Source organism: Streptomyces sp. T028, assembly GCF_048159505.1.
Classification (GTDB): Bacteria; Actinomycetota; Actinomycetes; order Streptomycetales; family Streptomycetaceae; genus Streptomyces.
Window position 1 is genome coordinate 1 of the sequence record NZ_JBLRVZ010000030.1, and the last position, 198,761, is coordinate 198,761.

Consider the following 198,761-nt stretch of genomic DNA (forward strand, 5'->3'; position numbering starts at 1 on the left):
GGCGGGGCGGGCGGAGCGGGATCCGTACGGGGGCCGCTCCGCCCGCCCCGCCGAGGTCACGGCGGTGCGAGGGGGCTCGTACGTGGTGGGCTCGCCCGACCAGTCCTGGCCGGCGATCCGTTGCGTCGCGGGTCCGGCCTCGTCGTGGCCCTCCGCCCGGTTCCCGCCGCCGTCGGGAGCGGTCACGGTGTCGGACCAGTGCTCCACCGGGGGGAGTTGCTCCGTCGCCGCCTCGTCGACGGCGCCCGGCAGGACCGGCAGCGGGATCGACTCGTAGGACACGGGGTCCTTGGTCAGCTCGGTCATCTCCCGGAACAGGTCCGCCAGGGCGTCGGTGTTGCGGGGCCTGAGGACCCGGATGGGCTCCACGACCTTGCGCTCCTGCGGCTGTCCGGGTTCGGCCGGTGTCGGCACCCTGGTCTCCCTCCGTTCCGTTCCCCCGCGGAGAGATACGGGCGGACGGGCGGGCGGGTTCAGCCGGTGAGGAAGCGGTGCAGGGAACGCGTGGTCGCGTCGACGAAGGCGTCCCGTTCGCCGGCGTCGAGGGCGTCCAGGGAGAGGTACGGGTTGAGGTCCTCCAGTTCTACGAGGAGCAGCTCACCGCCGGGGGCGCGGCAGGCGTCGACGCGCTGGACGCCGTACGCCAGGGTGTTCCAGTCGACGAAACGGTGGGCGAACCCCAGGTCCGCGGAGGTCGGTTCGTACGGCCGGAGCTCCCAGCGGCGGGCGGGGTCGGGGGCGAACAGGGCGTACTGGAAGTCGTGGTCGACGAAGTAGAAGGAGACCTCGTACGCGAAGTCGACGCACGGCTGGATGAGAACGCCGCCCTCGGCGAGCGCGGCCAGGTCGTCCGGGGTGACGATCCTGAGGCCCAGCGAATCGGCGCCCAGCTTGGGCTTGACGACGTACCGGCGGGCCTCGGGGAGGCGGTGCAGGTCCTGCGCACGGTCGACCGTGGGGATCACCGGGTACCCCTCGGCGGTGAGGTCCAGGAGGTACTGCTTGCCGGCCATGTCGGCACGCCCGGTGAGCGGGTTGTAGACGCGGACGCCGTCCCGCAGGGCGCGCTCGCGGAAGGCGTCGTACGCGCCCTGATAGCCGAGCACGGGCCCGCTGTTGCGGACGACCACGGCGTCGAAGGCGTCCATCAGGGCCGTCGCGTCCAGGGGATGGCACAGGGCGAGGTCGAAGTCGGCGCGCAGCCGGGAGGTGAGGAAGACGTCCTCGTCGCCGTAGCGCCGGCCGCGGGCCGGGTAGGCCAGGTCGGTGACGTAGAGGAGACGGGGGCGGGCGGGCGGCACGGAGGGCTCCTCGGGGCTGGGCGGCGGTGCGGAAAGGCTACGCCGGGCGAAAGGTGCTCCTGCGAAGAGGGGGACGGAGGGGTCGTACGATGACAGGACCGTCGTTTTCTCTCCCGAAGGGCTCGTCGACTCCGTGACCACCGCAACACTTCTCGACGGCAAGGCCGCCGCGGCCGACATCAAGAGTGAACTCGCCCTTCGTGTACAGGCGTTGAAGGAGCGCGGCATCACCCCGGGGCTGGGCACGATCCTCGTCGGCGAGGACGCGGGCAGCCGGTCCTACGTGGGCGGCAAGCACCGGGACTGCGCGCAGGTCGGCATCGCCTCGATCCGGGTGGAGCTGCCCGCCGACGCCTCTCAGGCCGATGTCGAGGCCGCGGTGCTGCGGCTCAACGCCGACCCCGCGTGCACCGGTTTCATCGTGCAGCTCCCACTGCCCGCCCACATCGACACGCACGCCGTGCTGGAGCTGATCGACCCGGTCAAGGACGCCGACGGGCTCCACCCGACGAACCTGGGCCGGCTGGTGCTGGGCATTCCCGCGCCGCTGCCGTGCACCCCGCGCGGCATCATCGACCTGCTGCGCCGCAACCACGTGGCGATCACCGGGCAGCAGTTCTGCGTCATCGGCTGCGGGGTGACGGTGGGCCGTCCGCTCGGCCTGATGCTGACCCGCGCCACCGAGCACGCCACGGTGACCCTGTGCCACGAGGCGACCCAGGACGTCGCCGCGCACGCCCGGGAGGCGGACGTGGTGGTGGCCGCCGCCGGGGTGGCGCACCTGGTGCGGCCGGACTGGATCAAGCCGGGCGCGACCGTGCTGTCCGTGGGCCTGACCCGCACGGTCGAGGGCGTCCTCGGTGACGTCCACCCCGACGTCGGCGATGTCGCGGGCTCCTTCGCCCCGCCGATCGGCGGTGTCGGCCCGATGACCCGCGCGATGCTGCTGACGAACGTCGTCGAGGCGGCCGAGCGGCTCTGACCCCGCCACGTTTCGGCACTCCGTGCCAGGCACTCAGTTCCCCGTCGGGAGGGAACTGAGTGCCATCGGAGGGTCTCAGGTGTTACTTTCCCGTCCATGAGCGCCACTGAGAAGGCGGAGGTCAAGCCGCCCATGCGGGACGCCCTGGTGGCGGCGGCCTTCCAGCTGTTCCTGGAGCGGGGCTACGAACAGACCACCGTGGACGACATCGTGGCCCTCGCGGGCGTCGGCCGCCGGTCGTTCTTCCGCTACTTCCCCTCCAAGGAGGACGTGGTCTTCCCCGACCACGAGCGGTGCCTGGCCGACATGACCGCCTTCCTCGCCGCGAGCGAGGAGGACGCCGAGCCGGTGCGCCGCGTGTGCGACGCCGCCCGGCTCGTCCTCCAGATGTACGCCGAGAACCCCTCCTTCTCCGTGCAGCGCTACCGGCTCACCAAGAAGGTGCCGGGGCTGCGCGCGTACGAACTGTCGGTGGTGTGGCGCTACGAGCGTGCCCTCGCCGAGTATCTGCGGGGCCGTTTCGCCGGCCGGTCCGACGGCAACCTGCGGGCCGATGTGATCGCGTCGGCCGTGGTCGCCGCGCACAACAACGCCCTGCGGTCCTGGCTGCGTTCGGACGGCGAGGGCGACGCGACCGCCACCGTGGACCACGCGCTGGGCTATGTGCAGTCGGCGTTCGGCAAGGCGCCCGCGCCCGCGCCGGCCCCTGCGCCGGTGCCGGTGCCGGCCGCCGAGGAGCACCCCGAGGACGTGGTCGTCGTGGTCTCCCGCCGCGGGGCTCCGTTGTGGCGGGTGGTGCAGGAGATCGAGACGACACTCGGCCGGGACTGACCCCGCCGACGACCTCCACGGAGCCCCGGAATATTGGGGGTACGCAGTACCTTTACGAGTGGCACTCAGTGCCATACGCTGAGCGCGTGCACGGTGGCACGGTGACCGGGCACGTCCGTGCACGGGTGAGCCGCGCACGGGGGATTCCGGCCCAGGGCAGGGAGTTGACCAGCGTGTACCACTACTCAGGAAGCGCCGTTCAGCGGACCGCCGGCTCCTCCGCGGGGCTGCTCGACCGCGTGAAGGCCGACGGCGAGGCGATCCTCTTCCAGCGCTGCACCTGGTGCGGCACCGCCATGTACCACCGGCTGCTGTGTCCGGTGTGCCAGGGCAGCGACCTGCGCACGGAGCGCAGCGAGGGCACCGGGACGGTCCGCCACTCCACCGTGGTCCACCGCAACACGCCCTCCGCGCGCAACGTGTCACTGGTCGAGATGGCGGAGGGGTTCGTCGTGCGCGGCCGGGTCATGGGCCCGCTCATCGGCATCCACAGCGGCGACCGCGTCCGCCTCTCCACGGTGAAGGACCCGGTACGGGGCGAGCCGGTGTTCCAACTGGTCGACGAGCCCTACCGGGGCTGGCACCACTAGCGCAACACGCTCCCGCATGTGGCGGGGATCACATCAGGGGGAAAACCTGCGGCGCGGCCCGGGCGTCTAGCGGGTGTGAGATCAGTCAGGGCACCGCTGCACGAGGTGGACGAGGAACGTCTCGTCCGGCTGGTGGCAAGAGGCGACCGTGCCGCATTCGAGGAGTTGTACCGGCGTACGTCGCCGTGGATGGCGGTGCGGTTGCGCCGCCGGTGTGTGGACGAGCAGCTCGTCGCGGAGGTCATGCAGGAGACCTACCTCGCGGTGTGGCGCGCGGCGGGTGCGTTCACGGGGGCAGCGGTCGGAGGGACCGCCACGGGCTGGCTGTGGACGATCGCGGCGCGCCGCCTGGTCGACGCGTTCCGGCGCAGGGCCCACCACGCGGAGCCGCCGCCGGCCGCCGCTCTGCCCGACGCGGCGCCCGCCGCCGAGGAGGAGGCGCTCGCGGCGACCGTCGGCGGTGATGTCGGGGACGCGCTGCGGTGCCTCGCGCCCGAACTGAGACAGGTACTGCAGGCCATGGTGCTCGACGGGCTGTCCGTCCGGGAGACCGCGGTCCTGCTCGGGCTGCCCGAAGGCACGGTCAAGACCCGTGCGCGCCGGGCCCGGACCGCGATGCGGAGGGCGCTGGCATGAGCGCGGAACATGCGTCGACGCGGATCATCGAGGGGTACGCGCGCGGCGGTACGGACCTCGCGGCCGACGAGGTGTGGGCCGTGGAGGCCCATCTGGAGACGTGCCGGGTGTGCCGTGACCGGCTGTCCGCCGCTGTCGCCGCCGGGGTGCCCGCGGTGGCGTCGCTGGTCGACACCGTGTGGTCCGGCCTGGAGCCCCGGCTGGCGGTCACCGCCACGATGCCGCGCGGACGGCGCCGGCCGGCGCGGCTGTCGCGGTGGTTGACGCCCGCGATGGTGCCGTGGCTGGCCACGGTCGTGGGCGTGACGCTGCTGGCCCTGCTGCTCGACCTGGCCGGCACCGGCACCGGCACCGGCGAGGTGTCCGTCGTCCTGCTGCTCGCACCGGTCCTGCCCGTGCTCGGTGTCGCGGCGTCGTGGTCGCGCGGTCTGGACCCGGCGTACGAACTGACGGCCTCGGCGCCCAGGGCCGGGCTCCACCTGGTGCTGCGGCGCACCGCGTCCGTACTCGCGGTGGTCGTCCCCGCGCTGCTGGTGGGCGGATGGGTGACGGGGGTGATGGTGGCTCAGTGGCTGCTGCCCTGCCTGGCCTTCACGGCGGCGACGCTGGCGCTCGGCGGTCTCGTCGGTGTCACCCGCGCCGCCGTCGCGCTGGCCGCCGTATGGGCCGCCGTGGTCGTGGCGCCGACCCTGGCCACCCGCCGTACCGCCTTCGCCCTGCAGACGGGCGGTCTGCCCGTGTGGGCGCTGATCCTCGCACTCGGCATCGGAGTCGTGATCGCCCGCAGAGGCGCGTACTCCGTGTTGGGAGCCCATCGATGACCATCGGAGAGGAACACCTCATGACGTCCGCGATGAGCGCGGCCGACATCGCGCCGACGGCCTACGCCTGGGAGATCCAGGCCACCGGGCTGAAGGTCAGGGTCGGCAGGAAACGGATGGCAGTCGACGGCCTCGACCTGTCGCTGGGCATCGGCGTCCACGGACTCCTCGGCCCCAACGGGGCGGGCAAGACCACCCTGATCCGAACGCTGGCCACCGTACTGCGCCCCACCGAGGGCACGCTGGAACTGCTCGGCGAGTCCGCGGGCGGCAAGGGCGAACTCCGGGCGCTGCGCCGCCGGATCGGTTACCTGCCGCAGGAGTTCGGCTACTACAAGCGCTTCACGGTGCGCGAGTTCGTCGAGTACATGGCGTGGCTGAAGGAGGTGCCCAAGGCGGACATCCCCGCGGCGGTGCAGCGCGCCGTGGAGCGCGTGGGCCTGGCGGACCGGGCCGACGACAGGATGAAGGCGCTGTCGGGCGGCATGGTCCGGCGGGTCGGCATCGCCCAGGCCATCGTCAACGACCCGACGATCCTGCTGCTGGACGAGCCGACGGTCGGGCTGGACCCGGCACAGCGGCTGCGCTTCCGGGAACTGCTGCAGGAGTTGGGCACGGACACCTGTGTGCTCGTCTCGACCCATCTGGTGGAGGACGTCGCCGCCGCCTGCACCGACGTGGTGCTCTTCGCCGAGGGGCGGCTGGTCTTCCAGGGCACCCCGGCCGACCTGGCCGCGGCGGGCAGCCCCGAACACGTGGGCGACAGCCCGCTGGAGCGCGGCTACTCGGCGCTGCTGCAGGGCCCCGAGCAGGGAAGGGGCGCCTGGTGAACGCGCGTGTCCTGCGCATCGAGCTGAAGCGTTCCGTCGCCCCGTGGGCCGGCGCCGTGCTCCTGACGACGGCACTGGCGTTCCTTTACCTGGTGAACGCCGCCTGGTGGAGGGGCACCACGGCATGGACGGCCCAGTGGACGTCCCTGGCGCTATGGACCCGCGGCCTGCTGTTCTACCTGTGGCCGCTCACCGTGGGGCTCGGGGCGCTGCAGGGCCTGCGCGACCACCGCTCGAAGATGTCCGAGCTGCTGACGACCACGTCGCGTCCCGCCCGGCACCGCGCCGCCACGACGGCGGGCGCGACGGCGGTCACGCTGGCCTCGGCCTTCGCGGTCCTCGTCCTCGTGGGCGGGGTCCAGGTGCTCGCCAACACCGGGTACACGCACGTCGGATGGCTTCCGATCTCGCTGGTGGCGGTGCTCTCGCTCGTCGCGGGGGCCGTGCTGGGCATGGGGGCCGGGCGGGCCCTGCCGTCCGCGCTCACCCCGCCGCTGCTGGCCATGGCCGCCTTCGCGTTCACGGTCCTCATGCAGATGTCGCTGGGCCGGACGGAGACGGACACGGCCGAGGGGTCCACGATCACGGAGCCGAACCGGGTCTCGCTGCTGTCACCGGCGGTGGAGGAGGTGCGCGACGTACTCGTCACGCTCTCCCCCACCGTGCACGTCGGGCAGACGATCTGGCTGCTCGGCATGGCCGCGACCGGCTTCGCGCTGCTGGTCGCCGCGACCCCGCGTGCCCGGCTGACCGCCCTGACGCCCGTCCTGGCGGGCGCGGCGATCGCCCTGCTCGTCCTCCCGTCCGACCCGCACCGGATCTACGTCCTCGACAAGGCCGCCGCAGAGCCGGTGTGCGACGGCCCGGTGTGCGTGACGCAGACGCAGCGGGCACGACTCACCGACCTCGCGGCTCCCGGCAAGGAGGCGCTGCGCCTGCTGCACGGTGCCCTGGGCGGCCGGGCGCCGGTCTCGGTCCGGGAGAACGCCACCGTCCTGCCGAAGGGCTCCACGCCGCGGTGGTCGCGCACCGACGTGCTCTTCGACTTCGACGACGACATCGTCGCCGCCGCGAAGGGCGAGGAGCTGACCTGGGCCCTGATCGGCAAGGGCATGGTGCCGGGGTGCTCCCCCGTCGGCTGGTTCAGCGTGGGGGAAGAGGACATCGCGCAGACCGTCGCGGTGAGCTGGGTCCTCGGAGAGTTCAGGTCCCTGCCCGGCGCGGAGTCACCCGGCCTGCGCCGCGAGATGGACGCCAAGGCCCGCCCGGTGTGGAAGGACCTCGAGGCGCTGCCCCGGGCCGAGCAGCTCTCCCGGGTCAACGCGATGCGGGCCGCCGCGTTCTCCTGCGAGGGAGACGTGCTCGAGGCGCTGTCCGGCGGTGCGGCCCGGTGAGATGGCTGACGCTGTACGCGCGTTCACGTCAGGTACCCGCCTCGCTCGCCGCGGTGGTCATCAGCACGGTGGCGGTGTGGGCACTCACCGGGGACCGCGGTGGAGGGCTCGCCGATCCGCGGCTGCCCGCGCTCGTCCTCACCGCGGGAGCGATGGCGGCCTCGGTCGGGCTCGGCGGACAGGACCTCGCGCTGGACCGCACGGCCGCGATCCGCTGGGTGCCCCGCAGAGCCGCGCACGTACTGCTCGCCGGCGCGGTCGTCGGCGCGGTGCTGCTGACCGTGCAGACGATCGGCGCGGACATGGCCACCGCCGCGTTCGTCGTCCGGGACAGCGCGGGTCTGATGGGACTGGTCGCCCTGGGCGCGGCGCTCTCGGGGGGCCAGTACGCATGGACGCTGCCGTTCGCCTGGCTGTCGTTCTCGTTCTTCGCCCCGCCCCCGACCACTGCGCCGATGCGGGTGGCGTCCTGGATGCTGCTGCCTCCCGGCGCGGCGGCGGGCACCTGGACGGCCCTGGTCCTCACCGTCACCGGCACGGCGGCCTACGCCCTCGCGGGACCGAGACGGTGACCGGGCCGGTGACCGGGCCGGTGACTCAATTCCGGTCATTCGCAGGCTGATTCGGTCGTCACAGGCAACCCACAGGCCCCTCGTCGCTTCCTTCGTGTCGTGAGGTGCTCCCGGTACGGACGGGGCGCCCACGCACGAAGTGCGAGGAGGGACCCTTGATCCATGCCCGTCGCATAGGTGTCACCGCCGTGGCCGTGCTCGCGGCACTGGCGGGAACACCCGGAGCGGCCCAGGCCCAGCAGCCGCCCGGTACGACGGCGTCGGCGGCTTCCGACAGCGAACTGCCGCCGGGGTGGCGTGTCACCGGCGAGGGCGCGTCACGTCAGCTGGTGTGGCGCTCGGAGCGGACCGTGCCCATGGGCGACGCCCGGGTGGAGTTCCACGCGGGCGGCCGGCTGCTCGGTGTGCCGAAGGCGGCGAAGGACGGCCGTACCTTCCGGCTCGCCCTCGACCGGGCCGCGCCGCCGACCGGATCGCTGACGGACCTCCGGGTTCTGGCGGCCGGACGCCGGCTGGACGCGCACGCCGCGGACTCCGGCGCCTCGCCGAAGAGTTCGCTCGCCGCCGCGCAGCCCCCGGCCGCGCTCCCGGCGAACTCCGTGGACCCCGGCAAGCCGGGCGCGTACCGCACGGTCACCGGTGAGTACGACCTCGACCCGGTGAAGCTGCCCGGCTTCGCCCAGCCGGTCGAGATGCAGGCCGTGGTCGTCGCGCCGAAGGGCGCCACCGGCAAGCGGCCGCTCGCGCTGTTCCTGCACGGCCGGCACGGCACCTGCTACAAGCCGGGCGGCGGTGACGAGGGCGTGACCGGCGACTGGCCCTGCCCGGCCGGGCTGAAGGCGATCCCCAGCTACAAGGGCTATCTGCAGGACCAGAAGCTGCTGGCCTCCCAGGGCTATGTGACGGTGTCGATCTCGGCGAACGGCGTCAACGGCCAGGACTGGACGGCCGAGGACGGCGGCGCCCAGGCCCGTTCCTCGCTGGTACGGCAGCACCTCGCGCAATGGGCCGGCTGGGCCGCCCACCCCGGCGCCGCACCGACGGTCGTACGCAACGCGCCGAAGACCGACCTGAACCGGGTCCTGCTCGTCGGCCACTCACGCGGCGGCGAGGGCGTCAACCGGGCCGCGATGGACAGCCTCTACCTGGCGCCCGCCGCGCAGGACGGCTACCGGGGCCCGGTCCGCTGGAAGATCCGCGGCACCGTGCTCATCGGTCCGACGATCTTCGGCCAGAACCCGGTCGCCGACGTCCCGTCCGCGACGATCCTGCCCGGCTGCGACGGCGATGTCTCCGACCTCCAGGGCGAGGTGTTCGCCGACGGCACGCGCGGCGTCAGCAAGGGCACCGCGCTGCACAGCGCCGCGTACGTGGTCGGCGCCAACCACAACTTCTTCAACACTGAGTGGACGCCGGGCAAGGCCGAGGCGCCCGCGTTCGACGACTTCTGGAACGACCCGGACAGCCCCGCCCCCGACCCGGTGTGCTCCACGGGCACCCGCACCCGGCTGACCGCCGACCAGCAGCACAAGGCCGGTGCCACCTACATCGCCGCGGCGGCCCGGCTGTTCGTGGCGGGCGACGACCGGGTACGCCCGCTGCTCGACGGCACCGGTCGGCGTGCCCCGTCGGCCGACCCGGCCCGGGTGCTGACCCACGCCGTGGGTGCCCGCCGCACCGGCGGCTTCCTGCCGGACGCCGGGGTGAAGGTGACCGGCGGCAGGCTGTGCGCGGCGGTCGACCCGGCCCCGGCCAAGGCCTGCCTGGGCGAGGACGACAAGGGATCCTCCCCGCACTTCGCCTGGTGGGCGCTGGAGAAGGAGGCCGGCCGCGGCGCGGTGGCGCTGAAGTGGTCGGCGCCCGGTACGGCGACGAGGGTCACGCCCACCAAGCCGCTCTCCCTGTCCGGCGCGAAGAACCTGACGCTGCGCGTCTTCGTGCCGCCGAACACCACCGGCACCAGGCTGGACGTGTCGCTCACCGACTCCGCGGGTCACCGGGCGAAGCTCGGCCAGGTGACGGTGGACGGGCTGCCCGGCACCGAGAACACCTCGTCCTACTGGGCGCGCGAGGTGCGGGTCCCGCTGACCGCCGCCACCCGCGCCGGGTTCGACCTCAAGCACGTCAAGTCCCTTGAGCTGACGCCGCGTTCACGCTCCGGGCGGGCCTGGCTGATGGACGCCTGGGGCTGGGCTCCGGGTACCCCGGCGGTCACGGCGGCGGCGCTGCCGCGGGTCGACATCGGCCGGCTGACGGTCGAGGAGGGCGACTCCGGCACCCGCACCTACCACATCCCGGTCAAGGTCTCCGGGCACGGCACCGGCAAGGTCCGCTTCACCGTCCTGGACCCGGACACCGGCCGGGCCGTGGACAAGCTGGTCACGGTACGGCCCGGGACGACCCCGATCGACGTACCGGTCAAGGTGCAGGGCGACACCCGCTTCGGCTACGACAAGCGGTACGACCTCCTCGCCAAGGCGGTCCGCGGTGCCGTCATCGGCTCGTACGCGGGCGGGGTCACCACGCTCAACGATGACCCGGCGCCGGTGGTGTCCCTGACGCCGATCGCCGACCGGGTCACCGAGGGCGGGTCGCTGAGCTGGCGGATCTCCCTGTCCGAGGCGACCGACATCGACTTCTGGGTGCCGGTCCGGGTACTGCCGGTGACCGAGGGCACCGAGCTGTCCACCAAGGACGTGGACCCGCAGTGGCTGGCGGACTACTCCGGCAGCTCGCCCGACCCGGAGCGCCCGCTGTCCGAGGCGAACCTGTGGGTGTGGATGAACGTCGCGGCCGGGACCACCACCGTCGACTTCACCGTACCGACGGTGAAGGACCAGGTGACCGAGCCCGCCGAGTCGATGCGGCTGGCGCTGACCGACGAGAACGCCGACCCGCTGCCCGGCCAGCAGGCGCTGACCGGGACGGTGGTGGACACGCCGTAGGACGTACCTGAACACCAGGAGGGGGGCGTGGACCGTGCGGTCCGCGCCCCCCTCTTTGGTGCTCACAGCGTGATGCGGATCCCGACGGTCCCGTCCACACCGCGCCGCAGTCGGCTGCCCAGGAGCGTGAGGCGCCCCAGCACGCCGTACTTGCGGGCGAGCAGGGTGCGGTAGCGGGCGGTGGTCTGCGGGTCGCAGATCTCGGCGGTGGCCGGGACGGGCTCGCCGGTGGGGTTGCCGCGTACGTCGCAGGGGCCGACGAGGATGTCACCGCGGGCCCTGATCCGCTTCACCTTCCAGGCGTCCGCGGCCGACCAGGCCCCGAGGGTGTCCGCGTCGCGCACCACCCAGACCGGGGTCGCGACTCCGGTGCCGTTCTTGCGATAGCTGGTGATCAGCAGGTACTTGCCCGCTGCAAGCCGGTCGAGCGCCTTCTCATCCATGCCCGCAGTCTAGGCAGGGGGATCACCACCTCGGCAGCCTCAGCAGCCGGTCGAGCGCGTCGTGGTCGAGTTCGACACCGAGCCCGGGGCCGGTCGGCACCCGTACCTCCCCGTCCTCGAGCTCCAGGACACCGGGGAGGACGACGTCGTCCGCGCTGTTCCACGGGTAGGACAGCGCGATCCCGAACGCCTCGCAGACGGCGGCCAGTTCACGGGTGCGGCGCAGTCCGCCCCAGTAGTGGTGGTCGGTGAGCAGCACCTGGACCGCGTCCTGCTCGATCGCCGGCCTCAGCAGGGGCTGCCCCGGGAAGGCCTCGGCGAGGGCGCGGATCGCGGCGAGCTTGAACGAGCGGAAGCCGTACCGCTGTCGCATCAGCCGGGCCTGCTCGACGATCCCGGCCGGGTCCAGGCGACCTCGACGGCGGAGGTGGTCCAGCCACGTTCGTGGGAGCTGGGCCCGGTCGGCAGCAGGGCGGAGTCGATCGCCGCCGAGACGGCCGTGGCGTCGAAGACGTCCATGCCGACGACCGTGCGGGCGGCGACCTGGAGGCGTTCCAGGCGGGCCGCGCCGCCCGGTGACTCGCCGAGGCCCACCGTGCCGTCCTCCGGGACGAGCTGGAGGATCACCCGCAGGGCGAGGGGTTCGTGGACTTCGAGTGCATGTCAAGACATGGTCCGGTCGTGCCACGGGTCAGCCCAGGGCGGCCGCCATCCGGCGCACGCCCTCGGTGAGGATCTCCGGCGAGGTGGCTAGATTGAGCCGTACGTGGCCGGCTCCCCCGGTACCGAAGTCGGGTCCGTGGTTCAGCGCCACCCGGCCGCGTTCCAGGAAGACCGCGGCCGGATCGTCGCCGAGCCCCAGGCCACGGCAGTCCAGCCACGCCAGATACGTGCCCTCCCCCGGCCGGTGGCGGACCCCGGGCAGGTGCTCGGCCAGCAGGTCGGCGAGCAGCCGCCGGTTGGTGTCGAGGGCGGCGAGCAGGGCGTCCAGCCAGGCGGTCCCCTCGCTCAGCGCGGCCGTGTGGGCGATCACGCCGACATGGCTCGGGCCGTGCGAGACCTCCTCCGGCAGCAGGGCCAGCTCGCCGGCGGCCCCGGGGCCCGCGACGGCCAGGGCCGCCTTGAGACCGGCCAGGTTCCACGCCTTCGAGGCCGACATCAGCGACAGGCCGCGCTCCGCGCCCGGCACGCTCAGATACGGCACGAAGTCCACGCCGGCGGCGGTGAGCGGGGCGTGGATCTCGTCGGCGACCACCCGCACGCCGTACCGCTCGGCGAGGGTGGCGACGGCGGACAGTTCCTCGGCGGTGTGCACGGTGCCGGTCGGGTTGTGCGGGCTGCACAGCAGATGCGCGGCCCGCCCGCCGCCCGCGACGGCCCGCCGGTACGCCTCCTCCAGAGCGCCGAGGTCGAGCCGTCCGTCCGCATCCAGCGGCGCCTCGGCGATCCGGCGGTCCATGTGGGCGAGGAACTGGAAGAACGGCGGATACACCGGAGGGTTCACGACGACCGGATCGCCGGGACCGGTCACCAGCTTGATCATCTCGACGACGCCCAGCATCACGTCCGGCACGATCGCGGTCCGCTCGACCGCGAGCCCGTGCCAGCCCCACCGTTTCGCGGCGAAGCCGGCCAGCGCCTCGGCGTAGGCGGTGCCCGCCGGATAGCCGGTGTCGCCGAGCGCCAGCGCGTCCGTGACCGCGCGGACCACGGGCTCGGCGAGCGGTACGTCCATCTCCGCGACCCACAGCGGAAGGACGTCGGCCGGATAGGTGCGCCATTTCATGCTCGTACGACGGCGCAGACGGTCGAGGGTGACGGCCCGAAAAGGGTTTGGCTCACCGGACGTTTCGTGCGGGATCCTGTTCATGGGGCACAAGATAGGGGGCTGTGGTGTGACCTGGGATCGGGTGAACGGGACTTCCCTGGAAGTGGCGTGCGACGAGTCCGGCTCGGACGGGGAGAATCTCACCGGCGGCAACACGGATGTGTTCGCGCACGCCAGTGTGCGGCTGCCGGAGGAATTCGCCGCCGCGCAGGTGCGGGAGATCCGCGGCCGGATCCGTTCACCCGCCGAGGAGTACAAGGCGAACCATCTGCTGCGGGAGAAACACCGGGCGGTCCTGGAATGGCTGCTGTCGGAATCCGGGCCGCTGTACGGGCACGCCCATGTGCATCTGGTCGAGAAGGCGTTCTTCGTGGTGGACCGCACCGCACGTCTGCTGCTCGACGATCCGGAACCGGCCGCGGCGCTCTTCGTCGAGGGGCCCCGCACGTTCACGGAGACGGAATGGCGGGATTTCCTCGCGGCGGCCAACCGATTGCTGCGCGTACGGTCCGCGGAAGGACCGGAGGAACCGGTGGAGGCCTTTTTCCGCACGGTCGACGCGCTGCTGTGGGCGTATTCCGGGACGCCCGCGGCGGACGTTCTCACGCGGCTGGCGACGGAGCGGTCCCGTGCGGTCGCCTATCGGGACGGAATCGACGCCGCGGGGGCCCCGCTCGTCCCGCTCCTCAACCCCCTGCTCCCCTCCGTGCTGCGCACGGCGGCGCACTGGAGCCGCGGCGGGCGGCCGGTCCGGCTCGCCCACGACCGGCAGAACATGCTCACCCCGGAGCGGATCGCCTGGATCGAACGCGCGGCGCGGCGGGAGGGCATCGGGCTCGCCGGGCTGCGGCTCGTCGTCTCCCGGTACGACGCCCGGGTGCAGCTCGCCGACTTCCTCGCCGGGATCGCCCGCAGCGTCGCCTCCGACGAGCTGAACGGCCGCGGCGACCCGGCGCTCTCCCGCCTGCTGCGCCCCTACACGGGTGCCTCGGCCGTGTGGGGCGACACGCGCAGCTGGGCCCGGCTCGGCCCGGCGTCACCGCCGGAATCCGGGAATCCCGTCGCGGATTCCGAGGGTGGCACCACCAGCATCAATTCCCTTGCTTAGATTGCTTGTTGATTGCACCTGCCCTTCTGTCCGCCCCCTTCTGTCCGCCCCCTCCTGCCGTCGGAGCCGAACCCATGACATCCCTGCCGGAGAACTCCCGGATCGACATCACCCAGCCGCACACCGCCCGCATCTGGAACTACTGGCTGGGCGGCAAGGACAACTACGAGGTCGACCGGGCCGCCGGCGACCGGATCCGGGAGTTACACCCGGGCATCGGCGAGTACGCGCGCGCCGACCGCCTCTTCCTCGGCCGTGCCGTGACCCATCTGGTGGCCGAGGCCGGGATCCGCCAGTTCCTCGACATCGGCACCGGGCTGCCGACCGCGGACAACACCCACGAGGTGGCCCAGCGGCTGGCGCCGGACGCCCGGGTCGTCTACGTCGACAACGACCCGCTGGTCCTGGCCCACGCCCGGGCCCTGCTCACCAGCACACCCGAGGGCCGCACCGACTACCTGGACGAGGACCTGCGCAACACCGACGCGATCCTGCGGCACGCGGAGAAGACTCTGGACCTCGCCGAGCCGGTCGCGCTGATGCTGCTCGGCGTGGTCATCTTCGTCGGCGACGACGAGGACCCGTACGGCCTGGTGCGAAGGCTGCTCGACCGGCTGCCGGCGGGCAGCCATCTGGTGCTGTCGCACACCATCACCAGCCCGGCGATGCCGGACGTGGACGAGGCCGTGAGGTTCTGGAACGAGCACGGCACCCCGAAGCTGACCCAGCGCACCCCCGAGCGCGTGGCCCGTTTCTTCGACGGTCTGGAGCTGCTGGAACCGGGCGTGGTGTCGTGCTCGCGCTGGCGGCCCGCGCCGCAGGGGCCCGGCTGGGCCGAACCGGCGGAGGTCGCGATGTTCGGCGGGGTGGCGCGAAAACACTGACTCCGGGCTCGAAAAGGCCCGTGTGGCGGCGGTGCCGCGAGGTGATCACTTCCGGGGTGAACACGGCCGGGTCCCCGCACGTATGGGGATGAGGGCACTCAACGACCGGAGGGCCCCGCGGTGTTGGAGCCGCACGACCGGGGTTTCGGGAGCTGGGCATGAGGCACGCACGACGACGGATCGTCCGGCGAGTGACACGGCTGGCGGCAGTCGGCGGACTTCTCCTGGGCGGAACCATGGTCACCCAGGCGGCCATGGCCACCGAGACGCCCGCCACCTCGGCGACGCCGCGCACCACCCCGGAGTCCGTCGTCACCAACCCCGGCTCGGCGCTGGTCGAGAAGCTCGGCACCGCGCGCACCGCGGGAACCTGGCTCGACGACAAGGGGCGCCCGGTCGTGGCGGTCACCGACGACAAGTCGGCCGCCACGGTGCGCAGGGCGGGCGCCGAGCCGAAGCTCGTGGACCACAGCATGAACGAGCTGAAGTCGGCGACGGCGACGCTGCGTTCGGCGCCCAAGGTGCCCGGGACGGCGTGGGTGACGGACTACAGGACCAACGAGGTGATCGTGCAGGCCGACAGCACGGTGTCGGCCTCCGACTGGGCGAGCCTGACGAAGACCGCGGCGGACATCGGCAGTTACGTCCGTATGGAGCGCACGGCGGGCAAGTTCACCACCCGCATCAACGGCGCCCAGCCGATCCTGTCGACGGCCGGGCGCTGTTCGGCCGGGTTCAACGTGACCAACGGGACGAACGACTTCATCCTGACCGCCGGGCACTGCGGGCCGAACGGATCGACCTGGTTCTCCGACAACACGGCCAAGCAGCAGGTGGGCCAGACCGTCCAGCAGAGCTTCCCGGTCAACGACTTCTCGCTGGTGCAGTACACGAGCGGCAAGGCCGGCGACGGCGCGGACATCGTGGCGATCGGCGACGGCAACGGGGTGCGGATCACGGGCACGGGTGACGCGGCCGTGGGCCAGCGGGTGTTCCGCAGCGGCAGCACCACGGGTCTGAGGGACGGGCAGGTCACCGGGCTCGACGCGACGGTGAACTACCCGGAGGGCACGGTCAGCGGGCTGATCGAGACGAACGTGTGCGCCGAACCCGGGGACAGCGGAGGGCCGATGTTCTCGGAGGGCATCGCGCTCGGCGTCACCTCCGGCGGCAGCGGTGACTGCACGACGGGCGGAACGACGTTCTTCCAGCCGGTGACCCGGGCGCTGGCGCAGCTGGGTATGACGCTCATCGTGGCCGCGCCCTCGGGCAACGGGCAGGGTGGCACCTCGCCGTCCGGTGCTCCCCAGCCGTCCGTCTCCCCCACCCAGGCGGCGATCGCGCCGGGTTCGGCCTCGCCGGGCTCGACGACCCCGGTGACGGGCATCGGCGGCGGGATCTCCCTGGCCGCCCGGCTCACCGACCCGAACAACATCGGCCCCGGTCTGCTGGTGATCGGCGGCAGTCTGGTCGCTCTGGTCGCCACCCGCTACATCCGTGCCGAACAGGACCGCAAGGCCTACCGGGAGTACTACTCGGCGACCTGGGGCTGAGCCGCCGCTGAGCCGGCCTCAGGAGCTGCGCGCAACGAAAAGGGCACCCGGTCAGGGTGCCCGCTTCGGTCTGCTTCGGCCTACGAGGAGCTCAGACCGCGTTCAGCGGCTGCGGGGCCGCGGCGGCCCACTCCAGGACGAGCCGCTGATACTCAGCGCGCTGCTCGACGCTCAGTGTCCCGCCCGACCGCAGCCACAGGGCCCGGATCTCCTCGTTGACCTCGTCAGCCGAACGATCGGAAACGGTTTCAACAGTGGTGGACATGGCGTGAAGCATACGACTCCCGAGGTGAAGGCCGCGTGAGTAAGTACGGATAAATCAGACATTCCGCACCGTGTTACTGATCACGTCCTTCTGTCAACCCGATCTGTCAACCCCCCTCGGGCAGTTCACCCCTGCCGGTGCCGGGTGCCGTCAGGTGCCCGGCTTGCGGCCGTACACGAAGACGTCGTCGCCGTTCTTCAGCAGCGACCAGTACTTCTTGGCGGTGGTCGTGGTCATGTTGACGCAACCGTGGGAGCCCGGCGGGTTCCACATGCTGAGGTTGACCGAGTGGAAGGCCTGGCCGCCGTCGAAGAACTGGCTGTAGGGCATCGGCACGTTGTAGATGCTCGACACGTGGTCGATGTCACGCCAGTAGATCTTCTTCAGCCCGGTGCGGGTCTCGTACCCGTTGCGGCCCGTGCGGACCGGGACGGGACCGTACACGAGCCTGCTGCCGTCCTGGATCCAGCTGAGCTGGAGGGTGAGGTTGACGCAGGCGATCCGGCCCCTGTTGGTGGGGCACTTGCGGGCCGCGTTGGGGTTGCTGCCCACGGCCTTCTGCTTGTTCATGAGGTCCATCACGCCCCAGGTGACGGACCCGGCGTAGCCGATGTTCGGGGTGATGCCGTGCTTTGTCTGGAAGGCCTGGATGGCCCGGCAGTCGGCGGCCGACTGCCGGCCGTCGACGGGCCGGCCGAGGAACTTCTCGACCTGCTTCTGGTACGGCCCGGTCTGCGTGGTGCAGGTGGCGGCCTGGGCGGGAGCGGCGCCCAGCACGAGCGTCAGCGGGGCCACCAGCCCCGTGACCCCGAGAGCGACGGCTCCTCGTCTGCGTATGTCCCCCATGGGTGCCTCTTTCCGGCGCGGTTGCGATCTCGCCAACCTAGACCGGTGGACGGGGGCTGTGGTTGTGGTACCGCCCGACCTGTGACGAAACGGTGAACTTGCCGTCCGACGACCGTGCGAGTGTCCTGGGCCCGAGAGCCTGTGTCCTCAGCGGTAGCCGGTCACGTCCGCCGGTTTCCCCGCGTCCTGGACCTCGACCAGGTAGCGCCAGGCGTCGGGGCGGCTGCCGTCGAGGTCGGTGAAGCCGTAGACCGGGGCGAGGCCGCCACTGGAGAGGGACTGTCCGTTGAAACGGGCCACGTCGGGGTCGGCGGCGAGGGCGGCGACGGCCCGGCCGACATAACGGGGTGTCTCGGAGATGGCGAAGTGGGGGACGCGGTCGAGGGCGTCGCGCCAGGTGTCCTCGGTGACGCCGAAGGCGTCGAGCATGATCTCCGAGCGCAGCCAGCCCGGGGTGAGGGCGACGGCGGTGGCGCCGCGCGGGCCGAGTTCATGGCCGAGGGAGAACGCCATGCGCAGGACGGAGGTCTTGGCGAGGTCGTAGAAGAAGCTGTTGCGGTAGGTGTCGCGGTTGTACTCGGCGGTGCCGTCGGTCATCTCCACCACCAGGCCCCCGGGATACCGCAGCAGAAGCGGAAGCGCGTGGTGGCTGGTGATCGCGTGGGTCTCGACGGCGAGGCGGAGCAGTCTGAGGCCCTTGTCGAGGTCGTGCTCCCAGACCGGGGTGTCCCAGGCGAAGAGGTGCTCGGCACCCCAGATGTCGTTGACGAGGACGTCGAGCCGGCCCTGCTCGGTGTCGATGAGGTCGACGAGCGCGCGGACCCGGGCGGGTTCGAGATGGTCGGTGGGCACGGCGATGCCGCGTCCGCCGGCCTCGGTGACCAGGTCGGCGGTGTCCTCGATGGTCTCGGGGCGGTCGTACTCGGAGCGGCGGTCGCGGGTGGTGCGCCCCGTCACGTAGACGGTGGCACCGGCCGCGCCCAGTTCGACGGCGATCCCCCGTCCGGCGCCCCGTGTCGCCCCCGCCACCAGCGCGACCCTGCCCTCCAGCGGACCCGTCATGTCCGGCCTCCTCACGCGTTCCTCGGTTCGGATTCGAGGGTCGCGCGGAAGCCGGACATCTCCTGTCGCCTTTTTCCGCGGGCTCGCCGGGTGTCACCCGGCGGGGCGCAGCCGGTCCGCCAGTTCGGCCTCGTCGGCCACGAACCACAGCTGGCGGCCCCGGTTCGACTCGTACACGAAGTCACGCAGCGCGGAGCTCTCCGCGAGGTGCCGGGAGATGTCACCGACGACGGCCAGCCGCAGCCGGTAGTTGGCGAACTTCTGCACCACCGCGCCCGCGACCCCCGACCGCAGCCGGAAGAACTCCTCCCCGCACCGCTCGGCGGGGACCGCGACCAGCTCCGCGTCCCGTCCCATCGCGTCGCCGACGAGATCGAGCGCGGCGCGCTCCCCGTCCAGCGCCGGCCCCTCGGGGGCGCAGCGCAGGACGCGGGTGGTGTGCAGGGTCGTGAGGGTGGTGGTTGTGGTCATGGGCGTGATCGTAGGACCGGCCCACGACCGTGTGCCCGCCCTTTTCCGGTGGGCGGGGATATGACACAGGCTCTCAGTGCCCTCGCGCGATCCACTCCTCCAGATGGGGTGCCTCCGCGCCGATGGTCGTGGCGTCGCCGTGGCCGGTGAGCACCTGGGTCTCGGGCGGGAGGGAGAGCAGTTTCTCCCGGATCGAGGTGATGATCGTCGGGAAGTGGGAGTAGGAGCGGCCGGTGGCGCCGGGGCCGCCCTGGAACAGGGTGTCGCCGGTGAACAGGACACCGAGCCCGGATGCGTACAGGCAGACCGCGCCGGGCGCGTGCCCAGGGGTGTGCAGGACGGTCAGGTCGGTGCCGGCGGCCTCGATGACCTGGCCGTCGGCCAGCTGGGCGTCGGGCTCGCGGTCCGGGTGGGTGAGCTTCCACAGCGGCAGGTCGTCCGGGTGCAGCCAGACGGTCGCGCCGGTCAGTTCCGCGAGGGCGGGAGCGGCGCCGACGTGGTCGTTGTGGGCGTGGGTGCACACGATCGCCGTCAGCCGACGGTCGCCGACGGCCTCGGCGATGGCGGCGGCGTCATGGGCGGCGTCGATGACGATCGCCTCGTGGTCGTCGCCGACGATCCAGACGTTGTTGTCCACGTCCCAGGTGCCGCCGTCGAGGCTGAACTGGCCGGAGGTGACGAGACGTTCGACTCGGGCGGCCATCACAGCACCACCACCGAACGCAGGACGTCTCCGTGGTGCATCCGCTCGAACGCCTTCTCCACCTCGTCGAGTTGGATGGTCTCGGTGACGAACGCGGCCAGGTCCAGGCGGCCCTGCTGGTGCAGGTCGATCAGCATCGGGAAGTCCCGGGAGGGCAGGCAGTCGCCGTACCAGGAGGACTTCAGGGATCCGCCGCGGCCGAAGACGTCCAGGAGCGGCAGTTCGAGCTTCATCTCCGGGGTGGGTACGCCGACCAGGACGACCGTGCCGGCCAGGTCGCGGCCGTAGAAGGCCTGCTGGTACGTCTCCGGGCGGCCGACCGCCTCGATGACGACGTCCGCGCCGAAGCCGCCGGTCAGCTCGCGGATCGCCTCGACGGCGTCGGTGTCCTTGGAGTTGACCGTGTGGGTGGCGCCCATCTTCTTCGCGGTCTCGAGCTTGCGGTCGTCGATGTCGACGGCGATGATCTTCGCCGCGCCGGCCAGGTTGGCCCCGGCGATCGCCGCGTCGCCGACACCACCGCAGCCGATCACCGCGACCGTGTCGCCGCGGCCGACGTTGCCGGTGTTGATCGCCGCGCCGATGCCCGCCATCACACCGCAGCCCAGGAGCCCGGCCACGGCCGGCGACACCGACGGGTCGACCTTCGTGCACTGACCGGCCGCCACCAGCGTCTTCTCGGCGAAGGCGCCGATACCGAGGGCCGGGGACAGCTCGGTGCCGTCGGTGAGGGTCATCTTCTGCTTCGCGTTGTGCGTGTTGAAGCAGTACCACGGGCGCCCGCGCAGACAGGCCCGGCACTGTCCGCACACCGCACGCCAGTTCAGGATCACGAAGTCACCCGGCGCGACGTCCGTGACACCCTCGCCGACGGACTCGACCACACCCGCCGCCTCATGGCCGAGCAGGAACGGGAACTCGTCGTTGATCCCGCCCTGCTTGTAGTGCAGGTCGGTGTGGCACACGCCACAGGCCTGGATCTGTACGACGGCCTCACCGGGGCCGGGGTCGGGGATCACGATGGTCTCCACCCGCACCGGCTCGTTCTTGCCCGGCGCGATCACTCCGCGTACTTCCTGCGGCATGGTGCTGCCCCTTTCCTCGGCGGTCATCCGTCCCAGGTCCGACCCTACGTGTGACGGAGCGGTAAGGGCACGGCGACTGCCCCGGAAGCCCTCCTTCCGGCCACGCTCGGCGATCGCCGCCGTAGCCTGAAGGCTCCGTCCGAGCGCCGAGGAGCCCCGTGAGCAACGCAGAGACAGCCGGCATACGACCCCCGTGGCGGCTGCTGCTCGACTACGTACGACCACACCGCGGGTCCCTGCTGGCGGGGGCGGTGCTGTCGCTGGTCACCGGGGCGACCGGGCTGCTGCTGCCGCTCGTGGCCCGGGGGCTGATCGAGGACCTGTCCCACGACCGCGCGATCACCGGCGCGTTGCTCGCCCTGACCGGGTTGGTGGTCGCCAACGCGGCCGTGGGGGCGCTGGGTTCGTACGTGCTGCGGCGTACCGCGGAGTCGGTGGTGCTGGGCGCGCGGCGGGCGCTGTCGTCGTATCTGCTGCGGCTGCGCATCCCGGCCGTGGACCGCAGCGAGCCCGGCGATCTGATGGCCCGGATCACCTCCGACACGACCCTGCTGCGCGAGGTCACCACCGACTCGCTGGTGGGCCTGGGCACCGGAGGGCTCACGCTGGCCGCGACGGTGGTGATGATGGGGCTGGTCGACCCGGTGCTGCTGGGGGTGACCCTGGCCGTGATCCTGTGCGCGGGCGTGGTCCTCGGGCTGATCGTGCCGCGCATCAACCGGGCGAGCCGGCAGGCCCAGGACGCGGTCGGGGTGATGGGGGCCTCGCTGGAGCGGGTCCTGGGCGCGCTGCGCACGGTGAAGGCGTCGGGCGCCGAGTACCGGGAGGAGGAGACGCTGCACGCGGCGGCCGAGGAGTCCTGGCGGCAGAGCGTGCGCGCCGCCAAGTGGTCGGCGGCGGCCGGGAACACGGCCGGGCTCGCGATGCAGAGCGCGTTCATCACCGTGCTGGCGGTGGGCGGGGCTCGGGTCGCGACGGGCGCGATCGGCGTCGGGACGCTGGTGGCGTTCCTGCTGTACGTCTTCTACCTGATGGCGCCGATCCAGCAGGTCGTGGGCGCCATCACCCAGTACCAGACGGGTGCGGCGGCCCTCAGCCGGATCCAGGAGGCGCTGGCGCTGCCCGCCGAGCCGGCGGCCCGGCCCGCCCCGCTGCCCTCCCCCGCCGCCGAACCGGCCGCGCTGTCCTTCACCGAGGTCCGCTTCCGGTACGCCGACGATCTGCCGTACGTCCACCACGGGGTGACGTTCGACGTCCCGGCGCGGGGCATGACGGCGTTCGTCGGCCCGTCGGGCGCGGGCAAGACCACGGTGTTCTCGCTCATCGAGCGGTTCTACGACCCCGAGTCGGGCACGATCAGCCTCGACGGCCGCGCGCTCGCCGACTGGGAGCTGCCGCTGCTGCGGTCGTCCATCGGGTACGTCGAGCAGGACGCGCCCGTGCTGTCGGGCTCGCTGCGCGCCAATCTGCTGCTGGGCAACCCGGAGGCGGACGACGACACGGTACGGCGGGTGCTGAAGACGACCCGGCTGGACGGGCTGGCCGACCGGCTGCCGCAGGGCCTGGAGACGCTGGTCGGGCACCGGGGGACGAAGCTGTCCGGCGGGGAGCGGCAGCGGGTGGCCATCGCCCGCGCCCTGCTGCGCCGCCCCCGGCTGCTGCTGCTCGACGAGGCGACCTCGCAGCTGGACGCGGTGAACGAGGCGGCGCTGCGGGACACCGTCGCGGACGTGGCCCGGACGACGACGGTGCTGGTCGTCGCGCACCGGCTGTCGACGGTGACGATGGCCGACCGGATCGTCGTCATGGACGCGGGCCGGGTGCGGGCGGTGGGAACGCACCGTGAGCTGGTGACGGGCGATCCGCTCTACGCCGAGCTGGCGGCCACGCAGTTCCTCGCGACGGCCGAGTGAGGCGGGGAAGCGGACGCGCGGGGAACCGGCGGTTCAGGGCTGGACCGCGGGGAGCAGCCCGGTGACGGGGGCGGCGAGGTCGGTGAGCTGGTGCAGTTCGTTCAGCTTGTTGACCTGGTGGACGTTGTTCAGCTCGCCCAGTTGCCGGGAGACCGGCGGCAGCGCGGCCCGGTGCTCCGCCGGGACCTCGCTCGCGGCGAGCGAGTCGAGCGTGGTCATCGGCCGGATCCGGCCGTCGGCCGGGGCTTCGGCCGCGTTCGCCAAGGGGACGGCGAGACCCGTGACCCCGGCGGCGAGAGCGGCGACGGCGGCGATGCGTCGAGTGGAGATCATGCCTTCGGCAACGCGGCGGGCGGCGTCATGGACACGGGCGGCGGAGCGGGCTCACCCGGGAGGCGGAGCGCGGCGGTTGCGCTTGCCGAGGTCCGCGGGGCGGAGGACGCTCGAAGGTGAGGGACCGGCGGCCCGGCCCCCTCGGTCCGCGGCCCTCCTAGGAGGTCATCATGGGCACCGCGGCAAGTTCCGGCTTCTCCACTGACACCCTGCGCAGAGGCGTCGAGGGATCGACCGCCTCGGATCTGCTGTCGCTCTACGCGGACGACGCGGAGCTGCGCATCGTCGACCGCAACACCCAGCCCAGCAGCCCTCGGGTGCTGCACGGCCGGGCGGAGATCGGCGAACTGCTGCAGGACGTCTACAGCCGCGACATCAAGACGCACAAGCTGGACGAGTGCATCGTCCAGGGCGACCGTGTCGCCTTCACCGAGTCCTGCGAGTACGCGGACGGCGTGCGGGTCCTCGCCGAGTCGATGCTCACGCTGCGGAACGGCAAGATCGTCGAGCAGACGATGATCCAGGCATGGGACGAGTAGGGAGGAAGTTCGCGGGGGTCCAGGTCAGCTCCCGGCTGACCTGGACCTTCTCGGCCCGGCTGGGGCGGTCGCGCGGCCACCGTTCCGTACTGCCGGCGCCACCATCGGCGGCGGGCCGACGCCTCTCCGTCGCCCTGCTGCGAACGGCCCTGAAAGCAGCGCGCCGGCCGCGCCCGCTTCCTCCCGCACCCCGCCCGCCGCGCACACGGCACGGCCGGAGTCGATGACGCCCGGTCGCACGATCAGCCGGTGAGGGAGCGAGCGGGCGCGTCCCGCCGACCGTCATGATCGGCGGGACACGTGTGAGGTACGGCCGTCAGTTCAGCGTCCAGCTCTGGTTGGTGGCGCCGCTGCACGACCACAGCACCAGCACGGAGCGGTTGGCGGTGGCCGCACCGTTGACGTCGAGGCACAGGCCCGCGTTGACGTTGGTGATGGTGCCGTCGCTGTTGACGTTCCACTTCTGGTTGTTCTGGCCGTTGCAGTCCCAGATCACGACCTTGGTGCCGTTGGTGGTGCCCAGGTTGTAGGCGTCCAGGCACTTGTTGCCGTACACCACGAGTTCCTTGCGGGAGGTGTACGTCCAGGACTGGTTCTGGCCGCCGTTGCAGTCCCAGATCTCCGCCTGGGTGCCGTTGGTGATGGTGTTGTTGTAGACGTCCAGGCAGCGGCTGGACTGCTTGCCGATGACCTGGTTGCCGTTCATGCCCGCCAGGGGTTTGACGGTGATGTCGGCGAGGGTCGGCGCGTCGCTGAAGGTCAGGGTGTTGGACGAGCCCTTGGACAGGCCGACCAGGAGGCTGATGGTGCCCTGGCTGGAGCCGGTCGGCGGGAAGGAGACCGTGGTGGTGCCCTGGCCGTTGACCTTGAGCGTCGCGGTCTTGGCCGTCGAGGCGGTGTTGGTGTAGGCGACGTCCACGATCTTCGTGCCGGTGGCGCCCGCGACCACGCCGGAGAAGCTCGACGTACCGGTGTAGGTGCTGCCCGAGGCCTCGGTGCCGCCGGTGACGGTGAGCATCACCGAGCCGCCCGCCGGGACGCTCTGGGTGTAGCTCGTGCTGTACGAGCCGACGTCGGACCGGGACCACAGGTCGCGCACGGTCGCGGAGGCGCCGGTCAGGCCCAGGTCGGACCAGCGGACGGTGATGTTCGCGGCGGAGGAGGTCCGGTTGAGCAGGACGACGGCCCGCTTGCCGGTGCCGGAGAGGACCTTGCCGTACACCTGGAGCCCGGTGGTGTCCTCGGCGACCTTGCTGCCCTGGAGGCCGCGCGCGTCCTGGTCGACGGCGATGACCTCGGGGTTCTTGAGGATGTTCGCGGTCTCGGTGGTCATGGTGGTGAGGTCGTTGCCGGCCAGCAGCGGGGCGCCCGAGATGGCCCACAGGTTCATGTGGGTGCGGTTCTGGGCGGCGGTGAAGCCGCTCATGCCGACCATCAGCATGTCCGGGTCGTTGTAGTAGCCGGTGTGCTGGGCGAGCGGGTGCAGGCCCTGGTCGAAGTTGGACAGCAGGTTCGTCATCGACGGCGAGTTGCCGTAGTAGATGATGTCGGTGCTGGTCCGGTACATGGGGGCCAGGCCCGGGGCCCAGTTCCAGGTGTTCTGGTAGCCCCAGTTGCAGATGGAGAGGGTGAGCGGGCGGCCGGTGGTGGCCGTCGCCTTGGCGACCGCGCTGCTGATCGCGGTGTAGGTCGTCGCCGCGTCGAGGCCCTCGGCGTCACCGCCGCACCAGTCGACCTTCACGAAGTCGAAGCCCCACTTCGAGAACTGCAGCATGTCCTGCTCGTAGTGGCCCTCGCTGCCGCTGCCGGGCGCTGCGGGGCGGCCGGTCGGGTAGTAGTAGCCGCAGCCGTCCTTGCCGGCGTCCGTGTAGATGCCCGCCTTGAGGCCCTTGCTGTGGATGTAGTCGGCGATGGCGCTCATACCGCCGGGCCACTCCGACTCGTCGACGGTGATGTTGCCGCCGCTGTCGCGGGTGCCCTGCCACCAGCCCTCGTCGATGTTGACGTACTGGTATCCGGCCGTCGGCAGACCTGCCGCGACGAACGCGTCGACCTGCCCCTTGATGACGCTGTAGTCGATCTTCGCGGCGAAGCTGTTCCAGGACGCCCAGCCCATCGGGGCGGTGGGCACCGGTATCTGACGGGACGTCGCGGCCTGGGCGGGGGCGGGGACGGCGAACAGCAGAGCGGCTGTCGCGGTCAGCGCCAGGGCGAGGAGGCGCACGGCTGCGGTTCTGCAGCGCCTGAGGAGGCTTGAGCGCGGTGGGGGAAGCATGCGGCGGCTCCGGGATTCGAAATCTCGAACGAAGATCGATGAACCGAACAGTTGCGCGCCGAAAGTAGAGCGCGCCAGAGGGGGAAGTCAACGGCTGGGACAGAAGTCATGTGACCGGTCTCAGGAGTGAAGTCGTGGTGTTCGCTGGGCCGTTGCTCCCGTCATCGGCCCGGACGCCGCCATACTGTCCGACGTGCGAGTGGCGATCATGACGGCGGGCTCCCGGGGCGATGTCGCCCCCTTCACCGGCCTGGGGCACGCCCTGGTGCGTGCGGGCCACGAGGTCACCCTGGTCACCCATGAGCGGTTCGCGCCGCTGGTGACCGGCTCGGGGGTGGGTTTCCATCCGCTCCCGGTCGACCCACGGGCCGAACTGGAGTCGGAGCGCGGCCGGGGGCTGCACCACAGCGCCAGCGGTCCGGGCAAGCTGCTGCGGGCGGTCCGGCTGGCGCGGGCGGTGGTCGGGGAGATGACCGACGACCTCCTGACCGCCGCGCGCTGCGCCGACGCCCTGCTGGCGGCGGCCCCACTCGCGCCCCTGGCACACACCATCGCCGAGGGGCTCTCCCTGCCGAGCCTCGGCCTCCACCTCCAACCGATCGCGCCCACCCGGGAGTTCGCGCCGCCCATGCTCGGCGGCGGATCCTGGGGCACCCTCGGCAACCGCCTCGCCGGACACGGCGTCGAGCTGGCCGTCGACCAGGTCTTCGCCCCGGTCCTGCCCGCCGTCCGCGCCCGCCTCGGCCTGCCGGCCAAGGGCTCGCGCTCACGGAACCGCCGGAGCGGCCCGGTACTGCACGGTTTCAGCCCCCTCCTGGTGCCCCGGCCCCGGGACTGGCGGTCGGGGCTCGACATCACCGGCTACTGGTGGCCGTACGACCGTGAGGACCGACTCCCCCGCGACCTGCGGGAGTTCCTCGACGCGGGGCCGCCGCCGGTCTTCGTCGGCCTGGGCAGCGCGACGGTGCCCGATCCCCACCGGCTGAGCGCCGAGATCGTACGGGCGCTGCGGCTGGCCGGGCTGCGCGGGGTGATCCAGCGCGGCTGGGCCGGTCTCGCGGCCGACGGCGACGACATCCTGACCGTCGACGAGGTACCGCACTCCCTGCTCTTCCCCGAGACGGCCGCGGTGGTCCACCACTGCGGCGCGGGCACCACGGCGGCCGGGGTCCGCGCGGGCGTCCCGGCCGTACCGGTCCCGATCCAGTTCGACGAGGGTTTCTGGGCCGACCGGCTCGTCAGGGCGGGGGTGGCCCCTCGGGCGGTCCCCCTGCGCCGGCTGACCGCCGAGACCCTGGCGGCGGCCCTCACCCGGGCCGCCCGTGAGTCCCGGTACGCCGAGCGGGCGAGGGAGTTGGGCGCCCGGGTGCGCGCGGAGGACGGGGTGGGGCGAGCGGTGGAGGCGGTGGGACGACTCGGGTGAGGAACCCCTCGCGGGTCGCCCACAGGCGGGGCGAAGTGTGCGTTCAGTCTCAGCGACACGCCGCGAACACGGCGTGTGCACGGCGTGTCGCTGAGACTCGATCACCACCAGGTCCGCCACCGTGCCGCGCCCCGGCTCAGCGGACCCCGTTCCGCCATCCCTCCGGCCGGAGTATCCCCAGCAGTTGGCGGACCAGTTCGTCGACCACCTCGTCCAGGGTCGCGTCGACCCAGCCGGCGGTCCAGTCGTGGAGGAGGCCGTTGACGCTGCCGATGAAGGCGGTGGAGGCCAGGCGGTAGTCGCGAGGGGCCGCCTCTCCGCGTTCGGCGGCGGCCGTGGCCTCGGCGCAGATCAGCTCGATCCAGCGGGCCCGTCGGGCGAGGCGCTGCTCCTCCAGGCGGGGGCTGACGCCGACGATCTCGACGAAGGTGATACGAATGCGGCGGGGGTCGGAGGTGACGTTGCCGGCGTAGGCGCGGAAGATCGCCGTGACCCGTTCGGCCAGCGGCAGGCCCTCCGCCCCGGCGAAGGCGGCCACGACCGCCTCCTCCGCCCAGTCGTTGACCTGGAGGTGGAGGGCCGCGAGGACGTCCTCGAGGGTGCGGAACTCCTCGTAGAACTGGCGGGTCGACAGGCCGGCGGCCTCGCTGAGGGCCGCGACCGTCGCGCCCCGGTAGCCGGGCGTGTCCCCGAACAACCGCAGCGCCGCCTCGAGAAACCTCCCACGCCGCTCGGCCTGCCGCTCGGCCGCGGTCTTGCCGCCGTACCGGCCGGTCGGCGCCCTGAGCCTGCCCGTCACTGCACCCTCCCGCATCGCTCCGTGCTCCCCCGTGGCCAATTTTGTCGTGCACGGAGTCTTGTGGCGAAGGGCACCCCTTCCTTACTTTCCAGTAAGTCCAGTCTGAACGCAGCCGTGTTCAGATTCTGGCCTCGTCGAGCCGCTCAGCCCTGCCCCACCCGTTTCCCCACTCCAAAGGAGTGAGCACTCATGGCCGCCTTCAGACCCGGTCACCTCTGCGCCGTAGCCGCCGCCCTCGTCCTGTCCGTCACCGCCCCCGTCACCACGGCCCAGGCCGCGTCCGGCGCCGCACTGCGCGAGGTGATGTTCGTCGGCAACAACTGGGAGGGCACCGCGGACGTCATCAAGTCCACCGGTGACTTCGCGAAGGTCGGCCGGATCAATGTGATCCCCGACAAGGACGCGCGGATGGCGGAGATCAACGCCGACCCCATCAAGTGGATCTACTTCATGGCCATCCGCAACGGCGTCGGCGAGGGGAACGACCAGTTCGTGGACGACATGTACTCCACGCCGGACGGGAAGTCCGTGGTCGTCTCACGGCCCAGCTTCGCCGACGTGGTCTCCATCGATCTGTCCACCGGTGCCATCAACTGGCGCTTCCCGGTGTCCGGTTACCGCTCCGACCACATGGCCGTCTCCCCCGACGGCACCCGTGTCGCGGTCTCCGCGTCGACCGCCAACACCGTGCACGTGCTGGACATCAACACGGGCAACCAGGTGGGATCGTTCGCCACCGGCGACAAGCCGCACGAGAACATCTTCACCAAGGACGGCAAGTACATCTACAACATGGCGATCGGTGACGTGAACACCGATCTCGACGCCCCGTGGCTGGACTGGACGAAGGGCGACCGGCGCATCACGGTCGTCGACGCGACCACCTACAAGCAGGTCAAGATCATCGACATGCGGGAGAAGCTGGACGCGATCGGCCTCACCGACTACTCGGACGCGGTCCGCCCGGCGGTGTTCTCGCCGGACGAGTCCAAGCTGTACTTCCAGGTGTCGTTCTTCAACGGCTTCTTCGAGTACGACCTCGCCTCCGACAGCATCACCCGCACCAAGACCCTGCCGAAGAACCCGGCGACAAGCGACGAGCGCACCTCGTTCGTCAACGACTCGCGCCACCACGGTCTGTCGATGAGCCCCGACGGCAGCAAGCTGTGCGTCGCGGGCACCATGGACGACTACGCGACGGTCGTCAACCGCAGCACCCACCAGGAGGGCCCGCTGGTCACCGCGTCCAAGCCGTACTGGGCCACGGTCAGCGGCGACGGCAAGGACTGTGTGATCTCCGAGAGCGGCGCCGACCAGGTCACCGCGATCGACTTCGCCACCGGCCAGAAGATCGTGTCGATCCCGGTGGGCGACCACCCGCAGCGGGTGCGGCTCGGCCATGTCGCGGCCGACTGGACGGGCACCGGCAGCTGACCCGAGCAGCAGGAGAGGGGGCGGGCGCCGGGCGCCCGCCCCCTCTCCTGTGCACTGATCTGCCTAGCCGATCTTCGAGGCCACCCACGCCGCCAGTTCACTGCGGGCTGCGGCCAGCAGGGTCGCGGACGGCGAGGTCGCGCCGTTGGTCACCAGCGCGTAGTGCAGAACACCGGAGTCGGTGGTGCTGAGCAGCAGTCGGCGGCTGCCCGTACCACCCGGCTCCGCGGTGGCGGCGATCTTCGTGGAGGACGTGTACGCCGGCGGCCCGTACACCGTGCCCAGGTCGGAGACGACCGTGGTGGACGCGGTGGGGAAGGACGCGGGCAGATGCAGCTCGGTCGGTGCCGTCCCGCCGTTCGAGCGCCACACGAACACGCTGTACTGGCCGGAGCCGACCAGCGAGGCCACGTTCGGCAGGCTGCTGGGTACCGGGTTCCAGGTGAGCGTGGTGGAACCGTCGCGGGAGCGGTCCTCGTAGGTGAAGGCGACGGTGGAGCCGGACGTGGCGCTCGGGTAGACCCGGTCGAGCAGCCGGGCGTCCTGACGGAGCGTCACCACACCGCTGTCGTCGAGGCGTACGGCGGAGAGGTCCTCGTCGTTCCAGGCGTCGCCGGAGGTCATCACCTTGTCGGCGTTGCCGTTCATCAGCTCGTGGTGCCGGCCGTTGTAGATGTCCCACTGCCACTGCGAACCGGAGAGCACCGGGCCCGAAGTCGCCGGAGTGGTCCACCAGTTGGCGCCCTTCACCCGTGAGTCGAGGGCCTGGTACATCGCCTTCAGGACGGTCGGCGCCTTGCCGGCCGTGCTGCCGTTCAGCGGGTGACCGAACTCGCTGACGATCGCCGTCGTGCCGAGCGCCGAGGCGCGGTCGCGGACCGTGCCGAAGTCGCTCACGTACTGGCCGTCCTCGGCGTTGCCCCACATGAGGATCCCGGAGATGGCCTTCTGGTCGTAGAAGTGGGTGTTGAAGACGTACCGGGAGCCGATCGTGCCGGCGTCGAGGAGGCCGCCCTCCTCCTTGCTGACGTTGCCGTTCCAGAAGAGGTTCGGTTCGACGAAGGTCGGCTTGTCGGTCCAGCCGGCGGCGTCCATCCGGGCCCGGAACTTGACGTAGAAGGGCCACAGCAGGTCGCGTTCCCAGGTGCGGCTGGCCTGGCCGGAGTCGTAGGTGCCGGCGTACGGCTCGTTGTAGGGGTCGAAGCCGAGGACGCCGGTGAACTCCTCGGTGGTGAGGTTCGCCTTGATGTACGCCATGGTCTTCTGGGCCGTGGCCAGGAAGTAGTCCTGGAGGCCGTAGTTGTTGTGCCAGAAGTCGTACTGGCCGGCCTTCACCGCGCCGTTCTGGGTGATGTTCTGGCCCCACATGAAGCAGATCCCGCAGGACTCGGTGGGGTAGTTGCCGAGCGCCACCGCCCACGCGGGGGCGCCGTCGCCGGTGTACCAGCTGCCCGAGTTGAACAGGTAGCGGGAGTACAGGTCCTGGTGGAAGTCGGGGTAGACCCGGATGCCCGCGTCGAGGAAGGCCTGCATCTGGGCGGTGGCGGAGGCCAGATACGTGGTGTCGACCTGGCCCTTCACCGGTTCGGCGTAGGCCCAGGAGAGCAGGAAGCGCACGGCGTTGCCGCCGCCGAGGGCGCGCAGGGCGGTCGCCGACTTCTTGGCGTCGGCGACCGAGGCGAAGGGCAGACCCTTGTTCTCGTCGAGTTTCGTCTCGCCGGAGACGTTGTAGCCGCGCAGCACGACCTCGCGGCCGTTTCCGTCGACGAAGCGGCCGTTCGACACGGTGAGCGCCGTGCCGTCGAACGAGAGGGAGTCGGGGACGGTGGCCGCGGCGGCGGGCGTGCCCGCCACCGTCAGGAAACCGCAGAGTCCGCAGAGGACAACCAGAACAGCGAGCAGACGTGCCCGGATATTCGGCATGTCCACTACAGTCGGGCGCTTTCCGGACACCGTCAATACATCTGACTCACGAGTAAGGTTGAACATCGTTCACCTCTTGCCACACCTCGTGCGCCCCTCGCTCACCTCCTGCGCCCGTTGCTCATCTCGTGCGCCCTCGCTCACCTCACGCGCCCGTCCGGCCCGTCACGTTCAGCAGGTACTCCTTCCGGTCGAGCGGGTTGAGGTCGGTGCGCGGCCGCTCCGGGACCGTCCCCTGGACCACGGGCGCGTAGTGGTCGAAGGCGCTCTCCCACTCCCCCTCGCCCCGGGTCAGCCCGGGAACGCGCTGCTCCAGGCCGTGCACCTGGGCGGCCGGCACCGCTCCCTCCAGCAGGCACCGCCCGTCCCGGGTGTCCGTCGACCGCGGTACGGCCCGCCGCGCGGCGAGCACCGGCAGCAGGGCGCCCAGCGTGTCCGCGGGGGCCTGGAGCCGGAACCGGTGCATGGGCTCGTACACCCGGGTGCCCGCCCGGCGCAGCGCCTCGACGAGGACCAGCGGGGTCAGGCCCCGGAAGTCGTATCCGGTGGTGGACATGCTCTTGTCGAAGCCCTGGTGGGCGTGGCTCTGCCGGGGCCAGTAACCGGAGTGGGTCATGGTGACCGCGCAGTCGGTGACCTGCCAGCCGTGCAGGCCCTGGCCGAGGGTGGCGCGGACGGTGTCCTCGACCGCTTTGAAGAAGGCGTACGGCATCGCGCCCAGCTCCACCTCCAGGCCGAAGGTGACACCGGTGCCGGGCGGGGCGGGTTCGACGCGCAGGCCGACGGTGGCGAGGAACGGGTTGGCGTCCTTCTTGATGAACTCGGCGGCGGCTCCGCTTCCGGCCGGGCGCTCCACGCACAGCGGGGTCGTCTCGCGGAAGGTGACCTTCAGGCCGTAGTCGTCGGCGAGGGTCGCCTGGATCACCTCCTTCTGCACCTCGCCGTACAGGGACACGGAGGTCTCCTGGCGGACCTCGTCGTGGCGCAGGCCGATCAGCGGGTCCTGTTCGGCCAGTTGGGTGAGGGCGAGGTGCAGGGAGCGACGGTCGGTGTCCGGGCCCGGTACGACGACCGTCTCCAGGGTCGGGGGTGCGAACACATGGCCGTACTCCCGGTGCGATGCGCCGACGCTGTCGCCGACGCGGATGTCCGCGAGTCCCCACAGGCGGGCGATGCGGCCCGCCGCGACCGTCTCCTCGCGCACGTCGGTGCCGTGGCCGAAGACGCTGATCGCGGTGACCTTGCCCGCGGTGTCCCCGTAGGGGACGCGGTCGCGGGTGCGCAGGGTGCCGGAGAAGAGGCGCGCGTAGGCGATCTTCTCGCCGGCCGGGCCGCGCTCCACCTTGAAGACCGATCCGGAGAGCGGCCCCTCGGGGTCCCCCTCGGCGGCGGGCAGCAACTCCTTGATGCCGGCGACGAGTTCGGGCACACCCGCGCCGGTCGCCGCGGAGCCGAAGTACACCGGATGGACCAGCGTGCGGCCCGTCTGGGCGACGAGGGCGGCACGGATGCGCCGGGGCGTGAGCGTGCCGTCGACGTACGCGGCGAGGAGGTCGTCGTCGTGCTCGGTGAGGACGTCCTCCGGCACCGGTGCGGGGTGGAAGGCGGCCTCGCGCGTCCCGGCCCCGCTCACCGTCCCCATGGGGACCACGGGCACCGACAGCCGCTCGGTGAGCTCCCGCAGCAGACCGCCGTCGCGTGCGCCGCGCCGGTCGATCTTGTTGACGAAGACGATGGTGGGGATGCCCAGCCGGCGCAGGGTGCGCATGAGGATCCGCGTCTGCGCCTGGACGCCCTCGACGGCCGACACGACGAGGACGGCCCCGTCGAGCACGCCGAGGACCCGCTCCACCTCGGCGATGAAGTCGGGGTGACCCGGGGTGTCGATGAGGTTGACGGTGACGTCGTCGACCGGGAAGGAGACGACGGCGGACTTGATGGTGATGCCGCGCTGCCGCTCCAGCGCGAGGGTGTCGGTCTGCGTGCTGCCGGCGTCGACGCTGCCGATCTCGTCGATGATCCCGGCCGAGTGCAGCAGACGCTCGGTGAGGCTGGTCTTACCGGCGTCGACGTGGGCGAGGATCCCGAGGTTGAGCAAGTGCACGAGGTGTCATGTCCTTTGGAGTGGGGGTCGTTCCTTCCGGGAGGGACATGAACGCAGTGCGCATCTCTGCTCCTGATCTTTCGGGGCCGGTACCCGCGGTCCTGCGGGTGCGGTACCCGCGCAGTGCACCAGAGCGCGGGTGGGGCCGCAACGGATTAACGTGCAGACGTGCGCGAGATTCTGCCGGTGCTGAGCGGGTGGTACGGCGCCGGTGTGCCGTTCGGGCTCGCGACCGTGGTCGCGGTCAGCCGCAGCGCGCCGCGCGCCCCGGGAGCGGCGATGGCGGTGGGGCCGGACGACGAGGTCGTGGGCAGTGTGTCCGGGGGCTGCGTGGAGGGGGCGGTGTTCGAGCTCGCCCAGGAGGTCGTGGCGAGCGGGCGGGCGTGCCTGCAGACGTTCGGGTACAGCGACGCCGACGCGTTCGCGGTCGGGCTGACCTGCGGCGGGGAGCTCACCGTGCTGGTACGGCCCGTCACGCCCGCGCTGGATCCGGCCTTCGGCGCGCTCGCCGCCTCGGTCGCCGCGGGCGAGCCGGTGACCCTGGCGACGGTGACCGACGGCCCGGCCCCGCACGGCGCCGCCCTCGCTGTCTGGCCGGACCGCGTCGCGGGTTCGCTCGGCACGGAGGGCCTGGACGCGGCGGTCACGGCCGACGCGCGCGGGGAACTCGCCCTCGGGGCCACCGGGCTGCGGCACTACGGGCCGCACGGACAGCGGCGCGAGGACGCGGTCGCGGTGTTCCTGCACTCCTTCGCCCCGCCGCCGCGCATGCTGGTGTTCGGGGCGATCGACTACGCGGCGGCCGTGGCCCGCATCGGTGACTTCCTGGGCTACCGGGTCACGGTGTGCGACGCGCGCCCCGTGTTCGCCACGCCGAGCCGCTTCCCGGAGGGCGTCGAGGTGGTCGTGGACTGGCCGCACCGCTATCTACGGGGCACGGAGACCGACGGGCGCACGGTGATCTGCGTCCTCACCCACGACCCGAAGTTCGACGTGCCGCTCCTTCAGGAGGCGCTGCGCCGGCCGGCCGCGTACATCGGGGCGATGGGCAGCCGGCGCACCCACGACGACCGTCGGCGGCGGCTCGTCGAGGCGGGGCTGGGCGAGGACGAGCTCGCCCGGCTGCGCTCCCCGGTCGGGCTCGACCTGGGTGCCCGTACGCCCGAGGAGGTCGCGGTGTCGGTGGCCGCCGAGATCGTCGCGCTGCGCTGGGGCGGCACGGGCGCTCCGCTGACCGGGGCGGCGGGAGCGATCCACGGCCGACCTCCGGAGAATCGTTCGAATTAACCACAATCAGGGCGTGTGGGACACGCGGGGGCTGGGTAGTGGCCTTTTCATCCATTCCCATGACGGAAGGAGGTCCGTGAAGCAGAGCAGAATCGCAGCAGCCGGGCCGCCCTCGACCGTTTCGGCCGGGCGCGGCCCGGTTCCGTCACGGGTTCCGTCAGCGGGGCGGCAGCCGGTGCAGGACGACGTCCGTGAGGCGGCCGTCCGCCACTGAGGCGGTCAGATAGGTGCAGTGCGGCTGGCGGCGGCGGTCGGTCGGGGAGCCCGGGTTGAGCAGGCGGAGGCCGCCGGGTGCGGTGCTGTCCCAGGGGATGTGGCTGTGGCCGAAGACGAGGACATCGAGGTCGGGAAAGCGGACGGCGCAGCGGGCCTCGCGGCCCTGGGCGGGGCCGGTCTCGTGGATCACACCGAAGCGCAGCCCGCCCAGGTCGGCGTACGCCACCTCGGGCAGCCGGGCGCGCAGCCCGGGGCCGTCGTTGTTGCCGTACACCCCGATCAGCCGCCGGCTGCGGGCCTCCAGCAGGTCGAGGGTGGCCGTGTCGACCCAGTCCCCGGCGTGCACGACGACGTCCGCCTCGGGCAGTTCGTCGAGCAGCGGGGCGGGGAGCGCCTTGGCGCGCCGGGGGAGGTGGGTGTCGGACATCAGCAGCAGACGCACGGGGCCAGGCTACGCGCGGCCGGGCAGCGCTTCCCCCGACCGGCCCCTCCCCCGACCGGACCAAGGCCGGATGTCTGCTCCACGGCCGCCGGACCCCGCAGCAGCGGGCAACGGCGGGCAACGGCTCATGAACGCTGGGGAACAGGACAGGTGGCCGAGGGACGGCGGAGTTAGCATCGGGCCACGCGCATCCGCCCTACGGCACAGATCCACACAGATCCAAAAAAAAGGGGGCCAGGAGCCCGATGCCGGTCAAGGTCAGCGTCATCGTCCCCGTCTACAACCCCGGTCCCTACATCGAGGACTGTGTCGCGTCACTGCTCGGGCAGTCGCTGCCGCCCGACGAGTACGAAGTGATCTTCGTGGACGACGGCTCCACGGACGCCACCCCGGCGCGTCTCGACGCGCTCGCCGCCGAGGATCCCCGGGTGCGGGTCATCCACCAGGAGAACTCCGGCTGGTCTGGCAAGCCCCGCAACGTCGGCATCGACGCCGCCCGCGGCGAGTACGTCATGTTCGTCGACAACGACGACCACCTCGGCGACGAGGCCCTGGAGCGGATGTACGCGTACGGGGTCGCCAACGACGCCGACGTCGTCGTGGGGAAGATGGTCGGCCGGGGCCGCGGGGTGCCGGTGGAGCTGTTCCGGGTGAACCGGCCGAAGGCGAGCGTCGAGAACGCGCCGCTCATCGACAGTCTCACCCCGCACAAGATGGTCCGCCGGGCGTTCCTGGAGCGCACCGGGCTGCGCTTCCCGGAGGGGCGGCGGCGCCTGGAGGACCATGTCTTCGTCACCGAGGCCTATCTGCGCGCGGACAACGTCTCGGTGCTCGGCGACTACGTCTGCTACTACCACGTGCGGCGCGACGACGACGCGAACGCGGGCTTCCAGCGCTTCGACCCGGTCGGGTACTTCAAGAACCTGCGTGAGGCCCTCGACGTCGTCGAGAAGTACACCGAGCCGGGCCCCCTGCGCGACCGTCTCTTCCGGCGCTGGCTGCGCGTGGAGATGGTGGAGCGGCTGCGCGGCAGGCGGTTCCTGAACCTGCCCGAGGACTACCGCAAGGAACTCTTCGCCGAGATCCACGGAGTCGTCGTCGAGCGCTTCGGGCCGGGCGTCGCGGCACCGCTGCAGCCCACGCAGCGGGTGGTCGCCGCCCTGGCCGCCGACGGACGCTACGACGATGTCGTCGCGTTCGCCGAATGGGAGTCCGGGGTCGCGCTCACCGTCGACCCGGAGGACGTCCGCTGGCAGGACGGGGTGCTGCGGATCGCGTTCGCCGCGGAGCTCACGCACGACGGCGGGCCGATGACGTTCCCGGCCGCCGGGGGCTCCCCGCAGTGGCCGCCGAAGGACGTCGGCGAGGCGGTGCGGTGGCTCGGCGAGGACACGGTCGGCCGGTTCGGCAGGGCGAGACCGGACCTGCTGCTGCGCGACCGTGCCAGCGCGGCGCAGTACTTCCATCCGGTGGAGGTGGTCCGGGAGACGGTTCCGGCCGGGGACGGCAGCCGGGTGCGGCTGGTGCTGCGGGGGACGGCGACCGTCGACCCCGCGGACCGGGCGGTGCTGCCGGGGGACGGGCTGTGGGACGCGTATGTGCGGGTGGGGCTCGGCGGCTGGACGAAGGAGCTGCGGCTCGGCCCGGCGCCGCGCCATGACCGGCCCGCACCGCCCGCCGGGGTCGTCGCGGGCCGGGTGGTCCTGCCGTACTGGACCGACCGGTACGCCAGTCTCGCGCTGGACGTCGGCCGCGCGGGCAAGCGGCTGGGCCTCGGCCGACTGGTGCCCGGGGACGTGTCGGTCGCCGGGGAGCGGATCGGGGTGGACCTGCGGCTGCACGTGCCCGCCCGCACGGGGGTGCTGCTGCGGCTGAGCGGGCCCGGTTCGCATGACGTGCCTGCGGTGCTGCTGCCCGGCGGGCGGCTGGAGGCCTCGCTGCCCGTCAACGACCTCGGCGGGCGTACCTGGCGCACGGCGCTGTGTCTGGCGCCGGACGGGGCGGGGGCGGACGGGGCGGAGGCGGACGGGGCGGGGGCGCGGTTCCATCCGCTGGCGGTGGCGCTGCGGGTCGGGGCGGACGGGGTGCGGGTGGTGGCGGCGCCGCGGCCTGGCCGGCTGCGGAGGCTGGCTCACAAGGTGCGGCGTGGGGTGCGGCGGGTGCTTGGTCGTGTTGTGCGGGGTAGGGGGCGCTGAGGTTCGTTGTTCGGCTGCGGCGCCGTTGTGGCTGGTCGCGCAGTTCCCCGCGCCCCCTCAAAGCACTCAGCGCCCGTCGTTCAGCTACCACGCCGATGCGGCTCGTCGCGCAGTTCCCCGCGCCCCCTCAAAGCACTCACCGTCCATCGTTCAGCTACCACGCCGATGCGGCTCGTCGCGCAGTTCCCCGCGCCCCTTCAGGGCGCTGGGTCAGCCGTCGACTGTCAGCCGGCTCAGCGCGCTGCGCAGGGCGTCCCAGCCTCGGGTGCGGGGCAGGCGCCTGTTGCGTGCCCGGGCTAGGGGGTGCCAGAAGCCTGCCTCCAGGAGGGTTTCCGGGGGGATCGCTCGGACGCGGTCGAGGATCGTTTCGGGGACCTTCTGCGGGTCGGGGACATCGAACTCTGCGATGATCTCGTCGTACCGTCGGCTCAGGACCCGGCTTCGCGGGTCGGCGCCGAAGACGACGAGCTGGCCCGTGGGCTGGGTGTCGACGAGGACGGTGACGAGGTCGGGGCGGTGCCGGTTCAGGATTTCGATGATCTTGAAGACGTCCCCGGTCCAGGCGGAGGTGTGGCGGTCGCGGGCCGCCTCGTCGACGTTGCGGGGCAGCATGTCGTCGAAGACGATCACGCTCGACCAGTCGGAGTGCCGCTCGACGTTGATGAAGTCGCGCAGCGCGTACTCGAACAGGTGCATGCCGTCGATGAAGGACAGGTCGAGGGTGGTGCGCCGCCAGTGGCCGAGGGGCCGGCGGCCGCGCCGCAGGTTGCGCCAGGGGTGGCGGCCGCCCCTGAGGTGCTGGAGGGGGTTGTCGCGGGCGAAGAAGTCGTCGCTGGTGGCCTTCACCAGGTGGACGTCGCAGCGGATCTCGGTGGTCACCTTGAACGCGGGGTCGACGGCGATGCTGGGGACGCGGGACAGGCGCAGGCTGCGGCCGTCGTTGACACCGATCTCCAGGTAGTTGCGGTTGGCGGTGACCTTGTGCAGTTCCCGCAGGAACTCATGGCGTTTCACGAACGGACTCCTTGGGTCTCCTTGCGGATGAGGGGCAGTGCCGCGTGCAGGGCGGTGCGCCAGTCCCGCAGGGGGCGCAGGCCGGTCTCCCGCCAGCGGGCGTGGCCCAGCACGCTGTAGGCGGGGCGCGGCGCGGGCCGGGGGAAGGCGTCGCTGGTGGTGGGGCGCACCCGGTCGGGGTCTGCGTCGATCAGGCGGAAGATCTCGCGGGTCAGCTCGTACCAGCTGGCCTCGCCGGAGGCCGTGGCGTGCAGGACGCCCTTGGCGGTACGGCCGGTGCGCGGGCCCAGGTCGGCGATGCGGGTGGCGACGTCGGCGCTCCAGGTGGGCTGGCCGCGCTGGTCGTCGACGACGTCGAGGGTGTCGCGGCGGGCTTCGAGGCCGAGCATCGTACGGACGAAGTTGTGGCCGTGGACGCCGTACAGCCAGGCGGTGCGCAGGACGACGGAGGCGTCCGGGAGTTCACCGAGGACGGCCCGCTCGCCGGCGAGTTTGGTGCGGCCGTAGGCGGTGCGCGGGGCCGGGGGCTGGTCCTCGGGGTAGGGGGTGGTGGCGTCCCCGGCGAAGACGTAGTCGGTGGAGACGTGGATCAGCCGGGTGCCGTGGGCGGCGCAGGCGCGGGCGAGCAGCCGGGGGCCGTCGCCGTTGATCCGCAGGGCGCGGGCCTCGTCGGTCTCGGCGTCGTCGACGGCGGTGTACGCGGCGCAGTTGACGAGCAGGTCGGGGCGGTGCGCGGCGAAGGCCGCAGCCACCTGGTCCGGGCGGGTGATGTCCAGGCCGGTGTGGTCGAGCCCGGTCACGTCCTCGCCGCGCCGGGCCAGTTCCTCGACGGTGTCGCGGCCGAGCATGCCGTCGGCACCGGTGACGAGCCATCTCATACGGTCCGCGCTCCCCGTTTCAGCGGCTCCCACCAGTCGCGGTGGTCCCGGTACCAGGCGACGGTGTCGGCGAGGCCGGTCGCGAAGTCGTGCTGGGGCCGGTAGCCCAGTTCGGTGCGGGCCTTGGTCCAGTCGACGCTGTAGCGCAGGTCGTGGCCCTTGCGGTCGGGCACGTGGTCGACGCGGTCCCAGTCGGCGCCGCAGGCCCGCAGCAGCAGTCCGGTCAGCTCCCGGTTGCTGAGTTCGGTGCCGCCGCCGATGTTGTAGACCTCGCCGGGGCGGCCCTTGGTGCGTACGAGGTCGACGCCGCGGCAGTGGTCCTCGACGTGCAGCCAGTCGCGGACGTTGCGTCCGTCGCCGTAGAGGGGGACCCGCTCGCCGTCGAGGAGGTTGGTGACGAACAGCGGGACGACCTTCTCGGGGAACTGGTGCGGGCCGTAGTTGTTGGAGCAGCGGGTGACGCGGACGTCGAGGCCGTGGGTGCGGTGGTGGGCGAGGGCGATCAGGTCGGAGGAGGCCTTGGACGCGGAGTACGGGGAGTTGGGGGCGAGCGGGTGGTCCTCGGGCCAGGATCCGGTCTCGATGGAGCCGTAGACCTCGTCGGTGGAGACGTGTACGAACGGTCCGACGTCGTGCCGCAGGGCCGCGTCCAGCAGGGTCTGGGTGCCGAGCACGTTGGTGCGTACGAACGTCCCGGCGCCCTCGATGGAGCGGTCCACGTGGGACTCGGCGGCGAAGTGCACGATCTGGTCGGCGCCGGCGGTCAGCTTGTCGACGAGGTCGGCGTCGCAGATGTCGCCCTGCACGAACTCCAGCCGGGGGTGGCCGACGGGCAGGTTGGTGAGGGTGCCCGCGTAGGTGAGCTTGTCCAGGACGGTGATGTCGAGGGCGGTGTCGCGGGCGGTGTCGCGGGCGAGGAGGCCGCGGACGTACGTGGAGCCGATGAAGCCGGCTGCTCCGGTGACGAGAAGGTTCATGTGTGGATCTGTACCTTGCTGTGGTCGCCGAGGACGAGACGATGTGCGCTCGGCACGCCGGGCGCCGGGGTGACTTCCACGTGTCGGCCGATGAGGGAGTTCTCGATGCGGCCCACCCCGTCGATGGAGGAGTCGCGCAGCACGATGGAGAACTCCAGCTCGCTGTCGGTGATCCGGCAGTTCTCCGCGACGGAGGTGAAGGGGCCGACGTAGGAGTCGCGGACCTCGGTGCCCGCGCCGATGACGACGGGTCCGACGAGCCGTGAGTTGACGATCCGGGCGCCCGGCTCGACGACCACGCGGCCGACGGTCTCGGAGGCCTCGTCGACCTCGCCGTCGATCCGTGCTTCGAGGCCCTCCAGGACCGTCCGGTTGACCTCCAGCATGTCGACGACGTTCCCGGTGTCCTTCCAGTAGCCCTTGATGATCGTGGAGCGCACGTCGGCGCCCTCGTCGATCAGCCGCTGGATGGCGTGGGTGATCTCCAGCTCGCCGCGCCGGGAGGGCCGGATGGCGCGCACGGCGGCGTGGATCGCGGGGGTGAACAGGTAGACGCCGACCAGGGCGAGGTCGCTCTTGGGCCGTTCGGGTTTCTCCTCCAGGGCGACGACCTGCCCGTCCGCGTCGAGTTCGGCGACGCCGAAGGCGCGCGGGTCGGGGACGCGGGTGAGGAGGATCTGGGCGTCGGGGCGGGTCCCGCGGAACTCGTCGACGAGGTCGGAGATGCCGCCGACGATGAAGTTGTCGCCCAGGTACATCACGAAGTCGTCGTCGCCGAGGTAGTCGCGGGCCACCATGACCGCGTGGGCGAGGCCGAGGGGCCGCTCCTGGGGGATGTACGTGATGTCGAGGCCGAAGCGGGAGCCGTCGCCGACGGCCGCGCGGATCTCGTCGGCCGTGTCGCCGACGATCACCCCGACCTCGGTGACACCCGCGGCGGCGATCGACTCCAGGCCGTAGAAGAGCACGGCCTTGTTGGCCACGGGGACGAGTTGTTTGGCCGAGGTGTGGGTGATCGGCCGGAGTCGGGTACCGGCGCCGCCGGACAGCACAAGAGCCTTCATCGCCTCACCTGGGCTCGTTCGGACCTCTGTCTTTCGGACCTCACCCCTGACGATGTTCCATTCCGGGCCGGAGCGCATCCCGGGCGGGTTGCCGGGGCCCGCCGGCGTCAGCCGTCCAGGGGTATCTCGGCCCACACCTGCTTTCCGCCGCTGACCGGGAGCGTGCCCCAGGCCTCGGAGACGGCCTCCACGAGGAGGATGCCGCGGCCCCCGGTGGCCTCCCAGCCGAGGTTGGGTTTGACGGGCGTACGGGGCGAGGCGTCGGTGAGGGCGACGCGCAGCCGGTTGTTGACCAGGGTGAGGTCGAGGCGGACCCGGCCGTCGGTGTGCACCAGGGAGTTGGTGACGAGTTCGGAGACCACGAGCAGGACCGTGTCCACGGCGTCCCCGGACACACCCCAGGAGCGCAGGGTGCGCCGGGTGAAGCGGCGGGCCTGCCGGGCCGCCTCGGGCACGCGCCACACGGTCCAGCCCTCGCGCAGGGGCTTGACGGCCATGCCGTCGTAGCGCATGAGGAGCAGGGCCACGTCGTCGGCGCGGTGGGCGCCGCCGAGCAGGGCGTCGGCGACGAGGCCCAGGTCGGCGGGGTCGGAGACGGACAGTTCGTGGGCGAGCCGGGCCAGGCCGGTGTCGATGTCGAGCCGGGCGGACTCCACGAGGCCGTCCGTGGTCAGGGCGATCACCGTGCCGGGCAGCAGCCGCAGCGGGGTCATCGGGAACTCGGTCCGGTCGAGCACGCCGAGCGGCGGGCCGCCCTCGCCCTCGGCGAGTTCGGTTGCGCCGTCCGGGTGGCGCAGCACCGGTGGCGGGTGTCCGGCGCGTACGCACCAGCCGGTGCCGGACTCCATGTCGACGTCCACGTAGGCGCAGGTGGCGAAGAGGTCGGTCTCCAGTTCGGTCAGCAGCCGGTTGGAGTGGGCGACGACCACGTCCGGCGGGTGGCCCTCGGCGGCGTAGGCGCGCAGCGCGGTGCGCATCTGGCCCATCAGGGTGGCGGCGGCGGCGCTGTGGCCCTGGACGTCGCCGATGACGAGGGCCACGTGGTGGTCGGGCAGCGGGATCACGTCGTACCAGTCGCCGCCGACCTCCAGCCCGGCGGTGGCGGGCAGATAGCGGGCGACGGCGACCCCGCCGGGGAGCGCGGGCAGCCGGTGCGGGAGGAGCTGGCGCTGGAGCATGCCGACGAGTTCGTGCTCGGCGTCGAAGGCGTGGGCGCGCAGCAGGGCCTGGCCAGCGAGCCCGGCGGAGGCGGTGAGCAGGGCGCGTTCGTCGGGGCCGAAGTCGTGCGGGCTGTCCCAGCCGATGAGACAGGCGCCCAGTATCCGGCCTACGGCGGGCAGCGGCAGGACGGCGAGGCCGCCGGGGCCGACCTCGGCGAGGGCGGGTTCCAGGACGTCGCTGCTGGCCGGCCAGATCCGGGCGCGGCCCTCGCGCAGCGCGGCGGCGAGGGTGGGCATGGCGCGCACGGGGGCGTCGGGCCATTCGCCGCGCCACTCCGAGCGCCACAGCTCGGGCCAGGCCTCGGGGTCGGGCGGGTCGAGGACGATGACGACGAGCCGGTCGTTCTCCAGCTCGGCGAGGGCGATCCGGTCGGCGCGCAGCGGCTCGCGCAGGGCGGTGACGACGGCCTGGCTGACGTCCCGGACGGTGCCGGCGGTGGCGAGGGCGGCGGCCAGGCGCTGGACCCGGGCCACGTCGGTGACCTCGGCGCGCAGGGTGGAGGCGTCGGCGACGGTGCCGACGAGCCGGGGCGGCCGGTCCTCCCCGCCGGGCAGGAGCCGGCCACGCAGCCGCAGCCACCGGGGCGGGCCGTCGGGCTGGAGCACCCGGAACTCCAGTTCGCGTTCGCCGATCGACATGTGGTCGGCCTCGACGACGGACATCAGCGAGGGCAGGTCCTCGGGGACGGTCCGGGCGAGCAGGGTCTCCACGCGGCCGTCGAAGTCCTCCCGGTCCATGCCGAACAGGTCCAGGAGGGCGTCGCCGACCTCGACGCGGCCGGTGTCCATGGCGAGGCCGAAGGAACCGGTACCCGGCGCGCCCTCCGCGTCGGGGGTGGGGGTCGCGGGTACGGCGAGGGCCTCGGCGACGAGGGCGAGGCAGGCGCGGTCGTCGCCGTCGAAGCCGGCCGGACGCTCGCCGACGGCCAGCAGCAGGCCGCCTCCACCGCCGGGAACCGGCAGCGCCGCCAGATGGACGTCCCGGACGGACATCCGCCACTCCGGGGCGCCCTCGGCAAGGCGGTCCGGCCCCAGCCACACCGGCCGCCCGGTGCGGTGGGCGTCGGCGACCGGGGAGTCTCCGTCGGCGGGGTAGCTCTCGCGCAGCCCGTACAGGGACGCGGGCACGCCCGCCGACTCGGTCAGCCGGAGCGCGGTGCCGTCCTCGCCGGGTGTGTACACGGCTGCGAGGCACGCTCCCGTGAAGACGAGCGCCTGTTCGAGGACGCGCCGCCCCCGATCCGGGGCGCCGGGATCGGCCGTGATCGTTTTGAGGGCGATTTCGGCACGCACGGGTCCCGTTCTGCGCCCCGCAGCACCCTCACTGACCACGTCCGCAATTACAGCGCGTATGAGACGGCAGCGCAGCCCCTCTCGGCCACGCCCTCTCAACCGTGCGCTCTCGACCGCCTCCTCCCGACCGTGCGGCCGCCCAGGACCCCGGCGCTTCGCGTTCGCCGTGCGCCGTGGGCCGTCTGGGGGCAGATTTGGACCCGGAACCCTGGGTGGCCGGTGGGCGAGGAGGTGGTCGCCGTGTCCGACGGGGCGAAGTCCGGTCAGGTGACGGCGCCCGTGCGGACGCCGGTCGGCAGGCCGCTGCTGTCGCTGGCGCTGACCTCGATGATGGACGCGGTCGGCGCGCACTCGGGTGCGGTGTATCTGCGGCCGGGCGAGGAGCCGGTGCTGCAGATGGCGGTGACGGCGGGGCTGCCCCGGTCGTTCGCGGCGCCCTGGGAGCGGGTGGGGCTGAACGCGCCGATCCCGGTGGCGGAGGCGGTGCGGGAGCGGCGGCTGGTGTGGGTCGGCGGGGAGGAGGACATGGCCCGCCGCTATCCGCGGATCGCGGTCGTCCTGCCGTATCCCTTCGCGCTGGCGGCGCTGCCGGTGGCGACCGAGTCGCGGGTGTACGGCGCGGTGTACGTGACCTGGCCCGGCTCGCATCCGCCGGAGCTGTCCGAACGGGAACGGGAGGAGCTGACGGCGGGCTGCGAGCGGCTGGCGATGCGGCTGGAGCGGACGGCGGCGGAGAACCGTACGCTGCGGGTCGAGTCCGATCTGATGGACGCGTGGTCGATCGGCGGGACCGCGGACACCCTCGGCACGGTGGAGGCGGCCCGGATGGTGGCCCGGCTGCCGTACGGGCTGTGTTCGCTGGACCTGGGCGGGCGGGTGGGCTTCGCCAACACGGCGGCGGCGGATCTGCTCGGGGTGCCGGTGCGGCGGCTGCTGGGGACGCAGCTGTGGGCGGCGGTGCCCTGGCTCAACGACCCCTCGTACGAGGAGCGCTACCGGGCCGCGCTGATCGGTCAGTCGCCCGTCTCGTTCGTGGCGCTGCGGCCGCCCTCGGACTGGCTGTCGTTCCGGCTGTACCCGAGCACCACGGGGATCAGCGTGCGGATCACCCGGGCCCGGAACGTGTCCGAGCCGAGGCCGTCGCAGGCCCGGCCGGGGGACGCGCCGACCCGGCTGGTGTCGATGTCGCAGGCGCTGAGTCTGGCGGGGGCGCTCACCGAGACGGTGACCGTGCAGGACGTGGTGGGGCTGATCGCGGACGAGATCGCGCCGACCGTGGGAAGCCAGGCGCTGGCGCTGCTCGGGGCACGGGCGGGCCGGCTGCACGTACTGGGCCGGCACGGGTATCCCGACCCGCGGGTGGTGGATCGGTACGAGGGGATGCCGCTCTCCGCCGCGTCGCCGGGCGCGCACGCCGTCGCCCACGGCGTCCCGGCGTTCTTCGCGTCCCGGCAGCAGCTGGAGCAGCTGTACCCGGCCTGGCAGACCGGTCCGGACGGCTTCGCCGCCTGGGCGTACCTGCCGCTGATCGCCTCGGGCCGTCCGGTGGGCGCGTGCGTGCTGGCGTACGCGGAACCGCACGAGTTCTCGACGCACGAGCGGGCCGTGCTGACCAGTCTGGCCGGGCTGATCGCACAGGCCCTGGACCGGGCCCTGCTGTACGACGTCAAGCACCAGCTCGCCCACGGTCTGCAGGCGGCCCTCCTCCCCCACTCGCTGCCCCCGCTGCCCGGTGTGCGGGCGACCGCCCGCTATCTCCCGGCCACCCGGGGCATGGAGATCGGCGGCGACTTCTACGACCTGGTGCCGTCCCGCCCGCAGGCGGCGGCGGTGATCGGGGACGTCCAGGGCCACAACGTGACCGCGGCCGGGCTGATGGGGCAGCTGCGTACGGCCGTACGGGCGTACACGACCGTCGGGCAGGAGCCGGCCGAGGTGATGCGCAGCACCAACCGGCTGCTGATCGACCTGGGGTCCGAGCTGTTCGCCAGCTGTCTGTATCTGCGGCTGGACCCGGAACACGGACGGGCGGTGATGGCGCGGGCCGGGCATCCCCCGCCGCTGCTGCGCCGGGCGGACGGACAGGTGCGGGTCCTCGACCTCGCGGGCGGTCCGCTGCTGGGCATCGACGGGGCGGCGACGTATCCGACGACGGAGGTGGAACTCGCCCCCGGCTGTGTCCTCGCCCTGTACACGGACGGGCTGATCGAGGCTCCGGGGGTGGACATCGAGGACGCGGTCGCCGGTCTGGGGCGGCGGCTGGGCGCGGGCGGCGACCGTCCGCTGGAGGAGCTGGCCGACGAGCTGGTGGCGCCGTACGCGGCGGCCGAGGAGCGGATCGACGACGTGGCGCTGCTGTTGCTGCGGGCCGGGGAGAGCTGACGGGGTGAACGGCCCGAACGTGTACGGCCCGAACGTGTACGGCCCGAACGTGAACGGCCGGCCCCCGCCGGAGGGCCGGACCGTTCACATGGTTCCGGTGATCAGCTGTGCGACTCGTTCACGCCCGAGCCGCCCTCGAGACCGTCGTTGTTCTCCTCGGCGCCGTTCTGGTCCTCGGCACCGTTCTGGTCCTCGGCGCCGGCGCCCGCTTCCTCGCCGCCGTCCTGGATGGCCTCGCCGGTGTTGTCGTCGATGCCGTCACCGTTCTCGTCCACGGCACCCGCGTCGGCGCCACCCTCGATGGCCTCGCCGGTGTTGTCGTCGATGCCATCGCCGTTCTCGTCCACGGCACCGGCACCCGCGTCGCCCACGCCGTCGTCGGCACCCACGCCACCGCCGTCGCCGAGGGTCGCGCCGGTCGCCTCCAGGGCGGTGGTCACCGGCTGGAAGAAGGTCTCGCCGCCCGCGGTGCAGTCACCGCTGCCGCCGGAGGTCAGGCCGACCGCGAGGCCGTCCTGGGTGAACAGGGAGCCGCCGCTGTCGCCGGGCTCGGCGCAGACGTCGGTCTGGATGAGACCGGTGACGGTGCCCTCGGGGTAGTTGACCGTCGCGTCGAGCGCGAGCACGGTGCCGTCGTTGAGGCCGGTGGTGCTGCCCATCCGGAAGACCTGGGTGCCGACGACCGCCTCGGCGGCCTGTGAGATCGCGACGGTCTGCTGGCCGACGTTGACCTCGCTCGGCGCCTCGGTGGCCGGGTCGTCGTACTTCACGAGTGCGAAGTCGCCCTCGCCGGGGAAGACCGCCTGGTCGACGGTGGCGATCGGCTCGCCGTTCTCGGAGTCGGACCACTGCTCGGCCGCGACGCCGCAGTGACCGGCCGTCAGGAAGGCGGGCGTGCCGTCCTGGGCGGTGACGTTGAAGCCGAGGGAGCAGCGGGCCCCGCCGCCGAAGATGGCGTCGCCGCCGGAGACCTTGGTGGAGAAGGTGCCGGAGGACTTCTGGATGGTCGCCACGCCCGAGCCGAGGCTCTGGACGGTGGACTCCAGCTGGTCCCACTTGTCGCCGGTGACGGTGGAGTCGGCGGTGACCAGGATCTGGTTCGTCCGGGGGTTGACGGCCCACGCGGTGCCGTCGATGGTCGCCTCGGCCTTCAGGGTCTTCGCGGCCGTCTCGAGCTCGGCCGTGCTGTTCTCGACCTCGCGCACCTTGGCGCCGGCCTTCTCGGCCTGGACGATGACGTTGTTCTCGTCGCCGGAGACGTTGATGACGTTGACGATCAGCTGCGACTGCTCGGAGTCGTAGTACGAACCGGCGAAGGCGTCACCGAGCAGCTCCTCGAGCTGTGCGGCGAGGTCCGAGGCGTCGCCCGCCTTCAGGGTCTTCACGGAGGCGGCGTCGTTGGAGCCGTCCTGGGAGGCGTTGGCCTGGGGAAGGAAGATGGCCGCCGCTCCGAGCGCCGCGACACCGCCGACCGCGATGATGGCATTGCGCTTCGTAACTCGCTTGTGACTCAAAAAACTCGACCTCCTGGGGGACGGGGTCTGGCTGCCGGTCGTCGGCAGCTCCGTACAGCGGCGCCTGGTTGGCCATGAGTACGCGGGGGACTCGTGCTGCGTTCAATCGCGTTTGCCAACTTCCTTTGCGCAATGCGGAATCGGCCATGACCGTGCCCTGACCGGGCCATGGGGAGAGAACCACCCATATCGCGATGACCGCCGTCGAAGCAGACGGGATCCTTCCAGGACACGACCGTCGAAATCCCGCCAGGCGCACAGCCTTCCCACAGTCGCCGGACGGCTCCGATGTCTTGATCACAGCAGTTCCGGACATCCGCGGGACACACCCACAGTGAGCGGGCCGTCACCGACCGCACTCGTCAGAGAATCTGCACACCGATTGCCCAACCGGGGCACCGGAAGCGGGGATTCTGCACAACTCCCGGGCGCCGCCCACGCCATTGGGGCAGGAGTGTCGGATTCGCCGCGACGGCCCCCGCCGCTCATCCGAGCGATTCCGGCCCGAGTCGTGAAGGAGTCGGCGACAAGTCGTGCGCGCGCCTGCACGGTTCGCCGCTCCGGTGCCACAACTTCCCAGGTGGGGCCGGTGATTGAGTGGAACCGTGCCCGGCGGACCTGCTTTCATCCATCGCACCGCAGGGTTCGGACGCCTCCCGGAAACGGGGGTTCGGCCCTCACGGTCGCGGCCGTCGTCTGTCCCCAGAGGGGGCCGCTCCCCCCTTGTGAGATATCCATATGAAGGGAAGTTCCACCATGAACTCCACCCCCCAGGTTGAGACCGTCGAGATCTCCGACGCGGACCTCGACAACGTCTCCGGCGGTCTGTCCGTGAACGCCCTCGGCACCGTCACCGGCCTGGTGGACGGCGTCGCCCCGGTCTCCGGCCTGGTCGACACGGTCATCGGCACCGTCGAGGGTGTCACCGGCCTGAACACCGCCCCGGTCACCAACCTGGTCGCCGGTCTCTGATCGCACCCCGTGTGACCTTCTGAGTCCCGGAGCCCCTCACCCGGCTCCGGGACTCGTCGGCGTCCCGACCCCCGGAAGAAGCCCGTAGCCCGTGCAGTTCCGCCAACAGGCCCTCGCCAAGCTCCAGTCACCGGAGGAACTCGACCTGCCGGTGCGTTTCGCCCGCCCTCAGGGCCGGCTGGTGCTCGCCGTGACCGTCGCCGTCATGGCGGCCGCGTCCGTGTGGGCGGTGACCGGCTCGGTCGCCTCCACGGTGAACGCGCCCGCCGTCCTCACCCACGGCGAGGGCAGCTACATGCTGCAGAGCCCGGCGGCCGGCCAGATCACCGCCGTCCTCGCGAAGGAGGGCGAGCGGCTGCCCGTCGACTCCCCCGTCCTGAAGATCCGTACGGCCGACGGGGAGACCGTGGTCCGCACGGTCGCCGCCGGCCGGATCACCGCCCTCGCCGCCACCATCGGCCAGATCATCTCCACCGGCGCGAACGTCGCCGCCGTGGAGAAGGTCGCCGACGCCGACGACCCGTTGTACGCGACGGTGTACGTGCCGGCCGAGAACGCCGCGACGATCCCCGAGGACGCGGCCGTCGACCTGACCGTGCAGACCGTCCCCGCCCAGGAGTACGGCGTGCTGCGCGGCCATGTGAAGTCGGTGGACCGCACCGCCCGGTCGGCGCAGCAGATCTCCGCGTTCCTCGGCGACAGCCGGCTCGGCGAGCAGTTCACCGAGGACGGGCGTCCGGTGGCGGTGCTCGTACGGCTCGACAAGTCGGCGTCAACGAAGAGCGGTTACCGGTGGTCGTCGGCGGACGGGCCGCCGTACGGGCTCACTTCCATGACCATGGCCACGGGTTCCATCCGGCTGGCCGACCAGCGTCCCGTCGATTGGCTGCTTCCGTGACCGCCGCCGAGCAGACCCGCGGTCGCCGCCGGGCCGCGCCGCCCCGGCGCACGGTCCCCAAGGCCAGGGCGAAGACCGTCCGTACGCCCACCGTCCTGCAGATGGAGGCCGTGGAGTGCGGCGCCGCCTCCCTCGCGATGGTCCTCGGACACTACGGCCGGCACGTCCCGCTGGAGGAGCTGCGCATCGCGTGCGGGGTCTCACGCGACGGTTCACGCGCGAGCAACCTGCTGAAGGCGGCGCGCGGTTACGGCCTGACGGCCAAGGGCATGCAGATGGACCTGGCGGCCCTCGCCGAGGTGAAGGCGCCCGCGATCCTCTTCTGGGAGTTCAACCACTACGTCGTCTACGACGGCATGGGCCGCCGCTTCGGCCGCCGGGGCGTGTTCGTCAACGACCCCGGCAAGGGGCGGCGTTTCGTCCCGACGGAGGACTTCGACGGCAGCTTCACCGGTGTCGTGCTGGTGCTGGAGCCGGGCGAGGGGTTCGAGCGGGGCGGACGCAGGCCGGGTGTGCTGGGCGCGATGCCGGCCCGGCTGCGCGGCACAGCGGGCACCCTGCCGGCCGCCGTGCTGGCGAGTCTGCTGCTGGTGCTGGTCGGGGCCGCCGTCCCGGCGCTGAGCCGGACCTACATCGACATGTTCCTGATCGGCGGCCAGACCTCGCTGCTGGAGGTGCTGTTCGCGTCCATGGGCGTCTGTGTCCTGCTGACGGTCGCGCTGACCTGGCTCCAGCAGGCCAACCTCCATCACGGCCGCATCATCTCCTCCACGCTCTCCAGCGCCCGGTTCCTGCGCCATCTGCTGCGGCTGCCGGTGACCTTCTTCTCCCAGCGCAGCCCGGCCGACCTGGTGCAGCGCCTCCAGTCGAACGACGCCGTCGCCGAGACCCTCGCCCGCGACCTGGCCTCGGCGGGCGTGGACGCGATCGTGGTCGTCCTGTACGCCGTCCTCCTCTACACCTACGACCCGCAGCTGACGGTCGTCGGCATCGGCGTGGCTCTGCTGAACATCGTCGCCATGCGGATCGTCGTACGACTGCGCGCGACCCGTACGGCGAAGCTGCGCGCGGACAACGCGCGGCTCACCAACACGGCGTACACCGGGCTGCAGTTGATCGAGACGATGAAGGCGACCGGCGGGGAGGACGGCTACTTCCGCAAGTGGGCCGGGCAGCACGCCACCACGCTGGAGGAGCAGCAGCGGCTCGGGGTGCCGAGCGCCTGGCTGGGCGTGGTGGCGCCGACGCTCGCCACCCTCAACAGCGCGCTGATCCTGTGGATCGGCGGGATGCGGGCGATCGAGGGGCATGTCTCGGTGGGTCTGCTGGTCGCCTTCCAGGCGCTGGTCGCCCGCTTCACGGCCCCGCTGACCCGTCTCAACGGCGTGGCGGGCCGCATCCAGGACTTCGCGGCCGACGTGGCCCGGCTGAAGGACGTGGAGAGCTTCCGCGCCGACCCGCTCCACGACCGCCGCGGCGGCGCCGACTCCACCCGGCGGCTGCGGGGACACGTCGAGCTGGAGAACATCACCTTCGGCTACAGCCCGCTGGACAAGCCCCTGCTGTCGGGCTTCGACCTGACGGTCGGCCCGGGGCAGCAGGTGGCGCTGGTCGGCGGCTCGGGCAGCGGGAAGTCGACCGTCTCCCGGCTGCTGTCCGGCCTGTACACGCCCTGGGAAGGCGTGATCCGGATCGACGGGCGGCGGCTGGAGGACATCCCGCGCGGGGCACTCGCCTCCTCCGTCTCCTTCGTCGACCAGGAGGTGTTCCTCTTCGAGGGCACGGTCCGCGACAACGTGGCGCTGTGGGACCCGTCCATCCCGGACGAGGCGGTGATCGAGGCGCTGCGGGACGCGGCGCTGTACGACGTGGTCATGCGCCGGCCCGGCGGCATCACCGGCAGGGTCGAGCAGGACGGCCGCAACTTCTCCGGAGGTCAGCGCCAACGCCTGGAGATCGCAAGGGCGTTGGTGCGCCGGCCCAGCATCCTCGTCCTGGACGAGGTGACGAGTGCGCTGGACGCGGAGACCGAGCAGGTCGTGATGGACAACCTGCGTCGGCGCGGCTGCGCCTGTGTGGTGATCGCCCACCGGCTGAGCACGGTCCGCGACAGCGACGAGATCGTGGTGCTCCAGCACGGCACGATCGTCGAGCGCGGCCGGCACGAGGAACTCGTCGCGCGCGGCGGGGCGTACGCGGCGCTGGTCAGGGAGCGGTGACGGCCGTGGGGGAAGGCATGCCGGAAGGCGACTACGTGCTCGCGGCGCTCGGGCAGCTGGGCGGGCGCGTCGACTGCGCGGGTCTCAGCAGGCTCGACCTCGAAGGCCCGCAGGTGCTGTGGCTGGTGGCCTCCGGCGCGCTGGACCTGTTCGCGGTGGACGCCGAACAGCAGGGCCACTGGCACCACCTGGGCCGACTGGAGGCGGGCTCGCTGCTGCTCGGTCCGGTCACTGGGCCCCAACACACGCTCGTCGCAAGGCCGTTGCACGACTGCGTGATGCACCGCATCGGCCTGCGCGAGCTGTACCGGCCCGCCGCCACCGAGACCTGGTCCTACGACGAGTACGGCAACCCCCAATATGTGCCGCCGACTTCGAGTCCGCTGGAGTACGCGCTCGCTCTCGGCGTCGGCCGTGGCCTGTCCGTCCTCTTCCAGGCGCCGATGGCGACCGAGAGGCCCGCCGCGGATGGGGGCGCCCCCGTGCGAGCGTATTCGAGCATGGGGGACGATGACGACGTCTTCTGGATGCAGGTCCCGCCGGGAAGCGTGCGGTACGGATCCCTGTACGGCGCGGAGGCGGCCGCCGATCTGCTGATGGATCCGTCGGTGTGGCAGAGCATGGTCGACCAGCAGTACCGCCTGCTGACCACGTTGGACCGCTGGATCGAGCAGTTGGAGAGCGCCCACGAGACACGCGCCGCCGCCGGTATCAGGGCGGGCGAGGCGGTCCGCGACCGGGCCGACCGGGCCCTGCTCGCCTCGATCGGCGGGAAGGCGGGCCGGCGCACCACGTCGGCCGACGCGGACGCCACGTTCGCCGCCTGCGGGCTGGTGGCCGAGGCGGCGGGGATCGTGCTGTCCGAGCCCGCGCGGGCAGGGGCCGGCGACGACCGTCTCGACCCGGTCGAGCAGGTGGCCTTGGCCTCCCGGGTGCGCACCCGCGCGGTACGGCTCGACGGGCGCTGGTGGCGGGACGACGTGGGCCCGCTGGTCGGCCACCGGGCGCTGTCCGGGGCGCCGGTCGCGCTGCTGTGGCGGCGCGGCGGTTACGTCGCCGTCCACCCGGCGACCGGACGGGAGACCCCGGTCGAGAAGGCGAACGCCGAGGAGTTCGAGCCACGGGCCGTGATGTTCTACCGGCCGCTGCCGGAAAGGAGACCGAGCCCGCTGGGCCTCCTGCGGTTCAGCATGCGCGGCACCGGCGGCGATCTGACGAACCTGCTGCTGAGCGGGCTGGTCACGGTGGCGATCGGGGCGCTGGTGCCGATCGCGACGGGCAAGGTGCTCGGCGAGTACGTGCCGAGGGCGCAGTCGGGGCCGATCGCGCAGGTGTGTCTGGCCGTGATGGCCGGCGGTGTGGTCGCGGCGGCGTTCACGCTGCTGCAGAACCTCACCATCCTGCGGCTGGAGGGCCGGATCGAGTCGACGCTCCAACCGGCCGTGTGGGACCGGCTGTTGAGACTCCCCACGAAGTTCTTCGCCGAGCGGTCCACGGGGGAGCTGGCCAGTGCCGCGATGGGCATCAGCGCGATCCGCCGACTGCTGGCGGGGCTCGGTCCCTCGGTGGCCCAGTCGGTGACGGTCGGCTCGATGAACCTGGGGCTGCTGCTCTGGTACAGCGTACCGATGGCGCTGGCGGCGGTCGGCGTGCTCGTCGTCGTCACCGGGGTGTTCCTCGGGCTCGGGCTGTGGCAGGTGCGCTGGCAGCGGCGGCTGGTGGTGCTCTCCAACAAGCTGAACAACCAGGCGTTCCAGACCCTGCGGGGACTGCCGAAGCTGCGGGTCGCGGCCGCCGAGAACTACGCCTACGCGGCCTGGGCGGAGCGGTTCGCGCGCAGCCGTGAGCTCCAGCAGCGGCTGGGCCGGATCAAGAACCTCAACACGGTGCTGGGCGCGGTGTATCTGCCGCTGTGCTCGCTGCTGATGTTCATGCTGCTCGCCGGTCCGGCGCGCGGCGCGCTGTCGGCGGCGGACTTCCTGACCTTCAACACGTCGATGACGATGCTGCTCACCTCCATCACCTCGCTGACCGGCGCCTTCGTCTCGGCGGTGGCCGCGCTGCCGCTGTTCGAGGAGATCCGCCCGGTGCTGGAGGCGGCCCCCGAGGTCCGCACGGCGAGCACCCGGCCGGGCCCGCTCTCCGGCGCCCTGGAGGCCCGGCGGCTCTCCTTCCGTTACTCCGACGACGGCCCGCTCGTCCTGGACGACGTCTCCTTCGAGGTCCGGCCGGGCGAGTTCGTGGCGGTCGTCGGCCCGAGCGGCTGCGGCAAGTCGACCCTGCTGCGCCTGCTCATCGGCTTCGACAGGCCGCTCTCGGGCAGTGTCCTCTACGACGGCCAGGACCTGGGCGCCCTCGACCAGTCGGCCGTGCGCCGGCAGTGCGGCGTCGTCCTCCAGCACGCGCAGCCGTTCACCGGGTCGATCCTGGACGTCATCTGCGGTACCGGGGCCCACACCCCGGAGGAGGCGATGGCGGCCGCCGAGCTGGCGGGGCTCGCGGAGGACATCCGGCGGATGCCGATGGGGCTGCACACCATCGTCTCCGGCAGCGGCTCGGTCTCCGGCGGCCAGCGCCAGCGGCTGATGATCGCCCAGGCGCTGATCCGCCGGCCGCGCGTCCTGTTCCTCGACGAGGCGACCAGTGCCCTGGACAACGACACCCAGCGCACGGTCATCGAGAGCACCCGCAAGCTGAACGCCACGCGGGTCGTCATCGCCCACCGGCTGTCGACGGTGCTGGACGCCGACCGGGTCGTCGTGATGGAGAACGGCAGGATCACCCAGCAGGGCCCGCCCGCCCAACTCCTCGCGGACACGGGCGGCCGGTTGCACGAGCTGGTGCGGCGGCAGTTGACGTAGGGCGGCCTGGTGCGGGCCCCGCCGGACCCGCGCGCCTGCGCGGTCAGGGGCGGCCGGGCACCGGCGCGCCGGACGGGAAGCCCGCCTCGACACAGGCCCGGTAGTACGCCTCCCAGGAGCGGGTGCCGCCGTCCGGTGGGGCCGCCGGGCCGCCCGCCGCCCGGGTGTCCAGCGCGGCCAGGCACACCTCCCAGCCGGCGGCGTTGCGCGCGGCGGCGTCGGCGCGCTCGAGGACGTCGGTGAGGGTGAGGCGGGTGTGTTCGTCGCCGTCGGGTTCGAGATCGAAACGGAGTTCGTCGCCGCCCCAGGCGAAGGACAGATGGCTGAGCGCGTCCACCGCCAGGACCCGCCCGGTCGACTCCGGCAGCTGCGGATCGCCGCTGAAGTGGATCGTGCCGCCGGGGCGCAGATCCATCGCCACACGGGACGGGAACCAGTGGGCCAGTTCGGCCGGGTCGGTGACGAACCGCCAGACCCGGGCGACCGGAAGGTCGTAGGCGCGGGTGAAGCGGACCGCGGGCCGGCCGTCGTCCAGGGTCAGCCGGACGCCCGTGAGGTCGGCGACGGCAACCGTCCTGCCGTGCCGCTCCCGGCTGTACAGGTGGAGCTGGATGCCGTCGGGGTCGTCGAAGACCAGCAGCCGGCCGAGGGTGGCCTCGATCACCGGGGAGTGCGGGACGCCGAGCGCGTCGAGACGGGCGGCCCAGGCCTCGACAGCGGCATCGTCGCGCACCGCGAAGCTCACGGGATCGAAGTTGCGGCAGCCGCGCGCCGCCTCCGGGTTGGCCCGCAGGGCGAGCAGGGTGTCCCCCAGCCCCGGCACCGGGCCGCCGACCCCGCGCAGCACGCCCTCCGCGTCGGGGAACTCGTGCGTGACCTCGAAGCCGAAGACCCTGGCGTACCAGTCACGGGACCGGTCGAGGTCGGTGACGGGGATCTTCAGATGATGGATTCCGGCGAGTTCCGGCATGAGGTCCACGCTACGGCCGCTCCCGCGACCCCTCCTAACGAAACTTTGCCGTTTCGCTGAAAGTGGTCTAGCCTCGATGTGTACGAAACCGTTTCGTTTACACGTGCTTTGCTCTGCCTGCTCCCACCGCACCGAACTCCCTGGAGTGGTTCCCCATGTCCTCGAAGACCTTGACGGACGGCGCCCGCACGGGCACCGAGCCGGCGCCGCCCTCCTCCGCCAGAAAGTGGTGGATCCTCGCGGTCGTCGCCCTGGCCCAGCTGATGGTGGTGCTGGACGCCACCATCGTGAACATCGCTCTGCCCTCGGCCCAGGCCGACCTCGGCTTCTCCGACGGCAACCGGCAGTGGATCGTCACCGCGTACGCGCTGGCGTTCGCCTCGCTGCTGCTGCTCGGCGGCCGGATAGCGGACCTCTTCGGCCGCAAGACCGCCTTCCTCGTCGGGGTCGTCGGCTTCGCCGCGGTCTCCGCGCTGGGCGGCGCCGCCACCAACTTCGAGATGCTGGTCACCGCCCGTGCCCTCCAGGGCGTCTTCGGCGCGCTGCTCGCACCGGCCGCGCTCTCCCTGCTCAACACGACGTTCACCGACGCCAAGGAGCGGGCCAGGGCGTTCAGCGTCTACGGCGCCATCGCCGGCGCGGGCGGCGCGGTGGGACTGCTGCTCGGCGGCATCCTGACCGACGCGCTGGACTGGCGCTGGACCCTCTACGTCAACGTGGCCATCGCCGTCCTCGCCTTCGCGGGCGGCTGGATCCTGCTGGCCAACCACCGTGACGCCGGCAACTCCAAGCTGGACGTCCCCGGCACCGTGCTGGTCGCCGCCGGACTGTTCTCCCTGGTCTACGGCTTCTCCAATGCCGAGACGCACGACTGGGGCTCCCCCGAGACCTGGGGCTTCCTGATCGCGGGCGGGGTGCTGCTGGTGGCGTTCGCCTGGTGGCAGACCCGCGCCGAGCACCCGCTGCTGCCGCTGCGCATCCTGCTCGACCGCAACCGCGCCGCCTCCTTCCTCGCCGTGCTGCTCTCCGGCGCGGGCATGTTCGGCGTGTTCCTCTTCCTCACCTACTACCTCCAGCTCAACCTGGGCTTCAGCCCGACGAAGACCGGTGTGGCGTTCCTGCCGATGGTCGGCGCGCTGATGGTGACGGCACAGCTCGGCACGACGGTCCTGGTGCCCCGTATCGGACCGAAGGCGGTCATCCCGCTGGGCTTCGCGGTCGCCGCGGTGGGCATGGCCTGGCTGACCGGGATCGGTGTCGGCTCGGACTATGTGAGCACGGTGCTGCCGCAGTTGGTCGTCATCGGCATCGGCCTCGGTCTGGTCATGCCGCCCGCCATGCAGATGGCCACCGGCGGGGTCGCCGCCGAGGACGCGGGTGTGGCGTCCGCGACGGTCAACGCCATGCAGCAGGTGGGCGGTTCGATCGGTACGGCGCTGCTGAACACCCTGGCCGCGAGCGCCGCGACGGACTACCTGGCCGGCCGGGACGCCACCAGCAAGCTGGTCCAGGCGCAGGCGACCATCGAGAGCTACACCACCGCCTTCTGGTGGTCGGCGGGCCTCTTCGTGGCGGGCGCGGTGATCGCCTTCCTGCTCTTCCGCCGCGGGGTGCCGCAGCAGGACGCGGACGCCGCTCCGGTCGTCCACATGTAAGGCGCGTCGCGTTGTAAAGCGCGTCCCGATGTAAGGGGCGTCGAGCCGCACCGGGGAACGAGGAGCCACCGTCCGTGGGGGACGGTGGCTCCTTTCGTACGCCCTCCAGCGTAGGGAATCGGACCTTTGGGTACGCGCCGGGCCATGAGAATCAGCGTGCTGGACGTGGGGTCGAACACGGTGCGGCTGGTGGTGGCGGACGCCGAGGGCGGGGTGCCGCTGCCGGTGCACACCGCGAAGTGGCGGCTGCGGTTGTCCGAACAGGTCCGGCCGGGCGCGGCCGTCCCGGAGGAGGCCGTGGAGCGGCTGGTCTGCGCGGTCGCCGCGGCGGCCCGGACCGCGGACCGGTGGGGCGCGGCGGGTCCCCTGGCCTTCGCGACCGCCGTGGTGCGGGCCGCCCCCAACCGGGCGGAGGTGCTGCGGGCGGTCAGCACCCGGACCGGGGTGGCACTGTGCACCATGCCGGGCGAGCTGGAGGCGGAGCTGACCTTCCTCGGCGCGCGCCGCTGGATGGGCTGGCGGTCCGGGCCGCTCGCGCTGCTGGACATCGGCGGCGGATCGTTCGAGGTGGCGTTCGGCCGGGGCCGGCTGCCGGACTTCGTGGCCTCGCTGCCGCTCGGGGCGAACCGGCTGACCCACGACTTCTTCGCCGGCGAGGACCCGCCCTCCGCCGACCTGGTCCGGGCGCTGCGCCGCAGGGTCCGCCATCAGCTCAGGGACGTGGCCGCACGCATCCGCTGGGAGGGCCCGCGCACCGCGGTGGCCACCTCCCGCACGTTCCAGCAGCTCGGCCGGTTGTGCGGAGCCCTGCCGGGTCGGCACGGTCCGTTCGTGGACCGCACGCTGGACCGGCGCGACCTGCGCGCGGCGGTCGACCGACTGGCCGTCCTGCCCGCGGGCGAACGCGCCGGGCTGCCCGGCATCTCCGCACCGCGCGCGGCGCAGAGCCTGGCCGGGGCGGTGGTGGGGCACACGGCGATGAAGCTGACCGGGCTGCGGACCGTCACGGTCTGCCCATGGGCGATCCGCGAGGGCGTCATGCTGCGCCACATCGAGGACGGCGGATCCTGGTGGGCGGAGGTCAGCCGTCCCGCCGACGGGGCCACCGGCCCCCCGGAGCCGGTGCCGCTGCGCGTCGCGCGACACTGAACAGCCCCGAACACACCCGAGGTGAGGAGCCGGCCGTGTCCGACGACCGCGAACCGTCCGAGACCGCGCTCGAAGCGGTCCTGCGGGAGATAGAGGACGCCGAGGCGCGCGCCGACGACCTCGACCAGAACTTCGATCACGACTTCGCACACCTCGAAGACCTGACTACAAGCGATATGCCTGAAATTCACCGGGACGAGTGAACTAGATCTTGCACCCGGCCGTGCAGGGATGCCGCACGTCCCAGCGGGGTAGCTACCGGCTCCGACAGCCGACTCCGAGAGCCGGCGCCGAAAGCCTCCTGCCGAGGTGGAACGCACATGACGCCACCGGCCGATGTCCAAGCCCGTACTCGTGTCAACGGTCCCTTCACCGTGGTGGAGCTGACGGGCGAGATAGACCTGGCGACGGCCGGGTTCGTCGCGGACCACCTGGACGAGGTGACGGCCGTGGCGGCCGTCGACGTCCTGGTCGATCTGCGCGGGGTGGAGTTCTTCGACTGTTCGGGGCTGCGGGTGCTGTGCCGGGCCCAGGACCGGGCGGTGCGCGGCGGCGGACGGCTGCGGGTCGTCTGCGACCAGCCGTTTCTGCACCGGCTGTTCGGCGCGACGGGCCTGCTGGGCCGCTTCCCGCCGCTCGCCTCGCTCCCCCGGCTCGCCGACGGCCCTTCGGACGACTTTTCGGACGGCCCCCGGGACCGTACGCAATGACCCCAGGGGCCGGCGGGCGGCCCCACTCCGCCCGTCCGGCCCCTGGGTTACGAGATCACGGTCGTCCCGTGTCCAATGGCCCGCACTCCCCACGTCACAGGCCTGTCACCGCGTCCACGGGAGCCACGCGATCCCGGTCTCAGAAGGCGAAGAGACCGCTCCCGGCGGCGTTCTTCACACACTCGTTGGCGAAGGTGCGCTCGAAGGCGACCCGCTTGCCCTGCCACACGCCGTCGACGGTGACGACGACGGGGTCGTACTGCTTGGTGCACATGGCGCCGCCCGGGCCCGCGAGGGCGGCCGGGTCGCCATCGGCGGCGCGCAGCTCCGCACAGGCCAGGGCGGGCGCGGGATGGGTACCGGAGGGCCCGGGCGCACAGCTCAGGGTGACCGCCCGGGCGGCCCCCACGGTGGCGGCGCTCTCGCCGTGCCCCAGGGTCAGCACCAGGGCGGACGGGGCGTAGAGCGAGGCGGGGGCGGCGGCCGGGGCGGCGAGCGCGGCCCCGGTCAGGGGTGCGCAGACGGTGGCGGCCGTGAGGCCGAGGGTCGCCGCCCAGCGCGCGGTGTTCCGCATTGTGTGCATCCTTCCGCTCGATTTCGGGGGTGTGCCGGCCGGCCCGATCGGAGCCGAACGCGGCGACCGCGAGTCTGCCGACTCCGCCGCCGAAACTCACATCGACCCCACGCGTTTCAGTAACCTTGCGTATTGAATCAGTGGCGTGAAGTCACGGGATTCGAACGTTCCAACCCCGGAAGCAAGCGCTTCATGATCCCTTTCGCCGGCCGGATGGCCGGTTTCGATGGGTCCGTTAATAGGCCTGAAACATTCCGCTCCTGCCCTCTTTCCGCTCTCGGCTGACACCTTCGCGACCCCTTGTGTTCATGGACCAGCGGAGTAATCGTCATTACATGATTACCTCAGAGCAGAGAGAGAAGCTGAGGGGCTGGTTCGCCGGGCGGCTGCCCGACGACCTGTTCGAGGAACTCGTCGAGGTCGTGGTGGACCGCGAGGAGATCACCGTGATCGGCCGGGTGCCCGCGCCGCGGCTGGCCGGGGACGCCCCGGCCGCCGAGCGGGAGGCGGCCGTCACGGCCCGGATCCAGGAGTTCCGGGAGCGCACCCGCGAGGCGCGCATGGCCGTGGCCCGGGACGCCGAGCACCGGTTCCGCCGGAAGGTGTCGTGGGGCGTCGTGTGCGACGGGGAGCGCGCCCTGTTCACGCATGTCGCGGCGCCCGTGATGACCCGGCTGCGGCAGCCCGAGCGCCAGGTCCTGGACACGCTGATCGCCGGCGGTGTGGCGCGCAGCCGCAGCGACGCGCTCGCCTGGTGCGTCCGGCTGGTCCAGCAACACACCGACGACTGGCTCACCGAGCTGCGGGAGTCCCTGGAGCACGTCCAACGGGTACGGGCCCAGGGGCCGGACACGGAGGAGGTGTCGGACAAGGGCGGCAGTTGACGGAGGGGCGTTGTCAGACCCCGCCGCTACGTTGAAGGCATGACTCATTTCGTGTTGGTACCTGGTGCCTTTCTGGGCGCGTGGGCATGGGACGAGGTGGCGGCGGAGCTGCGCGCCGCCGGGGACCAGGCGCATCCGCTGACACTGTCCGGACTCGCTGAGAAGGCCGGAGTGCCCGCGGGGCAGCAGACACATGTGCGGGACGTCGTGGCCGAGGTGGAGCGTCTCGGCCTGCGGGACGTGGTGCTCGTCGGACACAGCTACTCGGGGATCCCGGTGGGCCAGGCGGCCGAGCGGATCGGTGACCGGCTCAGAAGGGTGGTGTACGTGGACGCGAGTGTTCCCTTCGACGGGGAGTCCTTCCTGTCGGGCTGGCCGAGCGACCACGTCCGCGCGTCCATCGAGGCGAACAGCGGCATCTGGCCGCCGCTCGGCGCCGACGACTACGTGGGTCAGGAGCTGACCGACGAACAGATAGCGGGCGTACTGGCCAAGGGCACCGCACACCCCGGCGCCGCCCTCACCGAACCGGCGGAGCTCAAGGGTTCCGCGGGCGATCTGCCCTCGACGTACATCAAATGCCTGCTCGACGGCGACGCCCCGCCGCCCGCCGTGGCGGAACTCCTCAAGGGCGGGAACTGGGACCTGGTGGAGATGGACACCGGTCACTGGCCGATGTTCTCCCGCCCCCGCGAACTGGCCGCCGTCCTGCGTGAGTCGGCCGCCCGTCACTAGGGCCTGTCGTTTGGATCATGTCGCAGACGCGGGGTCTGGCCCTCCTCTTACTACCCGCCGGTATCGTCGCCGTGCACGCGGGCTCGACGACGAGAGGCGGTAGGGGCGGATGGCGCAGCACTGGGCGGACTTCCAGTACGAGATCTATCTGAACGGGATGACGGGCAAGGTGCCCCGGCTGCCCACCGATCTGACCCGGCTGGAGGAGGTGACCGAGCAGCGGCTCGGGCCGGGTCCGGTCGGGTATGTGGCGGGCAGCGCGGGTGACGGCAGTACCGCGCGGGCGAACCGCGCGGCCCTGGAGCGCCGCCGGATCGTGCCGCGCATGCTGCGGGACGTGCATGAGCGGGATCTGTCGGTCGAGGTGCTGGGCCGCGCCCTGCCCGCGCCGCTGGCCCTCGCCCCGGTCGGCGTGCTGTCGATCATGCATCCGGAGGCGGAGTCGGCGGCGGCCCGGGCGGCGGCCGCGCAGGGGGTGCCGTACATCCTGTCCTCCGCCTCCAGCACACCGATGGAGCAGGTGGCCGAGGCCATGGGGGACGCCGAGCGCTGGTTCCAGCTGTACTGGTCCAAGGACCGCGAGGTGGCCCGGAGTTTCCTGAACCGGGCGAAGGCGAGCGGGTTCACGGTGCTCGTCGTCACCCTCGACACCCCGCTGCTGGCCTGGCGGCCGCGCGACCTCGACCAGGCCTATCTGCCGTTCCTGCACGGCGTGGGCACCGCCAACTACTTCTCCGACCCGGCCTTCGGGGCGGGCCTGGCCAAGCCGGCGGCCGAGGATCCCGACGCGGCCGTGCTGCACTTCGTCAGCCTGTTCGCGGACCCCGGGAAGACCTGGCCGGACCTGGCGTTCCTGCGGGAGAACTGGGACGGCCCGATCGTCCTCAAGGGCATCCTGCACCCGGACGACGCCCGGCTCGCCGCCGACGCCGGGATGGACGGCGTGGTCGTCTCCAACCACGGCGGCCGGCAGGTGGCCGGTTCGATCGGCGCCGCCGACGCGCTGCCCCGGATCGCGCGGGCCGTCGGCGACCGGCTGACCGTCCTGTTCGACAGCGGGGTCCGCACCGGCGACGACGTTTTCAAGGCCCTCGCACTGGGCGCCCGGGCGGTCCTCCTGGGCAGGCCGTACGTCTACGGCCTCGGCCTGGACGGACAGTCCGGCGTCGAGCACGTCATCCGCTGTCTGCTGGCCGAGTTCGACCTCACGCTGGCCCTGTCCGGCCATGCCACACCGGCGACGGTGGGCCCGCGGGACCTGGCCGAGGACGAGGGGTAGCGGCCCCGGGCAGCCCTCAGGCCGTCCCCTCCTCCAGCCCCACCGGCTGGGCCGACGCAGGCGCGTTCGTGCCGGTGACGGCGAGGGAGCCGGGGGTGGCGGAGGCCGTGTCGGGGAGCCAGCGCTGGGCGTCGGAGCGATCGCGGACCTTCACCACGACATCGGCGCCCGGCTCGGTGCCGGCGGTGGTCAGGGCGAGGGCGTCGTCCCAGCGGGGCAGCAACTCGCCCTGGACGGTGAAGTCGTAGCGGACGTCGTCCGCCCGCGCGTCCCCGGTGTCCACGCAGGCGCCGAGGATGACGACACCGGCGTCGGCGTGGGAGTCCACGCACAGGTCGGGCTGGGCCGCGCTGCGCAGCTGGCCGTCCTCGGCGTACGACCACTGCTGGGTGATGCCGGTGCCGCACTCGGCGAGTTCGAGGCCCGCGCCGGCCTCGGCCTCGCCCCGGATGTCCAGGCAGAGGTCGGCGTCGGCCTCGCGGAGCCTGGTCCGCTGGGGTGCGGTGGGGAGCTGGACGGTACCGGGGGTCGTCGGGGAGGCGGAGGCGGCCGGGGCGTCCGTACCGGGGACGCTGCCGCTGGAGGAGGCGGCCGGGTCGGCGCCGCCGTCGTCCGTCCACACCCCGGTGGCGAGCAGGGTGGTCAGCAGTCCGGCCGAGGCGAGACCCACGCCGGCGAACAGGGCGCGCGGGGACCGCGTCGCGCCGGGTTCACGACGGCGTGGCGAGGGGATGCGCGAGAGCAGCCTCCCGCCGCGCGGACGGCCGCCCCGGTGCCGGGCGGAGCCCCTCAGGCGTACGGGCTGCTGGGCACGGCCAGGGCGGGAGTCGTGGTAGCGGCGGGCGCCCCAGCCGAGGACGGCCTCGGCGAGCAGGACGCCGAGCCCCTCCTCGAAGTGACCGAGCTGCTCGGCGGCCGCGCGGCAATAGCGGCACTCGTCGAGGTGCTTGCGAACGTCCGGCAGCAGGTCGCCGCCGCGCCGGATGGGGACGTCGAGGAGGCGGTTGTGGAAGCGGCAGTCCTTGCTCGGGGCGAGGTCCCGGTGAGCGCGGACGATGCCCTCGCGGAGCTTGTCCCGGGCCTGTTCGTAGGCACCGGTGGCCATCTGGACGTCCATGCCGAGCAGTTCGGCGGCGGTCGTGATCGGCTCGGCCTCGACCTCCACGTGCCACAGGATGCACCGCGCGACCGCGGGCAGGCTCTGGAAGGAGCGCTCGGCCAGCACCCGGTTGTCGGGGGTCATGGACTGCGCGGCGCGCATCCCCCGGGCCCCGGCGGGCTTCTTCAGCACCGGCAGGACGCCGGATATGTCCTCGTCGGCGGTCCACAGCCGGGCCATGTCCCGCACGGTGACCAGCAGTCGGGGGCGCAGCGCGGTGCCCGGCTCGCCCAGCTTCAGCCGGTCGAAGACCTGGTGGACGGCGGCTGCGGTGAGCATGTTCGAGACGCTCCCGGAGGAGGCGAGGCAGATCACCGCGTACTCGTGGACCGGCCGCCAGTGCCGGGCGATCAGCAGCGCGGTGGACTGGGCGACCTCGCTGTCCGTGCCGCCGCGGATCCCTGCGGCGAGGGACTCGTCGGATTCTCCGAGGCCGCCGCCGGGCGGCAGGTAGGGAGGGCGAGGCGGCTGGGCGGTCGGCACTGAGCGGTTCCTTTGGTACGTACCTGATGGCGCAACGGGGAGCGTGTGCCCGCCTCTCAGGCGCCACACAGGGACCCGGCCGTCACCCCCCGCTCGGAAGGTTTACCTTTGCACAACTAAGTCGTGCGCAACAAGGCGTGAGGACAACCTGCCCCTTGTTGAAAGGAAGTCGACAAGAAGGGCGAACGAATGCCCCGCGGCACGCCTTTCGTCCCTTCTTGCGCCCCGTGTGAAACACGCGCACGCGCGGAGGCGTCGCGCACCTTCCCGTGGGGTGCGCCACGTAGTGGACTGGATCCCGGCCACTTCCTCGGAGGCCCCGCGCAGGACGGCGGCTCTCCTGCGCGCAGCGGCCGCCGGCCCTGTTCCTCCCGCCCTGGGCCGGCGGCCACAAAACTTGCAGTACGGCCATATACGGCTATATCTGCCAGGACCGCAGCCGGTCCGCCGCGCCGTACACGTCGGTCTTGCCGTCGATGAGGTCACGGGCAAGGTCGACGAGCGCGCCGTAGGGCGGATCGATGCCGACGCCGCTGACGAACATGTAGGCCACCGCGGTCGCGCAGGCGAACCGGGCGTTGGCCGACGGCAGCGGCTTGAGCAGCGCGAGGGTGTGCAGAAGCGCGGCGGCCCGCCAGGCGGGGTCGGAGTCGACGCCGAGCCTGGGCGGGTCGACCCGGTGCCGGGCGACGGCCGCGACCAGCGCGGAGAAGTCGTTGACGGTGGGCTGGTCCGGAAGGACCTCTTCGTGGCGCTGGAGCAGCCAGGGCACGTCGATGTGGATGACGGGTGTCATCGGTCAGGCGACCCGCCCCTCGCCCTTGACGGAGGGTTCGTCCTCGGGAAAGGCCGCCGCGAACTCGTCGGCGTGCGAGGAGAAGAACCGGCGGAACGCCTCCGCGCCTTCTTGCAGGGCCCGGTGCCGCGCGATGTCGGCGGCAGCCGCCTCCCGCACGAGTGCCTTCATCGACGTACCGCGTTCCTTGGCGATCTGCCGCAGGTCCTCCAGCTCGCGATCGCTGAACTCCACATTGAGGGCTGGCATGCCCTCACGGTACCGCCCGGGTACTTACTCGTAAATATCCCCAGGTCAAACAAGTGTCCGGGCGGTACCAAAGGCATGCCTGGCCTCACCTGCCCTGGCTGCCCTGCCTGCCCTGCCTGCCCCGCCTAGCCCTGGTCCGCGACGAAGGACGCCAGCCGGGCCAGGGCGGCGTTCCAGTTGATCGCGGTCTCGTTCGTGGACCAGGACTGGATGTCGTCGATGTAGCAGAACTGGCCCACGCACCCCTGGAGCTTGCTCTGGGCGTAGGGGTCCTGGATGCTCGAGTTCGCGCCGCCCGCGAGGGTGCCCGCAGGCGGGTCCGGGAGGCCGGGGTCGAGCTGGTGGGCGTACCAGCGGCTGTGCTGGTGGTGGGACGCGACCTCGCCGTAGCCGGTGACGTAGGAGATGTTGAGCGCGTTGCGGCCGAGGACGTAGTCCATGCTCTGGACGGCCCCGTCGCGGTACTTCGAGGCGCCGGTGAGGTCGTAGGCGGTGGCGATGACGACCGCGTTGTTGAGGACCTGGTGGCTGGAGCCCCAGTCGTAGAGGTTGCCCTCGGGGGCGTAGGGCATGCCGTACGGCTGTGAGGCGAGCGTGGCCAGATAGGTGTCGCCGCCCTTCACCACCGACTTGCGCACCTTGTCACGGCCGGGCAGCCGGTTCGGGACGAGCGCGAGGTCGAGGCGGCCGGCGGCGGCCGTGCGGGACCAGTCGAAGCCGTTGGGGACGAAGATGTCGGCGGTGTGGACCGGTGAGTTGAGGACGTGGTCGCTGAACTGCTTCTCGCCCGTGGTGAGATACAGCTCGGCCGCGGCCCAGTAGAACTCGTCGGTCGCGTTGTCGTCGCTGTAAGTGCCGCCGCCGTTGCCGTCGTCGGGGCCGGCATGGACGTCGGGGTGCGCGAGGGCCGCCGCCCACGCCTTGCGGGCCGCCGTCAGGGCCTTCGCCGCGAACTCCCTGTCGTAGGACCGGTAGAGGCGGGCCGCCTGGGCGGCCGTGGCGGCGAGGTTGAGGGTGGCCGTGGTGGTCGGCGGGTGCAGTTCGCGTTTCTGCGGGTCTGCGCTCGGCAGGAGGGGCAGGCCGGTCCACTGCTCGTCGTGGATCTTGTGGTGGGCCATGCCGGAGAGGGGCTGTCCTTCCGGTACCTGCATCTTCAGCAGGAACTCCAGCTCCCAGCGTGCCTCGTCGAGGATGTCCGGCACGTTGTTGCCGCTCTCGGGGAGGGCGAGGGTGCCGTCGCCGAGCGTCGCGGGCCGGCCGGTGCGGGCGTACAGGGAGCGTTCGTAGGTGCTGAGCAGTTCCCAGGCGGCCATGCCGCCGTTGACGACGTACTTGCCGTGGTCGCCGGCGTCGTACCAGCCGCCGCTGACGTCGAGACTGTAGTCGCAGACTCCCGGCTGGCAGGGGACGCTCGTGTCGCCCTGGTTGGGCGCGACGCCCACATGACCGGCCGCCCTGCCGTAGCCGGGCCGCAGGTCGTCCCGGATCGCGGTGCCGCTGCGCTGGGTGTAGTAGTACTTCGCCGCGTCCAGCCGCAACTGCTCGTAGGCGGCCGTGCCTATGTCGAACGGGCGGCTGGTCTCGCCGTCGACGACCAGCGTGAGGCCCGTGCCGCGCTTGCGGTAGGCGCCGAAGTCGAGGGAGTGGACGTTCTGTCCGGAGGAGACGTCGAGGCCGCGCGGGACGGTCCAGCCGTGGGCGACGGTCGCTCCGGAGGCGTTCTTCAGCTGCCAGGGCAGCTTCGAGGTCGCGTCGGTGACGAGGGTGGCGTTCTTGGGTCCGGCGGGCAGATACGCGACCTGGTTGACACGCACACGGGGCCCGGTGTCCGGCTCGTACACCTCCGGTGGCACCCCGCCCAGCAGCGACACGTCGTCCAGGCAGAACCGCCACGGCTCGGCGCTGCCGCCGACCTGGAAGGCCACCTGCCCCTGGGTGGAGTCGACGGGCGAGGTGAAGGTGTACGCGTACGAGTCACCCGACTCGCTCAGCACCGGTGTCGCCTCGTACCAGGTGTCGTACGGCGCGGCCCCGAGGCCCACGATCGCCCGCACCACATGCCCCTCGGGCACGCCGGAGGCGGCGAAGGAGAACCGGTACGAGGACCCCTTGACCAGGGTGATCGCGTCCTGGCCGATCGCGGAGTCCCAGCGGTTGACGGTGCCGCCGGGGACGTCCGCGCACAGGCGTCCGCCGGACAGGGCGGCGGTGACGTTGCTGGTCCACCAGGGGTCGGTGGTGGTGTCGAAGCCACCGTTCCTGACCTGCTCGACCTCGTCGGCGCCGGCCTGCTGGGCGGGCAGCGCGGTGAGGGCCGCGCCCAGCAGGGCCGCGAGGGACAGCAGGGCGGTTCTGCGTCGTTTCACGTCCGGGCTCCTCGATCAGCGTCATGGGAGCGCTCCCAAACAGGTGCAGGGACATGCTTGTCCCAGTCATGACACCGCGTCAACGGTCCGGACGAGACCGGAAGGCCCCGCCCGGACCGTGGCCGGGCCTACGCCTCCAGCTTGCTGATCCGCACCGCCCCTCGGACCGTGCCCGGCGCACCGCTGGTCAGTGTCAGCCGCAGCCGGGAGCCGCGCACCGCGTCGAAGGTGACGACGGTCGGCGCGTCCGAGTCGGCGGCCCAGTCCACGACCGCCCCGGTGACCGGCGTGTACCGCTCCCCGTCCCCCACCGCGACCTCGACCGCCGCGGGCAGACCGTGGGTGGCGTCGACGGTGAAGGAGACCGCCACCCGGCCGAAGTCCCGGGCATGCCCCCGGTCGACCGAGACCCAGTCCTGCGCCCGGGCCCCGCTGAAGGCGGGCAGCAGGGCGGTGGCGGACTTGGCGAAGGCGTTGGACCAGCCGGTGGCCGGGTTCCCGTCCAGCATCGCGGCGGGCAGGGTGCCGGTCCGGCCGGAGTAAATGGCGTCCACGTAGGGGAAGTTCACGGGTTCCGGGTAGGCGGGGGCGAACTCGGCAGCGGGCGTGGCGGCCACCGAGCGGGCTCGGGTGGTGCGCACGGTCGCGCTGCCCGCGCGCAGCCCGTCCACGCGCGCGGTCACCTTCAGAGGACCCGCTTCGGTTCCCGAGCGGACGATCGCAAGGGCCTTGCCGTGGAAGGCGGTCCGGGTGCTCGCCTGGTACCGCTCGGCGCTCTCCTCCCGCCCGTTGTCCAGCCCGGCGAGCGAGCCGCCGCTGACCGCGAAGGAGATGAGGTGCTCGGCGTCCGGGACGACGACCCCGTGCCCGTCGACGACATCGGCCGTGACGAAGACGAGTGAACACCCGTCCGCCGGGAGGGACTTACGGTCGGGGGTGAGCCGTACGGCGTGCGCAGGTCGTCGGTGGCGACGACCTTGCCGTCGCGCCGGGCCACCGCCTTCAACACCCCTGGTTCGTAGGCGACTTTCCACGTCAGGTGCTGTTTGCCCGCGCGGGCTGCCTGGTCGGCGTGGACACCAACGCCGACCACCTCGCCGCCTGGCGCCTCGACGAGCATGGCAACCCCGTCGGCGCACCGCTCCGCTTCGGCTACTACCTCACCGGCGCCGCCCGGCACCGCGACGCCCAAGTCCGCCACGCCCTGATCCGCCTGCTGGGCTGGGCCAGGCGCCACCACCTCGCCATCGCGGTCGAGGACCTCGACTTCGCCTCGGAGAAGACCCGCGAGAAGCATGGGCGCCGCAAGCAGTTCCGCAAGCTCATCTCCGGCCTGCCAACCTCCAGGCTGTGGCCACGGCTGGTGAGCATGGCGGCCGAACTCGGCATCCCCGTCATCGCCGTGGACCCGGCCTACACCAGCCGGTGGGGCGCCCAGCACTGGCAGAAACCCCTCACCACCGAGACCCGCAAGCCCACTCGCCACCATGCGGCTGCCGTGGCGATCGGAAGGCGCGCCCTGGGGTACCCGATCCGGATGGGGGCACCTCCCAGGCCCTTAAGGCACTGGGGGAGGACGGCACCGCCCCCTGCTCACCGGAGTGATGAGCAGGGGCATCGGACCGTCCAGACCCGACCGGGTACCCCAGCGCGTGAGGGCTGCCCACATCAGCGGCCTCCGGCCGCGGGCGCCCCCGCGTCCCCGGACCACGGACACGATCCGTGCGCGCCGGACGCGGAGCGAAAGCGGGGGACCAGTGTACCCAACACCGTTCGGGGCACACGGCTGAGCATGGGTTCTGGCTACAGGACTCACTCCCACTCAGTCACAGGCTCGGAACGCACCAAGCGGAAACGACGTCCGCCGGACGGCCACAGACCGATTTTCACGCCCAAAGGGTGTCCCCGACAGGGGACCGGACTACTCAGTCGCCAGGAACGGTCTGCTCGATGCTCCAGTCGTGCGGGACGGCCACCTCGCGCCAGGCCGAGTCGTCGTAGGCGGGGGCGGCCGCGTCGGCGTACTCACCGGTCGGGTCGGTGATGCCGCCCGGGTTGACCAGTGCGAAGCGCCAGCCGTCGCGCAGGGCGACCGTGTGGCGGCCGGTGGCGCGCGCGGCCGCCTCCGCCCCCTCGGCCGGACTGCCGAGGAGCACTCCGACGGCCGGGGCGGCCGTGGAGGCGATCAAGACGGATCTGCGAGTGACTGTCACTGGCGGCTCTCCCTCTCAGGACCCAGAAGTACTCACAACTGATCTGACAACTGATCGTGACCAAACAGAATCTGACGACGGGCCATTCCCGCCCGTCAAGAGGCCGGAGGTGTCCTGACACCCCACGGATGACAGGCGCATCCAACCGGCCACTTCGGCCGGAATCGGCCCTTGACCTCGGCCGGGACACACTCGACCGGCCCCCAGAGGGGGTTCCTGTCCGCGCGCGAACGGGACGGACTAGGCTGGAACAGATGTGGCGCGCCTGTTCACTGTGAGTGTCCGCGATGGAGTGGCGACGATGAGCCCGGAGTATCCGTTCGACGAGGCCGCGACGGCCCGGGTGGTCGTCGACGACACCGGCACCGTCGTCGGATGGAACGACGGCGCCCGGACCCTGCTGGGCTGGGCTCCGGCCGAGGTCGTGGGCCGGCCCGTCGGTGAGCTGCTGGTCGAGAGAAGGCCTCCTGCGCCGACCGGCCCCCGCTGGGACGGAACGCTCGCTCTGCGCCACAGCGACGGCCGCACCGTACGGGTCTGGCTGCTCGCCCACCACCGCCCGGCCCTCCACGACACCCCGGGCTCCTGGCTCGTCGTGACCCCGCTCACCGGCGACACGCCCCGCCCCTCCGACGACCCGCTGGCCACGGCCGCGCTGGCCCAGTCGCCGTGCGCCGTCGCCGTCTACGACGAGCGGCTGCGGCTGGCCGGGATCAACGACGCGATGGCCGCGGCGATCGGCCTGCCCGAGGAGCGCATAAGGGGACTGCGGCTCTCCGAGATCGGCGGCCGGCCGCAGAGCGCCGAGCTGGAGGCGCACATGATCCGGGTGCTCGCCAACGAGCGGGCGGAGGACATCCAGATCTACACCCGCACCGGCGGCGAGGAACGGGCCCACGCCTGGCTGGCGCGGTTCAAGCCGGTCACCGACGCCCTGGGCCGGGTGCGGGGCGTGTGCCTGGCCGCGCACGACTTCACCGAGAACTACCTCGCCCGCGAGCGGCTGCGGCTGGTCAACGAGGCCAGCAAACGGATCGGCAGCACCCTCGACGTCACCCGGACGGCACAGGAGCTGACCGAGGTGTGCGTACCCGCGCTCGCCGACTTCGTCAGCGTCGATCTGCTCGACCCGCAGGACGGCGGGGACCCGCCGCCCCGGCTCACCGCCCCCCTGGGCCTGCGCCGCACCGCACACCACTCCGTCAACGCCGGCAACCCGATGGCCGTGGCCAAGCCCGGGGACGTCCAGCACTATCCGGCGGGCTCGCCGCAGGCCGACTCGCTGATCTCGGGCCGCACCGTCGTCGCCTCCGTCGACGAGCTGAACGCCTGGCTGGCCTGGGACACCCTGCGCGGTGAACGCGTGCGCGAGTTCGGCATCCACTCCACGATGTCCGTGCCGGTCCGGGCCCGGGGCACGACCCTCGGCGTCGCCGTCCTCACCCGCTACCGGCGGCCGGACCCCTTCACCCCGGACGACGTGCTGCTCGCCGAGGAGATCACCGCCCGGGCCGCCGTCTGCATCGACAACGCCCGCCGGTTCTCCCGCGAGCGCGACACCGCCCTCGCCCTGCAGCGCAGCCTGCTCCCCCGGTCCCTGCCCAAGACCGTCGCCGTCGACGCCGCCTCCCGCTATCTGCCGGCCGCGCGCGCCGGGGTGGGCGGCGACTGGTTCGACGTGATCCCGCTGTCCGGGATGCGGGTCGCCATGGTCGTCGGGGACGTCGTCGGACAGGGCATCCAGGCCTCGGCCACCATGGGCCGGCTGCGGACCGCCGTGCGCACCCTCGCCGACATCGACCTGGCCCCCGACGAGCTCCTCACCCACCTCGACGATCTCGTCGTACGGCTCTCCGAGGAGTCCGGGGGCGACAGCAGCCCCGGCGAGGTCGGCGCGAGCTGCCTCTACGCGGTGTACGACCCGGTGTCCCGGCGGTGCACGCTGGCCCGGGCCGGGCATCCCCCGCCGCTGCTGCTGCGGCCGGGTTCCGCGCCGCACCGGATCGATCTGCCCGCCGGTCCCGCGCTGGGCGTCGGCGGACTGCCGTTCGAGTCGGCCGAGCTGGAGCTGACCGAGGGCAGTGTGCTCGCGTTCTACACGGACGGGCTGCTCGCGTCCGGCGAGCGGGACCCGGAGGCCGGGCACCGGCTGCTGAGCGAGGCCCTCGCCGCGTACTCGGACTCCCTGGACGAGACCTGCGACCGGGTGCTGCACGCCCTGCTGCCGGCCGGGGGCGTCGCCGACGACGTGGCGCTGCTGCTGGCGCGCACCCGGGGGCTGCCCGCCGCGCAGGTCGCGACCTGGGAGATCCCCGCCGACCCGGCGCTGGTCGCGCCGATCCGCAAGCAGGTCGTCGACCAGCTGGCGCACTGGGCGATGAGCGAGGCGTCGTTCACGGCCGAGCTGGTGGTGAGCGAGCTGGTCACCAACGCGATCCGGTACGGCACGCATCCGATAAGGCTGCGGCTGATCCACGACGAGACGACGTTGATCTGTGAGGTGTCCGACACCAGTCATACCGCGCCTCATCTGCGGCGGGCGAAGATGTGGGACGAGGGTGGGCGGGGGTTGCTGCTGGTCGCTCAGCTCACTCAGCGGTGGGGGTCTCGGCACACCGCTCAGGGGAAGACGATCTGGGCGGAGCTGGGGTTGTTCGAGGAGTAGCTGCGCGAGCCGCTCGGCGGGGCGCGGTAGTGCCGGCCGCCCCGGCAGGGGCCGGGGTCGTCCTCGCGGTCTTTCAGTGGCGTCCGCCGCCGGAGTGGGAACCGTTGCCGGAGCCGTACCCGTCGCCGGAGGAGCCGTAGTCGGAGCCGCCGTAGCCGTACCCGGAGCCGCCGTCCTTGCCGCCCCAGGTGCAGTAGTACCAGGAGAAGTACGAGCAGGAGGTTCCCGAGGAGGAGGTGGAGGACGAGCTCTTCGGGGTCGGGGTGGCCGACGGTGTCGGGTCGGCCGTCTGCGGCTCGGCCGCCTTGGGGGTCGGCGTCGGCGTGCCGGACGCGGTGTCGTCGACGCCCCAGTTGACGAACTCCATCTGCGGGTCGGGCTGCGAGGTGTCGATCACCCAGCGCTGGGAGGTGCCGTTGGCGCGGTTCTTCAGGACCAGGGCCCCCGAGCCGTCGGTGGCGGCGGGAGCGAGGGCCAGGTTCTGGTCGGAGCGCGGGATGAGCGTGCCCTGGAGGGTGAAGTCGTACCGGACGTTCTTCGCGGCCGCCGCGGAGGAGTCCGTGCAGGTGCCCAGCCGCACGGAGTAGCCGAGGTGGGAGTCGAGGCACAGGTTCGGATCGGCCGCGCTGCGCAGCAGCCCGTCGGTCTCGTACGTCCACTGCTGGCCCGCGTCGGAGGAGCAGGCGGCGAGCCCGGTCTCGGCGCCCTTGACGGCCTTGCCGCCGACGACGCCGATGCACAGCCCGGAGGCGACGTTGTGCAGCCGGCCGCGCAGGGTGCCCTGGGTCTCCTGGTCGGCGATCCAGGACGGGGTGTCGGTGGCGGTGTCGGTGCCCGCGGACGGGGTCTTCGCGGCGTCGCCCGCGGTCGAGCCGGTGCCGCCGTCGGAGCCCAGGGCGGCCCACACCACGAGGGGCAGGACGACCATTCCGCTGACCGTCAGGACGGCGGCGGTGAGGTTGCGGCGGCGGGCCCGGCGGGCCGCCTTCCGGTCGGAGCGGCGGGATGCGGAACGGAGTTCGATCTCGGTCCCCGGCCGGGGAGCGGTGGGGACGGCGGGCGGCAGCGGGGCCGCGGCGGGTGTGCGGGGCTCGGCCGGTGCGCCGTCGAAGGCCTCTCCGACGGCGGCCGGATGGCGCTCCCGCTCCGGTGCCGCCGTACGTTCGCGTCCGTCGGCGGTGGCCCGGCCCTCCAGGTAGGCGCCGGCCGCCCAGCCCAGGATGCCCTCGGCCAGGGCGACACCGAGGAGGCCCTCGAACTGCAGCAGTTGGTCGGCGGTGTACGCGCAGTGCCGGCACTGCTCGGTGTGGGCGCGCAGATCGGGGTCGACGTCGATGCCTCCGCGTCGGCAGGTGACGTCCAGCAGCCGGTGGTAGCGGTGGCACTCGTCGTCGGTGGCCTGTTCGCGGTGGACCTGGAGGACCTCCTCGCGCAGCCGCTCGCGGGAGCGGCGCAGTTCGACGTGGGCGCCCTCCTCGTCGAGGCCGAGCAGCCCGGCCGGGATCGCGAGGGGTTCGGCCTCGGTCTCGGTGTGCCAGAGCAGGCAGCGGGCCGACTGGGGCAGCCGCTGGAAGGCGCGGGCGATCATGCGCCGGTTGGCCGGCGGGAGGAGCCGGGCGGCGACCGGGGTGCCCTCGTCGTCCTGGGCGCGCAGGGCGGGGTGGAGCAGGTCACGGCGGCCGTCGGCGTCCCACTCGGCGGCGATCCGGCGGACGGTGGCCAGCAGATGGGGGCGCCAGGCGGCGGTCGGTCCGTCCTGGTGCTGGGTCGCGCCGAACAGCCGGGTGAAGGCGGCCGTGGTGAGCATGCCGGCCGCGCGTTCGCCGTCGGTGCACAGCCGCGCGTAGGCGAAGGCGGCCTCCCAGTGCCGGTCCAGCAGCTCACCCACGGGGTGGAGCGCGGGCTCCTCCCCCGTCCATTGGGTCAGTTCCGCGCTCAGCTGTTCGTCCGTCGCGTCGAGGCGGCGAGCCGAAGGGGAATTCGACAGGCCTGCGTCATTCACGGCTGCATTCCTCCTGGAGGCATGTCCTGGGGGAGAGGGACATGCGGCAATAGGCAGGGTTCGACACCTGTGAGGTCAGCGGAGGAGCCGGCTCTTTTGAAGCGTGGGGGGTGCGACGGAACACAGGGGTCTCGCGCGCACAGAGGGAAAACGTTGTCCGTGCGCCGACACGCCACACCTTCGCACAGCCGGACCAGGAGGAACAAGAGATCTCGCGGTTTCGTGCATGGCGTGCGGGAGCCGAGGAATTGACGAAACGTCAATGCACTGTCTGCGTTCGGGAGGGTCCCGGTATGGGTGTCCCTTTTTGCCGCCGCTTTAGGGGTGAGTTTCCCGGGAGGTCCATTGTGGCGCGTATTCCGCCCCGGTACGCCCCCGGCGGGCTCCCGTAGCGGGCTCGGAAGACGCGCGTGAAGTGGAAGGGGCTCGCGAATCCGGAGGCGGCGGCGACACGTTCCACGGAGAGACCGGTGCCCTCCAGCAGCCGGGCGGCGTACCGCAGCCGTGCCTCGCGCAGGGCCCGCATCGGGGACTGCCCGGTCTGCTCGGTGAAGAGGTGGGAGAGGCGTGAGGGGGACAACGCGACCCGCGCGGCGAGGGAGCCGACGGTGTGCGGGGCGCCGGGGTCGGCGGAGAGGATCGCCTGGACGCGTCGGACGCGCTCGTCCAGGCCGGGCGGCCGAAGGGGCGGGCGGGCGGCGGCCGTGGTGAGCAGGACGGCCTCCTCCAGTGCGCACAGGGCGAGTTCGCGGGCGGCGGTGGCGTGCGCCACGACGATCCCGGAGCCCTCCGGCGCCTCCTGTGCTCCCCCGGTCCACCGGGCGTCGGCGTGCAGGCGCCGGAAGGCCGCCTCGACCCTGTGGTGCAGGTCCGGCGGGACGGGGGTCACGGCATACAGGCCGTCGCCGGTGCCGTACGGGCGCAGCCACGGGGTCCACGACGGGCGGGCCTGGCAGTGCGCCCACCAGAACCGCCAGTGCGCGGCGCCGGGTTCGACGGTGTAGCTGTGCGGGACACCCGGCGCGAGGACGACCAGATCGCCTGTGCCGGCCTCGGTCTCGCTCCCGCCCTGACGCAACCGCCCCCGACCGCCGGTCGTCCAGGTGAACAGCCAACTGTCCGATCCCCGGGGCCGGTTGACACCGTACCCGGCCCGCTCGTCGAAGTGTGCGGCCACCACCAGACCCGGCGGCGGGGAGGGGTCCCCCCGGTCCTTTGGCCCGGCAGGGGCGGGCAGGTCGTCAGCACGCATGGGCATCCTCCGGTGGGCCGAGTCCGCCTCAACATAAGGGGGACGATCGAGGAGACGAGGAGGGCACCATGGTGCGCCGGTACGAGGAGGACGGCTTCACCGTCGTCCGGGGGCTGTTCGGATACGACGAAGTGGAGCGCCTGCGTGCGGAGTTCACGGAACTGCAGGCGGCGGGGCGGCCGGTGCCGGGGCACTTCGAACCGCGCGCCGGTGACGATCCGCTCGACCGGTATCCGAGGGTGATGCATCCGCACGAGATCAGCGCGCTCGCGCGGCGGGTGCTGCTGGACGGGCGGTTGCGGGAGGTACTGGAGACGCTGCTGGGCGAGGAGGTGCTGGCCGCGCAGAGCATGTACTACTTCAAGCCGCCGGGCGCGCGGGGGCAGGCGCTGCACCAGGACAACTTCTATCTGCGGGTGGAGCCGGGCACGTGTGTGGCGGCCTGGCTGGCGTGCGACGAGATCGACCGGGCCAACGGGGGGCTCGAAGTCGTTCCCGGTACGCATCGGATGGAGGTGTTCTGTCCGGAGGAGGCGGACGCGGAGGTGTCGTTCGCGCGGGAGTACGTGCCGCCGCCGGCCGGGCTGGCGCCCGTGCCGGTGGACATGGCGCCGGGGGACGTCCTGTTCTTCAACGGGAGCCTGGTGCACGGGTCTCCGCCGAACCGGAGCGAGGCTCGGTTCCGGCGGTCGTTCATCGGGCACTATGTGGGGCGGTCGGCGGAACGGATCGGGCGGTTCTATCGGACCTTGTCCATGAGTGGGGAGCGGGTTCCTCTGCTCGAGAGCGAAGGGGCGGGGCCCTGTGGGACGGAGTTCGCGTCGCCGTCGGAGGCGCATTAGTCGTGTGGCGGGTGCGGCTCCGCGCCCCTTTGGGTGAGTCTCAGTGGCCGGCGATGGGATGGGGGCTGTAGGGCTGTTCCAGGTCCTGGAGTTCCTTTTCGGCCAGCTGGAGTTCCACCGCCGCCACCGCGTCCTCGATGTGCCGGGGCTTCGACGCGCCGATGACCGGGGCCGTCACCGTGCTCTGGTGGAGTAGCCAGGACAGGGCCACCTGGGCTCGGGGGACCTCGCGGGTGGCGGCGATGCGGGAGACCGCCTCGACGATGGTGTGGTCGCCCTCGAGGTAGAGGGTGCTGCCGAAGGTGTCCGTGGCGCTGCGCTCGGTGCGGGTTCCCCAGTCGCGGGTGAGGCGGCCCCGGGCCAGGGGGCTCCAGGGCAGGACGCCGACGCCCTGGTCGGCGCAGAGCGGCAGCATCTCGCGTTCCTCCTCGCGGTAGAGGAGGTTGTAGTGGTTCTGCATGGAGACGAACCTCGTCCAGCCGTGCCGTTCCGCGGTGTGCTGCATCTTGGAGAACTGCCAGGCGTACATCGAACTCGCCCCGAGGTAGCGGACCTTGCCCGCCTTGACCACGTCGTGGAGCGCCTCCATCGTCTCCTCGACCGGCGTGTGCGGGTCGTAGCGGTGGATCTGGTAGAGGTCGACGTGGTCGGTGCCGAGGCGGGTCAGGCTGTGGTCGAGCTCGGCCAGGATGGCCTTGCGGGACAGTCCGCCGCCGTTGGGGCCGGTGCGCATCCGGCCGTGCACCTTCGTGGCGAGGACGATCTCGTCGCGGCGGGCGAAGTCGCGCAGCGCCCGGCCGACGATCTCCTCGCTGGTGCCGTCGGAGTAGACGTTCGCGGTGTCAAAGAAGTTGATGCCGACGTCCAGCGCCTGCCGGATCAGCGGACGCGAGGCCTCCTCGTCGAGGGTCCACTCGTGCACGCCCCGGTCGGGCAGACCGTAGGTCATACAGCCCAGACAGATCCGGGACACGTCCAGGCCCGTCGAACCGAGCTTCACGTACTGCATCGTCGCCACTCCTGACGTCGGTGGGGTACCGAAAGGGAGCGTACGTCGACCTGGGCGCCTCCCCCGGGTGACTCACTCCAGCAGGTCCAGCGCCCGTTCCCAGCCGAACTCCCCGCCCTCGTACGGGTGTCCGAACCGTACGCCCGTCCCGCGCAGCCGTATGAGGCTGTCCTGGTAGGCGGGGTGGGCGGCGAGCGCGTCGGAGACGCAGGTCAGGACACCGACGGGAATGCCCTGGCCGATCACCTCGCACAGGGTGCCGAGGGCGAGGGTGTCGGCGATGCCCGCCGCCCACTTGTTCACGGTGTTGAAGGTGGCCGGGGCGACGACGACCGCGTCCGGGTCCGGGAAGGGGCGCGGGTCACCGGGGCGACGCCAGGCCGAGCGGATCGGCCGGCCGGTCTGTGCCTCGACGGCGGCGGCGTCGAAGAAGCCGTTCATGGCGTGCGGGGTCGCGATGACCCCGACCTGCCACCGGCGTTCCTGTGCGGCGGTGATCAGCTTGCCGACGCCCGAGGCGATACCGGCGGCGCAGACGACGACGTAGAGGAAGGGCGGCTTCTCGTCCTGTTCGGTCACCCGGGAACCCTATGCGAGCGGGAAGGCCACCCCCGTTCGGACTCGGGGCGGATGCCGTGGGCGAATCCGGTCAGCGGCCTCGAAGTGTCGCGAAAGTCTCAGCGACACGCCGCCGGCACGGCGTGTCGCTGAGACTGCGCACACACTTTGCCCGGGCGGCGGACGCGGCGCGTGCGGTGGCGTCAGCGCGGACTCGGCGCTGGGCCGTGTGCAGCAACCCGGGCGGCGGTCTGCCCGGGGCGCACGGAGGCTTGTCTTTCCAGCCGTTCGCACCCCGGGAGCCCTCATGCCCCTGCGTTCCGCCCTCGCCCGTCTCACCCCGCTCCGACGGCGGTCGCGGGCCCTGTCCGTCCTCGTGGTGTGCCTGGGCGCGCTGGCCCCGGCCACCGCGGCCGGCCAGGCCGGTGCCGCCTCGGGGACGCCGGACGACCGCACACTGCAGCGCCGGCTGGAGGCGTTCCTGGACGGTCCCGGCGGGCCGCCGGGCGCCATCGCCGTGCTGCGCCGGGACGGGAGGACGCGGGTCGTGCGGGCCGGTGTCGCCGACCTCACCACCGGGCGGCAGCCCCGGACGTCCGACCACATGCGGATCGCGAGCACGGCCAAGGCGTTCAGCGGGGCGGTCGCGCTGAGCCTGGTGGACCGCCACCGGCTGCGACTGGACGACACCCTGCGCCAACGCCTTCCCCAACTCCCCTCGATCTGGGGCAAAGTGACGCTCCGACAGCTCCTGAACCACACCAGCGGACTGCCGGACTACTCGGAGTCCCCCGTGTTCCGCGCCCAGGTTCAGGCCGATCCGCACCACCGCTTCGACCCGCACCATCTGCTCGACTACGCGGCCGGCGAACCCCTGCGCTTCCGGCCCGGGAGCCGGTACCACTACTCCAACTCGGACAACATCGCCGTGGCACTGATGGCGGAGGCGGCCACCGGGACGCCGTACGAGAAGCTGCTGCGCACGCTGGTGTACCGGCCGCTGGGCCTGAGCCGCACCAGCCTGCCGCAGGGGTACCGGATGCCCGTGCCCCATCTCCACGGGTACCACGTCTCCCCGCCCGGGCCGCCCGTGGACGTCAGCGAGTTGCTGAGCGCCTCCGGTGCCTGGGCCTCCGGCGGGATCGTCTCCACGCCGGCAGACCTGACCAGGTTCATCCGCGGCTACGCCGGAGGCGCGCTGTACGGCAGGGCGGTCGTACGGGAGCAGCGGCGGTGGCGGTCCGGTGCCTCCCAGCCGGCCGGGCCGGGGCGCAACAGCACCGGCCTCGGCATCTTCCGGTACCAGACGCGCTGCGGTGTGGTGCTCGGGCACACCGGCAACTTCCCCGGGTACACCCAGCTGATGGCCGCGACCCCGGACGGCCGCCGCTCGCTGACGTTCTCGGTGACCGGTCAGATCAACGCGGCCCAGACCCCCGCCGTGCTGGCGCGGATGCGCGCCCTCCAGGAGGACTTCGTCTGCGCCCTGCTGCGGGGCAAGGGCTGAACACCGTGGGGGTCCGTGGGGGTCCGTGGGGGGCATCGGCCTCGGGACGGGAAAATCGCTTGCCGGTGGGTGGGGGTGGGCCACAGGATCCCGCCATGTCTCGATTCGCCGTTCCGCTGCCGCTGATGTCCGACGCCGTCCTTCCGGCGCGGGTCCAGCAGCAGCCCGGCCGTCCCCGGAGGCCCGATCCCGCGCGTCCGTGACGGCCGCGCTCGTCGCGGGCCTGATCGCGGGCTACGGCATCGCCGTGCCCGTCGGGGCCGTCGCGACCTACCTCGTCTCCCTCACCGCCCGTACCTCTCTGCGCACCGGCGCGTGCGCCGCGCTCGGCGTCGCCACCGCCGACGGGCTCTACGCCCTCCTGGCCACCGTCGGCGGATCGGCTCTCGCCGCCGCGCTGCGGCCGGTGCTGGTGCCGCTGCGCTGGGCCTCGGCCCTGGTGCTGCTGGTCCTCGCAGTGCGCGGCGCGCTGACGGCCGTACGCCAGTACCGGGCCCACCGGCTCGCCACCCGCTCCGTGCCCACGCCGCCGAACGCCGCCCGGGCCTACGTCGGTCTGCTCGGCATCACGCTGCTCAACCCGACCACCGTCGTCTACTTCGCCGCGCTGGTGCTCGGCACCGGTACCACGGACTCCGTACGGCCCCTGGAACAGGGCGTGTTCGTGCTGGCGGCCTTCGCCGCGTCGGCGAGCTGGCAGCTGCTGCTGGCCGGGAGTGGCGCCCTGTTGGGCCGGACGCTGACCGGCCGCCGGGGGCGCCTGGCGACCGCGCTCGTGTCGAGCGGGGTGATGACCGTGCTGGCCGTGGCGATGGTGACGTAGGCGGGCGCGGCCCGGCTGGGCGGGCCCGGCTGGGCGGGGGTGGGGTTCGCCTGCCCGCGCCTGCGGGGTGCCGCTGCGGCCACCCGTGCCGCCTGGGGGCACCTCCCAGGCCTTTAAGGCACTGGGGGAGGCACGACTGCCCGCAGCTACGTCAGACCGTAGGCGACGGTGAGGTGCAGGGCGAATCCGGCCCGGTAGGGATGCCCGGTATGGGCCGCGGTCTGGCGGCTCTCGCCCAGCACCACGGCGTCGGCGCCGTCGACGAGGACGCGCGGCCAGGCCCGGTAGTGGTCGGCCGCGTCGGCCCGGCCCGCGCGGTGCCGGATCCAGGGCGTCTCGGTGCGGCCGTGTCCGTCCTCGGGCCGGGACAGCCGCCGGTCGACGCCGTCGGCGTACAGCGCGGCGATCCGCTCGGGGTCGCCCTCGCCGATGCGGCACAGCAGTTCCTCGACGACGGCGCGGGTGTCGGGGTCGGTGTCGGGGTCGGTGTCGGTCGACTTCGTCATGGTCCCGAGTGGGAGGTAAGGGCGTCGGGGGCGGGCCGACCGGTGCGGATGAATCGCGGGGGCATCGGTGTTGAGGGGGACAGCCGATCGGAACGACCATGTGACGAAGGGGACGGATACCATGCCTCTCGAAGGCGAGTACGAACCCAGCCCGACCCAATGGGTGCGCGAGCAGGTGGAGTTGTACGAGAGCTCCGGCGGCACCAAGGGCACGACACTGATGGACACGGGGCTCCCGGTCGTCCTGCTGACCACCCGGGGCGCGCGCAGCGGCAAGCTCCGCAAGACGCCGCTGATGCGGGTCGAGCACGACGGGCGGTACGCGCTCGTCGCCTCCCAGGGCGGGGCGCCCACCCACCCGGTCTGGTACCACAACCTCAAGGCCGACCCCGAGGTGGAGCTCCAGGACGGGCCCGAGAAGCAGGACATGACGGTCCGCGAGATCAGCGGGGCGGAGAAGGACGCGTGGTGGGAGCGTGCCGTCGCCGCGTATCCGCCGTACGCCGACTACCAGAAGAAGACCGACCGGGAGATACCGGTGTTCGTGGCAGAGCCGACGGTGGCGGCCGCGACCCGCTGACCCGGCCACGGCCGACTCGTAGAAAAATCTGTCGCCCGGGCGCATGAACCGGCCCTCACCGGGCACCCGACAGTCAGGCCCCGCCGCGCTCCCCCGTCGCGGCGGGGCTCTCATGTCCGCGCTGGAGCGCTCAGCCGGGATCACACCGTGACGTCGGCGGAAATCGGGGAACGCGGTCGGCAGGAGGGCTCCGGTGGCCGGTGGGGCCCGCGCACACCGACCTCGACCTCGGGAGGTTCCATGAGCGGCGGGGGCGGCGGCAACAGCGCGTACGGGCACCGGCGGTTCGAGCGGTCCAGAAGTCACTTCACGGACCGGATCACCGCGGACGGCCGGGACGGCTGGCCGGTGACGGCCGGGCGCTACCGTCTGGTGGTCAGCCGTGCCTGCCCGTGGGCGAACCGGGCGATGATCTCCCGGCGGCTGCTCGGCCTGGAGGACGCGCTGTCGCTGGCGATCGCCGACCCGATCCAGGACGACCGCAGCTGGCGCTTCACCCTCGATCCGGACGACCGCGACCCGGTCCTCGGCATCCGCCATCTCAGCGAGGCCTACGACCGGCGGGAGACCGGCTACCCGGGCGGGGTCAGCGTGCCGGCGATCGTGGACGTGCCCAGCGGTCGGCTGGTGACGAACGACTACCAGCGGATCACGCTCGACCTGGCCACCGAGTGGCGGGCCCTGCACCGGCCCGGCGCACCCGACCTCTATCCCGAGAAGCTGCGGGACGAGATCGACGCCGTGATGGCCGAGGTGTACGAGGACGTGAACAACGGGGTGTACCGGGCGGGCTTCGCCCGTGGTCAGGAGGAGTACGAGACGGCCTGCGCGGCGCTCTTCCGGCGGCTGGAGCTGCTGAGCTCACTCCTCTCCGGGCAGCGCTATCTGGTCGGCGACACGATCACGGAGGCCGACGTCCGGCTGTTCACCACGCTCGTCCGCTTCGACGCCGTGTACCACGGACACTTCAAGTGCAACCGCTGGAAGCTGACCGAGGACCAGGCGCTCTGGGCGTACGCCCGTGACCTGTACCAGACTCCGGGATTCGGTGACACCGTCGACTTCGACCACATCAAACGGCACTACTACCAGGTGCACTCCGGGATCAATCCGACGAGGATCGTTCCCGTCGGTCCGGACCTGGCGGGCTGGCTCACCCCGCACGGCCGGGAGCGGCTCGGCGGCCGCCCCTTCGGGGACGGCTCCGCGCCGGTGCCGGTCCGCGCGGAGGAGGAGGTCCCGCCTCGGGGGCGGCCCTGACCAGGCGATACGGCGCTGAAGCAGCTCAAGGAGGAGGACCTCGTGGCCCGGAACAGGAAAAGGAAGCTCCCTCTCGTGTACCAGCCCGTGGGTTTCGTCCTCGGCTGGGCGAGCGGCGCGCTGGCCGGGATCGCCTTCCGCAAGGCGTGGAAGGCGATCCGGCACGAGGACGACGCCCCCGACGCCCTGGACCGTGATCGCGGCTGGGCCGAGATCCTGCTGGCCGCGGCGCTCCAGGGAGCGATCTTCGCGGTGGCCCGCAGCGCGGCCGACCGCACGGGCGCGAAGGCCATCGAACGCTCGACGGGGGCCTGGCCGGCGAAGGAGAAGGGAGGCCGGGACTGAACCGGGTGCCTTGGGTTCACCCCCCGTTTCAGCCGGCCACCAGCCACTCCCCGTCCCGCATCACCTCGCACCCCTCGGTCTCCTCCTCGCGGGTCCGCCAGGAGTGGATCCGCTGTGGGCGGATGAGGAAGTACAGGTGGGGCGTGGCCAGTTCACGGGGGTCGAAGCCGGTCTTGCCCGCGAAGATCTCGGCGTCCTCCTCCGGGAGTTCGTAGGGCGGTACGGGGACGGCGCGGCCCTCGATCATGACCACGTCGTCGGCGGGGCCGACGGCGAGGCGTGCCACGCGGGTGTCGAGAAGAGCACGGCCGGTGGGCGCGTTGACCGGGGTGGCGACCAGCAGGACGGCGCCGTCCCAGACGTAGGAGAGCGGGGCCAGATAGGGAGCCGCGCCGTCCTCGGCGGCCGTGGCGACCCAGACGTCGACGTCCTGTTCCAGCCGGTGGAGCGTGTCGTGCTTGCGCTGCTGCGCGGTGCGTGCCGCTGCTCGGGTCATGTCTCCAGTGTGGCCACGGCCCGCGCACCCGCACCCTGGGACAGGTGGACTTCTTGGACAGGTGTCCACTATAACGGGACACCTGTCCAAGAAGCAGAGGGAGATCATGGAGATCCTGGCGAATGTGCTGGTCGCGCTGGTGGCGGCGCTGCATGTCTACATCCTGGTGATGGAGATGTTCCTGTGGCAGAAGAAGCCGGGGATGGGCTTCCACGGGTTCGATGCGGAGATGGCGCGGCGGACTGCCGCGATGGCCGCCAATCAGGGGCTGTACAACGGGTTTCTGGCGGCGGGGCTGGTGTGGGGGCTCGTCGCCGACGATGCGACGGGGTTCGCCGCGCAGGTGTTCTTCCTGTCGTGCGTGATCGTCGCGGGCGTGTACGGCGCGGTCACCGCGAACCGGCGGATCCTGGTCGCCCAGGCGCTGCCCGGTGCGCTCGCCCTGGCCGCCGTACTGATCGCGCGGTGATCCGGGCGGAGGCCGAGGACCCGCGGGCGGCGCGGACGCGGGCGAGGCTGCGGGCCGCGCTGCTGGCGGAGTGTGCGGAGCGGCCGCTGGAGGAGGTGGGCGTGGCGGCGCTGGTGCGGCGGGCCGGTGTCGGCCGGGCCACGTTCTACGTGCACTATCCCGATCTGGAGGCCCTCGCCGTCGACGCGTGCGCCGATGTCGTGCGCGAGGCCGTGGAGGCACTGCACGCCTGGCAGGGGCGGCCCGACCCGGTGCGGGCGCCCGCCGCCCTCGGCGGGTTCTTCGCCTCGCTCACCCCGCACGCCCCGCTCTACCGCGGCCTGCTCGCACCGGGCGGCGGTGGCCCGCTCGGCCGGGTGCTGCACCGGGACCTGCGGGCCTACAGCCTGCGGGAGCGCGAGCGGGCGGGCGCGGCGGACGCCCCGCTCGTGGCGTCCGCCGTCGCCGCGACCTTCGCGGGCGTCCTGGCCGACTGGCTGCACGGCGACCTCGGCGGTACACCTGACGAAATCGCCGACCAGGTCTGGCAGTTGCTGGTCGCCCTGCACGCGAGCCGCTGACCGGGACGGTCACTTGCAGGCCACCATCTCCTTCGCCAGCGGCCAGGCCTCGACGCCGTCGGAGGTGCGGACGTAGGCCGTCGTGCGGTCCTCCGCCAGCCACAACCGCCAGTCCCGGTAGCGGTATCCGGTGTCGTGCGCGTCGTCGGGCATCCGGACGTCGCCGTCGTACGGGGCGGTGAGCAGGCCGCTTTCGAGCACACCGTCGGGGTCGCGGACGTACTGCCGGTGGTCCTCGCCCCGGCCGGTCCCCAGGAAGTGCGTCTTCTCCCAACCGCAGTGCTCCGCGCCGGCGTAGCTGGACAGGGAGGTGGTCGGTACCCGCTTCCCGGCGCGGTCGGTCCAGATCTCGTGGCCGACGGAGTCGGTGAAGCTCGCGGGGAGTTCGGCCGGGTCGCAGGAGGCGTGGGTCTCCGGCCCCCAGCCCGGCCTTTCCTCCTGGTCCTGGGCGACGACGACCGCGACCTTCGTCCGGCCGCCGATGTCGTACGAGTACAGGACGCGGTCGTCCGCCGTGCGCTCCACGCGGTAGCCGGAGCGGGGGACTTCCGGCTCGAACATGTCGAAGAAGAGCCGCAGCCCGTCCTCCGGGGTGTCACCGCCGTCGCGCCTGCTCCAGCCGTCGGGGCCGCCGCCGGTGTAGATCTCGCCGTCGCACTCCAGCGCCCGGCCCGCGGCACCGGACTCGGTGAGCAGGGCCTGTGGGGTGCTCTCGTCGAGGGTCTTCGTGGCGATGTCCAGCGGTCCGTCGTACGGCGTCGCCGGCGGCGTTCCCTCGACGACCACGTCCGCCCGCTCCCCCGCCCCGCAGCCCACGACGGCCATCAGTGCCACCGCCCCCGTCACCGCCACCAGTCCTGCGCGCATACCCGTCCCCGTCCCTCCGGTCGTTCACCGTGCCGTGTCTCTTCGACGCCGGGGCGGGGCGATCCGTTCAGCGGGTCGTGCTCCAGGGCCCTGGCCCGGGTGGCCGCGGTGCTCGCGGAGCCGGTCTCGGGCACCGGCTGCCGGAGGCGGCACCGGCCGAGGTCAGCACCCGGTCGTCGTCGACGAAGAGGACGTCCGGGTGGAGGTCCACCTCCGGGTGCCTCCGGCGGAAGCGGTCGGCGACCTTCCAGCGGGTGGTGGCGCGGCGGCCGTCGAGGAGGCCGGCCGCGGCCAGGAAGAATCTTGCAGATCGCCAAGGCGCGCGGCGCGTATGTGATCGGGACGGCCGGCGCGGGCAGGCACGCGTTCTTGCGCGGCCTGGGCGGGGACAACGCGATGCGCTCGCTGCGGGTGCTGCGCCCGCACGGCTCGGGGTGCGCGCGGTGCGGATGCTCGTGGACGCCGACCGGGCCGGGATGCGGACCATCGCCGAACGGGTGAGGGCGGGCAAGCCGCACGCCACCATCGCGGGGACGTTCCCGTTGGCCGGTGCCGCCGAGGCGCACAGGCTCGGCGACACCGGCCGGACCACCGGGAAACTGGTGCTGATGATCCGTCAGAAGGTCAGCACCGGCTTGATGGTCTTGCCCGAGGTCATGTCCTGGACCGCCTGGCCGATGTCCTCGAAGGCGTAGGTGCCGATCAGGCGGTCCAGCGGGAGCCGCCCGGCCTTGACCAGATCCACCAGGGCGGGGATGAAGGTCTGGGTCTCGCTGTCGCCGAGGGTGAGGCCGACGACCCGCTTGCCGCTGAGCAACCCGTTGACGTCCAGGGCGACTTCGCTGCCGAAGGGCGGTGCGCCGACGACGACCAGGGTGCCGCGGGCGGCGAGCGCGTCGACGCCCTGGCGCAGCACGGCCGTACTGCCCGTGGTCTCCACGATGCCGTCGGCGCCCCGGCCGCCGGTGATCTCGGCGATGGCCTCGCCGAGCGTCGTCTGTCCGGCGTCGACAGTGTGGGTGGCGCCCAACTCCTTGGCGAGCTCCAGACGTTCGGCGACCCGGTCGACGGCGATGATCGTGGTGGCGGGGCTGAGCACGGCGGCCATGACGGCGGACAGGCCGACGGCTCCGGCGCCGAGGACGACGACCGTGCCGCCGGCCGTGGGCTTCAGGACGTTCCAGACGGCACCGACGCCGGTCTGCACCCCGCAGCCCAGCGGGGCGATCGACGCCAGCGGTACCTCGGGGTCGACCTTGACCAGGCTGCGCTCGTCGACGAGGGCCCGCTCGGCGAAGGAGGACTGGCCGAAGAAGTGCCCGCCGAGCGGCTCGCCGTCGCGGCTGATCGTGCTCGTGCCGTCGGCGCGGCGGCCCCCGATCAGGTTCAGCGGCAGCCAGGTCGCGCAGTAGGCGGGGTGGCCGCCGTGGCAGTTGCGGCACTCGCCGCAGGAGGTGAAGGAGAGGACGACGTGGTCGCCGGGGGCCACTCCGGTGACGGCCGGGCCGACCGCCTCCACGACCCCCGCGCCCTCGTGGCCGAGGACGCCCGGCAGCGGGAAGGGCAGTCCGCCGCTTGCCACACCCAGGTCGGTGTGGCACAGGCCGGCCGCCACCAGCCGGACGACCGCCTCGCTCGGGCCGGGCTCGGCGAGGACGACCTCGGAGAGGGTGAACGGTGCTCCGGCGGACTCGACGACGGCCGCGCGTGTGGTGATGGACATCGGTTGAACTCCCTTTGCTGTGCGGCGCGTTCAGTCGAGCGAGACGACGACGGACTTGACCTTGGTGTACGAGGCGAGCGCCTCGGGGCCGTACTCGCGACCGAAGCCGGAGTCCTTGACGCCGCCGAAGGGGACGGCCGGGTCGAGCATGGCCCAGTCGTTGACCCAGACGATGCCGGCCTGGAGGCGGTCCGCGACCCGGTGGGCGCGGGCGAGGTTGCCGGTCTGCACGCCCGAGGCCAGGCCGTACGGCGTGGAGTTGGCGAGGGCGATCGCCTCGTCCTCGGTGTCGAAGGGCTGGACGGTGAGGACCGGGCCGAAGATCTCCTCCTGGATCACCCGGGAGTCGTTCGGGAGGTCGGCGATGACGGTGGGCTTGTAGTAGTAGCCGCCGTCGAGGTCGAGCCGCTCACCGCCGCAGACGATGCGTGCGCCCTCCTTGCGGGCGAGGTCGACGTACTCCTCGACCTTGCGCAGGTGCTTCTCCTTCGCCATCGGTCCGACGACGGTCTCCGCCGCGCGCGGGTCGCCCACGGGCACTCCGGGGACGGCCTCGGCGAGGATGTTCAGCAGGGTGCTGTAGACCGGGCGGGCCACCAGCAGGCGCGGGCCGCCCATGCAGAACTGGCCGGTGTTGAAGACGAAGCCCTTGATGACCGCGCCGACGGCCTTCTCCAGGTCCGCGTCCTCGAAGACGATGTGCGCCGCGTTGCCGCCGAGCTCCATGGTGACCTGCTTGAGGTTCTCGCCGGCGATGCTCGCGGCGTGCCGGCCGATCGCGGTGGAGCCGGTGAAGGCGATCTTGTCGACGCCGGGGTGGCGCAGCAGCGCCTCGCCGGCGACCGGGCCTGTGCCGGTGACGACGTTGACGACGCCGTCGGGCACCCCGGCCCGCTGGAGCAGTCCCGCCATGTACAGGGCGCTCAGCGGGGTCTCGTCGGCGGGCTTGTGGACGACCGTGTTGCCGGCGGCGAGGGCTGGGGCGAGCTTCGAACCGGCCAGGATCAGCGGGAAGTTGAAGGGGGTGATGGCGGCGACGACGCCGATCGGTCCGCGCTTGGTGTAGGCGAGGGCGTTCATCGGGATGTCGCGGTTGCCGCCCTCCAGGGAGAAGGCGAGGGTGGCGTAGTACTCGTAGTCGTTGGCCGCGTTGGTGACGTCGACCGCGTGGGCCAGCGTGATCGGCTTGCCGACGTCCAGGCTCTCCAGCCGGGCGATCTCGTCGGCCTCCTCCCGGATCAGCTGGGCCACGCGCAGCAGGACGCGACCGCGCTCCCGGCCGCTGAGCCCGGACCACCGGCCCGAGTCGAAGGCCTCACGGGCGGCCCGCACCGCGGCGTCCACGTCGGCGGCGCCCGCCTCCGCGACAGTGGTGACGACCGCGCCCCGGGACGGGTCGACCACCTCGGTCCGCGCTCCGTCCGCGGCCTCGCGCCACTGTCCCCCGATGAACAGTCGACCGGGGTCGATCTCGAAGGTGGTCATCGCCACTCCTCAGCATCGTCGCCAAGATTTCAACAAACAGGATTCCTGTTGGTTCGCAGTCTCTTTACAGACAGGTTTCCTGTCAATGGTCTACGCTCGGACTCATGGCCGGCACCCAGACAAGCACCCAGACGCCCCAGGCGGCGACGCCCGCACCTACGTCGCACAAGGCGCCCCCGTCCCTGCTCTACATGGTGAAGCAGGTGGAGCTCGTCGTGCGCTCCCGTCTGGACGAACTCGTCAAGCCGTCCGGCATCACCGCCCTGCAGTACACGGCGCTGACCGTCCTGGAGCGGCACGACGGACTGTCGGCGGCCCAGCTGGCCAGGGACTCCTTCGTGACCGCCCAGTCGATCGCCGATCTGGTGCGCTCCCTGGAGAGCCGCGGCCTGATCCGTCGCGAGCGCAATCCGCGCAACCGGCGCGAGCTGCTGATCCTGCTGACCGACGACGCGCGCACGCTGCTGGAGCAGTGCGCGCAGCCCGTGCGGGAACTGGAGGAGCGGATGGTGCGGGAGCTCACCGCGCACCAGACGGAGCAGTTCCGGACAGCCCTGTCCAAGGCGTGGCACGCCCTCTCGTAAGCTTCTCGCACCCCTTCGCTCACGGCGCGAAAAAACTCGGCCGAGACACGCCCAAGTTTCGAAGACATATGTCAATCGAACATGCTGAAATTCACTCGATCGGGGGTACCTTGCTGGAGCGGGGAACAGCTGCGCGCTTCCCCACCGTTGGAGGCTCCCGACCGGTGGAGCGGGTTGGAGGCGATGCCGTCGTGCAGCAGGAACCCGCCGCGGACACCCCGCATCTGCGCGTCCGGCAGGAGCGGGGGTACACGGTACTGGAGTTCCGCGGCGAGATCGACATCGTCGCGGCGACGGAGATCGGTCCGTGGCTCGACGAGGCGACCTCCGGTCCCGCGCCACGCGTCGTCATCGACCTGTCGCCGATCGACTTCTTCGACTGCTCCGGACTGCGTCTGCTGTACCGGGCCCGCGGCCGCGTGCTCGACCAGGACGGCGAGCTCCGTCTGGTCTGCACCCACCCGCTGGCGCTGCGCGTCCTCAGAGCCACCGGACTGCACCGGCTGCTGCCGCCCGCGACAACACTGGACGCGGCCCTGGGCCAGCCCGAGGCCACGTCCGGTACCTTATGACCGCGCTCGCGCGCCACTCCACGACCTTCGCCGCCGAGCGCTACCTGACGATCTTCGTGACCTGGCCGGCCCCCACGGTCCGCCCGCCCTCACGGATGGCGAACTTCAGCCCCTCCTCCATCGCGATCGGCTGGATCAGCTCCACGAGCATGGTGGTGTTGTCGCCCGGCATGACCATCTCGGTGCCCTCCGGCAGGGTCACCACGCCCGTCACGTCCGTCGTACGGAAGTAGAACTGCGGGCGGTAGTTCTGGAAGAACGGCGTGTGCCGGCCGCCCTCGTCCTTGGACAGGATGTACGCCCGCGCCTCGAACCGGGTGTGCGGCGTGACCGAGCCCGGCTTGATCACCACCTGGCCCCGCTCCACCTCGTCGCGTTTGATCCCGCGCAGCAGCAGGCCGACGTTCTCCCCGGCCCGGCCCTCGTCGAGGAGCTTGCGGAACATCTCCACGCCGGTGACCGTGGTCCTCGTCTTCTGCCGGTGGATGCCGATGATCTCGACCTCGCTGTTCACCCGCAGGGTGCCGCGCTCGATGCGGCCGGTGACGACCGTCCCGCGCCCGGTGATGGTGAAGACGTCCTCGATCGGCATCAGGAACGGCCTGTCCACGTCCCGCTGCGGCTCCGGCACCGCCTCGTCGACCGCGTCCAGCAGGTCCAGCACCGACTGCGTCCACTGCGGGTCGCCCTCCAGCGCCCTGAGCGCGGACACCCGTACGACCGGGACCTCGTCGCCGGGGAACTCGTACTCGGTGAGGAGCTCGCGGACCTCCAGCTCGACCAGCTCCAGGATCTCCTCGTCGTCGACCATGTCGGTCTTGTTCAGGGCGACGACGATGTACGGCACGCCCACCTGCCGGGCCAGCAGCACATGCTCCTTGGTCTGCGGCATCGGCCCGTCCGTGCCCGCGACCACCAGGATCGCCCCGTCCATCTGGGCCGCTCCGGTGATCATGTTCTTGATGTAGTCGGCGTGGCCGGGGCAGTCCACGTGGGCGTAGTGCCGGCGCTCGGTCTGGTACTCCACATGGGCGATGGAGATGGTGATGCCGCGCTGCCGCTCCTCGGGCGCCTTGTCGATCTGGTCGAACGGGGTGAAGGGGTTCAGCTGGGGGAACTTGTCGTGCAGCACCTTGGTGATGGCTGCCGTGAGGGTCGTCTTGCCGTGGTCGATGTGCCCGATGGTGCCGATGTTGACGTGTGGTTTGGTCCGCTCGAACTTCGCCTTCGCCACTGCGAGCCCTCCCTGGTCACATGGGTGACGACATGCGCGTATCCACTCCTTCCTGTCTATTCGCTGCGGGCCGCGTCGAACAGGGCGCTGACGGACTCGCCGTTGTGAATGCGGCGCACGGCCTCGGCGAGGGCGGGCGCGATGGACAGGATCCGCAGCTTGTCGGTGTGCTCCTCGGTGGGCACCGGCACGGTGTTGGTGCAGACGATCTCCAGGATGTCGGGCTGCTCGCTGAGCCGTTTGAGGGCACCGGCCGCGAACAGTCCGTGCGTGCACGCCACCCGGATCGAGCGTGGCTCCAACTCCCGCAGCCGGTCGAGGAGTTCGAGGACGGTGGAGCCCTTGGCGATCTCGTCGTCGAGGACGATGACATCGCGCCCGGTGACCTCGCCGATCACGGAGTTGATACTCACCCGGTCGTCCGCGTAGCGCTGTTTGGCGCCGGCCGCGACCTGGGCGCCGATCATGCGGGCGAAGGCGGCGGCCTCCTTGGCGTTGCCGAGGTCGGGCGAGACGACGGTGGTGGAGGTCAGGTCGTAGCGGCGGAAGTGGGCGGCGAGCTCGCGGCGGGCGTGCAGATGGTCCACGGGCATCGAGAAGAAGCCGTGCACCTGCGGTGAGTGCAGGGTCATCGCGAGGACCCGGTGGACGCCGGCCGCCGCCATCAGGTCGGCGACCAGGCGTCCGCCGAGGGAGATGCGGGGCGCGTCCTTCTTGTCGGAGCGGGCGTAGGAGTAGTGCGGCATGACGACGGTGATCCGGCCGGCGGACGCGCCGCGGGCCGCGTCGCACATCAGCAGCAGTTCCACGAGATGCTCCTGCACGGGCCTGACCAGGGGCTGGACCAGGAAGACGTCCCGTTCCCGGCAGTTGGCCTGGAGCTGGACCTCCAGACAGTCGTTGGCGAACCTGCTGAGCCGCGTCGGGCTCAGCGGCACACCGAGGTGGGAGCAGACCTCGGCGGCCAGCTCGGGGTGGGCGCTGCCGCTGAACACGGAGATGTCTCGCACGAAAGGGCTCCTCGACCAGGTCCGACGGGAGGCGGGATCTCACGGGATCTCTCACGGGATCTCTCATGCTACGGACCCCGCCCGTTTTGCCCACCCTCAGGAGCCCCTCGCGCATCAAGGGCCTACTGCACACGGGTGAGCCGGTCCCTGGGGTCCCCCTCGTCCCGCCCCTGCCAGGCCGCACGGGGGCGCAGCGCATCGGTGGCCGGGCGGTTCGTGCCCCTGGACGTCGCGTTTTGTGTCACAGATCGTCAACAAGGCGGTCTGGCACGGGCTTTGACGGGAATCCGTTCTGACAGGAAGGAGGGCCGTCGCCATGACGACTCCCGTCAAGCGCCTCCCGGGGCGCATCCCCGGCTGGGCCAAGGTGCTCATCGCGGTCGTGGTCGTGCTCGCCGTGATGTTCGCCGGGATCCGGCTCAGTCTGCTGCCGGGTCTGCGCGAGTTCTTCGGCACCGAGACCAAGGACCGCTCGGGCCCCGCCCTGCTCAAGTCCATCCAGGACATGAGCCGTTACGACGCCGCCTCCGGCAACTTCCAGGTCGTCGTGGACCTGGAGAAGGACGCCAAGTACCTCCCGGACGCCATCCGCGGCACCCGCACCCTGTATGTGGGGGCGGGCACCGTGGACGCCTATGTCGACCTCGGCAAGGTCGGCGACGAGGACGTGACGGTCAACGGCGACCGTACGTCGGCCACGCTCCGGCTGCCGCACGCACGGCTCGGCACGCCGGCGCTCGACCCCGAGCGCTCCTACGCGGTCTCCAAGCAGCGCGGTCTCCTCGACCGCCTCGGCGATCTCTTCGCGGACAACCCCAACAGCGAGCAGGCCGTGCAGAAGCTCGCCGTGAAGCACATCGGCGAGGCGGCGAAGGACAGCGAGCTGACCGCGCGCGCCGAGACCAACACCACCGACATGCTGGAGGGCCTGCTGCACTCCCTCGGCTTCAAGGAGGTCAAGGTCACCTACGCGTCCTGATCGGCCGACGGGCGGCCGGGCCACGCAGTCGCCGACGTGGCCCGGTCGCGCATCCCGGGGCCGCCGACGGGTAACCACCTTACGACGCAGGTAAGTTGAAGACTGGAGGACCGCATGGCCCGTGACGCCTTACGTCCGCGTACCGTGTTCCGCCTGCGCCCGTCCAAGGGCGAACAGCCACCCGGCCCGCCGGCAGCCGAGAAGAAGGAACCGGCGCGTTCCGGTGCCCGGCCGCTGCCGTTCCCGCTGCGGCTCCTCGCGATGCTGTTCGCGTTCGCCCTCATGGTGGGATTCGCCGTCGTGCTGGCACGGCTGACGCTGGAGCCGTCGCCCGCCTCCGAGGCGCTGGCGCACTCGAATCTGCGTCCGGGCCGGTCGCTGCGGGCCTATCTGGACCAGCCCGCGATGCGGGACGCGATCAGGCAGATCGGCGGGAACCTGCTGCTCGGGGTGCCGTTCGGCATCCTGGTGCCGGTGCTGGCGCCGAAGGCGCGCGGGGTGCTGCGCGTGCTCGTGCTGACGGCGTCCGTGATGCTGCTGGTGGAGTTCGCGCAGGGCGCGCTGGTGACCGGGCGCGCCTTCGACATCGACGACGTCATCCTCAACACGGCAGGCGCGCTGGTCGGTTACCTGCTGCTGGGACGCCGTATGAGCCGAGCCGTGCACGCTCCGCGACGTCGGCGGGGCGACTCCTAGAAATCTCCTAGCGGCGCGGCTTCCAGGTGTACTTGCCGCCGCCCACCCAGCGCACGACATCGGGGTCGTCGAGGTCGTGGACGGTGATGCCGAACGCGGCGGCCGTCTCCAGGACGTCGGTGACGGTATGCGCCGAACCGACGACTTCTCCGTCGATCTCCACGATCCGGAACGGGGGCACACCCGGCTGCACCCCGAGCACCTGGATCCGTGGATGGGACATGTACGGGCTCGAGACTTCGGTCATGTAATAGAGCGTAAATCGCAACCGGCCGGTACGGATCGGCAGGAATCGCCCTCGTTGACGACCGTGCCGACGCCCGTCGTGCGGGATGCGCCCCGCTGGGGAACTCTGGAGCCAGGAGGTGGTGATGGATCCCCTCGAGGCCCTGGACCGGATCGCCTTCCTGCTGGAGCGGTCCCTGGCGCCGACGTACCGCGTGAAGGCGTTCCGTACGGCTGCCCGGGTGCTGGCGCGGCTGCCCGAGGGCGAGGTGGCGGACCGGGCACGGGCCGGGACGCTGGAGTCGCTGAAGGGGGTGGGGCCGAAGACGGCCCAGGTGGTGCGTGAGGCGCTGGCCGGGGAGGTGCCGTCCTACCTGCGGAGACTTCAGGACGAGGTGGGGCGGCCGCTCACCGACGGGGCCGGGGAGCGGCTGCGGGTTCTGCTGCGCGGGGACTGTCATCTGCACTCCGACTGGTCGGACGGCGGCAGCCCGATCGACGAGATGGGCCGGGCGGCGGTGGCTCTCGGCCACGAGTGGGCCGTACTGACCGACCACTCGCCGCGACTGACGGTGGCCCGGGGGCTGTCGCCGGAGCGGCTGCGCAGTCAGCTGGAGGTGGTCGAGGAGCTGAACGCGTCCTGGGCGCCGTTCCGGCTGCTGACCGGCATCGAGTGCGACATCCTCGAGGACGGCTCCCTCGACCAGGAGCCGGAGCTCCTCGACCGGCTGGACGTGGTCGTGGTCTCCGTGCACTCCAAACTGCGCATGGCGGAGCGGGCGATGACCCGGCGCATGGTGCGGGCCGTGCGCGATCCGCACGCGAACGTCCTCGGGCACTGCACGGGACGACTGGTGCGGGGGCAGGGGCGGCCGGAGTCGGTGTTCGACGCGGACGAGGTGTTCGCGGCGTGCGCCGAGTCCGGTACGGCCGTGGAGATCAACAGCAGGCCCGAGCGGCTGGACCCGCCCCGGCGGCTGCTGCGGCGGGCGGTCGAGGCCGGGGTGCTGTTCTCGGTCGACACCGACGCGCACGCGCCCGGCCAGCTGGACTGGCAGATCCTCGGCTGCGCCCGGGCGGAGGAGTGCGGGGTGCCCGCCGAGCGGGTGGTGACGACCTGGCCGATGGACCGACTGCTGGACTGGTCCCGGAAGGGTGTCTCCGCTTGACTTCGAGACTTGGCTGCTGAGGGCCGCGTCACACGCGGGTTTCGGCTCAGTGGGTGCGGTCCCGCAGTGCCGCGTGCCAGGCAGGCCGGGGGGCGGTGGGCTGGGGTTCGGGGCGGCGGCCGCCGTGGGTGAAGAAGTCGGTGAGCGGGAGGATCGCCGCGCCCACGGTGACGGCGTCGGGGCCGAGTCTGCCGAGGTCGACGGTGACCTTGCGGGCGGGGTGGCCGAGGGCGTACGCGGTGGCGTGGCGGCGTACGGCGGGCAGGAGGCGGGCGCCGAGCCGCAGGCCCGCCCAGCCGCCGATGAGGATGCGCTCGGGCTGGAAGAGGTTGATCAGGTCGGAGAGGCCGGCGCCCAGGTACTCGGCGGTCTCCTCCAGGACGGCGCGGGCGACCGGGTCGGCCTCGGTGCCGTCGTCGGGGTGGGCGGCGGCGAGCATCGCGGCGAGCGCGGTCTCCTCGTCGGTGTCCGCGGGCGGGCGTCCGCCCTCCTCGCGCCAGCGGTCGAGGAGGGCCTCGGCTCCCGCGTACGCCTCCAGACAGCCGAGGGCTCCGCACCGGCAGCGGCGGCCCCGGACCCGTACCGTCAGATGGCCCCATTCGAGGGCGCGGCCCTGGTCCGCCTCGGGCGTGACGAGACTGGCGCCGATACCGGAGCCGAAGAGGATCACCACGGCGTTGCGGGCGCCGCGTCCGGCGCCGAACCACATCTCGGCCTGGCCGAGGGTTCTGGCACCGTTGTCGATGAAGTACGGCACGGTCGCGGGCAGCGGGGAGCCCTCGCGCAGCAGCGCCTCCAGCGGGACGGCGTCCCAGCCGATCGTCTGCCCGTGCACGACGGCACCGTGCTCGGCGGTGTGCTCGACGATGCCGGGGACGCCGATGCCGACGCCGAGGAGGTGGTCGGGGGCAAGGTCCGCCGCTGCGAGTACCTCGGCGACCCCGTCCCCGACCTGCCCGACGATCCCGTCCACCTCGTACCGCCGCTGCTCCAACGGCCGTTCCGCGCGGGCGAGTTCGGTGAGGGTGAGGTCGAACAGCTCGATCCGCACCCGGGTCTCGCCGACGTCCACGCCGATCATGTGGCCGCTGCCGGGGGCGACTCGCAGCAGGATGCGGGGGCGGCCGCCGTCGGAGTCGACGCTGCCGGCCTCCTCGACCAGTCCGTCGGCGATCAGGTCGGCGACGACATTGCTGATCGAGCCGGAGCTCAGACCGGTGGCCGGGCCCAGCTCGAAGCGGCTGAGGGGGCCGTCGAAGTAGAGCCGCTGCAGGACGGCCGTGCGGTTGGCCCGCCTGAGATCGCGTACGGTACGCCCGTTCCGCCCCGCCATGGCGCTCCTCTCACACCCTGCCCGATCCGCAACATACCCCCGGAAACGGGCGGGCGCGACTTCCCACAACCCTTAGTTCACGATGTGATTCAAGCGGCTCCCCCACGTCACGCGCGGTCATTAGGCTGGCGGGATGACCTCTGCCCCGGACGTGCTGTCGGTCGCCCTCGACGAGACGTCGGATCCACCGCTGCGGCCCCTGCCCGTGCGCGTCGCCGGGCTGCTCGGTGAACTCGGGGCGCCGCCTCGGCTGGTCGCCCATCTGAGGGCGGTGCACGAGGTCGCCGCGCGGATCGTGGAGTGGGTCGGGGAGCACCGTCCGGAACTGCCCGTGGACGGGGAGGCGGTGCTGTTCGGCGCGGCCACGCACGACATCGGCAAGGTCCTGCATCCCGGTGAGCTGTCCGGTCCGGGCGCACGGCACGAGGAGGCCGGACGGGAACTGCTGCTCGCGCACGGCGTGGCTCCGGAACTGGCGCGTTTCGCGGGCAGTCACGCCTCCTGGCAGGCGCCGGGCGTCGGAGTCGAGGATCTGCTGGTGAGCCTGGCCGACAAGGTGTGGAAGAACAAGCGGGTGGCCGACCTGGAGGACCTGGTGGTGGCCGAGTTGTCCCGCGCGGGTGGCCGGCCGGTCTGGGCGGAGTTCCTGGCGCTGGACGAGTTCCTCACGGCCGTGGGCGAGGGCGCGGAGCGGCGGCTGGCCTGGCAGGCGGCCCATCCCGTCGGCCGTGGCTGAGGCGACCGGGCGATCCGCCGTCGTGTGACGCGACCGCGCACTCACCCGTAGGGACGCGTGATGTCGGCCAGGTGGCGGGCGATCGCCCCCTCGGTCGACTCCGCCGTGCCCGCACCGCGCGGTGCGCCGAAGCGGGCGAGGGTGTGCCAGACCATCTTCAGGTCCTGCGGCGCGTACCGTCCGCCGCGGGCCGCGTCGCCGATCATGCGCGGGTCGACGACTCCGTCCTCCGCGATCCGGGCGCCCAGTTCGGCGTACTCCCGGCCCCGGTACTCGGCATACCGGTGCAGTTGCCCGACGGTGACGCGGTAGCCGGGGTGCCACTCGACGGGGCAGGGCAGGGTGCCGGCCGCCTCCTCGACAGGGGTGCCGCGATAGCTCGGGTCCAGGACCAGGGCCTCCACGTCCCGGGCGAGATCGACGCCCCCGTGGACATGAGCCTCGATGTAGTCGTTGAGGGCGTCCCGCTCGTCCGCCTCCGCCAGGGCGATCAGGGGCATCGCGCCGGCGACGCCGAAGTCGGCGGGCTCGGCCGCGCTGTCGGGGTAGCAGAAGGTGGCGCGGGCGCTTGCTCCCGGGTGCAGCCGGAAGTGTGAGGAGCCGAACCTCGGTGCGGCGCCCACGACTTGGCGGCGGAAGTCGAGCGCCCCGTACACCGGTCGCTCGCGCGGGTCGGCGTCGTCGTACGCCCCGCCGAAGATCCGGCTCTCCCAGCGCCACCGGTCGCCGCCGGGGTGCGCGGTGAGGCCGCCGTTGCCGGTGCCGGTGACGAACTGCGAGTGGTAGGCGCCGTCCCGGGCGAGCGCCTCGAGGATCGGCAGGCCGCCGGCCTCCCGGTCCGGGTGGAAGTTCAGCGTGATCCGCAGGTCCGGGGCGAGGGCGGGGCCCGTGGAGCGTGCGGCGACATGCCGTAGGGCCGTCCGGGCGCGCGGCGACGGCGGGACGTGCTGGAAATCCACTGGCTCTCCCCGGTGAGGCTACTTACCCTAGGGTGAAACCTAGAGGCTCTAGGTATGCCCTAGGCATCCCGACTCCGAACAGGCACCCCAGGAGACTCCCCCCATGAGGTCACTCACCGAAAGCGATATCCGCAACTCGTTCGTCAACTGCTCGAAAGGGGAGGCCAAACGACTGGCCGTGCCCCGCGACCTCGGCCAACTCCCTTGGGACGACCTGGACTTCCTGGGCTGGCGTGATCCTGGCGCGCCCGACCGCAGTTTTCTGGTCGCCGAGCGGCGGGGCGAACTCCTGGGTGTGACGCTGCGGTTCCCGTCCTCGCGGCGCGGCCTCCTGCACCGCAGCATGTGCTCGCTGTGCCTGACCACACACCCCGGCGGCGGGGTCTCGCTGATGACGGCCCGCAAAGCGGGCGCGGCCGGCCGGGAGGGCAACTCGGTCGGTCTGTACATGTGCACGGACCTGGCCTGTTCCCTGTACGTGCGCGGCAGGAAGGTCCCGGAGTCGGGCGGCCGGCTGGAGGAGAGCCTCACCCTGGACGAACAGATCGCCCGTACGACGGGCAATCTGTCCGCCTTCCTCGACAAGTTGTACGGGTGACCGGGTCGGGGGCGGTTCGCCGGCGGTCCCGCAGCCCGGCCGGTCCCAGGGTCCAGCGCACCTACACCTGCGGATGCTCGGTGGGATCGGGGGTCACACAGCCGATGTGCGTGTCGTGCGCGGACAGCAGCACCTTCGTGCCGGTGTGCCGCTGCAACCACAGCACGTTGTCGGCCGGCGACGTACCGGGTGACCTCGTCGTACGTCTCGGGGCCGGTCCAGCCGGTGTCGTCGCCGACGAACCGCACCGGGTCGCCGGGACGGCGGAGGTTGTACGCCCGCATCCAGTGCGCGAGCCGGAGGTACTCGGCGTTGTTCCACCACAGGTAGGTGTCCCCCTGGCCTGCCGCGCACCACGTAGTCGTCGAGACGGACGCCCGTGCTCCAGGGGGCCTCCAGGGCGAAGGTCCGGAATCCCTGGCTCGCCGGAGTCGCCGCGCGGCGGAGGCCGTCCCGGCGGAGAGGGTCCCCAGCAGGGTGACGATGATGCCGATTCCTATGCCGATACGGTGATTTTTCAGGATCCGCGTGTCTCGCCGGGCCTCCCCCGGAAACCATCCGGCGGACCGGCGACCTGGGTGCGGATGACCCGAGGAGTGAGACGGGGGATTCCCCGCAGCCTGTTCCCGAAGGCACCCTGGGTACAGAAGAAACGTTCGAGCACCGTGGGGAAGGGGAACTGGTCCGGGAATGCGAGAGGTAAGTCAGCGAGCGGCGCCGTTCGTACGGTTTCTGCAGCGTCATCGGGAGCCCGCGGTCGTCCAGGCGTTCCGCTCCGCCGCGGCGGCGACGCTCGCGTATGTCATCGCCCTGCGGCTCAGCCCCGAGGCGGCCCCCCTCACCGCGCCCCTGACCGCGCTGCTGGTCGTCCAGGTCACCCTGTTCGCCACGCTCACCAACGGCATCCGGCGGGTCAACTCGGTGGTCGCCGGGGTCCTGGTCGCCATCGCCTTCAGCCAGCTGGTGGGTCTGACCTGGTGGAGCCTCGCGCTGCTGATCGTGGCCTCGCTGGCGGTCGGACACCTGGTGCGGGTCGACGAGTACGTGCCCGAGGTGGCGATCAGCGCCATGCTCGTGCTCGGCGTGACGACCGTCGGGGACACCGCCTGGGCGCGGATCGTGGAGACCCTGATCGGCGCGGTCGTCGGTCTCGGCACCAATCTGCTGCTACCGCCCCCGGTGTGGGTCGAGGAGGCGGGCGAGTCGATCGAGGGGCTGGCCCGCCGGCTGCGCCGGCTGATGCTGCGCATCGGCGAGGAGGCCGCCGGCCGCCCGGCGGTCGAGGAGGCGGCCGCCCGGCTGCACGAGGCGCGGCGGCTCGACCACGACATCGTGGAGGTGGACGCGGCGCTGCGGCAGGCCGAGGACAGTCTGCGGCTCAATCCCCGGGTCCGGGAGGGCCTGCTGCACCGGGTGGTGCTGCGCACCGGCCTGGACACCCTGGAGATCTGCACGGTCGTCCTGCGGGTGCTGGCCCGCACCCTCACCGACCTCGCCAAGGAGCGCGAACCCGACCCGCTGTTCCCGGAGGAGACCGGGGAGGTCGTGGAGCGGCTGCTGTCGGAGATCGCCAACGCCGTGGTCAGTTTCGCGGTGCTGGTCACGACGCACGTCAGCCTCAACGCGGACGCGGCCGAGGCCCGGCTCACCGCGGAGCTGCGGCAGGCCGCGGCCACCCGCGACAAGCTGGCCCAGCTGCTGCTGGAGCGGCTCCAGCACGACGCCCGCCAGTGGCAGTTGCACGGCGCCCTGCTCACCGAGGTCAACCGGATGCTCGACGAGCTCGACACCGAGCACCGCTCGCGCCGGCTCCTGGAGGAACTGGACCGGGTCTCCTCGGAGCAGCGCGCGCGGATGCCGCGGCTGACCCGGTTGCGCGAGCGCCTCGGCATTCAGGAGGAACTGTGGCGGAACCGTACGGGGATCAGCGGGCGTTCTCACTGACAGAGCGCCGGGACGGGGCCGGCGCCGGATGCGAGGGAGCGTGCCCGTGGGCGACACCGGCGTACGGATCGACGGGGACACACTGAGGCTGCCGGGCGGGGTGGCCGTGCGGTTCATGCGGACCCTGCGGCTGCCGGAGAGCGGCGAGCACGACCTGCCTCCCGGACTGGGCACGTTCCCGCTCCGCAGGGTCGCCGACCACAGGGACACCGTGCCCGCCGAATGGCTGGCGCGCGGTGGCGTGATGCTGCCGATGTATCTGCGCGAGGCGATGTGGCTGGCCTTCGCGGGCTCGACGGAGCCGGCGGCGCTCCAGGTCGGGGCGGGCAAGGTGTGCGCGGTCTCCGGCAAGCCCTGGAGCGACCGGCTCTCCCTCGATCCGCAGAACTACCTGGCGCTGCCGCGTCAGCCCTGGCTGGACGGCATCAACTCCGGGAAGGGCACGGTCCGCCAGTTCGTGGCGGTGCCGCTCGGTCTGGGCGCGACCGTGGAGGGCCAGGTCACCGGCGAGGAGGTGTGGGGCGGGGTCCAGCTCCAGTCCTTCCCGCTGAACGAGCGGAAGCGCGCGGAGTGGGAGGCGGCGCGCAGCGCCGACGTCCTCGTGACGCGGAGCGTGAAGTCGGTCGGCGGCGGGTACGGCGCCATACCCCCGGCGCCCGGAGCCATGCCTCCGCCGGGAGCGCCGCCCATGATGGCCGCCGCGGCTCCCGCCGCCCCGGGGAGCGCGCCCCGGCCCCGGGCCGCCGCGGCGATGGGGCTGGGCGTGGGCGGTTCGATGCGGCAGGAGGTCTACAAGGACACCCGCCCGGTCCAGGACTACACGCGGGAACCCGCCGCGCGGGTGTTCGTGCACCTGGTCACTCCCCCGGAGTGGCGTCGCATCACCGGCGAGGAGCCCCCGCCGTCCCCGGTGGACCGCGCCGCGTACACCAAGGCCGGGCTGCCCTGGTTCGACTACTACGACGAGGGCGCGCAGGACCTCGCGCCCAGCGACACCCTGGCCGAGGTGAAGCCGGTCGGCGACTGGCTCGGCGACGACCTGGACCCCTGGCAGCCGCCCGCGCCGGGCCAGGTGCACCAGCTGAAGGACGCGCCGGGGAAGCCGGTGGAGGACGGCGACTGGTAGGCCCCTGAAGGGGCGCGGGGCTGTGTCGATATGCGGCTCCGCCGCGATGGGGGTCCCCCCGCTCGAGCGAAGCCGAGAGTGGGGGAGCGACCAGCCACGACGAAGCCGCAGACGAAAGACGGTACCGTGCGGCCCCTCCAGCGGAGCGCTTTGCGTTCGAGGGTCGTTCCACGTCAAGGTTCTGTGTACGACGGGGGCGCGGGACGACCTGAGGTGCGGGCATGAACGGTGGGACGGCAGGGGCACGCGGCAGCTGGAGCAGGCGGCGGTTCGTCGCGGTGCTCGGTGGCGCGGCGGTGGCGCCTGCGGTGGCCGGTTGCGGCGGCAACGACGGTGACGGCGACGGCTCGACCGGGGCGGCACAGGAGGCGGCGCAGGACGCCGCGTCGACCCCGCAGCCCTCGTCGTCCGCCTCCGCCGCACCGGAGCCCGCGCCGAGTCCCTCCGGCCCCCGGCCTCTCTACCTGGGCACCTACACCTCCGCCGAGGGCGGTGGGAAGGGCATCGGTGTCGCCTCGTACGACCCTGCCTCGGGCCGGATCACCGGCCAGGGCACGATCACCGGCGTCCCCGACCCGTCGTACCTCGCGATCCACCCGGACGGCGGCACGCTGTACGCGGTGAACGAGCGGGCCCAGGGCACGGTGACCGCCGTACGGCTGTCCGACCGGAAGGTGCTGGGGAGTCGGGCGACGGGCGGGGCGCACCCGTGCCAGCTGTCGGTGCATCCGGGCGGGCGCTGGCTGCTGAGCGCCGACTACGGCTCGGGCAGTGTGGCCGTGCACCCGATCGAGGCCTCGGGGGCGCTGGGCGAACGCACCGACAGGGTCGTCCACACCCGTCCGGCGCCCGGACCGGGCCGGCAGGGGCCGCACGCGCACCAGTTCCTCACCGCGCCGGACGGTGGGCATGTGCTGGCCGTCGACCTCGGCACGGACACGGTGTACAGCTACCGGCTGGACGAGAAGAAGGGCACGCTCACCGAGGTCGCACAGGCGCACACCCGGCCGGGCGCGGGACCGCGCCACCTCACCTTCCACCCCGGCGGACGCCACGCCTACCTGGCCAACGAGGTCGACGACACGGTCGCGGTCTGCGCCTACGACGCCGGCAGCGGCCGTCTGACGATCGGTGCGCCCCGGTCCACGGGCGCGAAGGCGGACCCCAACTATCCGGCGCAGTTCGCGGTCACGCCGGACGGCGCGTACGCCTACCTGGCCAACCGTGGTGACAACACGATCGCCCGGTACGCGGTGGAGGCGGACGGGGCCCGGCTGCGGCTGCTCGGCACGGTCCCGGTGCGGGGGGACTTCCCCCGGCAGATCGCGCTCTCGCCGGACGGCGGTCTGCTGTTCGCGGCGAACCAGCGCTCGGGCACGGTCAGCGTCTTCGAGGTGGACGGCGGCAGCGGTGAACTGCGGCTCGCGGGCGAGCCGTTCGCGTCACCCGTCGCCGTCTGCGCGCTGCCGCTGTAGGGGACGCGGGCAGGACGCGGCGCTCGCCTGGGTGAGCAGGACGTGCATGCGCTCGGTGAGCTGGCCGACGTCGTCGGCGGGCGCGTGGAACGGCAGCCGTACGTCGCCGTGGGCGCGGGCGCGTTCGATGCGCAGCGTCAGTCCGTGCCGGTCGACGGCGAGCGGCTGGACGCGTACGGCGCCGTGCAGGCTCTCGTGCCGCACCAGCCGGGTGAGCCGTTCGACGGCGTCGGGGTGGGCGTCGGCGAGGTGGGTGAGCAGCTGGGCCTCGGCGGTGGCGAGGGGGTCGGGCCGGGCCTCGGCGAACTCGTCGAGGCGGACGACGACCGCCCCGGTGGGCTGTTTCAGCACGACCCGGGTGGCATGGAAGACGAGGTGGTCGTCCTCGGGGGCGAACCAGCCGGCGAGCCAGAGCCGGCCCCGGATCCGGTGGCGCACGGGGACGGGCGCCACGTCGGCGAACTCCAGGACGGCGGACGGCTCGCCGCGGGGCGCGCAGATGGCCGCCGTGAGCAGGGAGCTGTCCTCGGGCACGTGCAGGTGCACCCGGCCGTCCTCGTCGACGGTGTGCGCGCCGACGAACTCCTCGCGGCCGCCGTCCGCGGTCACCGCGCAGGACCACGAGGCGGCCAGCATCGACCGGGCCCGCTCGGCCGAACCGGGCACCGCCGTCCAGCTGTGGCCGTCACCCATGTGGCTGTCACCCATCCCAGAACCTCCTTAGGTAAGCCTTGCCTAACCTAGCGGAGTTCGGGGCGCACGCCAACCGGGGCGGGTGATCTTTTGCGCCGTCCGTCAGTGCGCGATGACCCCGAGCAGCGCCCGCGCGCACAGGTCCCGCACCTGCTCCCGCGTCAGATCCGGGCCACGCAGCCACTCCAGACCGACGGCCGTGATGAACGCCAGCCAGCCGCGCACCGCCAGCCGCACCTCGGGGCGCTCCACGAAGAGCGGGCCGAACTCCGGGTCCGCGCCGAGGGCGGCCAGGATCTGCCGCTCCTGCGCGGCCAGGGCCCGCTGGTACACCCGGCGCACGGTCTGATCGCCGGCCGCGTCCGCGCGGTGGAAGGCACGGTAGCCGTGCGCATGGGTCTCGACGTACTCGAGATGGGCGTCGAGGCCCGCGGTGAGCTGCTCGCGGACGGGGACACCGGGCACGGGCGCCGTCATCCGCAGCATCCGCTCGCTCTCGCGCTCGACGACCGCCGCGAAGAAGTCCCGCTTGGTCGGGAAGTAGTGGTAGAGCAGCCCGCGCGAGACCCCGGCGATCTCGGCGACCTGCTCGATCCAGACCTCGTCGTACGGACTCTCCGAGAACAGGCGCGCACCCACCGACAGGAGCTGTTCCCTGCGCTCCCCGGTACTGAGTCGACGCCGGGTGCGCTCCCCCTGGTTCGCGGCCATGCCCGCACTTTACTTGACGCCGGTTCAACGACGGGACGAGACTGAACGCGTTATTGAACCCACGTACAACAGTTCCAACCTGCCGCTGGCTCACGGGAGATCGAGGGAGATCGCGTCATGGCGGAGACGGTGTCGACGAGCGGGGACGTCCTGCCCAAGGGGTTCCGCAGCGCGGAGCTGGGCTGGCCCGAGCTGCGGCGCATTCCGCATCCCCCGTACCGGATCCCACTGCTCGGCGACCTGCTGGGCGCCAGCCGGCACACTCCCGTGCAGGACTCCCTGCGGTACGCGCGGCAGCTGGGGCCGATCTTCCGGCGCAGGGCGTTCGGCAGGGAGTTCGTGTTCGTGTGGGGCGCCGGGCTCGCCGCCGACATGGCGGACGAGTCGCGGTTCGCCAAGCATGTGGGTCTGGGCATCGCCAACCTTCGGCCGGTGGTCGGGGACGCGCTGTTCACGGCGTACAACCACGAGCCCAACTGGCAGCTCGCGCACGACGTCCTGGCCCCCGGGTTCAGCCGGGAGGCCATGGCGGCCTACCACCCGATGATGCTGGACGTCGCCGAACGGCTCACCGCGCACTGGGACCGGGAGGCCGCCGCCGGACGCCCGGTCGACGTGCCCGGGGACATGACCAAGCTGACCTTGGAGACGATCGCCCGCACCGGGTTCGGGCACGACTTCGGCTCGTTCGAGCGCGCCCGGCTCCATCCCTTCGTGACGGCGATGGTGGGCACCCTCACCTACGCCCAGCGCCTCAACACCCTGCCGTTCCCGGGACTGTTGAGGGAGGCCGCGCGGCGGAACGAGGCCGACATCGCCTACCTCAACCGCACGGTCGACGAGCTCGTACGGCAGCGTCGCGCCGGGGGCGGCGGGCAGGGGGACCTGCTCGACCGGATGCTCGACACCGCGCACCCCGGGACCGGTGAACGGCTGTCCGCCGAGAACGTACGGCGCCAGGTGATCACCTTCCTGGTCGCGGGCCACGAGACCACCTCGGGCGCGCTGTCCTTCGCCCTGCACTACCTCTCCCTGAACCCGCTGATCGCCGCCCGGGCCCGGGCCGAGGTGGACCGGGTGTGGGGCGATACGGAGGTGCCGGGGTACGACCAGGTGGCGAAGCTGCGCTACGTGCGCCGGGTCCTCGACGAGGCGCTGCGGCTGTGGCCGACGGCGCCGGGGTTCGCCCGGGAGGCCCGCGAGGACACGGTGCTGGGCGGGGAGCATCCGATGCGGCGGGGCGCCTGGGCGCTGGTGCTGACGGCGATGCTGCACCGGGATCCCGAGGTGTGGGGCGAGGACGCCGAACGGTTCGACCCGGACCGCTTCGACGCCCCGGCCGTCCGGGGACGCCCTCCGCACACCTTCAAACCGTTCGGCACGGGCGCCCGCGCCTGCATCGGACGCCAGTTCGCCCTGCACGAGGCCACCCTCGTCCTCGGCCTGCTCCTGCGCCGCTACGACCTCCGCCCCGACCCGGCCTACCGGTTGCGGGTCACGGAGCGGCTGACGTTGATGCCGGAGGGGTTGCGGCTGGGTCTGGAGCGGCGTACGGCGACCGGAGCAGCGGGGGCACCGACGCAAGCGCCCGCTCCGGAGGTCTCAGCGCCCCGCTGTCCAGTGCACCGGGCGGGTGACTGAGGCCGGGAGCCGGGTGGCGGCGTTGCCGCGGGCCGCGTTCAGCTGAGGCTGGGTCAGGAAGATCGCGTCGGTCAGGTCGGCGTCGGAGAGATCGGTGTCGCGCAGGTCGGCGCCGGTCAGGTCCGCGCCGCGCAGATCGGCGCCGGTGAGGTCGGCGGCGATCAGATAGGCGCCGCGCAGGTTCGCCCCGCGCAGATCGGCGCCCTTGAGGCGGGCGCCCATCAGATCGGCGCCCCGGCGGTCCTTCTTCCGGCCGCGGACACCGGCCCGGGCGAGTTCGCTGGTCCTGAGCAGCAGGACGTTGACCTCCTGGCGGTGGGCCGGGACGTCCAGGGCCGCCAGCTCCTGCGGACTCTGCCGGGTGAGCGCCTCGGTCCGCTCCAGGGCCCGGCGCAGCTCCGGGTGGACCGGACGGGCGGGCGGCAGGGCGAGTGCCTCGGTGAGGTACCAGAGCAGCTCGTGGAGCTGGCGGACCACCGGGAACACCTCGAACATCGCCCGGGAGTGCTCGGCGGGGGCGCCCCGCCAGTCGCGTCCGCCGAAGGTGACCTGCGAGACCTTCTGGCCGGCGCCGAAGCAGTCGTAGACCGTGCAGCCGGTGAAGCCCTTCTGCCGCAGCCGCTCGTGGATGCCGCAGCGGTGGTCCTCCGCCAGGTTGCGGCAGGGCCGCCCCGCGGGCTTGTCGAGCGCGAAGTCCGCGGAGCGTGCGAAGGGCAGGGCACACAGCACAGCCCGAAGCAGTTCGCGCAGTCGCCGCGCAGGCCGTCCCGGTCCACCGTCTTCTCTCCCCTGCCCTCCACCCTACTGACCTGTGCTCACGCCCCTTCCGGCACATCCAGAGCGGCCACCCGCTCCGGGTCGGCCAGGATGTGCAGGGCGACGATCCGGCCGTCGACGACGGTGACGCCCATGACCGAACGCACCTCGCCCTCGGGCCCGTTGAGGATCCCGACCGCGCCACCGACGAGAGCGAGCCGTCCGGCCGGCGCGAGCTGCCGGAAGTACATGGCCTGTTCGGCCACCGCCTTCGCCCCCTGCACGATCTTGGAGGCCGCCGCGCCGCGCACCAGCGCCCCGGCGTCGGCCCGCAGCACCACATCGGGGTGGAGGACGGACACCAGCGCCTCGAAGTCCCCGGCGCGGGCGGCCGCCAGGAACGCGGACACCACCTCGCGCTGCCGCCCGAGATCCGGCTCCGCCGACGGCGTCGCCCCCTGGACACGGCGGCGGGCGCGGCTGGCGAGTTGCCGGGTCGCGGCCGCGCCCCGCTCCACGATCGGCGCGATGTCGTCGAACGGCACGGCGAACATGTCGTGCAGCACGAACGCGAGCCGTTCGTCGGGCTCCAGGGTCTCCAGCACGATCAGCAGGGCGAGCCCCACCGCGTCGGCGTGGAGCACCTCCTGCTCGGGGTCGGTCCGTGGCAGGGGAGCGATCACGGGATCGGGGACGAAGGTGTCGTACCCCTCGTATCCCTCGCGCCCTTCGACCATCGGCAGTTCGCGGCGGGCCGTGCGTGAACGCAGCAGGTCCAGACAGACCCGGCCGGTCACGGTGGTCAGCCAGCCGCCCAGGTTGCGCACCTCGTCGGTGTCGCTGCGGCTGAGTCTCAGCCAGGTCTCCTGCACGGCGTCCTCGGCCTCGGCGAGCGAGCCGAGCATCCGGTAGGCGACGGCCTTGAGATGGGCCCGGTGCTCCTCGAAGCGTTTCGCGAGTACGTCGTTGTCGGTCATGGCGCCACTCCCCCTCGGGCGTCGGTGTCTATCGGCTGAACAGTTCGAAGGCGACCGCCGGTCTGCCGCCGAACCGCTCCTGCATGGAGTGCGCCACCCCGGTCAGGAAGCCGCGCACATAGGTCTCCGGGTCCTCGTCGGTGAGGGCCTCGATGTAGGCGCGGTGTTCGAGGAGCGAGCCCACCGCTCGCTCCAGTCCCGCCGAGGCGTCCACGGCGTGGGTGGGCGTGGCGGATCCGGCGACCGCGACCCAGCGCACGCCGCTCCAGGGCTGGAGGCCCTGTTCGGCCAGTTCCGGGAAGATCCAGCGGTTGCCGGCGTCCCCGGCGGCGTCGAGCGTGGCCCGGCCCACGGCGACGTGGTCGGGGGTGTTCCAGGCGACGCCGCCCCAGGTGTCACGGTGGTTGAGGGTGATGACGAGTTCGGGCCGGTGGCGGCGGATCGCGGCGGCGATGTCGCGGCGCAGGGCGGGCCCGTACTCGATCACGCCGTCGCGGTGGTCGAGGAACTCGACCTCGGTGACGCCCACGACGGCCGCGCTCGCCCGCTGCTCCCGCTCCCGCAGCGGGCCGCACTCGGCGGGCGCGATGCTGTCGATGCCCGCCTCGCCGCGCGTCGCCAGGACATAGGCGATCTCGCGGCCGGCGTCGGTCCAGGCGGCGACGGCCGCGGAGCAGCCGTACTCCAGGTCGTCCGGGTGCGCCACGACGGCCAGGGCCCGCCGCCAGTCCTCGGGCATCGGCTGGAGCTGAGGGATCGTCGGCACGGTCATGCCCGAAGACTAATCGGTGACACTGACATCACGCTTCGTCACGGACCAGGGCCAGCAGTCGGTCCAGGACGCGGGGGCCGCCGGCCCGCACGCCGTCGTGCTCGAACTCGTCGGTGACCCAGGTGCGCAGTCCGCGGATCGCGTGGGCGGTGCGCAGGGAGTGGGCGGTGTCGACGTACAGGTCGTCGTGGTAGATCGCGGCCGCCACCGGGACCTCGTTGGCGGCGAGGCGGGCGGGGTCGTACAGGGGCGTCCAGTCGGTGCGGGCGGCGAGCAGTTCGGCGGTCTCGCGCAGGGGGCGCAGCGCGGGGTCGGTGTCGAACATCCAGGGGTGGATCGTTTCGCCGGTGAGCAGGAGCGCTCCGTCGCCGGTGAGGGTCTTGGCGGCGTCGAACTGCGGGAACTCGGCGCGCACCCGTTCGGCCGACCAGGCGGTGGGGCGGGTGTCCTGGCCGTAGATCGCCTCGTGGACGAGGGCGTAGAGGGGGTGTCCTGCGAAGGAGAGCTGCTGCTGGATCTGCTCCTGGAAGGCGTCGGACAGCTCGGGGCCCTGCGGGGTGGGGACGAACGCGTCCTCCAGGAGGTGGTGGAGGCGGTGGCTGCCGTCGCCGGTGCCGAGCAGGATGCCGAGGGTCTGGAACGCCTCGGCCGTGAGCCGGTGACCGCCGGGGAGCGTGACCTCGTGCTGGAGGAGGTGGTCGGCGATCCGGCGGACCCGCTCGACGTCCTGCGGGTAGCGGGCGTAGTGCGCGGCGTTCTTGCGCTCCATGCGCGGGTATGCGGCGCGGTAGACGTCGTCGGCGTGGGCGTCGAGCGCGGGCAGACCGCCCGTGATCAGGGCGGCGGCCAGGCCCTCGGGGGCGAGGGAGAGGTAGCTGACCGTGCAGAAGCCGCCGAAGCTCTGGCCGAGGACGGTCCAGGGGGCGCCGCCGGTGACCTCGCGGCGGATCGCCTCGCAGTCGCGGACGATCGAGTCGGCGCGGAAGTGCGTGAGGTAGTCGGCCTGGGCGGCGGGGCCGCCGCGCAGTGGCAGCGTCTGGCGGTTGGCGGGCGTGGAGGCGCCGGTGCCGCGCTGGTCCAGCAGGAGGACGCGGTACTCCTTGAGGGCGCGGCCGAGCCAGGCCGGTCTGCCGACGAAACGGTTCGCCCCGAAGCCGGGGCCGCCCTGGAGGAAGAGCAGCCAGGGCAGGTCCTGGCCGGCCTTGTCGCTCGCGACGACCTCACGGGCGTACAGCTCGATGGTCTCCCCCGCCGGGTCGGTGTGGTCGAGGGGGACGGTGAAACGGCGGTCGGTGAGTACGACGCCGGGCTGGCGGTAGCTGAGGGACAACAGGGGTCTCCTGGGACGCTCGGTGTACGGGCCGCGTCCCAGTTCAGCACATGTCCGGGCGGGCGTGGAGCCCAGGGGATCATGAACGGCTACTGAACGGCGGCTCAGCGGGCCGGTTTCCGCGCCGATGCACCTCAGCGCGCCGAGAGGCTCGACCGGCGCACCACCAGTTCCGGCTGGAGCACGACCCTGCGGTGTTCGTGCCGCCTGCCGCTGTCCTCCTCGGTCTCCTCCAGCAGCATCTCGGCGGCCAGTGCGCCCATGGTGACGGCGGGCTGGCGGACCGAGGTGAGCGGGACGGCCGCGGCGGCGGCGAACTCGATGTCGTCGTAGCCGACGATGGCGAGGTCGTCGGGGACCGCGACGCCGGCCGCGTACATGGCCTGGAGCACACCGAGGGCGAGCAGGTCGTTGGCGCAGAACACGGCGGTGGGGCGGTCGGCGAGTCCGAGCAGCCGGGCGCCGGCGTCGCGTCCGGCGGCCACGTCGAGCCGCTCGGTGGGCAGCTCGCGCAGGCACTCGGGGCCGAGGCCGGCCTCGGTGAGCGCGTTCAGGGCGCCGGTGCGGCGGTCGCGGACCTGGTTGAAGCCGGGCGGGCCGCTGACGTACGCGATCGAGCGGTGTCCGGCGTCGACGAGATGCCGCACGGCGAGCGCGCCGCCCGCCACGTCGTCCACGGAGACCGAGCACTCGGTCGTGCCCTCGGAGACCCGGTCGACCAGCACGAACGGGATGCCGTGGCGGCGGAAGGACTCGATGTTGCGGCCGGTCGCGTCGGCCGGGGTGAGCAGCACGCCCCGTACCCGCTGCTCGGCGAAGAGAGACAGGTACTCGGCCTCCTCGCCGACGCTCTCGGCGCTGTTGCAGACCATCACACCGAGCCCGGCGTCCCGGGCGGCCCGCTCGGCGCCGCGCGCGACGTCGACGAAGAAGGGGTTGCCCATGTCGAGGACGAGGAGTCCCATGATCCGGCTGCGTCCGGCGCGCAGTTGGCGCGCCGACTCGCTGCGGACGTAGCCCAGGCGGTCTATCGCGGACAGCACCCGCGCGCGGGTCTCGGTCGCGACCGTGTCGGGACGGTTGATGACGTTCGAGACCGTGCCCACGGAGACTCCGGCGACGCGGGCCACGTCCTTGATACCCACCGGCTGGGTCATCGGGCAGGTTCCTCCAGGAAGACGGGGCGGCGGGAAGGTGGTTTCACATTACCCTCACGCCGCACCCGGTCGGTTTTCGGTCAGGCGGTCAGGCGGGCAGGCGGAAGTTCAGGTTCCGCAGTGCCGAGGGCGTCGTGCCACTGGACTTCTCCTGGTACATGATCGACAGGAAGTTGTCCTGTCCGACCCGCATCTCGTCGACCACGACCTCGCCGAAGGCGTTGATCCCGGCGGCGACTCCGTCGTACAGGACGGTCCAGTCGGTGTATCCGGACGCCTTGGAGGCTGCGGCGATACGACAGAAGGGGAAGATCGCGTACGCGTTGTCGTACTTGTCCAGGATGAACTTGGTGCGCTGGCTGGAGTTCAGCGGGACCGGGATCTCGGTCTTCTGCCAGGTGCCCGAGGAGTTCTTGCGGACGTGGAAGGCACGGCCGTTGGCGGTGCGGTCGGAGACGTAGTTGGTCGTGCACTGGCCGAAGCGGCCGGGGACGTAGCTGATGATCGCGTGCGGCAGGCCGGCGGAGTCGGTGGCCTGGCTCTCCTGGTTCATCAGGGAGTGGTCGGGGTTGAGGGAGTCGACGACGAGCCCGCTGTCCGTGACGGCGACCTTGTCGGAGCCGCCGGTGGTGCCGACGACCGTGCCCGCGTTGTTGCGCCAGGTGCGGCCGCGGTCGTCGGAGTAGACGTAACCGGTGTCGTGGTTGGTGATGCCGCCGCTGGAGCACATCACGGCGCCGTTCTGCTCGCGCCAGGTGAAGAACGAGTGCAGCCGGCCGTTCTTGTCGTAGTCGATGCCGTGCAGGTACATGTTGCGGGCGGTCGACGAGCCGTGCTCGCTGGTGTAGGTGCCGGTGGAGCTGGACCACTCGCCGAGGCCGGTCCAGGTCGACCCGTCGTACTCGGCGAGGGCGTTGCGGCCGTTGCCGGAGACGGCGACGCGGTAGCTCAGCTGCAGCTTGCCCTCGGGGGTGGAGACGAACTGCGGGTAGGTGAACTGTGAGGTGAGGGCGAGCCCGTCGAGGGTGGACTGGGGGGCGCCGAAGCGGCTGGCGTCCCAGCTCAGGCCGGCCGGGTTGTCCATCAGCCCGGCCACCGACTTGACGTAGGTGAAGCCGTCGCTGTGGGAGTCCATGTTGAGGTGGAGCCGCCCGTCGACCTTGGAGACGCCCATGGAGATGACGTTGTGGGAGTCGTTGTAGCGCAGGGTGTGACCGACCTTGACGGTCGACCAGGTGGTGGAGCCGAGCAGCCGGCGGCCGACGACGGCGCCTCGGTCCGCGGTGTACCAGACGGCGTACTGGTAGCCCTTGTAGGACAGCAGGCCGTTCTTCTGGAAGGAGTTGTTGTTGACGAGGCCGTCGTACGACACGAAGTAGAGGGCCTGGCTGTCGAGCAGGGTGCTGCCGGTCAGGGTGACCGAGGGCCCGGGGTCGGCGGCGCGGGCGGTGCCGGAGGCGAGGGCGGGGGTGACCACGGCGCTTGCGAGGGCGGCGCCCAGCAGAGTACGTCTCTTCATCTCGGGGGACTCCGTTGTCGGCGAGTTGTGGGCGAGGGGGGAAGGGGGGTCATACGAGGGTCAGGCGAGGTGGAACACCTCGGTGAGCGGTTTCATGGCCTCGTCGGGCCGGGCACCGTCCAGCGACTCGAAGAACGGCGCCATCTCGGCTTGCCAGCGGGCGTTGACCTCGGCGGCCTCCATCCCGGCCTGGGCGGCCGCGAAGTCCTCGGTCTCCAGATATCCGACGAGCAGGCCGTCGTCTCTCAGGAAGAGCGAGTAGTTGTGCCACCCGGTGGCCGAGAGAGCTTCGAGCATCTCCGGCCACACGGCGGCATGCCGTTCGCGGTACTCGGCGAGTCGGTCCTGACGGACCTTGAGCAGGAAACAGACGCGCTGCATGAAGTACCGCTCCCGGTGTGGGTGGGGGGATGGGGCGTGGGGGATCAGAAGTTGAACTGGTCGATGTTCTTGGCGTCGAACACGGTCGGCTTGCCGAGGCTGATCACACCGTCCTTGCCGATGGTGTACGACGTCCCGCCGGCCGTGAAGGTCTCGCCCTCCTTGCCGGTGATCTGGCCGGAGACCAGCGCCACGGCCGTCTGCGCGGCGAGGGCGCCGAGCTTGGCCGGGTCCCACAGCTCGAAGGCGTCCACGGTGCCGTTCTTGACGTACTTGCGCATGTCGTTGGGGGTGCCGAGGCCGGTCAGCTTGACCTTGCCCTTGTACTTGGAGCCCGACAGGTACTGGGCGGCGGCCTTGATGCCCACCGTGGTCGGGGAGATGATCCCCTTCAGGTTCGGGTACTCCTGGAGCAGGCCCTGGGTCTGCTGGAAGGACTGCTGGGCGTCGTCGTTGCCGTACGCGACCTTGACGAGCTTGATGTCCTTGTACTTGGCGTCCTTCAGCTCGTCCTTCATGAAGTCGATCCAGGTGTTCTGGTTCGTCGCGGTCTGCGCGGCGGACAGGATCGCGATCTCGCCCTTGTAGCCGATCTGCTCGGCGAGCAGCTGCACCTCGGTGCGGCCGAGGTCCTCGGCGGAGGCCTGCGAGACGAAGGCGTTGCGGCACTCGGGGTTGGTGTCGGAGTCGTAGGTGACGACCTTGATGTCGTTGCTCATCGCCGTCTTCAGGGCGGTGCACAGGGCGCCCGGGTCCTGCGCGGACACGGCCATCGCGTCGACCTTCTGCTGGGTGAGCGTGTTGACGTACGACACCTGTCCCGAGGTGTCGGTCGCGCTGGACGGTCCGACCTCCTTGTAGCTGGAGCCCAGCTCCTTCAGCGCCGCCTCGCCGCCGGTGTCGGCGGAGGTGAAGTACGGGTTGTTGACCTGCTTCGGCAGGAAGCCGACGGTCAGCCCCTTCTTGGTGGCGGCGTTCGGGTCGGCCTTGCCGGTGGCGGCCGCGGAAGCGCCTTCGCTCTTGACGTCCTCCTTGGTGGTGCCGCCGCAGGCGGTGGCGGCGAGGGAGAGCGAGGAGACGACGGCGAGGGCGGCACAGGCACGCCGGAGGGAAGACTTACGCATGAGGGTTCCTTCTTGAGAGTGGGTGAGAGGGGAGCCTTTAGGGGCGCGGGGCTGTATCGATATGCGGCTCCGCCGCGATGGGGGTCCCCCCGCTTGAGCGGAGCCGAGAGTGGGGGAGCGACCAGCCACAACCGGCCCGCAGCCGACATACGGCCTATCCAGCGGAGCGTGCCGCCCTGGCGACGGTGATCTGACGGGCGACCCGAGGGCCGAGCACGGAGACGACCAGCAACACACCGGTCACGACGATCTGGGACTGCGCCGAGACATTGACGAGGCTCATCACGTTCTGCAGCGCGCCGAGCAGGAACACCCCGGCGATGGCCCCACCGAGCGTCCCCTTGCCGCCGTCGAAGTCGATGCCGCCGAGCAACACAGCGGCGACGACGGACAGTTCGAGCCCGGTGGCATTGTCATAGCGCGCGCTGGCGTAATGCAGCGCCCAGAAGATCCCGGTGAGCGAGGCCATGAACCCCGTCACCGTGAACAGAATCAGCTTCTGCCGCTTGACGCGGATCCCGGCGAACCGCGCCGCCTCCTCGCTCGCCCCGATCGCGAACAGCGACCGCCCGAACGGCGTGGCGTGCAGGACGACCACGGCGATCGCGAGCAGGACCAGGAAGGGCAGGAAGGCCTGCGGCAGGAAGCTGTCCCCGACCCGACCGGCGGCGAAGTCCAGGTACTGGGAGGGGAAGTCGGTCACCGCGTCGGAGCCGAGCACGATCTGTGCGATGCCCCGGTAGGCGGCGAGGGTGCCGATGGTGACGGCGAGGGAGGGCAGTCCGAGCCGGGTCACGAGCAGGCCGTTGACCAGCCCGCAGACGATCCCGAGCAGCAGACAGATCGGGATGATCGTCTCGATGGTCATGCCCTGGTTCCACAGGGCGCCCATCACCGCGCCGGACAGTCCGGCGGTGGAGGCGACCGAGAGGTCGATCTCACCGGAGACGACCAGCAGGGTCATCGGCAGCGCGATCAGGGCGATCGGCAGGGTGTTGCCGATGAGGAAGGACAGGTTCAGCGCGTTGCCGAAGCCGTCCACGAAGGAGAAGGAGAACAGCAGCAGGACGATCAGCAGCGCACTGACCACGGTGTCCCAGCGGACCACCCGACCGGCAAGAGACTCACGCACGGGTCTCCCCCTTCTCCACGGCCGGCTTGACCGACGCCGACTTCTTCTTCAGGGCGGTCGCCACCCGCAGGGCCACGATCCGGTCGACCGCGATCGCGAGCAGGAGCAGTACGCCGTTGATGGCGAGGACCCACACCGAGCTGACGCCCAGGGCGGGCAGGACGCTGTTGATGGACGTCAGCAGGAGCGCGCCGAGGGCTGCGCCGTAGACGCTGCCGGAACCGCCGGTGAAGACGACGCCGCCGACCACGACCGCGCTGACGACGGTGAGTTCGTAGCCGTTGCCGGTCCCGGAGTCGACGTTGCCGAACCGGGCCAGGTACATCGCGCCGGCGAGTCCGGCGAGTCCGCCGCAGAAGGTGTACGCGGCGAGGATCCGCTTGCGCACGGGGATGCCGGCGAGGCGGGCGGCCTCCGGGTTGGAGCCGAGGGCGTACAGCTCGCGGCCGCTGCCGAAGTGCTTGAGGTAGTACGCCGTCGCCACCAGCACCACCAGGGCGATCAGCGCGAGATACGGCACGGCGGAGAGGCCGCCGGAGCCGAAGTCCACGAAGCCGCCGGGCAGGTCGGCCGCGGTGATCTGCCGGGAGCCGACCCAGATGGAGTCGATGCCGCGGATGATGTACAGCGTGCCGAGGGTGACGACGAGGGCGGGCACCTGGCCGAGGCTGACCAGCAGACCGTTCAGGAGGCCGAAGCCGATCCCGAGCAGGACGGCCAGCACGATCGCGATCACCGGGTTGCCGCCGCCGTGCAGATAGGTGCCGGCGGCGAAGGCGCTGATGCCGAGGGTGGAGCCGACGGACAGGTCGACGTTCCTCGTGATCACCACCAGGGACTGGCCGGTGGCGACCAGCACCAGGATGGTCGCGTTCAGCAGCAGGTCCTTGATGCCCTGTTCGGAGAGGAACTCGCTGTTGCCGGCCTGGGTGACGGCGATCATCACCAGGAAGACGACCAGGATGGCGAGTTCGCGCATCTTGAAGACACGGTCGACGAGCCGGGTGCCGCTGGACTTGGGCGCCTCGGCGACGGGGGCCTGTTCAGGGGTGGTCACCGTCATGCGGCGGCCCTCCCGGTGGCTGCGGCCATCACGGTTTCCTCGGTGGCGTCGGAGCGGGGGATCTCTGCGGTGAGCCGGCCCTCGTGCATCACCAGCACGCGGTCGGCCATGCCGAGGATCTCGGGCAGGTCGGAGGAGATCATCAGGACGGCGACCCCGTCGGCGGCCAGCTCGCTCAGCAGCCGGTGCACCTCGGCCTTGGTGCCGACGTCGATGCCTCGGGTCGGCTCGTCGACGATCAACACCTTGGGGGCGGTGGCCAGCCACTTGGCGAGGACGACCTTCTGCTGGTTGCCGCCGGAGAGCGTGTTGACGGTGTCGGCGATCCGGGCGTACTTCACCTGGAGCTTGACCGCCCAGTCCAGGGACCGGCTGCGCTCGGCGCCCCGGTCCATCAGACCCGCCTTCACGGTCGTACGGAGGCCGGTGAGGCCGATGTTGCGCTCGATGGACATGTCCATCACCAGGCCCTGGGCGCGCCGGTCCTCCGGGACCAGGGCGAGGCCCGCGGCCATCGCGGTGGAGGGGGCGCCGTTGATCAGTGCCTTGCCGTCGACGGTGACGTCTCCGGCGTCCCAGCGGTCGATGCCGAACACGGCGCGGGCGACTTCGGTGCGTCCGGCGCCGACCAGTCCGGCCAGGCCGACGATCTCGCCGCGCCGTACCTCGAAGGAGACGTCGGTGAAGACGCCCTCCCGGGTCAGCCGGTGGACGCTGAGGGCGACCTCGCCCGGCGTGACGTCCTGCTTGGGGTAGAGCTCGTCGAGGTCGCGGCCGACCATACGGCGGACCAGGTCGTCCTCGGTCATGCCGGCGAGGGGCTCGCTGGCGATCCAGGCGCCGTCGCGCAGGGTCGTCACCCGCTGGCAGATCTCGAAGATCTCCTCCAGCCGGTGGGAGATGAAGAGCACGGCCGCGCCCTGTTCGCGCAGGGTGCGCACGACTCCGAAGAGGCGGGCGACCTCGCTGCCGGTGAGGGCGGCGGTCGGCTCGTCCATGATCAGGACCCGGGCGTCGAAGGAGAGCGCCTTGGCGATCTCCACGATCTGCTGGTCGGCGATGGACAGTCCACGGGCCGGACGGTCGGGGTCGAGGTCGACGCCGAGCCGTGCCATCAGGGCGGCGGTCGCCGCATGGGTGGCCTTGTGGTCGATCCGGCCGAGGGCACGCCGTGGCTGGCGGCCCATGAAGATGTTCTCGGCGATCGAAAGATCGGGGAAGAGCGTGGGTTCCTGGTAGATCACGGCGATGCCCGCGTCACGGGCGTCGCCGGGACCGTGGAAGACGACGGGCTCGCCGTCGAGCAGCACCCGGCCGGTGTCCGGCCGGTGCACCCCCGCGAGGGTCTTGATCAGGGTCGACTTGCCCGCGCCGTTCTCCCCGGCGAGGGCGTGCACCTCGCCGGGGAACAGCTCCAGGGAGACGCCCCGCAGGGCGCGTACGGCGCCGAAGGACTTGGCGACGTCCCTGAGCGCCAGCACCGGGGCCGGTCCCGTGTCGGACGGGTGGGTCATGGGTGGCTCCTCGACGAACGTCCGCGGCGGTGCCCCTGGGGCCCGCCACGGCGTCGTGAAAGGTTTCAACTGGATTGCCGGGACGTTAGGCACGCCGGGCATGTCACGTCAATGGGTCCGTCTCGAAAAGTTTTCGATAGCCGAAGGTCACGCGGCGGTCACGAAAAGAGGGCGAGGTTGAAAGGGTTGACACTCCCTCCGCGGCCTCATAGCTTCCCGTTCTGAATCGTTTCATCCGGGCCCTGTCCCGGACCGATGTCACAGGAGCCCGAAGTGACCGACCTCGCCGCGGTGAAGGCCGCGCTGAAGACCCAGGCCGTCGAGACGCCGTCGTGGGCGTACGGGAACTCGGGGACCCGTTTCAAGGTGTTCGCGCAAGCGGGGGTTCCGCGCACCCCGCAGGAGAAGCTGGACGACGCGGCGCAGGTGCACGCGGTCACCGGCGTGGCCCCGACCGTGGCGCTGCACATCCCCTGGGACAAGGTGGAGGACTACGCGGCGCTGGCGAAGCACGCCGAGGATCGGGGGGTGAAGCTGGGGACGATCAACTCCAACACCTTCCAGGACGACGACTACAAGCTGGGCAGCGTCTGTCACCCGGACGCGGCGGTGCGGCGCAAGGCCGTCGATCATCTGCTGGAGTGCGTCGACATCATGGACGCGACGGGGTCCGGGGATCTCAAGCTGTGGTTCGCGGACGGGACGAACTATCCCGGCCAGGACGACGTACGGGCGCGGCAGGACCGGCTGGCGGAGGCGCTGGCCGAGGTGTACGAGCGGCTCGGCGAGGGGCAGCGGATGCTGCTGGAGTACAAGTTCTTCGAGCCGGCGTTCTACACGACCGACGTCCCGGACTGGGGCACCGCCTATGCGCACTGTCTGAAGCTGGGGCCCAAGGCGCAGGTCGTGGTCGACACGGGGCACCACGCGCCGGGGACCAACATCGAGTTCATCGTCGCCACGCTGCTGCGGGAGGGGAAGCTCGGCGGGTTCGACTTCAACTCGCGGTTCTACGCGGACGACGATCTGATGGTGGGGGCCGCCGATCCGTTCCAGCTGTTCCGGATCATGTACGAGGTCGTGCGTGGGGGCGGGTTCACCTCCGAGGTCGCGTTCATGCTGGATCAGTGCCACAACATCGAGGCGAAGATTCCGGCGATCGTCCGTTCCGTGATGAACGTGCAGGAGGCGACGGCGAAGGCGCTGCTGGTCGACCGGGACGCGTTGGCTGCTGCGCAGGTGGCTGGGGATGTGCTGGAAGCCAACGCCGTCTTGATGGATGCGTACAACACGGATGTACGGCCGCTGCTGCGTGAGGTGCGGGGGGAGATGGGGCTGGACCCCGACCCGATTGCCGCGTATCGGCGGTCCGGGTGGGCCGAGAAGGTTGTCGCTGAGCGTGTTGGTGGGCAGCAGGCCGGCTGGGGCGCGTAAGCGTCCGCGTTGAGCTGTTTCGTTGCGGGGTGCGGGCCGGATGTGGCTGGTCGCGCAGTTCCCCGCGCCCCTGAAAAGAAGTCCGCTCGCCTCTACTGGAAAAGTTAAGGAATCTCCATGTCCACCCATCCCGAAGCCGCCGCTCTGCTTGGCCGGTCTCATCGGCTTGGCTCCGATCCCCGTAATACGAACTACGCCGGCGGCAACGCGTCCGCCAAGGGCACCGACACCGACCCCGTCACCGGTGGGGACGTCGAGCTGATGTGGGTGAAGGGGTCGGGGGGCGACCTCGGCACGCTCACCGAGGCCGGGCTCGCCGTGCTCCGGCTGGACCGGCTGCGGGGACTCGTCGATGTCTACCCGGGGGTCGAGCGCGAGGACGAGATGGTCGCCGCTTTCGACTACTGCCTCCATGGGAAGGGTGGGGCGGCGCCGTCGATCGACACCGCCATGCACGGGCTCGTCGACGCCGCCCATGTGGATCATCTGCATCCGGACTCGGGGATCGCGCTCGCCTGCGCCGCCGACGGGGAGAAGCTGACCGCCGAGTGTTTCGGGGACAGTGTGGCGTGGGTGCCGTGGCGGCGGCCCGGGTTCCAGCTGGGGCTGGACATCGCCGCGATCAAGGCCGCCAACCCGCAGGCCATCGGGGTGATCCTGGGCGGGCACGGGATCACCGCCTGGGGTGACAGTGCCGAGGAGTGCGAGCGCAACTCGCTGCACATCATCCGGACCGCCGAGGCCTTCCTGGCCGAGCGGGGGAAGGCCGAGCCCTTCGGGCCCGTCATCGCGGGGTACGAGGCGCTGGCCGAGGGTGAGCGCCGGGAACGGGCCGCCGCGCTCGCGCCGTATGTGCGGGCGATCGCCTCGCAGGACCGGCCGCAGGTCGGGCACTTCACCGACTCCGAGACCGTGCTCGACTTTGTGGCGCGGGCCGAGCACCCTCGGCTCGCCGCGCTGGGGACGTCCTGTCCGGACCACTTCCTGCGGACCAAGGTGCGGCCGCTTGTGCTCGACCTGCCGCCCACCGCTCCGCTGGAGGAGGCCGTCGCGCGGCTGAAGGAGCTGCACGCCGCGTACCGGGAGGAGTACGCCGCCTACTACCAGCGGCACGCCGAGGCCGACTCCCCCGCGATGCGTGGCGCGGACCCGGCGATCGTGCTGGTGCCGGGCGTGGGCATGTTCTCCTTCGGCAAGGACAAGCAGACCGCCCGGGTCGCCGGCGAGTTCTACGTCAACGCGATCAACGTGATGCGGGGCGCCGAGGCGGTGTCGTCGTATGCGCCGATCGAGGAGCGGGAGAAATTCCGTATCGAGTACTGGGCGCTGGAGGAGGCCAAGCTGCAGCGGATGCCGAAGCCGAAGGCGCTGGCCACGCGGGTGGCGCTGGTGACGGGCGCCGGCAGCGGGATCGGGAAGGCCATCGCGCGTCGGCTGGTCGCCGAGGGGGCGTGTGTCGTCGTCGCCGATCTGAATGGGGAGAACGCCGCTCAGGTGGCGGAGGAGCTCGGCGGGGCCGACAAGGCCGTCGCCGTGACCGTCGACGTGACCTCCGAGGAGCAGATCGCCGGTGCCTTCAAGGCCGCCGCGCTCGCCTTCGGCGGTGTCGATCTCGTCGTCAACAACGCCGGCATCTCCATCTCCAAGCCGCTGCTGGAGACCTCGGCGAAGGACTGGGACCTGCAGCACGACATCATGGCGCGGGGGTCGTTCCTGGTGTCGCGGGAAGCGGCCCGGGTGATGATCGCGCAGGGGCTGGGCGGGGACATCGTCTACATCGCCTCGAAGAACGCCGTGTTCGCCGGGCCGAACAACATCGCCTACTCCGCCACCAAGGCCGACCAGGCCCACCAGGTGCGGCTGCTCGCCGCCGAGCTGGGCGAGCACGGGATCCGTGTCAACGGTGTCAACCCCGACGGGGTGGTACGGGGGTCGGGGATCTTCGCCGGCGGATGGGGGGCCCAGCGGGCCGCCACGTACGGCATCGAGGAGGAGAAGCTGGGCGAGTTCTACGCGCAGCGGACCATCCTCAAGCGGGAGGTGCTGCCCGAGCATGTCGCGAACGCGGTGTTCGCGCTGACGGGCGGGGAGCTGACCCACACCACCGGGCTGCATGTGCCCGTCGACGCGGGTGTGGCGGCCGCGTTCCTCCGGTGACCGGCGTGCGGTCGTACGCCGCGGTCGACCTCGGCGCGTCCAGCGGACGGGTCATGGTCGGCCGCGTCGGGCCGGACTCGCTGGAGCTGACGGAGGCACATCGGTTCGCCAACCGTCCCGTGCGGGTTCCGGAGGGGCTGCGGTGGGACGTGCTGTCCCTGTACGCCGGGGTGCTCGACGGACTCAGGGCCGCCGGGCAGGTCGACTCCGTCGGGATCGACAGCTGGGCCGTGGACTACGGGCTGCTGGACGGCGACGGGGCCCTGCTCGGGAATCCGGTGCACTACCGGGACGCCCGGACCGACGGGGTCGCGGAGAAGGTGTGGGCGAGCGTCCCGGCCGGGGAGCTGTATGCCGCGACCGGCATCCAGTACGCGCCCTTCAACACCCTGTATCAGCTCGTCGCGGCTCGTGAGACACGTCAATTCGCTTATGCCGAGCGGTTGTTGCTCGTTCCCGATCTGCTGGCGTACTGGCTGACCGGGGAGCAGGGCACTGAGCTGACCAACGCCTCCACCACTCAGTTGATCGATCCCCGGACGCGGGCGTGGTCGTACGATCTCGCCGCGCGGCTGGGGATCGACCTCGGGTTGTTCGCGCCGCTGCGGCAGCCCGGCGATCCGGCCGGGGTGCTGCGGGCCGAGGTGCTGGAGGAGACCGGGCTGACCGGTCCTGTGCCGGTGACCGCCGTCGGGTCGCACGACACCGCCTCCGCGGTGGCGGCCGTGCCGGCGACCGGGGAACGGTTCGCCTACATCTGCACCGGCACCTGGTCCCTGGCCGGGCTGGAGCTGGAGGCGCCTGTGCTGACGGAGGAGAGCCGGGTCGCCAACTTCACCAACGAGCTGGGGCTGGACGGCACGGTCCGGTATCTGCGCAACATCATGGGGCTGTGGCTGCTCCAGGAGTGCGTACGGGCCTGGGGGGACCCCGATCTGGGGGTGCTGCTGCGGGAGGCGGCCGCCGCGCCCGCGCTGCGGTCCGTCGTGGACGCGGGAGACGCCGGCTTCCTGGCGCCCGGACGGATGCCGGAGCGGATCGCCGAGGCGTGCCGGGTCACCGGGCAGCCGGTTCCCGGGACGCGCGGGGAGATCACGCGCTGCATCCTCGACTCGCTCGCCCTCGCCCATCGACGGGCGATCGAGGACGCCCAGCGGCTCGCCGGGCATCCCGTCGACGTCGTGCACATCGTCGGCGGCGGCACCCGCAACGCGCTGCTGTGCCAGCTCACCGCCGACGCCTGCGGGCTGCCGGTGGTGGCCGGGCCGACGGAAGCGGCCGCGCTCGGCAACGTGCTGGTGCAGGCGCGGGCGCACGGGCTGGTCGGCGACCGTGCCGACATGCGGCGCCTGCTCGCCCGTACCCAGCCTCTGACGCGCTACGAGCCGCAGGGCGGCACCGAGCGCTGGCGCGAGGCACAGGCCCGGCTCGCCACGCGGTGAGCCGGGGTCTCCCCCGGGCCCTTTGCCGGACCACCTCCCCCACTACGCTGAACGCGTGTGGGTGGTGCCCCCAGCACTCATCCGATGATCAATCCCAAGGAGCCGCGATGCGTGTCGCACTGTTCCTGACCTGTGTCAACGACACGCTCTATCCGGACACCGGCCGCGCCGTGGTGAAACTGCTGACCAGGCTGGGTGTCGAGGTCGACTTCCCGATGGCGCAGACCTGCTGCGGCCAGGCCCACTACAACACCGGCTACCGCCATGAGGCCGAGCCGCTGGCCCGGCATTTCTCCGATGTCTTCGGGGAGTACGAGGCGATCGTGACGCCCTCGGGGTCGTGCGGGGCGATGGTGCGGGAGCTGTATCCGCGGATGGGTGAGCGGGCGAGGGCGGAGGGGCGCGGGGGTGGGCTGGCCACGCATCTGGCACCGGTGGTGCCGAAGACGTATGAGCTGACCGAGTTCCTGGTGGATGTGCTCGGGGTGACGGACGTCGGCGCGTACTACCCGCACACGGTGACCTACCACCCGACCTGTCACGGGCTGCGCGGGCTCGGGCTCGGGGACCGGCCCCGGCGGCTGCTGGAGGCCGTCAGGGGGCTGGAGTTGGTGGAGCTGCCGGGGGCGGAGGAGTGCTGCGGGTTCGGCGGCACGTTCGCCCTGAAGAACTCCGACGTCTCGGCGGCGATGGGCGCGGACAAGGTGCGACGCGCCGAGTCGACCGGGGCGGAGGTGCTGTGCGCGGCCGACAACTCCTGTCTGATGCACATCGGCGGGACCATGACCCGGCTGAAGGCGGGTCTGCGGCCGGTGCACCTCGCGGAGATCCTGGCGAGCACGGAGGAGGAGCCGGCCGTATGAGCGGCACGTATCTGGGCATGCCGGCCTTCCCCGAGGCGGCTCGGGAGGCCGTCGGAGACCGGACCCTGCGAGGGAATCTGCGGCACGCCACCCACACCATCCGCGCCAAGCGGGCCAAGGCGGTCGCCGAGGTGTCCGACTGGGCCGAGCTGCGGGAGGCCGGCAAGCGGATCAAGGACCATACGCTCCGTCATCTCGACCGCTATCTGGTGCAGTTGGAGGAGTCGGTCACGGCGGCGGGCGGGACCGTGCACTGGGCGGCCGACGCCGAGGAGGCCAACCGGATCGTGGCCGATCTGGTGAAGGCGACCGGTGAGTCGGAGGTCGTCAAGGTCAAGTCCATGGCCACCCAGGAGATCGGGCTCAACGAAGCCCTCGAGGCCGAGGGCATCCACGCCTACGAGACCGATCTCGCCGAGCTGATCGTGCAGTTGGGCAGGGACCGGCCCTCGCACATCCTCGTCCCGGCGATCCACCGCAACCGGGGTGAGATCCGGGACATCTTCCGCAGGGAGATGGGCGAGTGGGGGCGCGCGGCGCCCGAGGGGCTCACCGACACGCCCGCCGAACTCGCCGAGGCGGCCCGGCTGCATCTGCGGGAGAAGTTCCTGCGGGCCAAGGTCGGTGTCTCCGGCGCGAACTTCATGGTCGCCGAGACAGGCACCCTGGTGGTCGTGGAGTCCGAGGGCAACGGGCGGATGTGCCTGACCCTGCCCGAGACGCTGATCTCGGTGGTCGGGATCGAGAAGATCGTGCCGACCTGGCGGGACCTGGAGGTGTTCCTGCAGACCCTGCCGCGCTCCTCGACCGCCGAGCGCATGAACCCCTACACGTCCATGTGGACGGGGACCACGGACGGCGACGGCCCGCAGCACTTCCACCTCGTCCTGCTCGACAACGGCCGCACCGACACCCTCGCCGACGAGGTCGGCCGCCAGGCCCTGCGCTGCATCCGCTGCTCGGCCTGCCTCAACGTCTGCCCGGTCTACGAACGGGCCGGCGGGCACGCCTACGGCTCGGTCTACCCGGGCCCGATCGGCGCCATCCTCAGTCCCCAACTGAGGGGCACACAGAGCGAGATCGACGCCTCACTGCCGTACGCCTCGTCGCTGTGCGGCGCCTGCTACGAGGTGTGCCCGGTCGCCATCGACATCCCCGAGGTGCTGGTGCATCTGCGCGAGCGGGTCGTCGAGGGCGGGCCGGTGGTCCGGGAGGGCAACAAGGTGGTGCTCAAGCCCGCCAAGGGTCACGCCGCCGAGCGGGCGGCCATGCGCGCGGCGCGCTGGGCGTTCGCCCACCCCGCAGCCCTGCGCACCGGGCAGCGGCTCGCCTCCCGGACACGCCGGCTGCACCCTCGTACGCTCCCTGGACCGGGCAAGGCGTGGAGCGCCAGCCGGGACCTGCCGGCCGTACCGGCGGAACCCTTCCGCGACTGGTGGCAGCGGACGAACGGCGGGAAGGACGGGGCCAAGTGAGCAGCAGGGAACGGATCCTGGGGCGGGTGCGACGCGCGCTCGCCGACGCGCCGCAGGACGACACACCGATCGAACGCGGCTATCTGCACACGCACACAGACCTCGGCGCGGAGGCGACGGTGGAGCTGCTGGCGGAGAACCTGGCGGACTACCGGGCGCTGGTGCACCGCTGCTCCGAGGACGAACTGCCGTCCGTAATCGGCCGGTTGCTGGCCGAGCGCGGGGCCAAGTCGGTTCTCGTGCCGCCGGGGCTGGACGCGGGATGGCTGGCGGCGACCGAAGCCGACCGGGTCGAGGACACCGCCGCGAGCACCGCCTACGAGCTGGACCGGGTCGACAGTGTGGTCACGGCGTGCGCGGTGGCGATCGCCGAGACCGGGACGATCGTGCTGGACGGCTCCCCCGATCAGGGACGGCGCCGGATCACCCTCGTCCCCGACCACCATGTGTGCGTGGTGCGGGTGCCGGACCAGGTGGTGTCGTCCGTGCCGCAGGCCCTCGAACGACTGGACCCCGCCCGCCCGTTGACCTGGATCTCCGGCCCCTCGGCGACCAGTGACATCGAGCTGGACCGGGTGGAGGGGGTGCACGGTCCGCGCACCCTGGAGGTGATCCTGGTCGGCTGAGCGGGGCCCCACGCGGGTATGGGCCTGGTGCCGTGCGCGGACCCAGGGGGCTCCCATGCAGTTCATCGAGGTGACCGGCCTGGCCGGGGTGCGCTCCGCCGTCATCCGGTTCACCAGGCCGGGAACGGGCCTGTCCTTCCTGCTCTTCCCGATGATCCACATCGGTGAGCCGGCCTTCTACCAGGAGGTGGCGGACCGGCTGCGCCGCTGCGACCTGGTGCTCGCCGAGGGCGTCGGCCGGGAGACACGCTCCCCCGGCGCGGAGGCCCTGGTCGCGTCGTACGAGCAGCTGGAGCACAGCGAGCGGCTGGGGCTGGTCGTCCAGGACATCGACTACCGCGCGCTCGGGGTGCCGGTGGTGTGCCCGGACATGTCGGGCGGGGAGTTCGAGTCCGGCTTCCGGCGGCTGCCGCTGCGCGAGCGCCTGCTGATCGCCACGCTGATGCCGGCGATGACCGCGGGCATGCGGATGTTCGGCACCCGCCGCTATCTGGCGCGGCACATGGCCACCGAGGACCTGATGAGCGACACCGAGCAGTCGCTCGCGGACAGCATGCCCGGCCTCGACGACCTGGTGATGCGCCGCCGCGACCGGCTGCTCGTGCGCGCGCTCACCCGGTTCGACGAGGCGTACACCAGCCGCACCGGGCCCTTCACGGTCGCCGTGGTCTACGGCGCCGAGCACATGCGGGCGGCCTCGGAGGCGCTGGTCGGGCTGGGGTATCACGCGGCGGACGCGGAGTGGCTGACGGTGTTCCTGGTGGACCCGGATCAGCGGAGCGGCTGACGGCCGTCCTGGTGGAACCCGCTCAGGAGTAGGTCATCGCGCAGCCGTACCGCAGTGAGTACTGGGCGGCGCGCAGGTACACGGCCGTGTAGAAGGCGGTGGAGAGGTCGTCGGCCCACGGTCCCGGCCGGGCCGCCGCGGCCTTCTCGGCCTCGCCGTCCAGGAACCATGCGGTCAGTTCGAGTGCGCGGAAGGTGGCCGGTATCAGGTCGAGCGGCAGACCGAGGGCGTGGGCGAGCCGCTCGGCGAGGGCCAGGACGTACGGTGCGCCGACGACCAGCGTCTCGTCCGTGTACGGGCCTCCCACGGGCAGCAGGATGCCCTCCTCCAGCGGGAACGGGACCAGGACCGTCCAGCCGAGGAGGGTGTGCCGCTCGTCGGGGGTCAGCCGCTCCCGGCACATCGCGTCGAAGCCGTCCATCGAGGGGCTCATCTTCTCCTCGAACCAGTCCGGCGCCCCTGGGCCTCCCTTCGCCTCGTACGGCGGCAGGCCGCGCCGCCTCAGCTCCGCCTCCAGCGCCGAGGCGATGTCCCCGTGGCCGTCCTCCCCCGCCACGGACCAGTCCTGCGAACTCAGACTCACGAGATAGATGCCCATGAACGCAACGTAACCGCAACCACTGACAACCAGCATCGCCTGACAACCAACATCGACAAGAGCGCTGAACAAGCGCTTAGATATGCAATCGGACCTGCCCAGCCCACGACCGACCCCCCGGAGGCCCCGTTGTTCACGTCCGTCGACGACGTCTCCGCCCGTCTCGCCGAGACCGGCTATCTGGCCTCCCCCGCGGTCGCCACGACCGTGTTCCTCGCGGACCGGCTCGGCAAGCCGCTGCTCGTGGAGGGCCCGGCCGGGGTCGGCAAGACCGAACTCGCCAAGGCCGTGGCCCAGGTGGCCGGAGCCCGCCTGGTGCGGCTGCAGTGCTACGAGGGCGTGGACGAGTCCCGGGCGCTGTACGAGTGGAACCACGCCAAGCAGTTGCTGCGCATCAGCGCCGGCCGCGACGAGACCTGGGACGAGGCCCGCACGGACATCTTCAGCGAGGAGTTCCTGCTCCCGCGCCCGCTGCTGACGGCGATCCGCGGCGACGAGCCGACGGTGCTGCTGATCGACGAGACCGACAAGGCGGACGTGGAGGTGGAGGGGCTGCTCCTGGAGGTGCTCAGCGACTTCCAGGTCACGGTCCCTGAGCTGGGCACGATCACCGCGACCCGCCGCCCGTTCGTCGTCCTCACCTCCAACGCCACCCGCGAGCTGTCGGAGGCGCTGCGCCGCCGCTGCCTGTTCCTGCACCTCGGCTTCCCCGACGAGGAGCTGGAACGGCGGATCGTCCGGCTGAAGGTACCCGGCCTGGACGCGGCGCTGGCCGAGTCCGTGGTCCGGGTGGTGGCCGCGCTGCGGGCGATGGACCTGCGCAAGGTGCCGTCGGTCGCCGAGACCATCGACTGGGCGCGCACCCTGCTCGCGCTGGGCGCCACCACCCTGGACGAGACCGTCGTACGCGACAGTCTGGGCGTGATCCTCAAGCACCAGGACGACGTCCTGAAGGCCGGGGCCAAGCTCGACCTGGACGCCGTGTGAGCGGCGACACCGCCGAGCGGCTGACCGGGTTGGTGGCCGCGCTGCGCGCCCACGGCGTCCGCGTCGGCACCGGCGAGACCGTGGACGCGGCCGAGGCGGTGGCGGTGCTCGGGTTCGCGGACCGGGGACTGCTGCGCGAGGGGCTCGCCGCGACGCTCCTGCACACACCGGACCAACGGCGGCTGTTCGACACCGTCTTCGACCTGTACTTCCCCTACGGCGTCGGCGCACCCGCGGGCGAGTCCGGCGACCGGGATTCCCTGCGCGACCGGCTAGCCGACGCCCTGGCCGCGAACGACCGGGCTCTGCTGGGCCAGTTGGCGATCGAGGCGGTCGACGGGCTGGGCGGGTACGGGAGTTCACCGGGGGCGGACGGCTGGTCGTCGCACCAGACCCTCGACCGGCTGCGTCCGCAGACGCTGTTGGCACGCGTCCGGGACGAGCTGCGGCGGCAGGGCGGTGGGTCCGGTTTCGCCGGGCGGCTGCTGGAGGACGAGATCCGGCGGCGCATCGAGGAGTTCCGCACTCTGGTGGCGGCCGAGGCGCGGCGCCGGGTCGCGGAGCGGCGGGGGCGGGACCGGATCGCGCGGCGGGCTGTGGCGCCCACCGCGGACCGGGTGGACTTCCTGTACGCGGGGCGGGACCGGCTGGCCGAACTGCGGCGGACGGTCCAGCCGTTGGCGCGCAAGCTCGCCACCCGGCTGGCCGCGCGCCGCCGCCGTGCCGCGCGCGGCACGATCGACCTGCGCCGCACCCTGCGCGGCTCGCTGTCCACGGGCGGGGTGCCGATGCGGCCCGTGCTGCGCCGTCGGCGGCCGGCGCGCCCCGAACTGGTGCTGCTGTGCGATGTGTCGGGCTCGGTGTCCGGCTTCTCCGACTTCACGATGCTGCTGGTGCAGGCGCTGCACGACCAGTTCAGCAAGGTGCGGGTGTTCGCCTTCGTCAACCGGATCGACGAGGTCACGGGCCTGCTGGAGCGTGGCCGGGCCGACCCGGAGGGGCTGGGCGCCCGTATCCGGGCCGAGGCACGCCTGACGGGCTATCACGGCAGCAGCGACTACGGTGTCGCGCTGGGCGAGTTCGCGGAACGGTACCGCGCCGCCGTGGGCCCGCGGACGACGGTGTTCGTGCTGGGGGACGCGCGGACGAACATGAGCGACCCGAACCTGGCGGCGCTCCGGGAGATCTCCGAAGGGGCCCGCCGTCTGTACTGGTTGAACCCGGAGCCACGGTCCCTCTGGGGCTCGGGTGACTCGGCCGCGCCCGAATACGCCGAGCTGGTCGCGATGCACGAGTGCCGCAACGCTCACCAACTCGGCGTGTTGGTGGGGCGGTTGCTTCCGGTCTGAGCCGCGCTCCGCCGCCCTTCGCCCTTTGCTCCTGGTGTCCTACTCCTTGGCCTTGGCGTATTCCTTCGCCATCGATCCCGCGAAGTCGTAGACCACGCACTGCTCGTCACCCACGACCCAGGCGTCGTGCCCGGGCGAGACCACGAAGACGTCGCCGGGACCCACCTCGGTCTCGCCGCCCTCGTCCATGGTGACGTGCATGCGTCCGCTGACCACATAGCCGTTGTGGTGGATCTGGCAGCTCTCGGTGCCCGCTATGGGTGCCACCGACTCCGTCCAGCGCCAGCCGGGCTCGAACGTCGCCATCGCGAAGTCGAGCCCGGTCATGTGAACGGCCTCGAGGTGCCCTCGGGGAAAGTCGCGCCGCTCGTCCGGCTTGTCGAGTGTCTTCACTTCGAGCATGGCGTCCTCCTTCCGGCCGTGCCGTATCACGGCCGGGGCCGGTCTCCCCGGCGGCCCTGGACGTCACCGGTGGGGGCCGCACCCCACACCTCCATCGTCCGCCTCGCCATCGGGAGGCGCCATTCGGGGGACCGGGCTCAGGCACCGGGCGTCAGGCACCGCCCGCGCACAGCTCGGCGAAGCGGCCGGTGTCGATGTTGCCGCCGGAGACGATCACCCCGACACGGCGGCCCGGGGCACCGGCCCGGCCCGCGAGCAGGGCGGCCAGCGGGGTGGCCCCGCTCGGCTCCACGACGATCTTGAGGCGCTCGAAGGCGAATCGCATGGCGGCACGGATCTCGTCGTCGGAGACGAGCGCGATCCCGTCGACCAGGCGCCGGTTCACCGAGAAGGTCAGCTCACCGGGCGTGGACAGGGCCTGGCCGTCGGCGATGGTGCGCGGCACCGGGATCTCGATGCGCCGGCCGGCCTCCAGGGACCGCCTGGTGTCGTCCCCGGCCTCGGGTTCGACGCCGACGATCCGGATGCCGGGCCGCAGCCCCTTCGCTGCGGTGGCGCTGCCGGCGATCAGCCCGCCGCCGCCGACCGGAACGAGGAGGGAGTCCAACTCCCCTACCTCTTCGAGGAGTTCGAGCGCCGCGGTGCCCTGGCCTGCCATGACGTGCGGATGGTCGTAGGGCGGGATCAGGACCAGGCCCCGCTCGGCGGCCAGGGCCTGCGCGACGGCCTCCCGGTCGTCGGTGTAGCGGTCGTACGTCACGATCTCGGCGCCGTAGCCCTCCGTGGCCGCCCGCTTGGAGCGCGGGGCGTCCTCGGGCATCACGATCACCGCACTGGTGCCCAGTTCCCGGGCGGCCAGGGCGACGGCCTGGGCGTGGTTGCCGGAGGAGTAGGCGGCGATGCCCCTGGCGAGCTGTTCGGGGGTCAGCCGGGAGGCCGCGTTGTAGGCGCCCCGGAACTTGAAGGCGCCGACCCGCTGGAAGTTCTCGCACTTCAAGAACACCTCGGCACCGACGGCCTCGTCCAGGGTGCGGGAGCGCAGCACGGGGGTGCGATGGGCGACCCCCTTCAGCCGGACGGCCGCGTCACGGACGTCGTCGAGGGTGATCGGCGGGGGTGCGGTGGTCACGGGCGGGCTCCCTCGGGAGAGTCGGTGGTCGTGGCCCTCGCCTGCGACAGGTAGTTGTAGGCGGAGGCGCGGGAGATGCCGAGGCGCGAGGCGACCTGTTCGACGGCCCGGCGTACGGCGAAGACCCCGCGTTCGTCCAGGCCGCGGAAGAGGGCGAGGCGCCTGGGCCGGTCGAGGCCGGACCAGGTCTGGTCCTGGCGCCGCAGGTGATCGTCGAGCAGGGCGTCGACTACGGAGTCGATGTCGTCGCCGAAGGTGGTCACCGGGGCCTGGGACGGTCCCGCGGCGGTGCCGGCGAGGGCCGCCAGCAGGCCCTGGACGCGGTCGACCTCGGTGACGTCCACGTTGACGCACAGGGCGCCGAACACCGCGCCGGTGGAGTCGCGCAGCACCATCGTGGACGACTTCACCAGTCTGCCGGTGCCGGTGCGGGTGACGTAGTTCAACTCGTCGTGGGCCTCGTCGCCTTGGGCCAGAACGCGCAGGCCGATCTCGCTCATCGCCCCGCCGACCGTCCGCCCGGTCACCGTTCCGGCGACGGCGACCACGGACTCCTCCGGCCGCCGGTAGTCGTGCAGGACGGCCTCGCACACCGGCCCGAACGTGGCCGCGATCCCGTCCACGACGGGGACAAGCGCCCGCAGGATCGCGTCCCGCTCCGTTTCCCTGGACTCCATGAGCTCGATTAGACCATACGTCCAACCCTTGGACCAACAGTCCAAGTCAACCCTGTACGCCACCCCCTTCGGGCGATCCGTCGATCAAGGGGTGGCGGCGCCAATTCCCGTTTCCCTAGGATGTGTTACCGACCGCGACGACGCGGCCACGGCTGGGCCCCAGGGGGAAGACATGCAGTCCGGAAAGCCTCTGTCCACGGAGATCGACGCCGCGGTACCGACAGCCGCACGCATGTACGACCACTATCTCGGCGGCAAGGACAACTACGCGGCCGACCGGGCCGCCTGCGCGGAGCTCGACAAGGTCGTCCCGAGCACCCGCGCCCTCGCGCTGAACAACCGCCGCTTCCTGCAGCGGGTCGTGAAGACCCTGACGCAGGAGTACGGCATCCGGCAGTTCCTGGACCACGGCTCCGGCCTGCCCACCCAGGACAACGTCCACCAGGTCGCCCAGCGCGTCGACCCGACGGCCCGTGTCGTCTACGTCGACAACGACCCGATGGTCCTCGTGCACGGCCGCGCCCTGCTGGAACAGGACGAGCGCACCACGGTGATCCACGCCGACATGCGCGAGACCGAGGCCATCTTCACCCACCCCGACACCAAGCGGCTGATCGACTTCTCCCAGCCGGTGGCCGTGCTGTTCAACTCGGTCTTCCACTGCATCCCCGACAGCGAGAGCGACGGCCCGTCCGCCGTGGTCCGCCGGGTGGCCGAACGCCTCGCCCCAGGAAGCTGTCTGGTGATGTGTCAGCTGGTCAGCGCGGACCCGAAGGTGCGGGAGTTCGTCACCGACTTCATGGACAAGGCCACCCAGGGGCACTGGGGCCGGGTGCGCGAGGAGAAGGACGTCGCCGAGTGGTTCGAGGGGCTGGAGATCCTCGAACCGGGACTGGTGGAGGTCTCCACCTGGCGGCCCGACACCGAGGTCGCGCCCCGTCAACTCACCCAGGAGTGGATCGAGTTCGGCGGCGCAGGACGCCTGGGCTGATCAACCGCCCGAGCCCCGGGCGCCCGAGCGCCGGCCGTCAGAGCCTGTGTCATATCCCCGGCCGGATCAGCGCGCGGCGTCTGGTGCGTGCGATCGCAAGGCGCCGGAGCACCCTCGTGGCGGAGCCACGTGGGTGTTTCGGCAACGCGGCGAGCGTGCGTGCCAGGCGTCGCGCGCCCGGCCGGGGATATGACACAGGCTCTCAGGCGTAACGCTGCCGTATGGTCCCTTCGAGCATGCTCAGGGACTCGCGCGGCTGGAGCGCCTGGTCGGCCAGCCGGTCCAGGGCGACCCGGTACTCCTCCGTCTCGTCCCGGTCCTCCAGGAAGGTGGCGCTCCTGATCTGCTCCAGATAGACGATGTCGGGCAGATCGGCGCCGCCGAACCGCAGATAGGTGACGGGGATGGCTGGCGCGGAGGCGTGCGTGACGTCCAACGGGACGACCTGCACGGTGACATGGGGCAGCCGGGCCAGCTTCAGGAGGTGCTCGAGCTGCTCCCGCATCACCTCGCGGCTGCCGAGAACGCGCAGCAGCACCGACTCGTCGAGGATCGCCCACACCCGCGGGGCGTCGGCGCGGTGCAGCAGCTCACTGCGCCGGGTACGCAGCTCCACCCGGCGCTCCACCTCTCGCGCCGAGGCCTGGGGCAGCCCGCGCTCCACGACGGCACGGGTGTACGCGGGGGTCTGCAGCAGACCCGGTACGTACTGGATCTCGAACGTACGGATCGTGGTGGCCGCCTCCTGAAGTCCGACCAGCCGATCGAACCACTCGGGCATGAGCCGTTTGTCGTACCGCTGCCACCAGCCCGGCTCCCCCGCCTGCCGCAGCAGCTCCAGCAGCACCGAGGCCTCGTGCTCCTCGGCGCCGTACAGCGTCAGGAGCGCGCGGACGTCGCCCTCCGTCGGAGGACGGCGTCCCTTGCCCGCCTCGATCCGCGACAGCTTGGCCGGGCTGAACCGCACCGCACGCGCGGCCTGGTCCTGGGCGAGCCCGGCGTCCTCCCGCATACCCGTGAGCTGTACCCCGACCAGCATTTTCAGCAAGGTCGGGGCGGGCTCCGCCCGGTTCAGATACGGTTCGAGGCGGGAGACTCGGGGTGACTCGGCAGACATCCTGTGACTCCCCACAGACCGGCAGACGACAGAGCCCAGTATCGCATCCGACGGCCTACGACCGTATGGAGCACGGGAATTGAACCGCGCGCCGCGTCGGACGGCACGCGTCCGTCAGGCGCGCTCACGTCAGAGACCCGCACGTCAGGCGCCCTCACAGCAGGTGGTCGAACTCCCCGTCCTTCGCGCCCGCCAGGAACGCCGCCACCTCGGCCGGCGTGTAGACCAGCGCCGGTCCGTCGGGGTCCCGGGAGTTGCGCAGCGCCACACCTCCCCCGTCCAGCGCCGCGACCTCGACGCAGTTGCCCTCCGCGTTGCTGTGACTGCTCTTGATCCAGCGGACGCCCAGCGAGCTCGCCCGCACTCCGTTCGACACCGATCCGGTTCCTGACGACACGGCAACTCTCCTCGCTTCGTACGCGCAATTTCCCGTGAAATTGCACGAGGACATCGTCAGCGTGGATAATAGCCGTGCCGTCAAGCGCACTTCCGGCAAACCGTCCTGACCTCGCCTCAGGGAGATGCCCCGTGTCATCACCTGCGCAGTTCCGGAACCACGAGTCCGTCCTCGACTCGTCCAGAACCGCATGCCTGCACCTCAAGGGCAGCCGGGAGGGGTTCGCCGAGGCACGGGACTTCACCCACCGCACCCTCGACGGCTGGTGCCTGGACCACCGCACGGACGACGCGCTCACCGTCGTCACCGAACTCGCCTCCAACGCCGTCCTGCACGGCCTGCCGCACCTGACGACGGACCACTTCGACGTACGTCTCAGACTCACCCTGCGCCGCGCGCATCTGATGTGCGCCGTCACCGACCCCAGCGACAGCCCGCCCCTCTACCCGCACCCCGGCGACGACCTGCTGGAGCACGGCCGCGGGCTGCAGATCGTCGAAGCCCTCTCGGAGCACTGGGGCTGGACCCGCCGCTCCCCCGTGGGCAAGACCGTCTGGGCCATGCTGCCGACCCGCACCTCAACGACATGACAGCCACGAAGAGCACCCCGCCGCCCCTCAAGGACCTGGGACACGTGCCCTGGCCCGAGATCCAGGACACCACCGGATCCGCCGCCGGCATCCCCGCCCTGCTCACCACCGTCGCCCGCGGCGACGCCGAGACCGCCGGGAGCGCGCTCGGGCAACTGCGCCGCCGGATCTGCCGGTACGGCTTCGTGGTGGACCAGGCGACCGCGGCCACGGTGCCCTTCCTCTGGGAACTCGCACGGCTCCCACAGGTCACCTGCCGGGTGGCGATACTGCGTCTGCTGAAGAGCATCGCCGACGCCCGCCAGTGGGAGACCACGGCCGCCGCCTACCCCAAACTGACGCGCCACCCCGACAACCGCGTGGCGTGGGAACGCGAGGCCCGCCACGCCGTCCGCGCCCAGCGCGGCCTCCTCCAGGACGTCCTCGCCGACCGGGACAGCGAGATCGTCGAGGCCGGCCAGGAACTCGCGGCGACGCTGAACGACTGAAGAACGGGCGGCCGGTCGGCACGCCCGGGGCAGCCGGCCAGTAGGTTGACCACATGAGCAACCTTGACCGTGCGCCCGTGCCGAGCGTGTGCGGCGGGCGTGGATTCGTCGTCGCCGAACCCGTCCGTGAGCTGCTGAGCCCCCGCAGGGTGAAGCTCGGTGAGTCGACCGAGGTGCGCCGACTGCTGCCGAACCTCGGCCGACGCATGATCGGCGCCTGGGCCTTCGTCGACCACTACGGCCCCGACGACATCGCCGACGAGCCCGGTATGCAGGTCCCGCCGCACCCGCACATGGGCTTGCAGACCGTCAGCTGGCTGCACGAGGGCGAGGTGCTGCACCGCGACTCGACGGGCAGCCTCCAGACCATCCGCCCCAGGGAACTCGGGCTCATGACCTCGGGCCGCGCGATCAGCCACTCCGAGGAGAGCCCCAAGTCCCACGCCCGCTTCCTGCACGGCGCCCAGCTCTGGGTGGCCCTGCCCGACGCCCACCGCCACACCGAGCCCCGCTTCGAACACCACGCCGACCTGCCCACGGTCACCGCCCCCGGCCTCACGGCCACCCTCGTCCTCGGCGAACTCGACGGCTCCCGCTCCCCCGGAACGACGTACACCCCGATCGTGGGCGCCGACCTCGCCCTCGCCCGGGGCACGGACGTACGACTGCCCCTCGTCCCCGACTTCGAGTACGGCGTCCTGTCGATGTCCGGCGAGGTCCACGTCGACGGCGTCCCGGTGCTCCCGGGCTCCCTCCTCTACCTCGGCTGCGGCCGCACCGAACTCCCCCTGCGCGCCGAGTCCGACGCCGGCCTGATGCTCCTCGGCGGCGAACCCTTCGAGGAGGAGCTGATCATGTGGTGGAACTTCGTCGGACGGTCCCAAGGAGAGATCGAACAGGCCCGGGACGACTGGGCCCACGGCACACGCTTCGGCGAGGTGCGGGGCTACGACGGTGACCCGCTGCCGGCCCCCGCGCTGCCGGGAACGCCGCTGAAGCCGCGCGGCAGGGTGCGCTGACCGGGACGGCCGGCGTCCCGCTCCTCCGTCACGTCACGGGAGTAGTGGAAGGGGTACATCCTCGTCTCGCTGCGGTCCAGACGGGCGTTCTCCGGGTGTTCTTCCGCGCCGCCCTGGTTCAGGCACGACGTCGCCGGATCCCGCAGGTCCGGTTTTCCGGTGGAGGCGAACACCAGCTGCAGCCCGCCGGGCGTGCGGTTCGCGGACAGGACGACGGCGAAATACGCGTCGCTGTAGCGGGAGACGCCGACGTGGGGCACACTCGCAGTGCCCAGTTCGACGTCCGAGTAGTCGTCCTGGCATGAGTAGGTCAGGACGTATCTCCCCGACACGAGGAGCGGGAAGGTCAGCGTCCCGTCGAAGGCGCCGGGCCGGGCCGTCCCGGTCTCCCGCGCGAACGGACGCACCGTGAACGTCCCGTCCGCTCCCCGTACCTCGATGCACATGGTGCTCGCCTCGCGCAGGTCCGCCTCGCCCCTCGCGCGCAGGCCCACGGTCAGCTGATGGCCGTTCGCCGTCACGGAGGTCACCGTGGCCGCATAGCCCGGCTCCCGGCAAGGCCGGGAGACCCGTGCCTCCCGTGCCGGACCGGCTCCGAACCATCACGAACCGAGGGGTACATTCTGACGATTCACACCAAACCGCCACAGAGGGCTCGGTGGTGCGGTACGGCGCTCGACGGCCCGGTGCGCGCTCCCGTGCGGGAGACCGCCGTCGGGTGCGGTGGTCAGGGCGACGGGTTGACCGACAGCCGGTCGAATTCCCGCGTCGCCCGCACGAAGTCGGTCCGGTCCGACGTCTGGAACCGCTTGAAGAACCAGTCGGGCACCCGGGCCTGGCGGAGCCGGGTCAGCAGCAGGATGTCCTGGACCTGGCGGGCGAGTTGCAGGAGCGCCGGCGCCTCCTCTTCGGGACCTCCACGGGCGGCATGCCCGCGCACCTCGGTCATCAGCACCGTGTGCGCGTGCTCACGGTCGCCGGCGGTGTCCCGCTGGGACGCGGCGGTGTCCACCCCCAGCAGCAGGAGTCCCAGCGAGGGGACGAACCAGTGGAGCAGCATGCCGGTGACCGTCATCGACCGCGCCAGGCCGAGCCCGATGCCCGCCAGGCTCCACAGGACCAGCCCGCCGGACACCGCGGCGGCGTAGCGCCGGCGGATCCGGGCGCCCCAGCCCAGGCTCTGCATCTGGCACGCGAGGACGTCGAGCGGCCGGGGAAGCTCGGTGACCTCGTAGAAGTAGTCCTCCAGCAGCGACTCCGGTGCCGTGTACCGGCGGGCGGCCCGGCTCACCTCGTGCGGCAGGGGCTCGTCGCCGCCGGCGAGGAGGGTGTTCCAGGGAAGGCGGAAAACCCGTGTGTCGAACATTTCCTGGAAGAGCGCCGCTCGGCGCATCTCCCGTGCTCCCCACAGCCGCGCCCCGGTGGCGTAGGCGAAGGCCCACAGGAGACCCAGCAGGGTGACCGGCGTCTGCAGCACGGTCACGAAGACCCCGGCCACTCCCAGACCCGCCAGCAGCGCGGAGAGCGCCACATGCGACGAGGCCAGTCTCTTGGCCCGGCGGTGCGCCACCGAGGCCGCCTTCAGGATGCGCAACAGCTCGGGATCGTTCTGCCGAGCGAAGATCGATGTGTCCGCTGCCCCCATGGCAACCCCCCGAATGGCGCGGGCTGGTCGGCGCCGACGGCGCTCCTGCCGCAGGGGAACATGCCCGCATGCCGCGGCAGCCATGCGCGCGCACTCGGAACGGGCGATTTCACGACATCACAGCCTCCACCCGGCGCCGACGACCGCGCCCCGAGCGTTGAACGACGAACTGACCGGCCGCCATGCGTCGAGCCCCTGGCGCACCCTGGAACGTTATAGGGACCTGTTCAGCCTCAGGCCTCCTAGTCTGACCACGGTCAATGATCCGATCGTGATCAGCACGTATCGGTGAGAACCACAAAGGGGGAACTCGGCTATGGGCAAGATCCGGTTCAAGACGAAGGTTGCCGCCGTCGCCGCGGGCGGCACGCTGCTGGCCGGCCTGGGGCTCGGCATCCTGGCGACCCCGGCGCAGGCCAGTTGGGACGACTGCGAGTCCGGTGCGCTGTGCGCCTACTCGCAGACCAAGGGGGGCGGCACCCCCGGCCAGGTCTGGGGCAACAACGTCAACCTGCGGCAGTACACCAAGTTCGACAACGCCAAGTCGCTGTACAACAACGGCAATTCCTGCGACGTGGTGCTGTACACCAACACCTGGTTCCGGGGCGAGTCCCAGGGCTTCCTGCGGGGCTATGTCGTCTCGGACACCAGCACCACCAAGTTCGAGGACGGCGTCGGCTCCAACATCTGGGTCTGCTGAGCCGTGCGCCGACTGCTGTGGACAGCTGCCGCTGTGCTCCTCACGGCCGGGTGCGCCGCACCCGGCCGTGAGGTCGCGACGGAGCCCGACGTCTCCATGCCCCTGCCCCTGGCGGGCGCGATGTACTTCTCGGCAGACGAGCGGACAGCACTGCGGGGATCCGAGGAGGCGCTGATCCAGGCATGCATGCGGGAACGAGGGCACGAATATCGGAGCGACCCCGCTCGTGATGCGCGACGCGCAGCCGCCATCAACCCCTATACGTTGCTGGCACCGCAGTGGTCGAAGAGTGACGGCTACGGACTCACCGGCGAAGTACTGGAGGGGCCGCCGAACGATCCGAACGAGGACATGCTGGACGCCCTTCCGGATGCAGAGCGGGAGGAGTGGCAGGGGGCGCTGCTCGGCCGCCTGGAGGATCACGTGGAGATCTCACTCCCCAGTGGCCGACGCATCAGTTACTCCCCCAACTCCTGTGTCCAGGCCGCACGGGACGAGGTCTACGGCGAAGGATGGTCCGAACTGCGCTACGTGGTCGAGGACCTGAGCAACGACGCTGTTCGGCGGACCCTGGCCGCTCCCGGCTTCCACGACGTGGAAGGGGACTGGGCCAGGTGCATGGGCGGCCTGGGGTACTCCTACACCACGCTGGAGGACCCCCGTAAGGAGATCCTCGACCAACTGGCGGAGGCCGACGGTGATCACGACCGGGTGCTGGCCGTGGGAGATCGGGAACTGGCCCTGGCGCGGGACGATCTGACCTGCCAGCTCGAAACGCATGCACATCAACGCATCGCGGACGTTCAGGCGAAGGCGGAGAGACCGGTGCGCACGGAGGCCAGGGAGGAACTGGACCGGTTCCAGCAGGCGAAGCGGGCGGCGCTCAGCAGAGTCCTGCAGCCCGAGGACTCCTGACCCCCGTGTACGAGGTGGCGCAAGCTGCCGCGCAACGGCAGTCAGGGCTCCGTATCCGCATGACCAGGAGGGGAAGAAGACCGATGAGGAACCGCTCGACACGAACCCGGATCACGGCGGCCACGATGGGTGCCCTGGCCGCCGCCTCCGTGGCGCTCAGCGCCACCCCGGCCGCCGCCAACACCGGCGATGGCTACGTTCGTGGCTACGACGCGTACGAGGGAGACTGGGGAGACGAAGGCGTTCTGAAGTTCGGCGGCGACTACGACCACTCCAACGCCACATGTCTGTGGCAGAAGGTCCTTTGGGCGGAAGGAGCGACCGAAATCGATGGCACCACGTTCGACGAAGAGGACATCGATGGAATATTCGGCCGCAACACCGAGTTGGCGACCTCGTCGATGCAGGGCCACGGCAGGTGGGATTTGGAGTACGTGGACGGGATCGTGGGTTCCACCACCTTCGGACGCGCCGACAACCAGCTCGAGGTGACGGGCGGGAGCGAAGACAGATACAGGACGCTCTACTTGACGTACGACGGTGCGCTTTACGACTTCTCGGTCATACGCAGCACCGAAGGCAAGTACATGTTCAAGGACCGCAACGACATCTGGCGAACCGCCGGCTACAACACCTGGACCTGCAGCTGACGCTGCCTTCCGCGGCGCGGCCCTCTCCGGCAAGTAGGTCGACGGCTCCTGACCGGGCCGGCACCCGGTCAGGAGCCGTCTGTCAGGCTTCCCCGGCCTTCCGCAACGCCTGCCACGTCTTCAGTTCGACGATCCCGTCCGCGTCCAGTCCCGCCCGCTTCTGGAAGGTGACGACGGCCGCGTGGGTGAGGGGGCCGAAGTCGCCGTCCACCTCGCCGACTTCGGTGATGCCGTGCAGGTACCTCAGCAGGCACTGCAGCTCGCGGACCTGGCTGCCGCCGTCACCCTGCTTGACGGTGAAGTCCCAGGTGCCGTTCCAGCCCGCGGTGTAGCCGTGGCCGTGGGTGTCCTCCTCGTACACGGCGGGCTTCTCACACGTGGGGGGAGCCGAGGACGCCGGGCCCGCCTCCCGCAGGGTGTACGTCACCGTCGTCGCCGTGCCCAGCGCGATCACGGCCGACACCGCGACCAGGGCCGGCCGCACCCACCGTCGGGGCCGCAGTCTCGGCAGCCGGGCCGAGCGTGCGGCACCCGCCGCCTGTTCCACCTGCCGCAGCAGAGCTTCGGCGCCGATGCGTTCGGCGTGGGTGCGGGCCAGGCAGCCAGTGATGATCTCGTGCCAGCCGTCCGGGAGTTCGGGGGACAGCCGCAGCTCCTCGCTTCCGCGCGCGTATCGGATGGCCGCGTCGCAGCGGGCCTGAGTGGTGCCGCCGGGAAGCGGGAAAGTGCCGGTCAGGACGGTGTGGGCGAGGACGCCGAAGGCCCAGATGTCGGCGGAGGGCCGCACCCGCGTGCCCCGCTCGCCGACCTCCGGCCACAGCAGCTCCGGCGGCGTGTAGTCCGGGGTCGCGAAGGCGGGCGCGTAGGCGTGGGTGCCTTCCAGTTCCGCGGCCATGTTGAAGTCGGCGAGCCGCACCGAACCGTCCTTCAGCAACAGCACGTTGGCCGGCTTGAGGTCCCCGTGCACCCATCCCGCGTGGTGCAGCTGGTGCAGCCCCTCGCAGATCTGGGCGAGCAGGGCGGGGCCCGCCTCCGGCTTCGGCTCGCGTTCCAGTAGGGCGTCCAAAGAGCCTTCGGCCCTCTCCAGCACGAGGACCGTGGCGCCGTCGAGCTCCGGGTGGCCGGGGTCGTCGATCGTCAGGGTGTCGTACATCCGGATCAGCCGGGGGGCGCGCAGCCTGCCCAGCAACTCCACTTCCCGCTCGGCCAGTTCGCGCAGATGGTGCAGCTGGCGTGGGGTGCGGGTGCCGGTGGGCAGGAACTTCAGGGCCGCCTGGCGGGGCAGGCCGGGCTCGTCGCCGCCGACGCGTCTGCCCGCGTAGACCGTGGCGAACGCACCGGAGGCCAGCGGCTCGCGGACCTGCCACGGGCCGACCCGGTAACCCTGCGGGACGGGGACGGCGTACGGCTGCCCCGTCATCGGCCCACCTCGCTCGGGGCCGGGGCGAGCACGGCCAGGTCGTCCTCGTGGACCAGGTCGAAGCGGAGGGCGAGGGAGACCAGCGACTCCTTCTTGCCGTTGACGCGTCGGCCGGGCTCCGCCGTGTCCGGGCCCGGCCGCAGCCGCAGTTTGACGGCGAGGTAGTCGATGTTCCAGTAGACGGCGGAGCGGCTGACTGTCGGCCAGGCCGGCCGCAGGCGCTCCACCAGCTCTTCGACCGCCGGCAGCGGGGCGTGCGGTGCGCCGCGCAGACGCGGTTCGCACAGGGCGGCCAGGACCGCGAAGTACCGCTTGGTGCGGTCGAGGGTGAACGCGGGCATGGTCAGGGCTCCGGCAAGGCCGTGGCGGGCGACGCTGCCGAAGGCGTGGCGCGGCGCCCACACGTCGAAGGTGAGCAGGTCGCCCGCGGCGGGCAGGACGACGCGCGAGAACTCGAAGGGCACGGGCGTCTCCAAGCGGCCCGGTGCGACCTTGACGTGCTCGCCGGCGCCCTCCGGGTTCTCCACCACATAGGTCTGGTGCTCGCTGAGATTGCTCAGCAGCCAGAAGTTCCGGTGCGCCGTGATTTCGCCGGCGACCCGGGGCACACCTTCGTGCGTGATCGTCAGGCCGTCGTCCGCCTCTGCCCTGCCGAACGCGAGCCGCTCACCATCGGCGATCCTGAACTGCCCGAGCTGCCCGTCCGTACCGTCGCACGGCGGTGGTACCACGATGACGCTGTACACGGAGCCGTCCCCCTTCTTCGACGCCCATGGGGGCGCACCCCCAGTCCGACGCGGGGCAGAGTAAGGGATGCCTTACCGGCCAAGCGAAGCTTTGTCCGCGCTCGGGCGAGTCTGCGAAGAAGGTGTGGTGAATCCGTTGCGGCCGCCGGCGGGCCCGCCCCTTCCGGAACGTTCGGGGCGGGCCCTTCACACCGACGGCGATGGCAGTCAGACTGCCGGGATGCTCAGGCTGAAAGGGCCGAGGCCGATCCGCCGCACCACGCGAGGCGCGGCGTACGCGCCGACCGGCCTGATGCCTCCGGGGTTCAGGCCGCCCAGTAGCCCTGCACCCAGCCGCTCTCGAACTGGAGCCGGAACTTGGTGCCGTCCAGCACGTCGTCGGCAACGACCCCCCAGCTCCCGCCGTACACGGTCGTGTAGCTGCTCTGGCAGTACGCGGACCCCGAACTCGGGTAGAAGCACACCCTGACCTTGCGGGAGGGCGTGATGATGTTGTTGGTGAACCTGACGTTGATGTCGCCGCAGCGGGACGTGGTGGTGAGCCTCCCCGTGCTGGATTCGGGGAAGTAGTAATTACCGCTGCTGAAGTAGGACTCGCCGCCGTAGCAGGTCGCGGCGCTCGCGGTGGTGGCACTGGCCACCACCGCCCCGCCCGCGAGCGTGAGCGCGGCCGTGAGTGTGGCGATCGCCTTGCGCACTGTGCGTACGGACATGGTGTTTTCCCCCTGTTGTGTCGTGTTCAGTGGGCGAGGTCGCCCTTGAACGTGTTGCTGGCGAGGTCCATGGAGACGCTGTAGCTCGTGCCGTCCCTGACATCGCTGGCGATCACGCGCCACTGGTTCAGGTCGCTCGACTTGTAGAACTCCTTCCACGAGTTGCAGGTCGTGCCACCGGAGGACGGGTGGAAGCACACCCGCACCACCAGCGGGCTCGCGTTCCCCCAACTGGTGATCCTCAGGTTGATGTCGTCGCACCGGGACGTGGTGGTGTACGGGCCGAAGCGGTGCTCGGCCTCGTCCGTCCCCATGGCGAAGGTCTTGCTGACCGCGCCCCCGTAACAGGTCGCGGCTGCCGCGTTCGATGCGGTCCCGACCGTGAGCACGCCGGCTGCCATGACCAGTCCACCCGCGACCGCCGTCAGTCGCTTCACCGTCTCCTTCATATCCCGCTCTCCCATAGGTCAGTGTCGGGGCGATCTCTGCTCCCCTGCGGACACCGCTCGGCCATGAGGCCGTGGCCAAGCTACAGAGCCGGCAGCACGAGAGGTCCCTATAACTGTTCAGGGTGTTCCGCTGCGGGGCGACCTCACCGCGAATAGTAGCCATGTAATCTATCGGGCATGAGCAAGGGTTCCGAACGGGCCACGCCCGGTTTCCTGGTGTGGCGGCTGTCGACGAAGTGGCGGGTCGCGGTGGACCGGGCGATGGCGCCGCTCGGACTGACCCACGCGCAGTACTCGCTGGTGTCGTCGCTCTACGGCATGCAGCGCGACGGGGAACGCCCCAGCCAGCGCCGGCTCGCCGACCACACCGGCCTCGAGCCGCTCTACGTCTCGAAGCTCGCCCGCGCCCTGGAGTCGGCCGGCCTGATCGAGCGGGCCCGGGACCCCCGCGACCCCCGTGCCGTGCAACTGGCGCTCACCGAGCGGGGCGAGGAGGTCACCCGGCAGGCCGTCACGGTCGTACAGGGGCTGCTGGAGCGGCTGCTGGAGCCGCTCGGCGGGCTGGACGGGGAACGGACGCGAACGTTCGGCGCCGAACTCGCGGTCCTGCTCGACGTACCGCTCGACCCTGCCGGACCCGGCGCCGACGCGTAGTGGAATATTCAACCACCACCCCCGGTTGACGGCCTCGAAGGAGGTCACGAGTGAACATGACATACGGCACGGGGTACGACGCGACGAACGAGGCCGCGTACTACGCCCACGGAACCCCGGCCGAGCGCTGGGAGCGCGCGCAACTGTTCTTCGGCGCGCGGGACTACACCGCCGCGGCGCGGGTGCTGGCGCCGCTCGTCGAGGAGGTGCCGGAGCAGACCGGCCCCCGGCTGCTGCTGGCCCGCGCCTACTACCACTCGGCCCAACTGCGCCGCGCCGAAACCGAGTTGCGGCTGATCGTCGAGAGCGACCCGGTGGAGCACTACGCCCGGCTGATGCTGGGCCGCACCCTGGAGCGGCAGGGGCGGCACGCGGAGGCCGCTCCGCAGCTGCGGCTCGCCTCGGCGCTGGCCGGGGACTTCCCGCAGGACTGATCCGGCCCACGGCACGGGAGCGGCCCCGCGGTGCACCTCACCGCCGGGCCGCTCCCGTGTGCGCGCGGGCTCAGGCCTGCGCCTGCGCCTTCGTCCGTCGTCGGTGGGCGATCTCCCCGAGGATCACGTCCACCACCAGGAACCCGGCGAGCGGGATGCCGAGGAGCGGGACGAAGTAGCCGAGTACGGCGACGGCCGCCATCAGCGGGACCAGGACGTACGGCGGGACCTGCGCCCAGGCGCCGCGCGGGATCGGGCGGCCGAAGGCGGAACCGCGGCCACGCTGCCACCACATGCGGTAGCCCCACACGATCAGCAGGATCAGACCGAGCGCGAGCAGCATCAGCGCGATCTGGTTGACCAGCCCGAACAGGGTGCCGGTGTGCAGGTCGATGCCCCAGCGGGTCAGCTTGGCGAGCACCGGGTAGTCGGCGAACCGCAGGGTGTCGGTCACCTCGCCGGTGGCCGGGTCGACGGCGACGGAGTCCTGCTTCTCGGGCCAGCTGCGCTGCACCTGCTTCACGACGTACGCGGAGGAGGCGTCGGCGGGCGGGACGATCTCGACCGGGTCGCCGAGCCCCTCGGCGCGCGCGGCGGCGAGGACCTGGTCGAGGCCGACGCCGTGCTCGCCGTCGCCGCCCGTGCCGGAGGCCGCGTCATGGCCGGCGTGCTCACCACCGCCGCTCACCGTGGCCGAGATCGACGGGGTGGCCTGCTTGAGGGAGGTGCGCAGCTCGTCGATGTTGGCGCCGGCGTAGGTGGACCAGGTCAGGCCGGTCGCGGACAGGAAGAAGAACCCGGCGGCGGTCCAGACGCCGACCGTGCCGTGCAGCCCGAGGGTGCGGCGCCGGCCGCTGGTGCCGCGGACCTTGCGCAGCGCACGGCGGCGGGAGAACCACAGCGCGATGCCGCCGGCCGCGATCACCCACAGCCAGCTCGCGGCGAACTCGCTGTAGAGACGGCCGGTTTCACCGAGGTGGAGGTTGCGGTGGAGCCCGGAGATCCAGGTCCGCAGCGGCAGGGCACCCGTCGAGCCGTACTGCTCCAGCGCGCCGCGCACCTTGCCGGTGTACGGGTCGACGAACACGGCGAGGGTGTGCTCGGGGTCGACGCCCTCGACGCCGGAGAGCATCACGCGGGTGGTGGCGTCGTCCTCCGGGGAGGGCCGCACCGCCGAGACTGCGCCCTCGGGGTGGGCCTTGCGGGCGGCGGCCACCTGCTCGGATATCGGCAGCTTCGCGTCGCCGACCGGCACGGTCATCTCGTGCGCGTAGAGGAGCTTCTCGGCCTGGAACGAGCCCGCGTACAGGAGGCCGGTGACGGCGGCGACCAGCAGGAACGGCGCGACGAGCACACCCGCGTAGAAGTGCAGGCGCAGGACCAGGGGGCGCAACGGGGCCCAGGGGCCACGTGACTTGGGCGCCGGGGCCGGGGCCGCCTCGGGGGCCTCGTCCGTGGAAATCGGGGGAGCGGTGGACATCGGCGGGCTACTCCGGGGTCGTCGGGACGTGTTGAGCCGGGACGGTCCAGTAGTCGGATCGGATCGCGCCCGAGTTCCCGCGAGATTTCGTGACCTGCGTCACACGGGCGTGGATCGTGGCATCCTGGCCCGATGGCAGCTCCCAGTCCCCGTACGCCCCTTGCCGAACGCGTCGAGGAACTCCTCGCGTCCGGCGGCCCGTTGCCGATCGTCGCGGCCGGCGACCCGGTCCTGCGCACCGGCATCGAGCGCTACGACGGTCAGCTCGGCCCGGCTCTTCTGGCCCGGTTCGTCGAGGCGTTGCGCGTCACGATGCACGCGGCGCCCGGTGTCGGGCTGGCCGCGCCGCAGGTCGGCGTGGGGCTGCGGATCGCGGTGATCGAGGACCCGGCGCCGGTACCGGAGGAGGTGCGGGTGGCCCGCGGGCGCGTGCCGCAGCCGTTCCGGGTGCTGGTCAACCCGTCGTACGAGCCGGTCGGTCCGGCCCGTGCCGCGTTCTTCGAGGGCTGTCTGAGCGTGCCCGGCTACCAGGCGGTGGTGGCCCGTCACGCCGAGGTGCGGCTGACGGGTGAGGACGAGCACGGGCGGGCGCTGGACGAGGTGTTCGCCGGGTGGCCCGCCCGGATCGTCCAGCACGAGACGGACCACTTGGACGGCACCCTGTACCTCGACCGGGCCGAACCGCGGTCCCTCTCCGCCAACCAGGCGGTACTGGAGCGGTGGGCCCAGCCGACCCCGGTGGAGGCGGCCAGGGCCCTGGACTTCGAGCTGCCGTAGGTCAGTTGTCCCGGAACGCCTCCAGCAGGCGGAGCCAGACCTCACTGAGGGTCGGGTAGGACGGGACCGCGTGCCACAGACGGGAGACGGGGACGCGGCCGGCGACGGCGACGGTCGCGGAGTGGATCAGTTCGCCGACGCCCGGGCCGACGAAGGTGACCCCGCGCAGGATCTCCTCCTCCAGGTCGACGACCATCCGGGCGCGGCCCTTGTAGCCCTCGGCGTACAGGCCCGCCCCGGCCACCGAGGACATGTCGACGTCGACGGCGCGTACCCGGTACCCGGCGTGTTCGGCCTCGGCGAGCGAGAGGCCGACCGCGGCGGCCTCCGGGTCGGTGAAGACGACCTGGGGGACGGTCTCGTGGTCGGCCGTCGCGGCATGGGCGCTCCAGGGGTCGGTGCCGTCCACGAGGGTGCCGGCGGCGCGGGCGGCGATGGCGGCGCCCGCGATCCGGGCCTGGTACTTGCCCTGGTGGGTGAGGAGGGCGCGGTGGTTGACGTCGCCGGCCGCGTAGAGCCAGTCGGTGCCGGTGACGCGCAGGCTGTCGTCGACGGTGAGCCAGGAGCCGGGTTCCAGGCCGATCGTGTCGAGGCCGATGTCGTCGGTGCGCGGGGCGCGGCCGGTGGCGAAGAGGATCTCGTCGGCCTCGATGCGGTCGCCGCTGTCGGTGACGACCGTGACGATGCCGTCCGTGCGGGTGACGGACTCCACCGACGTACCGGTCCGTACGTCCGCTCCGGCCTCGGCGAGCGCCTCGGCGACGAGTTCGCCGGCGAAGGGTTCCATGCGGTTCAGCAGGCCCTTGCCGCGGACGAGCACGGTGACCTGGGCGCCGAGGGCCTGGTAGGCGGTGGCCATCTCGGTGGCGACCACTCCCCCGCCGACCACGACGAGCCGGCCCGGCACGGTCTGGGAGCCGGTGGCCTCGCGGCTGGTCCAGGGCCGTACCTCGGCAAGGCCGGGCAGCGGGGGCAGGACGGCGCGGGTGCCGGTGGAGACGACGACGGCGTGGCGGGCGGTGAGCGTCCGGTCCCCGACGGTCACCGTGCGCGGGCCGGCGAGTCTGCCCTGGCCCCGGTACAGGTCGGCGCCGATGCCGGCGAGCCAGTCGGCCTGGCCGTCGTCCGTCCAGTCGCCGGTGAACCAGTTGCGGCGGGCGAAGACCGCCGCCGAGTCCAGGGGTCCCTGGACGGCCTGGCGCAGGCCGGGCAGTCTGCGGGCGTCGGCCCGGGCGATGACCGGGCGCAGCAGGGCCTTGCTGGGCATGCAGGCCCAGTACGAGCACTCGCCGCCGATCAGCTCGCTCTCCACGACCGCGGTGGTGAGGCCGGCCGCACGGGTGCGGTCGGCGACGTTCTCCCCCACGGGCCCGGCCCCGAGCACCACGACGTCGTAGGCGATGGTTTCCGATTCCGTCATGGGGTCAGTCTGGTGGGTGGTGTGCGCGGAAGCCACACGGGTAGGGCGCGGAATACGTGCCCGCACGGCCGTGTTGGTGCGGACCAGGAAGCCCCCACCAGGAAGAAGGTCGCAGGTCATGAGCAGCACTGTGGAGCTCACCAAGGAGAATTTCGACCAGACGGTCACGGACAACGACTTCGTCCTGATCGACTTCTGGGCGGCCTGGTGCGGCCCGTGCCGTCAGTTCGCGCCGGTGTACGAGAAGGCCGCGCAGGACAACCCCGACCTGGTGTTCGGCAAGGTGGACACCGAGGCGCAGCCGGAGCTGGCCGCGGCCTTCGGCATCCAGTCGATCCCGACGCTGATGATCGTCCGTGACCGGGTCGCCGTGTTCGCCCAGCCGGGCGCGCTGCCCGAGGCCGCCCTCGCGGACGTGATCGGGCAGGCGCGGGGGCTGGACATGGACGAGGTCCGCAAGTCGGTGGCGGAGCAGCAGGCGACCAAGGCCGACCAGTAGGCCTCGGTACGCGCAGGCCTCAGAACGGGTAGGGCGCCACGTCGCCGCGGACCGTCGTCCAGCGCAGGTCCGTGAAGGCCTCCAGGTTGGCCTCGCCGCCGAAGCGGGCGCCGGTGCCGGAGGCGGCGACGCCTCCGAAGGGGGCCACGGCCTCGTCGTTCACGGTCTGGTCGTTGATGTGGACGATGCCCGTGGGAACGCGTTCGGCGAGGTCCAGGCCGCGGGCGGAGTCACGGGTGACGATGCCCAGGGAGAGTCCGTAGGCGCTGTGGGCGGCGAGCGCGGCGGCCTCGTCGGGGGTGGTGAAGGCGCGCACGGGGGCCACCGGGCCGAAGACCTCCTCCGCGTAGGCGGGGGTCTTCTCGTCGACGCCGGCGAGGACGGTCGGCCGGTAGAAGAGGTTCTCGTGGGTGCCGCCCGCGGCGAGTTTCGCGCCGGCGGCCGTGCTGGCCTCCACCAGGGCGTGCACCTTGGTGAGTTGGCCGTCGTCGATGAGCGGGCCGAGGTGGACGTGGGCGCGGTGCGGGTCGCCGACGGCCAGGGACTCGGCCTTGGCGGCGAGCCGTTCGACGTACTCCTCGTAGAGCGAGGTGTGGACGAGGTGCCGGCCGGTGGTCATGCAGATCTGGCCCTGGTGGAAGAACGAGCCCCAGGCGGCCGTGGAGATCACCGCGTCGAGGTCGGCGTCCTCCAGCACGATCAGGGCGGAGTTCCCGCCGAGTTCGAGGTGGGCGCGCTTGAGGTGGCGTCCGGCGGCCTCGCCGACCGCGCGGCCCGCGGCGGTGGAGCCGGTGAAGGAGATGACCGGCACGCGCGGGTCGGCGACCAGGGCCGCGCCGGTCTCGGCGCCGCCGGGCAGCACCTGCAGCAGGCCCTCGGGGAGGCCCGCCTCGGCGAGGACGGCGGCCAGGGAGAGGCCGCCGCAGACCGCCGTGCGGGGGTCGGGCTTGAGGACGACCGCGTTGCCGAGCGCGAGGGCGGGCGCGACGGAGCGGATGGAGAGGATCAGCGGGGCGTTGAACGGGGAGATCACGCCGACCACGCCGACCGGGATCCGCCGGGTGTACGACAGTCTCGGCGCCTCGCTGGGCAGGACCTGCCCGGCGGGGCGGGAGGCGAGGGCGGCGGCCTCGTAGCACTCCTGGGCGGCGACGTGCAGTTCGAAGTCGGCCTTGCCCGGGATGGAGCCGGACTCGCGGACGATCCAGTCGTGCAGTTCGTCGGCGTGCGCGGCGAACAGGTCACCGGCCTTGCGCAGGACCCCGGCGCGGACGAAGTGCGGGAGGCGGGCCCACTCGCCCTGTGCGGCGCGGGCGGTCTCGGCGGCCGGGGCCACGTCGGCGGCGGAGGCCAGGACGACGGTGCCGAGCGCCTCACCGGTGGCGGGCTCGGTGACGGTGTGCCGCGGGCCTGTCAGGGCGCGGGACGAGGTCTGCCAGGTCTGGGGGTCGAGCAGCGGCATGGATGGCTCTCCGATCGGTGACCCGCGGGACGCACAGCTCAGGGGACACACGTCCCATCTGGTTGAGCATTTAACATCCTAGTTCTGCCGGACGCACCCTCCACGGGTCAACTGGACTCGCGCTGCACGACCGTTGCGCCGGACAGCGGGTGCGACTCGGGCTCGGCGCCGGGGTTGCGCACCGCCCGGTCCACCAGTGCGGCGAGTTCACGGCCTGAGGGCAGCGCGATGCGTACGGTGCTCAGCCTGGGTCGCAGCAGCCGGCCGAGCATCAGGTCGTCGGCGCCGATGACGGCGGTGTCCTCCGGTATCCGCACGCCCGCGTCCAGCAGGGCCCGCATCAGCAGCATCGCGTACTCGTCGCTGTAGGCGAACACGGCGTCCAGGCCCAGGTCGGCCCAGCGGGCGGCGAGGGCGGCGGCGGACTTCTGGGTGTAGGCCAGGGGCAGTTCGGTGACGGTGGCGTCGGTGCCGCGAACGGCGTCGCGGACACCGGACAGGCGGGGCCCGGAGAAGATCTCCATGCCGGGCTCCTCGGGCACGACGACACCGATCCGCCGTCTCCCCCGGGCGTACAGATGCCCGGCGGCGCTGTGGCCGACGCGGGCGTGGTCCAGGAGCAGTGCGTGGGCGCCCTCGACGGCGACGGGGCTGAGGGTCACCACGGCCCGCGCGCCGGACCGTTTGAGGACGGCGACGCCTTCCGGGCCGATGCCGGGGGTGGGCACCAGCACGGCGACCGGCCGCAGTTCGGCCCAGGCCCGGGCCGCGTCGTCGCCGCGCAGGCCGGTGGTGCCGTACTGGACGACGGTGTAGTCCAGGCGGCTGAGGGCGCCCTGGAAGTCGTGGACGAACTGGCTGTAGAGCGGGCCGGCCGGGACGGGCAGGGTGGGCATCAGGACCACCCGGCTGTGTCCGGCGCGCAGGCTGCGGGCGGCGGCGTGCGGCACGTACCCGAGTTCCTTCGCGGCCTCGTGGACGCGGCGGCGGGTGGGCTCGCTGATACGGACGGCGCTGGTGTTGTTCAGCACGTAGGAGACGGTCGCGCGCGAGACTCCGGCCAGGCGGGCCACGTCGGCGCTCGTGGGCACGGGGCGCGGCGCCGGCGGCTTCGTCGGCGCGGGCGTGTTCGGTATCTGCACCATGACGTACTGCATCTTGGCAGAAGCTGTGAGCGGGGATCCGGGCGGGGGACGCCCAGCTCTGATGAAGCGTCAACGAGCACCATCGCTCACCAGCGCGATTCCCGTACACGGATGCGATACGGATTCGCTTACGACACCGGCACGGCGGGCACTCCGCGTGGCTCAGCCACCCGTCACCCGGTCCACCAGATCGCTCCACCCGTTCTCCAGCCGCGCCATGGGCAGCCCGCACTGGCGGGTCAGATGGTGGACCAGGACCGGGTTGAGGTAGCCCATCAGGGTGTGGGCCAGGAGTTCGTGGTCGGCGTCGGGCAGCGTCTGGCGCAGCAGCAGCACGACATGGCTGTGCTGGACGCGCCGGGCGGGCACCGCGTAGCGGCGGTCCGCCGCGGCCTCGGCGGCCAGCTGCAGATCGAGTTCGTCGGCGAACCGCCGTAGCAGGGCGATGCCGAACGCGTGCAGCCGCTCCACGGGCGGCGCGCCGGGCCCGAGCGGCGGGGGGCCGCCGAGGAACGCGGCCTGCATCTTCTGCTCCGAGTGGTCGAGCAGCGCCATCAGCAGGCCGGTGCGGTCGCCGAAGCGGCGGAAGACCGTTCCCTTGCCCACATTGGCGGCGGCAGCCACCGCCTCCATCGTCACCCCCGCCGCGCCGTGCTCGGCGATCAGCCGGGCGGCGGCGTCCAGCAGGCGCGCGCGGTTGCGGGCCGCGTCCGCACGCAGACACGGCTCGTCGCCGGCGGTCCCCAGCTGGAGCAGTTGCTGGGGCTCGCCGATCTTCTCCTCGGGCTCCGGACACGGCGGCAGAAGGCTGGACATGAACTCAGCGTAAAGCACTGGGCATGAAACTGGACCACGGTCCGGTTATGATGCTAGAAATTAACCGGACCTCGGTCCGGATCGTAAACGCCATGTTTCAGCCCCTTGGGAGTTCCCATGTCTGTCCGCATCCTCGCGCTCGTCGGCAGCCTCCGCGCCGGTTCGACCAACCGCCAGCTCGCCGAGGCGGCCGTCAAGGTCGCTCCCGAGGGCGCCCAGGTCGAGCTCTTCGAGGGCCTGGCCGAGATCCCCTTCTACAACGAGGACCTCGACGTCGAGGGCGGCGTACCGGCCGCGGCCGCCAAGCTGCGCGAGGCCGCCCAGGGCGCCGACGCGTTCCTGCTCTTCTCCCCCGAGTACAACGGCACCATCCCGGCCGTCCTGAAGAACGCCATCGACTGGCTGTCCCGCCCGTACGGCGCCGGCGCCTTCGGCGGCAAGCCGGTCGCCGTCGTCGGCACCGCCTTCGGCCAGTTCGGCGGCGTATGGGCGCAGGACGAGGCCCGCAAGGCCGTGGGCATCGCCGGCGGCAATGTCCTCGAGGACGTCAAGCTGTCCATCCCGGGCTCCCTGACCCGCTTCGCCGAGACCCACCCGTCCGACGACGCCGAGGTCACCGCCCAGCTGTCCGAGGTCGTCGCCCGGCTGCACGGCAACGTGGGCGAGCTCGTCGCCTGATCCCGGGCACCGATCCCGGCGTACGGCACGCCACCAGGGGGCCGCGGCACGTCTGCCGCGGCCCCCTCGCCGTACCCCCACCGTTTTCCGGCGTGTTAAACGAGCATCGATATTCGTTCAACCCGCAGACCGCCGCCCCCGCGGTCTGATAGGGCTTGAGGGATGCAGACCCTTTATCGACGACTGCTCCAGCTGATGCCCCGCATAGGCGTTCAGGTGACCGACCTCGGCCCGGGTGCGGCGGTGGTGGCCCGGCGCGGCGGCCCCTACGAGGTGACCGACGTGGACGCGGGCACGAAGGTCCTCTCCCGCCGGGGCGGCCCGTACCGCGTGACCGGTGTGGACAAGGACACCTGGATCCTGCGCCGCACACGGGGCGGTGTCCGGACCGGGGTCGCCGAGAAGGGCGTCGTCCCGCTCGGTGACACCGGCGCCGTGCTCCTGATCGAGGACCCGGAGCGCCAGGACGAGCGCAAACTGCAGCTTTCCGCTGCCGAATACCTGTGCGTCCAGCATGTGACCGCCATGCTCGAGCTGTACGGCGTGAACTGCGTGTTCGACGTCGGCGCCAACACCGGGCAGTACGCCAAGCGGCTGCGCAAGGCCGGGTACACCGGCCGGATCGTGTCCTTCGAGCCGACGTCGGAGACGTTCGCCAAGCTGGCGAAGGCCGCCGAGAAGGACCCCGACTGGCGGGTGTACCAGTGCGGACTGGGCCGCGAGGAGACGACGGCGGAGATCCACAAGAGCTGGCTGACGATGAACTCGCTGCTGCCGCCGAGCGACTACGGCAAGGGCCGCTACAGCCGGTTCAAGAAGTCCGACACCGAGGAGATCCGCATCCGCCGGCTCGACGAGGTGATGGACGAGGCGCTGGAGGGCCTCGCCGACCCCGTCCCGTATCTGAAGATGGACACCCAGGGCTACGACCTGGAGGTGTTCGCCGGGGCCGGCAAGCGCGTCGCGGAGTTCGTGGGCATGCAGTCCGAGGTCGCCTGCCTGCGCCTCTACGAGGGCAGCCCCACGATGGGCGAGGCCGTCGCCGCGTACGAGGCGGAGGGCTTCGGCATCACCGGCATGTACCCGGTGACCCGCGAGGCGACCACCGGCCGGGTGATCGAGTTCGACTGCGTGATGATGCGCGCGGAGGCGGCCCCCGAGCAGGCCTCCTAGGCTTCCCAGGTTTCCTGGGCCTCTGGGCTTCCCCGGGCTTCCCGCCAGGACGGTCGGCGGGCCGGCACCCGCCGAATGGCGGGGAGGTTCCGCCGGACGGCGGTGCTCCGGACGGCGACGGACGGCTGAATCATGTCCGCACGAGCCGCCGCGTTCCCGCGTGAGGAGAAGCCATGACGTCCGTTCCGCCGCCGTTCGATCCCGAACTCGCCGCCGCGCTGGAGCTGATCGGGGAGATGATCCAGCCCGGGATGACCATGGAGGACATCGAGACCGTACGGCAGGGACCGGGCATCTCGATGCTGGCCGACATGGACCTGACCGTGGGCGGCGCCTTCGAGGCCGAGGACCGGACGGTGCCGGGCCCCGAGGGCGCCCCCGACATCTCGCTGCTGATCTGCCGCCCCACGGCACCGGCCCCCGCCCGGCCGCGCCCGGTCGTCTACCACGTGCACGGCGGCGGCATGGTCCTCGGCAACAACCGGGTCGGCGTCGACGTGGCCCTGGACTGGGCACGCGAGCTCGACATGGTCGTCGTGTCCGTGGAGTACCGCCTGGCGCCCGAGAACCCGCACCCGGCACCGGTCGAGGACGTGTACGCCGGTCTGCTGTGGACGGCGGAGCACGCGAAGGAGCTGGGCGCGGACCCGGAGCGGATCGTGATCACCGGTGCCAGCGCGGGCGGCGGACTGTGCGCCGCGCTCGCCCTGCTGCTGCGCGACCGCGGGGGTCCGCGGCTCCTCGGCCAGCTGCTGGAGTGCCCCATGCTGGACGACCGCAACGACACCCCGTCCTCCCACCAGATGGCGGGCCTCGGCATCTGGGACCGCACGGCCAACGAGACCGGCTGGACCGCCCTGCTCGGCGAGCGGCGCGGCGGCCCCGACGTCTCCCCGTACGCGGCACCGGCCCGTGCCGAGGACCTGTCCGGGCTGCCCCCGGCCTTCCTCGACGTCGGCTCCGCCGAGACCTTCCGGGACGAGGTCGTCGCCTACGCCTCCCGGATCTGGCAGGCCGGCGGGGTGGCCGAACTGCATGTGTGGCCGGGCGGCTTCCACGGCTTCGACGGGTTCGCCCCGCAGGCCGCGCTGTCCGGGTCGGCACGGAGGGCCCACCTGGACTGGCTGCGGCGGCTGCTCGCCGAGTAGGGCCGCCCATGGGCCCCGACTCTCCCTCACCGGCGTTCGCGTGGCGCATGATGGCCCTATGAAAGAGCTGGCCGGGCGCCTCACCGCGGTGGACCCGGATGCCGGGGCCGCCGTGCGGGTCATCGCCTACTTCGACCGGCTGGCCGAGGCACGGGCCGGGGTGGAGGCGCTGGTGCGCGGGGCCGCCGTGCTGGCCGGGGTGCCCGCGCGGCTGGTCGACGCCGACCGGCGGGTACGGGTGCGGGTCGAGGCGGACGGCACCCGCCGGGACTCGGACCTGCCGCCGGATCCGCGGTGGCCGTCCGCCCCGCTGACGCCGGACGGCCCGCCCGCACTGTGGCTGGAACGCGCGGGTGCGGCGCCCAGCGTGGTCGAAGCGGTGATCCTGGAACGGGCCGCCGGAGTCGCACGCCTGGTCCTCGACCGCACCCGCGGCCGGGCCCCGCTCGACGATCCCGCCCTCGTCGAGACCCTCCTGGACGGCACGGCCGGCGAACCGGCCCGGCTGCACGCGGCCCGCCGGCTCGGCCTCGATCCCCTCGCCACCGCCCGCGCCGTCGCCACACCGGGCGGACGGCCCCGGGTGGTCCCCGCGCAGAGCCCGGTCCCCGAGGCCTCCGAGCCGCGGACCGGAGTCGGACCGGCCGTCCCCGTCCTCGACCTCCCCCGCTCCTGGGCCGCCGCGCGCACCGCGTTGAGGTTCACCGCCGAGGGCACCGGTCAGGATCCCGGACCCCGGGTGGTGTACGCCGACGAGCTCGGCGGGATCGCCCTGCTGGCCGACGTCGTCCTGCCGGGCGCCGAGCCTCCGCCGGACGTCCAGGCGCTGGAGGCGGCCGCCGCGGACGCGCCCTGGCTGCTCACCACGCTGTACGCGGTCGTCGCGACGGCGAGTCTGCGGGCGGCCGCCGCCGAGGCGAACGTGCACCACTCCACGCTCCAGGACCGGCTGGTCCATGCCGAGCATCTGCTGGGCTGGCCGGTGCGCACCCCGCAGGGCCGGCTGCGGCTGCACCTCGCGCTGACGACACGGCGGCTGGCACGGCCGTAGGGCTGAGGGCGTTCAACCGTTCGGTTGAACGGGGGTTCCACCGCGCGCGCGTCATCCGGTCCCTGCGGACGACGCGCCGCAGCGCCCGGGCCAAGCAGGATGGGGGGCGACCGCGGCGCCCGGTCCCCACCCCCCTCAGAGATCAGAGAGGTCTCCGTACCATGCCCAGCTCCCCCAGCAGAAGGCGTCTCCTCGCGACCGGCGCGGGTGCCGCCCTCGGCCTCGGCGCCCTCGGCACCTCCCCCGCCTCGGCCACCCCTGCGGCTTCCGCGACCCCTGCGACCCCCGCGTCCACCCGGTCCGCCCCCGGCGCCGAGGAGACCCGGTCGCTCGACGAGCTGTACCAGGCCGCCCTCGCGGAGGGCGGCAAGCTCGTCGTCTACGCGGGCGGGGACACCCCGACCCAGCAGGACGGCACCAAGGCCGCCTTCCTCAAGCGCTTCCCGGACATCGACCTGAAGCTGATCGTGGACTACAGCAAGTACCACGACGTCCGGGTCGACAACCAGCTCGCCACCGGCACCCTCGTCCCCGACGTCGTCCAGCTGCAGACGCTCCAGGACTTCGTCCGCTGGAAGTCCCAGGGCCGGCTCCTGCACTACCGGCCCGCCGGGTTCTCGAAGGTCCACGAGAAGTTCAAGGACCCGCAGGGCGCGTGGGTCGCGATCGCCGCGATCGGCTTCAGCTTCATGTACGCCCCGGACGCGGTCGGTTCGAACGCCCCGCGCACCCCGCTGGACCTGCTCGACGCGCGGTGGAAGGGGCGGATCGCCGCCTCCTTCCCGCACGACGACGACGCCGTCCTCTTCCTCCACTCCCTCTACGTCAAGCACTACGGCTGGGACTTCGTGGCCCGGCTGGCCGCGCAGGACGTACGGTTCGCGCGCGGCAGCAACTCCCCCGGTGACGCCGTGCGCGCCGGACAGTACGCGATCGGCGTCGGCGGCTCCGGCGCGCCGCTGGCCACCGGCCCCGTGAGGTGGGTCCTGCCGGACAGCGCCCCGTTCATGGCCTGGGGCCAGCGGGCCGCGATCCTCAAGACCGCCGGGAACACCACGGCGGCCAAGCTGTACCTCAACTGGCAGCTGTCGACGGCCACTCAGCAGAACGCCTTCAACGGCTGGTCGGTACGCACCGACATCACTCCCCCGGCCGGGCTGAAGCCGGTCTGGGAGTACCGGAACGCCAACATCGACGGCTTCCCCCGCTTCATGTCCGAGCGCGCCGAGGTGGAACGGCTGAAGCAGACCTTCGCCCTGTACTTCGGCGAGGTGAAGGGCGACCCGACGCCGGGCTTCCTCGGGCTGCGTCCCGGGGCCTGACAGCGGGCGCCGAGCGTCCTCACACCACCCCTACAGTCGCCGGATAGACTCGGCTCCCCTGTTCGAACGGATCATCGTCCAAGGGGATTTCCGTGTCCGACCGCGCTCCCGTCCGTACCGCCGTGAGAGCCGTCCTCGGGAGCCGGCCGGGTCTGTGGCACCTCACCCATCTGACGTTCTTCCTGGTCGTCGGGGCGGGCCTGGTGAGATTCACGCGGCTGGGGATCGAGTCGTGCTGGCACGTGATGACGGTCAGCACCCTGCTGGCCGTCGTCTACGCGGGCGGTCTCGCGGCCGGGGACCGGCTGGGGCGGCCGGGGCGCACAGGGTTGTTCGCCCGGGCCTCGTGGGTCGCGGCACTGCTGACGCTGTGGGCCCTGCTACTGCAGCTGGCCCCCTCGCTCGTCTCCACCTACACCTGGTGCGCCGTCCCGCTGGCCTGCGCGGCGCTGCGGGTGCTCGGCCGACGGGCGGCCGCGGTGGCGGTGGGCACGCTGACGGTCGTCCTCGTCGCTCAACTCGTGCGCAGCGCGGGATCGTTCGATCCCGAGGCCGTGCTGGTGCCGGTGGCGGCCGTGTGGGGCACGGTCGCCCTCTACCGTTCTCAGCAGCGGGACGCCGCCGAACGGCTGCGGCTGGTCGAGGAGTTGCGGGGCACCCGGGACGTCCTGGCCCGACAGCAGCGGCAGGCGGGGATGCTGGCCGAGCGGGCCAGGATCGCCCGGGACCTGCACGACACCCTGGCCCAGGAGCTCTCGGGCGGTGTCATGCTGCTGCAGGCCGCCGAGCGGGACTGGGACGGGCGTGCGGACGTCGCGCGCACCCGGGTGCGGGCGGTCGCCGACGGCCTGCACACCACGCTCGCCGAGACCCGCAGGATCATCCGCGATCTGACCCCCTCGGCCGTGGACGAGGCCGGGCTGGAGGGCGCGCTGCGCCTGCTGTGCGCGCGGGCGCAGGCGGAGGGCGCGGCGGCCCGGGTCCGGTTCCGCACGGCCGGCGGTCACAGGCCGGTCCTCGACGGGCAGCTCGCCGCCCTCGACACGCAGGCCGCCGCGACCCTGTTCCGGGTCGCGCAGAGCACGCTCGCCAATGTGCGTGAACACGCGCACGCGGTGAACGTCCAGGTCACCCTGCGGGCCGGGACGGACCGGGTGGAGCTCGAAGTGCGCGACGACGGCGCCGGGTTCGAGCCCGGCCGCATCACCGGCCCCTCCCCGGCGGGCCGGGGGCTGGGACTGCCGGCCGCCCGTACCCGGTTGCGCGAGTGCGGTGGCGACCTCGACATCGGCAGCGTTCCGGGCCACGGCACGTGCGTACGGGCCACGGTCCCCACGGCGTCCTCGGCCCGCCCGGCAGCGGTGGCCGCCCGGTGAGCGGTGGGCCGTTGCGTGTGCTGCTCGCGGACGACCATGTCGTCGTACGGGCCGGACTGCGGGCGCTGCTGGAGGGGGAGCCGGATGTCGAGGTGGTGGCCGAGGCGGGGACCGGGGAGGAGGCCGTCGGGCTCGCGGCGCGGCTGCTGCCCGATGTGGTGCTGATGGATCTGCGGTTCGGCGGCGGGGGTGGCCTCGACGGGATCGAGGCGGTACGACGGCTCGCGGCCCGGGCGCCAGGGGTGCCGGCGGTGATGCTGACGAGCTACTCGGGCCGGGCTGACGTGGTGCGGGCGCTGGAGGCCGGGGCACGGGGTTATGTGCTGAAGGCGGGGCCGCCGGAGGAGCTGTTCCGGGCGGTACGCGGCGCCGCCGCCGGGGCGTTGGGGCTCGCCCCGGAGGTGATGGACGAGCTGGTGGGCCACGTGGTCGCGCCCGAGCGGGAGTTGAGCGGGCGGGAGGTGGAAGTGGTGCGGCTGCTGGCCGAGGGGCTGAGCAACCGGGCCATCGCCGAGGCGCTGTTCCTGAGCGAGGCCACCGTCAAGACGCATCTGGTGCGCCTGTACCGCAAGCTCGGCGCGGACAACCGGGCGGCGGCGGTGTCGGAGGCCGTGCGCCGGGGGCTGCTGCACCTGGGACGAGAAAAACGGGGGCGCCCGTGGACGGGCGCCCCCTGAGGCGGTGGTTCGGATGCCGTGGGTCAGACCTTGGCGGTCTGTTCCGGCTCGGTGGCCGGGTCCGTCGTCTCCTCACCGGTCAGCGCGGCGCGGGCGGCCGGGATGACGGCGGCGATGGCGGCGGAGATCAGGGCGAGGCCGCCGCCGACGAGCAGCGCGGTGCGGAAGCCGTCCTCGGAGGCGAAGGTGTAGCCGCCCATGGTGGTGGTCATCTGGGAGAGGATCACCCCGATGACCGCGGAGCCGATCGAGGTGCCGAGCGAGCGCATCAGGGTGTTGAAGGCGTTCGCGGCGGCGGTCTCCGTCAGCGGCACCGAGCTCATGATCAGCGCGGGCATGGCGCCGTAGGCGAGGCCGACACCGCTGCTGGTGATGATCGTGACCAGCATGACGCCCCAGGCGGAGCCGATCAGGGCCATGGAGGCGAAGTAGCCGGCGGCCAGCACCAGGGCGCCGCAGATCAGGGTGAACTTCGGGCCGCGGGCGTTGGTGAGCTTCCCGCCGAGCGGCGAGACGACCATCATCATCAGACCGCCGGGGGCCATCCACAGACCGGCGGCCAGCATCGACTGGCCGAGGCCGTAGCCGGTGGCCTCCGGGAACTGCAACAGCTGCGGCATCACCAGCATGCTCGCGTACATGCCGAAGCCGATGAAGACCGAGGCGAGGTTGGTGAGGAGCACGCGGGGGCGGGCGGTGGTGCGCAGGTCGATCAGCGGGTCGGTGGTGCGGACCTCCCAGAATCCCCAGCCGAGCACCACCACGAGGGCGGCGGCGAAGAGCCCGAGCGTGGTGCCCGAGGCCCAGCCCCAGTCGGCACCCTTGGAGACCGCGAGCAGCAGGCAGACCAGACCGACGCCGAGGCCGATCGCGCCGGGCAGGTCGAAGCGCTGGCCCTCGGCGCCGGCGGGGACGTCCGGGACGAGCATGAAGATCAGGACGGCGACGACGGCGGCCAGGGCGGCCGAGCCCCAGAACAGCGCACGCCAGTCGGCGTACTGGGCGACCGCGGCGGCGAGCGGCAGTCCGATGGCGCCGCCGATGCCCATGGAGGCGCTGACGAGTGCGATGGAACCGCTGAGCTTCTCGGCCGGTACGACGTCCCGCAGGAGCGCGATGCCGAGCGGCACCATGCCCATGCCCATGCCCTGCAGACCACGCCCGACGATCATCGTCACGACGTCGGAGGCGAAGGCGCACACCACCGAGCCGACGACCAGCGGCACGGAGCAGGCCAGCAGCATCCGGCGCTTGCCGACCAGGTCGCCGAGACGGCCGACGACCGGCACGCACACCGACGCCACCAGCAGGGTGACCGTGATCACCCAGGCCGCGTTCGAGGACGAGGTGTCCAGGATCTGGGGCAGTTCGGCGATGAGGGGCGTGACCAGCGTCTGCATGATCGCCGCCGTGGTGCCGGCGAAGGCCAGCGTGGCGATCACGGCTCCTGGGCGGGCCGTGGGCTGGGGAACGGGGGCGCCCATGGGGGACTCTCCTCGGTGAAGGTGAAGGGGTGCGGGCCCGACGCGCCGGACACGCGTGCGGGAACGGACGTGCGGGAAGATGTGCATCGTACATGCCGTATGTATCAACCACATGATGTGGCCTGTGCACACCCATATGTCAGGATGACCCCATGGAGACGCCCACCCATGAGGTCGAGTACGAGCAGCTGCTGCTCAGCCGTCATACGTTCCTGAACCAACGGGGCGGCCGCCGCAAGAACAGCCTCCTGGAGCGCAGCGCGTACATCCTGCTGAGCCGGATCCAGGTCCAGGGGCCGATGTCGATCGGGGAGCTGAGCGACGCCTTCGGCCTGGACGCCTCCACGCTGAACCGGCAGACGGCGGCGGCGATGCGGGCGGGTCTGATCGAGCGCATCCCCGACCCCGAGGGCGGGATGGCCCGCAAGTTCCGGCTCACCGACGAGGGGCTGCGGCTGGTGGACGCGGAGCGGGAGGGGATCGTCGACATCCTGGACCAGGTGATGCACGACTGGTCGCAGGACGACATCGCCGCCTTCGCGGGCTATCTGCGCCGCTTCAACAACGGCATCGAGGCCATCGGCGGCCGCCCCTGGCCACGCCCCTAGAGCGTCCCGCTATCGTGCCATCATGGGCAAACGGAACGGCGTCTCGCTTGACGGAACGGGGAGTGGAGGAAACGCACGGTGAAGGACGGCGGGCGCGGCGCGGGACAGGCGGGGCGGCCGCAGCGGGCGGACGCGCGGCGCAACAAGGAGAGCCTGCTGGACGCGGCCGCCGCGATCTTCGTGGAGTCGGGCGTGGAGGCGCCGGTACGCGACATCGCGGCGAAGGCCGGCGTCGGCACGGCCACGATCTACCGCCACTTCCCGAGCCGGGCCGATCTGATCATCGCGGTCTACCGGCACCAGGTCGAGGCCTGCGCCGAGGCGGGCCCGGCGCTGCTGGCGGACGGCCCGACCCCGTACACGGCGCTGGGCCGCTGGATCGACCTCTTCACCGACTTCCTGGTCACCAAGCACGGGCTCGCGGCCGTGCTCCAGTCCGACGACGCCGGCTTCGAGGGCCTGCACCACTACTTCCTCGACCGGCTGATGCCCGTGTGCACCGAGCTGATCGAGGCCGCCGTCGCCGCCGGTGAGATCCGCTCCGGCATCACCGCCTACGAACTCATGCGCGGCGCCGGCAATCTCTGCATCGGCGCCGAGCACGACTCCCGTTACGACGCACGCCGCCTGGTGGGCCTCCTCGTCGCGGGCCTGCGCGAGGCGAGGTGACCACCGGCCGACGGGCGCTCAGGCCCAGGCCGTCACCGGGGTGAAGGAGCTGTCCTGCCGGAACAGGTCGCTCCCGTCGGACACCGCCACGCTCAGCTGGTAGTTGTAGTGCCGCAGGTAGTAGCCCGGGTAGTTGTACGACTCGAAGCGCACCGAGCCCGTCGCCGTACCCGTGCGCGCGACGAAGGTGGCGTCCTTGGCGAAGGTCGTGGTGCCGTCGTTGGCGTCGAAGCGGGCGCGGAAGTTGTAGTGGCGCAGGTAGTTGCCGGAGGAGTCGCGGAACGAGTAGCCATTGGAGTCGGCGAGGCCCGCGACGACCGTGAAGGTGGACGCCGTCTTCTCGCTGCTGGTGCTGGAGCTGGTCACCACCGGCAGGTTGAGCAGGGAGGACTGCGTCTGCCAGTACCGCGTCGTGTAGTTGGCGGACCGGAAGGAGCGGGTGGCGTTCTTCGTGATGCTCGGGCCGCCGGACACCGTCTCCTTGATGACGGTGAAGTGGCGGGCTGTGCCCGAGATCGCCGGGAGGGCCTTGGGCGTGCTCCAGGTGGCGAAGGAGTCGGTGCTGTCGCTGTAGTAGTAGTTGCCGTCGCCGTAGCCGTCGAAGAAGATCCGCCAGGTGCCGTTGTCGAGCTGGATCACCGAGGGGCCCTCACGGTAGCTGCCCCAGCCGGCCCAGTTGCCGGTCCTGGAGATCGTGTAGGGGCCGGCGAGGCTGCTCGCGGTGGCGTACTCGATGTACTTGGTCGTCTCGTTCTTGGTGAAGGCGTGGTAGGTGGAGCCGACCTTCACGATGTACGTGTCGATGTGGTTCGAGCCGATGCCGGACAGGGCGACCGGTGAACTCCACGCGGTGAGGCCGGAGTTGGTGGCCTTGAGCAGATACGGGGTGAAGATCCACTCATCGCTGGTGAGCGAGCAGGACACGATGACGTTGACGCTGCCGTCGCTGTCCACGAACCACTCCGGCGCCCAGGCGCGGGAGAGGTTGGTGATGGGGACCGTGTAGTCGTACAGGAACGTCCAGTTGACCCGGTCGGAGCTGCGGGCGAAGCCGATCGTGGTGCTGACGTCCTGCCAGGTGTGGGTGGTGTAGGTGATGTAGTAGTAGCCGTCGGTGTGCTTGAAGACGCTCGCGTCACGGATGCGGTTGGCGGGCGGCGTGTACGCGGAGGACTGCACCAGCCGGAAGTCGGTGGCGTCGTCCGACTGGTACACGTTGACCGTGCCGTCGTTGCTGTTGAGGAACGGCACGATGGTGTACCGGGTGGCGGAGCCGGCGGCCGGGGCGGCGGCGAGGGCGGTGCCGAGCAGGCCGGGCAGCTCGCCGAGGACGAGCGCCGAGGCGGGCAGGACGGCCATCGCGCGCAGCAGGGCACGGCGGGACGGGGACGCGGCGGGGCGGGGTGAAGTCATGGTCGGCTCTCTCCACTACGGCTCAGTAGTCCGACATACCGAACAAGGTTCGGAAAGTCGGTCAGAAGGTAGGGGCGAGACAGGAACACGTCAATGCTTTGCGCAGGAACCGGTGATGCCTGTGTTGCCGCTGTGACAGCCCGTCAACGCCCGGACCCACGTCGAACTCGGCCGGGACGCGCGTCGCGGGCCGCCGGGATACGCGTCGCGGCCCGCCGGGATACGCGTCGCGATCCACCGCGCCCGCGCACGCGTTCCCCCGCGCCCGCACGCTTTCGACCACCCTCCCGCGTGCCGTTCCGCCATCCGCCCCCGAGACGTTACCGTTCGGTAGTGTCAGACGACGTCGTCCCGGAGGTGCCCCGTATGAGCCCCGACCGTGCCGCCGGCCTAGCCGAGACCGCCCGGGCGCTGGCCGCGGGCGAGGTCTCCTCGCGCACGCTGGTCGAACAGACCCTGGCCCGCATCGAGGCCACGCAGGGCACCCTCAACGCGTTCCGGATCGTCCGCGCCGAGGCCGCGCTCGCCGAGGCCGAGGCCGCGGACCGGGAGCTGGCGGCCGGGTCGCGCAGGCCGCTGCTTGGTGTGCCCGTCGCCGTCAAGGACGACATGGACGTGGCGGGTTCGCCGACCGCGTTCGGCTGTGCGGGCGAGCACCCTCCGGTCGCCCGGGACGGGGAGGCGGTACGGCGGCTGCGGGCGGCCGGGGCCGTCGTCGTCGGCAAGACCAACACCTGTGAGCTGGGCCAGTGGCCGTTCACCGAGGGCCCGGCCTTCGGCGCGACCCGCAACCCGTGGAGCACCGAGCACACCCCGGGCGGCTCCTCCGGCGGCTCGGCCGCCGCGGTGGCCGCGGGCCTGGTGCCGGCCGCGCTGGGCTCGGACGGCGCCGGCTCGGTCCGCATCCCCGCCTCCTGGACCCATCTCGTCGGCGTCAAGCCGCAGCGGGGCCGGGTCTCGACCTGGCCGCGCGGCGAGTCCTTCCAGGGCATCACCGTCAACGGCACCCTCGCCCGCACGGTCGCCGACGCGGCCCTGCTCCTCGACGCGGCGAGCGGCAACCACGACCTCGACCCGCACCGGCCACCCGCGATCGACGCCTCGGCGGCCGTGCGCCGCGACCCCGGCCGACTGCGGATCGCGCTCTCGCTGAAACCGCCGTTCACCGCGGTGCCCGCGCGTCTGACGCCGGAGGTGCGGACGCGGATCGTGGAGCTGGCCGAGCGCCTCGCCGGCCTGGGACACGAGGTCGAGGAGGCCGACCCTCCCTACGGGCGGATCGGGCTCACCTTCGTGCCCCGGGCGACCGTCGGCATCGCCGAGTGGGTGGCCGACGCCCCCTTCCCCACACTCCTGGACCCCCGCACCCGGGACGCCGCACGGCTCGGCCGACTGCTCGGCGGCGCCCCGCTCAGGGCGGCCCGGCGCGCGGAGGCGGTCCTGCACCGTCGTATCGGCGGCTTCTTCACGTCGTACGACGTCGTCCTCGCGCCGACCACGGCCGCTCCCCCGCCGCGCGTCGGCGCCATGCTGCACCTGAGCGGGTTCGCCACCGACCGCGCGATGATCGCCGCCTGCCCCTACGCCTGGCCGTGGAACGTACTGGGCTGGCCCGGCGTCAACGTCCCCGCCGGCTTCGCGCCCGGCGGTCTGCCGGTCGGCGCGCAGCTGCTCGGCCCCGCGCACAGCGAGCCGCTGCTGCTCTCGCTCGCCGCACAGCTGGAGGATCGGCTGCGCTGGCACGAGTTCTGGCCTCCGGAGCCGGCCACCGCCGAAACCACTGCGGTGTAAGGGCGTTCCGCCCCTACCCTGTGACCATGGACGACACGACGATGGTCGGGCTCATGGGACGGGTCACCGGAACGGTCGGGCCCGGGCTCGTCGGCGAAGTGATCGTCCGGGTGCGCGGCGGAGCCGAGCACTTCCTCGCCTACCCCGCCTCCGGCACCGAGCGCATTGAGCGCGGGACGATGGTCACGGTGGTGGAGTACCTGCCGCCGCGGACGGTCTACGTCTCGGCCGTGTACGGGAGTTGAGGCCGTCCGTACCCGTTCGGCACCGTGTGTACCAAGCGGGCAACAGCGGTTCCGCCCTGTCTGTACACGGCGTGTGCGCGGGCTCACACTCCCGTTACGTTCGGTGCCCACAGGGGCACCCCGCACTGGGGGAGTGCATGCCCATGGAGGTCGGTTACATCGTGGGGGCGGCGTTCGGTGCCGTCCTTCTCCTGATCGGTGCGTTCAAGATGATGTGGCGTGTCGCCGAGCCCAACGAGGCGCTCATCATCTCCGGTTCGAAGCACAAGCTGGAGGGACTCGAGGAGGGGATGGGATTCCGGATCGTCACCGGGCGGGGCACGCTCGTGACACCCGGAATGCAAGCGGTGCGCAAACTCTCGCTCGACCTGAACCAGACGGAACTGCACGTCGACTGCGTGACCCACCAGGGCATTCCGCTGAAGGTGCGGGGCGTGGTCATCTTCAAGGTGGGCGACGACTTCGTGTCGATCGCCAACGCGGCCCGCCGCTTCCTCGACCAGCAGAAGCTGATGGCGGAGCGCGTGCACACCGTGTTCGCGGGTCATCTGCGGGCCATCGTGGGCGGGCTGACGGTCGAGGACATGATCCGCGACCGGGAGAAGCTGACCGGCCAGGCCCGTGCCGCGTGCGGCTCGGAGATGGAGAAGCTGGGCCTGATCGTGGACTCCCTGCAGATCCACGAGATCGAGGACCCGACCGGCTACATCAAGAACCTGTCCGCCCCGCACCTGGCGGCCGTACAGCGGGACGCGCGCATCGCACAGGCGGAGGCCGACCGGTTCGCCACCGAGGCCGAGCAGCAGGCGTTCGCCCGGATGGCGGAGGCCACCCGGGACAGTGAGATCCTGAAGTCCGGTTACCAGGCCGAACAGGACAAGGCCGCCGCCAGTGCGCGCCAGGCCGGTCCGCTCGCCGAGGCCGCGGCCCGCCAGGAGGTCGTGGTGCAGGAGACGCGGGTCGCCGAACTCGAGGCGCACCGGCGGGAGCAGCAGCTCCAGGCGGACATCCGCAAGCCGGCCGACGCCAAGGCGTACGAGAAGCGGACGCTGGCCGAGGCGGAGCGCGACGCCCGGATCTCGGCGGCCGAGGCCAAGGCCACGGAGACGCGGGCCACAGGTGAGGCGGAGGCCGCCGCCACGCAGGCGAAGGGACTCGCGAAGGCCGAGGCCAACCGGGCCATGGGGCTCGCCGAGGCCGAGGCGATCAAGGCGCGGGCGGCCGCCCTCGCCGAGAACCAGGAGGCCGTCGTCGCCCAGCAACTCGCGGAGAAGTGGCCGGAGATCGTCCAGGCGGGCGCGTCCGCGTTCGGCAACGTCGACAACATGGTGCTGCTCAACGGCGCCGACGGCATGGCCGAGTTGTTCGCGAAGGCGCTCACCATGGGCGGCACGGGGCTCGGGCTCGCCCGTCAGCTGCTGGCGTCCATGAACCAGAACGGGCAGGCTCCGGCCGGGAGTTCGCCCCTGAACGGGAATGCGGCACCGCCGTCGCAGAAGGTGCAGGTCGAAGGGAAGTGACCCGCAGGTGAGAGGCTCACGGGGGCACCCCTTAAGGTGCCCCCGTGAGCACGTCTACCGATGGACACGTCCCGGGCCGCTCCGGCCCCTCCGCCACCACCGAGGCCGACCCGCGCGAGGTGGGCCGGGTCCGCACCGAGTACTCGCCCGCGTACGACGGTGATCCGGACCCCGGTGAGATCGTCTGGACCTGGGTGCCCTTTGAAGAGAACGACGGCCGGGGCAAGGACCGCCCGGTGCTCGTCGTCGCCCGTGAGGCGGGCGGCACGCTCCTCGCGGTCCAGCTGTCCAGCAAGCGCCATGACAACGACCGGGACTGGGTGGGGATCGGCAGCGGTCCCTGGGACCGCACCGGGCGGGACTCCTGGGTGGACGTCGACCGCGTCCTGCGGCTCCACGAGGACGGCATGCGCCGTGAGGCCTGTGCGCTGGACCGGGGCCGGTTCAACCTGGTCCGGCAGCGGCTGCACGAGCGCTACGGCTGGACCTGAACGCTACGGCGTCGGCTGCGCCCGCCCGATCTCGAACGTCTGCTCGAAAGCGGCGCGCACCACGGCCCCTGGCGTGCGGTCCAGCACGCCGAACACGACACGTTCGAACGTCCGCTCGAACCGCCCACCGGGGCCGAGCAGCGCCCGGAACGCGCCCGCGACCTGCGCCGGGTCGTTGCGGAACACCCCGCAGCCCCAGGCACCCAGCACCAGCCGCCGGTACCCGTGCGCGGCGGCCGTCTCCAGGACCCGCTCGGCGCGGACCGCGAGGGCACCCGGCAGCTCCGGCGCCCGCTCGGGCACCGTCCGCAGGACGACGCCCGCGTTCGGCGCGGCGGCGGTCAGGAACCCGGCGGTGAACGGCTCCTCCAGCAGCCGGCCCCGGTCGTCACGGAAGACGGGCACGGCCGGTGAGTGGATGACCCGGTCGGTGTAGAACGGGTCGCGGTGGGCGCGGTGGTACTCGTAGAACTCGCGAGCCTCCAGGAGGCAGGTGTACAGCGCGGAGGCGCGGCACAGGACCTCCTCCTGCGCCTGGGCGCCGTTCAGGTAGCCGCCGCCGGGGTTGCGGGCGGAGGCGAAGTTGAGGACGGCGACCGGTGCGCCGGCGAGCCGGCGGGCGGCCTCGGTGCTGCTCTCGCCGGTGACCTCGACGGACGTGACCACGGAAGGCGCCTCCGGAACCGGAACCGGCTCCGGTCCCACCATCCGGGTCCCGGCGCGGGCGGCCTCGATCGCCGCCGCCAGCGCCACCTCACGCCCGCCGGGCGAGCGATAGCCCCCGGCCGCGACGATCTCCTCGGTCTCGCGGGCGATGCCGCGCAGCCGCGCGCTCATGGCGCCACCCCCGTGGACGCCATGACCGTGCGTGATTCCCCCGTTGTTGTGCTCATGCACGCATCGTGAGCGACGGCGAGCGGGCCGCGCAACGAGATTTCCGGCGCCCGGAACACCCGGGGAACTCCCCGGAAACGCCGGGCGACCGGCACGGAATCGATGGTTCCCGACCTCATAGGCCCCGATATGCACCCTTGTGCGATTCGATACGAGGGTCTTGGGTGGGTCGGGTGATGTCTGTCCGGCGGCCCCGGAGCCGGACAGATGGCATGGTGGAAACCTCAGGAGGATCCCGACATGTCAGATTCGGTCAGCGACTGTACGGAAAAGTCCGAGAACACCGACTGTACGGCGCCCCGCACCGCCCTCTCCGAAGCCGAGGTGGAGGCCCTGGTCAGGGGCATCTGTTTCAAGACCGGCCCGCCCCGCACGGTGGGCGTCGAACTCGAATGGCTCATCCACGAGCTGCGCCGACCGCAGCTCCCCGTGACACCCGAACGACTCGTGGCGGCCTACGCCGCACTGGAGAGCGCGCCCCTGAAGTCGGCGCTCACCGTGGAGCCCGGCGGCCAGCTGGAGCTCAGCTCTCCGCCCGCCGCCTCCCTGACCGAGTGCGTGGGCATCCTCTCCGCCGACCTGGACGCCGTCCGCGCGGTCCTGCGCGAGCACGAACTCGTCCTCACCGGCCTCGGCACCGACCCCTGGCACACGCCCCGCCGGTTCCTGCACGAGCCGCGCTACGACGCCATGGAGGCCTGCCTCGACCGCACCGGCCCGGCCGGCCGGGCCATGATGTGCACCTCGGCCTCCGTGCAGGTGTGTCTGGACGCCGGCTACGAGGGACCCGGCCCGCTGGGGCACGAACGGCGCTGGTGGCTGGCCCACACCCTGGGCGCGGTCCTCGTGGCGGCCTTCGCCAACTCCCCTCTCCTGCGCGGCGACCCGACCGGCTGGCGCTCCACCCGGCAGCTGCTGTGGATGGAGATCGGCGCCGGCCGCGCGGGCGCCCCCGCCCTGGACGGCGAACCCCGCGACGCCTGGGCCCGGCATGTGCTGGACGCGCCGGTGATGTGCGTACGGCGCGACAGCGGGCCGTGGGACGTGCCCGAGCGGATGACGTTCCGTGAGTGGACCCGGACCGGGCGGCCGACCCGGGCGGACCTCGACTACCACCTGACGACGCTGTTCCCGCCGGTCAGACCGCGCGGCCATCTGGAGCTGCGCATGATCGACGCGCAGCCCGGCGACGACGGCTGGATCGTGCCGGTCGCCGTGACGACGGCCCTGTTCGACGACCCGGAGGCCGCCGAGGACGCCTGCCGCGCCGTGGAGCCACTGGCCGCGCGCGCCCTGCCGCTGCCCGCCCCGCACAATCCGCTGTGGATCGAGGCGGCCCGGTACGGCCTGGCCGACCCGGGACTGCACGAGGCCGCCGTCGCCTGTTTCGCCGCCGCCCTGCGGGCCCTGCCCCGGCTCGGCGCCTCCGCCGGGATCGTGGACGCCGTCTCGGAGTACCGGGACCGCTATGTGCTGAAGGGCCGTACCCCCGCCGACGACCAGCTCGACAGCCTGCGCGGCACGGACACCCGCGCGTACGGGAAGGACCCGCGCCCATGACCACCGAGCACCTTCCGGACGCCGACACGCTCCGCGAGCGCGCGCTGACCACCCTGACCACGGCCCGTGACCGCACCACGCTCCTGACCACCTGCGTCGAGGACCCGGACCTCACCGCCCAGCACTCCCCGCTGATGTCCCCGCTGGTGTGGGACCTCGCGCACATCGGCAACCAGGAGGAGCTCTGGCTGCTGCGCACCGTGGGCGGCGGGGAGCCGATGCGCCCCGAGATCGACGGCCTGTACGACGCCTTCGAGCACCCGCGCGCCGAGCGCCCCTCGCTCCCCCTGCTCCCGCCCACCGAGGCCCGCGCGTACGCGGCGGAGGTACGCGGACGGGTCATGGACGTGCTGGAGTCGGCCGACTTCCACGGCACCCGGCTCACCGAGGCGGGGTTCGCCTTCGGGATGATCGCCCAGCACGAACAGCAGCACGACGAGACGATGCTGATCACCCATCAGCTGCGGACGGGCCCGCAGGCCCTCACCGCCCCGGACCCGGAGCCGGCGCCGCTGTTCACCGGACCCGCCGAAGTCCTGGTCCCCGGCGGCCCGTTCACGATGGGCACCTCCACCGAGCCCTGGGCACTGGACAACGAACGCCCCGCCCACCAGCGCGAGGTGGCGCCCTTCCACATCGACACCACCCCGGTCACCAACGCCGCCTACCGGGCGTTCATCGACGACGGCGGCTACGACGACCCGCGCTGGTGGACGAAGGAGGGCTGGGCGCACATCCGCCGGCACGGCATCCACGCCCCGCTGTTCTGGCAGCGCGACGGCGGGCAGTGGCTGCGCCGCCGGTTCGGGATGACCGAGGTCGTGCCGCCGGACGAGCCGGTGCTGCACGTGTGCTGGTACGAGGCCGACGCCTACGCCCGCTGGGCCGGGCGCCGGCTGCCCACCGAGACCGAGTGGGAGAAGGCGGCCCGCTTCGACCCGGCGACCGGCGGCTCGATGCGCTACCCGTGGGGCGACGCCGACCCCGCGCCGGAGCACGCCAACCTGGGCCAGCGCCATCTGCGCCCGGCCCCCGCCGGCAGCTACCCGCAGGGCGAATCCCCGCTCGGCGTACGCCAGTTGATCGGCGATGTCTGGGAGTGGACGGCGAGCGACTTCCTCCCCTACCCCGGCTTCCGAGCCTTCCCCTACAAGGAGTACTCGGAGGTGTTCTTCGGGCCCGAGTACAAGGTGCTGCGCGGCGGTTCGTTCGCGGTGGACCCGGTGGCCTGCCGGGGCACGTTCCGCAACTGGGACTACCCGATCCGGCGGCAGATCTTCTCCGGTTTCCGCACCGTCCGCTCGGGGGCCGTCTGATGTGCCGTCACCTCGCCTGCCTGGGGCCCCCGGAACCGCTCGGCCGGGTCCTCGTGGAACCCCCGCACGGCCTGTACCGCCAGTCGTGGGCGCCCAGACGGCAGCGGTACGGAACGGTCAACGCGGATGGTTTCGGGGTGGGTTGGTACGCCGAGGGCGATCCGGTCCCGGCCCGCTACCGCCGCGCCGGGCCGATCTGGGCCGACCTGTCCTTCGCCGACCTGGCGCGGGTGGTGCGCTCCGGCGCGCTGCTGGCCGCCGTACGCGACGCGACGCTCGCCGGGGCCGACACGGAGGCCGCCGCGGCGCCGTTCGCCGCCGGGCCCTGGCTGTTCAGCCACAACGGGGCGGTGCCCGGCTGGCCGGACTCCCTCACGGCCCTCGCCCACACCCTGCCCACGGCCGACCTGCTGTCGCTGGAGGCGCGCACCGACTCCGCGTTCGTGTGGGCGCTCGTCCTCGCCCGGCTGCGGGCCGGGGACCCGGAGGGCCAGGCACTGGCCGACACCGTCCTGGAGGTCGCCGCGGCCGCCCCCGGCTCCCGGCTCAACCTCCTGCTCACCAACGGCGCGACCATCACGGCCACCGCCTGGGGCGACTCCCTGTGGTACCTCACCGAGCTCGGCCGGCGCACGGTCGTGGCCTCCGAACCGTACGACGACGACCCGCACTGGCAGGAGGTCCCCGACCGCACCCTCCTCACCGCGAACCGCACCGAGGTCCTGCTCACCCCCCTCAAGGACCCGGTATCCGCACCCCCCAAGGAGCCCAGCACGTGAGCCCGACCCCGAACACCCGCGCCTACGGCTACACCGACACCCTGGACGCCGAGCACTACGTCACCGCCCTGCGCTCCGACATCCGCAAGGGCCTGACCAGCACCCCGAAGTCCACCTCCCCCACCTGGTTCTACGACGCCCGGGGCAGCGAGCTCTTCGAGGAGATCACCCAGCTCCCGGAGTACCCCCTGTGGCGAGCCGAGCTGGGTCTGCTGCGGCAGTACGCCCGCGGCATCGCCGCCCGGACGGGAGCCCGCAGCCTTGTCGAGCTCGGGTCCGGGAGTTCGACCAAAACCAAGCTGATCATCGAGGCTCTGGGGCCGGCCGGGCTGCACTACGTCCCCGTCGACGTCAGCGCCGACGCACTCCACCAGGCCGGCGCCCAACTCGTCCGGGACTACCCGGGGATCCGTCTGCACGCCCTCCGCACCGACTTCACCGCTCCGCTCGTGCTGCCGGAGCTGCCCGAGGCCGGCCCCCGGATCGTCGCCTTCCTCGGCAGCACGCTGGGCAACTTCCGCCGTCCCGCCCGCGGCCCCTTCCTCCGGGGGCTCCGGGACATCATGCGCCCCGAGGACTTCCTGCTGATCGGCGCCGACCTGGTGAAGGACGAGCAGGAGATGATCGCCGCCTACGACGACGACCAGGGCATCACGGCCGAGTTCGACAAACATCTCCTCCACGTCCTGAACCGCGAACTGGACGCCGACTTCGACCCTGACGCCTTCGACCACGTAGCCGTGTGGAACAGCACGGAAAGTCACATCGAAATGCGGCTGCGCAGTCGGTCCGAGCAACTGGTCAAGATCCGGGAACTCGACCTGGCGGTGCAGTTCGAGCGTGGAGAGGAATGGATCACCGAGCGCAGCGCCAAGTTCACCGCGGAGGGACTGCGGGAGGAGATGGCCGAAGCGGGCCTCCGTACGCAGGAGCTCTGGGCGGACTCCGACGCCGGCTTCGTGCTCGTTCTCGCCACTGCCGACTAGCCGGATGCCGCGCTCGCAACGGGGGCCTTTGTGTCGCCGCTGTGGTGTTTGGCGCGTTGGATCTGTTCGTAGACGTGTGCGCGCAGTTCGCCGAAGCGGGTGCTGGAGCGGGTGTGCAACTGGTCGCGCTCGTCGGGCAGATCGATGGTCAGGTCCTCCAGGACCACGGTCGGTGACTTCGAGAGGATGATCGTGCGCTGCCCGAGGTAGACGGCTTCGTCGATGTCGTGGGTGACGAACAGGACGGTGACGCCGAGTTCGTGCCACAGCCGGCGGATGAGGTCCTCCAGATCGGCGCGGGTCTGGGCGTCGACGGCGGCGAAGGGCTCGTCCATGAGCAGTACCTTCGGCTCGTAGGCGACGGCGCGGGCGATGGCGACACGCTGCTGCATACCGCCGGAGAGCTGCCAGGGGTGGGCGTGGTGGGCGTCGGCGAGGCCGACCACCTCCAGGGCGTGGTCGACGAGTTCGCGCTCGCGGGCCTTGCCGAGCCTCTTGCGGCGCAGCGGAAGGGCGACGTTGTCCCGCACGTTCATCCAGGCGAACAGGGAGCGGCCGTACTCCTGGAAGACGACCGCCATGCCGGGGGGAGGGCCGCCGACCGGGCGGCCCTCCAGGCGGACCTCGCCGCCGGTGGGGGTGAGCAGTCCGGACATGCACTTCAGCAGGGTCGTCTTGCCGCAGCCGGACGGGCCGACGAGGCACACCAGTTCACCGGCGTCGATGTGGAAGCTGAGAGAGCGCAGCGCCTCGACGGTGCGGCCTCGGCCGGTGTAGGTCTTCTGCAGATCGCGTACGTCGAGCATCGACGTCTCCTTCTCAGGTGTTGCGCTGGGCCTGACGCAGGCCGTGGTACCAGGCGAGGGCGCGGCTCTCGGCGAGGCGGAAGAGGAGTGACAGGACGAACCCGAGCAGGCCGAGCAGCAGGACGCCGCTCCACATCTCGGGGATGGCGAAGGTGCGCTGGAACTGCACGATGGTGAAGCCCAGTCCGTTGCTGGCGGCGAACATCTCGCTGATGACCATGAGGATGATGCCGATCGACAGCGACTGCCGCATGCCGGTGACGATCTGCGGGCTCGCCGAGCGCAGCACCAGGTGCCACAGGCGGGAGGGGCCGGTGATGCCGTAGGAGCGGCAGGTGTCGCCGAGCACCTCGTCGACGGCGCGGACGCCCTCGACCGTGTTGAGCAGGATCGGCCAGAGGCAGCCGCTGGCGACGACGATGACCTTCATGGTGTCGCCGATGCCCGCGAACAGCATGATCACCGGAATGAGCACCGGGGGCGGGATGGCCCGGAAGAGTTCCAGGACGGGCTCCAGTACGTCCCGTACGACGCGGTTCAGACCGACCACGAGCCCGAGTCCGACGCCGACGAGGACGGCGAGGAGGTAGCCCGAGGTCAGCCGGAGCAGGCTGGGCAGCACGTCGGCCGTCAGCCGGTCGCCCGCCCAGACCTCCCCGAACTTGCCCAGGATGACGGAGAGCGGTGGGAAGTAGAAGTCGGTGCTGTCGGCGGTGGTGAACCACCACACGGCGAACAGCGCCGCGGGCAGGCCGAGTAGGAGCAGAACGCGTCGGGCCACGGTGAGGACGGTCATCTGGTCATCCCTCCTTGCGCTGGGACTGGTGCCAGTGCAGCGCCCGCCGTTCGACGGCGCGGGCCACCAGGTTGATCGCGACCCCGAGCAGCCCGGTGACCAGCACCAGGGCGTACACCCGCGGTACGGCGCCGGAGTTCTGCGCGACGGCGATCTCATGGCCGAGGCCGGGTGAGCCGATGACGAGTTCCGCGGTGATCGCGAGGACCAGGGCCACGGCGGACGCCAGCCGTACGCCCGTCATCACGTACGGCAGCGCGGTGGGCCACAGGACGTACCGCACCCGGCCCCAGGTGCCGAGCTGATAGCTGCGGGCGGTGTCCTCCGCGACCGGGTCGACGTCCTGGGTGCCGGCCAGCACCTGGACGAGCACCTGCCAGAAGGAGGCGTACACCACCAGCAGCAGCGTCGAGCGCAGTTCGGTGCCGTAGAGCAGTACGGCCACCGGGATCAGCGCGACGGACGGGATGGGGCGCAGGAACTCGATGGTGGACGCGGTCACCGCGCGCAGCCAGGGAACGGAGCCGATCACCACCCCGGCCGCCACTCCGGCGACGATCGCGACGGCCAGACCGAGCCCCCACCCGGTGAGGGTGTCGCCGAGCGCCGTCCAGAACCCGTTCTCGGTGAGCATCCGCCCCAGGGTGCGGCCGGTCTCCGAGGCGGGCGGAAGGTAGTCGGGCGACACCGCGCCGGTGTGCGGGAGCACTTCCAGCACCGCCACCAGAGCGGCCAGACCGGCGAGTCCGCGCAGTGCGGTGACGGCGCCCGGCCCGAGCCGGGCGCCTTCGAGGGACGTCGATGTCACGGGAACAGCGCCTTCAGGTCGGGCTTCTTGTCGCCGAAGAGGCCGTCCTGCTCACCGAGCGAGGCCAGCTTCTCCAGGGAGGCCATGTCGTACGCCGTCGGCCAGAGAGGCAGTGTCAGGCTCTTCAGCACCGTGCCGTCGATCTTGGTGTACTCGGTGAGGACCTGGCGTGCCTCGTCCGGGTGGGCGGTCGCGTACTCGAGCGACTCGGTCACCGCCGCGGCGAAGTTCTTCACCAGTTCGGGGTCCTTCTGCGCCTCCTGGGTGGAGGTGAAGTAGGTCGTGAGCGTGAGCTTGGGGTCGGTCACCGCGAACGGTGATGTCACGACCCGGGCGCCCTGGCCCTTGGCGATGGTCAGCGCCGGCTCGCCCATCCAGGCCGCGTCCACCTGGCCGCTGTCGAGGGCGGCCGGCATCTGGTCGAAGGCCAGCTCGACGAACTTCACCTCGGTCGGGTCGCCGCCGTCCAGGCGGACCGCCTCGCGCACGGTGGTGTCACCGATGTTCTGCAGGGTGTTCACCGCCACCGTCCGGCCGGCGAGGTCCTTGGCCGACTTGATCGGGCTGTCCTTCTTGACCGCCACGCCGCTGACGTCGGTCTCGGTGTCGCCGGTGGTGGCCGAGCCGTTGGCCACCGACGTCACCGGAACTCCCTTGGTCTGGGCGATCATCAGCGAGGTGGTGTTGCTGAACCCGAACTGGAACTGTCCGCTCACCACGCCGGGGATGATCGCGGCGCCGCCCTGTGCGCTCTCCATCTTCAGCTCGATGCCGCGGTCGCCGAAGAAGCCCTTCTTCTGGCCCAGGTAGAGCGGGGCCACATCGCCGATCGGGACGATGCCGACCTTGACCTGGGTGGTCTTGCCGTCGGCCGAGGCCGCTGAACTGCTCGAACCGGCGGACGAGGATCCGCATCCGGCCGCACCGGCGACCGTGACCACTGCTGTCGCAAGCCCGAGAATGCGCCGTCGCATGGGCTCCTCCTGACGAAACGTGGATGGGGATGGCTGGATTTACGCACTTACGCGATGAATCAGGCGAGTTGGGCTGACGCTGTGCCGTTGCCGAGATGTCGCCGACGGGGGCGCGCGACTTCCGAGGGGTGTCCGACGGAGAGGCGATGGGGGCGTCGGCGGCCGTTCCGCGCGGGCCGGCGACCGCGAGACGCGCCGTTCGAGATGTTGTGCATCTTCTTGACGGCCGCAATGTACACGCCTACCTTCGCGGTGTCATGCCCCTGGACGAAAGAGACCGCAGCGGGCTCGGCGCCGGACCCGGGCCGGACCCCCCACCTGGACAAAGGAGTCCGCTTCGTGAAGTTCCGCATCCACAGACGAACGCTCCCGTCGTGGCCACGGCGGGCGGCCGTACCCTTGCCGACGTGACGTTCTCCGAGGTGAACCCCGCCGACGCGGACGGGTACGCGGGTGCCGTACCCGACGCCCCGGCCGGCCCGCAACTGCGCCCCCAGTCGCTGCTGCTCGCCTTCTTCGGCGACCACGTCCTGGAGGAGGGCCCGCTGTGCGTGTACTCGGGCAGCATCATCGACGTGCTCGGGCGCGTGGACGTCGGGGAGCAGGCCGTCCGCTCCACCCTGACCCGGATGGTGAACCGCGGACTGCTGCAACGGCAGCGGCAAGGGCGCCGTATGTACTTCGGTCTGACCCCGCACGCGACGCAGATCCTCCAGAACGGCCGCACCCGCGTCTGGCACACCAGCGCGGTCAACGACGACTGGAACGGGACCTGGACCCTGCTCGGCTTCTCACTGCCGGAAGCCTGGCAGCGTCAGCGCCACGACCTGCGCTCCCGGCTCACCTGGGCCGGCTTCGGCCTCCTGTACAGCGGACTGTGGATCGCCCCGGGCGACCTGGACATCTCCGAGATCGTCGCCGAACTCGGCATCGCCGCCCATGTCAAGATCTTCCACGCGCGGGCGGACGCCGCCACCGACATCGACGTGATGATCCGTGACACCTGGGACCTGGAGACGATCGCCGCCCGCTACACGGCCTTCGAGAAGCGCTGGACCACCCACGTCGGCGATCACTCCGGCGACCCGCTGGCCACGCACCTTCGCCTGGTCGCGGAGTGGCTGGGCACCATCCGCACGGATCCCCGGCTGCCCGCCCGGCACCTGCCGGCCAACTGGCCCGCCCGGTCGGCGGAGGAGATCTTCCGCCGCATCGCGGACCAGACGGCGGAACCCGCCCGTCGGGTGGCCGCCGAACTGCTGGAGACAGCGCCCCTCGAATCCGCCTGAGCACGCGCCGACGGGTGTCCCCGCCGGGAGGCCTCAGCGCCCGGCAGGGTCTCCGACGGTGGCGGCGACGTACTCGAAGGCCCTGCTCTCCAGGAGTTTCCTGAGCTCATGGGCGAGTTCCTGGGCGGCCTCGCCGCGCCAGTCCGCAGGCAGCAACGGCGTCGGCAGGCCCGGGTCCAGGTAGGGGAAACGCATCCACTGCTCGAGGGCCAGGGTGTGGACGGCGAAGGCGTCGCCGGGTTCGCAGCCGCCGGCCGCCTCCTGGACGGCGGTCAGCACCGGGGACCATGAGCGCAGGTAGGTGTCGTACGAGACGGCGAGTTCCTCCAGGTTCCAGACGCGGCGGGCGAGCGCGGACGTGTCGCCGAGACCCTCGTGACGGGCGGTGAAGGCGTCGACGTACTGCTCCAGACCGAGCCGGCGCACCCACTTCAGCACCGTGGGAAGAACACGCGCCGGAGCGATCCACAGCCCGCTGTCGAGCTGCCCCATGCCCAGCCAGACGAGCCGCTTGCGCAGGGTGTACCGCTTCTCCCGCTCGGCCTCCGGGACGGAGAACGAGACGATGACCCAGCCGTCCTCCAGCCGGGCCGGTTTCAGCGGGGCGTAGACGACCTCGTCGCCCTCCTCGAAGATGAGCCGCGCCTTGGCCGTCGCGGCATAGCCGCGGACCGTGCCGCGGCGCTGCGGGACCAGCAGGTCGCGGCGCGTCATCCGGGTCACGGCCGACCGCGTCGCCTGGGCCGGCACTCCCAGCCTCTCCATGAGCGTGATCAGGTCGGCCACCGAGGACCAGCCCTCCAGCAGCCGCGAGTAGCGCCCGTAGACGGCCAGGATCAGCAACTGGGTGCTGTTCTTCGCCTCGTCCTGCGGCAGGTCCACGCGCAGTCTCATCCCTCGCCTCTCGTTCCGCGGCTCCGCGCCCCCATTCTCGCCCGGGACTTCGCACCCCCGGGATTTTATGTCGCATGCCTTCCGATCGACTTGGATCCGACATACTCTGCCTCCCGGGCCCCCGCGCCCGACGCACGATCGAGGAGGCGACCCGCATGAAGCGCGAGCTCTACGACACGGACCACGAGGACTTCCGCGCCATGGCACGGGCCTTCGTCACCAAGGAGGTCACCCCGCACCTCGCCTCCTGGGAGGCCGCGGGCGAGGTCGACCGGTCGCTGTACCGGGCGGCGGGCGCCGCGGGACTGCTCGGGCTGGGGGTGGAGGAGGAGTACGGCGGCAGCGGTGTGGACGACTTCCGCTACCACGCGGTGCTCAACGAGGAGCTGTGCCGCGCGGGTGCCACCTCGGTCGTCATGAACCTCAACGGTTTCACCGACCTGATCGCCCCCTACTTCCGGGAACTCGCCACGCCCGAGAAGAAGGCACGCTGGATGCCCGGGCTCGCCGACGGCGGCCTGGTCGCGGCCATCGCCATGACCGAGCCCGCCGCCGGCAGCGATCTGCGCGGGATACGCACACGGGCCGAGCGGCTCGCGGACGGTTACCTGCTGAACGGCTCCAAGACCTTCATCAGCAACGGCATCCTCGCCGACCTCGTGGTCGTGGTGGCCCGTACCACCGCCGAGGACGGGCAGGAAGGGCTCAGCCTCTTCGTGGTGGAGCGGGGCATGCCCGGCTTCGAGCGTGGCCGCAGGCTCCACAAGCTCGGCCTGTCCGCGCAGGACACCGCGGAACTGTCGTTCACCGATGTGCCCGTACCGGCCGCGAACCTGCTCGGTGAAGAGGGGCGGGGCATGGAGTACCTGAAGCGGAACCTGCCTCAGGAACGCGTCAGCGTCGCCGTGACCGCGGCCGCCACCATGCGACGGGTCCTGAACGACACGATTCGCTACACCCGGGACAGGATCGCCTTCGGCCGGCCGCTGTCCGAGCTGCAGACCACGCGGTTCACCCTGGCCGAGCTCGCGACCGAGACGGAGATCGCCCAGACCTTCACGGACCGCTGCGTGGGCGAACTGGTCGCCGGCCGCCTGACGGCCACGGCGGCGGCGATGGCCAAGTGGTGGGTGACCGAGCGACAGCAGCACCTCGTCTCCCGGTGCCTGCAACTGCACGGCGGATACGGCTACATGACGGAGTATCCGATCGCCAGGGACTTCGTCGACACCCGGGCCGGCACCCTGTTCGCGGGCACCACCGAAATCATGAAGGAGATCATCGGCAAGGCGCTGGTGCGATGATGCGAGCCACGCTGTTCACAGCGCTTCGGCGTCAGGTCCAGGGCGCCGCGAGGACGAAGGAGCGGCTGGCCCGGTACGCGGCGGTGTTCTCGGAAGGGTCGAGCCACAGCTGGAGGTTGTCCCGGTGGCGGAGGTAGCGGCCGGGGTAGTTGTACGACTCCAGGGAGACCGAACCGGCGGCGGAGCCGGAGCGGGCGCAGAACGTGGCGTCCTTCTGAAAGAGGGCGGATCCGTCGTTGGTGTCCAGCCGGATGCGGAACGCGTAGTGCCGCACGTACCTGCCCGTGGTGTCCCTGAGGGAGTAGCAGCCGGGGTCGGCCAGGCCGGGGACGAAGGTGAAGGTGGCCGCCTGCCGGGTGGCCACGCCGGTGCCGGCGCCGACCGGGTCCAGGATGCCGAACCGGCCGGACTGGCTCACGTAGTCGCCGGGGCTGTCGACCGACCGCAGGGCATGCCGCCCGGACAGTCGCGCCTCGGCCGTCGTCGCCGGAGCTGATGTCGGTGTCGCTGTCGGTGTCGACGTCTGCGTCGGTTCCGGTGGGGCGGACGTTCTCGGGGACGGCGGCACGGAAGAGGCGGCCGGCGACAGCGGGGCCGCGGCGGCGGGCCGCACGGTCGGCTCGTGGGATCGCGTGGCGGTGTACCAGGCCACTCCTGCCGCCGCGAGGGTCACGGCACACGCGGTCGCCGCCACCACGGGCTTGGCGGCCAGCCCGCCGATCGTATGCGCCGTACGGCCCGCACCACTCACCGTCGGCGCGCCCGCGCCGACGGTCGCCCCGGCCGGATCCGGCGCCAGCGCCCTGTTCAACACCAGGCCGGCCAGGCCGACGGGCACCGGCACCAGCGCGAGGCCGCCCAGCAGTCCCTCCGGCGGTATCAGGTCGGACGCGGCGGCCAGGCACCGCGAACAGTCCCGAACATGGCGTGCCAGCCGCTTGCGCCACAGCGCGGAGGGCCGTCCGTCCCATGAGGCGAGCACAGTGGTCAGATCCGCACAGCGTGGTGAGGCGGTCAGGGCTCGTACGACGGTACGCGCGGTCTCCAGCCGTTCCTTGACCCGCTGGACCCGCACCGCGGCATGCTGCGGTGTGAGACCACAGGCCGCCGAGAGCTCGCCGCGGGTGAGTTCACCGGCGGCCTCCATCCACCACAGGGCGAGCACCTCGCGTTCCTCGTCCTCCAGCCAGCGGGTGGCCTCCACCGCCTCCCGCCGCTGGCCCGAGAGCGCCAGCCGAAGAATCGCCAGATCGGCGAAGTCGGCCTGCGGGTCCACCTCGTGGGCGGTCTCCTCCAGGGTTTCCGCCTGGAGCCAGGTCCGTCCTCTGCGCCACCGGTCCCGGATCTGCCGCACGGTGATGGCGACGAGCCACGACCGGAAGCGATCCGGCTGCTCCAGTCCGGGCAACCCGTCCAGGACCCGCATCATCGTCTCCTGGACGACGTCGTCGACATCGCTGTGCCCGTCCAGCGCCCGCCCGACGATGTTGTACACCAACGGAAGACAGTCCCGTACGAGTTGTTCCGAGGCCTGCCGGTCCCCGGCCCGCGCCGCCATGACGACCGCGAGGTCCGGCCGTTCCTGTCTGCCCTGCGAGCGCACCCGCCCCCACCTGTCCCGTCGCCGCGCCGATGTCCCGAGGCTCGACAGTGTGTCAGGGCCGCATCAGGAGGATCCCCGTGGGGCACTCCTCATTTTCGTTCCGTGCTTTGCGTTATCTGCGAGGCGCTTGTGCGTCTCCCCTGTTACGACCCGATCTCACGGAGCTGACTTCTGACCGAATTCGCGAACCGTGTCCAGTATTTCGAACAAGCAGACCCGCTTCCGCTCCCACGACCACTCCCACCCCCGCTCCACGACACGAAACAAGGATGTCTCTGTCATGAGCCCCTCTCCCGGATCTCTCGTCCGCCGATTGTGCGCCACGGCAACGGCTCTCGCCGTCGTCGGCGGTGCGACGGCCTGGACCGCGATGGTCGCGCCCGCCGCGCAGGCGGCCACGACGACCTTCACCAACCCGCTCAACAGCTCCGGCGCCGACCCGTACATGACGTACTACGACGGCAACTACTACGAGATGACGACGCCGTACAGCGGGCCGCTGACCATGCGGAAGGCGCCCACGGTCGAGGCGTTGAAGGCGGCCTCGCCGGTGCCGGTGTTCAGCGCCCACGCCGCCGGACGTGACCACTACGTCTGGGCTCCGGAGATGCACCTGCTCGACGGTCCCAACGGCAGACGCTGGTACAGCTACTACTCCGCCGGTACGGGGGACATCGAGGACCAGCGGGTGCACGTGCTGGAGAGCGCCGGCACCGACCCGCTCGGCCCGTACACCTACAAGGGCATGGTCTTCGGCGCGAACGACTGGTGGGGCATCGACGGCAGCGTGGTCACGATCAACGGCCGGCTGTACTTCATCTGGTCGGGGGTGCCGACGCCGCAGTGGGCCGGATCCGACCCGAGCATCTACATCGTCGCGTTGAGCGACCCGTGGACCGTGACCGGATCCCGGACGCGGATCTCCACCCCGACCTACGCCTGGGAGAAGCAGGGCACCCCGATGAACGAGGGCCCGGTCGCGCTGCAGCACGGCGGGAAGACGTTCATCTCCTACTCGGCGAGTGCCTGCCAGGGCCCGGACTACAAGCTGGGCCTGCTCACCCTCACCGGCGACGACCCGCTGAACGCGAGTTCCTGGACCAAGAGCACGGAGCCGGCCTTCCAGCGCAACGACGCGGCCGGCGTGTTCGGGCCGGGCCACAACGGGTTCTTCCGGTCCCCGGACGGCACCGAGGACTGGATCGTCCACCACGCCAACTCCTCGTCGTCCCAGGGCTGCGGCACCACCCGCACCACCCGGATCCAGAAGATCACCTGGAACGCGGACGGGTCGCCGAACCTCGGCGTCCCGGTGGCCACGGGCGCCGCGCAGACCGTGCCGTCCGGCGAACCGGCGGTGACCTACTACCGGCTGACGAACCGCAACAGCGGCAAGGTCATGGACGTCCAGGCACCCAACACCGACACCGGCGTGAAGGTCGGCCAGTACGCCTGGAACGGCAAGCCCTGGCAGCAGTGGCGCTTCGTCGAGGCGGGTGGCGGCTACTTCCGGATCGAGAGCCTCAACAGCGGCAAGTGCCTTGATGTGAACGGCGCGTCCACCGCCGACGGCGCCGCCGTCATCCAGTGGACCTGCCACGCCGGCACGAACCAGCAGTTCGAGTGGGCCGCCGTCGACGGGTACTTCCAGCTCAAGGCGCGTCACAGCGGCAAGTGCGTCAACGTCGTCGGCGCCTCCACCGCCGACCTCGCCCTGCTGGAGCAGCGCACCTGCGGCACCGCCGCGAGCTTCCAGTGGTCACGCACCTGAGAACCGACTTCCCCGTTGCGGCACCCGTAGAAAGACCGGAAGACAGGAAACGTACATGTCCGCTGTTTTCTCCCGGCTCGCGGCGATACTGTTCGCCGCCTGCCTGCTCTTCACCTCCCAGGCCCTGACCACACCCCAGCGGGCCACCGCCGCCGAACCGGGCTACCTGATGGTGCACTTCACCGGCGAGGGGTCGACCAACCAGCAGATGTACCTCTCCCACAGCACGGACGGCGTGCACTGGAACGACCTCAACGGCGGGGGCATGGTCCTGCGCTCCACGGTCGGCACGAGGGGCGTGCGCGACCCCGCCCTGGTCCGCGCCCCGGGCGGTGACAAGTACTGGATCGTCGCGACCGACCTGTGCATCGGCTGCGGGCAGTCCTGGAGCGACTCCATCAACAACGGCAGCCGCAACCTGGTGGTGTGGGAGTCGACGGACCTGGTCACCTGGTCGCAGCCGTGGCTGCTCAACGTCGCCGGCGCCATCCCCGACGGGCGCAACGCCTGGGCACCGGAGGCGATCTGGGACCCGGCCAGCAACGACTACGTCCTGTACTGGGCGACGAACGTGCCCCTCAACGGTGCGACGAAGCACCGCATCTTCTACTCCCACACCAGCGACTTCCGCTCCGTCACCACTCCGCAGACCTACATCGAGCGCCCCGGCAGCCAGGAAATCATCGACACGCAGATCATCGAGATGCCCTCCGGAGTGGGTAACTACCGCTACGTGCGGGCCTCCGGCGACGGCCAGATCACCCTCGAAGGCAGCAACTCGATCCTCGGCACCTGGACCGCCCTCGGCAACCTCTCCGGCATCGGCCTGACCGGCTCGCAGGTCGAGGGCCCGATGTGGATGAAGTTCAACGGCACCGACAAGTGGGCCCTCTACCTCGACCAGTACGCCACAGGAGGCGGCTACATGCCTGTTCTGACGACCGACCCGTCCAACCCCGCCGCCTACCAGAAACAGACCTCGGGCAGCTACAGCATGGGCGGCACGAAGAAGCGCCACGGCTGGATCCTGAACCTGACGGCCGCCGAGGAGAGCCGCGTGCTCGCCCGCTGGCCCAACACCGCGGCCAACCGGCTCCAGTCGTACAACTTCCAGGACCGATACGTACGGCACGCCAACTTCGACGTGCGCATCGACCCGAGCGTCAGTCCCGCCGAGGACTCCCGGTTCCGGCTGAGGCCGGGCCTGGCCGGCTCCGGCACGGTCTCCTTCGAGTCGGTCAACTTCCCCGGGTACTTCCTGCGGCACGCCGGATTCGACTTCCAGCTGGTCCACAACGACGGCACCGCCCAGTTCGCGGCGGACGCGTCCTTCCGCCAGGTCGCCGGGCTCGCCGACACGACCTGGTCGTCGTTCCAGTCGTACAACTACCCCGACCGCTACATCCGGCACTACGCCTACCAGCTGCGGCTCGACCCGATCACCACCGCGACGGGACGCAGCGACGCCACTTTCCGCGTGACGACCTGACGACCTGACGTCAACTACCCGTCGCTAAAGCGACGGGCTCGCACAACGGGCACCACTGGCTGTGGTGCTGCGTTTGCGTCCAGCCCCACCCCGGCGTGTGTGCTCCGGTGGTGGGGCAGGGGCCGTTGACGGGGCCCCGCGTGGTCCTCCAGGGCGATCCCGCGACCGGTGCTCCCCCACTGCCTCAAGGGCGTGGGAGGTGCCCCCAGCCTCGGCCACCACATGCTTCGAAATCTTGTGGTTGATGTCCCGTGCGCGCCGCGTCTCCTTGCGCCGCCGTTCGATGCCCAGGTCGATACCGAGGAAGTCCACCCGGTCGGTGTTCGCCGGGGCTTCGGGAACCTCGCAGGTGGCGTTCAGGAACCACATGCCGTCCCGGCGAACGAGGTCGGACTCGCCCTCGCGGTACAGGGCGAGGGTGGCCAGCTGCTCCGGCGAGGCGGTGAACGCCACGTCCTTCACCCGCCCCGCAGTCGTCCAGACCGACACCCGGCGCTCGGCCGTCCGGCAGGACAGCATCCGGTCGTCGTACGACTGCGCACTGTCGCCCGGAAGGCCACCGGCTTCCCGATGGCCTTCCGGTACCGCCTGGAGCCGCGCTGCCCAGGTTCCCGGCCTTCAGGTTGGCCTTCAGCGTGGCGTACGCGTCGCACGTCTTCTTGATCACGTGCTGGGCCGCCTGCGCGCCCAGCCCCCCACCTCGCCTTGATCTCGCCGTAGGTGTGCTCGCGCAGCGCGAAGTTCCGCTTCACGCCTTTGTCGAACGCAACCTCACTGACCCAGGTGGCCGCCTCGTTGCAGGCGCGCAAAGTCGCCTCAAGACCACCAGCTTCACGATCACTCAACGCCGCGTGCACGCACGCCGGTTCCGAAGACGTGCCCGGCCGCACCGCGGCCGGACGCACACGAGAGATACCGCGGCGCCCCGGCTGGCGGTCTTCCTCGACCGCCTCGCCGCGGACTACGCCGACCGCTGACCCCCGCAGCCGTTCGGGACCGCGGCGGCCAGAGGGATCGTCAGCTCCGTGAGGGGGCTGGGGCGGGTGGGGGCGTCTGCGCGGGGACCGGGGTCGGGCTCGCGGGCGCGGTGGCACCGGCGGGCGGTGTCTTCGGGGCGTCCGGTGCCGCCGGGCCGTTGCCGGCGGCCTCCGGGGCCGTGACCGGGTCGGCGGCGCCGGCTCCGTCCAGGCAGTCGACGAAGGTGACGAAGCCGGGCTTCGCGGCGCCGTCGGTGACGGCGAACTGGTCCTGAGCATGGTTGCGCAGCAGACACATGTCGTACCGGGCGACGGTGGGCAGGGAGTCGCGTACGCCGTCCGTCCGGTACTCGTGCCGGCCGACCAACTGGCAGGAGTCGTACCGGATCAGCGGCCCGCGCGGTCCCACGACATAGCGGTGCGGCCGTACTTCGGGGGCGAAGTCCTTGAAGGCCAGTCCGGTGTCGTCGCAGTCGCTGAAGTGGACCGTGCCGCTCTTCCAGACGCAGTCGATGACCCGCACGTCCGGGTTGCGCACCTCGAAGCGGATGTCCTGGGCGTGGAAGCGCTGCACCGAGTCGTGGTGCTGGGCGACGGGGAACCGGAAGAACGTGCTGGTGGTGCCGTACTCCTGGCTCTGCGGGCGGGTACCCGTGACGATGTACGAGCCGCCCCGGCAGGTGATCGAGCCCCCGTAGGGGAACTCCAGGAAGTTGCCCCACTCGTACTCGACCTTCATGTCGGTGAACCAGTAGTTGAGGAACTGGTCCTGGTCGTTGGGGTCCTGCCCGCGGCCCGTGACGCCCGAGTAGAGGAACGCCCTGCGGTAGGCGCCGCCGACGCGGCACGCCTCCCAGCGCATCTCGGAGTTGGTGTCCGTGCCGTCCAGGGAGATGCCGTACTCCCACTCCCCCATCCACTCGCACTCCGAGAACCGGTAGTCCTGCGCCTGCCCGGTGGAGTACGAGCTGAAGAACGAGGCGCCCGGGGTGGCCGAGCGGAACTGGACGCGTTCGAAGGACAGGTTGGACCAGATGTCCTCGTTGCGGCACAGATAGGAGCCGGGGCCGACGGGCGGGCGGAAGACGAGGGTGGTCATGCGTTTGCCCGCGCCGGAGAAGCGCAGTCCGTTGACCGGGCGCAGCGGCGCGACTCCGTTCAGCAGGGCGTTCGGGCGGGTGATGAGGAACTCGCCGGGCGGGATCTCGATCACGGTGCGGCCGATGCCCCTCGAGACCCGGGCGGCGGCGAGGGTGTAGGCGTACTCGAACGCGGCGGTGTCGTCTGCGCGTCCGTCGCCCACCGCACCGAGGTCACGGACGTTGATGACGCGCGACAGCAGAGCGGCGGACGCCGTCGCCCGCCCCACACCGGCGGGGCCGGCCGGTTCGCCCGGGCCGACCGGGGCGCCGGGACCGCTTCCGGGGCCCGACGCCGCGGACGCGCTGTGGGCGGTGAGGACCGTCGCGCCCAGCAGTGACACCCCGCCACGCAGAAGCTGCCGACGGCTGACACGGGACATCGCACCTCCCCGTTCTGCCATAATTGCCTTCTTTCCAACGATTTCGCCAATTGAAGTGAATCAACATGAATTAAGGAGGGAAATGGCCGAGTTCGTCGAGGTGCTCCGCCGGCTGTCGGCGGCACAGAAGCCCGCGAAGGGGGTCTCGCTCTACACCCGGTTCGTCAATCGCCCGGCCGGCCGGGTCCTGGCCGCGCTGGCCTATCAGGTGGGGGCGACGCCCAATCAGCTGACCGTCCTCGGTGCCCTGTTCACCTTCCCGGCCCTGGCCGCGGTGGCCCTGCTGCCGCCCTCGCCGACGATGGCGATCGGTGTGGGCGCGGCCCTGGCCGTGGGTTTCGTACTGGACTCGGCGGACGGTCAGCTGGCGCGGGGCCAGCGGTCGGGGAGCCCGTCGGGCGAGTGGCTCGACCATGTCCTGGACTGCGTCAAGATCCTCGCCCTGCATCTCGTGGTGCTGGTGTCGTTCTACCGGTTCTTCAGCCTGCCCAGCCCGCTCTGGCTGCTGGCTCCGATGGTCTTCCAGCTCGCGGCCGTGGTGATCTTCTTCGCCGGGATCCTGACGGAGAAGCTCAAGCGGCGGGCACCGGGCGAGGTTCCGCCCGGTGCGCCCCCGGCGCTCAGGTCCGTCCTGCTGCTGCCGGTCGACTACGGCCTGACCTGCCTCGGCTTTCTATTCCTGGGCAGTCAGGACGTCTTCCTTGCGGTGTACTGCACGCTGCTGCTGGCACACGTCCTGTTCATGGCCGCCTTCCTGGTGAAGTGGTTCCGCGAACTGCGCTGAGGGGATCGCGGGCGGCTCGTGTTCGGCCAGCATCCTGAGGGCACTGCGCAGCAGGGTGCTGGAGGTGTGCATGGTGTACGGGAAGTAGACGACCTCCACACCGACCTCCCTGAACCGCCGCTCGTACTCCAGCCACTTGGGGGTGCCGCGCCAGTCGTCGCCCTTGAAGATGGCGTGGAAGCCGACGCGCTTCCAGGTGATCAGCTTGTCGTCCACCGTCTCCACGACGACGTCGTCGACGTATTTCACACTGCGGACGATGTCGAGTCGTTCGGCGAGCGGGACGACCGGGACCTTGCCCTTCAGCCGTGCCGTCAGGTCGTCGGAGCTCACCCCCGCGACGAGCCGGTCGCAGTGCCGGCGGGCCTCACGCAGGATGTTCAGGTGGCCGATGTGGAACAGGTCGTAGACGCCGGGGGCGAATCCGATGCGGGTCATCGCTCCCCACCTCCTCGTCGCGCGGCCGGCTGCGACTGGCCCGGCTGGGTGGTCTGTGCCGACTGTGCGCCCTGCGCCGGGGCGCCCTGAGCGGGCTGAGCCGGTGCGCCGGCGGTGTGCTGCGTGGGCTTCTTCGGCACGTTCACGGTCAGGGAACGGGACCTGGCCGCGCTGTTGGTGCCGTCCGTGACCTGGATGGCGTACTGGTGGCGGGAGCCGGCCGGAACCGAGTCGGTCCAGGTCATCCTCGGTCGGTCCCAGAAGGCGGAGGACTTGGCCTTGTTCGCGACCAGCTTGCCGTCGCGGAAAATCCGGTACGTCAACACGGCGTCGTCGCGGTCCCACGCGGCACGCCAGGCGAGGGTGACCTTGCCGGGCTGGGACGCCGCCAGGGACAGGGTGGGCGGCCCCTCCGGCGCGCCGGTGTCCTTGTCGCCGAAGCGCGTGAGGCCCTGCTGGGGCGCCTCGTTGACCTCGGTGAACTCACCGCCCGCCCACAGGACGCCCCTCGACACCACCAGGATGCGGGGACCGACCTGCTCGCCGAGGCCGCCGTCGGTGTCGGGGAACCAGTGCAGGATCCTGCGGTTCTCGACCCGCTGGGCCAGGAAGTGCTGGCGGTCGCCCCGGTCGGGGAACCCGCCGGGCGTCTCGTTGCAGTCGTGGGCGTGCGAGGCACTGTAGAGAACGCCGTTGTAGGGCAGGACGGACTGGGTGGCGCCGCGGCAGGTGTCGTTCCACACCATGATGCCGGTGGCGGTCCGGCCCGCGATCCGGCCGTCGTAGATGCCCGGCCCGTGGCCCTCGGCGCCCACGAAGAAGCGGGACTTGTCCTGGGCGATCGTCTTCACCGACGACTGGGTCGGGAACCAGCCCGGGTAGGCGAGCATGGTGGCACCGGTGACGGGGTTCAGGGTGACCAGGGAGCGGGCCCGCTGCCCGTTGACCTCCTCGAAGTCGCCGCCGACGAACAGGCGCCCCTGCGGGAGCGCGGCCGACAGGGCGCGCACCGGCTGGTCGAGTTCGGCCCTGAAGGGCAGCAGGGCGCCCTTGGGCGTGACGGCGGCGATACGGCTCCGGGTCTGGCCGGAGACCCGGCCGAAGTCCCCGCCGAGGTAGATCGCCCGGTCCGTGGGCTCGACGGCCCGGACGGTCGACGACACGGTCGGCTTGAACTCCTTGCGTACGGAGCAGTCGGAGGTGTTGAGCGCGACCAGGTTGGCCGCCTTCTCGGAGCCGGCGCGGTCGAAGGAACCGCCGATGTACAGCACCCGGCCGTCCGCGGAGGCCTTCATGGCCCGCACGGTGTGGTTGTGCCCGGTGAAGGACGGGGCGCAGGGCAGGAGTTTGCCGGTCACGGCGTCGAACGCGGCGAAGTTGCGGCGGGCCACCAGCTTCCGGCCCGGTGCCGCACCCGGCGGACGGACCGCCTCGAACGTTCCTCCGACGTAGACGACGCCGTTCGCGGCTGCCATCGACCAGACGATGCCCTCGGTCTGCCAGGTCGGCAGCGCATCGGCGGAGAACGTCTTCGGGCCGCCGTCGGCGGCCGCGGCGAGGGAGGCGTCGAGCAGGGCTGCGGAGCACACGAGGGCGGTGACGGCGACCCTGGTGACCGGCTTCGAGCGGAGCTTTCTCAGGTGCAAGGGAACCCCGGTGACAGTGGTTGGGAGTGGTACGAGTCGGGGACGCCCCGCGGAGTGAGCCGGAACGCTGCGGCCGGGGCCGGTCTCATGCGGCGCGGCGGCGCAGCACTCCGACCAGATCGCTCACTCTCAGCGACGTCCGATATCGCCACAAACTAATAGCAAATACACACATTCCCAAGACCATCGCCACGGCGAGTCCTGATGGAGTGTCACCTTCCCTCGTACGGGCGGCTCCCAGCACCACGGAGACGGTCAGGGCGAGGCCGAGGGCGGTGACGTAGCCGCGGTCCACGGTGGTGAAGCCGAGGCGCAGCCGGATCAGCAGGGCCGCCGCGAGGTTCTCCACGACGATGGCGGCGGCCCAGGACACGGCGGCGCCGAACACGCCCCAGGCCGGGACGGCGAGGACGCCGACGGTCAGCTGCACCGTGAACGCTGCCGCGGTGACGGCCAGATGCCAGGAGCTGCGCCCGGCCATCAGCAGCACGGTCTGGGCGTTGCCGACGGCGACGTTGACCATGGAGGCGGCGCACAGCACGACCAGGGCGGGCGCGCCGCGGACGAACTCCGGCCCGAAGGCGGACAGGAAGGTCTCCGGGAAGGCCGCGACAAGGACGAACAGCGGCCAGGAGAAGAGCACGATCCAGCAGGTCGACACCCGGTGCAGGGCGTGGGCCTCGGTGTCCTCGCCGAGGGCGAGCAGTCGGCTGATCTCCGGGGCGACGGCGAGCCGTACGGCGAGCTGGAGGAGTGTGCCCGCGGTGACGACCCGGCCGATCGCGGTGTAGACGCCCGCCTCCGAGGCGGTGCCAAGGGCCGACAGCAGGATGACACCGACCCACGCGGCGCTGATGTCGAAGACGGAGGAGACCGCGCGGGGCGCGGCGAAACCCCAGAACGTCCGCCAGGACACGGACTCGTGCCGCGGTGCGGGTGTCGGGCCACGGCCGGCCCGGCAGCGGCGCAGGGCGGACCAGGCGGCCACGGAACCGGCCAGGGTCGGCAGCAGCCATGCCGAGGCCAGCGCCGTCAGGCTGGGCAGGAGGAAGGCGACCGGGAGGGCGATCAGCAGGCGCAGCACCGGTTTGCCGATCTGCTCCACGCCGACGAACGGCACGACCGTGCCGTATCCGCGGGTGGCGCCGAGCAGGACCATGCCCACGGTGGCGACGGGCAGGAAGACGCCGAAGAGCCGGACCAGCGAGACGGCGTCCGCCGGGGGCAGTTGGGGCAGCAGCAGGTGGGCCGCGGTGGGCGAGAGCAGCAGGGGCGCGGCGGCCACGGTGGAGACCGCGGCCGCGGGCAGGACGGCCATGCGCAGCAGGGCGGGGACCGAGCGCCCGTCGTGGAGGGCGAGGTCCCGGGGGACGAAACGGATCAGCCCGGCGTCGGCGCCGAGCTTGCAGGTGTTGCTGAGGATGGTGAACAGGGCGACGCCCGTGAAGATCACGCCCGAGCCGTCGGCGCCCACGGCGCGGGTGACGAGGCCGACCAGCAGGAAGGAGAAGACGGCGTTCGCGGCGGAACCCGCCATCCCCCACCACCCTCCCCGGGCGACCGCCGCCACCGCGCGCGGGGCGTCGGCCCCGGCGCGGAGGGGAGCGGTCGCTTCGGCAGCGGTCACCGCCGGGAGACGGAGAAGGTGCCGTCCTGCGCGGGGAGTTCCATCGGCGCGACGGTGTGGGACACCGGACGGTACTTCGGACGGCGGCGCGGCAGCCGCAGGCGCCGGCGGGGTCGCGCGGCGTCGAGGACGGTGCCGAGGAGGCGTCCGCCGGAGCAGTCGACCAGCTCCTGCACCTGGCGCAGGTCGTCCTGCCGGGTGCCGCCGAGTCCGACGACCAGCAGGACGCCGTCGACGCGCTGGGCGACGGCGAGCGCGTCGGCGTGGGTGAGGAACGGCCCGGTGACGACGACGGTGGTGGAGTCGGCGCCCGGCCGCAGCCGCGCGGCCTCGGCGGACAGGCCGGCGCGGGTGTGCGCGCCGATGCCGCCGCCGGAGCGGAACGCGAGCCGTCCGGTGACGTCGGCGTCGACGAGGACGCTTCCGCTGGGCAGGAACGCCTCCTCCAGGGTGGGTGCCTCGTACGGCATCAGCGGCAGCCGGTCCGAGAGGCCGGAGGCGTCGGAGTCGGCGTCGACCAGGAGCACCTCTCCGCCGTACTCGGCGAGGGCCGCGGCCAGGTTGGCGGCGACCTCCTCGGCGGCCTCGGCGTCGCGCGGGGAGACGACGAGCACCTGCCCGGGACCCGCGGGGCTCTCGGCCCGGCGCAGCCGGAAGGCCAGGGCGCGGAACGCCTCGGCGCGGGCGCCGCCGGTGCGGCCGACCTTCAGCAGTTCGTCGCCCGCGTCCTCGTCGTCGGGCAGGATGCCGAGCACCGGGGTGCTCAGCGCGCCGCGCAGCTCGCCGACCGAGCGGATCCGGGAGTCCAGGGCGGAGCGCAGCCAGGCCAGCACCACGCCGAGCAGCAGACCGCACACCAGGCCGAGGGCGAGCAGGGTCCGCAGGCCGGGGCCCACCGGCAGGTGCGGGGCGGTGGCCCGGCGGACGACGTCACCGGCGTCGGTGTCGCGGGACTTGATGTCCAGGACGCGCTTCTGCAGGGTGTAGAGCTGGCTCTGCGCGGCGGTCTTGGTGTCCTTCTCCTCCAGCTTCTCCTCGGCCAGTTGTTCGTTGAGCACCTCGATCTGCTGGCCGAGGGCGTCCGTGGCGCGCCGCACCGCGGCGTCGTTGCGGCCCTTGCGGTCGGCGAGGTAGGCCTCGGCGAAGACGTTGGCGCCGCGTTCCGCGCGCTTCGGGGTGCCGGCGGTGAACTCGAAGCGCAGCACCCGGGACTTCATCGGGTTGGTGACCCGCAGCCGGGACGCGAGCCCGTTCGCCTGGCTCTCGGGCAGGCCGAGGGCGTGGGCCACGCGGCGGGCGACCTCGGCGCTGGTGGCGATCTGCTGCTCCGTGGTCATGCTGACCTGGTTGTCGGCGGAGACCCCGACCGCGCCGAACGGATCGGTGGTGGAGCGCACCAGGACCTCGCTGGTGGCGGAGTAGGTGTGCGCGCGGTACTGGGCCAGCGCCAGCCCGCCGAGCAGTCCCAGGACCAGGCCCAGCGCGATCAGGGCGCGGTGGCGAAGGATGCGGCGCAGTTGGTCGCGTAGTTGGTCCGGCTCGTCGTACCGGTCGTCGAGATGGATGGGGCCGGTCACGGGTGCCCTCCTGTTCCGGGGATCGATGCGTGACGGGGGGTTGCGGCCGGCATCGCCGATGAGCGGAACCGGGATGCCCGGGCGATGGGGGTGGTGATGAGCAGCGGTACGGCCAACAGCAGGGTCAGCGGACCCGCGATGGCGAGCAGGCTGCCGCGCAGGAAGACCATCTGGTAGAAGGCGAACGCCGGGACGAGCAGGGCGGCGAGGGCGCCGGGGTGCTCGCGCAGCCGGTGGCGGATGTCGTCCACCCGCCGGCCGAACGCGCCCAGCAGGAGGAACACGAGGACCACAGCGAGGGGTCCGGCCCACAGGTAACTCTCGATCCACAGGGGCGCGGAGAGGTTGTGGAACTCGTAACCGGCGTACTCGGCCAGGGAGATGCCGGTGTCCTTGGGTTTCTCCGGCCACATCGCGCGCGGCACCATGAACAGCGGCGGGCCGAGGACGTTCTGCGGGGAGAACCCGTGGTCGTGCGCGTAGTCGACGCCGGTCTGCATCTGCTGGAAGGCGTCGTAGTCGCCGTTGGAGGTGAACTGGTCGGCGAGCGAGGCGACGGTGAGGGTCTCCCGGTCGCTGTAGCGGAAGTAGTCGCTGTAGGGGAAGACGAACAGCAGCGCGGCGAGGATCGCGGCGGCGGTGACCCGGAAGGCGCGGGGCCGGCAGAGCCGGGGCACCGAGAACAGCAGGGTCAGCAGGACCATGCCGGCCCAGAACCGCGGCTTGCTGATGGGGTTGTTGACGACGACGTTGAGGGCGAGCAGCACGGGCAGCAGCAGCCAGCGCACGGCACGCAGCCAGTGGTCGCCGCCGGGGCGGCGTGGCACGCACAGCAGGCCGAGCAGCGCCCAGAACGCGGGCACGGACAGCGACCAGCTGAGCAGGGAGCGCAGGGAGGCGTCCTCCCCACCGGCCTCGGTGATCGCCTGCCGGCTGGTGAAGTACGCGCCGAGTCGGCCGGGTTGGCCGGCGATCAGCACGGCGGCGAGGCCGAGTGCGAGCCCGCACAGGGCCAGCAGACGCCAGGGCGCGATACGGCGGGCGAGGACGCGCTCCAGGAGTCCGGGCGGGCCGTTGTCCCCGCGGACGCGTTCCCGGCGGGCGGCGAGGGCCGTTCCGGCGGTGTGGGCGAGGAGTCCGAGTTCGACGAGGGCCACGGCCCCGAGGGCGGTCGTCTCACCGGTCCGGTACGGCCAGGGGTAGGTGTCGGCGGCCAGCATCGCCAGGCCCGCCAGCCCCAGCCAGATGTAGACGAAGACCCAGAAGCCGAGGGCGACGAACCGTACCCGGGACGCGGTGAGCACCCGGGCGAGCGCACCGCCGCTGTGCACCACGACGACACATTGCAGAGCGAACGCGGCCGACGGGTGCGCACCGTGCGACTGGAGGATCAGCCCCGGCAGCAGGACCGTCAGCGCCACGGCCCAGAGGGAGACCGCAGCCACACTGCGGACGCGAGCGTCCTGCATCCCGGCCTCTCCGTCGAGCGAATATTTAGGCTGAAACATCACTGAAGGATATATAGCGCTTACATCGCGCTAATCAGCCCAGGCGCGCAGAAAACGAGAAATTCCCGGCGTGCCAATTACCCCAAATCATGACAAGTCTGCATAGCTTATCGGCCAGCAGATCTCGCCGGATCTCGCCGGATCTCTCCAGGTATCGCGAATCGCAGAGGAGTTGCGCATGAGCCAGCAGGTAGACGTCGTCGTCGCCGGGGGCGGGGGATTCATCGGCGGTCACCTGGTGGGCGACCTTCTCGCCCAGGGACTGACCGTCCGCTCCGTCGACATCAAGCCGCGCGAGGACTGGTACCAGGTCCACCCCGACGCCGAGAACGTGGTCGCCGACCTCTCGCTCCTGGAGAGCGCCCGCGCGGGCGTCCGGGGCGCGCGCCAGGTGTACATGCTGGCCGCCGACATGGGCGGCATGGGCTTCATCGAGAACAACAAGGCCGCCTGCATGATGTCGGTCCTCACCAGCACGCACATGCTGCAGGCCGCGCACGAGGCCGGTACGGAGGGCTACTTCTACTCCTCCTCCGCCTGCGTGTACGCCGCCGGCAAGCAGACCGACCCGGACCTCACCGCGCTCAGGGAGGAGGACGCCTACCCGGCGCAGCCGGAGGACGGCTACGGCTGGGAGAAGCTGTTCTCGGAGCGCATGTGCCGGCACTACACCGAGGACTACGGCTTCGTCACCCGCGTCGCCCGCTATCACAACGTGTACGGCCCGCACGGCACCTGGACCGGCGGCCGGGAGAAGGCGCCGGCGGCGGTGTGCCGGAAGATCGCCGAGGCGGTCCTCAGCGGCGACCACCGGATCGAGATCTGGGGCGACGGACTGCAGACCCGTTCCTTCATGTACATCGACGACTGTGTGCGCGGCAGCCAGATGATCATGAACGGGGACAGCGGGATCCCGGTCAACCTCGGCTCCTCGGAGCTGGTCACCATCAACCAGCTCGTCGACCTCGTCGAGGAGATCGCCGGTGTCCGCTGCGAGCGCTCCTACCGCCTCGACGCCCCACAGGGCGTGCGCGGCCGCAACTCCGACAACGCCCTGATCCAGGAGATCCACGGCTGGGAGCCGTCGGTGACCCTGCTCGACGGTCTGGAGACGACCTACGCCTGGGTCTACGACCAGGTCAAGCGCTCCCAGCAGTGACGCGCGGATGAGCAGAGGAGACGGAGAACCCATGAGGATCCTCGTCCACGACTACAGCGGCCACCCCTTCCAGGCCCAGCTCAGCCGTGAACTGGCGCGCCGCGGTCACGACGTCGTCCACTCGACCTGCACGGCCTACGTCTCCGGCAAGGGCAACCTCGCCGGGGACACCCCCGGGCTGCGCTTCGTCACCATCGGGGACGGCACCGCGCTGCGGAAGGACGCCTACGTCCGCCGACTGCGCCAGGAGACCCTGCTGGGCCTCGAACTGGCCCGGCAGGTACGGCAGGAGAAGCCGGACGTGGCCCTGCTGTCCAACATGCCGATCCCGGTGCTGGTGGTCGCGGCGGGCGTGCTGCGGCGGATGGGCGTCCCCTGGGTGCTGTGGCACCAGGACGTGACGGCCGTGGCGATGAAGAGCTTCGCCGCCGAGAAGGTCGCGCGGTCCATGGGCGTCGCCGCGAAGGTCTTCGGGGCCGGCGAGAAGTGGTCGGCGCGGCAGGCCGCGGCGATCGTGGTGATCGCCGAGTCGTTCCTGCGCGTCCACCGTGAGTGGGGCACGGCCGGCAAGGTCACCGTCATCCCCAACTGGGCGCCGCTGGACGAGATCGTGCCGGTGGACCGGGCCAACGCCTGGTCGGCCGAGCAGGGCCTGGACGGCGTACGGACCGTGCTGTACTCCGGCACGCTGGGCCTGAAGCACAACCCGGAGCTGCTGGTGCGGCTGGCCGAGCGGCTGGGCGCGCGGGGCACCCCGGTGCGGCTGGTCGTTGTCAACGACGGCCCGGCCGTACCCGTCCTGCGCAGGGCTGCCGCCGAGCGGGGGATCGACCTGACCCTGCTGCCCTTCCAGCCGTACGGGCGGCTGCCCGAGGTGCTCGGCTCGGGCGACCTCCTCGTGGTGCTGCTGGGCGCGGACGCCGGGGAGTTCTCGGTGCCGTCGAAGACGTTGTCGTATCTGTGTGCCGGGCGCCCCGTGCTCGGCCTGATGCCCGCCGGCAACCTCGCGGCGCAGCTGCTGCGCCGGGCGGGGTCGGCGGTGTTCCCGCCGCAGGAGTCCTCCCTCGACGAGGCCGCCTCCTGGGCGCGGGAGATCCTGTCCGACCGGGCTCGCGCCGAGTCACTGGGCAAGGAGAGCCGGGCCCTGGCCGAGCGGGAGTTCGCCCTGGAGGACTGCGCCTCCCGCTTCGAGGACATCCTGCGTACGGCGAGCCGCGCGCCGCGGCTCTGAACCGACGGCGGTGGGGGC

The 198,761-nt window shown here is 71.8% G+C and carries 178 protein-coding genes and 11 pseudogenes; 96 read left to right on the forward strand and 93 right to left on the reverse strand.

Annotated elements, in window-relative coordinates; genetic code table 11:
• Nucleotides 1–414: pseudogene (locus ACLZN2_RS27835) on the reverse strand (peptidoglycan-binding protein); the annotation flags it as partial.
• A 59-nt stretch (nucleotides 415–473) separates the two neighbouring features.
• A complete protein-coding gene (locus tag ACLZN2_RS27840) occupies nucleotides 474–1,301 on the reverse strand; it encodes a hypothetical protein (protein ID WP_416981933.1) in 828 nt (275 codons plus the stop codon).
• Between the two features lie 133 nt (nucleotides 1,302–1,434).
• Between ACLZN2_RS27840 and ACLZN2_RS27845 the strand changes: the two genes are divergently transcribed.
• The 9 genes from ACLZN2_RS27845 to ACLZN2_RS27885 all read left to right on the forward strand — a co-directional run bounded on the left by ACLZN2_RS27845 (nucleotide 1,435) and on the right by ACLZN2_RS27885 (nucleotide 10,902).
• Nucleotides 1,435–2,283 carry a bifunctional methylenetetrahydrofolate dehydrogenase/methenyltetrahydrofolate cyclohydrolase gene (locus tag ACLZN2_RS27845; RefSeq protein ID WP_416981934.1) on the forward strand — a complete coding sequence of 283 codons (849 nt, stop codon included), beginning with the start codon at nucleotides 1,435–1,437 and terminating at the stop codon, nucleotides 2,281–2,283.
• Nucleotides 2,284–2,415: 132 nt separating this feature from the next.
• The gene (locus tag ACLZN2_RS27850; protein ID WP_416982170.1) at nucleotides 2,416–3,114 is read left to right on the forward strand and encodes a TetR family transcriptional regulator; all 699 of its coding nucleotides are present in this window, start codon (nucleotides 2,416–2,418) and stop codon (nucleotides 3,112–3,114) included.
• 173 nt (nucleotides 3,115–3,287) lie between these two features.
• Entirely contained in the window at nucleotides 3,288–3,704 is a 417-nt protein-coding gene (locus tag ACLZN2_RS27855) for a Zn-ribbon domain-containing OB-fold protein (protein WP_416982171.1), read from the forward strand.
• A 75-nt stretch (nucleotides 3,705–3,779) separates the two neighbouring features.
• Nucleotides 3,780–4,340, forward strand: coding sequence for an RNA polymerase sigma factor (locus tag ACLZN2_RS27860; protein WP_416981935.1), 561 nt, complete (start codon nucleotides 3,780–3,782; stop codon nucleotides 4,338–4,340).
• Nucleotides 4,337–5,161, forward strand: coding sequence for a zf-HC2 domain-containing protein (locus ACLZN2_RS27865; RefSeq protein WP_416981936.1), 825 nt, complete (start codon nucleotides 4,337–4,339; stop codon nucleotides 5,159–5,161). Before ACLZN2_RS27860 ends, ACLZN2_RS27865 begins: the two co-directional genes overlap by 4 nt.
• Nucleotides 5,158–5,991: an ABC transporter ATP-binding protein gene (locus ACLZN2_RS27870; protein ID WP_416981937.1), complete on the forward strand. Its 834-nt coding sequence runs from the start codon at nucleotides 5,158–5,160 to the stop codon at nucleotides 5,989–5,991. Before ACLZN2_RS27865 ends, ACLZN2_RS27870 begins: the two co-directional genes overlap by 4 nt.
• A complete protein-coding gene (locus ACLZN2_RS27875) occupies nucleotides 5,988–7,385 on the forward strand; it encodes a hypothetical protein (protein WP_416981939.1) in 1,398 nt (465 codons plus the stop codon). Before ACLZN2_RS27870 ends, ACLZN2_RS27875 begins: the two co-directional genes overlap by 4 nt.
• Nucleotides 7,382–7,957, forward strand: coding sequence for a hypothetical protein (locus tag ACLZN2_RS27880; RefSeq protein ID WP_416981940.1), 576 nt, complete (start codon nucleotides 7,382–7,384; stop codon nucleotides 7,955–7,957). Before ACLZN2_RS27875 ends, ACLZN2_RS27880 begins: the two co-directional genes overlap by 4 nt.
• Nucleotides 7,958–8,112: 155 nt before the next feature.
• Nucleotides 8,113–10,902, forward strand: a complete 2,790-nt coding sequence (locus ACLZN2_RS27885) for a hypothetical protein (RefSeq protein ID WP_416981941.1) — start codon at nucleotides 8,113–8,115, stop codon at nucleotides 10,900–10,902.
• 62 nt (nucleotides 10,903–10,964) lie between these two features.
• Here ACLZN2_RS27885 and ACLZN2_RS27890 read toward each other — a convergent pair whose 3' ends face one another.
• The 3 genes and pseudogenes from ACLZN2_RS27890 to ACLZN2_RS27900 form a co-directional block, all read right to left on the reverse strand.
• Nucleotides 10,965–11,345 (reverse strand): PPOX class F420-dependent oxidoreductase, encoded by a 381-nt coding sequence (locus tag ACLZN2_RS27890; protein WP_416981942.1) that lies wholly within the window; start codon nucleotides 11,343–11,345, stop codon nucleotides 10,965–10,967.
• Between the two features lie 22 nt (nucleotides 11,346–11,367).
• Nucleotides 11,368–11,996: pseudogene (locus tag ACLZN2_RS27895) on the reverse strand (enolase C-terminal domain-like protein); the annotation flags it as partial.
• Between the two features lie 40 nt (nucleotides 11,997–12,036).
• Nucleotides 12,037–13,215 (reverse strand): MalY/PatB family protein, encoded by a 1,179-nt coding sequence (locus tag ACLZN2_RS27900; RefSeq protein WP_416981943.1) that lies wholly within the window; start codon nucleotides 13,213–13,215, stop codon nucleotides 12,037–12,039.
• On the opposite strand from ACLZN2_RS27900, the gene ACLZN2_RS27905 reads away from it, so the two are divergent.
• The 3 genes from ACLZN2_RS27905 to ACLZN2_RS27915 all read left to right on the forward strand — a co-directional run bounded on the left by ACLZN2_RS27905 (nucleotide 13,214) and on the right by ACLZN2_RS27915 (nucleotide 16,718).
• Nucleotides 13,214–14,281 (forward strand): hypothetical protein, encoded by a 1,068-nt coding sequence (locus ACLZN2_RS27905; RefSeq protein ID WP_416981944.1) that lies wholly within the window; start codon nucleotides 13,214–13,216, stop codon nucleotides 14,279–14,281. The two genes, ACLZN2_RS27900 and ACLZN2_RS27905, sit on opposite strands and share 2 nt — an antisense overlap.
• A 74-nt stretch (nucleotides 14,282–14,355) precedes the next feature.
• Nucleotides 14,356–15,165 carry an SAM-dependent methyltransferase gene (locus ACLZN2_RS27910; RefSeq protein ID WP_416981945.1) on the forward strand — a complete coding sequence of 270 codons (810 nt, stop codon included), beginning with the start codon at nucleotides 14,356–14,358 and terminating at the stop codon, nucleotides 15,163–15,165.
• Nucleotides 15,166–15,323: 158 nt separating this feature from the next.
• Nucleotides 15,324–16,718, forward strand: a complete 1,395-nt coding sequence (locus tag ACLZN2_RS27915; RefSeq protein ID WP_416981947.1) for a trypsin-like serine protease — start codon at nucleotides 15,324–15,326, stop codon at nucleotides 16,716–16,718.
• Nucleotides 16,719–16,809: 91 nt separating this feature from the next.
• Here ACLZN2_RS27915 and ACLZN2_RS27920 read toward each other — a convergent pair whose 3' ends face one another.
• From ACLZN2_RS27920 to ACLZN2_RS27945, 6 genes are all read right to left on the reverse strand, one after another.
• Nucleotides 16,810–16,995 (reverse strand): hypothetical protein, encoded by a 186-nt coding sequence (locus tag ACLZN2_RS27920; protein WP_416981949.1) that lies wholly within the window; start codon nucleotides 16,993–16,995, stop codon nucleotides 16,810–16,812.
• Between the two features lie 138 nt (nucleotides 16,996–17,133).
• A complete protein-coding gene (locus ACLZN2_RS27925; RefSeq protein ID WP_416981950.1) occupies nucleotides 17,134–17,829 on the reverse strand; it encodes a L,D-transpeptidase family protein in 696 nt (231 codons plus the stop codon).
• 147 nt (nucleotides 17,830–17,976) lie between these two features.
• Entirely contained in the window at nucleotides 17,977–18,891 is a 915-nt protein-coding gene (locus tag ACLZN2_RS27930) for an SDR family oxidoreductase (RefSeq protein ID WP_416981952.1), read from the reverse strand.
• A 93-nt stretch (nucleotides 18,892–18,984) separates the two neighbouring features.
• A complete protein-coding gene (locus ACLZN2_RS27935) occupies nucleotides 18,985–19,362 on the reverse strand; it encodes a DUF4180 domain-containing protein (RefSeq protein ID WP_416981953.1) in 378 nt (125 codons plus the stop codon).
• A gap of 73 nt (nucleotides 19,363–19,435) precedes the next feature.
• Nucleotides 19,436–20,065, reverse strand: coding sequence for an MBL fold metallo-hydrolase (locus ACLZN2_RS27940; RefSeq protein ID WP_416981954.1), 630 nt, complete (start codon nucleotides 20,063–20,065; stop codon nucleotides 19,436–19,438).
• Entirely contained in the window at nucleotides 20,065–21,150 is a 1,086-nt protein-coding gene (locus ACLZN2_RS27945; RefSeq protein WP_416981955.1) for an S-(hydroxymethyl)mycothiol dehydrogenase, read from the reverse strand. The genes ACLZN2_RS27940 and ACLZN2_RS27945 overlap by 1 nt, the downstream gene beginning before the upstream one ends.
• A gap of 158 nt (nucleotides 21,151–21,308) precedes the next feature.
• On the opposite strand from ACLZN2_RS27945, the gene ACLZN2_RS27950 reads away from it, so the two are divergent.
• Nucleotides 21,309–23,063, forward strand: coding sequence for an ABC transporter ATP-binding protein (locus ACLZN2_RS27950; protein WP_416981956.1), 1,755 nt, complete (start codon nucleotides 21,309–21,311; stop codon nucleotides 23,061–23,063).
• Between the two features lie 33 nt (nucleotides 23,064–23,096).
• Here the strand turns inward: ACLZN2_RS27950 and ACLZN2_RS27955 are convergent, their stop codons facing one another.
• The gene (locus ACLZN2_RS27955; protein WP_416981958.1) at nucleotides 23,097–23,396 is read right to left on the reverse strand and encodes a hypothetical protein; all 300 of its coding nucleotides are present in this window, start codon (nucleotides 23,394–23,396) and stop codon (nucleotides 23,097–23,099) included.
• A 170-nt stretch (nucleotides 23,397–23,566) separates the two neighbouring features.
• On the opposite strand from ACLZN2_RS27955, the gene ACLZN2_RS27960 reads away from it, so the two are divergent.
• On the forward strand, nucleotides 23,567–23,935 hold the full coding sequence (locus tag ACLZN2_RS27960; protein WP_416981959.1) for a nuclear transport factor 2 family protein: 369 nt from the start codon (nucleotides 23,567–23,569) through the stop codon (nucleotides 23,933–23,935).
• A gap of 316 nt (nucleotides 23,936–24,251) precedes the next feature.
• On the opposite strand, the gene ACLZN2_RS27965 is transcribed toward ACLZN2_RS27960, so the two are convergent.
• Nucleotides 24,252–26,210: a ricin-type beta-trefoil lectin domain protein gene (locus tag ACLZN2_RS27965; RefSeq protein ID WP_416981960.1), complete on the reverse strand. Its 1,959-nt coding sequence runs from the start codon at nucleotides 26,208–26,210 to the stop codon at nucleotides 24,252–24,254.
• A 208-nt stretch (nucleotides 26,211–26,418) separates the two neighbouring features.
• Between ACLZN2_RS27965 and ACLZN2_RS27970 the strand changes: the two genes are divergently transcribed.
• On the forward strand, nucleotides 26,419–27,633 hold the full coding sequence (locus ACLZN2_RS27970; RefSeq protein ID WP_416982173.1) for a glycosyltransferase: 1,215 nt from the start codon (nucleotides 26,419–26,421) through the stop codon (nucleotides 27,631–27,633).
• 136 nt (nucleotides 27,634–27,769) lie between these two features.
• Here the strand turns inward: ACLZN2_RS27970 and ACLZN2_RS27975 are convergent, their stop codons facing one another.
• Nucleotides 27,770–28,447: a TetR/AcrR family transcriptional regulator gene (locus ACLZN2_RS27975; RefSeq protein WP_416981962.1), complete on the reverse strand. Its 678-nt coding sequence runs from the start codon at nucleotides 28,445–28,447 to the stop codon at nucleotides 27,770–27,772.
• Between the two features lie 174 nt (nucleotides 28,448–28,621).
• On the opposite strand from ACLZN2_RS27975, the gene ACLZN2_RS27980 reads away from it, so the two are divergent.
• Nucleotides 28,622–29,866 carry a YncE family protein gene (locus tag ACLZN2_RS27980; RefSeq protein WP_416981963.1) on the forward strand — a complete coding sequence of 415 codons (1,245 nt, stop codon included), beginning with the start codon at nucleotides 28,622–28,624 and terminating at the stop codon, nucleotides 29,864–29,866.
• A 63-nt stretch (nucleotides 29,867–29,929) separates the two neighbouring features.
• Here the strand turns inward: ACLZN2_RS27980 and ACLZN2_RS27985 are convergent, their stop codons facing one another.
• Nucleotides 29,930–31,789, reverse strand: a complete 1,860-nt coding sequence (locus ACLZN2_RS27985; RefSeq protein ID WP_416981964.1) for a cellulase family glycosylhydrolase — start codon at nucleotides 31,787–31,789, stop codon at nucleotides 29,930–29,932.
• 145 nt (nucleotides 31,790–31,934) lie between these two features.
• Nucleotides 31,935–33,893, reverse strand: a complete 1,959-nt coding sequence (locus ACLZN2_RS27990) for a GTP-binding protein (RefSeq protein WP_416981965.1) — start codon at nucleotides 33,891–33,893, stop codon at nucleotides 31,935–31,937.
• Between the two features lie 168 nt (nucleotides 33,894–34,061).
• Here ACLZN2_RS27990 and ACLZN2_RS27995 point away from each other — a divergent pair, with 168 nt between their 5' ends.
• The gene (locus ACLZN2_RS27995; RefSeq protein ID WP_416981966.1) at nucleotides 34,062–35,180 is read left to right on the forward strand and encodes an XdhC family protein; all 1,119 of its coding nucleotides are present in this window, start codon (nucleotides 34,062–34,064) and stop codon (nucleotides 35,178–35,180) included.
• A gap of 157 nt (nucleotides 35,181–35,337) precedes the next feature.
• Here ACLZN2_RS27995 and ACLZN2_RS28000 read toward each other — a convergent pair whose 3' ends face one another.
• The gene (locus tag ACLZN2_RS28000; RefSeq protein ID WP_416981967.1) at nucleotides 35,338–35,838 is read right to left on the reverse strand and encodes a metallophosphoesterase family protein; all 501 of its coding nucleotides are present in this window, start codon (nucleotides 35,836–35,838) and stop codon (nucleotides 35,338–35,340) included.
• Between the two features lie 245 nt (nucleotides 35,839–36,083).
• On the opposite strand from ACLZN2_RS28000, the gene ACLZN2_RS28005 reads away from it, so the two are divergent.
• Nucleotides 36,084–38,033: a glycosyltransferase family 2 protein gene (locus ACLZN2_RS28005; RefSeq protein WP_416981968.1), complete on the forward strand. Its 1,950-nt coding sequence runs from the start codon at nucleotides 36,084–36,086 to the stop codon at nucleotides 38,031–38,033.
• A gap of 210 nt (nucleotides 38,034–38,243) precedes the next feature.
• On the opposite strand, the gene ACLZN2_RS28010 is transcribed toward ACLZN2_RS28005, so the two are convergent.
• The 5 genes from ACLZN2_RS28010 to ACLZN2_RS28030 form a co-directional block, all read right to left on the reverse strand.
• Entirely contained in the window at nucleotides 38,244–39,047 is an 804-nt protein-coding gene (locus ACLZN2_RS28010; RefSeq protein WP_416981969.1) for a class I SAM-dependent methyltransferase, read from the reverse strand.
• On the reverse strand, nucleotides 39,044–39,925 hold the full coding sequence (gene rfbD / locus ACLZN2_RS28015; RefSeq protein WP_416981970.1) for a dTDP-4-dehydrorhamnose reductase: 882 nt from the start codon (nucleotides 39,923–39,925) through the stop codon (nucleotides 39,044–39,046). The genes ACLZN2_RS28010 and rfbD overlap by 4 nt, the downstream gene beginning before the upstream one ends.
• Nucleotides 39,922–40,902 carry a dTDP-glucose 4,6-dehydratase gene (gene rfbB, locus ACLZN2_RS28020; protein WP_416981972.1) on the reverse strand — a complete coding sequence of 327 codons (981 nt, stop codon included), beginning with the start codon at nucleotides 40,900–40,902 and terminating at the stop codon, nucleotides 39,922–39,924. The genes rfbD and rfbB overlap by 4 nt, the downstream gene beginning before the upstream one ends.
• Nucleotides 40,899–41,966, reverse strand: coding sequence for a glucose-1-phosphate thymidylyltransferase (locus ACLZN2_RS28025; protein WP_416981973.1), 1,068 nt, complete (start codon nucleotides 41,964–41,966; stop codon nucleotides 40,899–40,901). Before ACLZN2_RS28025 ends, rfbB begins: the two co-directional genes overlap by 4 nt.
• A gap of 107 nt (nucleotides 41,967–42,073) precedes the next feature.
• A complete protein-coding gene (locus ACLZN2_RS28030; protein ID WP_416981974.1) occupies nucleotides 42,074–44,518 on the reverse strand; it encodes a SpoIIE family protein phosphatase in 2,445 nt (814 codons plus the stop codon).
• 192 nt (nucleotides 44,519–44,710) lie between these two features.
• On the opposite strand from ACLZN2_RS28030, the gene ACLZN2_RS28035 reads away from it, so the two are divergent.
• Nucleotides 44,711–46,861: a SpoIIE family protein phosphatase gene (locus ACLZN2_RS28035; RefSeq protein ID WP_416982174.1), complete on the forward strand. Its 2,151-nt coding sequence runs from the start codon at nucleotides 44,711–44,713 to the stop codon at nucleotides 46,859–46,861.
• A 101-nt stretch (nucleotides 46,862–46,962) separates the two neighbouring features.
• Here the strand turns inward: ACLZN2_RS28035 and ACLZN2_RS28040 are convergent, their stop codons facing one another.
• Nucleotides 46,963–48,375, reverse strand: coding sequence for a S1 family peptidase (locus ACLZN2_RS28040; protein ID WP_416981975.1), 1,413 nt, complete (start codon nucleotides 48,373–48,375; stop codon nucleotides 46,963–46,965).
• Nucleotides 48,376–49,131: 756 nt separating this feature from the next.
• Between ACLZN2_RS28040 and ACLZN2_RS28045 the strand changes: the two genes are divergently transcribed.
• The 4 genes from ACLZN2_RS28045 to ACLZN2_RS28060 all read left to right on the forward strand — a co-directional run bounded on the left by ACLZN2_RS28045 (nucleotide 49,132) and on the right by ACLZN2_RS28060 (nucleotide 55,325).
• Nucleotides 49,132–49,347, forward strand: a complete 216-nt coding sequence (locus ACLZN2_RS28045) for a type A2 lantipeptide (protein WP_416981976.1) — start codon at nucleotides 49,132–49,134, stop codon at nucleotides 49,345–49,347.
• Nucleotides 49,348–49,438: 91 nt separating this feature from the next.
• Nucleotides 49,439–50,245 carry an HlyD family efflux transporter periplasmic adaptor subunit gene (locus tag ACLZN2_RS28050; protein ID WP_416981978.1) on the forward strand — a complete coding sequence of 269 codons (807 nt, stop codon included), beginning with the start codon at nucleotides 49,439–49,441 and terminating at the stop codon, nucleotides 50,243–50,245.
• Entirely contained in the window at nucleotides 50,242–52,464 is a 2,223-nt protein-coding gene (locus tag ACLZN2_RS28055; RefSeq protein ID WP_416981979.1) for an NHLP family bacteriocin export ABC transporter peptidase/permease/ATPase subunit, read from the forward strand. The genes ACLZN2_RS28050 and ACLZN2_RS28055 overlap by 4 nt, the downstream gene beginning before the upstream one ends.
• Nucleotides 52,461–55,325, forward strand: coding sequence for an NHLP bacteriocin export ABC transporter permease/ATPase subunit (locus ACLZN2_RS28060; protein ID WP_416981980.1), 2,865 nt, complete (start codon nucleotides 52,461–52,463; stop codon nucleotides 55,323–55,325). Before ACLZN2_RS28055 ends, ACLZN2_RS28060 begins: the two co-directional genes overlap by 4 nt.
• 43 nt (nucleotides 55,326–55,368) lie before the next feature.
• Here the strand turns inward: ACLZN2_RS28060 and ACLZN2_RS28065 are convergent, their stop codons facing one another.
• A complete protein-coding gene (locus ACLZN2_RS28065) occupies nucleotides 55,369–55,926 on the reverse strand; it encodes an SRPBCC family protein (RefSeq protein ID WP_416982175.1) in 558 nt (185 codons plus the stop codon).
• Nucleotides 55,927–55,938: 12 nt separating this feature from the next.
• Nucleotides 55,939–56,295 (reverse strand): annotated as a pseudogene (locus tag ACLZN2_RS28070) (VOC family protein); the annotation flags it as partial.
• A gap of 155 nt (nucleotides 56,296–56,450) precedes the next feature.
• Here ACLZN2_RS28070 and ACLZN2_RS28075 point away from each other — a divergent pair.
• The 4 genes from ACLZN2_RS28075 (at nucleotide 56,451) to ACLZN2_RS28090 (ending at nucleotide 59,809) form a co-directional block, all read left to right on the forward strand.
• Complete coding sequence (locus ACLZN2_RS28075) at nucleotides 56,451–57,950, forward strand: MFS transporter (RefSeq protein ID WP_416981981.1); 1,500 nt, start codon at nucleotides 56,451–56,453, stop codon at nucleotides 57,948–57,950.
• 144 nt (nucleotides 57,951–58,094) lie between these two features.
• The gene (locus tag ACLZN2_RS28080; RefSeq protein ID WP_416981983.1) at nucleotides 58,095–59,099 is read left to right on the forward strand and encodes a Ppx/GppA family phosphatase; all 1,005 of its coding nucleotides are present in this window, start codon (nucleotides 58,095–58,097) and stop codon (nucleotides 59,097–59,099) included.
• Between the two features lie 35 nt (nucleotides 59,100–59,134).
• Nucleotides 59,135–59,302: a hypothetical protein gene (locus ACLZN2_RS28085; protein WP_416981984.1), complete on the forward strand. Its 168-nt coding sequence runs from the start codon at nucleotides 59,135–59,137 to the stop codon at nucleotides 59,300–59,302.
• A 117-nt stretch (nucleotides 59,303–59,419) separates the two neighbouring features.
• Nucleotides 59,420–59,809 (forward strand): anti-sigma factor antagonist, encoded by a 390-nt coding sequence (locus tag ACLZN2_RS28090; protein WP_416981986.1) that lies wholly within the window; start codon nucleotides 59,420–59,422, stop codon nucleotides 59,807–59,809.
• Between the two features lie 139 nt (nucleotides 59,810–59,948).
• On the opposite strand, the gene ACLZN2_RS28095 is transcribed toward ACLZN2_RS28090, so the two are convergent.
• Nucleotides 59,949–60,383, reverse strand: coding sequence for a protease inhibitor (locus ACLZN2_RS28095; RefSeq protein ID WP_416981988.1), 435 nt, complete (start codon nucleotides 60,381–60,383; stop codon nucleotides 59,949–59,951).
• A 335-nt stretch (nucleotides 60,384–60,718) separates the two neighbouring features.
• On the opposite strand from ACLZN2_RS28095, the gene ACLZN2_RS28100 reads away from it, so the two are divergent.
• The 3 genes from ACLZN2_RS28100 (at nucleotide 60,719) to ACLZN2_RS28110 (ending at nucleotide 63,281) form a co-directional block, all read left to right on the forward strand.
• Nucleotides 60,719–61,267 carry a hypothetical protein gene (locus ACLZN2_RS28100; protein WP_416981990.1) on the forward strand — a complete coding sequence of 183 codons (549 nt, stop codon included), beginning with the start codon at nucleotides 60,719–60,721 and terminating at the stop codon, nucleotides 61,265–61,267.
• Between the two features lie 39 nt (nucleotides 61,268–61,306).
• A complete protein-coding gene (locus ACLZN2_RS28105; RefSeq protein WP_416981991.1) occupies nucleotides 61,307–62,002 on the forward strand; it encodes an alpha/beta fold hydrolase in 696 nt (231 codons plus the stop codon).
• 109 nt (nucleotides 62,003–62,111) lie between these two features.
• Nucleotides 62,112–63,281 (forward strand): lactate 2-monooxygenase, encoded by a 1,170-nt coding sequence (locus ACLZN2_RS28110; protein WP_416981992.1) that lies wholly within the window; start codon nucleotides 62,112–62,114, stop codon nucleotides 63,279–63,281.
• 16 nt (nucleotides 63,282–63,297) lie between these two features.
• Here ACLZN2_RS28110 and ACLZN2_RS28115 read toward each other — a convergent pair whose 3' ends face one another.
• The 5 genes and pseudogenes from ACLZN2_RS28115 to ACLZN2_RS28135 form a co-directional block, all read right to left on the reverse strand.
• On the reverse strand, nucleotides 63,298–64,923 hold the full coding sequence (locus ACLZN2_RS28115) for an RICIN domain-containing protein (protein ID WP_416981994.1): 1,626 nt from the start codon (nucleotides 64,921–64,923) through the stop codon (nucleotides 63,298–63,300).
• Between the two features lie 418 nt (nucleotides 64,924–65,341).
• Nucleotides 65,342–65,719 carry a hypothetical protein gene (locus ACLZN2_RS28120; RefSeq protein ID WP_055631619.1) on the reverse strand — a complete coding sequence of 126 codons (378 nt, stop codon included), beginning with the start codon at nucleotides 65,717–65,719 and terminating at the stop codon, nucleotides 65,342–65,344.
• A gap of 3 nt (nucleotides 65,720–65,722) precedes the next feature.
• Nucleotides 65,723–65,968 (reverse strand): hypothetical protein, encoded by a 246-nt coding sequence (locus ACLZN2_RS28125; RefSeq protein ID WP_416981995.1) that lies wholly within the window; start codon nucleotides 65,966–65,968, stop codon nucleotides 65,723–65,725.
• Between the two features lie 125 nt (nucleotides 65,969–66,093).
• Nucleotides 66,094–68,334: a glycoside hydrolase family 9 protein gene (locus ACLZN2_RS28130; protein ID WP_416981997.1), complete on the reverse strand. Its 2,241-nt coding sequence runs from the start codon at nucleotides 68,332–68,334 to the stop codon at nucleotides 66,094–66,096.
• A 128-nt stretch (nucleotides 68,335–68,462) separates the two neighbouring features.
• Nucleotides 68,463–69,391 (reverse strand): annotated as a pseudogene (locus ACLZN2_RS28135) (discoidin domain-containing protein); the annotation flags it as partial.
• Between ACLZN2_RS28135 and ACLZN2_RS28140 the strand changes: the two are divergent.
• A pseudogene (locus tag ACLZN2_RS28140) lies at nucleotides 69,383–70,161 on the forward strand (IS200/IS605 family accessory protein TnpB-related protein); the annotation flags it as partial. The pseudogenes ACLZN2_RS28135 and ACLZN2_RS28140 overlap by 9 nt on opposite strands.
• A gap of 113 nt (nucleotides 70,162–70,274) precedes the next feature.
• Here ACLZN2_RS28140 and ACLZN2_RS28145 read toward each other — a convergent pair.
• Nucleotides 70,275–70,547 (reverse strand): annotated as a pseudogene (locus tag ACLZN2_RS28145) (hypothetical protein); the annotation flags it as partial.
• A gap of 301 nt (nucleotides 70,548–70,848) precedes the next feature.
• Here ACLZN2_RS28145 and ACLZN2_RS28150 point away from each other — a divergent pair.
• The gene (locus tag ACLZN2_RS28150; protein WP_416981999.1) at nucleotides 70,849–73,212 is read left to right on the forward strand and encodes a SpoIIE family protein phosphatase; all 2,364 of its coding nucleotides are present in this window, start codon (nucleotides 70,849–70,851) and stop codon (nucleotides 73,210–73,212) included.
• A 73-nt stretch (nucleotides 73,213–73,285) separates the two neighbouring features.
• Here ACLZN2_RS28150 and ACLZN2_RS28155 read toward each other — a convergent pair whose 3' ends face one another.
• The gene (locus tag ACLZN2_RS28155) at nucleotides 73,286–75,214 is read right to left on the reverse strand and encodes an RICIN domain-containing protein (RefSeq protein WP_416982001.1); all 1,929 of its coding nucleotides are present in this window, start codon (nucleotides 75,212–75,214) and stop codon (nucleotides 73,286–73,288) included.
• Between the two features lie 259 nt (nucleotides 75,215–75,473).
• The gene (locus tag ACLZN2_RS28160; protein ID WP_416982002.1) at nucleotides 75,474–76,466 is read right to left on the reverse strand and encodes a helix-turn-helix domain-containing protein; all 993 of its coding nucleotides are present in this window, start codon (nucleotides 76,464–76,466) and stop codon (nucleotides 75,474–75,476) included.
• 68 nt (nucleotides 76,467–76,534) lie between these two features.
• Between ACLZN2_RS28160 and ACLZN2_RS28165 the strand changes: the two genes are divergently transcribed.
• Nucleotides 76,535–77,308 carry a phytanoyl-CoA dioxygenase family protein gene (locus ACLZN2_RS28165; RefSeq protein WP_416982004.1) on the forward strand — a complete coding sequence of 258 codons (774 nt, stop codon included), beginning with the start codon at nucleotides 76,535–76,537 and terminating at the stop codon, nucleotides 77,306–77,308.
• 40 nt (nucleotides 77,309–77,348) lie between these two features.
• On the opposite strand, the gene ACLZN2_RS28170 is transcribed toward ACLZN2_RS28165, so the two are convergent.
• Both ACLZN2_RS28170 and ACLZN2_RS28175 read right to left on the reverse strand, forming a co-directional pair.
• Nucleotides 77,349–78,317 carry an aldo/keto reductase gene (locus ACLZN2_RS28170; RefSeq protein ID WP_416982005.1) on the reverse strand — a complete coding sequence of 323 codons (969 nt, stop codon included), beginning with the start codon at nucleotides 78,315–78,317 and terminating at the stop codon, nucleotides 77,349–77,351.
• Between the two features lie 72 nt (nucleotides 78,318–78,389).
• Nucleotides 78,390–78,896 carry a flavoprotein gene (locus ACLZN2_RS28175; protein ID WP_416982007.1) on the reverse strand — a complete coding sequence of 169 codons (507 nt, stop codon included), beginning with the start codon at nucleotides 78,894–78,896 and terminating at the stop codon, nucleotides 78,390–78,392.
• 286 nt (nucleotides 78,897–79,182) lie between these two features.
• Between ACLZN2_RS28175 and ACLZN2_RS28180 the strand changes: the two genes are divergently transcribed.
• Both ACLZN2_RS28180 and ACLZN2_RS28185 read left to right on the forward strand, forming a co-directional pair.
• Nucleotides 79,183–80,382, forward strand: coding sequence for a serine hydrolase domain-containing protein (locus ACLZN2_RS28180; RefSeq protein ID WP_416982009.1), 1,200 nt, complete (start codon nucleotides 79,183–79,185; stop codon nucleotides 80,380–80,382).
• A gap of 199 nt (nucleotides 80,383–80,581) precedes the next feature.
• Nucleotides 80,582–81,205, forward strand: a complete 624-nt coding sequence (locus ACLZN2_RS28185; RefSeq protein WP_416982010.1) for a LysE/ArgO family amino acid transporter — start codon at nucleotides 80,582–80,584, stop codon at nucleotides 81,203–81,205.
• Nucleotides 81,206–81,351: 146 nt separating this feature from the next.
• On the opposite strand, the gene ACLZN2_RS28190 is transcribed toward ACLZN2_RS28185, so the two are convergent.
• Nucleotides 81,352–81,711 (reverse strand): nuclear transport factor 2 family protein, encoded by a 360-nt coding sequence (locus tag ACLZN2_RS28190; protein ID WP_416982012.1) that lies wholly within the window; start codon nucleotides 81,709–81,711, stop codon nucleotides 81,352–81,354.
• A 121-nt stretch (nucleotides 81,712–81,832) separates the two neighbouring features.
• On the opposite strand from ACLZN2_RS28190, the gene ACLZN2_RS28195 reads away from it, so the two are divergent.
• From ACLZN2_RS28195 to ACLZN2_RS28205, 3 genes are all read left to right on the forward strand, one after another.
• Nucleotides 81,833–82,291: a nitroreductase family deazaflavin-dependent oxidoreductase gene (locus tag ACLZN2_RS28195; protein ID WP_416982013.1), complete on the forward strand. Its 459-nt coding sequence runs from the start codon at nucleotides 81,833–81,835 to the stop codon at nucleotides 82,289–82,291.
• A gap of 240 nt (nucleotides 82,292–82,531) precedes the next feature.
• A complete protein-coding gene (locus ACLZN2_RS28200) occupies nucleotides 82,532–83,551 on the forward strand; it encodes a glutathione S-transferase family protein (RefSeq protein ID WP_416982015.1) in 1,020 nt (339 codons plus the stop codon).
• Between the two features lie 42 nt (nucleotides 83,552–83,593).
• Nucleotides 83,594–83,896 (forward strand): DUF4235 domain-containing protein, encoded by a 303-nt coding sequence (locus ACLZN2_RS28205; RefSeq protein ID WP_416982016.1) that lies wholly within the window; start codon nucleotides 83,594–83,596, stop codon nucleotides 83,894–83,896.
• 28 nt (nucleotides 83,897–83,924) lie between these two features.
• Here the strand turns inward: ACLZN2_RS28205 and ACLZN2_RS28210 are convergent, their stop codons facing one another.
• On the reverse strand, nucleotides 83,925–84,392 hold the full coding sequence (locus ACLZN2_RS28210) for a pyridoxamine 5'-phosphate oxidase family protein (protein WP_416982017.1): 468 nt from the start codon (nucleotides 84,390–84,392) through the stop codon (nucleotides 83,925–83,927).
• Nucleotides 84,393–84,498: 106 nt separating this feature from the next.
• On the opposite strand from ACLZN2_RS28210, the gene ACLZN2_RS28215 reads away from it, so the two are divergent.
• Both ACLZN2_RS28215 and ACLZN2_RS28220 read left to right on the forward strand, forming a co-directional pair.
• On the forward strand, nucleotides 84,499–84,861 hold the full coding sequence (locus ACLZN2_RS28215) for a DUF1304 domain-containing protein (RefSeq protein WP_416982019.1): 363 nt from the start codon (nucleotides 84,499–84,501) through the stop codon (nucleotides 84,859–84,861).
• A complete protein-coding gene (locus ACLZN2_RS28220) occupies nucleotides 84,858–85,421 on the forward strand; it encodes a TetR/AcrR family transcriptional regulator (protein WP_416982021.1) in 564 nt (187 codons plus the stop codon). Before ACLZN2_RS28215 ends, ACLZN2_RS28220 begins: the two co-directional genes overlap by 4 nt.
• 9 nt (nucleotides 85,422–85,430) lie before the next feature.
• Here the strand turns inward: ACLZN2_RS28220 and ACLZN2_RS28225 are convergent, their stop codons facing one another.
• Entirely contained in the window at nucleotides 85,431–86,288 is an 858-nt protein-coding gene (locus ACLZN2_RS28225) for a hypothetical protein (protein ID WP_416982022.1), read from the reverse strand.
• A gap of 139 nt (nucleotides 86,289–86,427) precedes the next feature.
• Nucleotides 86,428–86,592 (reverse strand): annotated as a pseudogene (locus ACLZN2_RS28230) (AraC family transcriptional regulator); the annotation flags it as partial.
• Here ACLZN2_RS28230 and ACLZN2_RS28235 point away from each other — a divergent pair.
• Nucleotides 86,592–86,902: pseudogene (locus ACLZN2_RS28235) on the forward strand (zinc-binding dehydrogenase); the annotation flags it as partial. The pseudogenes ACLZN2_RS28230 and ACLZN2_RS28235 overlap by 1 nt on opposite strands.
• A gap of 2 nt (nucleotides 86,903–86,904) precedes the next feature.
• On the opposite strand, the gene ACLZN2_RS28240 reads toward ACLZN2_RS28235, so the two are convergent.
• Both ACLZN2_RS28240 and ACLZN2_RS28245 read right to left on the reverse strand, forming a co-directional pair.
• A complete protein-coding gene (locus ACLZN2_RS28240; RefSeq protein WP_416982023.1) occupies nucleotides 86,905–88,011 on the reverse strand; it encodes an NAD(P)-dependent alcohol dehydrogenase in 1,107 nt (368 codons plus the stop codon).
• A gap of 30 nt (nucleotides 88,012–88,041) precedes the next feature.
• Nucleotides 88,042–89,496, reverse strand: coding sequence for an aldehyde dehydrogenase family protein (locus ACLZN2_RS28245; RefSeq protein ID WP_416982024.1), 1,455 nt, complete (start codon nucleotides 89,494–89,496; stop codon nucleotides 88,042–88,044).
• Nucleotides 89,497–89,687: 191 nt separating this feature from the next.
• Between ACLZN2_RS28245 and ACLZN2_RS28250 the strand changes: the two genes are divergently transcribed.
• Together ACLZN2_RS28250 and ACLZN2_RS28255 are read left to right on the forward strand one after the other, a co-directional pair.
• Complete coding sequence (locus ACLZN2_RS28250; RefSeq protein ID WP_416982177.1) at nucleotides 89,688–90,080, forward strand: MarR family winged helix-turn-helix transcriptional regulator; 393 nt, start codon at nucleotides 89,688–89,690, stop codon at nucleotides 90,078–90,080.
• Nucleotides 90,081–90,271: 191 nt separating this feature from the next.
• Nucleotides 90,272–90,652, forward strand: a complete 381-nt coding sequence (locus ACLZN2_RS28255; protein WP_416982026.1) for an anti-sigma factor antagonist — start codon at nucleotides 90,272–90,274, stop codon at nucleotides 90,650–90,652.
• Nucleotides 90,653–90,692: 40 nt separating this feature from the next.
• On the opposite strand, the gene tuf is transcribed toward ACLZN2_RS28255, so the two are convergent.
• Both tuf and ACLZN2_RS28265 read right to left on the reverse strand, forming a co-directional pair.
• Nucleotides 90,693–91,886 (reverse strand): elongation factor Tu, encoded by a 1,194-nt coding sequence (gene tuf / locus ACLZN2_RS28260; RefSeq protein ID WP_416982028.1) that lies wholly within the window; start codon nucleotides 91,884–91,886, stop codon nucleotides 90,693–90,695.
• 56 nt (nucleotides 91,887–91,942) lie between these two features.
• Complete coding sequence (locus ACLZN2_RS28265; RefSeq protein WP_416982030.1) at nucleotides 91,943–92,896, reverse strand: ribose-phosphate diphosphokinase; 954 nt, start codon at nucleotides 92,894–92,896, stop codon at nucleotides 91,943–91,945.
• A 316-nt stretch (nucleotides 92,897–93,212) separates the two neighbouring features.
• On the opposite strand from ACLZN2_RS28265, the gene ACLZN2_RS28270 reads away from it, so the two are divergent.
• A complete protein-coding gene (locus tag ACLZN2_RS28270) occupies nucleotides 93,213–93,875 on the forward strand; it encodes a DUF4230 domain-containing protein (RefSeq protein WP_416982031.1) in 663 nt (220 codons plus the stop codon).
• Nucleotides 93,876–93,989: 114 nt separating this feature from the next.
• Nucleotides 93,990–94,571, forward strand: a complete 582-nt coding sequence (locus tag ACLZN2_RS28275) for a VanZ family protein (protein ID WP_416982033.1) — start codon at nucleotides 93,990–93,992, stop codon at nucleotides 94,569–94,571.
• Nucleotides 94,572–94,578: 7 nt separating this feature from the next.
• Here ACLZN2_RS28275 and ACLZN2_RS28280 read toward each other — a convergent pair whose 3' ends face one another.
• The gene (locus ACLZN2_RS28280) at nucleotides 94,579–94,818 is read right to left on the reverse strand and encodes a hypothetical protein (RefSeq protein WP_416982035.1); all 240 of its coding nucleotides are present in this window, start codon (nucleotides 94,816–94,818) and stop codon (nucleotides 94,579–94,581) included.
• 124 nt (nucleotides 94,819–94,942) lie between these two features.
• On the opposite strand from ACLZN2_RS28280, the gene ACLZN2_RS28285 reads away from it, so the two are divergent.
• Nucleotides 94,943–95,965 (forward strand): PHP domain-containing protein, encoded by a 1,023-nt coding sequence (locus ACLZN2_RS28285; protein ID WP_416982036.1) that lies wholly within the window; start codon nucleotides 94,943–94,945, stop codon nucleotides 95,963–95,965.
• A 46-nt stretch (nucleotides 95,966–96,011) separates the two neighbouring features.
• On the opposite strand, the gene ACLZN2_RS28290 is transcribed toward ACLZN2_RS28285, so the two are convergent.
• Nucleotides 96,012–97,298: an ROK family transcriptional regulator gene (locus tag ACLZN2_RS28290; protein WP_416982038.1), complete on the reverse strand. Its 1,287-nt coding sequence runs from the start codon at nucleotides 97,296–97,298 to the stop codon at nucleotides 96,012–96,014.
• Nucleotides 97,299–97,431: 133 nt separating this feature from the next.
• Here ACLZN2_RS28290 and ACLZN2_RS28295 point away from each other — a divergent pair, with 133 nt between their 5' ends.
• Entirely contained in the window at nucleotides 97,432–98,034 is a 603-nt protein-coding gene (locus ACLZN2_RS28295) for an HD domain-containing protein (protein ID WP_416982039.1), read from the forward strand.
• 41 nt (nucleotides 98,035–98,075) lie between these two features.
• On the opposite strand, the gene ACLZN2_RS28300 is transcribed toward ACLZN2_RS28295, so the two are convergent.
• Nucleotides 98,076–98,993 (reverse strand): DUF3626 domain-containing protein, encoded by a 918-nt coding sequence (locus ACLZN2_RS28300; protein ID WP_416982040.1) that lies wholly within the window; start codon nucleotides 98,991–98,993, stop codon nucleotides 98,076–98,078.
• A gap of 103 nt (nucleotides 98,994–99,096) precedes the next feature.
• Here ACLZN2_RS28300 and ACLZN2_RS28305 point away from each other — a divergent pair, with 103 nt between their 5' ends.
• Nucleotides 99,097–99,591 carry an FBP domain-containing protein gene (locus ACLZN2_RS28305; RefSeq protein ID WP_416982042.1) on the forward strand — a complete coding sequence of 165 codons (495 nt, stop codon included), beginning with the start codon at nucleotides 99,097–99,099 and terminating at the stop codon, nucleotides 99,589–99,591.
• 185 nt (nucleotides 99,592–99,776) lie between these two features.
• Here the strand turns inward: ACLZN2_RS28305 and ACLZN2_RS28310 are convergent.
• Nucleotides 99,777–99,875 (reverse strand): annotated as a pseudogene (locus ACLZN2_RS28310) (hypothetical protein); the annotation flags it as partial.
• Between the two features lie 406 nt (nucleotides 99,876–100,281).
• On the opposite strand from ACLZN2_RS28310, the gene ACLZN2_RS28315 reads away from it, so the two are divergent.
• The 3 genes from ACLZN2_RS28315 to ACLZN2_RS28325 all read left to right on the forward strand — a co-directional run bounded on the left by ACLZN2_RS28315 (nucleotide 100,282) and on the right by ACLZN2_RS28325 (nucleotide 104,136).
• Nucleotides 100,282–101,535: an FUSC family protein gene (locus tag ACLZN2_RS28315; RefSeq protein ID WP_416982044.1), complete on the forward strand. Its 1,254-nt coding sequence runs from the start codon at nucleotides 100,282–100,284 to the stop codon at nucleotides 101,533–101,535.
• 46 nt (nucleotides 101,536–101,581) lie between these two features.
• Nucleotides 101,582–102,661 carry a hypothetical protein gene (locus ACLZN2_RS28320; RefSeq protein ID WP_416982046.1) on the forward strand — a complete coding sequence of 360 codons (1,080 nt, stop codon included), beginning with the start codon at nucleotides 101,582–101,584 and terminating at the stop codon, nucleotides 102,659–102,661.
• Nucleotides 102,662–102,882: 221 nt separating this feature from the next.
• On the forward strand, nucleotides 102,883–104,136 hold the full coding sequence (locus tag ACLZN2_RS28325; protein ID WP_416982048.1) for a lactonase family protein: 1,254 nt from the start codon (nucleotides 102,883–102,885) through the stop codon (nucleotides 104,134–104,136).
• Here ACLZN2_RS28325 and ACLZN2_RS28330 read toward each other — a convergent pair.
• Complete coding sequence (locus ACLZN2_RS28330; RefSeq protein WP_416982178.1) at nucleotides 104,104–104,829, reverse strand: DUF2470 domain-containing protein; 726 nt, start codon at nucleotides 104,827–104,829, stop codon at nucleotides 104,104–104,106. The genes ACLZN2_RS28325 and ACLZN2_RS28330 overlap by 33 nt on opposite strands.
• Nucleotides 104,830–104,931: 102 nt before the next feature.
• Complete coding sequence (locus ACLZN2_RS28335; RefSeq protein ID WP_416982049.1) at nucleotides 104,932–105,540, reverse strand: TetR/AcrR family transcriptional regulator; 609 nt, start codon at nucleotides 105,538–105,540, stop codon at nucleotides 104,932–104,934.
• A 117-nt stretch (nucleotides 105,541–105,657) separates the two neighbouring features.
• Between ACLZN2_RS28335 and ACLZN2_RS28340 the strand changes: the two genes are divergently transcribed.
• Nucleotides 105,658–107,181 carry a cytochrome P450 gene (locus ACLZN2_RS28340; protein WP_416982051.1) on the forward strand — a complete coding sequence of 508 codons (1,524 nt, stop codon included), beginning with the start codon at nucleotides 105,658–105,660 and terminating at the stop codon, nucleotides 107,179–107,181.
• Here the strand turns inward: ACLZN2_RS28340 and ACLZN2_RS28345 are convergent.
• From ACLZN2_RS28345 to ACLZN2_RS28395, 11 genes and pseudogenes are all read right to left on the reverse strand, one after another.
• A pseudogene (locus ACLZN2_RS28345) lies at nucleotides 107,143–107,981 on the reverse strand (pentapeptide repeat-containing protein). The gene ACLZN2_RS28340 and the pseudogene ACLZN2_RS28345 overlap by 39 nt on opposite strands.
• Before the next feature lie 15 nt (nucleotides 107,982–107,996).
• Nucleotides 107,997–108,914 (reverse strand): sigma-70 family RNA polymerase sigma factor, encoded by a 918-nt coding sequence (locus tag ACLZN2_RS28350; RefSeq protein WP_416982052.1) that lies wholly within the window; start codon nucleotides 108,912–108,914, stop codon nucleotides 107,997–107,999.
• 28 nt (nucleotides 108,915–108,942) lie between these two features.
• Entirely contained in the window at nucleotides 108,943–109,686 is a 744-nt protein-coding gene (locus ACLZN2_RS28355; RefSeq protein ID WP_416982053.1) for a PIG-L deacetylase family protein, read from the reverse strand.
• Between the two features lie 28 nt (nucleotides 109,687–109,714).
• Nucleotides 109,715–111,016 (reverse strand): alpha/beta fold hydrolase, encoded by a 1,302-nt coding sequence (locus ACLZN2_RS28360; RefSeq protein ID WP_416982055.1) that lies wholly within the window; start codon nucleotides 111,014–111,016, stop codon nucleotides 109,715–109,717.
• A 134-nt stretch (nucleotides 111,017–111,150) separates the two neighbouring features.
• Nucleotides 111,151–112,173: a LacI family DNA-binding transcriptional regulator gene (locus ACLZN2_RS28365; protein ID WP_416982056.1), complete on the reverse strand. Its 1,023-nt coding sequence runs from the start codon at nucleotides 112,171–112,173 to the stop codon at nucleotides 111,151–111,153.
• Nucleotides 112,174–112,261: 88 nt separating this feature from the next.
• Nucleotides 112,262–113,692, reverse strand: coding sequence for a BNR repeat-containing protein (locus ACLZN2_RS28370; protein ID WP_416982058.1), 1,431 nt, complete (start codon nucleotides 113,690–113,692; stop codon nucleotides 112,262–112,264).
• Between the two features lie 60 nt (nucleotides 113,693–113,752).
• Entirely contained in the window at nucleotides 113,753–114,073 is a 321-nt protein-coding gene (locus tag ACLZN2_RS28375; protein WP_358984406.1) for an L-rhamnose mutarotase, read from the reverse strand.
• A gap of 44 nt (nucleotides 114,074–114,117) precedes the next feature.
• Entirely contained in the window at nucleotides 114,118–115,197 is a 1,080-nt protein-coding gene (gene rhaS, locus ACLZN2_RS28380; protein WP_416982060.1) for a rhamnose ABC transporter substrate-binding protein, read from the reverse strand.
• Nucleotides 115,198–115,351: 154 nt separating this feature from the next.
• Entirely contained in the window at nucleotides 115,352–116,329 is a 978-nt protein-coding gene (locus tag ACLZN2_RS28385; protein WP_416982062.1) for an ABC transporter permease, read from the reverse strand.
• The gene (locus ACLZN2_RS28390) at nucleotides 116,322–117,392 is read right to left on the reverse strand and encodes an ABC transporter permease (protein ID WP_416982063.1); all 1,071 of its coding nucleotides are present in this window, start codon (nucleotides 117,390–117,392) and stop codon (nucleotides 116,322–116,324) included. Before ACLZN2_RS28390 ends, ACLZN2_RS28385 begins: the two co-directional genes overlap by 8 nt.
• Nucleotides 117,389–118,906 carry a sugar ABC transporter ATP-binding protein gene (locus ACLZN2_RS28395; RefSeq protein ID WP_416982065.1) on the reverse strand — a complete coding sequence of 506 codons (1,518 nt, stop codon included), beginning with the start codon at nucleotides 118,904–118,906 and terminating at the stop codon, nucleotides 117,389–117,391. The genes ACLZN2_RS28390 and ACLZN2_RS28395 overlap by 4 nt, the downstream gene beginning before the upstream one ends.
• A 273-nt stretch (nucleotides 118,907–119,179) precedes the next feature.
• On the opposite strand from ACLZN2_RS28395, the gene rhaI reads away from it, so the two are divergent.
• From rhaI to ACLZN2_RS28430, 7 genes are all read left to right on the forward strand, one after another.
• Entirely contained in the window at nucleotides 119,180–120,340 is a 1,161-nt protein-coding gene (gene rhaI, locus ACLZN2_RS28400) for an L-rhamnose isomerase (RefSeq protein WP_416982067.1), read from the forward strand.
• A gap of 117 nt (nucleotides 120,341–120,457) precedes the next feature.
• Nucleotides 120,458–122,497, forward strand: coding sequence for a bifunctional aldolase/short-chain dehydrogenase (locus ACLZN2_RS28405; RefSeq protein WP_416982068.1), 2,040 nt, complete (start codon nucleotides 120,458–120,460; stop codon nucleotides 122,495–122,497).
• Nucleotides 122,498–122,502: 5 nt separating this feature from the next.
• The gene (locus tag ACLZN2_RS28410) at nucleotides 122,503–123,939 is read left to right on the forward strand and encodes a rhamnulokinase (protein WP_416982180.1); all 1,437 of its coding nucleotides are present in this window, start codon (nucleotides 122,503–122,505) and stop codon (nucleotides 123,937–123,939) included.
• Nucleotides 123,940–124,046: 107 nt separating this feature from the next.
• The gene (locus tag ACLZN2_RS28415; RefSeq protein WP_416982070.1) at nucleotides 124,047–124,802 is read left to right on the forward strand and encodes a (Fe-S)-binding protein; all 756 of its coding nucleotides are present in this window, start codon (nucleotides 124,047–124,049) and stop codon (nucleotides 124,800–124,802) included.
• Nucleotides 124,799–126,277 carry a LutB/LldF family L-lactate oxidation iron-sulfur protein gene (locus ACLZN2_RS28420; RefSeq protein ID WP_416982071.1) on the forward strand — a complete coding sequence of 493 codons (1,479 nt, stop codon included), beginning with the start codon at nucleotides 124,799–124,801 and terminating at the stop codon, nucleotides 126,275–126,277. The genes ACLZN2_RS28415 and ACLZN2_RS28420 overlap by 4 nt, the downstream gene beginning before the upstream one ends.
• A complete protein-coding gene (locus tag ACLZN2_RS28425; RefSeq protein ID WP_416982072.1) occupies nucleotides 126,274–126,903 on the forward strand; it encodes a LutC/YkgG family protein in 630 nt (209 codons plus the stop codon). Before ACLZN2_RS28420 ends, ACLZN2_RS28425 begins: the two co-directional genes overlap by 4 nt.
• Nucleotides 126,904–126,958: 55 nt before the next feature.
• Nucleotides 126,959–127,690: a hypothetical protein gene (locus ACLZN2_RS28430; protein ID WP_416982074.1), complete on the forward strand. Its 732-nt coding sequence runs from the start codon at nucleotides 126,959–126,961 to the stop codon at nucleotides 127,688–127,690.
• Between the two features lie 22 nt (nucleotides 127,691–127,712).
• Here ACLZN2_RS28430 and ACLZN2_RS28435 read toward each other — a convergent pair whose 3' ends face one another.
• Nucleotides 127,713–128,288 carry a hypothetical protein gene (locus tag ACLZN2_RS28435; RefSeq protein WP_416982076.1) on the reverse strand — a complete coding sequence of 192 codons (576 nt, stop codon included), beginning with the start codon at nucleotides 128,286–128,288 and terminating at the stop codon, nucleotides 127,713–127,715.
• Between the two features lie 129 nt (nucleotides 128,289–128,417).
• Between ACLZN2_RS28435 and ACLZN2_RS28440 the strand changes: the two genes are divergently transcribed.
• Entirely contained in the window at nucleotides 128,418–129,275 is an 858-nt protein-coding gene (locus tag ACLZN2_RS28440) for an AAA family ATPase (protein ID WP_403818745.1), read from the forward strand.
• Nucleotides 129,272–130,624 (forward strand): vWA domain-containing protein, encoded by a 1,353-nt coding sequence (locus ACLZN2_RS28445; protein WP_416982078.1) that lies wholly within the window; start codon nucleotides 129,272–129,274, stop codon nucleotides 130,622–130,624. The genes ACLZN2_RS28440 and ACLZN2_RS28445 overlap by 4 nt, the downstream gene beginning before the upstream one ends.
• Before the next feature lie 39 nt (nucleotides 130,625–130,663).
• On the opposite strand, the gene ACLZN2_RS28450 is transcribed toward ACLZN2_RS28445, so the two are convergent.
• The 3 genes from ACLZN2_RS28450 to ACLZN2_RS28460 all read right to left on the reverse strand — a co-directional run bounded on the left by ACLZN2_RS28450 (nucleotide 130,664) and on the right by ACLZN2_RS28460 (nucleotide 132,832).
• Nucleotides 130,664–131,026, reverse strand: a complete 363-nt coding sequence (locus ACLZN2_RS28450) for a cupin domain-containing protein (RefSeq protein WP_416982079.1) — start codon at nucleotides 131,024–131,026, stop codon at nucleotides 130,664–130,666.
• Nucleotides 131,027–131,177: 151 nt separating this feature from the next.
• Nucleotides 131,178–132,155, reverse strand: coding sequence for a threo-3-hydroxy-L-aspartate ammonia-lyase (locus tag ACLZN2_RS28455; RefSeq protein WP_416982080.1), 978 nt, complete (start codon nucleotides 132,153–132,155; stop codon nucleotides 131,178–131,180).
• On the reverse strand, nucleotides 132,152–132,832 hold the full coding sequence (locus ACLZN2_RS28460; protein WP_416982081.1) for a helix-turn-helix transcriptional regulator: 681 nt from the start codon (nucleotides 132,830–132,832) through the stop codon (nucleotides 132,152–132,154). Before ACLZN2_RS28460 ends, ACLZN2_RS28455 begins: the two co-directional genes overlap by 4 nt.
• Nucleotides 132,833–133,004: 172 nt before the next feature.
• Here ACLZN2_RS28460 and ACLZN2_RS28465 point away from each other — a divergent pair, with 172 nt between their 5' ends.
• Nucleotides 133,005–133,823, forward strand: coding sequence for an SAM-dependent methyltransferase (locus ACLZN2_RS28465; RefSeq protein WP_416982083.1), 819 nt, complete (start codon nucleotides 133,005–133,007; stop codon nucleotides 133,821–133,823).
• A gap of 202 nt (nucleotides 133,824–134,025) precedes the next feature.
• Here the strand turns inward: ACLZN2_RS28465 and ACLZN2_RS28470 are convergent, their stop codons facing one another.
• Both ACLZN2_RS28470 and ACLZN2_RS28475 read right to left on the reverse strand, forming a co-directional pair.
• Nucleotides 134,026–134,940, reverse strand: a complete 915-nt coding sequence (locus ACLZN2_RS28470; protein ID WP_416982085.1) for a helix-turn-helix domain-containing protein — start codon at nucleotides 134,938–134,940, stop codon at nucleotides 134,026–134,028.
• A 154-nt stretch (nucleotides 134,941–135,094) separates the two neighbouring features.
• Nucleotides 135,095–135,316: a DUF397 domain-containing protein gene (locus ACLZN2_RS28475; RefSeq protein WP_359281100.1), complete on the reverse strand. Its 222-nt coding sequence runs from the start codon at nucleotides 135,314–135,316 to the stop codon at nucleotides 135,095–135,097.
• Nucleotides 135,317–135,468: 152 nt separating this feature from the next.
• On the opposite strand from ACLZN2_RS28475, the gene ACLZN2_RS28480 reads away from it, so the two are divergent.
• The 3 genes from ACLZN2_RS28480 to ACLZN2_RS28490 are packed head-to-tail and all read left to right on the forward strand — an operon-like array spanning nucleotide 135,469 to nucleotide 137,434.
• Nucleotides 135,469–135,927, forward strand: a complete 459-nt coding sequence (locus ACLZN2_RS28480; protein WP_416982087.1) for an ATP-binding protein — start codon at nucleotides 135,469–135,471, stop codon at nucleotides 135,925–135,927.
• Nucleotides 135,924–136,415 carry a hypothetical protein gene (locus tag ACLZN2_RS28485; RefSeq protein WP_416982088.1) on the forward strand — a complete coding sequence of 164 codons (492 nt, stop codon included), beginning with the start codon at nucleotides 135,924–135,926 and terminating at the stop codon, nucleotides 136,413–136,415. Before ACLZN2_RS28480 ends, ACLZN2_RS28485 begins: the two co-directional genes overlap by 4 nt.
• Nucleotides 136,416–136,468: 53 nt before the next feature.
• Complete coding sequence (locus ACLZN2_RS28490; protein WP_416982089.1) at nucleotides 136,469–137,434, forward strand: pirin family protein; 966 nt, start codon at nucleotides 136,469–136,471, stop codon at nucleotides 137,432–137,434.
• Here ACLZN2_RS28490 and ACLZN2_RS28495 read toward each other — a convergent pair.
• Both ACLZN2_RS28495 and ACLZN2_RS28500 read right to left on the reverse strand, forming a co-directional pair.
• Nucleotides 137,362–137,964 carry a hypothetical protein gene (locus ACLZN2_RS28495; protein WP_416982090.1) on the reverse strand — a complete coding sequence of 201 codons (603 nt, stop codon included), beginning with the start codon at nucleotides 137,962–137,964 and terminating at the stop codon, nucleotides 137,362–137,364. The two genes, ACLZN2_RS28490 and ACLZN2_RS28495, sit on opposite strands and share 73 nt — an antisense overlap.
• A gap of 197 nt (nucleotides 137,965–138,161) precedes the next feature.
• Nucleotides 138,162–139,079 (reverse strand): S-4TM family putative pore-forming effector, encoded by a 918-nt coding sequence (locus ACLZN2_RS28500; RefSeq protein ID WP_416982092.1) that lies wholly within the window; start codon nucleotides 139,077–139,079, stop codon nucleotides 138,162–138,164.
• Between the two features lie 316 nt (nucleotides 139,080–139,395).
• Between ACLZN2_RS28500 and ACLZN2_RS28505 the strand changes: the two genes are divergently transcribed.
• The 3 genes from ACLZN2_RS28505 to ACLZN2_RS28515 all read left to right on the forward strand — a co-directional run bounded on the left by ACLZN2_RS28505 (nucleotide 139,396) and on the right by ACLZN2_RS28515 (nucleotide 141,344).
• Nucleotides 139,396–139,779, forward strand: a complete 384-nt coding sequence (locus tag ACLZN2_RS28505) for a peptidase inhibitor family I36 protein (protein WP_416982094.1) — start codon at nucleotides 139,396–139,398, stop codon at nucleotides 139,777–139,779.
• 96 nt (nucleotides 139,780–139,875) lie between these two features.
• Nucleotides 139,876–140,694 carry a hypothetical protein gene (locus ACLZN2_RS28510; protein ID WP_416982095.1) on the forward strand — a complete coding sequence of 273 codons (819 nt, stop codon included), beginning with the start codon at nucleotides 139,876–139,878 and terminating at the stop codon, nucleotides 140,692–140,694.
• A gap of 83 nt (nucleotides 140,695–140,777) precedes the next feature.
• On the forward strand, nucleotides 140,778–141,344 hold the full coding sequence (locus ACLZN2_RS28515) for a peptidoglycan-binding domain-containing protein (RefSeq protein WP_416982096.1): 567 nt from the start codon (nucleotides 140,778–140,780) through the stop codon (nucleotides 141,342–141,344).
• Between the two features lie 82 nt (nucleotides 141,345–141,426).
• Here the strand turns inward: ACLZN2_RS28515 and ACLZN2_RS28520 are convergent, their stop codons facing one another.
• The 4 genes from ACLZN2_RS28520 to ACLZN2_RS28535 form a co-directional block, all read right to left on the reverse strand.
• A complete protein-coding gene (locus ACLZN2_RS28520; protein ID WP_416982097.1) occupies nucleotides 141,427–142,764 on the reverse strand; it encodes a protein kinase domain-containing protein in 1,338 nt (445 codons plus the stop codon).
• Nucleotides 142,761–143,510, reverse strand: coding sequence for an FHA domain-containing protein (locus tag ACLZN2_RS28525; RefSeq protein WP_416982098.1), 750 nt, complete (start codon nucleotides 143,508–143,510; stop codon nucleotides 142,761–142,763). Before ACLZN2_RS28525 ends, ACLZN2_RS28520 begins: the two co-directional genes overlap by 4 nt.
• Nucleotides 143,511–143,815: 305 nt before the next feature.
• A complete protein-coding gene (locus ACLZN2_RS28530; RefSeq protein WP_416982099.1) occupies nucleotides 143,816–144,223 on the reverse strand; it encodes a hypothetical protein in 408 nt (135 codons plus the stop codon).
• A gap of 26 nt (nucleotides 144,224–144,249) precedes the next feature.
• Entirely contained in the window at nucleotides 144,250–144,660 is a 411-nt protein-coding gene (locus ACLZN2_RS28535) for a hypothetical protein (protein WP_416982101.1), read from the reverse strand.
• Between the two features lie 189 nt (nucleotides 144,661–144,849).
• On the opposite strand from ACLZN2_RS28535, the gene ACLZN2_RS28540 reads away from it, so the two are divergent.
• Both ACLZN2_RS28540 and ACLZN2_RS28545 read left to right on the forward strand, forming a co-directional pair.
• Nucleotides 144,850–145,326, forward strand: a complete 477-nt coding sequence (locus ACLZN2_RS28540; protein WP_416982102.1) for a MarR family winged helix-turn-helix transcriptional regulator — start codon at nucleotides 144,850–144,852, stop codon at nucleotides 145,324–145,326.
• 56 nt (nucleotides 145,327–145,382) lie between these two features.
• On the forward strand, nucleotides 145,383–145,760 hold the full coding sequence (locus tag ACLZN2_RS28545; protein WP_416982181.1) for a tetratricopeptide repeat protein: 378 nt from the start codon (nucleotides 145,383–145,385) through the stop codon (nucleotides 145,758–145,760).
• Nucleotides 145,761–145,830: 70 nt separating this feature from the next.
• On the opposite strand, the gene ACLZN2_RS28550 is transcribed toward ACLZN2_RS28545, so the two are convergent.
• Nucleotides 145,831–147,240, reverse strand: coding sequence for a PepSY-associated TM helix domain-containing protein (locus tag ACLZN2_RS28550; protein WP_416982103.1), 1,410 nt, complete (start codon nucleotides 147,238–147,240; stop codon nucleotides 145,831–145,833).
• A 132-nt stretch (nucleotides 147,241–147,372) separates the two neighbouring features.
• Between ACLZN2_RS28550 and ACLZN2_RS28555 the strand changes: the two genes are divergently transcribed.
• On the forward strand, nucleotides 147,373–148,017 hold the full coding sequence (locus ACLZN2_RS28555) for a peptide deformylase (protein WP_416982104.1): 645 nt from the start codon (nucleotides 147,373–147,375) through the stop codon (nucleotides 148,015–148,017).
• 1 nt (nucleotide 148,018) lies between these two features.
• Here ACLZN2_RS28555 and ACLZN2_RS28560 read toward each other — a convergent pair whose 3' ends face one another.
• Nucleotides 148,019–149,437, reverse strand: a complete 1,419-nt coding sequence (locus ACLZN2_RS28560) for a dihydrolipoyl dehydrogenase family protein (RefSeq protein WP_416982105.1) — start codon at nucleotides 149,435–149,437, stop codon at nucleotides 148,019–148,021.
• Nucleotides 149,438–149,555: 118 nt separating this feature from the next.
• On the opposite strand from ACLZN2_RS28560, the gene trxA reads away from it, so the two are divergent.
• A complete protein-coding gene (gene trxA, locus ACLZN2_RS28565; RefSeq protein WP_416982106.1) occupies nucleotides 149,556–149,936 on the forward strand; it encodes a thioredoxin in 381 nt (126 codons plus the stop codon).
• A gap of 19 nt (nucleotides 149,937–149,955) precedes the next feature.
• On the opposite strand, the gene ACLZN2_RS28570 is transcribed toward trxA, so the two are convergent.
• From ACLZN2_RS28570 to ACLZN2_RS28580, 3 genes are all read right to left on the reverse strand, one after another.
• Complete coding sequence (locus tag ACLZN2_RS28570) at nucleotides 149,956–151,398, reverse strand: benzaldehyde dehydrogenase (RefSeq protein ID WP_416982107.1); 1,443 nt, start codon at nucleotides 151,396–151,398, stop codon at nucleotides 149,956–149,958.
• A 107-nt stretch (nucleotides 151,399–151,505) separates the two neighbouring features.
• A complete protein-coding gene (locus ACLZN2_RS28575; protein ID WP_416982108.1) occupies nucleotides 151,506–152,555 on the reverse strand; it encodes a LacI family DNA-binding transcriptional regulator in 1,050 nt (349 codons plus the stop codon).
• Nucleotides 152,556–152,705: 150 nt separating this feature from the next.
• Nucleotides 152,706–153,359: a TetR/AcrR family transcriptional regulator gene (locus tag ACLZN2_RS28580; RefSeq protein ID WP_416982110.1), complete on the reverse strand. Its 654-nt coding sequence runs from the start codon at nucleotides 153,357–153,359 to the stop codon at nucleotides 152,706–152,708.
• A 117-nt stretch (nucleotides 153,360–153,476) separates the two neighbouring features.
• Here ACLZN2_RS28580 and ACLZN2_RS28585 point away from each other — a divergent pair, with 117 nt between their 5' ends.
• The 7 genes from ACLZN2_RS28585 (at nucleotide 153,477) to ACLZN2_RS28615 (ending at nucleotide 160,784) form a co-directional block, all read left to right on the forward strand.
• Nucleotides 153,477–154,037, forward strand: coding sequence for an NAD(P)H-dependent oxidoreductase (locus tag ACLZN2_RS28585; protein ID WP_416982111.1), 561 nt, complete (start codon nucleotides 153,477–153,479; stop codon nucleotides 154,035–154,037).
• A 162-nt stretch (nucleotides 154,038–154,199) separates the two neighbouring features.
• The gene (locus tag ACLZN2_RS28590) at nucleotides 154,200–155,210 is read left to right on the forward strand and encodes an FkbM family methyltransferase (RefSeq protein ID WP_416982113.1); all 1,011 of its coding nucleotides are present in this window, start codon (nucleotides 154,200–154,202) and stop codon (nucleotides 155,208–155,210) included.
• A 173-nt stretch (nucleotides 155,211–155,383) separates the two neighbouring features.
• Entirely contained in the window at nucleotides 155,384–156,358 is a 975-nt protein-coding gene (locus ACLZN2_RS28595; RefSeq protein ID WP_416982114.1) for an alpha/beta hydrolase, read from the forward strand.
• A gap of 58 nt (nucleotides 156,359–156,416) precedes the next feature.
• On the forward strand, nucleotides 156,417–157,409 hold the full coding sequence (locus ACLZN2_RS28600) for a helix-turn-helix domain-containing protein (protein ID WP_416982115.1): 993 nt from the start codon (nucleotides 156,417–156,419) through the stop codon (nucleotides 157,407–157,409).
• A gap of 161 nt (nucleotides 157,410–157,570) precedes the next feature.
• Nucleotides 157,571–158,731: an ABC transporter substrate-binding protein gene (locus tag ACLZN2_RS28605; RefSeq protein ID WP_416982117.1), complete on the forward strand. Its 1,161-nt coding sequence runs from the start codon at nucleotides 157,571–157,573 to the stop codon at nucleotides 158,729–158,731.
• 92 nt (nucleotides 158,732–158,823) lie between these two features.
• A complete protein-coding gene (locus tag ACLZN2_RS28610; protein WP_416982118.1) occupies nucleotides 158,824–160,107 on the forward strand; it encodes a sensor histidine kinase in 1,284 nt (427 codons plus the stop codon).
• Nucleotides 160,104–160,784, forward strand: coding sequence for a response regulator (locus ACLZN2_RS28615; RefSeq protein WP_416982119.1), 681 nt, complete (start codon nucleotides 160,104–160,106; stop codon nucleotides 160,782–160,784). The genes ACLZN2_RS28610 and ACLZN2_RS28615 overlap by 4 nt, the downstream gene beginning before the upstream one ends.
• A 23-nt stretch (nucleotides 160,785–160,807) precedes the next feature.
• On the opposite strand, the gene ACLZN2_RS28620 is transcribed toward ACLZN2_RS28615, so the two are convergent.
• Complete coding sequence (locus ACLZN2_RS28620) at nucleotides 160,808–162,268, reverse strand: MFS transporter (protein ID WP_416982121.1); 1,461 nt, start codon at nucleotides 162,266–162,268, stop codon at nucleotides 160,808–160,810.
• Between the two features lie 152 nt (nucleotides 162,269–162,420).
• On the opposite strand from ACLZN2_RS28620, the gene ACLZN2_RS28625 reads away from it, so the two are divergent.
• Nucleotides 162,421–162,876 (forward strand): MarR family winged helix-turn-helix transcriptional regulator, encoded by a 456-nt coding sequence (locus ACLZN2_RS28625; RefSeq protein ID WP_416982122.1) that lies wholly within the window; start codon nucleotides 162,421–162,423, stop codon nucleotides 162,874–162,876.
• A gap of 78 nt (nucleotides 162,877–162,954) precedes the next feature.
• On the forward strand, nucleotides 162,955–163,545 hold the full coding sequence (locus ACLZN2_RS28630; protein WP_416982124.1) for a TetR/AcrR family transcriptional regulator: 591 nt from the start codon (nucleotides 162,955–162,957) through the stop codon (nucleotides 163,543–163,545).
• Nucleotides 163,546–163,563: 18 nt separating this feature from the next.
• Here ACLZN2_RS28630 and ACLZN2_RS28635 read toward each other — a convergent pair whose 3' ends face one another.
• Nucleotides 163,564–164,958 carry a glycoside hydrolase family 43 protein gene (locus tag ACLZN2_RS28635; RefSeq protein WP_416982126.1) on the reverse strand — a complete coding sequence of 465 codons (1,395 nt, stop codon included), beginning with the start codon at nucleotides 164,956–164,958 and terminating at the stop codon, nucleotides 163,564–163,566.
• Between the two features lie 366 nt (nucleotides 164,959–165,324).
• On the opposite strand from ACLZN2_RS28635, the gene ACLZN2_RS28640 reads away from it, so the two are divergent.
• The 4 genes from ACLZN2_RS28640 (at nucleotide 165,325) to ACLZN2_RS28655 (ending at nucleotide 169,005) form a co-directional block, all read left to right on the forward strand.
• The gene (locus ACLZN2_RS28640) at nucleotides 165,325–166,749 is read left to right on the forward strand and encodes an amidase (RefSeq protein WP_416982182.1); all 1,425 of its coding nucleotides are present in this window, start codon (nucleotides 165,325–165,327) and stop codon (nucleotides 166,747–166,749) included.
• Between the two features lie 20 nt (nucleotides 166,750–166,769).
• Nucleotides 166,770–166,994 carry a hypothetical protein gene (locus ACLZN2_RS28645; RefSeq protein WP_416982127.1) on the forward strand — a complete coding sequence of 75 codons (225 nt, stop codon included), beginning with the start codon at nucleotides 166,770–166,772 and terminating at the stop codon, nucleotides 166,992–166,994.
• Between the two features lie 137 nt (nucleotides 166,995–167,131).
• Nucleotides 167,132–168,514 carry a flotillin family protein gene (locus ACLZN2_RS28650; RefSeq protein ID WP_416982129.1) on the forward strand — a complete coding sequence of 461 codons (1,383 nt, stop codon included), beginning with the start codon at nucleotides 167,132–167,134 and terminating at the stop codon, nucleotides 168,512–168,514.
• A 44-nt stretch (nucleotides 168,515–168,558) separates the two neighbouring features.
• Nucleotides 168,559–169,005, forward strand: a complete 447-nt coding sequence (locus ACLZN2_RS28655; RefSeq protein WP_416982130.1) for a type II toxin-antitoxin system PemK/MazF family toxin — start codon at nucleotides 168,559–168,561, stop codon at nucleotides 169,003–169,005.
• Nucleotides 169,006–169,008: 3 nt separating this feature from the next.
• Here the strand turns inward: ACLZN2_RS28655 and ACLZN2_RS28660 are convergent, their stop codons facing one another.
• Nucleotides 169,009–169,842: a TIGR02452 family protein gene (locus ACLZN2_RS28660; protein ID WP_416982132.1), complete on the reverse strand. Its 834-nt coding sequence runs from the start codon at nucleotides 169,840–169,842 to the stop codon at nucleotides 169,009–169,011.
• Between the two features lie 297 nt (nucleotides 169,843–170,139).
• Here ACLZN2_RS28660 and egtA point away from each other — a divergent pair, with 297 nt between their 5' ends.
• Genes egtA through egtD form a run of 4 tightly spaced genes read left to right on the forward strand, consistent with a single transcriptional unit; the run spans nucleotide 170,140 to nucleotide 174,540 of the window.
• Nucleotides 170,140–171,459, forward strand: a complete 1,320-nt coding sequence (egtA, locus tag ACLZN2_RS28665) for an ergothioneine biosynthesis glutamate--cysteine ligase EgtA (protein ID WP_416982133.1) — start codon at nucleotides 170,140–170,142, stop codon at nucleotides 171,457–171,459.
• A complete protein-coding gene (gene egtB, locus ACLZN2_RS28670) occupies nucleotides 171,456–172,775 on the forward strand; it encodes an ergothioneine biosynthesis protein EgtB (RefSeq protein WP_416982135.1) in 1,320 nt (439 codons plus the stop codon). The genes egtA and egtB overlap by 4 nt, the downstream gene beginning before the upstream one ends.
• Complete coding sequence (gene egtC, locus ACLZN2_RS28675; protein WP_416982136.1) at nucleotides 172,775–173,554, forward strand: ergothioneine biosynthesis protein EgtC; 780 nt, start codon at nucleotides 172,775–172,777, stop codon at nucleotides 173,552–173,554. The genes egtB and egtC overlap by 1 nt, the downstream gene beginning before the upstream one ends.
• On the forward strand, nucleotides 173,551–174,540 hold the full coding sequence (egtD, locus tag ACLZN2_RS28680) for an L-histidine N(alpha)-methyltransferase (RefSeq protein ID WP_416982138.1): 990 nt from the start codon (nucleotides 173,551–173,553) through the stop codon (nucleotides 174,538–174,540). The genes egtC and egtD overlap by 4 nt, the downstream gene beginning before the upstream one ends.
• Here egtD and ACLZN2_RS28685 read toward each other — a convergent pair.
• The 4 genes from ACLZN2_RS28685 to ACLZN2_RS28700 are packed head-to-tail and all read right to left on the reverse strand — an operon-like array spanning nucleotide 174,537 to nucleotide 177,924.
• Nucleotides 174,537–175,346 (reverse strand): ABC transporter ATP-binding protein, encoded by an 810-nt coding sequence (locus ACLZN2_RS28685; protein WP_416982140.1) that lies wholly within the window; start codon nucleotides 175,344–175,346, stop codon nucleotides 174,537–174,539. The two genes, egtD and ACLZN2_RS28685, sit on opposite strands and share 4 nt — an antisense overlap.
• A 13-nt stretch (nucleotides 175,347–175,359) precedes the next feature.
• Nucleotides 175,360–176,142, reverse strand: coding sequence for an ABC transporter permease (locus ACLZN2_RS28690; protein ID WP_416982142.1), 783 nt, complete (start codon nucleotides 176,140–176,142; stop codon nucleotides 175,360–175,362).
• Between the two features lie 4 nt (nucleotides 176,143–176,146).
• Nucleotides 176,147–176,950 carry an ABC transporter permease gene (locus ACLZN2_RS28695; RefSeq protein ID WP_416982143.1) on the reverse strand — a complete coding sequence of 268 codons (804 nt, stop codon included), beginning with the start codon at nucleotides 176,948–176,950 and terminating at the stop codon, nucleotides 176,147–176,149.
• Entirely contained in the window at nucleotides 176,947–177,924 is a 978-nt protein-coding gene (locus tag ACLZN2_RS28700; protein WP_416982144.1) for an ABC transporter substrate-binding protein, read from the reverse strand. Before ACLZN2_RS28700 ends, ACLZN2_RS28695 begins: the two co-directional genes overlap by 4 nt.
• A 422-nt stretch (nucleotides 177,925–178,346) precedes the next feature.
• Between ACLZN2_RS28700 and ACLZN2_RS28705 the strand changes: the two genes are divergently transcribed.
• Nucleotides 178,347–179,213 (forward strand): PaaX family transcriptional regulator C-terminal domain-containing protein, encoded by an 867-nt coding sequence (locus tag ACLZN2_RS28705; protein WP_416982183.1) that lies wholly within the window; start codon nucleotides 178,347–178,349, stop codon nucleotides 179,211–179,213.
• Between the two features lie 33 nt (nucleotides 179,214–179,246).
• Here the strand turns inward: ACLZN2_RS28705 and ACLZN2_RS28710 are convergent, their stop codons facing one another.
• Nucleotides 179,247–180,107 (reverse strand): PaaX family transcriptional regulator C-terminal domain-containing protein, encoded by an 861-nt coding sequence (locus ACLZN2_RS28710; RefSeq protein ID WP_416982146.1) that lies wholly within the window; start codon nucleotides 180,105–180,107, stop codon nucleotides 179,247–179,249.
• Between the two features lie 155 nt (nucleotides 180,108–180,262).
• Here ACLZN2_RS28710 and ACLZN2_RS28715 point away from each other — a divergent pair, with 155 nt between their 5' ends.
• Nucleotides 180,263–181,411 (forward strand): acyl-CoA dehydrogenase family protein, encoded by a 1,149-nt coding sequence (locus ACLZN2_RS28715; protein WP_416982148.1) that lies wholly within the window; start codon nucleotides 180,263–180,265, stop codon nucleotides 181,409–181,411.
• A gap of 31 nt (nucleotides 181,412–181,442) precedes the next feature.
• Here the strand turns inward: ACLZN2_RS28715 and ACLZN2_RS28720 are convergent, their stop codons facing one another.
• Nucleotides 181,443–183,014, reverse strand: a complete 1,572-nt coding sequence (locus tag ACLZN2_RS28720; protein ID WP_416982150.1) for a sigma-70 family RNA polymerase sigma factor — start codon at nucleotides 183,012–183,014, stop codon at nucleotides 181,443–181,445.
• Nucleotides 183,015–183,294: 280 nt separating this feature from the next.
• On the opposite strand from ACLZN2_RS28720, the gene ACLZN2_RS28725 reads away from it, so the two are divergent.
• Entirely contained in the window at nucleotides 183,295–184,785 is a 1,491-nt protein-coding gene (locus ACLZN2_RS28725) for a family 43 glycosylhydrolase (RefSeq protein ID WP_416982151.1), read from the forward strand.
• A gap of 55 nt (nucleotides 184,786–184,840) precedes the next feature.
• Nucleotides 184,841–186,274, forward strand: coding sequence for a glycoside hydrolase family 43 protein (locus ACLZN2_RS28730; RefSeq protein ID WP_416982153.1), 1,434 nt, complete (start codon nucleotides 184,841–184,843; stop codon nucleotides 186,272–186,274).
• Nucleotides 186,275–187,291: 1,017 nt separating this feature from the next.
• Here ACLZN2_RS28730 and ACLZN2_RS28735 read toward each other — a convergent pair.
• Nucleotides 187,292–188,773 carry a glycosyl hydrolase family 28-related protein gene (locus ACLZN2_RS28735; RefSeq protein ID WP_416982155.1) on the reverse strand — a complete coding sequence of 494 codons (1,482 nt, stop codon included), beginning with the start codon at nucleotides 188,771–188,773 and terminating at the stop codon, nucleotides 187,292–187,294.
• An 82-nt stretch (nucleotides 188,774–188,855) separates the two neighbouring features.
• Here ACLZN2_RS28735 and ACLZN2_RS28740 point away from each other — a divergent pair, with 82 nt between their 5' ends.
• Complete coding sequence (locus ACLZN2_RS28740) at nucleotides 188,856–189,557, forward strand: CDP-alcohol phosphatidyltransferase family protein (RefSeq protein WP_416982156.1); 702 nt, start codon at nucleotides 188,856–188,858, stop codon at nucleotides 189,555–189,557.
• 27 nt (nucleotides 189,558–189,584) lie between these two features.
• On the opposite strand, the pseudogene ACLZN2_RS28745 reads toward ACLZN2_RS28740, so the two are convergent.
• The 5 genes and pseudogenes from ACLZN2_RS28745 to ACLZN2_RS28765 form a co-directional block, all read right to left on the reverse strand.
• Nucleotides 189,585–189,995, reverse strand: a pseudogene (locus ACLZN2_RS28745) (adenylyltransferase/cytidyltransferase family protein); the annotation flags it as partial.
• Nucleotides 189,992–191,641, reverse strand: a complete 1,650-nt coding sequence (locus tag ACLZN2_RS28750; RefSeq protein WP_416982158.1) for a fibronectin type III domain-containing protein — start codon at nucleotides 191,639–191,641, stop codon at nucleotides 189,992–189,994. The pseudogene ACLZN2_RS28745 and the gene ACLZN2_RS28750, both read right to left, overlap by 4 nt.
• Nucleotides 191,642–191,726: 85 nt before the next feature.
• Nucleotides 191,727–193,268, reverse strand: a complete 1,542-nt coding sequence (locus ACLZN2_RS28755; protein ID WP_416982160.1) for an oligosaccharide flippase family protein — start codon at nucleotides 193,266–193,268, stop codon at nucleotides 191,727–191,729.
• Nucleotides 193,265–194,845, reverse strand: a complete 1,581-nt coding sequence (locus ACLZN2_RS28760; RefSeq protein WP_416982161.1) for a hypothetical protein — start codon at nucleotides 194,843–194,845, stop codon at nucleotides 193,265–193,267. Before ACLZN2_RS28760 ends, ACLZN2_RS28755 begins: the two co-directional genes overlap by 4 nt.
• Nucleotides 194,842–196,314, reverse strand: coding sequence for a hypothetical protein (locus tag ACLZN2_RS28765; RefSeq protein WP_416982162.1), 1,473 nt, complete (start codon nucleotides 196,312–196,314; stop codon nucleotides 194,842–194,844). The genes ACLZN2_RS28760 and ACLZN2_RS28765 overlap by 4 nt, the downstream gene beginning before the upstream one ends.
• A gap of 217 nt (nucleotides 196,315–196,531) precedes the next feature.
• On the opposite strand from ACLZN2_RS28765, the gene ACLZN2_RS28770 reads away from it, so the two are divergent.
• Entirely contained in the window at nucleotides 196,532–197,512 is a 981-nt protein-coding gene (locus ACLZN2_RS28770; RefSeq protein WP_416982163.1) for an NAD-dependent epimerase/dehydratase family protein, read from the forward strand.
• Nucleotides 197,513–197,543: 31 nt separating this feature from the next.
• Nucleotides 197,544–198,743 (forward strand): glycosyltransferase family 4 protein, encoded by a 1,200-nt coding sequence (locus tag ACLZN2_RS28775; RefSeq protein WP_416982165.1) that lies wholly within the window; start codon nucleotides 197,544–197,546, stop codon nucleotides 198,741–198,743.
• Nucleotides 198,744–198,761 lie beyond the last annotated feature (18 nt).

What these genes read in the sequence shown, in the direction of transcription:
- ACLZN2_RS27850 (WP_416982170.1), top strand. Translation starts at nt 2,416, where the DNA reads ATGCGGGACGCCCTGGTGGCGGCGGCCTTCCAGCTGTTCCTGGAGCGG.
- ACLZN2_RS27865 (WP_416981936.1), top strand. Translation starts at nt 4,337, where the DNA reads ATGAGCGCGGAACATGCGTCGACGCGGATCATCGAGGGGTACGCGCGC.
- ACLZN2_RS27870 (WP_416981937.1), top strand. Translation starts at nt 5,158, where the DNA reads ATGACCATCGGAGAGGAACACCTCATGACGTCCGCGATGAGCGCGGCC.
- ACLZN2_RS27890 (WP_416981942.1), bottom strand. Translation starts at nt 11,345, where the DNA reads ATGGATGAGAAGGCGCTCGACCGGCTTGCAGCGGGCAAGTACCTGCTG.
- ACLZN2_RS27905 (WP_416981944.1), top strand. Translation starts at nt 13,214, where the DNA reads ATGGGGCACAAGATAGGGGGCTGTGGTGTGACCTGGGATCGGGTGAAC.
- ACLZN2_RS27900 (WP_416981943.1), bottom strand. Translation starts at nt 13,215, where the DNA reads ATGAACAGGATCCCGCACGAAACGTCCGGTGAGCCAAACCCTTTTCGG.
- ACLZN2_RS27910 (WP_416981945.1), top strand. Translation starts at nt 14,356, where the DNA reads ATGACATCCCTGCCGGAGAACTCCCGGATCGACATCACCCAGCCGCAC.
- ACLZN2_RS27915 (WP_416981947.1), top strand. Translation starts at nt 15,324, where the DNA reads ATGAGGCACGCACGACGACGGATCGTCCGGCGAGTGACACGGCTGGCG.
- ACLZN2_RS27920 (WP_416981949.1), bottom strand. Translation starts at nt 16,995, where the DNA reads ATGCTTCACGCCATGTCCACCACTGTTGAAACCGTTTCCGATCGTTCG.
- ACLZN2_RS27925 (WP_416981950.1), bottom strand. Translation starts at nt 17,829, where the DNA reads ATGGGGGACATACGCAGACGAGGAGCCGTCGCTCTCGGGGTCACGGGG.
- ACLZN2_RS27930 (WP_416981952.1), bottom strand. Translation starts at nt 18,891, where the DNA reads ATGACGGGTCCGCTGGAGGGCAGGGTCGCGCTGGTGGCGGGGGCGACA.
- ACLZN2_RS27935 (WP_416981953.1), bottom strand. Translation starts at nt 19,362, where the DNA reads ATGACCACAACCACCACCCTCACGACCCTGCACACCACCCGCGTCCTG.
- ACLZN2_RS27940 (WP_416981954.1), bottom strand. Translation starts at nt 20,065, where the DNA reads ATGGCCGCCCGAGTCGAACGTCTCGTCACCTCCGGCCAGTTCAGCCTC.
- ACLZN2_RS27945 (WP_416981955.1), bottom strand. Translation starts at nt 21,150, where the DNA reads ATGCCGCAGGAAGTACGCGGAGTGATCGCGCCGGGCAAGAACGAGCCG.
- ACLZN2_RS27955 (WP_416981958.1), bottom strand. Translation starts at nt 23,396, where the DNA reads ATGATCTCCACTCGACGCATCGCCGCCGTCGCCGCTCTCGCCGCCGGG.
- ACLZN2_RS27960 (WP_416981959.1), top strand. Translation starts at nt 23,567, where the DNA reads ATGGGCACCGCGGCAAGTTCCGGCTTCTCCACTGACACCCTGCGCAGA.
- ACLZN2_RS27965 (WP_416981960.1), bottom strand. Translation starts at nt 26,210, where the DNA reads ATGCTTCCCCCACCGCGCTCAAGCCTCCTCAGGCGCTGCAGAACCGCA.
- ACLZN2_RS27970 (WP_416982173.1), top strand. Translation starts at nt 26,419, where the DNA reads ATGACGGCGGGCTCCCGGGGCGATGTCGCCCCCTTCACCGGCCTGGGG.
- ACLZN2_RS27975 (WP_416981962.1), bottom strand. Translation starts at nt 28,447, where the DNA reads ATGCGGGAGGGTGCAGTGACGGGCAGGCTCAGGGCGCCGACCGGCCGG.
- ACLZN2_RS27980 (WP_416981963.1), top strand. Translation starts at nt 28,622, where the DNA reads ATGGCCGCCTTCAGACCCGGTCACCTCTGCGCCGTAGCCGCCGCCCTC.
- ACLZN2_RS27985 (WP_416981964.1), bottom strand. Translation starts at nt 31,789, where the DNA reads ATGCCGAATATCCGGGCACGTCTGCTCGCTGTTCTGGTTGTCCTCTGC.
- ACLZN2_RS28005 (WP_416981968.1), top strand. Translation starts at nt 36,084, where the DNA reads ATGCCGGTCAAGGTCAGCGTCATCGTCCCCGTCTACAACCCCGGTCCC.
- rfbD (WP_416981970.1), bottom strand. Translation starts at nt 39,925, where the DNA reads ATGAGATGGCTCGTCACCGGTGCCGACGGCATGCTCGGCCGCGACACC.
- rfbB (WP_416981972.1), bottom strand. Translation starts at nt 40,902, where the DNA reads ATGAACCTTCTCGTCACCGGAGCAGCCGGCTTCATCGGCTCCACGTAC.
- ACLZN2_RS28025 (WP_416981973.1), bottom strand. Translation starts at nt 41,966, where the DNA reads ATGAAGGCTCTTGTGCTGTCCGGCGGCGCCGGTACCCGACTCCGGCCG.
- ACLZN2_RS28045 (WP_416981976.1), top strand. Translation starts at nt 49,132, where the DNA reads ATGAACTCCACCCCCCAGGTTGAGACCGTCGAGATCTCCGACGCGGAC.
- ACLZN2_RS28075 (WP_416981981.1), top strand. Translation starts at nt 56,451, where the DNA reads ATGTCCTCGAAGACCTTGACGGACGGCGCCCGCACGGGCACCGAGCCG.
- ACLZN2_RS28080 (WP_416981983.1), top strand. Translation starts at nt 58,095, where the DNA reads ATGAGAATCAGCGTGCTGGACGTGGGGTCGAACACGGTGCGGCTGGTG.
- ACLZN2_RS28090 (WP_416981986.1), top strand. Translation starts at nt 59,420, where the DNA reads ATGACGCCACCGGCCGATGTCCAAGCCCGTACTCGTGTCAACGGTCCC.
- ACLZN2_RS28095 (WP_416981988.1), bottom strand. Translation starts at nt 60,383, where the DNA reads ATGCGGAACACCGCGCGCTGGGCGGCGACCCTCGGCCTCACGGCCGCC.
- ACLZN2_RS28100 (WP_416981990.1), top strand. Translation starts at nt 60,719, where the DNA reads ATGATTACCTCAGAGCAGAGAGAGAAGCTGAGGGGCTGGTTCGCCGGG.
- ACLZN2_RS28105 (WP_416981991.1), top strand. Translation starts at nt 61,307, where the DNA reads ATGACTCATTTCGTGTTGGTACCTGGTGCCTTTCTGGGCGCGTGGGCA.
- ACLZN2_RS28110 (WP_416981992.1), top strand. Translation starts at nt 62,112, where the DNA reads ATGGCGCAGCACTGGGCGGACTTCCAGTACGAGATCTATCTGAACGGG.
- ACLZN2_RS28120 (WP_055631619.1), bottom strand. Translation starts at nt 65,719, where the DNA reads ATGACACCCGTCATCCACATCGACGTGCCCTGGCTGCTCCAGCGCCAC.
- ACLZN2_RS28125 (WP_416981995.1), bottom strand. Translation starts at nt 65,968, where the DNA reads ATGCCAGCCCTCAATGTGGAGTTCAGCGATCGCGAGCTGGAGGACCTG.
- ACLZN2_RS28150 (WP_416981999.1), top strand. Translation starts at nt 70,849, where the DNA reads ATGAGCCCGGAGTATCCGTTCGACGAGGCCGCGACGGCCCGGGTGGTC.
- ACLZN2_RS28160 (WP_416982002.1), bottom strand. Translation starts at nt 76,466, where the DNA reads ATGCGTGCTGACGACCTGCCCGCCCCTGCCGGGCCAAAGGACCGGGGG.
- ACLZN2_RS28165 (WP_416982004.1), top strand. Translation starts at nt 76,535, where the DNA reads ATGGTGCGCCGGTACGAGGAGGACGGCTTCACCGTCGTCCGGGGGCTG.
- ACLZN2_RS28170 (WP_416982005.1), bottom strand. Translation starts at nt 78,317, where the DNA reads ATGCAGTACGTGAAGCTCGGTTCGACGGGCCTGGACGTGTCCCGGATC.
- ACLZN2_RS28180 (WP_416982009.1), top strand. Translation starts at nt 79,183, where the DNA reads ATGCCCCTGCGTTCCGCCCTCGCCCGTCTCACCCCGCTCCGACGGCGG.
- ACLZN2_RS28190 (WP_416982012.1), bottom strand. Translation starts at nt 81,711, where the DNA reads ATGACGAAGTCGACCGACACCGACCCCGACACCGACCCCGACACCCGC.
- ACLZN2_RS28195 (WP_416982013.1), top strand. Translation starts at nt 81,833, where the DNA reads ATGCCTCTCGAAGGCGAGTACGAACCCAGCCCGACCCAATGGGTGCGC.
- ACLZN2_RS28200 (WP_416982015.1), top strand. Translation starts at nt 82,532, where the DNA reads ATGAGCGGCGGGGGCGGCGGCAACAGCGCGTACGGGCACCGGCGGTTC.
- ACLZN2_RS28210 (WP_416982017.1), bottom strand. Translation starts at nt 84,392, where the DNA reads ATGACCCGAGCAGCGGCACGCACCGCGCAGCAGCGCAAGCACGACACG.
- ACLZN2_RS28215 (WP_416982019.1), top strand. Translation starts at nt 84,499, where the DNA reads ATGGAGATCCTGGCGAATGTGCTGGTCGCGCTGGTGGCGGCGCTGCAT.
- ACLZN2_RS28225 (WP_416982022.1), bottom strand. Translation starts at nt 86,288, where the DNA reads ATGCGCGCAGGACTGGTGGCGGTGACGGGGGCGGTGGCACTGATGGCC.
- ACLZN2_RS28240 (WP_416982023.1), bottom strand. Translation starts at nt 88,011, where the DNA reads ATGTCCATCACCACACGCGCGGCCGTCGTCGAGTCCGCCGGAGCACCG.
- ACLZN2_RS28245 (WP_416982024.1), bottom strand. Translation starts at nt 89,496, where the DNA reads ATGACCACCTTCGAGATCGACCCCGGTCGACTGTTCATCGGGGGACAG.
- ACLZN2_RS28250 (WP_416982177.1), top strand. Translation starts at nt 89,688, where the DNA reads ATGGTGAAGCAGGTGGAGCTCGTCGTGCGCTCCCGTCTGGACGAACTC.
- ACLZN2_RS28270 (WP_416982031.1), top strand. Translation starts at nt 93,213, where the DNA reads ATGACGACTCCCGTCAAGCGCCTCCCGGGGCGCATCCCCGGCTGGGCC.
- ACLZN2_RS28275 (WP_416982033.1), top strand. Translation starts at nt 93,990, where the DNA reads ATGGCCCGTGACGCCTTACGTCCGCGTACCGTGTTCCGCCTGCGCCCG.
- ACLZN2_RS28280 (WP_416982035.1), bottom strand. Translation starts at nt 94,818, where the DNA reads ATGACCGAAGTCTCGAGCCCGTACATGTCCCATCCACGGATCCAGGTG.
- ACLZN2_RS28285 (WP_416982036.1), top strand. Translation starts at nt 94,943, where the DNA reads ATGGATCCCCTCGAGGCCCTGGACCGGATCGCCTTCCTGCTGGAGCGG.
- ACLZN2_RS28290 (WP_416982038.1), bottom strand. Translation starts at nt 97,298, where the DNA reads ATGGCGGGGCGGAACGGGCGTACCGTACGCGATCTCAGGCGGGCCAAC.
- ACLZN2_RS28295 (WP_416982039.1), top strand. Translation starts at nt 97,432, where the DNA reads ATGACCTCTGCCCCGGACGTGCTGTCGGTCGCCCTCGACGAGACGTCG.
- ACLZN2_RS28305 (WP_416982042.1), top strand. Translation starts at nt 99,097, where the DNA reads ATGAGGTCACTCACCGAAAGCGATATCCGCAACTCGTTCGTCAACTGC.
- ACLZN2_RS28315 (WP_416982044.1), top strand. Translation starts at nt 100,282, where the DNA reads ATGCGAGAGGTAAGTCAGCGAGCGGCGCCGTTCGTACGGTTTCTGCAG.
- ACLZN2_RS28325 (WP_416982048.1), top strand. Translation starts at nt 102,883, where the DNA reads ATGAACGGTGGGACGGCAGGGGCACGCGGCAGCTGGAGCAGGCGGCGG.
- ACLZN2_RS28330 (WP_416982178.1), bottom strand. Translation starts at nt 104,829, where the DNA reads ATGGGTGACGGCCACAGCTGGACGGCGGTGCCCGGTTCGGCCGAGCGG.
- ACLZN2_RS28335 (WP_416982049.1), bottom strand. Translation starts at nt 105,540, where the DNA reads ATGGCCGCGAACCAGGGGGAGCGCACCCGGCGTCGACTCAGTACCGGG.
- ACLZN2_RS28340 (WP_416982051.1), top strand. Translation starts at nt 105,658, where the DNA reads ATGGCGGAGACGGTGTCGACGAGCGGGGACGTCCTGCCCAAGGGGTTC.
- ACLZN2_RS28350 (WP_416982052.1), bottom strand. Translation starts at nt 108,914, where the DNA reads ATGACCGACAACGACGTACTCGCGAAACGCTTCGAGGAGCACCGGGCC.
- ACLZN2_RS28355 (WP_416982053.1), bottom strand. Translation starts at nt 109,686, where the DNA reads ATGACCGTGCCGACGATCCCTCAGCTCCAGCCGATGCCCGAGGACTGG.
- ACLZN2_RS28365 (WP_416982056.1), bottom strand. Translation starts at nt 112,173, where the DNA reads ATGACCCAGCCGGTGGGTATCAAGGACGTGGCCCGCGTCGCCGGAGTC.
- ACLZN2_RS28370 (WP_416982058.1), bottom strand. Translation starts at nt 113,692, where the DNA reads ATGAAGAGACGTACTCTGCTGGGCGCCGCCCTCGCAAGCGCCGTGGTC.
- ACLZN2_RS28375 (WP_358984406.1), bottom strand. Translation starts at nt 114,073, where the DNA reads ATGCAGCGCGTCTGTTTCCTGCTCAAGGTCCGTCAGGACCGACTCGCC.
- rhaS (WP_416982060.1), bottom strand. Translation starts at nt 115,197, where the DNA reads ATGCGTAAGTCTTCCCTCCGGCGTGCCTGTGCCGCCCTCGCCGTCGTC.
- ACLZN2_RS28390 (WP_416982063.1), bottom strand. Translation starts at nt 117,392, where the DNA reads ATGACGGTGACCACCCCTGAACAGGCCCCCGTCGCCGAGGCGCCCAAG.
- ACLZN2_RS28395 (WP_416982065.1), bottom strand. Translation starts at nt 118,906, where the DNA reads ATGACCCACCCGTCCGACACGGGACCGGCCCCGGTGCTGGCGCTCAGG.
- ACLZN2_RS28405 (WP_416982068.1), top strand. Translation starts at nt 120,458, where the DNA reads ATGTCCACCCATCCCGAAGCCGCCGCTCTGCTTGGCCGGTCTCATCGG.
- ACLZN2_RS28415 (WP_416982070.1), top strand. Translation starts at nt 124,047, where the DNA reads ATGCGTGTCGCACTGTTCCTGACCTGTGTCAACGACACGCTCTATCCG.
- ACLZN2_RS28420 (WP_416982071.1), top strand. Translation starts at nt 124,799, where the DNA reads ATGAGCGGCACGTATCTGGGCATGCCGGCCTTCCCCGAGGCGGCTCGG.
- ACLZN2_RS28430 (WP_416982074.1), top strand. Translation starts at nt 126,959, where the DNA reads ATGCAGTTCATCGAGGTGACCGGCCTGGCCGGGGTGCGCTCCGCCGTC.
- ACLZN2_RS28435 (WP_416982076.1), bottom strand. Translation starts at nt 128,288, where the DNA reads ATGGGCATCTATCTCGTGAGTCTGAGTTCGCAGGACTGGTCCGTGGCG.
- ACLZN2_RS28450 (WP_416982079.1), bottom strand. Translation starts at nt 131,026, where the DNA reads ATGCTCGAAGTGAAGACACTCGACAAGCCGGACGAGCGGCGCGACTTT.
- ACLZN2_RS28460 (WP_416982081.1), bottom strand. Translation starts at nt 132,832, where the DNA reads ATGGAGTCCAGGGAAACGGAGCGGGACGCGATCCTGCGGGCGCTTGTC.
- ACLZN2_RS28465 (WP_416982083.1), top strand. Translation starts at nt 133,005, where the DNA reads ATGCAGTCCGGAAAGCCTCTGTCCACGGAGATCGACGCCGCGGTACCG.
- ACLZN2_RS28470 (WP_416982085.1), bottom strand. Translation starts at nt 134,940, where the DNA reads ATGTCTGCCGAGTCACCCCGAGTCTCCCGCCTCGAACCGTATCTGAAC.
- ACLZN2_RS28485 (WP_416982088.1), top strand. Translation starts at nt 135,924, where the DNA reads ATGACAGCCACGAAGAGCACCCCGCCGCCCCTCAAGGACCTGGGACAC.
- ACLZN2_RS28490 (WP_416982089.1), top strand. Translation starts at nt 136,469, where the DNA reads ATGAGCAACCTTGACCGTGCGCCCGTGCCGAGCGTGTGCGGCGGGCGT.
- ACLZN2_RS28500 (WP_416982092.1), bottom strand. Translation starts at nt 139,079, where the DNA reads ATGGGGGCAGCGGACACATCGATCTTCGCTCGGCAGAACGATCCCGAG.
- ACLZN2_RS28505 (WP_416982094.1), top strand. Translation starts at nt 139,396, where the DNA reads ATGGGCAAGATCCGGTTCAAGACGAAGGTTGCCGCCGTCGCCGCGGGC.
- ACLZN2_RS28510 (WP_416982095.1), top strand. Translation starts at nt 139,876, where the DNA reads ATGCCCCTGCCCCTGGCGGGCGCGATGTACTTCTCGGCAGACGAGCGG.
- ACLZN2_RS28515 (WP_416982096.1), top strand. Translation starts at nt 140,778, where the DNA reads ATGAGGAACCGCTCGACACGAACCCGGATCACGGCGGCCACGATGGGT.
- ACLZN2_RS28520 (WP_416982097.1), bottom strand. Translation starts at nt 142,764, where the DNA reads ATGACGGGGCAGCCGTACGCCGTCCCCGTCCCGCAGGGTTACCGGGTC.
- ACLZN2_RS28530 (WP_416982099.1), bottom strand. Translation starts at nt 144,223, where the DNA reads ATGTCCGTACGCACAGTGCGCAAGGCGATCGCCACACTCACGGCCGCG.
- ACLZN2_RS28540 (WP_416982102.1), top strand. Translation starts at nt 144,850, where the DNA reads ATGAGCAAGGGTTCCGAACGGGCCACGCCCGGTTTCCTGGTGTGGCGG.
- ACLZN2_RS28545 (WP_416982181.1), top strand. Translation starts at nt 145,383, where the DNA reads ATGACATACGGCACGGGGTACGACGCGACGAACGAGGCCGCGTACTAC.
- ACLZN2_RS28550 (WP_416982103.1), bottom strand. Translation starts at nt 147,240, where the DNA reads ATGTCCACCGCTCCCCCGATTTCCACGGACGAGGCCCCCGAGGCGGCC.
- ACLZN2_RS28555 (WP_416982104.1), top strand. Translation starts at nt 147,373, where the DNA reads ATGGCAGCTCCCAGTCCCCGTACGCCCCTTGCCGAACGCGTCGAGGAA.
- ACLZN2_RS28560 (WP_416982105.1), bottom strand. Translation starts at nt 149,437, where the DNA reads ATGACGGAATCGGAAACCATCGCCTACGACGTCGTGGTGCTCGGGGCC.
- trxA (WP_416982106.1), top strand. Translation starts at nt 149,556, where the DNA reads ATGAGCAGCACTGTGGAGCTCACCAAGGAGAATTTCGACCAGACGGTC.
- ACLZN2_RS28570 (WP_416982107.1), bottom strand. Translation starts at nt 151,398, where the DNA reads ATGCCGCTGCTCGACCCCCAGACCTGGCAGACCTCGTCCCGCGCCCTG.
- ACLZN2_RS28575 (WP_416982108.1), bottom strand. Translation starts at nt 152,555, where the DNA reads ATGCAGTACGTCATGGTGCAGATACCGAACACGCCCGCGCCGACGAAG.
- ACLZN2_RS28580 (WP_416982110.1), bottom strand. Translation starts at nt 153,359, where the DNA reads ATGTCCAGCCTTCTGCCGCCGTGTCCGGAGCCCGAGGAGAAGATCGGC.
- ACLZN2_RS28585 (WP_416982111.1), top strand. Translation starts at nt 153,477, where the DNA reads ATGTCTGTCCGCATCCTCGCGCTCGTCGGCAGCCTCCGCGCCGGTTCG.
- ACLZN2_RS28590 (WP_416982113.1), top strand. Translation starts at nt 154,200, where the DNA reads ATGCAGACCCTTTATCGACGACTGCTCCAGCTGATGCCCCGCATAGGC.
- ACLZN2_RS28595 (WP_416982114.1), top strand. Translation starts at nt 155,384, where the DNA reads ATGACGTCCGTTCCGCCGCCGTTCGATCCCGAACTCGCCGCCGCGCTG.
- ACLZN2_RS28600 (WP_416982115.1), top strand. Translation starts at nt 156,417, where the DNA reads ATGAAAGAGCTGGCCGGGCGCCTCACCGCGGTGGACCCGGATGCCGGG.
- ACLZN2_RS28605 (WP_416982117.1), top strand. Translation starts at nt 157,571, where the DNA reads ATGCCCAGCTCCCCCAGCAGAAGGCGTCTCCTCGCGACCGGCGCGGGT.
- ACLZN2_RS28620 (WP_416982121.1), bottom strand. Translation starts at nt 162,268, where the DNA reads ATGGGCGCCCCCGTTCCCCAGCCCACGGCCCGCCCAGGAGCCGTGATC.
- ACLZN2_RS28625 (WP_416982122.1), top strand. Translation starts at nt 162,421, where the DNA reads ATGGAGACGCCCACCCATGAGGTCGAGTACGAGCAGCTGCTGCTCAGC.
- ACLZN2_RS28635 (WP_416982126.1), bottom strand. Translation starts at nt 164,958, where the DNA reads ATGACTTCACCCCGCCCCGCCGCGTCCCCGTCCCGCCGTGCCCTGCTG.
- ACLZN2_RS28640 (WP_416982182.1), top strand. Translation starts at nt 165,325, where the DNA reads ATGAGCCCCGACCGTGCCGCCGGCCTAGCCGAGACCGCCCGGGCGCTG.
- ACLZN2_RS28650 (WP_416982129.1), top strand. Translation starts at nt 167,132, where the DNA reads ATGCCCATGGAGGTCGGTTACATCGTGGGGGCGGCGTTCGGTGCCGTC.
- ACLZN2_RS28660 (WP_416982132.1), bottom strand. Translation starts at nt 169,842, where the DNA reads ATGAGCGCGCGGCTGCGCGGCATCGCCCGCGAGACCGAGGAGATCGTC.
- egtA (WP_416982133.1), top strand. Translation starts at nt 170,140, where the DNA reads ATGTCAGATTCGGTCAGCGACTGTACGGAAAAGTCCGAGAACACCGAC.
- egtB (WP_416982135.1), top strand. Translation starts at nt 171,456, where the DNA reads ATGACCACCGAGCACCTTCCGGACGCCGACACGCTCCGCGAGCGCGCG.
- egtC (WP_416982136.1), top strand. Translation starts at nt 172,775, where the DNA reads ATGTGCCGTCACCTCGCCTGCCTGGGGCCCCCGGAACCGCTCGGCCGG.
- ACLZN2_RS28685 (WP_416982140.1), bottom strand. Translation starts at nt 175,346, where the DNA reads ATGCTCGACGTACGCGATCTGCAGAAGACCTACACCGGCCGAGGCCGC.
- ACLZN2_RS28690 (WP_416982142.1), bottom strand. Translation starts at nt 176,142, where the DNA reads ATGACCGTCCTCACCGTGGCCCGACGCGTTCTGCTCCTACTCGGCCTG.
- ACLZN2_RS28700 (WP_416982144.1), bottom strand. Translation starts at nt 177,924, where the DNA reads ATGCGACGGCGCATTCTCGGGCTTGCGACAGCAGTGGTCACGGTCGCC.
- ACLZN2_RS28710 (WP_416982146.1), bottom strand. Translation starts at nt 180,107, where the DNA reads ATGAGACTGCGCGTGGACCTGCCGCAGGACGAGGCGAAGAACAGCACC.
- ACLZN2_RS28715 (WP_416982148.1), top strand. Translation starts at nt 180,263, where the DNA reads ATGAAGCGCGAGCTCTACGACACGGACCACGAGGACTTCCGCGCCATG.
- ACLZN2_RS28725 (WP_416982151.1), top strand. Translation starts at nt 183,295, where the DNA reads ATGAGCCCCTCTCCCGGATCTCTCGTCCGCCGATTGTGCGCCACGGCA.
- ACLZN2_RS28730 (WP_416982153.1), top strand. Translation starts at nt 184,841, where the DNA reads ATGTCCGCTGTTTTCTCCCGGCTCGCGGCGATACTGTTCGCCGCCTGC.
- ACLZN2_RS28735 (WP_416982155.1), bottom strand. Translation starts at nt 188,773, where the DNA reads ATGTCCCGTGTCAGCCGTCGGCAGCTTCTGCGTGGCGGGGTGTCACTG.
- ACLZN2_RS28740 (WP_416982156.1), top strand. Translation starts at nt 188,856, where the DNA reads ATGGCCGAGTTCGTCGAGGTGCTCCGCCGGCTGTCGGCGGCACAGAAG.
- ACLZN2_RS28765 (WP_416982162.1), bottom strand. Translation starts at nt 196,314, where the DNA reads ATGCAGGACGCTCGCGTCCGCAGTGTGGCTGCGGTCTCCCTCTGGGCC.
- ACLZN2_RS28770 (WP_416982163.1), top strand. Translation starts at nt 196,532, where the DNA reads ATGAGCCAGCAGGTAGACGTCGTCGTCGCCGGGGGCGGGGGATTCATC.
- ACLZN2_RS28775 (WP_416982165.1), top strand. Translation starts at nt 197,544, where the DNA reads ATGAGGATCCTCGTCCACGACTACAGCGGCCACCCCTTCCAGGCCCAG.